Genomic DNA, 230686 nt, shown 5'->3' with positions numbered 1-230686 from the left:
TAAATTTGTAGCCGCTTCTTTCACCGGTTCGTCGGCGATGTTGTCAGAAGGTGTGCATTCGATTGTCGACACCGGCAATGAATTATTATTACTGCATGGTTTGAGACGTGCATCCATTCCCCCCGATCGGGTCCATCCATTCGGCCATGGACGGGAGCTTTATTTCTGGAGTTTTATTGTTGCCTTGCTGGTCTTTGCGTTGGGTGCCGGCGTATCGTTTTTTGAAGGAGTTTTACACGTTCTAAACCCTGCGGAAATTCGCAATGTAACCGTCAACTACATTGTACTGGGTCTATCGGTATTCTTTGAAGGAACGTCATGGCTTTTGGCTTTGAGACATTTTCGCCGCACTAAAGGTAAACTCGGCTATCTGGCGGCTGTTCACCGTTCCAAAGATCCAACCGTGTTTTCCATTCTTTTCGAGGATAGTGCTGCACTTTTGGGAATTGCAATTGCTTTAAGCGGCATTACTGCCTCGATTCTTACCGGCAATTTTATTTTTGATGGTATCGCATCACTTGGAATTTCTGTTATTCTTGCCGTTACTGCGATTTTTCTTGCAAGGGAATGTAAAGGACTACTTCTCGGCGAGGCTGCCCTTCCCGAAGTGCAAAAGGCAATTTTCAACATTGTATCTGCAGATCCAGATGTGCAGAAAGTCAACGGAATTATCACCCAACAGATGGGCCCCAATCAAGTGGTTGTCAATGTCAGCCTCGAATTCGAGGACAAACTGACTGCTCCGAAGATAGAAGAATGTGTGCTGCGCATCGAAAGAAATCTCGCTGCGGCAAGACCGGAAATTGTCGGATTTTTCGTAAAACCGCAGACGGCCGGAATCTGGGCAAGACGACGGGAAAAAATTGAAGCAAATCACGAAGACAATAATGATAGTGATGAAGAGTAAAAAATAGTCGGGCAGTATCTACAAACTGCTGATTTTACCGTTTTTAATTCAACAAAATAAAATTTTAAAAATATACTGTTATTTTGGTAACATAATAACCTTCATGTCTCCGACATACTCAACTATGAAGCCGAACAAGATACAGGTAATCTGTAAAATAGTGAAAAACGCTGTTGTCCATTTTTAACAAAACCGGCTATGCTTTATGCTGCAAGTGCTGCATAAATTCGCTTACAGCGCAACAAAAGTTCCGGTTCATGCCACCGGAATCCCGTTCATAAATATGGTTTGAAAAGATAGTCCGTATTTTACTGTCGTACTTAATCTTTCGGGCGCAATCTTACAATGAGATCGACGTGCGAAATTTCCATGCCTTCCGGCGGTTCGGGCAAATTGCCGACAATCGGCTTTCCTTCAGGACCGGAAGGGATATCGACAATTTCATTTTCGCCTTCAAGAAAAAAATGATGGTGGTCGGATATATTGGTGTCAAACCAGGTTTTCGAACCTTCGACGGCAATAATCCTCAAAAGTCCGGCATCGGTGAATTGGTGCAAAGTATTATAGACGGTTGCAAGTGAGACTGGTACCGACGCTTTGACCGCTTCGTCATGCAATTCTTCGGCGGCAATATGGCGGTTACCTTTGGAAAACAACAAATCCGCCAAGGCCAAGCGTTGTCGTGTCGGCCGCAAACCCTTTTCACGTAAGCGTTTTTCCAATTCCACAAGCGAATGATAAATCACTATTTTCCCCGTGTTATCTGGTAATGCCCACCATCTTTACCACAGCTTGTATATATTGAAAAGCATTTGCAATCAAGTATACTTGATTGTTATCATCATCTTTTAACAAATGGTTTTTCAACTTATACGCGCGTTTTGTCGCAAATTTCAAAAATAAAATGGATGAAGAAGGTATTTTGTCATCAAAAACTGTCGAAAAACGGTTCCAACATTGTTGAATATGCTCTAAGAGTATGTCGTAAAAAGCGCTAAGAGTTATAAAGTGCTGACGGATGGAGTAACAATGGCTGAACAAAAGTCTAGCTACACGTATGAAGAGCTTTTAAGCTGCGCACGCGGCGAAATGTTCGGAAAAGGCAACGCACAATTGCCGGCTCCACCAATGTTGATGTTCAACCGTATTACAAAAATCAGCGAAAATGGTGGTGAACACGACAAAGGTTTGATTCGTGCCGAATTCGATATCAATCCGGATCTATGGTTTTTTGCCTGTCATTTTATTGGCGATCCGGTCATGCCTGGCTGTTTGGGGCTTGATGCCTTGTGGCAACTTACAGGTTTTTTCCTCGGTTGGTTGGGGGAGCCCGGTAAGGGACGCGCTATCTCGACGGGGGAAGTAAAATTTTCCGGAATGGTTACCCCGAAAACAAAACTTGTCGAATATGGAATTGATTTCAAGCGTGTCATGCGTGGCCGGCTTGTGCTCGGTATTGCCGATGGTTTTGTCAAAGCCGATGGTGAAATAATTTATAAGGCTGCCGATTTGCGCGTAGCCTTATTCAAGGAATAGCAAGCATTCTTTCAGATAAACAAAGGTTGCAAGCCTTTGTTTACGGAAACCCAAGGAGACACTGATGCGTCGAGTAGTTGTAACCGGTATGGGAATTGTCTCATCAATCGGGAATAACCCTGAAGCAGTCCTTAACAGTTTGCGCGAAGCGAAATCCGGTATCAGTTTTTCGCAGGAATACGCAGATCTGGGGTTCCGCAGTCAGGTTTACGGCATGCCGCATATCGACATTGAAGCATTGGTTGATCGTCGTGCTATGCGTTTTCACGGGCGGGGAACTGCCTGGAACCATATTGCAATGGATCAGGCAATTGCCGATGCAGGCTTGTCATCCGAGGAAGTTTCAAATCCGAAAACCGGTATCATTATGGGCTCTGGCGGGCCTTCAACACGGACAATCGTCGACTCGGCCGATATTGCACGTCAAAAGGGGCCCAAACGCGTTGGTCCCTTCGCAGTGCCGAAAGCTATGAGCTCGACTGCTTCGGCAACATTGGCCACCTTTTTCAAGATAAAAGGCGTTAATTATTCGATTTCCTCCGCCTGTGCGACATCCAATCATTGTATCGGCAATGCTTACGAACTGATCCAGTTCGGCAAGCAGGATCGCGTTTTTGCCGGTGGTTGCGAGGATCTTGATTGGACGCTGTCGGTCCTCTTTGACGCTATGGGCGCCATGTCGAGTAAACGCAATGCAACGCCTGAAAGTGCTTCACGTGCTTATGATGTCGGTCGTGACGGCTTTGTCATCGCCGGAGGTGCCGGCGTTCTGGTGCTTGAAGAGCTGGAAGTTGCCAAAGCACGTGGTGCAAAAATATATGCCGAGATCGTCGGATATGGCGCTACATCCGATGGTTACGATATGGTGGCCCCCTCAGGTGAAGGGGCCGAGCGCTGCATGCGCATGGCTTTATCAACAGTCAAAAATAAAATTGATTATATCAATCCACATGCCACATCGACTCCCGTCGGTGATCCGCCCGAAATAGAAGCCATCCGCAAGGTCTTTGGTTCGGGTGATTCATGTCCGCCAATTTCGGCAACGAAATCGCTGACCGGCCATTCACTCGGAGCTGCCGGCGTGCAGGAAGCAATTTATTCCCTTCTTATGATGAAAAATAATTTCATCTGTGAAAGTGCTCATATTGATGAGCTTGATCCGGCGTTTGCGGATATGCCGATTGTACGCAAACGTCTTGATAACCAAAAACTGAACACAGTCCTGTCAAATACTTTCGGCTTTGGCGGAACCAATGCAACGCTGGTTTTCCAGCGTTACGAATAAACCGGACACTTTCGTTGAGAAAGTGCCACAGGCTTACGGAGAATATGATGGAAGGTTTGATGAAGGGCAAGCGCGGCCTCATAATGGGCGTCGCGAACGACCATTCAATCGCCTGGGGAATAGCATGTCAGCTCGCACAAGCGGGGGCTGAACTGGCTTTTACCTATCAAGGAGATGCATTTGGAAAGCGTGTCCGCCCCTTGGCAGAAAAACTCGGATCCAAGCTTCTGCTTGAATGCGATGTCGAAAATATCGATTCAGTCGATGCCGTTTTCGATCGACTGGAAAAAGAATGGGGTACACTCGACTTTGTCGTCCATGCGATCGGTTTTTCGGACAAATCGCAGCTCAAAGGACGCTATGTCGATGTAACAACACGTGAAAACTTCAGCCGGACAATGGTTATTTCGGCTTTTTCCTTCACTGAAATTGCCCAACGTGCAGGAAGACTGATGCCTAACGGCGGTGCATTGTTGACCTTGACCTATGGTGCGTCACAGCATGTCGTGCCAAATTACAATGTCATGGGCGTTGCAAAAGCTGCACTTGAATCGATGGTGCGTTATCTGGCAGCCGATTTCGGGCCACAGAATATTCGCGTCAATGCAATTTCTGCGGGTCCTGTTCGCACGCTCGCCGGTAATGGTATCGGTGCGGCACGAGCTATCTTCTCCTATCAGAAACGCAATGCACCTTTGCGGCGCACAGTCGATATCGAGGAAATCGGAAAATCGGCTCTTTATCTTCTCTCTGATCTTGCTTCCGGCGTTACCGGTGACATTCATTATGTCGATTGCGGCTATAATATTATGTCTACGCCGATATTGGAGGAACTCAAAGAGAGCGAAGAATCACGCGGCGAGTAATTTTCGCCGCGTTCTATTTTCGGGATTGGTGGCATATGCTTTGAACACGTTCATTGCTCTACTGGTGCTCTTCCTTTCAATTTGCCATTCTTAACAGGCTTTCTGTCCCGGCAACTCCGCTTCTAAAAATTATTCCCATATCGTGAATAAACCGGCCTTCACACCAACACGACGGGCGGACATTGTCATTGTTATGCCGGCATTGATTGCTGCATTTACCCTCGTGCTCTGACATCCGTTTATAAATAAAAGTACAGCCTCGGGCGCTAAAGTCGGTCGGAACGCTATTGGCAATTGTATTTGTTGCCAGAGCAATTAGTGAATTTCGTTTGGTCGGATTTTTGAAATCTCTCACTGTTAGCGAATTGGCGTTTTAAAATTCGTGTTTTATTCACTATTTTGTCTTTTGATCGATTGGATTTTCTTTTTCTTGACTTGGCGCTAAATAGCCAGTCACGACAACTCCGACGAGCGTTCGGGCAATTAGGGATGTATTTTTTTACTCTTCCCTGCGCCTTCCTTTAAAACGTTATTTACGCGCTTCAATCACTTTAAATCCGTTCTGCTCTTCCAGAACCAAAACTTTTCGGAAACATTTTTGCAAAGTCGCTTCATAGGGTAATTGCCGATTGGCCACCATGAGAAAACACCCTCCCGATTTTAACCGTCGAGCAGCAGTTTTGATGAATTTTTGTCCGAGCGAGACATCTGCCGCGCGTCCGTCATGAAATGGCGGATTTGACAAAACTGTATCATAAATTCTGTCAATCGGCTCGCGTGTAATATCCTGCCACAGATAATCAATCGTGATTCGAGTAGAGAGCCTGCCCAGATGCATTTTTGCAGCAGCAAGGGAATTGTAGTCGGCCTCATAAAGATCAAGCTCGCCGAGCTTTTTAGCCTCCTTTATCGCTTTATAGGAAAGATAGCCCCAGCCGGCACCAAAATCGGCCGTCTTGCCGAAGACAACTCTATCCATATATTTGACCAACATTTGCGAACCTTGGTCAATGCGTCCATTCGAAAACATGCCTGCTTGTGTTGTAAAACCGTCATCAAATGACTGCGGACGTTCAATGAGCGTTTCCAGCAATTTTTCATCAAGCTCTTCAGGCACAGTCAACCAGAAAACAATTCCATGCGCTTTTGAAAGCTTTTGTTCTACCGGAACAATGACATTAACCCATTTCATAAAAGATGAAGCGCCGGAAGATTTATCCCCGCTCACCACAATTGTGCCACCGGCTTTCACCACGTGCAAAAGCGTAAGAAAACGGTTCTGGTTAAATTTTTTATGCTTGTTAAGTTCTAGCAAACCACCAGAAAATATCTTCTTTTCATCAGACATTTCGGGCAAGCATTTGAAACCGGCTTCCTGAAAAATCAAAAAATCTGCCCGCCAAGGCTGTATTATTTGAAGTGATTTGACCCACTCTTTTTCCGGTTTTTCTGTCAAACCGAAGGAACACCAGAAACTTTCCGGTTGCGGTAGTCCGATAACACCCTGACGAAAAGGCAAAAAAACCGACATTTAAAGCTCGCTTTTTAAGAAAGTCATACATTTCTCCTTTATCGTCATGCTGAAAAAGGTGCAATTTTAAAATCGCAAACAAGGTGACTACACACGATCCATCCGAGAAAATGTGCAGGAATTTTCGCTTATCCTTGATAGGCGAATTCTGTCACTCGCATTACCAGTCTTTTCGTAGTTTTGCGCTTTTTAAAAATGCTTTACCGGCAAAATTTACGAAACAGCCTAAAGATTAATCTGTCTCGTGCATTGCGGAAGAGGCTCAATTCAAGAGAGATATGGGGTTAGAATTGTCAAACAAAAAGCCGCTTATAAAAGCGGCTTTCCGATTTTTCAGAATTCTGAATTCCAAAGACTACTCTTTGTCTTTATCAGCATTCTTCTTGCGACGATGTTTCTTTTCGGGCTTATCGGATTTTTCATCCTTTTCGCCTTTATCGTGTTTTTCACTCTTTTCACCATTGTCGTCATGGTGTTTTTCAGTCTTTTCATGCTTTCCATGTTTTTCGGTATGGTCGGCATCTTCAGACTTTGGGGTTTCTTCGCGCGGGATTTCCTGCCCTGTTTCCTGATCGACAACTTTCATCGACAGGCGAACTTTGCCACGATCGTCAAATCCCATGAGTTTGACCCAAACCTTCTGCCCTTCCTTGACAACATCGGTTGTCTTGTTAACGCGTTCGGGAGCCAATTGTGAAATATGAACCAATCCATCACGCGGACCAAAGAAGTTGACGAAAGCACCGAAATCGGCTGTTTTCACAACAGTACCCTGATAGATCTGGCCAACTTCCGGCTCATCGACGATGGAATGGATCCAGCGTTTGGCAGCTTCAATTGTTTTGGCATCGGAAGATGCAATTTTGATTGTGCCGTCATCTTCGATATTGATCTTGGCACCGGTTTGCTCGGTAATCTCGCGGATAACCTTACCGCCGGAACCGATAACATCGCGGATCTTGTCGACCGGAATATTCATCATCTCGATACGCGGAGCATATTCACCCAGTTCGGAACGTGCGCCGGTCAAAGCTTTGGCCATTTCACCAAGAATATGGATACGACCTTCTTTTGCCTGTCCGAGAGCAACTTTCATGATGTCTTCGGTAATGCCGTTGATCTTGATATCCATCTGCAAGGCTGTGACACCATTTTCCGTACCGGCAACCTTGAAATCCATATCGCCAAGGTGGTCTTCATCACCAAGAATATCGGAAAGGATCGCATAACGGTCGCCTTCCTTGATAAGCCCCATAGCAATACCGGCGACAGGATGCTGCAGTGGAACACCGGCATCCATCAACGCCAAGGATGTACCGCAAACGGTTGCCATGGACGACGAGCCGTTAGATTCGGTAATTTCCGAAACGGCGCGGATTGTGTAGGGGAAACTTTCCTGCGAGGGAAGCATCGGATGGATTGCACGCCATGCAAGCTTTCCATGACCGATTTCACGACGCCCCGGAGAACCGATACGGCCGGTTTCACCAACTGAAAATGGCGGGAAGTTATAATGGAGAAGGAAGGTTTCCTTATACATTCCGGTGAGCGAGTCGATATATTGTTCGTCTTCACCGGTTCCCAATGTTGCAACAACGACTGCCTGTGTTTCACCACGGGTAAACAATGCAGAACCGTGGGTGCGCGGCAAAATGCCGACTTCCGTATAAATCGGACGGACTGTTTTCAAATCACGACCATCAATACGGCTGCCGTTATCAAGAATATTCCAGCGGACAATTTTTGCCTGCAAATGCTTGAAAACTGTTGCGATTTCTTCCGAATTATATTCCGGTTCTTCTTCGCCTTCCGGCATGAATTTCGCGTCAACCTTGGCTTTAACCGCATCAACAGCAGCATAACGTTCCTGCTTGTCGGTAAGTTGATAGGCCTTACGCAGATCCTTTTCGGCGAATTTGAGCATCTTCTTTTCCAGATCACTCAGATCTTCCGGAGCAAATTCGCGCGGTTCCTTGGCAGCAACTTCAGCAAGCTTGATAATTGCATCGATAACCGGTTTGAAACCGTTATGACCGAAAATAACAGCACCGAGCATAACATCTTCGCTGAGTTCCTGTGCTTCCGATTCAACCATCAAAACAGCATCGGATGTGCCTGCAACGACGAGATCAAGCTTCGATTCCGGCATTTCGTCGATATTCGGGTTCAGCACATATTTGCCGTTGATATAACCGACGCGTGCGCCACCAATCGGCCCCATGAACGGAACACCCGAAAGGGTCAGGGCAGCCGAAGCTGCTATCATCGACAAAATATCGGGGTTGTTTTCAAGGTCATGTTGCAAAACAGTGATGATGACCTGTGTTTCGTTTTTGTAGCCTTCGGCAAAAAGCGGGCGGATCGGGCGGTCGATCAAACGTGAAATCAATGTTTCGCCTTCGCTCGGACGACCTTCGCGTTTGAAATAACCACCCGGTATTTTACCGGCTGCATAAGTCTTTTCCTGATAATTGACTGTGAGCGGGAAAAAATCCTGCCCGGGTTTGGGTTCCTTTTCAGAAACCACCGTGGCGAGAACGATTGTTTCGCCGTAAGTTGCCATAACTGCACCATCAGCCTGACGCGCAATTTTGCCTGTTTCAAGAGTCAGCGGGCGGCCTGCCCAGTCAATCTCTACTTTATGAGTGTTAAAAAACATTTCTTGTCCTTGATTAACCGTAAAAGGTACCTTCACCTTGTTAACGGTTCAGTTCTTTGGTCATGCCATGGGCAAGACAACGAGGCGCATCCGACTTCTTTCCCGATGCGACCGGCAATCCTGCCCCATGACGGTTCCTCTTTTTCGCCAGCTTTTTCAAGTTGTCGAAATTGAAAGGCGGGAAACCACATAATTTCCCGCCTTGATTGTTTAGCGACGCAAGCCGAGCTTGGAAATCAACGACTGGTAACGCTTTTCATCGACACCGTTAAGGTAATCGAGAAGGCGACGGCGTTGGGAAACAAGTTTCAAAAGACCCCGGCGGGAATGGTTATCCTTTTTGTGGGATTTGAAATGCTCGGTCAAATTGGCAATACGTTCAGACAAAATAGCAACCTGTACTTCCGGCGAACCTGTATCGCCTTCCTTGGTTGCATATTCTTTGATCAAAGCCTGTTTACGTTCAGCAGTAATCGACATCGGTTCATCCTTTCAAAAAAAGTGGGACATTGAAGACGCCCCGGCCGGGATGTCGTCCAGCTAGGGTCTATGAATCGGCAAATGCAAAAAGCACATGCACGGTGGCTTCATATATAGGAATTATACTTGAATTACTAGTCCTACCTTTTGTTCACTAAAGTTTTCGACTATTTTCGCTTTGCTATTCTCTTTCTCTCGCAAACAATGAGAATTCAGGCAATTAGAAAAAACGTAGACAATGAGCAGAAAAAGCTATTATCTGCCACTCTTCACGAATTCTCTTTGAAATAAAAGCATTTACTTACCGAATTCGGTTTCCAGTTCTTTTTGAATAAAATAATTTCTCTCGCAATATCTCAAAAATATACAAGCATTCTCTTATAGTCGAATAGCGTAATCAGGCATTATTGATAATAATAAGTGTGCAGATTTTCACAAGCCGATTGGAATGACGTTACTTGACACTTGCGGCTTCAACGGCGCTCACTTAGATTGGGTGCAATAAAAGTCCAATTTCCGGGAACCGATGCAGCAAAAAAGCTCGACACTTGCGCCATTTAAAAGCCAGGCTTTCAGAAGTCTGTGGGCGGCAACGCTTGTTTCAAATCTGGGTGGGCTTATCCAGACAGTTGGTGCCGGCTGGATTATGACATTAATCAGCACGTCCCATTCAATGGTGGGGCTTGTTCAGGGCGCCAACACTTTACCGGTTGTGATTTTTTCGCTTCTCGCCGGTGCTCTTGCCGATAATTTCAACCGTCGGCAGATCATGATTACCGCGCAATTGATGATGATGGCTGTTTCAGTTCTCCTTGCCGTTCTCACCTGTTTCGGTCTCTTGACGCCGTGGCTCCTTCTCGCCTTTACATTTCTGATCGGCTGTGGCTCGGCTCTTTATAACCCCCCTTGGCAAGCAACGGTGGGAGATATTGTGCCGCGTGAAGATATTTCTGCGGCGGTCACATTAAATAGTGTCGGCTTCAATTTGATGCGCAGTGTCGGGCCTGCAACCGGCGGTGCAATTGTTGCGGCCTTTGGTGGCGCGGCAGCGTTCGTCGTCAATGCTTTCAGTTATATTCCCCTTCTTGGTGCGCTGTTTTTCTGGAAACCCGATTACGCAAATAACGGTTTGCCGCGCGAAAGACTCGTCGCAGCTATGTCTGACGGCTTACGTTATGTTTTCATGTCACCGCATCTTTTAAACATCATGACGAGGGCCTTCATGTTCGGCCTTGGTGCGATATCGGTTCTTGCACTTCTTCCCATTATTGCCCACGAAAAGCTTGATGGCGGGGCACTCATTTACGGAACATTGCTTGGTTCTTTCGGCGTGGGAGCTATTGCTGCCGGCATTATCAATTCCTGGGTAAGGCGGCGCTTTCCCTCGGAAGCAATTGTTGCCGGTTCATTCATCGGCTATGCGCTATCTTGTCTGTTGCTCGCTTTGAGTGACTCGTCAATCATCGCACATATCGTCCTTTTCCCAGCCGGCATGTGTTGGGTTCTGGCACTTTCGCTCTTTAATGTTTCGGTGCAATTATCAACACCGCGCTGGGTTGTCTCACGAGCCTTGGCTCTTTATCAGACATCATCTTTTGGTGGCATGGCCGTCGGAAGCTGGTTATGGGGAAGTCTTGCTGACAATTATTCGCCCGTCATTGCGCTTTATATATGTGCTGCATTCCTCATTATTGGTGCATTGATGGGATTTAAATTCACCATCTTTGAAATACCGAGCATCAACCTTGACCCGCTTGATCAATTCCGCGAACCGGAATTGCATCTTGATCTTCAGGCCAGAAGCGGCCCGATCATGATTCTGATCGACTACGAAATCAAGGACGAGAACATTCCGGATTTTCTTGAAACAATGTCGTTGAGGCGTCGCATCAGACTGCGTGACGGTGCAAGGCAATGGACACTATTGCGTGATCTCGAACACCCGAACCGCTGGGTTGAAACCTACCATATGACGACGTGGGTGGATTATTTGAGGCATAATCGCCGCCGCACCAAAGCCGATGCCGACGTAACGGAAAAACTTCGCAAGCTGAGCGAAATTCCGGAAGGCATGCGCGTTCACCGCATGATCGAACGTCACACTGTGCCGGAAGCCAACCAGATACAAGTCAAGCACTCGGCCCATCATCTGCACTGAACCGGTATCTAACGAGAAAATAAATAAGCGTGCTTTTTAAAAACTGGTCGAGCGCCACGTTACCCGTTGTCCGCCCCTTCTCCGATTTTGATGATAAACCGGAATCGGTACGTCAAGGAAAACAGCATATTTGCCAATTCCATCCCTGTTTCCAATTCTACCCCTGTCTAAAGCTACATCTACAATATATCTGCAGCAAGCAAACACTGAATTCGGTTTTTTAAATTAATGTTTTGAATATGGGGAGGTATGGTCGGCTTAATTGATAATTCTGTTTCTTCTTAATTTACTGCCCCACTCTCTCAACTGATTATTATATCCTTCAAAAGGACCGTTTTTGGTAAGCCGACATATGTGCAAAATACCGATTGTGAAACACAAATTGGGTGTCGAACTATCTGATGTTTTGACAAAATTATTGGCGAGAGTTGTAACAAGCCGGATAGCCGATGTTTGCCGGAGCCCGCTCCGACAAAATCAACTATTTCCGCCCCAAAAAACCACCCATTGACTAAAATTCGTTAAATGGGCCGATGGTGAAACACCTATCTTTTTTAGTTTTTTATGAAATCATCCGATTGTGAAAACACGCTTGGGCTTAAACTGGCCTTTTTCGATCATACCGATTGCCAGCAATTTTCCCTTATGCGTTGCACAAACCTCATCTTCATCAACAGGTGCGTCACGCCCGCGCAATAAAACGGGGTTTCCCATTCGCACACGATAAGCCTGTTCATCGCTTAAGGGATATTGGGGCAGAAATTCGAGTGCCGCACCAGTTTCGATCAAAAGTTCATCCAGAGCCGAGAAATCGCGTGGCGGATAGATGCCATTCTCGTCGGCCTCACCTCTTTCCGGCGCTGCAGCCTCCAAATCTTCAAGGCTAACAAAATCATCTTCGACGAAAGGCGAAACTTCGATGCGCCGCAAATTGGCAATATAGCCATAGCACCCGAGTTCTCTTCCCATATCGCGAGCAAGAGCACGCACATAAGTCCCTTTGCCGCATTCCACCTCGAAAATCGCATTGCCTTCCGGTGTCATATCAATGAGTTCGAGGCTGTCGATTTCAACTTCACGTGCCGGAATTTCGATTTTTTCACCTTCACGTGCCAGATCATACGCACGATTGCCATCAATCTTGATGGCAGAAAATTGCGGCGGAGTTTGCAAGATCGTGCCAATATAATGAGGCAAAATCGATATTATGTCCTCTTTAACCGGGCGCTTGGTGGAAGTTTTTGTGATTACACCTTCCATGTCATCGGTATTGTGTTCTTCACCCCAGGAAACTGTAAAGCGGTAAACCTTTGTACCATCAACAACATAGGGAACCGTTTTTGTGGCTTCTCCCAAAGCAATTGGCAACATGCCCGAAGCAAGCGGGTCAAGTGTTCCGGCGTGACCGGCTTTTTCGGCCTGAAACAGCCATTTGATTTTGGAAACGGCCTCGGTCGACCCCATGCCCTCCGGCTTATCGAGAATCACCCAGCCTGAAACCGGACGGCCTTTTTTCTTTCGCTGACGCGCCATAAAATTCTATTCCTTTTCCTCGTCATCGTGATGAAGATCACGGGCCACTTCCGGCGAATGCAACAAGGCATCGATTTTTGCAAAATTGTCAAAACTCGTATCCACCTTGAAACGGAATTCCGGCATATATCTCAATTGCCGCAACTCGGGCCCCAACTCGCCGCGAATAAATCTCGCGTGATGATTAAGCGCTTTTACAACCTCTTCTGCATCAGCATCGGCAAGTGGGGCGACAAAACAGGTTGCAACGCGTAAATCCGGAGACATACTGACTTCGGTTGCACTAAGCACAACACCGTCAAGTACCGGATCCAGAATAACTCCGCGCTGGAAGATGGAAGCAAGAGCATGGCGAACCTGTTCACCGACACGCAATTGCCTTTGGGACGGACCAGCATGTTTCATAGCTACTACCTTTGATTTTTCGGGCGCATATTTTTAAGATCAATCCCCCGAAATCTTGCCGAACGATCAATTCGCATCGAATTAAAGCGGCCAACCACCACTCGAAAACCGGCGCAACTTTCGTTCATCAGACGGGATCTTCCGTTTAGCCATATCTTTCAATAATATGGCCAAACATATGTTGAATTAGAGCGAGCGTTTAACGGTTTCAACGCGGAACGCTTCGATAATATCTCCAACGCGAATATCATCGTAATTCTCGAAGGCCATACCGCATTCCTGACCGGCAGGAACTTCGGCAACCTCGTCTTTGAAGCGTTTCAAGGTCTTGAGCTTGCCTTCATGGACAACAACATGATCACGGATAAGGCGTACACCCTCGCCACGCTCCATCTTGCCTTCCGTAACACGGCAACCTGCGACCTTTCCAACTTTGGAAATGTTGAAGACTTCGATAATCTCTGCATTGCCAAGGAAAGTTTCGCGCCGTTCCGGCGTCAACATGCCCGACATTGCTGCCTTCACATCGTCAACAAGATCATAAATGATATTGTAATAACGAATTTCGATGCCTTGGGCTTCGGCTGCATCACGTGCCTGACTATTGGCACGAACGTTGAAGCCGATAATGGCAGCATTGGATGCTGCAGCCAATGATACATCGCTTTCCGTAATACCACCGGGAGCGGCATGGACAATATGCGCGCGCACTTCGTCATTACCGAGTTTTTCAAGCGCTGAGGTAATGGCTTCGACAGAGCCCTGAACATCCCCTTTAATAACCAGCGGAAATTCTTTCATACCGCTCGTCTGCATCCGGTTCATCATCTGTTCGAGCGAACCGCGCGATCCTGCCTGCCGCGCAACTGCCTTCTCACGGGCAAGACGCTGACGATATTCGGCAATCTCGCGTGCCTGGGCTTCATTGGCGACAACTGCAAAACGGTCACCAGCCTGCGGTGTGCCTTGCATACCGAGAACTTCGACCGGCATTGACGGAGTTGCCGCTTTGATATGGGCGCCACGGTCATTGATAAGGGCACGAACACGTCCCCATTCATTGCCGGCAACGATAATGTCGGAAGGATGCAATGTGCCCTTCTGGATGAGAACCGTTGCAACGGCACCGCGACCGCGATCAAGCTGTGCTTCGATAACAACACCTTCGGCCGTACGATCAGGATCGGCTTTCAAGTCGAGAATTTCCGCCTGTAACAAAATTGCTTCAAGAAGCTTGTCGATATTCTTGCCGGTTTTTGCCGAAACTTCCACTTCCAGTGTGTCACCGCCCATGCTTTCGACGAAAACTTCATGCTGCAACAATTCGGTTCTGACCTTTTGCGGGTCGGCAGCCGGTTTATCAATCTTGTTGATGGCAACAATAATCGGCACACCGGCAGCTTTTGCATGGTGAATGGATTCAATCGTTTGCGGCATGACACTGTCGTCGGCTGCAACAACCAGAACCGCAATATCGGTTACCTGCGCACCACGGGCACGCATCGCCGTAAAGGCCGCATGTCCCGGTGTATCGATAAAGGTGATCTTCTGTCCCTTCTGTTCAACCTGATAGGCGCCGATATGCTGGGTGATACCACCCGCTTCACCAGCCACAACATTGGCATGACGGATGGCATCAAGAAGCGATGTCTTGCCGTGGTCAACGTGCCCCATAATGGTAACGACAGGTGGGCGCGGTTTGAGCTTTGCCGGATCATCGGGAACATTGAAGAGACCTTCTTCAACATCCGATTCAGCAACGCGTTTTACCGTGTGGCCGAATTCTTCAGCAATCAATTGCGCCATATCGGCATCAATCACATCACCGGGCTTCAACATCTGCCCCTGTTTCATCAGATATTTGATGACGTCGACAGAGCGTTCGGTCATACGTTGGGCGAGTTCCTGAATAGTAATGGTTTCAGGAATTGTCACTTCGCGGGAAATCTTTTCGCGCGGTTCCTGCATCTGCGAGCGTTTGAATTTTTCTTGGCGCCGACGCATAGCAGCCATTGAACGGCCACGTGAATTGCCTTCCTCGTCAAGTGCACTGCTCAATGTCAGTTTGCTGCGGCGGCGCTGTTCGCCACCCTTCACTGCTTTTGGAGCACGTACCTCGGATTTATTGCCACCGCCACGACGCGAGCGACGATCATCCTCGTCATCATCAACAATATTACGTTTTGCGACAGGAGCCGCTGCACGTTGTTTAGTAACGGGTGCAATATCAAGTTCAATCGGTCGGTTGGCCGCCTGCTTGTCGGTTTTAGGACGATAGCCATCCTTGACCTTATGGACTTCATGCTTTTTAACTTCCGGCTTGTGAGCTTCAGTTTTTTCAGCGTCATGAGCCGCACGAGCTTTTGCATCCTCTTCCGCCTGCTTGCGTAAAAGTTCTTCGCGCTCTTTAGCGCGTTTTGCTTCTTCCGCCTGACGACGCTTGGCTTCTTCCTGAGCACGTTTATGCTCTTCTTCCTCAAGCTTATGTTGTTCTTCGGCGTGAAGACGAGCTTCTTCCAGTGCACGCATGCGTGCTTCCATTTCAGCCGAGGAAAGATTGCTGTGCGGGTGCTGCAAGGAAACTTTGGGAGCCGTTTCTGTACGTGGCTTTGCTGTCTGAGCGACACGCGGCTTGGTCACAACGTGCTTGACTTCGACCTTTTCATCCGGACGGGTAATCTTGCGCCGTTTCGTTTCGACAACGACCGCCTTTGTACGTCCATGACTGAAATTCTGCTTGACTGTACTGGTTTCAACCCCGGGGCGTTTTAAGGTCAGCGTTTTCTTGGCTGTTTTCTTGTCGTTATTGTTTTCCGTCATTCCGTTTCCTTCACGGCTTCTACCGTCTTCTTTTCCGGCCTAGTGCTTCCCGTCGCGGTAGGCAACAAGTCTTTGCACTGTTTTGATGAATCCTTGTGCAAGCTTCAAATTCAATAATGCAGCATGTACCACAGGATTGTCACCAAAAGCCACACCCATTTCATCACTGTTGAATAAAGTTACAACCGGAATGTCTTGCTTATCCGGTCGTCTAACCGAGTAAATTGCTTGTTCAATCTTGCGTTTACCATCAAAAGCTGCTTCTTTCGAATGTAAAACAAGACATGCTTTACCTGAACGTATTGTCTGTTCAACTTTGGTTGCACCGGTGACAATAGCACCCGCCTTTCGAGCCAGAGCAAGACGACCGAGTGCCGCTTTGACCAAAAGTTTGTCCACAAGTTCGACAAGCCCCTGATCCACAATAATATCAGTCTTCAGGCTATGTGTAAAAGCCTTGCGTTTTATTGCTTCTTCAAGAACAGATTTCGAGGCGGAAATCCAGGCTCCCCGCCCCGGCAAATCGGCTTTGATATCAGGCACAAGATGACCGTCAGGTCCGGCAACAAAGCGGATAAGCTCGTGAGCATCACCACTCTTTCTTGTCAGGATACATGTACGGTCATTCATCAATCAGCCCATCTTTCCTATTCAGCCGGTGTTTCTGTTTCGGCAGTTTTGGTAGCATCTTCAGGCGTTGCCGTTTGTGTGTTTTCCTCCGCCCCATCGTTCTCTTCCGGCTTATGAAGATCTTCTTCTGTCATCCAGCCGGCTTTCAAACGGGCTGCGACAACCATTGCTTCGGCATCGGCACGACTTATATCGAACGGTGTAAGAACACCGGCAAAATTCTGTGTTTCGCCATCTTTACGTTCGCGCCAACCGGCCAGATCATCAACGGCATAACCGGCAAAGTCCTCAATCGTTTTGACGCCATCCTCACCGACAGCAACCATCATCGCCGTTGTCATTCCCGGCAATTCACGCAATTCGTCGGAAACACCAAGTTTCTTACGTTTCTTGTCGAGTTCGGCTTCCTGTTTATCGATATAGTCTTTCGCACGTTGCTGGATTTCAGAAGCGGTTTCTTCGTCAAACCCTTCAATCGAGCTGATTTCATCCGGATCGACATAGGCGATCTCTTCAATAGAAGCGAAGCCTTCGGAAGCAAGGACCTGTGCAACCATCTCGTCAACATCCAGAGCTTCCATGAACAATTTGCTACGTTTTGCAAACTCTTTCTGCCGATTCTCGGATTCTTCCTGTTCTGTAAGGATATCAATATCCCAACCTGTCAATTGCGAAGCAAGACGGACGTTTTGACCACGCCGTCCAATTGCAAGGCTAAGCTGGTCATCAGGCACAACAACTTCGATACGTTCTGCATCTTCATCAAGAACAACTTTAGCCACTTCCGCCGGTTGCAAAGCGTTAACAATAAATGTTGCCGCATCTGGAGACCACGGGATAATATCAATCTTCTCGCCCTGAAGTTCGTTGACGACAGCCTGAACGCGGCTACCACGCATACCAACGCATGCACCAACCGGATCAATCGAGCCATCGCGCGAAACGACAGCAATCTTTGCACGTGAACCGGGATCACGGGCAACCGACTTGATTTCGATAATGCCGTCATAAATTTCCGGAACTTCCATAGTGAAAAGTTTGGCCATAAATTGCGGATGGGTACGCGAAAGGAAAATTTGCGGCCCGCGTTGTTCGCGCCGGACATCATAGACATAAGCACGAATACGATCGCCATAACGGAACGACTCACGCGGAATGAGTTCGTCACGACGAACAATTGCCTCACCGCGTCCCAGATCGACAATGACATTGCCATATTCTACGCGTTTGACAGTGCCGGAAACAATTTCGCCAACCTTATCCTTATATTCTTCATATTGGTGATCGCGCTCGGCCTCACGCACTTTCTGGACGATGACCTGCTTGGCCGACTGGGCAGCAATGCGCCCGAATTCCATTGGCGGCAACGGATCCGACAAGAAATCGCCGATTTCAGCATCAGGTTTGCGTTTTCTTGCGTCTTCCAGAGAAATCTGTGTCGCATAATCGTCAACCGTGTCGACAACTTCCAGCAAACGCTGCAACTTGATTTCGCCGGTTTTGGAATTGATATCGGCACGGATATTGGTTTCCTGACCATAGCGTGACCGCGCAGCTTTCTGGATAGCATCAGCCATTGCAGAAATGACAATTTCACGGTCAATCGACTTTTCGCGGGCAACGGCATCTGCGATTTGCAGAAGTTCAAGCCTATTAGCGCTTACAGCCATTGATTCTCTCCTTCTTTGTGCCGCTTCACGGCATCGACTAAGTTATTTCTTTTCCGGCTTGGACTTTTTTCGACTGTCCCCGCCTTTCAAACTCTTTTGTGTCTTGCCCGAATTCTCCGGTTTCTTAGAACCGCTATCGGGTCCAAGATCATCATCCGGAATAAGCTGCTGACGCAACGCTTTGTCTTTTGCCAGTGCATCACGGATAAGATCATCGGTCAAAACAAGATGCGCATCAGCTATCTCGCTGAATGGAACTCGCACAGCCAAAGCTTCACCATAGGCTGCCTTGTCTGTATTGAGAACAAAACCATCCTCATCGACATCGCTGATTGTCCCGCGAAATTTCTTTCGCCCATCTATCATTCCGGTTGTTTCTATTTTTGCAATATGGCCTTGCCAACGCGAAAAATCGGATTTTCTGACGAGTGGACGATCAATCCCGGGCGAAGAAATTTCCAGATGGTATTTTCGCTCAATGATATCTTCAACATCAAGAATAGGAGAAACGACACCACTGACTTCCTCGCAATCCTTGATTGTCATTGTACCATCGCCACGTTCGGCCATAATTTGCAAAGTAAGCCCATTAAGACCGGATAAGCGGACACGAACAATCCGGTAGCCAAGAGGTTTCAACACCGGAGCAACAATTGCAACGACACGTGCTTCAACGCCTTTTTCTTCAAAAAGACGCGGTTCATCCAAATCACTTGCTTGTCCGCTCTCGCTCATACCCAACTTTTCCAAATATAAATCAAACCATTCCGGTAACAAAAAAGAGCGGGCTCGGAAAACCCACTCTTCATCAAATGATCAAGAATTTTCTATAATATACACCTGATGAATTTTGTTTTCAAGTAGAACATTTCGAATGTTTAAGACTGTTCTTCAGGCGATATTTCCGCCCGATAATTTTGAAGAGTTACCGCTATTTTCTGACAAATGTGAGATAAGCGGGTACGCGCCCTTCCCGCAATGCCTTTTCTTCATAGCGCGTTCCCGGCCAGGCTTCAAAAGGCAATTTCCAATCTGCCGCCCCATTGGCTGACCAGATAAAATCCGGATGATGTGCACAGTGAAAAAGTGTCCAGTTCACATAAGTATCAATATCGGAAGCAAACCGGAACTTGGCTCCGGATTTCAAAACACGCGCAAAACGATCGAGATTCTTCATATTCACGAAGCGGCGTTTCCAGTGTTTCTTCTTCGGCCAAGGGTCAGGATAGAAAAGATCTATTCCGGCAATTGATGATGGCGGCAACCAGTCGAGCAACCGTGTGGCATCATCATCATAAAGCCGTATATGTTTCAATCTTTCTTGATTATCTTCCAAAGCACCGAGCATTTTGGCCATTCCGTTAATGAATGGCTCGACACCGATAAAACCGGTTTGAGGGAATCTATCCATTTCATGGGCGAGATGTTCGCCACCACCAAAACCGATTTCAATGCGTATATCGTCGTAATTGTTTTTTGTGTCTCCGGAATTATTGAATAGGTCGGCGAGCCTTTCAGGTGCAGGCTTTGACAAATCCAATGCAAGAACGGGAAGCAATGTCTCTTCGCGTTTTATCTGGGCGGCACGCAATGCCTTTCCCCGACGTCGTCCGAAGAAAGCTTCGCTTGCCCGTTCTTTATGTCCGTCCATTACGCCGCCTTGATTGCCTCTTTCAGCGCCTTGACGAGATTTGTCCGTTCCCACGAGAACGAGCCGTCCCGCCCCGGCTTGCGGCCGAAATGACCATAAGCAGATGTTTTTGCGTAAATTGCTTTATTAAGTTCGAGATGCTTGCGGATTCCCGATGGAGACAAATCCATAACTTTGCGGATTGCAGCTTCGACAACACCTTCATCAACTTTGCCGGTTCCATGCAGATTGACATAGATCGAAAGAGGTTGCGCGACGCCGATTGCGTAAGAAAGTTGGATTGTGCAACGATCGGCAAGTCCGGCCGCAACGACATTCTTGGCAAGGTAGCGTGCTGCGTAAGCCGCCGAACGGTCAACTTTGGTGGTATCTTTACCGGAGAATGCACCACCGCCATGAGGAGCTGCACCACCATAAGTATCAACAATAATTTTACGCCCGGTAAGACCGGCATCTCCATCCGGACCACCAATAACAAATTTTCCTGTCGGATTGATATACCAATTACAATTGTCGGCAATTTTTATATCGCTCAATGCTTGACGGATATATGGTTCGACGACAGAGCGCACCTTCTTTGAATCCCATGTCGGATCAATATGTTGGGTAGAAAGAACAATGGAAACCACTTCTACCGGTTTGTCGTTTTCATAACGAACAGTCACCTGACTTTTTGCATCCGGTCCAAGCTTGCTTGCTTCGCCTTCGTCAAGATGGCGGGCAATCGACAATGTTTCGAGAATTTTATGGGCATAGTAGATTGGTGCCGGCATCAAATCCGGTGTTTCCCTACATGCATAGCCAAACATGATGCCTTGATCACCTGCACCTTCTTCTCCCTGTCGGTCGGATGCGTTATCGACGCCTTGGGCAATATCTGCAGATTGGGAATGCAACAAAACATCAATCTTCACTGTTTTCCAGTGAAAACCTTCCTGTTCGTAACCGATTGCGCGAATTGCACGACGAGCAGCCGAACGGAAGCGTGACGGGTTGATAACCGGATCTCCCTTCTTGTCATGGACAAGCTTGCCATTTTTATCTTTTTTCAAAAGTGTATCAGGCACGCGGACTTCGCCGGCGATAATAACACGATTTGTGGTTGCCAGAGTTTCACAAGCAACGCGGACAGACCATGGATCAACACCCGATTTGGATGCTTCCTTATAGATCATATCGACAATTTCATCCGAAATACGGTCACAAACTTTATCGGGATGACCTTCCGATACCGATTCACTGGTAAAAAGATAATTCTGATGAGACACGGGAAACCCCTCTAGAAAGACGACGTTTGCATTCTTTCCGGATACTCCAAAAAGAAAAACGACAATTGCTTTATTTGCCAAGCTTGTCGAATTGCGTCAATGCCGTTTTAGCGTGAACCGTGAAATAAATGTGATATTTGTCATTCAAATGGCAATTTTGATATACGAGCTATCAATCAAGTCTGCTTGAGGAATAGTGCGGCGACAAAAAGCACAGAAATTTCTTTTAAAAAATCAACAAATTTGAAATTAATTTTAAATAATCAATCGGAAAATACCGTTTAAATTTTTCCCGCCTTTTCAATAAAAAACGCATTTACAAGGAATTCGATTTTCCGTCTTCAGAAAGTGCTTTTGCCAAATCGATGATTTTGCGTCGGACTTTCGGATCCTTGATATTGGTAAAAGCACGCAGAAGCTGAATTCCCTCATTACTCGAACAAAAATCCATGAAGTTATTATCTCCCTCATGAAAACCTTCCGACGTACGGGTGCCCGGTGCTTCCTCGAAAAAATAGGATACCGGCACATCAAGAATTTCGGAGATAGCCTGAAGGCGGCTGGCACCGACACGATTGGTGCCTTTTTCATATTTTTGTATCTGCTGGAAGGTAATGCCGAGCTGCTCCCCCAATTTTTCCTGACTGAGCCCAAGCATATTTCGCCGTAGTCTGATGCGGCTTCCCACATAAACATCAGTCGGGGCGGGTATTTTTTTGGGTGCGGACATGATCTAACTTTCTCGCGTCAATACTGATCCATCTTCATAAGCCTGAACCAATGCAGATGTTTAATGTTATTTAGGGGTTGCAGTATCGGTCCCCCGCTGGAACCACTTTTCATGCGCATAACATCCCATTGATTAGAACTTGTCAATCGAGTGTTCCTTTTTTACGAAACCAAACATTAAACTTAACATCAGTATAATAAAAAATACCGAAAAAGCTTGGATAAATTTTGTTTTCATGTTCCATATCGGAACAATGGAAGAGGGGATTGGCGCATCAATTAAACCGATTTTATCGAGGTCCAAACACCGCACGATTCGCCCGTAGGGGTCAACGACTGCCGAAATTCCATTATTGGCTGCACGTATAAGTGGAATTCCCATTTCAACAGCACGTAAACGCGCCTGATCGAAATGCTGGTATGGTCCCGGTGTGACACCAAACCATCCGTCATTGGTAACGTTTAAAATCGCTTGAGGTTTTTCACCTTCATAGTTCATACCATCAGGAAAAATCACCTCATAGCAAATCATCGGTAGAAAGACAAAACCATCTGGCATCTTCACAGTTTTTCGTATCGGCGTGCTGCTATACCCGCCTGCCATTACAGCCAATGCATGAAGGCCTATTTTGTCAAAAAAATTCTGGAAGGGTAAATATTCGCCAAACGGGACAAGATGCACCTTGTCCGAAGACGACAGAATATTGCCATTACCATCAATTGTTTCAATTGTATTGAAATATTTATTGTTTTCGTCATTCGGTGCGCCACTGCTTCGGACTGCCCCGACAATTGCCCATTGATCCGGTTGGAGAATGGAAGCGATGCGCATTTTTGCTTCCGGCACATAGTCCAGTATATAGGGCACTGCGGTTTCCGGCCAAACAATATAGGAAGGTTCATGCGCACTATTTGTGAGCGGTTTTTCGCTTAGTTGCATATGTGCGTCGAACATTGCATAGCGAACCTGATTGTCAAGTTTCTCGTCCTGTTTAATGGACGGTTGTATGAGTCTTACCCACGTGTTGGCATTGTCATAGTCATTGATCGGAGGTGCTTCATAAAGCCTGATAGCACCGAACCCCGTATGCGCACCAAAAAGAATAACGCCGATTGTTAAGGCAAGCCACTGGTGGTTTTTGTCAAAAAAAGTGGCTGGTAGTGAATAAAGAAGCACAGCGAGCGCATTCATTCCGTAAAGACCAACCACTGCGTCGGACTGCATAAAAAGCGGCGTCGGCATAATTGTGTAGCCGATTGCATTCCAGGGAAAGCCGGTAAACAAAGTGGAACGCAAATATTCGGCAATACCGAGAGCAAACGCCAAAGCGAACAGATGGGATAGCCCCTTTTTCCAAAACAGAATAACAAGCCCGCCTGCAAGCCCCCAGTAAAGCGCAAGATAAAACGGAAGCCCAAAAATTGCTAAAGGAATGGCCCAACCGAAACTTATGGGGTCGACCATCATGGCACTGGAAAGCCACCAAAGACTGAAAACGAAATAGCCGAAGCCAAAACTGAAGCAAGTCAAAAAGCCGAGCTTGAAGCGCTGCTTTAGACTGGAGGCGACAGCAACCTTATCGAGCAACAAAACCAGAACGGGGAAAGTAACAAAAGCCAGCGGGAAGAAATACAAAGGCGCCGTTGCGAGAGCTGTTATTCCACCACAGACAAAGCTTACGAAATGCGGTTTCGAGCCTTTAAGCTTTCCGATATACGTGGTTACTCCTGCCAAAATCTGCATGTCCAGTTTCCCCCACTTGCCTTTTACCTCTGGAATTTCAACATCCGACAAGAAGATTGATTGTGACAGGAACAAAAATACAAAACACCCGTTTTATAAATCGGACGGCGTGTTCCCCTTTTCCTGCTTTGGATGGTTCTGTAAAGGTTGGATTCTGATCCGTTTGATGCGACGTTTATCGGCTTCGAGAATACGGAACTGGTAGCCGGGAACTGCTTCGACAACTTCGCCTTTTGCCGGTATCCGATCCAATGTTGAAACAATAAGTCCGCCAATTGTATCGACGTCCTCTCCATGTTCGCCCACCTTGAAATCCGGTCCCAACGCTTTTTCCACCTCATCAAGATCGGCACTGGCATCGACAAGCCATCTGTTATCAGGCTCTTTGATAATGGACATGTCGACATCATCGTGCTCGTCTTCGATATCACCGACAACAAGTTCGACAATATCTTCCATTGAAGCAAGGCCATCCGTTCCACCATATTCGTCAATAATCAGCGCCATCTGAGTTCGGGTTGCCTGCATACGTGTCAAAAGCTGCCCTGCCAACATCGACCCGGGAACGAAAAGAACACTGCGTATCAAATCGAGACTGCCGACAGGTTGCGACAGATCCACTTTGGAAAAATCAAGGCATCCCTCTTTTTCTCCACTTTGGGCTTTATGCGTAATGTAATTCAAAACATCACGAATATGCAGCATGCCACGCGGATCATCGAGACTTTCCGAATAGACCGGCATACGCGAATGACCGGATTTTTCGAACTCTATCAATGTCTCAGCCAGTGTCGTTGCAATATCAAGCGCTTCGATTTCCGAACGCGGTATCATCACATCCTCTACACGGGTTTCCCGAAGGCGCAAAATATTGTTCAACATGAGACGCTCTTCCGGCGAAAACAACGAATTTGCATCTCCCTGCCCATCGGAAAGGGCATCTGTCAGATCTTCTCGCAAAGTAGAATTATTGCGGGAACGCATAAAAGAAAAAAGATTGGCAAATAAAGACTTCTTTTCACTGCTTCGCGATCGTGAAGAACTTTGACCGGCCGATGAACGGTTAGACTCGTCTTCAATTGATTTATCTGTTTTTTCTGTCATGACTTTTTAAAGTTAGAATATTCAAAAGTAAAATACTTCACATTTTTGCTACCGCATTAAAACATATATAATTCAATATATGTATAAAACGCCAATAGCAAGATTCATCTTGTTACTCAATCATTATAAGGATCGGAAATACCAAGAGAATCGAGAATTTTTCTCTCGAGAGATTCCATTTGTTCTGCTTCATCATCGTTTTGATGATCATATCCCGTCAAATGAAGAAGCCCGTGGACAATAAGATGGCTCAAATGGTCATCGAAGCTTTTATTTTCCTCCTGCGCTTCGCGTTGAACAGTTTCACGAGCAATAACAATATCACCCAGAATTGGGCCCGGTCGCTGCCCCGGTTGCATAGGAAAAGCGGGAAATGACAAGACATTTGTTGCCTTGTCTATGTGGCGCCACTTTGCATTTATCGTACGGATATTTGCATCGTCCGTAAAAACCAGACTGAGCTCGCTGTCGACATCATCGAATTCGAGGCCATGCAATGTGGCTTCAAGCACACGATCAACGAGCATTCTCAAACTGTGTTCGCTTTGCCAGCCATCAGCATTTATTGCAACGTCATAACGCACTGTCATTTTGATAAATTCTTTTTTCCGTTATTGTCTAGAGCGCGGTTTTTTGCATTTGCACGGGCATCCCGATCATAAGCTGTAACGATAGCCGTCACCAACGGATGGCGCACGACATCCTTTTGGCTAAAGTGCACTGTTACAATATTATCAATGGAATCGAGAATGCGCATTGCTTCGGTTAATCCCGACTTTTGTCCAAACGGCAAATCGATCTGGCTCGGATCCCCGGTTACAATCATTCGCGAACCTTCTCCAAGGCGGGTTAAAAACATTTTCATCTGCATTGACGTTGTATTTTGCGCTTCATCGAGGATAACAGCCGAATGCGCAAGCGTGCGCCCGCGCATAAAGGCGAGTGGTGCTATCTCGATAATATCGGCAGCCATTGCGCGTTCAATCTTTTCTGCCGGCATCATATCATAAAGTGCATCGTAAAGAGGTCGCAGATAGGGATCGACTTTTTCTTTCATGTCGCCGGGTAAAAAGCCCAATCTTTCACCGGCTTCGACTGCCGGACGAGACAAAATAATCCGTTCAACCAGCCCTCGCTCGAGAAGCATCGCTGCATGGGCAACGGCAAGATATGTTTTACCTGTTCCCGCAGGCCCCACACCGAAAACCAGTTCGGCTCGTTGCAGCGCACGCATATAGGTATCCTGTGTAGGCGTGCGGGCATAGATTGTTTTTTTGCGTGTGGAGATATGGGTCGGCGTTACTTTTGACGGATCCTTTTCAGGGCTTTCCCGATCAGTTCCGGCGTCCGATGTTGTAGCAAGGGCTATTGCTCCGTCAACATCGGGCAGTCCCGGCTGCAAGCCGGTTTTAGCAAGTTCATAAAGCTGATCAAGGGCTTGGCGAGCTACCTCTATATCCTGCTTGTTTCCACTGATTGACACTTCATTTCCCTGTGCACGGATATCAAGTCCCAATTTTTGCTCTATGCGAGCCAGATTTTCGTCAAACTGCCCGAAGACGACATTTGCTTGCCGATTATCCTCGAAAACAAGTACAACATGATCCATATCGGATGTAGCTGTTTTAACAGTGGAAGCAACAGTCTTCGCTTTGCCGGATTTTTTTACCTTTCCGGTTCCTTCGATCTTCAATGCTTTCTTTGTTCCGGTTGAATCGTTCAACCCTATCTCCTCAAAAAACCGTTTCTGTCAGCAATATATGGACTAAAAAACAAAAGAAAACCCGCTTTGATGACGAGCGCTCCAATTGAAAAACGTTATTGTCAGTTTACCGCATTGCCAAAAAGACTGTTCGGAAGAGCTTCGGTTATATCGACCGGAATAATTTCGCCAATTTTCGCATTTGTTGAAACAACAACAGGTAACAACCATGGCGAACGGCCAACCATTTGCCCGTCATGCCTGCCTGCCTTTTCAACAAGCACTTCAACACGTTCACCGATTTTCGACTTTAAAAACCGGTGCTGCTGATCAAGAATGAGAGTTTGCAAACGTTGCAGGCGCTCGTCTTTGACACTTTCGTCAACATGATTTTTCATCGTTGCTCCCGGTGTTCCCGGACGTGGAGAATATTTGAACGAATAGGCGGAGCTATAGCCGACTTCTTCAACAAGCTTCATTGTGGCTTCGAAATCTTCATCTGTTTCTCCCGGAAAGCCGACGATAAAATCACCCGAAAAAGCTATATCCGGACGTGCCTGACGGATACGGTCAATCAGTTTCAAATAATCGGCAGCTTTATGCTGGCGGTTCATAGCTTTGAGGATGCGGTCGGAACCTGATTGTACCGGAAGATGTAGATAAGGCATCAACATTTCAAGATTGCCATGAGCTGCAATAAGGCTGTCATCCATATCGCGCGGATGACTTGTCGTATAACGTAACCGCTTCAAACCATCAATCTTTGCAAGCTCATAAAGCAGATTGCCCAACCGCCACTGACTACCATCTTGCGAAACACCATGCCACCCATTGACGTTCTGCCCAAGCAAAGTGATCTCTTTTACACCTGCATCAACAAGTTCGCGTGCTTCATTGATTATCTGTCCGATAGGCCGCGATACTTCGGAACCACGGGTATAGGGCACAACGCAAAATGTGCAGAATTTATCGCACCCTTCCTGAACAGTCAGAAAAGCCGTAACGCCACGTTTTTTCACAGCCTGACGATTATGATGTGGAAGATGGGCAAATTTATCTTCAACAGCATATTCGGTTTCAACAATCTTCTTGCCCTCGTGCACCTTGCGCAACAGTTCGGGCAGGCGATGATAGGTTTGTGGTCCCACCACCAGATCAACTGTCGGAGCGCGCCTTAGAATTTCTTCCCCCTCGGCTTGGGCAACACATCCCGTCACGCCTATCGTCAAGGGCTTCGAAGGATCGCGTTCCTCGCGCATAACGCGCAAACGCCCCAGATCGGAATAAAGTTTTTCGGCAGCTTTTTCACGAATATGGCAGGTATTAAGCAATATAAGGTCCGCATCGTCAGGAGATTGCGTAGCAACATAGCCTTCTGCGTCAAGGCTATCACCCATGCGTTCGCTATCATAGACATTCATCTGACAGCCATAGGTTTTGATATAAACCTTGCGGGCATTGCTGTTTTTTTCTTTTGCTTCACTCATAACGCATATCTATCCGGTTTTCTTTGAAATCTCAATCATTTTGCTGAATGGTTCTACGCATGATCAGGGCATCACTATGGCCTTTACCGGTTTGATAATATCCGGGCCTGCGACCGACCTCATTAAAACCGGAACTTTTATAGAGAGCAAGAGCTGCTTTATTCGTCTCGTCAACTTCAAGGAAAAGTTGTTTTGCCCGTTCCTGATAAAGATATCTGAAAACGGCGTCCATAAGTGTCCGTCCTATTCCTTTTGAACGATAACGGGGATGCACAGCAATTGTGATGATTTCTGCTTCATCAATAACCAATCTACAAAGAATAAATCCCAATATTTTTTCAGGTTTACCCATTACACTCACAGTAAAACCGAACATTTGTGGATCAGTCAAAAAAGAAGTGAAGGTTTCTTCATCCCATGCATGATAGAATGATTTTCTGTGTATTTCATGTAGAGCCTCACTATCATCGGACGTGATAGGAGCAATAGTAAATCGCGATTTCGAAAAAGGAAAACTTATCATTCCTTTTTCCTGGGAAGAGAAAAACCCATTTGTGGTTTAGCATCCGCTTCGCGCAAATAAAGCGGCTTCGGCGCACCGTCCGACTTTTTCGACTGCGAGAGAATTGCAAAACTTATAACATCCGGTGCAGCAATAGAAAAAATCCGATTCTCCACTATGCCTGCAGAATGAGCGATCGTTTCGGCAAAAGGGCCTGCAACGATTGCCTTATTATCAAGGGACGCAATAACGTTTTCGCAAGCCTTCACCTCGGGTGGTATAAGCGGTCCGAGCTTTTCGTCAAAATCCTGCCGGTAGACCATGTCACGACCGGCATCAATGACAGTTATTACATGGTGTTCCGGAAAGCACTTAAGAGCTTCAAAACCGATTGCCTCAAGCGAGCTCACGCCAACCGCCGGTTTTTTCAAGGCCAAAGCCAGACCTCGTGCTGTTGCCACACCAATGCGAACACCGGTAAACGACCCCGGACCGATATTTACAGCGATGCGATCAACCTTGTCGAGATCAAGCCCCGACGTATTTTTCACCGCAATGATCTGATCAATAAGCTTTTCGGCGTGTCCTTTTCCGATGTTTTCACTCACACGCGCCAGAACACGACCGTCGTTGATTAACGCTACGGCACAATTTGAAGAAGCTGTATCTAATGCTAATGTAATCATTCAATGTCTATTAAATCATTGTTCATTGAAACAAAAGAACAGAAGGATCGAATTTGGCGAATTTTTAAGCCTTTTGCGAACACTTTATTGATGGCTTTCCTTCACAAATATTTAGGCACCCTCAAAAACCTCTGCCTATTTCGAAACCGAAGCCATGAGCTTCCTCTATGAAAAATAGCTCATGCCCTACCGCCGATTATTTCAATCTATTAATCTTTCCGTTTTTCGTCGCGGCTTTTTCGTCTTAAAAAAATCGGATTGTCTCATTTCGGAGGCTACCCCGTCATCATTCTTCAGATATATTGAACGAAATTAGACGGAGAAACATAAACATTATGTTTGGGATAAGAAAATGTTATAAAAATCTTGTGCCTGCAACGGGTTTTATCTTAAGGCTAGAGAAACGATTTCCGCTCCTATCTTTCTTAGAAAGCAGCACTCGATCGCGATCACTTATAAATCTCATTCATAAAGTGCGTTTGATCCAAAAATACGGATTTTCGCCAATAAAAATATCGCACATATTAATATTTTTATTTTTAATTTTTTAAAAATACATAAATTAGAATAAATATAAATTCTAACCATATTATATAATAAAATATATTTATTAAATATAAAAGATTTCTGTCTAACAAACTAAAAATATTTTAGATTAATTCTAAAATATTTTTAGGCAAAGCACCCGTTATAAAATTGGTTTATATGTTTGATAAATGAAATATATCAAGCATATGAATATCAATTAGTTTACTTTTTTGATTGGAATATTGTCGGAAAGGTGTATTCTATATTTGCATCACCGCACTGCCTTTGAGAATGCTTGACAAGGGTAGAAATTCCAAGCGGAACTTTTTAGCGTTTGGTGCGTTTAATATTACGCAATTCAAATCAAGCGGAGATTAAGACAATATGTTAAAAACTCATAAAACCCGTAATGACATGCCGTCAAACACAAAGACAACTGCAATTGCCTTGTTGAACAAAAACCTGGCAACATTGATTGATCTGGCACTTATCACAAAGCAGGCACACTGGAACTTGAAGGGTTCCAATTTTATCGGTGTTCACGAAATGCTGGACGGCTTCAGGGATGCGATTGATGAACATGTCGACATCATTGCCGAACGTGTTGCGCAACTCGGGGGTACTGCGCTGGGAACCGTTCAAGCTGTTGCCGGTACCTCGAAATTGAAGGCTTATCCGACAGATATTTACAAAGTACACGATCATCTTAATGCATTGATCGAACGTTATGGCGACGCTGCCAATGACATGCGTAAAGCCATTGACGAGGCTGACGAAGCCGGAGATGCTGATACGGCAGATATTTTCACTGCTGCATCGCGTGAGCTCGACAAGAGCCTGTGGTTCCTTGAATCGCATGTTCAGGAAGCCTGATCGAACCGCTTTAACGCGGTATAGTAAATCTCTTAAATATAGGAAGCAGCTCCGTTGCTTCCTTTTTATTTGCCAAGTTTTTGCTATAAACGCGGCAATTTGCCGGATCTACGCGGCAATTATCAGAATTCTACGGAGGAACATTTCTGAACAAACTCTGCATAATAAACGCAAAAATTTATTGGCTAATTCCAAAAGCAATTTTCATTTAAAATTTAATGCGGCAGGCTTGCGGTGAAACCGGATGATTTTTCGCCAATGGTCTACCCGTTCCATTGCGCAACTACGCATTGTCTTTTTAACGATGCTTATTGGTGATTTATCAACGCCTTGCCGCAGAATATGGCATCACTACAAAAATTTGATCGGCTGCATTTTCTCGATTTTCGGAAATGGTGCCTTACAATCAGAAGTGGGCGGATATTGGAGTGTTCATCGGTAAACTGACGTATTCCGGATCGACAAGCAAGGATTAAATACCCTTTTTCCCCCTGAAAAAACTTATGACGCACGGTCTATCAGCTATTACACACCAACTATACTCTTCTCGGTCGACACCCTTCAAATTTGAACATGGGCTATTGAGCCAATCTTCTAAACTCACACTTTGATTTCACCGGTGAAGCGCGCGTCATTGAATTGTGCTCCATCAACTAACGCCTTGCCGAATTAATGCACCTAGGAATTGCCGGGGACGTACCGAATATTTCTACTAAAACAGTCTGCCAGCCACGCCGACCTTTAACGGAGGGGTAAGCATGCGCCTTACTCCTTCGATTATCTTCCGCTTCATACGGTCCGCACTGGTTGGATACCGCTTCAAAAATTCCGGCTCCCACAGGCTCCCGAGATACAAGCATAATTGAATACTTGTTACCCATCCATTGCTGTTTATGACAGCCATCAAAATTGAAAAAGACCATTAGGACCTTACACCGCGCATATACATTCTACGAACGCCAGAAATTTGGGCATCGTTATGCGCGATCCTCGGCGCAACCGGAAACCGTCGGAATCGTGGCCGTTGGAATTGTTGAGGTTCGTCATATGGCTTTCCGGGCTAATGGAGGCGCGTAACATGTGTGCCTTTATGGCCGATTTAGTGCTTTCGAGCTTGTTACACAAAGTTTGGGATCAAATTGGCTGGCAGATAGGTTGTTTATAAATGCTATCATTCCACGAGCACCATTTTCCAACATATGACTCCATGTGTTGCTGCAACAATCTTGGTGGGAATTGTGCCGGTAAATTACCGTTAAAAGGCGTTGTTACTGGTAAAAGCTTCTATTTCTTTTGCAAGCGACGTGGTCGCTTTAAATAGCGTTTATGCCTTCAAGAAGCCATCGTCTATTTTAGGTTTTGATTACTTGTGGTGAGTTTCTTAGAGAAAAACGACGCTTGAAATGATCAATTTCTCTAAGACCTGCATTTACGACGACTTTATAACGCTGAACAATCGTCAAAAAATTTTCAAACCGGATAGCAATTGACGAGAATATATCAATCGGAAATCAACTAAATTTTTTATTATTCTCACCCCCGCATTTTCCTTCCGGCGTTAGATCATTTGCGAGGAATATTATGAATTCTTGATAAAAAAAAGCCCCGCTTAAAAGCGGGGCTTCATATCTCTATTGTTTCAGTGACAATATTGATTATTGAGCAGGTGTAGCTGGTGTTTCAGGTGCAGCTTCTGTTGAAGGTGCAACCGGACTACCACCCGGAACCTGATCGATAATAGCATCAGGCTGAACGATACGACCCGAACCGCCCATCATATTGTAGTTCAAGTGAGAAATTGCCCACCATGTACCACCAATAATGATGAATACGCAGAGAGCACCAAACCACATTGTACCGACCATCCACTTCGCATCCGGACCTTCGTTGAGGTGGAGGAAGAAAACGATCTGGACGACTATCTGAATGAGAGCCATGCCAATGAGGTAAATAACCTTGGTGCTGACCGCCCAATTATCAAGCATTCCTTGCATAACAGGAATGAATGAAGCGAGGGTCAATATAACAGCCAGAATGAATCCGACCATGTATTTGCCGGTTGTTACACCGCGTGCTTCTTCATGTTCGCTCATTATAGTGCTCCCAAAAGATAGACGGTGGTGAAGACACCAACCCAGACGATGTCGAGGAAGTGCCAGAAGATAGACAGACAGGTTAAACGTGTCTTGTTATCTTTATCCAAACCGTGACGGCCAAGATGCGCAAACATCAGTGCCATCCAGATCAAACCGGTTGTAACGTGGGCACCATGTGTACCGACCAGTACGAAGAATGACGACCAATAAGCCGACAGAACTTCTTTACCGAATACGCGAACTCCGGTTTCAGGATCAATTCCAGCATAAGCATTCGGATCAAAGAAGAAAACATTTTCCTTACCGAAGAGAAGCTCATGGAATTCGTTCAATTCCATTCCAATGAATGCAAGACCAAGAATAAAAGTAATAGCGAGCCAGGTTTTTACCCCGCCGAGATTACCCTTGTGAACCTGTACCATTGCCATGCCGTAGGTGATTGACGAGAACAGCAACAAAGCGGTTTCGCAAAGCACGTAATTGAGGTTGATGAAATCCTTACCGGCAGGTCCGCCACCGTAAGCGGAGGCGAACACTGCAAATGTAGCGAAGAAAGTCGAAAACAGTACAAGATCAGAGAGGATATAAACCCAGAATCCGAAGACAGTTGTCGAACTTCCGTCGTGATGGCTTTCCGCAGGAGCGGTTGTTACTGCTGTAGCGCTCATGCTTTTACTCCTTGTGCTTTGAGAACAGCGCTGAATTCGTCTTCAGTCTTCTGTACGTCCTCAGCTGAAATGTAGTGACCTGCATGATCGGCATTCAACGAATGGAGCAGTATAGTTACGATGAAAGCTAAGAAGCAAACCGCAGCTAACCACCAAATGTGCCAAACCATCGCAAACCCGATAACCAGCTCAAGAATTCCACCAATAAACCCGGCAATCGTGTTGTTAGGCATATGGATTTTCTCGAAGCCCGAAGTTTTACGATGCTCACCACGTTGCTTCATATCCCAATAGGCATCGTCAGCTTGAACGACAGGGACAGTAGCAAAGTTGTAAGCAGGAGGCGGGCAGGATACAGACCATTCCAAAGTACGTGCATCGCCCCACGGATCGTTCTGTGTGATCGGCAATTTGCCTTTATGCTTGATGCCATACCAGATGGCGATCAAAACTTGCAGAACAAAGCACACGATACCAACAAGGATGATAAATGCACCTACGGCTGCTGTAATAAACAAAGGCTGCCAGCTTGGTTCGACATAGTGCTGCAAACGACGTGTTGCACCCATCAAGCCAACTGCATAGATCGGCATGAATGCTACATAGAAGCCGATAAACCAGCACCAGAACGAAGCAATACCCAATGCGCGGTTCGGCTTGACACCGAAAGCTTTCGGGAACCAGAACGCCAATGCGCCGAGGTAAGCGAACACAACACCACCAAGAATTGTGTGGTGGAAGTGGGCAACCAGGAACAAGGAGTTGTGGAACTGCCAGTCCGCAGGAACGATCGAAAGCAGAACACCGGTAAGACCGCCACCAACAAAGGTGAACATCATACCCATGCACCACAACATCGGGGGTTCGAAGCGGATGCGCCCTTTATACATTGTGAAGAGCCAGTTAAAGACCTTAACACCGGTCGGAACAGCGATAATCATGGTTGCCGCACCGAAGAAAGTGTTAACAGCCTGACCGCCACCCATTGTGAAGAAGTGGTGTCCCCAGACGATGATCGAAAGGATCAAAATAACCAATAGTGCCCAAACCATTGAGGTGTAACCGAAAAGCCGTTTTGACGAGAATGTCGGAACAATTTCGGAAATGATACCAAAGGCAGGAACAACAAGAAAATAAACTTCCGGGTGACCGAAAATCCAAACGTAGTTGATCCAGACCATCGGGTTACCACCGGCAGTATTGGTGAAGAAGTTCATGTCAAAGTAACGATCGCCAATCAACAAAGCATCTGCGACGGCAAGCGGCGGATAGATGATTAGTCCAAGTACGTTGGAGACGAGCACGCTCCAGCAGAATACCGGCATTTTCCACATTGTCATTCCGGGCGCTCGACACTTGATAATAGTGGCAACAAAGTTGACACCACTCATCGTCGTCGCGATACCTGATAACTCTAGTGACCACAAATAGTAGTCGACACCTGTATCCGGGCTATTCAACAATTCCGAGAACGGAGGATACATCAACCAACCACCGCGGCCGAAGTTACCGATACCGAGCGAAATGTTGATGAGAACTGCGCCAGCAAATGTTGTCCAAAAACCAATGTTGTTCAAGAACGGAAAGGCTACGTCACGAGCACCAAGTTGTAGCGGTACCACATAGTTCATAATACCGAACATCAGCGGCGTTGCCATAAAGAACAACATAATCGTGCCGTGTGCCGAGAAAATCTGGTCAAAGTGATCAGGCGGTAGATAACCCGCATTCTCTGTTCCAAGCGCGAACGCTTGGTGTGTACGCATCATGATAGCATCTGCAAAGCCACGAACAAGCATGACAATTGCAAGGACGATATACATAATGCCGACGCGCTTGTGATCAACAGATGTGATCCAATTGCGCCACAATATTCCCCACCAGCCAAGCAGCGTAATAGCGGCAAGAATAACGACGGCCAATGCAACTACAACAAGGCAGGTGTAAAGGACGATCGGCTCATTCGTTAGCGCGTGAAACGCTCCGGCTACAGGGTCTGTAAGTCTTCCAAACATTTTTCAACCCATATTAAATGAATTTCGGTTTGGAGGGGACATTGCCTTTAAAAGGCTGAAAGCCCCTTCCTTGATGATTTTATTTCTTCTGAACCACACCGGGATCAAAGACGGAGCAAAGCTCACCCCACAAAGATTTCGCTGCAGCCAATTTCATCTGATCTTCGTTGCAAGTGGTGCCTTCATCAACGCAACGGTTTACGATGCGATAATATAGACCTTTTTCAACTTGCGAGAAATAGCGAATCTCTGCGTCTTTTTGCTTGCCCGCAACATCACCCATTTTCGGGGAATATGAAAGCTGACGGTAACCGGCGCGATCGAGCGTTTCCTTGCTTTCACGAGCTTTGGCAATCCAGTTGTCAAAATCAGCCTGGGCTACAGAATTCCACTTGAAGTGCATTTCAGAGAAGCCGTCGCCACTATAATTGGCGGACGATCCTTTGAATACGCCCTTGCGATCAGCAATAAGATGCAACTTCGCATTCATTTGCGGCATTGCATACAAAACTGTCCCAAGACGCGGAACCCAAAAAGCGTTAACCGAATTTTCCGAAGTCAACTGCAACAGAACCTGACGGTTTTCCGGTGCATAGATTTCGTTGATCGAAGCAACGCCATATTGCGGATAGATAAACAACCATTTCCAGTCGAGTGCTACAGCATCGATCTGGAGCGGTTCCTGTGCTCCAGCAACAGCTTTATCAAGCGGCTTTGAAGGCTCGAGCTTGAATGTAAAATAGGACATCAAGCTACCCAAAATGATAATGACAAGAATCGGAATACCCCACATCAGGGTTTCCACTTTATTGGAGTGCCCCCAATCCGGCAGATATTCTGCTTGGGTGTTGGTAGCACGGTATCTAATTGCGAACGTAACGATTGCGATCATCACAGGAACGACAATACACGCCATTACGATAACGCACGTAATAATCAAAATTAGCTCATGGCGCGCCACATAGCCCGCCGGGTTCAGAACATCGAATTCACAACCCGACAAGAGCAAAGCGGATGTTAAAACGCCCAGCAGCCCTGTTAGTTTACCAAAGTTCTTCATTCCTACCTGCCTCTTTATATGCATTGCATATTATTGCACGAGGGTATTTCTATTAATTCGTCACGGAAAAGCAGGGTTTTCCACTTTTCCGACATTCCCCGTCAGGCAGAATAATTGTCCCAAAAAGACATAGAAGCCCGACTTGGACTGACGTTGTCACAAGTACAATTGTGGCATCATCTAGGCACGTCTTACTCTTTGGGTGAAAATTCGCAAGAGTTTTGTCCCCCCCTGCGTCAATATTGCGCGGTTTTTGAGACAATTTTCGATTCACAAATCGTGTTTTACGATATATTCCACTGCAAATTGGTAACCGGCACTTCCACAGCCTGCAATAACAGCGTCGGCCCGTTCCGACACAAACGAGTGGTGACGATAGGCCTCTCTTTTGTGGATGTTCGATAAATGAACCTCGACAACCGGCCCCTCAAACATTTTCAATGCATCAAGAATCGCAATCGAAGTATGGCTATAGGCAGCCGGATTAATGATAATGGCAGCACTTTTCCCTATGGCATCCTGAATGAAACTTACTAATTCCCCTTCAAGGTTGCTTTGCAGAAAATCGATATCGAATCCGTGCGCATGGGCGCATTTCCGGGTAAGTGCCTCAATATCTTTCAAAGTTTCATGACCGTAGATCTCCGGCTCGCGTTTGCCTAAAAAATTGAGATTTGGTCCGTTCAAAACAGTAATCTTTTTTGCCATATCCATATTTTCCTCTCCAGCTCAACAAGCTCACTTCAGATCATAGAACATCGTCGTCCAATGTTCATTAATTGTTCACAACACTTCCGTTTGATAATTCAAAAAATTGGGCCCGATCTTTCAGATCGGCAAAAAGTTGTTGGTCGGTTCCCGTCATGAAAGTTTGTCCACCGAGCCTTTCAAGACTATCAAACAAAACTTTGCGCCGGTCCGGATCGAGATGGGCTGCCATTTCGTCCAACAAAAGAATCGGTGTCATGCCCGATATAGCCGAAGTCAATTGCGCATGGGAAAGGACAAGGCCTGTCAAAAGTGCTTTTTGTTCGCCGGTTGAACAAAGGCCGGCCGGCATATTTTTCCTGGCGTAATAGACCAGCATATCGCTTCTATGGGGCCCTTCGAGAGTGCGTCCGGCAACACGATCCGACTCACGTTTATCATGGAGGCTCTGTCTATACTCCTCTTCGACATCAACTGCAGATTTGCGCGCTAATGCCTTTTCGATTGTTCCTTCTATGTCGAGAACGGGACTGGGAAAAGTCTCTTCATTGTCAAAATTTTCAATATCGGAAATAAGCCGCACAACGTCCATACGGGCAGCGGCAATAGCAATGGCGAGCTCCGCCATCTGGACTTCCAATGCATTAAACCACCCTTCGTCACGACTGCCATCAGTCAAAAGACGATTTCGCGCACGCATTGCTTTTTCAAAATCCGACACACGACGGGCATGTGCGGGATCAATTGCCAGAACCATACGATCGAGAAACCGTCTGCGATCGGCTGCCGGCCCTGTAAACAGCCCATCCATAGATGGAACAAGCCAACTGATGCGGCAATAATCGGTGAGCCGGTCAGACGCTACACTTTCTCCGTTTATCCGTATTCTTCGTCCAGTCGAGGCAATATCACTAGCCGTCCCGATGCTGGCATCTCCATAAAGAGCAGAGTGTAATTGGGCAAAAACGACAAACCCGCTGTCTTCTGCCTCATTGATTGGTGAATTCAGACCGGCTATTGTAGTTTCGGAGTCGACGGTTTCTTGTTTGCCGGATTTTTCGAAGGTTTCGAGAGACTCATCTTCCCTTTGATTGACAGCATTTCCGTAGGCAGAACCCAAGACGGGATTTGAACGAATAACATTATCATAGGCCGCACGACGCAACCCCCGCCCGGGAGAAAGAAAAGACAACGCTTCAAGCAGATTGGTTTTGCCTGCTCCGTTATGACCGGTAAAAACAACAAGCCCGTCGGAAAAGTCGGCAGAAAAGCTTCGATAGTTACGATAATTGGTCAGTCTCAGTTGCCGGACAAAAACTTTTGCAGCCCGCCCGCCAGTTTTTTCCACCATTCGTTTTCTATACACGCATTGGCATCAACACATAAAGTGCGTCTGCATCATCACTATCACGAATAAGAGTCGGCGCACCCGCATCGGCAAGCATGAAGATCGCATTTTCACCATTAAGTTGAGCCATAATATCAAGAAGATACTTGGAATTAAAACCGATTTCCAACGGCTCTCCCTCATAATCGGCAACGATTTGATCCTCGGCGCTACCTGAATCCGGATTGTTGACCGTAAGCGTCAATTGACCATTTTCGATTGTCAATTTGACGGCTCTCCCACGATCACTGGAAATAGTCGAAACACGATCCACTGCGGCGGCAAAACTTTGCCGGTTGATGGTCAATTTCTTGTCATTGGCTAATGGTATAACACGCTGATAATCGGGAAATGTACCGTCGATCAATTTCGAGGTCAGCACGACAGAAGCAATGCTGAAACGTATTTTCGTTTCCGAAACTTCGATTTTGATTTCACTTTCCGTCTCTTCGCCCAGCAATTTTTGCAACTCGCCGACGGCCTTGCGCGGAATAATAATACCCGGCATACCTTCCGACCCTGAAGGCGCATCGGTTTCAGCTTCTGCCAAACGGTGCCCGTCTGTGGCTACAGTGCGTATTTTCAAGCCTTTATTATCAATAACATGAAAATAGATGCCATTGAGGTAATAGCGCGTTTCTTCTGTCGAAATAGCAAATTGTGTGCAATCAATGAGTCGTTTCAGGGCTGACGCCGACAATGTGAAACTATGACTGAAATCACCGGCATTAAGCTCGGGAAAATCTTCCTTGGGCAAGCATTGCAAACGGAAATTCGAGCGACCCGAAACAACCTGCATAGCGTTGCCGTCATCGGAAACCGAGAGCATAATCTCGCCACCTTCGGGAAGTTTTCGAACAATCTCGTAAAGAAGATGGGCAGGGACAGTCGTCGATCCACTCTGTTCGATATTTGCAGTAGTTGTTTCTGTAACTTCCAGATCGAGGTCGGTAGCCTGCAATTCGACACCGGCATTAACCGTATTGATCAAGACGTTGGAGAGAATAGGAATCGTATTGCGTCGTTCGACGACGCGATGGACACGACCGAGAGACTTTAACAGATTGCTACGATCGACTGTGATGCGCATATTGGACACTCTCTTAACTTATTCTGCCAACCAGAGAATTTCTTGTTGCCTAACTTTGTACGGAACGATTCCTTCAAAACAAAGAATCACCTGCCAAGAAAAACAAATAAGAACCAGAATGGCAATATTCTTGCCTAAAATGCAAGTTTATTGCCCTTATATCACTTTTGTGGCCCGCGAGACTCAAGAAAAACACAATCAGGCTGACTGCTCATCAATCAGACGCTTGAGCAATTCCAGTTCTTTTGCCAATTGCTGATCGGCACCAACCATATCTTCAATCTTGCGCACGGCGTGAAGAACAGTGGTGTGATCGCGTCCGCCAAAGCGGCGCCCGATTTCCGGCAACGACCGCGGTGTCATCATCTTTGCAAGATACATGGCAACCTGGCGTGGTTTGACAATTGTACGGGTTCTCCGATTCGACAACAGATCCTGCTTGGAAACATTGTAATGGCGTGCAACGACCCGCTGGATTTCCTCAATGCGGATTCGCTTCGGCTCGCCCGAGCGAGTGAGATGATCAAGCAATTCATCAATACGGTTCAACGACAAGTCGGGCTCGAATGACTGGCGGAACAGGAGCTGGTTGAATGCACCTTCGAGATCGCGTCCGGAACCGGAAACGATTCTTGCAATATGAGCCAGAACTTCATCAGGAATGGAAATCGAGGGATCATCATGCTGGGCGGTTTTCAAGCGCTTACGCAACATTTCAAGACGCATATCGAAATCGGGAGACTCAATTTCCAACGAAACCCCGCCTTGTAAACGTGAACGAACACGTACATCAAGCGACTCGAGCTCGGCAGGGGCGCGATCGGCAGCAACAACAACCTGTTTTGCACTATCAAGCAGCATGTTGAGCAGATGGCAAAATTCATGCTGGATCGACTTGCCCTGCAAAAACTGCATATCGTCAATAATAAGCAAATCAATGTCACGCAATTGCTCTTTGAATGATAATGCATTGTTGTCGCGAATGGCCGTTGCAAACCGCCACATAAAATATTCAGCCGTCAGATAAATCACCCGAACCGGTGTGGGGCGTTGCAAAGCAGCAGCCGCAATAGCCTGTAAAAGATGGGTTTTTCCCAAACCGACAGCGGCATGAATAAACAAAGGATTAAAACGCAAAGCGCTTTTATGGCTTTCCGCAATGGAACGGGCGGCGGCAAGAGCAACGCGATTGGATGGACCTTCTACAAATGTGTCGAACGTATAACGCGAGTCGAGCGGTGAACCGAAAACACTTTGCTGCGCCTCGCCCGAAAAACGTTCGGGCCGGTTATGCATAGAAGAAGCTGTTGTATTTTCTTGCTGAACATGAACATGGGCATCTTCGTCTTTATGCGTAACGGTGTGTTTTACCACCCGATTCATACCGCGCACGACAATATCGACTCGCAATAGTGTTGGACATTCCTGACGCCAGAGTTCGGTAAGAATAGTGGCATAATGATTGGTAATCCATGAGCGCAAAAACGCCGTAGGCACCGATAAACGAACTTGACTGCGACTGAATTCGTCAAGCTGCAAACGCCCGAACCAGCTAGAATATGCCTCGTTACCGACGTGAACTTTGAGCTGCGCCATAACACGTGCAAAAAGTTCATCCCCTTCGTCTTGTGCTACCAGATGATGAAGACTTTCTTTCATCCCTGTTTCACCTGACTCTATCCCGTTCAAATTTGACATTTTACGCAACATTCTCTCTGACGATAACCGAAGCAAGACTGGTCATAACCATTACCCTCACATCCGCCAACGGTTCTCGCCTTTAACACCAAAATTAAAGCAATTCGCACAAAACAGATTTCCGCGTAAACTCAGTTTCGTTAAACCGGTACACATCCGTTTTATCCTACAAATTCGAATAAACCCCTACAAAACTGCCATTCTCAAGATCAGACATCACCGGCATGTGTTCCAAACGTATTATCCACTACGCGTTCGATATACCGGTAACCCTGTCCCGACGATAGCTCATCAGACATTTCACAGGCCAAGCACAAATGACATTTTGTCTTTCAAGCAATTGCAAGGTTGCTTTTATTGCGCCCCCCTTGCCCGGACAAAAATCAAAATGGCTTTACCCTTTCAACTGCACCAACGAACCTTTGACCCTACTTGGCCGAAGACTCATGAAACATGTGGAAAAGCTATCATTTCCGAAGATGACCATACAAAAACGCTTCCCATAAATGCAAGGGGTGAATGGAAGCCGAAAATGGCTTTAACAGCCGACTCTTCCAATCCGTAAGCCGGATAGAAAAGCGTAATTACTTTGATTCAATAAGCTTTTTTCAATTATCTACACCGACTTTTGTCCGCCGAATTTTTTTAAAAAAATTTTTAAAAAAAATACTTGACAAAAACCGAACGTAACAGGCTTTCCTGAGGCTTGTGGATAATAAGTCTAATTATTTGTTTTTAAACGATTTTTATACCATTTTTTGAAACAGTATTTCATTCTAAAAATATTAATTTTTACGGTTAATTTTTCTCTTCTTGACATAGATCAAAACATAAAAAAACCGGCACCAAAAGATACCGGTTGGAATCACTATTTATGAATAAAAACACACACTCGAGCGAGCGGTTTTTTAAAATGTCAGGCCGAGATAGCTTTCAATTTCTTAGCCAAACGAGAAACTTTGCGCGACGCTGCATTTTTATGCAGAACACCTTTTGTGACAGCACGCATCAATTCGGGCTCGACAGCTTTGAAAGCAACTTCAGCTGCGGCTTTATTGCCGCCGGCAACAGCATCATCAAACTTGCGTACGAATGTACGAATACGTGTACGACGTGATTTGTTAACTTCTGTGCGCGTTGCAATCTTACGCACTGCTTTTCTGGACGAAGGTGTATTCGCCATAAGTCTATCTCTCTCTTCTTATTGAACGGCCATAAAAGCCTAGAAACACAAACTGCGGCCAAGAGCCGCTTAATCTTGGCGGGCTTATAGCTTAATTCAGCCGCTCGCGTCAATGAGATTCTCTCAAATTGTCATTTAAAAATAAACGGGGTGCGATTTCCCACCCCGTTTATCAATTTTTTTAAAGCTGCCAATCAGCCTTCTTTTGCCAAATTACGCAGAACATACTGCAAAATGCCACCATTATGGAGGTAATCAAGTTCATCGACAGTATCGACCCGGCAAAGAAGCGGAACTTCCTTGACAGTGCCGTCACTGAATTTGACCTTGGCAACAGTTTTTTGCCGTGGCTTCAGATCGTTGATACCATCAATAGTGATGACTTCATCGCCTTTCAAGCCCAATGAACGCCAGCTCTGTCCATCCTCGAAGACAAACGGCACAATACCCATACCAACAAGATTGGAACGGTGAATACGCTCGAAAGATTGAGCAATCACCGCACGTACGCCCAAAAGATTGGTTCCTTTGGCCGCCCAGTCGCGGGATGAGCCGTTGCCATATTCGATACCGGCGAAGACAACGAGTGGTACATGCTCGCTCTTATACTGCATAGCAGCATCATAGATCGATTCTTCTTCCTTGGATGGATAGTGAATGGTGTAGCCACCTTCGCGTCCATTCTCGCCAAGCATAAAGTTACGGATACGGATATTGGCAAAAGTGCCACGCATCATCACTTCATGGTTGCCGCGACGGGTACCATACTGGTTGAAATCGGCAGGTTTTACACCATGTTCGATCAAATATTTACCAGCCGGAGAATCAACCTTGATAGAACCGGCAGGCGAAATATGGTCTGTCGTGATCTTGTCCCCGAAAAGTCCGAGGATACGAGCTCCGTCAATATTTTTGAGCGGTGCAGGTACTTTCGGCATATTTTCAAAATAGGGAGGATTGCGAACATAGGTCGAGTCTTTGTCCCAAGCATAGGTTTCTCCCGCTGGAACCTTGACTTTCTGCCAGTTTTCATCGCCCTTGAAGACATCCGCATATTTTGATTCAAAAATCTTGCGGGTAACATTCTTTTCGATGAATTCCTGAACTTCCTGTGAAGTTGGCCAGATATCCTTCAGATAAACCGGCTTGCCATCCTTGCCGGTTCCAAGAGGTTCTTTTGTGAGATCCTTGGTGATGGTTCCGGCCAAAGCATGGGCAACAACGAGCGGCGGTGAAGCAAGGTAGTTTGCTTGGACATCAGGTGAAACACGTCCCTCGAAGTTACGGTTTCCGGAAAGAACCGCTGCAACGATCAATCCCTTGTCATTGATGGTTTTCGAAATTGCCGGCGGCAGAGGACCCGAGTTACCAATGCAGGTTGTGCAACCGAAACCGACCAGATTGAAGCCCAAAGCATCAAGATCTTTTTGCAGTCCCGAATTGACCAGATAGGCTTCAACCACCTGCGAGCCCGGAGCCAGTGAAGTTTTAACCCACGGCTTGGATTTCAAGCCTTTGGCAACCGCGTTTCGAGCAAGTAGACCGGCCGCAATCAGAACGCTCGGATTGGATGTATTGGTGCAAGAGGTGATCGCTGCAATAGCGACATCTCCGTGGCCAATGTCAAAATCCTCGCCTTCAACCTGATAGCGTGTTTTTTCACCGGTTGTTTTCTTATATTCATTGTGAAGAGCTGTGGCAAAACTTTTACCGACCTCTTCAAGCGGCAAACGCCCTTCCGGACGTTTCGGACCGGCCATGGACGGCACAACCGTTCCCATATCAAGTTCGATTGTATCGGTAAATACCGGATCAGGCGTATGGGAATCATGCCACATGCCCTGAGCTTTTGTATAAGCTTCGACAAGTGCAATCCGCTCTTCTTTACGGCCTGTCATATTGAGGTAACGGATAGTTTCCTGATCAATCGGGAAAAAGCCGCATGTCGCGCCATATTCGGGGCTCATATTGCCAATTGTCGCACGATCGGCCAACGTCATATGTTCAAGACCCGGGCCGAAGAATTCGACGAATTTGCCGACCACGCCTTTTTTACGCAACATCTGTGTTACGGTCAAAACAAGATCGGTAGCTGTTATGCCTTCCTTGAGTTTGCCGGTCAGACGGAAGCCGATAACCTCAGGCAACAGCATGGAAACCGGTTGTCCAAGCATTGCCGCTTCAGCTTCAATACCGCCAACGCCCCAGCCAAGAACACCCAGACCATTGACCATAGTGGTGTGGGAATCGGTACCTACGCAGGTATCCGGATAGGCTATCGTGTGGCCGTTTTCTTCTCTCGTCCAAACACATTGGGCAAGGTATTCAAGATTGACCTGATGGCAAATGCCGGTCCCCGGGGGAACAACGCGGAAATTCCGGAAGGCCTGTTGCCCCCATTTCAAAAACCGGTAGCGTTCGCCATTACGTTTATATTCGAGTTCTTTATTGTGCTGGAAAGCCAGCGGATTGCCAAAATCGTCAACGATCACCGAGTGATCAATAACAAGGTCGACCGGAACCAACGGATTGATTTTTTCCGGATTTTCACCAAGTTTCACCATTGCGTCACGCATGGCTGCAAGATCGACAACAGCGGGAACGCCGGTAAAATCCTGCATTAAAACGCGTGAGGGGCGATAGGCAATTTCAGCGCCTGCTTTTCCCTTGTCGTCCAGCCATTTGGCGATATTTAAAATGTCGTCTTTCTTGACCGTGCGACCGTCTTCAAACCGCAACAGGTTCTCGAGCAGAACCTTCATTGAAAATGGCAAGCGGGAAATGTCGGGCAAACCGTTCTTTTCGGCTTCCGTCAGACTGTAATAAATATAGTCTTTGCCATTGACATGGAGTGTTTTGCGGCACTTAAAACTATCTATTTGAGACACGACTGTTCGTCCTTATATCTGTGCGAGCCTTAAGCTCCAGGAACGAACGCCACAAACTGCGGGTCAAGATCGCAGCTACGGTGCGGGTGCAGTCATTTCCGCTGTCCGTTCCTCAACCGCCAGAACAAGCAGATTTGGAGACCGGCCCAAAAATTGTCCACACCGACCGCTGGTATGGTAACCTTGGTATAGTTCCTTTTCTGGAACTGTTCCAGACGTAATCCATTAAAAAAAATGTGTTTACTTGTTAAAAGGCTCCGGCCATCTTAAGAAAGGTTAAATAAAATCCGGTGGTTACATGGAAATAACAGCAGTTGATCTGAGTGCAAAACGTGGTGAAGAGGTGTTGTTCCAACACTTGAACTTTACAATCCACGATAGAGAATTGCTCACAATTACCGGTCCGAATGGCATCGGCAAGTCGACTTTGCTGCGAATCATTGCCGGTTTTCTGCAAGCAAATGAAGGAACTATAGAAGCAACGGAAGGCGGGCAGATTTTTCCTGTTGCTCTTGTCAGCCATTATCTTGGCAGTCAAAATGCCATGAAAACGCATTTGACCGTTTTGCAAAATCTCGAATTCTGGTCGGATTTCGATTCTTCACGACTTTTGTCGCCAATGGAAGCACTTGATCAGGTTGAACTTTCCGGAATTGAACATCTTCCCTTCGGTGTTCTTTCAACCGGACAAAAAAGACGCGTCGCCATTGCACGGCTCTTATTATCCCACCAACCTTTATGGCTCTTGGACGAGCCGACATCAGGGCTTGATAAACATGCAAGTGCGATTTTTGCAAAAATTATGGAAGAGCACAGAAATCGTTCGGGCATGATTATTGCAGCAACCCATTTACCACTTGGCATAGAAGAAAATCGTCATATTCTACTTGACGATTACCTTCCCGATTTCGAGGACAGCTGATGAAAGCCCTTTTCTTGCGCGATTTGCGTATTGCTTTTGGTCCGGGAAGTTCTTTATTAACGGGACTTCTGTTTTTTGCAGCAATTATCGTTATAACCCCGTTTGCTGTCGGCCCTGATCAGGAAATTTTGTCCCGCATCGGACCAGGAATGCTCTGGATTGGAGCGCTTCTTTCAATCCTTCTAGGACTGGACCGTATGTTCCAGACTGACCGTGATGACGGCAGCCTTGACCAACTCATATTGTCCCGACACAGAAAAAGCTTGAGTCTCGTTGTTTTTACCAAATGTTCTGCTCATTGGTGTGGAACTATTCTGCCACTTATTCTTTTTACTCCGGTGCTAGGTTTGATGCTCGGTCTTGGTGGAACAGCAATTGGCGGTCTCATGCTCACACTTTTATGCGGTACACCTGCGATTACCCTGATTGGTGCAGTCGGTGCGGCGCTTGCAACCTCGCTACCGCGTGGCGGCGTATTGATATCGGTTATTGTTTTGCCGCTTGCCGTACCGGTTATGATCTTTGGCGTGTCGGCAGCCTATGCAACCACCGCTCCGGGTATTTCGTTCATAAACCCGTTACTGTTTTTGATCGCTCTGTCACTGTTCTTCTCGATTCTCGGCCCATTGGCTGCGGCTTTGACACTTGCTTCATTATCGGACTAGACATCACATCTTCGTCAGATTGGTGTCATATGTTGGTCTCTATAAAGAAAGATAATTGCGACAAAAACAAAACCCGACCATAAGGGATATCATGGAATTGATACAAAAGAAGACAAACCGGTTGCAATCGTTGGCTAACCCGACGCGTTTCATGGGGGTAAGCGGTAAAGTTCTGCCGTGGCTTAGCCTTGTTGCTGTTATTGTTCTCGCCTGTGGCCTTTTCATGGTCATGCGCTCGCCCGACGATTATCAGCAAGGCATGACAGTACGCATCATGTATCTTCATGTGCCTTTTGCATGGCTTTCCATGTGCTGCTACACGCTGATGAGCGTTTCAGCACTGGGAACTTTGGTCTGGCGTCATCCGCTTGCCGATGTATCGCTTAAAAGTGCTGCTCCGATTGGTGCCACTTTTACCGCTCTTGCCCTTGTAACCGGCTCTCTCTGGGGGCGGCCAACATGGGGCACATGGTGGGAATGGGATGCCCGACTTACTTCCGTGCTCGTGTTGTTTTTGATTTATCTTGCTATCATTGCGCTTTCACGGGCCTTTGACGACGCAACAAAAGGCGCAAAAGCTGCGGCTATCCTGACGCTTGTCGGTTTCATCAATATACCGATTATCAAATTCTCCGTTGAATGGTGGAATACACTTCATCAACCCGCCTCAATTCTTCGCAAAGGCGGCTCGGCTATTGATAGTGCCATGTTATGGCCGCTCTTTACCATGGCTATCGGTTTCACATTGGCCTTTTTTGCCCTTTACCTTGCAACTATGCGCACCGAAATTACCCGTCGTCGAGTTGAAACAATGCAAAGAATGGCTGCGCGGCGCCTGCGTCAGAAGGAAAACGTAAAATGACCACTGAAAATGCAATTGGCATTTCCGACCGTATCGACATATTTCTGGGCCATTTCGACCATAGTCAGATTGTCACCTTGAGCTATGTTGTCTCGGCCGTTGTCCTGTTATTGCTGGTTTTATACATTGTCCTTAATGGCCGTCATCAAAAAGCCCGGCTTCAAAAACTTGAACAGTCAAATGCCATCCGTGCCAACAAAGTAAAACAGTGAAGATCATGGACGCGCCCAAGAAAAAAATGAGTGTTCCAGTGATGATCGCCCTTTTTGGGCCGTTCATCCTGTTTGTTGTTCTGGTTGTTATCATGTTCAGCCATATGGAAACGACCAATCCCGACACGGCCAATCTTGTTCCCAATGCACTTGCCGGCAAGCCTGCACCTGCAACAGTTCTGCCCCTTCTGGGTCAAGCCGGCTCCTTCAACCCTGACGATTTCAAGGGGCGCGTTACGCTTGTCAATTTCTGGGGGTCATGGTGTCCGCCATGTCGTGACGAACATCCCGTTCTTATCGAAATTTCAAAAGACAAACGCTTTGACCTTGTCGGCATCAATTATAAAGACAGAGAAGAAAACGCGATACGTTTCCTTGATAATTTCGGAAGCCCTTTCAAGCTTGTCGGCTTTGACCCGAGCGGCCGCGCAGCCATTGATTGGGGGGTTTACGGTCCACCGGAAACTTTTCTTTTAAACCGCGAAGGCATTATTGTTTATAAACATATCGGGCCGTTAACGCCACAAATCTATAAAGATGAAACATTGCCACAAATCGAAAAGGCCTTGAGCAGCAACAGTTCGTCGAGCAAGAATACTTCGTCGTCCGATAATTCTGCATACTGATGTTACCCTTACGGTGACCTTACGGTGACAAAAGCTTCATCAACAGCAAAACATCAATGCGATCATATTGACCCTTGCGTTTACAAATTGGTCTTTTTTTTAAGCCAATAAATATTCCCGAAAACAGCGCAAATTATTTTCGAAAAAACGCGTATCCTTTTTCACGAAATTGATTGACGCGCATTTACGCTCGCTAACAAAATAAAAACAATCCCGTTGAAATACAAAAAACCGGCAACACATTGCCGGTTTTACCTCGTCAAGTTTTTCAAATCAACGTTCGAGACGCTCGATAAACCAGCGTGTCAGATTGATCCAGACATCATCTTTTTCGGCCAGATCCTCGACCCCGTGTTCAATATTGGGGTTGTCGTTGACTTCAATAACCACAATACCTTCATCGGTTTCTTTAATATCAACACCGTAGAGGCCATCGCCAATGCAACGCGCCGCTTTCAAACCGATCTCGACAACTGCCGGCGGTGCATCGGGAATAGCATAGGTTTTAAAACCACCTTCCAGCGGTTCACCACCATTCGGATCATGTTTGATGATTTGCCAATGATGGGGCGCCATTTCATACTGGCAGACAAAAAGCGGTTTGCCACCCAAGACACCGACACGCCAATCGAACTTGGTCGGCAAATATTTTTGCGCCAGCAAAAGATCACTGTCTTTGAGCCACTCATGGGCAAGACGGCGCAATTCTTCCATTGAGCCAACGCGTTTCACCCCGCGTGAAAATGATGAATCCGGAATTTTCAATACCATCGGGAAACCGAGAGTATCTGCCGCTCTTACCAGATCATCATTGCCGCCTATCATCACCGTAGGGGGAACCGGTACACCATTCGCGCGCATCAACTCGTCAAGATAGACTTTGTTCGTACACCGGATCATCGACATCGGGTCGTCGATAACCGGCATATTTTCCTGTTCCGCGCGACGTGCAAAACGATAGGTGTGGTTGGATATATTGGTTGTTTCACGAATAAACAGCGCATCGAAATTGGCAAGACGCGCAAGATCTCTTGCCCCGATTGGTTCGACTTCCACACCAAGGCGAGCCGCAATTTTTGCCCAATGCTTCAAATCTTCGACATTGGTTGGTGGCAATTCTTCTTCCGGATTGCATAAAACTGCAAATGTCCAGCGTGGCGGCACTTTGTGACGGGCTTCTTTCCAGGCTCGTGTCGTATAAGTTTCCATAGCCTCATAGAAAGCGTCGCGACTTTCACCTTCAAGCTTTTGCCAATTGGCGAAACCTATTTTGTGAATACGCGCCCATTCGCCCGGAATAACATGGACTTCCAATGCCGGAGCCCGATACCAGTCAAACAAAAGGTGACCGAATTTTTCAAAGCGGTCACCTTTTATATCATTTGAGTTATCGGTAATTCCAAAAAATACCCTGATAATTTCCGGTGCGCGTGTACCGTCTCCTTTCAGGGCTTTGTTGAGACAATCTTCAAGCTCGGGAATAGATTTTTTATAAAGTCGGCGTTCCGACAGATCAATCATGGTTTCCACCGAAGGTAACACACGATGCCCGCGGGCTTCCGCAAGAAGCGAACAGTAATAGGCGCGGCTTTGATAACGGTAGGAACGTGACAGGTTGATAATACGAGGACGCTGACCGGCAAATAATGCAGGATTAGCCAAATAGTCGCGATGTGTCATGACCTTGTGCGTGGTCGCACCATTATCTACGTCAGACACTCGCCCAGCAAGGATTACACAAATAGTCATAGGTAACTAGCTTTTCTCCAATATGACGGCCGCGCGCAGACCGTCTTTTCCAAAGCGCGCAATATGATCGAACACTTTATAATTCAAAGGCAAGTTTGCAGAATCGGCAATTGTCTCGCCTTCATCTTCCTCCACCCATGGATCATGGATAAGGATATGGCTTCCGTCATCACCGTGAACCAGTACCCAATGGGGAATTTTTTCACCAAACATATGGTAAAAACTGATAAGCACAAGCACCAGAGCACCGCGCGCGAGGGCTGCGCGAATGTCATCCAGCGTAAAAGCGGCAATTCGCACCGGAATATGGGCAGCATCAGCCTGCTCGCGAAAATCGGTCTGGGCAATTTCCATAATTTCGCGTTTCTTGGGATCACGCACCGAATTGATAAATAGAAATTCATAGCTTGTGACGATGATTTCGGCTTTCAAACCATAATTATGGGCAAGAACCGCAAGGCCGAACGGTTCGCATCCGCCGGGTCCCGAAAGCATGAAGATAGTGGTGGCGCCGCGCCACAGTCTAAGTTCGAACACAGGATCAAGGCGGGATTGAGGATTGAAATATTTGAGTGCCATCATCAGGCAGGCGGCACCACAGGTAAATTCCGAAGTCTGCTGGTAATAGGGCACAGACGTTTCAACAGGCGTGTCTCCACGCAAAGTTTTTTCATAACGCAATGCCGGTGTATGATCGGCATAATAATCAAGGTAACGACCGATCGGGCGGTAACGGAACCGTTCGTAAAGTTTGATTGCCCGTTCATTGTCTTCGCGAACTTCAAGGCGCATATAAACGCGCCCTTCATCAAAAGCCGCCTGCTCTGCTGCTTCCAATAGTCGAGAACCGACACCTTTTATTTTGCCACCGGGTTTGACAGCAAGTGAATAGAGCCGTGCAAGAGCAGTGCCTTTACGAAACAAAATCATTGCATAGCCGATAATTGTGCCATCAAGCTCGGCAACAATTGTTCGGGCTGTCGGCCGGTCTATCAATGTGCGAAAGGAACGACGGGAAATCCTGTCACTGTCAAAGCAAGCCTCTTCAATCGCAACCAATGAATCTATGTCATCAATTGTCGCTTGCCGTTTTATCAAATTACCCATTCACCTGCTCTCAATTTTTGACGCCTTTCAACATTTCAGACGTAACACAGTCCATATAAGGGTTTTTTTACGCATGAATAGGCCATATTTCAGCTTTTTCAAGAAAACAGTCAAAGCTATCCCATGCTTTTTATAAATGGATAGCAAAACATCTTTATCTTCTCTTGAAATCACACCGTTAACCATATAAAAACCTTAAATATATGAAAACATTATGTTTTCAATTTTAACCATAATTCAAATCTTAACGCGGTGTTGCATTCCTGTCATTGACTAGGAACCAAAGTTGGACTTTAACCTTTTATTAACGATCTTTATCGTGACAGGTTAAATCGAGTACAAAAATGGTGTTTGCGTTCAGAATATTGGGAGTGGCGATTTTAGCTGTTGTCGGCATGACAACGGTAGCTAAAGCAGCAAGCGAATTTATGACCGTCAACGGCCAAACATCCCAGCCTATCGGACATTATGAATTTTGTGAACGCCTGCCCCATGAATGCAAAATCCGCAACAGTGTACTTCAGCCTGTCAAATTGACACAAAGCGTCTGGGATATGATGCTTGATGTCAACCACAGTGTTAATGCCCGCATTACTCCCGCGACAGACATGGAACTTTACGGTAAGGAAGAGTATTGGACCTATCCGGTAAATGCCGGCGACTGCGAAGACTATGTTCTGGAAAAACAGAAAGAATTGCGCGACAAAGGCATTCCGCTTGCAAGTTTGCTGATTACAGTTGTCCGCAAACCCGATGGCGAAGGTCATGCGGTTTTAACCGTCCGCACTGATCGTGGCGACTTTATACTTGATAATTTGCGCGACGAAGTGTTCAACTGGAAAGATACGGAATATACATATCTTAAACGTCAATCGACGCAATCTCCCGGAAAATGGGTAAGTATCGAACAACGTGACGATATTGTCGTGAGCTCGGTTAATAATTCCGGAAACTGAAAAACGTGTCACGTCCGCTTCAAATATTGATAGTTGAACTTACTTTTGTTTGAGAAGCTGTCTTCATCAGCTTTTGTAGCTGAAATACGGCTATAATTGATTAGCTCGCTTCTGCTGTATTTCTTCGCACCCGCCACTATATCACAATCATGTCCGGTTCTATGTCACATAGTTTGCCGGATAAGAAAGAACGCCCGGCACGTTAAAACTTTTACCTCATAGAAAAATCAATATCCGTTTTTGACTGAAATAATATTTCATTGCCATCAATTGACCGCAAACATTGATCCGTTGGTGTAAAGTTTACGGCAACACTGATTTTCTCGGCAAATTTTATAAGCAGCGGATCAAGGCTCGTTAAGCCCCGCTCGGCCGGTTCAAAGCGCGTCTGGCAGACTTTAGCCGGTTTGTCCTCTTAAAACCGGCTGAAGACAAAAAGCAACAATCAGAAAGGTTTCCCTTCTATAAAGAGTTGTTCCAGACGTTTCATATCACCGGAAATATCAAAACCTTTTTTAGCAAGCCATTGGTCGTCAAGATAGGTCGAACGGTAACGTTCACCACTATCGCAAATCAACGTTACAAGTGATCCATGTTGATGATTTTTAATCATATCGGAAATGAGCTCTGCAGCTGCAAAGACATTGGTACCGGTTGATCCGCCACAGCTGCGTCCGATAAGGCGGCTTATAACACGCATAGCTGCAAGACTTGCCTGATCGGGGACCGAAATCATGCGGTCTATCACATCCGGCATAAAAGACGGTTCGACACGTGCACGCCCAATCCCCTCAATAACCGAGCGACAACAATCTATTTCCTTTATTGAACGATCAGCATAATGGAGATGAAAGACCGAAGCCTCCGGATCGGCCACACAAAGTCTGGTAGAATATTTACGATATCTGATATATCGCCCCAATGTTGCCGATGTTCCACCAGTTCCGGCACTTGCAATAATCCAGTTTGGCACAGGATACGGTTCTTTAGCCATCTGGCAGAAAATTGAATCAGCAATATTGTTGTTGCCCCGCCAATCGGTTGCCCGTTCGGCAAAAGTAAATTGGTCTATATAATAGCCCCCCAATTCATCCGCGAGGTTTTGCGCTGTTACATAAACCGATTTCGGATTGTCGATAAAATGGACGCTGCCTCCATAGGCTTCAATAGCTGCGACTTTTTGTGGTGAGGTTGTCCGTGGAATAACTGTCACAAAAGGAACACCGATCAATTTGGCAAAATAGGCTTCCGAAACTGCAGTCGAACCGCTCGACGCCTCAACAATCGTTGTCTTGGGGCCAATTTTCCCATTGCAAAGAGAATAGAGGAAAAGTGAACGTGCCAGCCGGTGTTTCAGGCTTCCGGTCGGATGACACGATTCATCTTTCAAATACAGCGTTATTCCACATGGTTCCGGCAAATCGTAACGGATGAGATGCGTGTCTGCCGAGCGGTTTATTTCCGCTTCTATGATTTCGATTGCTTTTTTTAACCATTCGTGGCTGCAAGAATGCGGCGCGTCATAGCTTACGGATAAATCAACTTTATTCACTTCAAATCTTCCTCCTGGAAAGACCTGAAATTATAAAATAGTTTATTAAATTTGAAGAAAATACAGTTTATATTTTCTAATAAATAAAAAAACCTTGGAATAAACATTCCAAGGTTTTGACGTTTACTAGAATATTATACTCTTCTACATCAACGATCAGGCTCTTACGCGACGTCGTTCCGAAACCGGTTGAAAAGCAAGTTTTGCGTGAAAAGCACAATAGGGACCAGAGTCACCGGCATCGGCACCACAAAAGTAGAAGTCATCCGACAACGGGTCGCCAATTGGCCATTTGCAAGTGTTCTCGCTTAACTGCAACAGGCTCAAATGCCGTGACATCGGAACAACAACATCGGTTGATGGCTGTTCTTCCGCTTCTGAAACAGCATCGGCAACAAAATCCAGTTTCAAAGCTGTAGCACCAATGCTTGAAGGCTGCGGTTTTGCTGCAGCTGCAGCTGCGACAGCGGCGGCAACCGGCTGAACCGGCGTTGTACGCGTTGCGCGCGGTGCTTGCGGAGTAGGATTAACAACGGTTTCTGCAGTTTTTTTCGTGCGCGGCGTCGTCTTTGTTGTTTTACCGCGCCCTGACAGTTTCAATCGATGAACCTTGCCGATGACGGCATTACGGCTAACTCCGCCAAGCTGGGCAGCAATCTGGCTGGCACTCAACCCGTCACTCCAAAGCTTTTTCAAAAGTTCAACACGTTCATCTGTCCAGTTCATACCGGCACTCCGTTCCTTAATTTCCATCATTGCCTCATATCAGATAAGTGGCATGACAATTAACTTTATCATCTCTTTTATTGCCGGAATCCATCCCTGCGCTAAGAAGCGCAAAGCAGTCATACTTGTTATGATAATTATCCGGCAGAACCAAAAATGTTCCAGTTTTACGCTAAGTACTACTATACGCTTTGACTCTATGACAAGGGTCTACATGACCTTATATAGGTGTTTTGAGACGTTTTCCCCAACTTGCGAATCACTTTTTTCGGAAAATTTGAAAATTGCTCGTGAAAAATGTGATTTTTGCAAGATATTTTTTAAATATGGTCTTTCAAAGGCATCAATTGACTTTTTCCCTGACAGGCAGGATATTGAAAATGGATAGATTTTAGCAGCGTCGTGGCAAAATACGGCGCTGTTGATATTTTATCTCTGATAAAAACTGTTTTTCAAAAAACCTAACGTTTCATTCAGAAAAACAGCGATATTATTGTACCTGCTATGACAGAGAGCCGGACTATCCGGCTTTTGTCACAGAGGAAAATTGACGATGGAGTAGGAGACCAGGCAATGACCCAAAACAATGCGCAACCACTTTATGATACTTTTGCACGTATCGGTTTGCGCTTCACGCGAGGAAATGGGGCCTGGCTGATCTCCGATAATGGTGAACGCTACCTTGATTTTACCTCCGGTATTGCGGTCAATGCACTTGGCCATAATCACCCGAAGCTTGTCAAAGCCGTTGAAGAACAGGCCAACAAGCTCTGGCACGTATCAAACCTTTTTCAGTCTCCCGAACAGGAAAAAGTAGCAGAGAGACTTTGTGCAAACAGTTTTGCCGACAAAGTGTTTTTCTGTAATTCTGGCGCCGAAGCAATCGAGTGCGCGATCAAGACAGCCAGACGTTACCAATATGTCAGTGGACACCCCGAACGTTATGAAATCATAACTTTTGAAGGCGCTTTCCATGGCCGCACACTGGCCACTCTTGCAGCCGGTGGCCAACAAAAATATCTTGAAGGCTTCGGCCCGAAAGCTCAAGGTTTCATACAGGTTCCTTTCGACGATGAAAAGGCATTGCGTGCTGCAATTGGCGAAAAGACTGCCGCTCTTCTTATCGAACCTATTCAAGGTGAAAGCGGGTTACGTCCGGTTCCGACCGAATTCATGCAATTATTACGTCGCGTCTGTGATGAAAACGGCCTGCTCTTTATCGTTGACGAGGTGCAAACCGGTATGGGGCGCACAGGCAAACTTTTTGCCTATCAATGGTCGAATATCGAACCGGATATCATGGCGCTTGCCAAAGGCCTTGGTGGCGGTTTTCCGATTGGCGCCTGTCTTGCAACCAAAGAGGCAGCAAAAGGCATGACACCCGGCACCCATGGTTCGACATTCGGCGGGAATCTTCTTGCAATGGCTGCTGCCAATGCAGTGCTTGACGTCATGTTGTCCGATGGCTTCCTTGATCATGTCAATGCCATGGCCAATCTTTTCAAACAGGGATTGGCTTCTATCATCGACAGGTTTCCCGATGTTGTCCAATCCATTCGCGGTATCGGGCTTTTAACAGGGCTTAAATGCGTTGTCCCGAACGTCGAACTTATCGCCGCTATGCGGGATGAAAAACTTTTAACCGTTGGCGCAGGAAATAATGTTATCCGCCTCTTGCCACCTCTCATCGTGACCGAGGATGAAATCCGCGACGGCCTTCACCGCATTGAAAAAGCTGTCCAATACGTTTCTAATGCCCACAAACAAAAATAGGCTTGTTATTATGACGAAGAATATTCGCCACTTCACTGATCTTTCAATTCTTTCACCCGAAACTGCGCGCAAAATCATCGAGCATGCCAAAAAGGTCAAAGCTCTTCTTAAAAAAGGGCAGTCGGAAAAACCGTTTATTGGCAAAACACTTGCCATGATTTTCGAAAAACCGTCAACACGCACACGCGTTTCGTTCGATGTCGGGATGCATCAATTGGGCGGCGAGGCCATTATGCTTACCGGCTCGGAAATGCAGCTTGGCCACAGCGAAACGATTGCCGATACAGCGCGTGTATTGTCGCGCTTTGTCGACATCATTATGATCCGTACAACGGCTCATACCAGAATGCTGGAACTCGCCGAATATGCGGATGTTCCCGTAATCAATGCTTTGACAGACGACACCCACCCCTGTCAGATTCTCGCCGATATCATGACCTATGAAGAACATCGCGGACCGGTTGCCGGTAAAACTTTCGCGTGGATGGGTGACGGGAACAATGTTCTGCATTCCCTGATCGAAGCTTCGGCATTGTTCAAATTCAAGTTGAGAATTGCAACACCTAAAGGTAGCGAACCACAACAAAAATACATTGATTGGGCGCGTCAGCATGGTGCCGATATCGTTCTTACCAACGATGCTGAAGAAGCCGCCAAAAATGCCGATTGCATTGTTACCGATACATGGGTTTCTATGGGGCAGGAATTCCGTGCCCGTGGCCGCAATGTTTTTCAGCCCTACCAAGTCAATGAAGCATTGATGAGTTTAGCCAAACCGGATGCCTTGTTTATGCATTGTCTTCCCGCCCACCGCGGTGAAGAAGTTGTTGATGGCGTCATCGACGGCCCGCATTCCGTTGTCTTTGACGAAGCCGAAAACCGCTTGCACGCCCAAAAGGCTGTTCTTGAGTGGTGCTTGCAGGCGTTAAAATAATACCTATCTATAAGGCTAATTGCAAAAGGTTCTACTGTATTTACCGGCTTCAGGCATTATGAAGTATTCATCTGGACAATATGTCCAGAGACTTCATTGTGCCGGAGCATCTTTGTTTTTTATAAAGTAAAATCGGTTGCAACCATTTTTGCAATAATACTCTGGCAGTCTTTAAGGAAATGCGGTTTTGACAAAAGAAATGAATGTAAACGACCAATCGGCTCAATACAAAAAGAGCCCTTCCCTTGGTGATTTCAATTTTGCTGGCGATGATGCAGTTGTGCCTTTCGAGGTGGAAGAGCTCGACGCACGTGGCCGCGCTGTACAATTGGGAACCGCGGTCAACAGCATTTTGTCGCGCCACCACTATCCAGAACCGGTAGCGCGGTTGCTGGCTGAAGCGATGGTTTTGACTGTTTTACTCGGCACATCATTGAAATTTGATGGTAAATTCATTTTGCAGACCAGCTCCGACGGGCCGGTCAATCTCTTGGTGTGCGATTTTAAAACCCCGTCCAGTTTGCGTGCTTATGCAAGATTTAATGAAAAGAAACTCGAAGAAGCTGTTGCTTCCGGTCATGATGCCCCTGAAGAACTTCTTGGCAAAGGAACTTTGGCACTCACAATCGATCAGGGCGAACATATGCAACGCTATCAGGGGATTGTTGCACTTGACGGTTCGAGTCTTGAAGAAATAGCGCGTAACTATTTCAAACAATCGGAACAGATTCCGACCGAAGTCAAGCTTGGCGTTGCGACACTTTTCGACCGTGATGAAAATGGCCATTCAAGAGAAAGCTGGCGGGCTGGCGGTGTGCTTGTCCAACATCTTCCAAAGTCTTCCATCGAAAGCAAAACGACCAAGAAAATTGATAAGAAGACCGATCTCGACCATTGGACCGAAGTCAAGGCACTTGTCGACACGATCGAAAGTTCCGAGATGACGGATCCACAGGTAGGAGCGGAAAGACTATTGTTCAGATTATTCCACGAACATGGTGTCAGAGTTTTCAATGCAAGAACTATTCTTGATCAATGTTCATGCTCGCGTGAAAAAATAGAAAATGTCTTGAATACCTTCACCGCGGACGAGATAAACTCCAGCATTGAAAATGGCAGAATTACTGTAAAATGTGAATTCTGTTCGACGGTATATAATTTCAATCCGGAAGAATTCCGGAAAACTCAAGACAATGTAGCCAACCTGAAGGCCAAGCAAAATTGATAAGTGCAATGCAGCCGATTGGCTGCGTTGCAACATCTTGTATTTGTGTAATTCCTATAACGTAAACTGATGATGTAAACTGTTGGGCGCTTTTCTATCTAATCGTGTCGGTTTACGGGGTTTTTGTTTTCTTGAAAATTTAAACAGGTCAAAGAATATCATCAGAAAGCAATCGTGTTTAACCTTGTCACTTGCAAGTTCTCCTGTCCGGCTCCATTTCTCGCTGTCTTGTTGATTGGTGCCTCACCTTGTCGCCAACCCAAATAATTATCGAAGCAGCTTTAACAAACTGATTATAGTTTCAGTTGATGCCTTTCGACATTCATCGGTTCTAAACAAGGGCAAATAAAGTTGTTTGAGGAATTTCATCAATCTTTTCTCAAAACGGTTTTCAAATCTGGAAAAGTACAGATGATGAAAAGCAAAAAACGAGACTAGTGCTTCCTCTATCTTTTGCTCGTTAATTTTTTGGCTTCACCATTAAAGACAAGTGTCCTTTCGCTCCTCAAATCAAGTTATTTCATAAATAGTAGTGAGGAAGTGCTTGCAGGGCTTAAAATGATTGGATAGTGCAATCGAACCCTCTTAAAATTGCCGGAATCATTCTGCTATTCTAATGATAGAGCGGAGTGAACAATCCGGTTTCCGATTTAACGCGTGAGTTTTTAACATTTTTCAAAGTCTTCCCATGTTGGCCACATTCCATAAAAACATTTGTTCAGAAAAATCGGAGCTTTGAGCCAATGCGCTTGACTGATGATGACCGCGCATTGCCGCCGCAAAGAGGTTCCCGTTCCAAAGGGGGCAAAACACGGGGAACCGGAAGCAGGCACGGGTTCATTTTCCGGCTGGTCAAATGGTGTTTTGTATTAGCAATATGGGGCGCTATCGCAATTGCCGGCTATGTCGGTTATGTTGCGCTCAGAATGCCGCAAGCCTCGACCTGGGATATTCCCCAACGCCCGCCGAATGTGCGTATTATCGATCGTAACGGATTTCTGATTGCCAATCGCGGAACCACCGGTGGTGAAGCCCTTTCATTAAAAGAAATGAGCCCGTGGATACCAAAGGCCGTGGTGGCAATTGAAGACCGCCGTTTTTACGACCATTATGGTGTTGATCCGATTGGAATTGCGCGCGCAATGGTAACTAATATTATCCATAGTCGCAGCAAACAGGGCGGTTCAACACTGACCCAACAATTGGCCAAAAATCTGTTTCTTTCTCCCGATAGGACATTGGAAAGAAAGGTGCAGGAAGCGCTACTTGCGCTCTGGCTCGAGCATAAATACACCAAGGATCAGATCCTGGAAATGTATTTGAACCGCGTTTATCTTGGTTCGGGTGCTTATGGTGTCGAGGCAGCCTCAAGACGATATTTCGGAAAATCGGCAAAAGATGTTGATCTGATGGAAGCCGCAACTCTGGCGGGATTGCTAAAAGCGCCCTCGCGCCTTTCTCCTGCACGTGATCCGAAAGCTGCCAATGACCGCGCCAAACTCGTTCTTGCTGCCATGAAAGAAGAAGGCATGGTGAATGACGCCGAGGTCGCGATGGCAGAAGCCGAACCGATGGCGAAGGCTGAATCTTATTGGACAGGTTCGGAAAACTATGTCGCCGATCAGGTTGTTCAACAATTACCATTTCTGATTGGCGAGACCGATAAGGATATTGTTGTCGAGACCACACTTGATATGACACTTGAAAGGGCTGCCGAAGAGGCAATCCGCACACAAATTTCCGAAAACGGGGAAAAACGTGACGTTAGTCAGGGTGCACTTGTATCCATTGATAAAAGCGGGGCAATCCGCGCCATGGTGGGCGGAGTAGACTATGCGCAAAGCCAGTTCAACCGCGCAACCGATGCAAAAAGACAACCCGGTTCGACGTTCAAACCTTTTGTCTATCTTGCTGCGCTTGAAGCCGGCCGTACCCCCAATACAATTCGCAATGATGCACCGGTCAGAATTGGCAATTGGACGCCGAGAAATTATGGCGGCAAATATATGGGTGAAGTTACATTGACCACTGCCCTATCCCATTCGCTAAACTCTGTTGCCGCCCAATTGATTATGGAGGTCGGTACCGACAAGGTCATCGAAGTGGCTCACCGTCTCGGCATCCATTCGGCTCTTTCGGACAATGCCTCGATTGCACTCGGCACGTCGGAAGTGAGCCTGCTTGAATTGACCGGTGCATTTGTGCCTTTTGCCAATGGCGGTTATAAGCCGCAACTGCGTCTGATCTCGAAAGTGGAAGATACGAACGGTAAAACCATATATGATTTTGGTGAAATTACTGCCAATCGCGTTGTCGAACCGGATATTGTCGGCATGATGAATGCAATGCTTGAACAAACTGTCGAGAATGGCACAGCACGAAAAGCTGCAATCGACCGGCCGTCAGCCGGAAAAACCGGCACGAGTCAGGATTTTCGTGACGCATGGTTTATCGGCTATACAACTGATTATGTAACGGGCATATGGTTTGGCAATGACGATGGCCACCCGATGAAAACAATCTCTGGCGGTTCGCTTCCCGTACGCGCGTGGAAATCCTATATGACGGTTGCTGAAAAATCGTTACCGGTTTCGCCGCTTCCGGGTAATTATAATCTGCAAAATGCAGTTCCCGGAGGCAATGATATTTTACCTGAAAGTGAACAACCGTCGACAACGCCTTATCCGGCTCCGCCGCCTGAACCTGGAAACAGTGACGATTATTGGGCTCCCCGTCCACAAGTCGACGTGAATGGTGGGGCTCAGCCGGTACAAACCAAAAAACGGTCATTCTTCGACTTTTTACGTGGCCGATGACAAGGAATGCGCTAAAAATAGCTAATGTCGCTGGCAATTTGCCGTGAACACGATAAAAGTATTTTTACGGGCTAAATATTTTCAATTTACAGATAGGGTAAGCACATGCCAACAATCGTCAAGAAGCTGTGTTTTATCATACCGTTAATTCTATCGTTCATCGGTGAGGCCGAAGCTTTAACCGTTGTTCCTGCGGGTAACCGTAACGCGGTGCAACCGCCTGTTCCCGGTGCATCGGCAAAGCGCACGCGCGAACTTTCGACAAGCTATGCTGCAAAATATGCCAAAATTTACAATCTATTGAAGAATGATAGCAAACTCAGAGCACGGATTATTGCAACTGCCAAGGATTACGGCATCAATCCTATCCACATCGCGGGTGCAATAATTGGCGAACACACCTATAATGTTGATGTCTATGACCGTTTACAGACCTATTATGTGAAGGGCATGTCCTATCTTAATCAAGGTGTACAATTTGCCTATAACGGGGAAGATGTAACCGATTTTGTCAAACGCAAGCAGTTTTCCCCGTGTAACGGACTTTCCGACAGCTATAGATTATGGACATGTCGCGAAAATATCTGGGACAAGGATTTTCGAGGCAAAACAGTCGACGGGAAAAAATATCCCGATAACCGTTTCAGTGCGGTATTTTTCCAACCATTTTTTGCCGGTCAAACTTTCGGATTAGGACAGGTTAATCCGCTCACAGCTTTGATGATGTCGGATCGGGTTAACCGTATTTCCGGTTTGCCCAAGCTTTCTGCGGAAAATGGCGGACAAGTCTATAAAACTATTATGGATCCCGATCAGACCATTCCCTATATTGCAGCAACAATCCGCCAATCCATTGATGCTTATCGCCAGATTGCCGACTTTGATATTTCGGAAAACCCCGGTTTGACTGCCACACTCTATAATACCGGAGGTGCCGAAGCACGTGCGCGGGCATTGGCCGAAGAAAACAAACGGGCAGTTGCACGTGGTGAAAAACCGAAATTGCCGCAAGAAAATTATTACGGCTGGTTCGTAAACAGCAAAATCAACGATCTTAAAAAACTGTTTTAAAAACCTGGTATTTCCGCTTTTGTAGTTTCAACGTAATTCTATCGATTTTACGAAAGGATTTTCGTGGTCAGCTCATAGGATTGCTTGATGCGCTTTTTAAGCCATATCCATTATTTGATTAAGATGTCACTGGGCCAGTAATAAAATCCTGCTCACCCCTTTCCGATATTTTAACAGAACATGTGCTGGACTCTTTGCCAATATGCAGATCAACTTGCACCCAAACAACGGGAAGAATGGAAAATCAACAGCTCGCTATGAATGAGCAACACAAACTATCTAAAACGGGTAGCTTATATGAAAAAGGTAACCGGCGCAGATTGAACTTGGCTAAGGATTTTGTTTTCCGTGCTTTATTTTTAAAAGCACGTAAAATGATCGACTAATGCTCCATCAGGAATTTTTTAAAACAAGCCTGTTGAAATTAATACGTTGCCTATTCCGCTTGTCGCATAATCAGATTTTCGCACAGTCAGATTTTCGCTTGCCGCCGCAGCCTGACGTAAAGTGCACCTTTTCCACCATGATTTCTCGGTGCATCGTCAAATGAAGATACAATCTGGCGGAATGGCGCGGTCTCCAGCCAATGGGGAACGGCCTGCCGCAAAACACCTTCACTGCCGACCGACAAACCTTTTCCGGTAATGACAAGAACGTGACGCAAGCCGCGATGGCGTGCAGACTGTAAAAAGTTAAGGAGTAAAGAGTAAGCTTCATCGCGATAAAGGCCGTGAAGGTCGACGCGTCCCTCGATCTCGACACGTCCGCGCGATATCTTCCGATAAGTCGGCTTATCGAATGGAAAAAGCTGCGGCGGAGCCTTTATTCCAATACTATTGTCATCAATTATATTTTCAAGCCTCGCTTTTTTAGCGATTTCCATCGAAAAAAGAGCAGGCATATCCTTTATCTCGACACTAGGCTGCTCGGATTTTGCCAAGGGAATTGCGGTACTTCTTACCTTATCCCATAAAATACGGTCTTCAAGTTTCAGCCGATAGAACTGTTCCCGATTATCGTCACGAGCCATCGTCATCCAACCTTCAAGTTATACGCCCGACGTAATCGGCTGAAGCTCTCCTAGCACTTTTGCAGAAAACTATTCACCGTCTTCGGTGCCGATAATTTTCCAGTTCGGATCGCGCGATTTGACATTCCGTGCAAACGTCCAGATATCTTTGATTTCAGCTATTGTTTGTGGGTCACCATCAATAAGTTTCTGACTATCATCGTAAGTAGCCGAGATGATCTCGCTCTCGACCCTGACCGTCAGTTGTGCAATATCAGCTTCGCACGAAGCGTCGACAATTTCTATTTTATCAATGCCGACAAACGTGAATTTGACATTTTCACCTTTTTTATCACGCTCATCAATTGCAGCAGAAAATCCCACATAAACTTCGTCGGATAAAAGCGTTTTCAGTGTTTTCTTATCCCCTTTGGCAAAAGCAGTTACGACCATTTCATAAGCCACTCTCGCACCATCAAGAAATGAATTGGGTGAAAATGTCGGATCTTCTTTGCGGATAGCGCGCAATCCTTTGTTAAGGTCGCTGTCCTCAGGGGCAATTTTATCAATATCGGAAAAATCATCGGCTGCTTTGACTTCCGGCTTTGGTAATGCAACGACGGTATCGGTTTCCTTGTCTTCCGCTTTTTCCGCTTGACGTGAATAGGGGTCGAAGGGCGGCCTTTCAAAACCTGTGCGTTTTCCCAACACACTGCGTAGCTGCAGAAAAACCACCACAGCAATAACCAGAGCAATAACCAGTACAATGTCGAAATCCATCTGCGCGGCCGATCTCCAAAACTCGAAAAATGGGTATCACTACAACAATGCGGTGATAAACTTTGATTTAAATATATAGAACAGCAAAAGCCATCATTCAAATATGGCTTTTTAATCCCTATTTAAAGAAGGAATTATATTTCTGCGATCATTATGCCTTAAAAAATCTGGAAAGGACAACATTGGTGAGAAATATCTACCGTAATACCCCCAATATTGCCGGCGTATTTTTGCTTGCCGCAATTTTTATCGAGATTGCCGGTTTCATCATTGTTGGAAAAGAGATAGGCGTCCTTGCAACATTAGGGCTTATCATTCTGTCTATGATCGTCGGATTTATCCTTCTGCGTATTCAGGGAATTACACTTCTTGCCAAAATGCAGCACGAACTTGCTGCCGGACATATACCTGACCGCGAACTTGCCCACGGTGCATTGCTTATCATGGCTGCTATCCTGCTGATCATTCCGGGTTTTGTTACCGATATTATCGGCCTTTTGTTTTTTATCCCGCAAATACGTGATCTCTTATGGAAATGGGTATCGAAAAGAATGACCGTCCGCACCAGTTTTTCATCCGGTTTTAGAGAAAACCGTTACGAAAGTAGCCATTCGCAAACGATTGATCTTGATGCGGAAGATTATCACTCATCCGATCCCGAACATTCACCATGGCGTAAAGATGACGATAACAAGCGTCTGAATTGATAATAAAGCGAAAAATAGTGAAAGGCGGGGTCCCTTTTATTGCAACAATGCCTGCGACATGCTAGCCCGTAGTATCTCTAACCCCTCATGGCGCATTTTGGCGCTAATCATGGAAGGTTTTCATTATGGCCGAAGGCGAAGCAAATAAAAATGGCGAAGCTCCCGTATTCACGGTTCTAACGCAGTATCTCAAGGATTTTTCATTTGAAAGCCCGAATGCTCCACAGGCATTGAGACCACGCGAGAAAGCACCCGAAATCAATATCGGTATCAACGTTAATGCCAATCCCATGGAAGATGACAATTATGACGTTGTCCTTTCGCTCACTGCCAAAGCTGGCGAAGGCAAGGATATGCTGTTTAACGTCGAATTGGTCTATGGCGGTGTTTTTCGTGTAAAAAACATTCCTCAGGAACATGTTATGCCGCTGGTTTTCATTGAATGCCCGCGCTTGCTCTTTCCTTTCGCACGCCAGATTGTTGCCGATGCAACAAGAAATGGCGGCTTCCCGCCTTTGATGATCGACCCGATCGATTTTGCCGGTTTGTTCCAGAAGCGCGTTGCCGAAGAACAGGCAAAAGCACAAAAGTCCAATCCTTCGTAAGAATTTAAAAACTCTTCGATCAATCCAACATTCCCGCGAAATTCGCGGGAATTTTGTTGTCTCGTTCCAATTTCCTTGCCCAACATTGACAAAATAATAACGTGGTTCGCCCAAGATAGACAAAATAACGATTGTAGCCATCCGTCTTTTGTCGTTTCATTTTCAAAACAAAATATTTTAAAAAGCGGACCGAAGCGCATTTCAGTCAATCACTTGCAAAACCGAACTTTATTGATTGTTCAAAGCAAGAAAGATCCATTCACTCTGGCTAATAAACAGAACAATCGCTACCGCACTTATCAAACCGGATTATATCTAGCCCCCTCCTCCTGCGATATGAGGTGATTATTAGCAAAGAAGCTCCCGCTTGATGTTTTAAAAACATCCCATTCTAATCGCTACAAAATAAGCCGATAGCCGCTTTAACCAACACGGTTTTTCAAATCCTGCTATTTTGAAAGTGCTTATTGAATGTGCGTTGCCCGTCGCGCGGATGAAGCTTTAGTAACACCACTTTCCCGCTTAATAATGAAAAATCGCAATTCAATTATAAAACATCAAAAACGTCATCTTTTATAAAAAACCCGCCTTTCAAGGCGGGTTTTTCTGATTTGTCTATTTTCTGATTTGTCTAAAAGCCATCGCAGTCAACTGCGACGCCAGAACCAAAAGGATTATTCCTGTTCCTGCTTCTTCAACGCGGCTCCCAGAATGTCGCCAAGTGAAGCACCGGCATCCGACGAACCATATTGTGCAACAGCTTCTTTTTCTTCGGCAATTTCCAAAGCCTTGATTGAAACTGTGATCTTGCGGGTCTTTTTGTCGAATGCGGTAACGCGTGCATCGACCTTCTGGCCGACAGTGAAGCGTTCCGGACGTTGTTCATCACGATCAAGCGACAGATCCGAACGACGGATTGTTGTTTCGAGATCATGATCGACCAGTTTTACATCAATACCATTGTCGTGGATTGCTGTAACTTCACAGGTAACAACAGCACCTTTGCGCAATTCACCGGAAGCGACAGCTTCACCGACCTTGTCACCGGAAAGCTGCTTGATGCCGAGTGAAATACGTTCTTTGTCGACATCAACATCAAGAACAACAGCCTTGACGACGTCACCCTTGTTGTATTCCTCGATAACCTGCTCGCCAGGACGGTTCCAGTCAAGATCGGAGAGGTGAACCATGCCGTCAACATCGCCTTCAAGGCCGATAAAGAGGCCGAATTCGGTTTTGTTCTTGACTTCACCTTCAACAACAGAGCCAACAGGGAATTTGTTGGCAAAAGCTGTCCACGGATTTTCGAATGTCTGCTTGAGACCCAGAGAAATACGGCGTTTTGCCGGATCCACTTCCAGAACAACAACTTCGACTTCCTGAGAGGTCGAAAGAATCTTTCCGGGGTGAACGTTCTTCTTGGTCCAGCTCATTTCTGAAACGTGGATAAGACCTTCAATACCCGGTTCGATTTCAACAAATGCACCATAATCGGTAATGTTGGTAACAGTGCCCTTGATCTTCTTGCCAACAGGATATTTGTCGGTAATGCCTTCCCACGGGTCGCTCTCAAGCTGTTTCATGCCCAGAGAAATACGATGTGTTTCCTGATTGATACGGATGATCTGTACTTTTACAGTCTGGCCGATCGAGAGGATTTCAGACGGGTGGTTGACACGGCGCCATGCCATATCGGTAACGTGCAAGAGGCCATCAATACCGCCGAGATCAACGAATGCACCGTAATCGGTGATGTTCTTGACAACACCCTCGACAACCTGACCTTCTTCAAGGTTTTGTACGATTTCAGAACGCTGTTCGGCACGGCTTTCTTCAAGAACTGTACGGCGTGAAACAACAATATTGCCACGACGACGGTCCATTTTCAAAATCTCAAAAGGCTGCGGGGTATGCATCAACGGCGTTACGTCGCGAATCGGACGAATGTCGACCTGGCTGCGCGGCAAGAAAGCAACGGCACCATCAAGATCGACTGTGAAACCGCCTTTGACCTGACTGAAAATAACACCTTCAACCCGTTCACCGGCATTGAATTTTTCTTCCAGACGAACCCAGCTCTCTTCACGGCGAGCTTTTTCGCGTGAAAGAACAGCTTCACCCATCGCGTTTTCGATGCGTTCGACATAAACCTCGACTTCATCGCCAGGTTTAAGCGAGCCGTCTTTACCCTTGGCACCGAATTCCTTTAACGGAACGCGGCCTTCGACTTTAAGACCGGCATCAATGATTGCCATATCTTTTTCAATTGCAATGATGCGGCCTTTGACAACCGACCCCTCGACAAGATCATGGGTCTGGAGGGATTCAGCCAAAAGGGCTTCGAAATCCGCTTTTGTGGGATTGTATTGTGACATAGAAACTCCTGAAGAAGTGCCTTTTGATAGGAATATGAAATAAGGCACGAGCGCCGGGTTAGTGTTAAAACGATGCTATTTTCCTGCCGCCCGCTCTTTGGCGGGGTAGTTTGGCGCATGGCCGGAAATAACATTTCTCTTAAGTCTTTTACCGTTTTTCTATAATTGGATCAATAATAGCACAAGCGGCAGCAAACGCGCCTTCTATACTCAATTTTGTTGTATCAAGCAAGTGCGCATCTTTTGCTGGTTTCAAAGGGCTTTCGGCGCGCTTCATATCGCGTTCGTCACGCCGCTTAAGATCGGCAAGAATAGCATTATAATCGGCTTTCTCGCCTTTCTCCATCATTTCTTTATAGCGCCGTTCTGCCCGAACTTCGGGGGCTGCAACAATATAGAGCTTGACGTTTGCATCGGGACAGACAACTGTTCCGATATCGCGCCCGTCAAGAACCGCCCCTTTACTTTGTTCGGCAAAAGCTTTTTGCATGTCGACCAATGTTTTACGTAAACGCCCCATCACCGCCACTTTCGACGCTGCTTCACCGATTTCATGTTCGGATAAATGCGCCCGCTCAAGTGAACCAAAATCGATTAAAGAGGCGGTTTTTACCGCAATATCCTCGTCATTGAGTGGCAAATGACGTTTTAGAAGCTCATCGGCAACTGCGCGATAGGTCAAACCTGTATCAAGATAGGAAAACCCGTAATGGGAGGCAAGTTTGCGCGCCAATGTGCCTTTTCCTGAAGCGGCAGGACCATCAATTGCAATAATAAACGGCTTGTTCGGGGTCATTCGATATGCGCTCCCAATTTCGCCATCAGACCCATAAATTCCGGAAAACTTGTTGCAATCATACGCTTGTCGTCAATTGTTACAGGTTTTCCGGCTCCAAGGCCAAGCACCAGAAAGCTCATGGCGATACGGTGATCAAGATGTGTTGTGACAATTCCGCCACCAATATTTTTCGCCGAAGGGTTGCCGGTCACGATCAGGAAATCTTTTCCCTCTTCACAATCAACGCCATTTTTTTTCAAACCGTTGGCGACGGCTGAAAGCCGGTCTGATTCCTTGACTCTCAGTTCTGCAAGCCCTTCCATAATTGTTTTTCCCTCGGCAAAAGCGGCTGCAACTGCAAGAACCGGATATTCATCAATCATTGAAGGCGCGCGCTCTTTTGGCACTTTTACCCCCTTTAATTGCGAGGAACGCACGCGAATATCGGCCACCTCTTCCCCGCCGGTCTGGCGTTTGTTTTCAAAACTGATGTCGGCTCCCATTTCCAAAAGTGTGATGATTAATCCGGTACGGGTGGGATTTAACAACACATTTTCTATGGTTATATCCGAACCTTCGGTAATCAAGGCTGCCACAATCGGAAATGCTGCTGATGACGGATCGCCGGGAATGGTAATATCCTGCCCGTGCAATTCCCCCTGCCCCTCTAGATGGATATAGCGCACACCGTCATTATCTGTCTCGACCTCAAGATCGGCACCAAAGCCCACAAGCATCTTTTCGGTGTGGTCACGTGTCATGACCGGCTCGATGACGGTGGTAATGCCGGGGGTATTGAGACCGGCAAGCAAAACGGCCGATTTTACCTGTGCCGATGCCATTGGAACGCGATAGGTGATCGGATTGGGTGTGACTGCCCCCCACAATGTCAACGGTAATCTGTCACCTTCCGAAGCTTCAACTTGCACTCCCATCAACCGCAGGGGATCAAGAATGCGCCCCATCGGCCGTTTTGACAGGGATGCATCGCCGATAAAACGTGTCTTCATTGCATAGGTACCGACAAGTCCCATAGTCAATCTTGCTCCGGTTCCGGCATTGCCGAAATCAAGCGGTTGTTCGGGTTCCAAAAGGCAACCGTTTCCTGTTCCATGGATAACATAAACATCATTATCCTTCGTGATTGTTGCGCCCATGGCCCGCATGGCATTGGCTGTGTGAATAACATCCTCACCTTCCAAAAGACCGGAAATGCGGGTTTCTCCACTTGCCAGAGCGCCGAACATCAATGAACGGTGGGAAATGGACTTATCGCCCGGTATCCGGATATGTCCGGAAAGATCGGCAGATTTTTTCGAGGTAGCAGGAAGCGGTTCAGACATGGCAAACGTATTTCTTCTTTATATATAGGAAAAGCATGCTTCTAACATAACGAGTTTCATACGTCATGAAAAAATACATCGCTTCAAGGAAATTGAACATGGTTCTTATTGTTTATCTTTGACAAAAGCATATTTTTGCGCTTAAGCACCGTGATCGGATTTTTTGATTAATCTCAACGGCATTTTGATGGACGCGTAAATGCTCGTGTCCGGTTAAATTGCTTTCCAACAAAGGAACGTGCTTATTTCTATAAGCTTCATGCAGATAGAAATGTCACGCCCAACCAAAAGAGGCTCGGTCCATGGCAAAACCTGAACTTGGAACCAAACGAATAGACCCGGAAACGGGGAAAAAATTCTATGATCTCAATCGTGACCCGATTATTTCACCTTATACTGGGATCTCCTACCCAAGATCCTATTTCGACGCCACAGCCGACGCTAAGGGCGAGGATGAGGAAGAGGAGACAGAGACGGAGGACCTTGACACGGCATTAGAGAAGCCTGAATTCATCTCGCTTGAAGATGCCGATGATGAAACAAAGGGTGGTGAAGAAATTCCTGACATCGGTGACGATGAGGATGTCGACCTTGGTGACGATGATGATGACGCATTCTTGCCGGATGATGAAGACGACGAGGATGACGACGTTAGCGGCATTATCACCGGCGGCAATAAAGTTCATAAAGACGACGACATTTAACGAGATCAAGAGGGGGAAGTCGCTTTCTTTATAAAGATTGCAATTTCCCTCTTGATCTTTGGCGCCACTCAATTTAAGAAGCCGCCAGACAGTTTGTCTTGATCCCGGAAGGTCACGTTGTGACCTTCTCATCTTGAATGGGGCTATAGCTCAGCTGGGAGAGCGCTTGCATGGCATGCAAGAGGTCAGCGGTTCGATCCCGCTTAGCTCCACCAATCTTGAAGAACCTTCCAGATTCAAAAACTTCCTTATCGCAATTTTATAATTTTTGCTGTTGGACTTCTTTGGCTTAAGGTCCATTTTTTTCAACGCTGTTTTTATCTTTTCGTTTTCAATCGGCTGTCGTTATTGTTTTTTCTATTCCGCCTGCTTTCCGTTTTTTCTCCAACCTCACGATTTTTAGCCTCCCTTGAGAAGCCGCCTGAAACATCAGCAAGAAATCCGGATTTCTCGGAATCTTGACCGCTTCAATCATAACCGAAACATGGTCGATTATTTTTGTGCTGTCGAATTGATTGACGAGAGCAGTGATAAACTTGATCGCTTAACTTTATCAATTATAAGATATTTGTTGGACGACCAAGGAATTTTGAAAAGCATTCTTATGTAGCCAATACGACAATTTTCATTTAGCTATCTACAAAATCGGTAAGGAGTTCGGCACAGAATTTATGTTGGAAGATATCTACAAAGTCATCCATGAAAGGCGCGATGTGCGCGATGAATTTTTACCCCGACCGCTTGATGATGTTGTTATAAAGAAACTCCTTGAAGCCGCCCATTCAGCGCCTTCCGTGGGCTTCCAGCAGCCGTGGAATTTCATTCTTATCCGCGATAAAAAACGAAAAAACCAAGTCAAAGAAATTTTTGCCAGAGCACAGGCCGAAGAAGCAAAAATTTTTACCGACGAAAGGCGAGAACTTTATAACCGACTGAAATTACAAGGCATCGTCAAAGCCCCTCTTAATCTTGTTGTCACATGTGACCGCTCGCGCGATGGCCGCACCGGCCTTGGCCGTTTTCATAATCCGCAAATGTCGGCTTATAGTTGTGTTTGTGCTGTAGAAAATTTATGGCTTGCGGCACGGGCTGAAAACATCGGTGTCGGTTGGGTTTCTATTTATCATGATGATGAATTGAAGGCGTTGTTAAAAATTCCGGCTGAAATAGAAATCATTGCCTATTTGTGCATCGGTTATGTCAGCCACTTTTATGACAGTCCGGAACTTGAGCAAAAAGGCTGGCGCAAACGCGTACCGCTCGAAAGCGTTATTTATCATGAAGAATGGCCAAAGAGTGCGCAATAATATTGCATTTAAATTTAAAATTGTTTTTGATTCTAATCTAAATGTGATTGAGCATTGATCAAAAAAGCGCTTAAAATCCTTGCGTTTATATGATCTGTGCGGCAAAACCGTTACTACATTGGAATTATTCAAGGAAATTCAAAATGCCTCCCTATCGCTCAAGAACTTCTACTCATGGCCGGAATATGGCCGGTGCCCGTGGCTTATGGCGTGCCACAGGAATGAAAGACGGAGATTTTGGTAAGCCGATTATTGCGATTGCCAATTCCTTTACGCAATTTGTTCCAGGCCATGTCCATCTTAAAGATATGGGACAACTCGTTGCCCGCGAAGTGGAAAAAGCTGGCGGCGTTGCCAAAGAGTTTAATACAATTGCTGTCGATGACGGTATCGCAATGGGGCATGATGGTATGCTCTATTCTCTTCCATCCCGTGAGATCATTGCCGACTCGGTTGAATATATGGTCAATGCCCATTGTGCAGATGCTTTGGTATGCATTTCCAACTGCGATAAAATTACTCCGGGAATGTTGATGGCAGCCTTGCGGCTTAATATTCCGACGATTTTTGTTTCCGGCGGACCGATGGAAGCGGGAAAAATCAAATGGAAGGGCAAAGAGCTCGCCGTTGACCTGATTGATGCGATGGTTGCGGCAGCCGATGACCATAACAGCGATTCGGAAGTTGCCAATATGGAACGGGCAGCTTGCCCGACATGCGGTTCATGTTCGGGCATGTTTACAGCAAACTCGATGAATTGCCTGACCGAAGCTCTGGGGCTTTCGCTTCCCGGCAATGGTTCAATGCTTGCAACACATGCCGACCGCAAACATCTTTTCGAGAAAGCCGGCCACCGGATTGTCGAACTGGCCAAGCGTTATTATGAACAGGATGATGACAGTGTTCTTCCCCGTTCGATTGCAACATTCAAATCTTTTGAAAATGCAATGACACTTGATATTTCAATGGGTGGTTCAACCAATACGGTTCTTCATCTTTTAGCTGCCGCGCAAGAAGGCGAAGTTGATTTTACCATGTCCGACATTGACCGGCTTTCACGCCACGTTCCGGTTATTTGTAAAGTCGCACCTGCAGTTGCGAATGTACATATGGAAGATGTCCACCGCGCCGGTGGCGTGATGGCAATTCTGGGCGAGCTTGACCGCGCAGGCCTTATCCATAGCGAGGTTGCAACGGTTTATGAACCGACATTGAAGGATGCTTTGCGCAAATGGGATGTCAAACAGACAAATAATCCCGAAATCCATGAATTTTATCGTGCCGCTCCGGGTGGTATTCCGACACAAACTCCATTCAGCCAGTCACGGCGCTACGAAACAGTCGACCTTGACCGCGAAAAAGGCGTCATTCGTGATGTCGACCATGCCTATTCGAAGGATGGCGGTCTTGCCGTTCTTTACGGCAACCTCGCCAAGGATGGGTGCATCGTTAAAACCGCCGGTGTCGACGACTCGATTTTGAAATTCAAAGGTCCGGCACGGATTTTTGAAAGTCAGGATTCGGCCGTGGTTGCAATTTTGAACGGCAAAATCAAACCGGGAGATGTTGTGCTCATCCGTTATGAAGGCCCGCGCGGTGGCCCCGGAATGCAGGAAATGCTTTATCCGACAAGCTATCTGAAATCGAAAGGTCTGGGAAAGGTTTGTGCTCTCGTCACGGATGGCCGTTTTTCCGGTGGTTCATCGGGTCTTTCAATCGGCCATGTTTCACCGGAAGCTGCCGAAGGCGGCACGATTGGTCTTGTCGAAGAAGGCGATATAATCGAAATTGACATACCAAATCGCAAAATCCATCTTGATGTTGACGATGCAGCACTGGCAAACCGCCGCAAGAAAATGGAACAGAAAGGCGACAAAGCCTGGAAGCCGGAAGAGATTCGTAAACGCAAAGTTTCCAAGGCATTACGCGCTTATGCAGCCATGACAACATCGGCAGCCAAAGGCGCTGTTCGCCAAATCTGATTTTAAAATTTTCTCTCCCGTTATGATTGGTAAATTATAGCGGGAGAGTTTTAGAGTTTTATTGTAATTTTTTAGAATATATTGTTATCTTTAACTATGCCGTGACATTCAAACACGAAGTCGGCCTCGAATTATTCCCGAACCGTTAAGGGGGGCGAATGCCAGTTATTGATGCGTTGGCTAAACATGCCACTTTGACACCCGACAGAATTGCGATTTCAATCGCCGGAAATGAAATCACCTATAAAACGCTCTACCAACGTGCCGAAGCTTTCAGACGCAATCTTTTCAATCTGGAAAAAAGCCACCCTGATCGTTTCGGTTTACCGGATGATGGCCGGCTGGTGTTGCTCGCACTTCCAAACCATTTCCGCTTTGGCGAAATTTTTGCCGGCGGTTCGGCAAGCCCGCATTGTGTTGCTGTTCTTTCTGTTGCCACACCACCAAACCAGATTGAAGAAATTATGTGTCGGCTTAGTCCCGACATTGTCATTTGCGAAAACAAAAACTGTATTATTGCTGAAATTGCCCGAGCGTTTGATCTACCAGCGCTTTATGTTGAAAAAGATGCCGACACCCAGTCAACTTATGACCGTTTTCTGGCAACTTATGACCGTTTTCTGGAAGGAACTATCCCCGATAAAACGATAGCCGATCTACCGCTTGGACCGTTTTTCATAGGCTTTACATCAGGCACAACAGGGCTTCCCAAAGCTTTTATCAGAAATCGCCAAAGTTGGAGAAACTCGCTTGTCCCCGGACGTGAGTTCTTCGGCCTCGACAAATTACATAAATCGGTTGCCCCGGGGCCCATGGCGCACGGCGTAAGCCTTTACGCTCTTATCGAAACGTTGGATAGCGGACAGACTTTTGAAAGTGTCAAAAAATTCAATGTCGATGAAGTATTGGAGCTTCTTAAAACTGCCGACCGTTTTGTCGGCGTGCCAACCATGCTTAACGAATTAAAACGACGGGCAGATGAGCGTAAATTGGTTTTTCATCAAGTGAAGCAACTTGTTACCGGAGCTTCGAAATTTGATCGGCAACATTATGCCGATGCACGTGCACTTTTTCCGAATGCAGAAATTTTACAATATTATGGTGCCTCCGAATTAAGTTTTGTTGCTGTCAACAAAATGACCCCCCGAACGCTTTCACATGAAAATTCCATGTCGCCGGTAGGAAAACCGTTTCCCGGTGTTAAAGTTACAATTCGTGATGAAAATTTGTTACCGCTCACGCCCGATAAAATCGGCACTATTTTTGTCGAAAGTGATTTGATCTCGGATGGATATTTATGGGGTGACAATGGCAAGGCATTTGTCCGTAACCAGTATGGGGCAACTGTTGGCGACCTTGGCATGATCGACAAAAATGGCGAACTTTATGTAATGGGTCGTGCCGGCGGCATGATTATTTCGGGCGGCAACAATATTTATCTTGCCGAAATAGAAACGGCATTGAAAGCTATCCCAAATATCAGTGAAGCAATTGCTTTCGGAATTGCCGATGACATTTATGGAGAACGTCTTGTCAGCGTCATTTCATTCAAAGATGCCCCGTTAACGGCAGATGAACTGCGCGAGTTTTGCCGCCCGTTAATGGAAAAATTCAAAATCCCGAAAGATTTTTATATGATCAACCATTGGCCAATGACGTGGAGCGGAAAAATTGCCCGCGTCATGGTAAAAAGAATGGTTGAAGAGGGTGCCCCTGAAATTACAAGGCTTTAAAAATGGATGAAAGCAGAACACCTGTTATTATTGCGGCGTTGAGAACGCCGATAGCGCGCGCATATGGTGCGCTTTCATCTGTTGACGCGGAATATCTTCTAAGCCCGCTCGTTCAGGCAATTGTCGAACGCACAAACATCAAAAAAACGGATATTGACGATGTTATGATCGGTAATGCTGCGGGCGGAGGAGGTAATCTCGCACGCCTTGCTGCTTTAACTGCCGGACTACCGGTTGAAATTCCGGGTGTAACAATAGATCGGCAATGCGGGTCAGGTCTCGAGGCGGTTGTTATGGCGTGCCGACTTGTTGAGGCGGGAGCGGGTGAAATTTATCTTGCCGGTGGTGCAGAAAGTGTATCGACTGCGCCTTGGCGCATAAAACGCCCCAAAACACCGCGCGAATTGCCGCAATTTTTTTCCCGTGCACGATTTTCACCCAAGACAATCGGCGACCCTGATATGGGAAACATGGCTGAAAATATTGCCAGACATTTTGGTATATCGAGACAAAGACAGGATCGTTTTGCGCTTCAAAGCCATCAACGTGCCTTGAACGCTCAAGCAGACCGTCGTTTTGATGATGAAATCATAGCACTTCAAACAGCAAAAGGCCTATTTTCCTCTGACGATTGCCCGAGAGCAGGTTTAAAACTCGAAACTTTAGCCCATTTGCGACCGGCTTTTGAAAAAAACGGAACGGTAACGGCCGGTAATTCCTGCCCTTTGAATGACGGAGCGGCACTCGTTCTGGTGACATCGCTTGAAAAAGCCAAACAGTTGGGCATTCAATACGGAATCATTTTTATTGATAGTGCTGTAAGCGGTATTGATCCCAATCTTGCCGGCGTGGGGCCGGTCCCCTCGACAAAAAAACTGCTACAAAGAATGAAGCTCGACAATTGTTCACATTTTGACGTCATTGAATTCAATGAAGCCTTTGCAGCGCAAGTACTTGCCACCATTGACGCGTTGGATATATCGGAAGAACAAATCAACCGTGATGGTGGCGCAATTGCGCTTGGACATCCTTTTGGTGCATCGGGCGCTATTTTGACAACACGGCTTTTTTCCCAGATGAAAAACCTGTCAGATGATGCACTTGGCCTTGCGACAATGGGAATTGGCGGCGGGATGGGAATAAGTGCAGCTTTCCGACCATTTCACAAAGCTTAAAATCAATTCGCATGGGTGAAAGCCGAGGTGTCATATTTTTTCGTCCTGAAGTCAGCGTTTTCGGCAATAATCGGTTTTCTGCCTCACTCATCAACGTGAGATAAAAGACCGCGATCAGTGATTACATTATATAGTGTGCTTAAAAAATATCCGTTTTGTTTTCGAATATCATTCCGCCTTGCATCATACCGCTATCGTTAAAGGTTTTAAAAAACCGGGGTGCACGCGATCTTGAAATATTCGAAAAACCATCACGCGCGGCAATTGTTTATTGCTTGCAACGGCATTCGTTAAACTCTGCCGTTATTTTCCAGCCATAGCCAGCTGTTTCAAACGATAGAGTTCTTCCAAGGCTTGCTTAGGCGAAAGTTCATCAGGATTGATTTCCTTCAACGCTTCTTCAACTTGAGAAGCTTTTTTAGTGTTCTCTGTTTCCCGCGACAGTGCTACAGAAAAAAGCGGGAGGTCATCAATCAGCTTGGCAGCTTTACCCGCAACTTCACCTTTTTCCAACTGATGGAGAACATCTTTTGCCCGCGACAAAACAGCGGCCGGAAGGCCTGCAAGTTTTGCCACCTGCACACCATAAGAACGGTCTGCCGCACCATTTCCCACCTCGTGAAGAAAAACGACATCGCCATTCCATTCTTTGACTTTCATCGTCACATTATGAAGGCGATCAAGTTTTTCGGTGAGTGCCGTCATTTCATGAAAATGGGTGGCAAAAATTGCCCGACAATGATTGACTTCATGAAGATATTCGATGGCTGCCCAGGCAATAGAAAGTCCGTCAAATGTCGACGTTCCGCGGCCGATTTCATCAAGAATAACCAATGAACGCTCGGCGGCCTGATTGAGGATTGTTGCCGTTTCCACCATTTCAACCATAAAGGTTGACCGGCCATGGGCAAGATCATCGGCAGCTCCAACGCGGCTGAAAAGCCTGTCGACGACACCGATATGGGCTGAACCGGCGGGAACGAACGACCCCATCTGCGCCATAATGGCAATCAAGGCATTCTGACGCAAAAACGTTGATTTTCCCCCCATATTAGGGCCGGTGAGCAACCAAATCGCACCATATTTCGCGCCATTCTTGGGAGAAAGATTACAATTATTGGCAACAAACGGTTCTTTGGCCTGTTTTCTCAATGCTTGTTCAACCACCGGATGGCGTCCAGCGACAATCTCGAAATCGAGCGATTGGTCTACAATCGGGCGACAATAGCCTTGTTCCTCGGCGAGAGAAGCATTGGAGGCGGAAACATCAAAAACAGAAAGTGCCATGGCCGCTTGCCGGATAAAATCGGCTTGATCAGCAATTTCTTCAACAAGCTTGTCAAACAATTCAAGTTCGATTGTCAAAGCGCGATCGGCTGCATTGGCAATGCGGCTTTCAAGATCGGCAAGTTCGGTTGTCGTAAAACGCATGGCATTTGCCATTGTCTGACGATGGATAAAACGGCTTTTTGCTTCCGTCGTTTCTGTCAATGCCGGCGCCTGAAGGGCAGTGACTTCGATATAATAACCGAGAATATTGTTATGGCGGATTTTAAGCGCTTTAACGCCCGTTTCTTCAGCATAACGGCCTTGCAATTCGGCAATGAACCGACGCGATTCGTCACGCAGGGTTCTCAGTTCATCAAGTTCCTGATTATAATTTTTGCGAACAAATCCCCCATCCCGCTTCAACAACGGCAAATCATCGGCAAGAATACGATCAAGATGGCTGTGCAGATCAACCGGCAATTTTTCAAGGGTTGTTAAAGCATCGCTTAATTCTTGCGGCAGAAGTTTGCCCGCAAACAGGTTTCTCACATCACAAATAACAGCAAATCCGCGCTGGATTGCTGCCATATCACGCGGGCCGCCGCGGCCAAGGACAAGCCTTGAAAGTGCCCGTGGCATATCCGGCGCGCTCTTCAAAATAGCCTGCAAATTTTCGGCAAACCGCATATCATTAAGAAAATATGCAACCGAATCGAGCCTCTCATTGATTGCAACCGGTGCAATCAATGGCGCCATCAAACGTTCGCTCAAAAGCCTCGCACCGCCTCCTGTAACTGTCCGGTCGATTGCTTTCATCAAGCTGCCATCACGCTGTCCTGAAAGTGTGCGTGTCAATTCCAGATTGTTGCGGGTTGCCGGATCAATAAACAGGGAGGCATTTTCATCTTCCCTTAAGGGGCGCATGAGAGGTGGACGCTCGTTGATCTGTGTTTTTTCAACATAACCGATAGCAGCCGAAATTGCCGAAAGTTCTGCACGATTGTAGTGCCCGACCCCTTCCAGTGTCGCCAGTTTGAAATAATCGCAAATGTTGCGTTCAGCCATATTGCTATCAAAAAGGCTTGCTGCTTGTGGTGTGACGATGCGGCCGAGCTGGTTGAATAGCGGCTTTAATGTCTCGTCATGGAAAACATTATCGGCCACAATCAGTTCTTGCGGGTCGATGCGCATGATATCGGCAAGCAAACGATCGGCATGAGCACGGCTTACTTTAAAAATTCCCGTTGAAATATCGATCCATGCAATTGCAAATTCCTGATCTTTACCCGATCCGGTGCGCGAAAGCGCCATAAGATAATTGGCACGCGCCGGATCAAGCAACTTGTCTTCTGTCAAAGTTCCCGGTGTGACGAGACGGATAACATTGCGCCGCACAACCGATTTGCCCCCCCGTTTTCTCGCTTCGGCGGGGTCTTCCATCTGCTCGCAAACGGCCACGCGATAACCGCAGGCAATAAGTTTTTGTAAATAATCATCTGCAGCATGAACAGGAACGCCACACATTGGCACATCTTCGCCCAAATGCTTGCCACGTTTGGTAAGCGCAATTCCCAATGCTTTGGAAGCTTCAACGGCGTCATCAAAAAAAAGCTCGTAAAAATCACCCATACGATAAAACAACAAATAATCGCTATTTGCCGCTTTTATCTCGATATATTGCTCCATCATCGGGGTGATACGCTCGTCGGAGCGGTTATGCTTTTTTCCCGGCTTTTCTGCCGCCATTTCGTCGTTAACTTCTTCTGCCATGCCTTTTTAACCTTTGCTTTCGGCTTGTAACCAAAGAGCTTTCTTTAAACCGCAATGCTTTATCGGAATATTTCAAGCTATAGCATCCAAACTATGTGTCATGCCATTCAATATGTGTTTTAATACCCAACTCTTGTCGATTGAAATGTCGTCAGAATTTGTTTCCCGAAACGTCCGGACACTATATGCAGGAGCGAGAAAAAATTGGACTTCTTTTTATAGATAATCCATAATTTCAGGTTATTGTCGTATTTTGACCGGCTCAAATGGAGCGAACACATTCGCTACACCAGAAAATGATAGAAAAATGAACAAAAAAGATCAAAAAAACTCCGATAAAACAAAATCTTACAGCACGATAGAACAGGAAGCGCTGGATTTTCACAGCCGCGGGCGTCCGGGAAAGCTCGAAATTGTCCCGACAAAGCCGATGGCAACGCAACATGATTTGGCTTTGGCCTATTCGCCGGGTGTTGCAGTGCCCGTAAAAGCGATAGCCAAAGAACCGGCACTTGCCTATGATTATACAGCCAAAGGCAATCTTGTCGCAGTTATTTCCAATGGCACAGCCATTTTGGGGCTCGGTCATCTCGGTGCTCTTGCCTCCAAACCGGTCATGGAAGGCAAAGCCGTTTTGTTCAAACGCTTTGCCGATGTCGATTCCATCGACCTTGAAGTCGATACAACCGATGTTGAAGCTTTTATCAATTCGGTACGTTATCTCGGCCCCTCTTTCGGCGGAATAAATCTGGAAGATATAAAGGCTCCGGACTGTTTCATTATTGAAAGCCGTTTGCGCGAATTGATGAACATTCCGGTTTTCCATGACGATCAGCATGGGACAGCTATTATTGCAACAGCAGGCCTTATCAATGCGCTTTACCTCACCGGACGGGATATGAAACATACCCGCCTCGTCTGCAACGGCGCCGGTTCTGCCGGTATTGCCTGCATTGAACTCATCAAAGCCATGGGATTCAAGTCGGAAAATGTCATATTGTGCGACACCAAGGGCGTCGTCTATGAAGGCCGTCAGGAAAATATGAACCAGTGGAAAGCCGCCCACGCAGTCAAGACCTACAAGCGTACACTTGCCGAGGCACTTGAGGGGGCAGATGTTTTCTTCGGCGTTTCGGCCAAAGGTGCTCTGACACCCGAAATGGTAAAATCCATGGCACCTAAGCCAATCATTTTTGCCATGGCCAATCCTGACCCTGAAATCACTCCGGAAGAAGTTGCCAAAGTGCGTGATGATGCCATTATGGCAACAGGGCGCTCGGATTATCCGAACCAGATCAATAATGTTCTGTGCTTCCCTTATATTTTCCGCGGAGCGCTTGATGTACGTGCGAGCACGATCAATGAAGCAATGAAAATCGCTGCTGCCAAAGCAATAGCCCAACTTGCCCGCGAAGAAGTGCCTGACGATGTGGCGGAAGCTTATCGTGGCAGCAGGCTTAAATTCGGGCCGCATTATATTATACCGGTTCCGTTTGATTCACGCTTGTTGTCGGCCATTCCAACAGCAGTTGCCAAAGCGGCAATGGAAAGTGGCGTCGCCGGCAAGCCGATTGCCGATCTTGAAGCTTATGCGCGGGATTTGCGCGCTCGCCGTGACCCGATTGCTGCAACTATGCGCGGCGTTTACAATCGCGTACGCCAGAATCCGAAACGGGTTGTCTTTGCCGAAGGCGAGGAAGAACAGGTGATGCGTGCAGCTGTTTCTTACGTTAACCAGAATCTTGGCAGTGCCATTCTAGTCGGACATGAAGATGTTATTCAACAAAGAGCGCAATCAGCCGGCATCGACCTTAACAGATCCGGCATAAAAATTGTTAATGCACGCCTTTCGGAACGCAACAATGCTTATGCCGATTATCTTTATAGCAAAATGCAGCGCAAAGGCTGGCTGTTGAGAGACTGTCACCGCTATATCAATAATGACCGCAACCATTTTGCTGCTTGCATGTTGGCATTGGGCGACGCTGATGCGATGATTACCGGTGTTACGCGAAATTATGAAACCGGACTTGCAGATGTCCGCCGCGTTATCGACGTGAAAGCCGGCGAACAGGTCGTCGGAATTTCGATGGCTATTTGCCGTGGCCGTACGGTCTTTATAGCCGATACAGCTATTTCCGAACATCCTTGTTCGGAAGAAATGGCCAACATTGCCGAACAAGCAGCAAAATTTGCTCAGGATATGGGGTATAAGCCCCGCGTTGCACTTCTCGCATTCTCGACTTTCGGTCATATGAAGGGCGAAGGGGCCCAACGTATTCAGGAAGCAGTCAAATTGTTGAGAGCGCGCAATGTCAATTTTGAAGTTGATGGCGAAATGAGTGCCGATGTCGCACTTAACCCGAAAATGATGGAGCAATATCCTTTTATGGGATTGAGTGAACCGGCAAACGTTCTGGTTATGCCGGGCTACCATTCCGCTTCGATCGCCAGCAAAATGTTGCAGGAACTCGGTGGTGCAACCCTGATTGGCCCCATTCTCGTCGGTCTTGAAAAATCGGCACAGATTGTACCTTTAGGTGCGCGTGATTCCGATATTGTTACAATGGCAGCTTTGGCTGCCTATAACACGACAAAATAATATCTTAACTTTTAAAGAGCCTCGCTTTTGGAAAAAAGCGGGGCTTTTGTTAACGGGTTAAATGTTAACCATTTATTTTTTAAAAGCCCATTCAAATGCTGGCAGGCTTTCATCGCCAAACTATGCTAATATATCAAGGCCGGGGCTGAATTTCCTTTTATAATGTGCTCGGCTTAATGCAATTTTTCCGACTGCGTCATATCTTTACCAACATGTAATATAAAGTGTTTTACGTGTACCAAAAAAACTGAAAACCGGCTTTAATAAAAAAGATATAGTTTACCGTTAAAAGAACAGGCTAAATTCTGTCGAACAGGCTTTCTAGGGCAAGGATTAAATAAAATGGCGGAAACGGCATCATCAATCAAATGGCTTCTTTCTCAGCAAACGGAAGTACGCTATCTTCCTGATACAGCTTTTCCAATCCGTTCGACTTTCAAATCGGAAGAGGAATTGCAGCAGCTTGCCCACGAGATGGCCGAAGGTAAAAAAATTGTTTTGCCGGAATATATTCCGTTCGATTTCAGGGAGCGGCTCACCGAAAATTCCAAGCTCATCCTTCATACTTTCCGTTCAACCGACGCTGCTGCCCGCAACAATGAAACCATTACGCCGGCAGCACAATGGCTGCTCGACAATCATTACACAATCGACAAGACCATCCAGCAAGCACGTCGTGATTTTCCGCGTGCTTTTGTCAAACAGCTTCCCCCTTATAAAGGCGAAAATGAACTGCCGAGAATTTTTGCACTGGCATGGCTCTATGTAGCTCATACTGATAGCAGCTTTTCGTTAAAAACATTGACAGCCATGGTCAACGGCTACCAACAGGTTGCAGATTTCCAGATCGGTGAATTATGGGCTTTGCCTTCGGCTGTCCGTATGGTGCTCATCGAAAATGCGCGGCGGCTTTCCATGCGGATTGAAAAAGCCCGCCTGATGCGGCAATTTGCAAATCAGGCAGCCGACAAAATGGCCTTGGCCGAAAGTGACAATGCGCTTCAAGGCATTTTTTCAACGTACGAGGCTCTCGTTGCCGACCCGACATTTGCCGCCCACCTTCTTTATCGCTTGCGTGGTGCTTCGGTCGATTCAACGACTGCCTTGAACTGGCTTGAAGAGCAGTTGCATCGTCACGGAAGCGATCCGGAAACGGCAACAGCCGAAGAACATTCACGCCAATCAACCGGTGGCGTAACCATGGGGAACGTCATTCGTGCCTTGAAAGCTATTGATGACGTTGACTGGACATACTGGTTTGAAACGGTCAGCCATGTTGATTTTCTGTTGCGTGAAAACAGTGATTTCGGCGAAATCGATTTTCCGTCGCGCAATACCTATCGCGTCATTATTGAAAAAATCGCACGCCGCTCACCTTTAAGCGAACTCGAGGTGACGAAAAAAGCACTCGAAATGGTCGAGAATGCAAAGAAAGACGGTATAAAAACCGGCGCTTCTGTTGCATGGTACCTCGTCGGACCGGGAAGAGAAGCTTTTGAACAGGCTTGCAATTATGATCGCCCGTTCTCGACGCGCTTCATGCGTTCGTTCCGCGCAATGAAAATTTTCAGCATTGCCATTCCGGTTTCTGTCATAACAATTCTGATCCTGCTTGCAGTATACGCATTGCTGAGGGAAGCCGGCTTGAGCCATGCATTGACGTTAACTTTTACAGCGCTTGCCCTTTTCCCGACAATGGATACCGCTTTTGCGCTATTCAATACTCTCGTTGCTTGGACTGTCGAACCGCGGCGATTGATCGGTTATGAATATAAAGATGGCATTCCGGAAGAGGCCAAAACGCTGGTTGTCGTTCCGACAATGATAACCTCGCGCGATTCTATCGACGAACAGATAAGAAATCTCGAGGTTCACTATCTCTCGAACCCGCAAGGTGCCATCTATTTTGCATTGGTAACCGACTGGGCCGACTCTAACAAAGAAGAAACGGCAGACGATCGCGATTTGCTCGAATATGCACAAAAAGGCATTGCCGATCTCAACCGGCATTATCGCGGCGACGGGCAGCCATTATTCTTTATTTTGCATCGCCACCGTCTCTTCAATGCAAGTGAAGGTTGCTATATGGGCTGGGAGCGTAAACGCGGCAAGCTTCATGAATTGAATCTGCTTTTGCGTGGTGATCGCGATACCAGTTTCTTCCCGACCGATCCACGTCTGCCAATGGATTGCCGGTTTGTCATGACACTTGATTCCGACACACGGCTCACCCCCGAGGCGGTTACCCGTCTTGTCGGAAAACTCAATCATCCATTAAACCGTCCGGTCATTGACCCGAAAACACATACGGTTAAAAGTGGTTATGGCATTCTTCAACCCCGCGTGACACCATCGCTCACCACCGGTGATGATGCGTCGTTCCTGCAACGTGTCTTTTCCGTCAATCGTGGCATAGACCCTTATGTTTTTGCCGTTTCCGATACCTATCAGGATCTTTTGGGTGAAGGCACCTATACCGGCAAAGGCCTTTATGACATTGACGCATTCGAAATAGCACTTGCCGATAAGGTACGTGAAAACAGCGTCTTGAGCCATGATCTTCTTGAAGGCGGTTATGCGCGTGTCGGCTTTGTCAGTGATGTCGAGGTAGTTGAAGATTATCCGACAGCCTATAATGTCGATGTTGCGCGCCATCATCGCTGGATCCGTGGTGATTGGCAATTATTGCCTTATCTCTTCACCCGTCACAATATCAACCTCATCACACGCTGGAAAATGCAGGATAATCTGCGGCGTTCGCTCACACCGCTCATGTGGATTGTCGCTTCATTGGCGGGCTGGTGTGTTTTGCCGCTTCATACAGCGGTTTTCTGGCAATTATTTCTGCTCCTAGGTATGTTTACTGCACCTACACTTGGTGTTTTGCGAAACATTATGCCGACAAGCATGGACAATTCCTTGCGCGGCCACTTCCAATCTGTGTTGACAAATATTGCCACAAGCACGGCAGATGTTGCACTGCGCACAACATTCCTAGCCTATTCGGCATTCTATATGGTTGATGCGATTATCCGTACACTCTATCGCATGTTTGTATCGCATCAGCATCTACTTGAATGGAAAACCTCGGCAGCAACACGCTCTTCGCCAAACACGCTTTCTTATTACGTCACAACTATGTGGCCGGCTGCATTGATCGGAGTGGTTTCGATTGCACTGCCGGCAGCACTTCATAATTCGGCAGTTTTTGTGGCTCTACCCTTCGGGCTTGCGTGGTTTTTTTCACCGCTTATCGCGTGGATTGTAAGCCGCTCGGCTGTTTTTCAGGATTCTCTTGAAATCCGGCCATCCGACAAAAATGAATTGCGCCGCATTGCCCGCCGTACCTGGCATTATTACGAAACTTTTGCCAACGCCGATAACCATTTTCTTCCTCCCGACAATTTTCAGGAAGATCCGGTACCGGTTCTGGCTCGCAGAACTTCGCCAACCAATATCGGCGTCTATTTGCTCTCGACAGTCGCTGCACGTGATTTCGGCTGGGTCAGTTTTGATGATGCCATCCAGCGTATCGAACGCACACTCGATACAATGGATAAGATGGAAAGGTTTCGCGGGCATTTCTTCAACTGGTATGAAACTGACACTTTGCGGCCTCTGGTACCGAGTTATGTCTCGACTGTCGACTCGGGCAATCTTGCCGGTCACCTTGTAACATTGGCCGCGGCTTTAAAAGAATGGTCGGAAGCACCATCAGTATTCTTACAAGGAGATCTTGCCGGCCTTCTCGACGTTAACGACATTTTGCAGGAAACGCTGAACCTCATCCCTGATGACCGTCGCATCCTGCGCCCGCTTCGCAGAAGAATTGAAGAACGCATTGCCAATTTCCGCAGGGCTGTCCGCTCGATTATGGATGAACCGGAAACGGCAACATTCCGCACTGCAAATCTTACAACTGCTGCAAATGACATAGGGCGTCTCACAAGCGAGCTTGATGGTGAAATCGGCAGCGATGAATCGCGTCATGCCGTTTCATGGGCCGAATGCCTGATCGAGACATGCGAAGCCCACACACATGACGCAACAGCCGATCATGATACAGAAGCTTTACGCAAGAGTTTGAGTGATCTTTCAGCAAGAGCACGTCAGTTTGCTTTTGATATGAAGTTCGATTTCCTTGAACGTCCGGAACGCCGTCTGATGTCTATTGGTTACCGTGTTCAGGAAAACGAGCTTGATGAAAGCTGTTATGACCTGCTTGCTTCGGAAGCTCGCCTTTCGAGCCTGTTTGCCATTGCCAAAGGTGATGTCAAGGTCGAGCATTGGTTCCGTCTTGGTCGTATGCTGGTACCGGTCGGCTGGAAGGGGGCTTTGCTTTCCTGGTCCGGTTCGATGTTCGAATATCTGATGCCACCACTTGTTATGCGCGAGCCTTTGGGGTCACTTCTTGACCAGACAAACCGGCTTGTTGTTCGTAGACAAATTCAATATGCCAATGAACGTGGATTGCCATGGGGCATATCGGAAGCAGCGTTTAATGCGCGCGACCAACAGATGAATTACCAATATTCCAATTTTGGTGTTCCCAGTCTCGGACTACAACGTGGGCTTTCGCGCAATGCGGTTATCGCCCCTTATGCAAGCATTCTTGCCGCCCAATATATGCCGACAGAAGCGGTTGCCAATCTCGCACGCTTGCGCAAACTTGGCGCGCTTGGCGAATATGGGTACCACGATTCGGTTGATTTCACCCCGGCACGCCTGCGTGAAGGCGAAAAATGTGCAGTGGTTAAAAATTACTATGCCCACCACCATGGCATGTCCATTCTGGCAATTGATAATGTCATTTTCGATGGCCGCATGAGAGACCGTTTCCATAGCGATCCGGTGATTGAAGCGGCACAATTGCTGTTGCAGGAAAAAGCGCCCCGCGAAATTCCCATGGTGCATGCAAAAACAGCCAATCCGATGCGTAGTGATGCTGGAGGTTTTGAAGATGCGCCCGTGCGTGTCATCAAAGCCCCGCTTACCAAATCACGCTCGACCCTGCTTTTATCCAACGGGAATTATTCGGTCATGTTGACCGGCAAAGGTTCCGGCTATAGTCGCTGGAACAATATTGCTGTCACCCGTTTCATGCCTGATGCAGCTGAAGACCAGCAAGGCACTTTCATCTTTTTGCGTGATCCTGCCTCCGGCCGCTGGTGGTCGGCAACCGGCGAGCCGACACGCGTTGCCGATGAAGAAGCCTCAACCGTTTTCACCGATGAAAAGGCCGAATACACAAAAACAGTCGATGGTATAAAATCGACCGTCGAATGTATCGTTGCATCGGAAGGTGACGGAGAAGGACGGCGTATCGAACTTGTCAATACCACCTCGAAAGATCGTATTCTTGAAATCACGTCTTATGGTGAACTGGTACTGACGACTCCCGAAACGGATTCGGCACATACCGTTTTTTCACGTATGTTCGTAGAGACAGAAATTGCCGATCATGGTGGCACAATTTATGCGCGCCGCCGTAAACGCGATCCGAATGATCCGGAAATCCATGTTGCCCATTTTGTCACCGATACTTCGGGTGCTGTCCGTGATGCAGAAGCCGAAACCGATCGTCGCGTCTTTATTGGTCGAGGACGCTCTATCCGCCGTCCTGCAGCCTTTGACCGTGGTGCAACATTGACAGGAAGTCAGGGATGTGTGCTTGATCCTATCGCAGCAATAAGATGTCGTGTGCGTGTTCCGGCACATAAAAAAGCCGCGCTTATCTTCTGGACATTTGCAGCAAATTCAAAAGAAAAACTTGCCTCGCAAGTCGAATATTACCGTCAGCCGAATGTATTCCAGCGCGAGTTTTCGCTTGCTTGGACACGTTCACAGGTCTCCCTTTACCAGCTCGGCATCAAACCGAAAGAATCGGTCGTTTACCAGAAATATGCGACATCGCTTATTTATCCGGATCGCACCTGGCGCTTGCCGTCGGAAGCATTGGCTGAAAATCTCGGGAAACAATCGGATTTGTGGCCAATGTCGATATCAGGTGATTTTCCGATCTTCCTTCTCAGACTTGATAATGAAGCGGATATCGAAGTCTTGCGTGGACTATTGAAAGCGCATGAATATTGGCGGATGCGGGGGCTGACTGTCGATATCGTCATTCTGAACGAACGGGCATTTTCTTACGCTCAGGATACCCAGCGAGCGATCGAATGGATCTGCGAAGGCTATCGTAACCGTACGGCCGAAGCCGACGGGCGCCAGCATATTTTCACTGTCCGTCGTGACCAGATGAACGAACAGAGTTTCAAAACCCTGCTTGCCAGTGCCCGCATCGTATTGCAGGCACAGAACGGTTCGCTTGCCGAACAGATGCAGCGGATGGAAAATATCGATTCCGACCTCTCCAACCGTAACAAAGCCGACACGGCCCAATTGACAAGCAAATCACACACAAATGGCAAAGTCACCCAGCGTAAAAGCGGCAAACAGGAAGAAGTTGTTATGCCGCTCGAACAAGGGCAATTTACTTCTATCGGCATTATCGGCGACCAGCATAAATCCTGCCCGCTCCCCGATGGGAAAGACCTTGCCTACTGGAATGGTTATGGTGGTTTTGACAAAGATAACAGCTATGTTATCCGCCTTTCAGGGCGAAACGCGACACCAAATCCATGGATCAACGTCATTGCCAACGAACATTTCGGTTTTCATGTTTCTGCAGAAGGTTCAAGCTTTACCTGGGCGGGAAACAGTCGCGATTATCAATTGACGCCTTGGGCCAATGACCCTGTTGTCAACCGTCCGGGCGAAGCTCTCTACATTGTAGACCGCCGTTCGTTAAAGCGTTTCTCTCCGGTTTCGGTCGTTGAATGCGATGACAGCGCGCTCTATGAAGCACGCCACGGCCTCGGCTATTCTACATTCACATCTAAACATGGTGCAATAAGCCTTGAATTGACCCACACGGTCGATAATAAACGTCCGATAAGACTATCACGGCTTGTCATCAAAAACGAAGACAAGACCTCGAGAAGCCTGAGACTCTATGATTATGTCGAATGGGTATTGGGCACAGTCAGAGCTAAAAATGCTCCCTTTATCATACCCGACTACGACAAAAAACGCGGTGCGCTTTTTGTTCGCAACCCATATCACACAGAAAAATCCGATGATGTAAGCTTCATTGCAGCGTCGAATGCTCCTTCAAGCTTTACGTCCGACCGAACAGAATTTATCGGTGCAATCGGAACGGTTAAACATCCGCAAGCAATCCGGCAAGGAGAGCCCCTTTCCAATACGGTCGAGGCCGGACGTGATCCATGTTCTGCTCTTGCTTTCGATATCGAGCTTAAAGCCGGTGAAAAGAAAGAAATTATCTTCTATCTCGGCAATGCTAAAAACCGGGTTGAAGCCGAAAAGCTTCTTGATAGCGTCCGTAAAGAAACATTTAGCTCTATTCTTGAAAAAGAGAAAAAAGAATGGACCGATTTTGTTTCCGGCCTACAGGTCAAGACGAAAGACCGTTCATTCGATCTGATGGTCAACAACTGGCTCCCCTATCAAACCTATGCCTGCCGTATCATGGCAAGGGCTGCATTCTATCAGGCAAGTGGAGCCTTCGGTTTCCGTGACCAGTTGCAGGATACATTGTCACTCTTGCTGCTCAAGCCGGAACTTGCCCGTGAACAGGTCATCAATGCCGCATCACGCCAATTTCCTGAAGGCGATGTACAACATTGGTGGCTCCCCGACAGCGGTGCAGGCGTCAGAACGATGATTTCCGATGACGTGGCCTGGCTCGGCTATGGTGCTGCTCTTTATGTCAATACCACAGGCGATCATGAATTCCTCGATACAGATATTGCCTTTATTGAAGGCGACAAACTCAAGGAAGGCCAACACGACAGCTACTTCCAGCCGGCCATTTCGCCAAAAACTGCCACACTCTACGAGCATTGCGCACTCGCCCTTGATCTTGCGGTTAAACGGACAGGCAAACACGGTTTACCGTTAATGCTCGGAGGCGACTGGAACGACGGGATGAACCTCGTCGGTATCGGCGGCAAAGGTGAAAGTATCTGGCTCGGCTGGTTCCTCGGAACAGCTCTCAAGGCTTTCATTCCCATTGCCGAAGAACGCAAGGATGAAAAACGCGTCAAAAAATGGACACATCATCTGGAGAAACTCACCAAAGCGCTGGAAACCAGTGGATGGGACGGCGAATGGTACCGTCGGGGCTATTTTGATAATGGAGATCCTTTTGGTTCACACACCAATGACGAATGCCAGATTGATACGATTGCCCAGTCGTGGAGCGTTATTTCGGGCATGGGAACGAAAGAACATCAAATCACGGCCATGCAATCTATGCTTGAGCACTTGCTTGACGAAAAGGGTGAACTCATCCGTCTGTTCTGGCCACCCTTTGACAAAACCGAACTTGAACCGGGTTATATCAAGGGTTATCCGGCTGGCATTCGCGAAAATGGCGGCCAATATACCCATGGTGCAATCTGGAGCATTCTGGCACTTGCCAAACTCGACGATAACGACAAGGCTTATCAGGTCTTTTCAATGATCAACCCGATTTCACACGGGAAAAATCCGCATGTCTATCGCGTCGAACCTTACGTGATTTCTGCCGATATATATTCGGTCGAGCCGCGGCGTGGCCAGGGTGGCTGGACATGGTATACGGGTTCGGCCGGTTGGTTCTATCGTGCTGCTACAGAATCTATTCTGGGCATCAATCGTAAGGGCTCCAAGCTTTATATCACGCCTTGTCTTCCAAAAGACTGGCCGGGTTACGAAGCCACCGTCAAATTCGATAATTCAACTTATGTGATCAAGGTTACCCGCGGTAAAAATCTTGGCTTGACAGTTGATGACAAGAAAGTTGAAAAGCCTGAAAACGGCATCGGATTGAAAAAAACAGGACATCATGAAATCCATCTGACGATAACGAAATGACTTCAAGGAGTTTAAAAACTCCTTGAAGTTCCTCGCGAAGGCTTTACTTTCTTTTGTTATTTTATCAATGTAACGTTCTTCCCATAGGGTAGAGACAATAAACAGATTGAAAGTGCTATGGCGCGAACTGATATTGCTGAACGTGTATATAATCACACATGGAAGCTTGATCCGATTATAAGATCGCTTCTTGATACCGATTTCTACAAGTTCCTGATGTTGCAGATGATTTGGGGACTTTATTCCGACGTCGATGTCACTTTTTCATTGATCAACCGTACCAAGACGGTCCGGCTTGCCGATGAAATCGATGAAGCGGAATTGCGGGCACAACTCGACCATGCCCGTACTTTGAAATTCACCAAAAAAGAAATGATCTGGCTTGCGGGTAACACATTTTATGGTCGCAAGCAGATTTTTACACCCGATTTTCTACATTGGCTTCAAGGCTTTCAATTGCCCGATTACGAGCTGACACGTAAAGACGGGCAATATATTTTGAATTTCGAGGGGCCGTGGACCCACACTACAATGTGGGAAATACCCGCGCTCTCGATCATCAATGAATTGCGTTCGCGTGCGGCTATGCGCAATCTTGGACGATTTGCACTCGACATTCTCTATGCACGGGCAAAAGCCAAAATGTGGAGCAAGGTCGAGCGGCTCAAAAAATATCCCGATATCCGTATCTCCGATTTTGGTACACGCAGGCGCCATTCATTTTTGTGGCAGCAATGGTGCGTAGAAGCTTTGAAAGAAGGTATTGGTAACTCGTTTACCGGCACTTCCAATGTGCTTCTCGCTATGAATAACGATCTCGAAGCTATCGGCACCAATGCCCATGAATTGCCAATGGTTGTTGCAGCCCTTGCCAATAATGACGAGGAATTGCTCACAGCCCCTTATCGTGTCATGCAGGACTGGAACCGTTATTATGGCGGTAATCTTTTGATTGCACTGCCTGATGCTTTCGGTACGGCTGCGTTTTTACGCAATGCGCCCCAGTGGGTTGCCGACTGGACCGGCTTTCGTCCGGATAGTGCCCCGCCGATTGAAGGCGGCGAACGGATCATCAAATGGTGGAAAGACCACGGCAAAGATCCGCGCGAAAAACTCATTGTTTTTTCTGACGCATTGGATGTCGATACGATTGAAGAAACTTACAAGCATTTTCAGGGTCGCGTTCGCATGAGCTTTGGCTGGGGAACCAATCTGACCAATGATTTTGTCGGTTGTGCTCCGAATGACATCAAAGAACTGGATGCGATTTCGCTTGTTTGCAAAGTTACCCATGCCAATGGCAGGCCGGCAGTCAAACTTTCGGATAATCCTGAAAAAGCAATCGGCGAGCCGAATGAAATTCGCCGTTACCTGCAGTTCTTCGGCAACGAAGAACGTGTATCGAAGCCGGTAAGGGTTTAAAAAACTTTATCCGGACAATTTTTCATAATGCGAATTTTTTCACTCCCGTCACTTTCAAGCGGCGGGAGTTTTTGCGCACGCATGTGAGCGACGACAAGGGGAAAGGCGACGAGACGATGTACTGACATGACACCCGATTTTTGTTTTTTGTCAGTTGTAACTTTTGTTTTCCGTTTCACATAGAGCTTCCAAGGAGCCCGGAAGCAAAAAGCCTGAACCAACTTTAAGTGAAAAACCGTTTTCCCCCGCTAAGATTTCATTAATAACCAATTGATTTTCTCGAGCCTTTTTCTTTTCACTTTCAGGCTTTCACCATTTTCAAACATCACTTGCCAAGAATGATTTAGCGGTGGCATTTATCATTAATGTAGAAGAGCTTTGAGCACTCTCCCCTTCCTTTAGCCTCCTGCCCACCGTCCCCCGCCTGCTGGCATGTTCCGTCATATTGCGACTATCACGCATTTTGTCTTTTGTCGTGCTATGGCCTATTGTCCAAAAAATCACATTTGGGAAAACGATGGCGAACACGCGTTAATTTGCGAACCTAGTTCTTTCTACTTCGCACTTTGAATAGATTGAAAATTCCGGCAAAGCTGAAACCGCACAGGACATTTCCATCAAAATGATTGAAATGTTTGTTCCCCTCATCCAGTCAACGACATCGGTTATTTCATTTATCCGGAACGATAGTCTTTAGAAAGCTCGTTCGTATGAACGAACAACTTTTCGTATCTATGAAATCAATTGTTAAAAACGCGATTGCTTCATTGTCAGTGGTGCAAGCACCATAAAAAATGACTTCCAATTTTTTAAATCCAAGCCATTCGTCACAATTTTATAAACTACCCCCCTACAAACTGTTGAAAAATCTCATTCAAAAATTGTCGACTGACTGCCACGTCATTTTTAAGCCCGATGAGGTAGAATAATTTTTCTTTTTAAAAAGCCCATTCTCCAACGCATGACTTGTCACATTTTAAGGCAATAAAAAACCGGCCATGAAAAGGCCGGCTTTTGAAAATAGTTCCTCGGAAAAGAACGCGATTTATCCCGAATTTTTAATATTGTCATTCTCGTGCCGGAAACTTCGGCCAAATGCCGTTTATTACCGGCGTGCCAAAACATTTGCGGCCTGTTTTATGCCGATCAAACATCAAGGTTCGAGACATTAAGAGCGTTTTCCTGTATGAATTCGCGGCGGGGCTCCACTTCATCACCCATCAATTTTGCAAAAACTCCATCAGCATCCTGTGCGTCGCCGATTTTAACTTGCAAAAGCGAACGTGCATTGGGATCAAGTGTGGTTTCCCAAAGCTGTTCGGCGTTCATTTCGCCCAAGCCTTTATAGCGTTGCATTGTAAGTCCCTTCTTACCATTTGCAAAAATGGTATTGAGAAGAGATATCGGACCGGAAATTGTTTCTGTCGTATCTTTACGCCGCAAAACCGGAAGTTTTCCGTAAATTTCATCAAGATGATGGGACATATTGTCGATCCGTTTTGCATCTGTCGAAGCAATCAATCCCATATCAAGGACGACAACATCTTTTACGCCGCGTAAAACCCGCTCGAAACGCAAGCCGCCATCGTCATTCACATGCCCTGTCCAGCCACGTTCCATATCTTCGGCAATCATATCAAGGCGAGCTGCCACGCGATCGGCTGTTTCCTGAGCTTTTTCCTTCGTCGAAAGAGCTTCAGGATTGAGTGCACCGGCAATTGCTGCCTGTTCGACAACAGTCCGGTTATATCTCGTATGCAAGCCATGAAGCATGGATCTTATCATACGCGCATCTTCTACCAATTGGTGTAAATCGGCACCGGCGCGCATTTCGCCATTGGCAAGTTCCAGTACGCTGCCTTCAAGGCCCGCATCAATCAGCGATTCTTCGAAAGCTGTTTCGTTCTTGATATATTGGGAAGATTTGCCACGCGTTACTTTGTAAAGCGGTGGCTGGGCAATATAGACATAACCCCGTTCGATCAATTCCGGCATTTGACGGAAAAAGAACGTTAACAACAATGTGCGAATATGGGCTCCATCAACATCGGCATCGGTCATGATAATGATTTTATGGTAACGCAATTTATCAGGATTGAATTCGTCCTTGCCGATTGATGTACCAAGTGCGGTAATCAGAGTACCAATCATATCTGACGACAGCATACGGTCGAAACGGGCGCGTTCAACATTCAAAATCTTGCCACGCAAAGGCAAAATAGCCTGATTTTGACGGGCACGGCCACTTTTTGCGGAGCCACCGGCGGAATCACCCTCGACGATGAAAATTTCCGATTTTTCCGGATCGCGTTCCTGACAATCGGCAAGTTTACCTGGAAGTGACGATATATCCAGAGCACCTTTACGACGGGTCAATTCACGAGCCTTACGCGCGGCTTCACGGGCTGCTGCTGCTTCGACAACCTTGCCGATCAGAATTTTTGCCTCGGCCGGATGTTCTTCAAGCCAGTTGGAAAGCCCTTCATTGACAAGGTTTTCAACCACCGGCCGCACTTCGGACGAAACGAGTTTATCTTTGGTTTGAGATGAAAATTTGGGATCCGGTACTTTTACCGACAAAATTGCCGTCAACCCTTCACGACAATCATCTCCTGTCAGAGTGACTTTTTCTTTTTTGGCAATACCCGATGTTTCTGCGTAACCATTGACCTGACGTGTCAATGCACCACGGAAACCGGCCAAATGTGTACCGCCATCGCGTTGGGGAATGTTATTGGTAAAGCACAAAACCTTTTCATGATAGGAATCATTCCACCACATGGCCACTTCGACAGTCATACCGTCTTTCTGGCCGTTAATGTAGATAGGTTCGGGAATAAGCGGCTTTTTGGACTGGTCGATATATTTGACAAATTCAACAAGCCCGCCTTCATAATGCAATGTTTCTTCATGAACATCGGCGTGTCTGCGATCCGTCAAACGAATACGGACACCCGAATTCAAAAAAGCGAGCTCGCGAAGGCGCCGTTCCAACGTATCGAAATCGAACTCGACCATCGTGAATGTCTCGGTACTGGGAAGAAATGTAACTTCGGTACCGGTTTCATCGCCACATTCGCCAACAACTTTCAGCGGAGCATCCGGCTCGCCATGAGTGAAACTCATTTCATGAATTTTGCCCTTGCGTTTGATACGCAATTTCAGCCAAACGGACAATGCGTTGACAACCGAGACACCAACACCGTGAAGGCCGCCAGAAACTTTATAGGAATTCTGGTCAAATTTACCGCCCGCGTGAAGCTGTGTCATAATGACTTCAGCAGCCGAGACACCCTCAGTCGGGTGAATTTCTGTCGGAATTCCACGCCCGTTATCAGTAACCGTGCAAGAGCCATCGGCATTAAGCGTCACTGTAATGAGAGTTGCATAGCCGGCCAACGCCTCGTCAATAGCGTTATCGACAACTTCATAGACCATATGGTGCAAACCCGAGCCATCATCGGTATCGCCAATATACATCCCCGGACGCTTGCGCACGGCATCAAGGCCTTTAAGTACCTTAATGGATCCGGCATCATATTCGCCTTCTTGATGCTGTGTTGTTTGATCACTCATAAGTCAGTCCATTTCTGCTTTGAAAACATTGTGTTAAACCGCCTTACGAATCAAGGCGGGCAAGCCTTTTATTTATACGCCATGGCCCCCGATTTACCAAGTTTTTTAAGCGTTTTTCCCGTGGATAGACGGTGTGTCCGGCTTGTTTGAAGGACTTTATATTGAAATCGACCGTATTTTTAGAAAAAGCCCGAAAGGCGATTAAAAATTGTCTTTTTATGATTTATCCAGAGTATGAATTAACCGGACAAATATAAATTCTTAAACATCCCCCTCTTCACATTGCATTCATCTCAATGCAAAACCTCTTCTCCCGACAAAACGATCGCCATAATTGTTTTTCAATAAAATATTTAAGCGCAGTTTAATCACATATGCCGTTATTTTTTATTGTTTTGTCAAAGCTTGAAAAGCTTGTTTCCAACGGCATTCTTTCAAGCTTTGCAAAAACGCCGTCATCATGGGCGTTCCAAAAGAAGCATATCGTTGCGTCAAACCAGCAAAACAGGCCATTGCGGATAAAAAGCAAAGCGAAAATACTATGATTCTTTCATCAACCGGCGTCGGAAACAAGCGTTGACTTTTGTGCTCCGCGCATCCGCTTTCGTGCAACAAAAACAATTCAAGCTTTGACAAGAAGCCAAAGAATAAAAGTTTTACAATGCGGCCGTTACGATTATTTCTATCCGATAGAGAGGAGAAGCAAGTTGCGCTTCACATGTTGCACGAGCAGGAGCCGCGCTTTCTTCCAACCATGCTTCCCAAACCTCGTTCATAATGTCGAAATCCACCATATCGGCAAGCCAGATTGTTGCCGATAACAATCGGGATTTGTTGGTTCCGGCCTTTGCTAACAAGTGATCAATTGCCGAGAGCGCCTCGACTGTTTGTTCTTTGGTAGTTTTGCCGGGACTTCCGACCTGTCCAGAAAGAAAAACCATACCATTATAGATCACGGCTTCGCTCATCCGCTTATTCGCATCAATCCGTTTTATCGTCATCCATTTTCCCTCAATGAATATTATTTCGCGTCAAATGCTTTATTTATTGGCATATCAAGAGCAAAAGTCTATTTCTTTCGTTTATCTTCACGACCACGCTGCCAATATTATCAAAGTTTATATGAAACAAAGTCAACCACCCCTTCCAGTTACCGAAGCATTTCCCGAACTCGACAAAGCTCTCGGTTCGAACGGCAAAGCTATTCTCGTTGCCCCACCGGGTGCTGGCAAAACCACACTCGTGCCTCTTCATCTGTTAAAACAGGATTGGTGCAAAAATAAAAAAATCATTCTGCTTGAACCAAGGCGCCTGGCAGCACGCGCTGCTGCACGACAAATGGCATCCCGCCTTGGTGAAAAAGTCGGCGAAACTGTCGGCTATCTCATGCGCTTTGATAAAAAAATCTCCAAAAACACGCGCATTGTTGTGGTAACCGAGGGCGTATATTCACGCATGGTTCTGGACGATCCCGAACTATCGTCAGTAGCAGCCGTTTTATTTGACGAATTCCATGAACGCAGTCTTGATGCCGACTTCGGTTTGGCATTGACGCTTGATATTATGGAGGGATTGCGCCCTGATTTAAAAATTCTTGTCATGTCGGCAACACTTGATGGAGCAAGAATTGCAAAAGTCCTTCAGGGAGCACCTCTGATTGAATCAAAAGGGCGAAGCTTTCCCGTTGATATTGTCTATCAGCCACGAAAGGCTACAGATACTATCGAAGAAGCAATGGCAAAAGCCATCCGTCACTGGTTGTCGTCACAGCCTGCAAGTATTCTCGCCTTTCTTCCCGGACAAAGGGAAATAAAAAAAACGACGCGATTACTTGCCGACAAGCTTGATAAAAATACCATTATTGCGCCTCTTTACGGGGCAATGGACATTAAAGAACAGGATATAGCAATCAAACCCGCTGACGAGGGGCACCGTAAAGTGGTTCTTGCAACCTCTATTGCCGAAACCTCACTCACCATTGACGGTATCGGCGTTGTTATTGATAGCGGACTTTCGCGGGTGCCGGTTTTTGAACCTTCAACGGCGGTCACAAGACTTGAAACAGTGAGAGCTTCGCGCGCTTCGGTTGACCAGCGCTCCGGTCGTGCCGGAAGAACAGCGCGTGGCATTGCTGTGCGCCTTTGGCACGAAGGGCAAACCTCATCCCTTCAGGATTTCCAGACACCTGAAATATTTTCAGCCGACCTTTCCAATCTTGTGCTTGATAGTGCTGCCTTTGGAATTACCGATTTATCAAAGCTAATCTTTCTCGACCCGCCGCCAAAACCTCAAATCGTTGAAGCACGCGAGCTTTTAAAAAAACTTGATGCAATTGATGAAACCGGCCGTATCACACCTATTGGCGAGAAGATGCGTAAAACTGCTTTGCCGGTGCGTCTATCTGCCATGCTTATCAAAACAAGGACCATAGAAGAGACCCGCTTGGCGAGCGAGATTGCCGTGATATTGACCGAACGGGGACTTGGTGGAAACGACGACGATATCGGGCACAGAATTGAAAAATTCCGCACTGATCAATCCGACCGGGCAAAAAAAGCGTGCTTGCTCGTTCAACGTCTTGTCAAAGGACAATGGCTCGATAGTCGGCCTGACAGCAAAGTCGGGTTTGAAAATTCGGCCGCACTTTCTGTCGATCAAGCAGGGCGGCTCCTACTTTTTGCCTGGCCTGACCGCGTTGCAAAAGCAAGGGGCAACAAGGGGCGTTTTCTGCTTGCCAATGGAAGAGGCGTTGCAGTTGATGAATTTTCATACCTTTTCAAAGCGGATTATCTCGTGGTTGCCGATATGATAGGAAAAGCCGAAGAAGCGCGTGTCCTTGCCGCTGCAAAAATCGACGAAGAAACAATCCGCAACGTACTAGCCGATAAAATAGAAGGCCACACAGACCTTTCTTTCGATGTGCAATCGCGTTCTTTCCGTGCACGAGAAATTCAAAAACTTGGAGCAATCAATTTAAGCGAAAAACCGCTACCTCTCCCCTCTGGTGAGGAAGCCGATCATGCCGTTATCGAGGCTATAAGGCGTTACGGCCTCGATATGCTCCCATGGACCAAAGAAACCATCGCGTTAAGACGCCGTCTTCAATGGTTACACCGTGGTTTGGGCGAACCATGGCCTGATATGTCGGACGAAGAACTTTTAAAAAAACTCGACGACTGGCTATTGCCCTTTCTTCACGGAGAAGCGCGGATTGATACAATAAGCGGGAAAATGATTTATAATGGTCTTCTATCGCTTGTACCTTATCAGCTTCAAAACGAAATAGACAAAAAAGCCCCCACACATTTTATCGTACCGACGGGGTCTCGCATTTCGATCAATTATGAAGGGGAAGCACCACTCATTTCTGTCCGCGTTCAGGAATTATTCGGGCTCAGTCAACATCCTTCCATTGCCGATGGACATATACCACTTGTTCTCGAACTTCTTTCCCCTTCCCACCGGCCAATCCAGATCACGCGTGATCTGCCGGGCTTCTGGCGCGGTTCATGGGCCGATGTAAGAGCTGAAATGCGCGGGCGCTACCCGAAACACTCGTGGCCGGAAGACCCGCTCTCCGCACTCCCGACGCGGCGCACAAAGCCGCGCGGCAGTTGAAATGAAGCCGAATATCAGCTTTAAACATTATGAAACGACATTGTTTCGTTTAACCGATTTTCCGAATAAATAGACGAGCTCACTTCGCAAAGGCAAAATTGGCAAAGGCAAAATTGATGGAAAAGGAATTTTTTCAACGCACATCCACCTATTCGCGCCGCTTGCGTTCGACAACGCTCATCCGCATACGCTGGCTTGCTATTTTCAGCCAGACGATAACAATTGCTTTTGTTTCGGTCTATCTGGGCTTCAAGTTCCCGATTGTCCCGTGCGCAATATTGATTGCTGCATCCATCTGGCTCAATATTTTTCTGACATTCTTTTATTCGATCAATGACCGCTTATCTTCGAATGTCGCCACTGCCATTCTGGGTATCGATATTTTACAGTATGCCGCTTTGCTTTATCTGACAGGCGGCCTGCAAAATCCTTTCTCGGTTTTACTGATTGCTCCGGCGGTCATATCTGCAACTTCATTGCCAAGAAAACACATCATCTTTCTCAATTTGCTGGTCATCATTCTGGCAAGTTTCCTCTCCACCTATTCCGAACCTTTGCCCTGGTATTCCGGTCATACTATTGAAATGCCAAGGCTTCTTGTTGACGGCATCTGGACGGCAATTGTTTCCTCGCTCATATTTACGACGACCTATGGCTATAGGGTTGCGGAGGAAACCCGAAGCCTTGCCGACGCATTAAGTGCTACCGAACTTATTATGCAACACGAAAAACATTTATCCGAACTGGATGGCCTTGCAGCAGCTGCGGCCCACGAACTTGGCACCCCGCTTGCAACAATCCAGCTTGTCGTCAAGGAAATGTATAACGGATTAAAGGATGATCCTGACATTGGCGACGATTTGCGCCTTCTGTTAAGCCAGACCGAGCGATGCCGGAACATACTCAAACGTTTGACAACACTTTCCAGTGAAGGTGAAGAACATCTTTCCCATTTGAGCCTTCTGGAACTTCTAGAAGAGGTTTCGGAACCGCTTCGCGAATTCGGTATCGATATTGTTTTCGAAAAAGGTGAAACAACCGGCAAAGAACCGGTTTTCCCACGAAACCCCGGCATACTTTATGGCCTCGGCAATCTGTTGGAAAATGCCGTCGATTTTGCGCGCAGCAAGGTTATCATCAAATATAAATGGAATGAAAAATATGTAGCACTCACGATTATCGACGACGGTCATGGCTACGATCCTTCCATTCTCGATCGTATTGGCGAACCTTATACAACAAGCCGCCATACCGATAGTCAGGGAGGCGGATTGGGGCTTGGACTATTCATTGCAAAAACACTGCTCGAACGATCGGGAGCGCTTTTACGTTTCCGGAATAGTCCCAAAAAAGAGTTCGGTGCAGAAGTCTATCTGGCATGGAGTAGAAAGGGGTTGACCAAGTCCAACACGATTTGACAATTTGTCGCAGTCAAGGCTAATGTTGACAATCAAGCGGTAGATTTTACCCCTAGCCGATAAAGGACGATGAATGACTGACACTGCACATGATCAGAATGCAATTGGGGCCGATACTTCTTTGCTTCTGGTTGACGACGACAAGCCGTTTCTTCACCGTTTGGCGCGTGCCATGGAAACACGTGGTTTCAATGTGACTATGGCCGAATCAGTGCAAGATGGCATCGCCAATGTGCGCCATAGCCCACCAGCATATGCAGTGGTTGATCTGAAATTGGGGGATGGTAACGGGCTTGATGTCATTGAAGAAATTCGTAAAATCCGCCCTGACACCCATATGATTGTATTGACCGGCTATGGCAATATCGCTTCGGCTGTCAACGCTGTTAAACTTGGCGCAATCGACTATCTCTCGAAACCTGCCGATGCCGACGACATATTCGGAGCTTTAACCCGCCACGCCGGTGAAAAAGCTCCCGTTCCCGAAAATCCTATGTCGGCGGATCGGGTACGTTGGGAACACATCCAACGCGTTTACGAAATGTGCGACCGTAATGTTTCTGAAACCGCCCGCAAGCTCAACATGCACCGGCGTACTTTACAACGTATTCTGGCAAAACGCGCACCGCGATGAAATGAAAATGACGGCTGAAAACCGATATGCTGCTTGGCAACCTCTGTCGCGGTTCCTGTATGATGAATATCGATTATTGTCGCATACGCCCCATTTTTTAAAAACTTGTCACCAGAAATATATGGAATTGCCCAAGATTGTCTGGATTCTCTGTGAGGCCTAGAAGGCTGGCATTACCGGTTACCAAATAAATCAGTCGGCTTTCTCTCCATTGTCGTCGGCAAGGTCGAATCCTTCGAGTTCAGCGCGCGTAAGTCTCCGCGCTGCAACCCTCGAAAAGCGCAACATAACGGCTTTGCGTGTTGCTGCCGACATACGGTGTTCTGGAGCCTCCCGCATAATATAGCCGTCAAAACCATCTGCCAGAATAAACCCGCAATCTTCAGGAAAAAGTTCCATCGGAACTTCGTTATGACTGGCAAAATAGAGGCGGTCGCAATGTATCCGGTAATCCGGCCATTTGTGGTCGGCTCTCAAATCTCCTACAGAAGATTTGATCTCGACAATAATCACTTCACCCTTGCGTGTAATTCCCACAAGGTCAGCCCGCCTTCCGTCGGCAAGCGGCAACTCGCTTAAAACAGGAATACCAAGTCGCAAAAAAAGTCTTTGAACGCCGTGGCGAACCATCAGAGCTTTTTCCGATTGACGCCCGTCGTCCAATGGATGTTCTTTATGAAGATTGATAATCGGCATAACGAGAAAGTTTACTTGTTCCTTTTGAATTCATATCCGGCAGTTTTTCCATTCCTCATGACTGTTGATCGACACGAGCCTTGAAACAACACTTCGCAAACACGTTTATCGGTAATTCTTTAATCTCAATCGGTTTTAGCGATCGAATTTACGAATGTTGGTTCACTCATGCCTGTTCATTGGCGCAAAATGACCAGTGCTACATTATTGGTGATGAACGCCCAATTCATTCAATGTTTTTTCGATCATTGGCAGCATTTTTTCAACAATGACAGCAACGCCTTTTTCATTGGGATGTTTGCCATCGTCCAACTGCAGATCCTGATGACCTGCTACACCCTCCAGAAAGAAAGGATAGAAGGTTACATGATATTTGTCGGCAAGACGTTGATAGATCGACTCGAATTGCTGCGCTTTTTCCTTACCATAGTTGGGTGCGCTTTTCATACCGACAAGTATGACCGGTATTTTGCGCTCTTTCAAGCGTGACAACATGAAATCAAGATTATCTTCCGTAACTTTCGGGTCTATGCCGCGCAACATGTCGTTGGCACCGAGTTCCAGAATGACAAGCCCTGTTTGTTCGGGTACCGACCAGTCAAGACGTTCGCGGCCGCCAGTCGTTGTATCACCCGAAACTCCCGCATTGATAACTGATATATTATAATTTTTTGCCTGCAAGGCGGCTTCAAGGGCGGCGGTAAAGGATTTATCGACGGGGAGCCTGTAACCGGCCATAAGGCTATCGCCAAATCCGACAATCTGGAATGGACGTGGCGGCGTCAAATCATCATCAAGAACTGTTGTTTCACTATCTTCCCGTGCCGGTTCCTGTGTTTGCCCGGTTTCTTCAGCAAATAGAGGTAAACTCGCAATGCAGCCAAAAGAAAGGCCGATAAATGCGCAAATGAATGATCGCAACATTATTTCTCAATCCCTTTACGAGAAGTATAATTATATTTTAAATCAGCTTATGGCATAAGAACAGGAGTTATTTGTGGCAAGTTCACTGGTTAAACTGAAAAATATTGATCTTACTCTTGGTGAAGGAAGCTCTCGCGTTCACGTTTTAAAGGAATTGTCACTTACGGTAAATCAAGGTGAAACCGTAGGCATAGTGGGCCCCTCCGGCTCCGGCAAATCGACATTGCTTATGGTGCTTGCCGGACTTGAAAAAATCGATAGTGGTGAAATAACCATTGCGGGTACGCGCATCGACAAGATGAACGAAGATGAAGCAGCGATTTTTCGCGGGCAGAATATAGGCATTGTTTTCCAATCCTTCCAACTTATTCCCAATATGACGGCTTGGGAAAATGCGGCAGTTCCTCTTGAACTTGCGGGGAACAAGGATGCTTTCGATATTGCCAAAAAAGAACTAGAAGGCGTCGGGCTTGGCGGGCGGCTTCATCATTATCCTGCAACATTATCAGGTGGTGAGCAACAGCGCGTTGCAATTGCTCGCGCACTCGCCCCCAATCCCCGTATATTGGTTGCCGACGAACCGACAGGCAATCTTGATGCCGACACGGGTAAAACAATTGCCGACCTCATATTCAAACGAGCCAGAGAACATGGATTGACGACTGTGCTTGTTACCCATGACCTTGGCCTTGCTGCACGTTGTGAACGCCAAATCCACGTGAAAAACGGTCGCATCGAAAATGAAAGCGTGATGCCTGCATGAAAAGATTTCAGGAACTTTGTCTGGCATGGCGTTTCTGTTTGAGAGAAATGCGTAGCGGCCTCAAAGGATTTTATATTTTCCTTTGCCTTATTGCATTGGGGGTTGCAGCAATTGGCGGGGTGGATGGTGTTTCAAAAAATATTAGCAATGAAATCAAAAATCAGGGGCAGGTAATTCTTGCCGCAGACATACGTTTTAGCCATACACAGCGCGAGGCAAATGAAAAAGAATTGGCATTTTTCAAAGCCAATGGAAAAGTTTCCGAAAGTATTCTTATGCGCTCTATGGCACGACGAGTCGACACAAATGACGGCACATTGGTCGAAATAAAGGCTGTCGACAGCTCATACCCGCTTTATGGCGAGTTAAAAACCGTTCCCCAAGCCACAAACACCGAATTGTTCGGAAAAGATGGGAAAGGTTCTGGTGGTTTTGGTGTCGCAATCCAGAAACTTTTGCTTGACCGGCTTCAGCTTCACATTGGTGACAAAATTAGAATTGGAGATCGCGACTTTACAATTCGCGCAGTTGTCGAGGAAGAACCTGACCTCTTGTCGGAAGGCTTTCAGCTTGGGCCGCGGGTTTTTATGTCGATTGATGCTTTACGCGAAACGGGTCTTATCGTTCCCGGAAGTTTGCACAATTTTGTTTATCGGATCAAACTTGATAATCCGTCGGATAGCACGTTGCAAAACCTTAGGAATAACCATGAAAAAGAGTTTTCGGAAAATGGTTGGGCGATCCGCGCCCACGTCGATGCTGCTCCTGTTTTGCAAAAAAACATCGAACGTTTTACCAGTTTTCTTACTCTTATCGGGCTTACAGCGCTCATTGTCGGTGGCGTTGGCATAGCCAATTCTGTTAACGCCTATATGGATAAAAAGCGCAAAGTGATAGCCATATTCAAAGCACTTGGTGCGCGTTCGCGTTTCATTGAAGAAATTTATTTTTCACAAATCATGCTCATTGCACTCATTGGAACTGTGATAGGGCTTGTTTTCGCTGCAATCATTCCCTTTGTGGCAAGTTTTGTCATCAGCCATTATTTACCATTTTTCGAGCACACACATTTTTCACCAGCCAGTCTCATCCTTGCAGTCATTTTTGCATTATTGACAGTTGCTGCCTTTGCAATACTGCCTTTATCCAGGGCCCGCTTTATTTCGGTAACGACGCTTCTTCGTCCTTTCGACGTTTCGACAATCAAAAAGTCGGATAAATCTGCGCAGCTCTCTTCAGCAATATTACTTCTCATAACTGCAATTCTTGCGATTTCGACCACATCAGACAAAAGACTTGCTTTCATATTTATCATCGCAGTCATTATTGTCTTCCTGGTTTTAAGAGCGGTTTCCTCGACAATTATTTTTCTCGCGCGCAAATGCGCCCATGTCCATTCAACCATTTTGCGCGTTGCAATAGCCAATATTTATCGGCCACAATCCATTACTCCTTCGGTTGTTCTGGCACTCGGGCTAGGTCTGACACTGCTTGTTACGCTTTCCACAATCGACAGCAATTTGAGATCCGAGCTATCTGGTTCGGTTCCCGAAAAGGCTCCTGATTTCTTCTTTATGGATATTCTGAAAAGTGATGCAGACGATTTTTCCAGCTTTCTGCATAAGCAAGATCCGTCGGGAAGCTTCAAGATCATGCCGACATTGCGCGCCCGTATCACAAAAATAAACGGTGAACCGGTAAAGAACAGACATGTAAAAGAAGACAGTGAATGGGTGTTGCGCGGTGACCGCAATATAACCTATTCGGCAGCTGTGCCGGAAAACACTGTGCTTTCCGAAGGCAACTGGTGGAAAAATGACAGAAGTGATGCAATCGAGGTTTCTGTTTCCAAAAGGGAAGCAATCGGACTGTTTTTGAAACTTGACGATACTATTACTGTCAATGTGTCGGGGCGGGAAATAACCGCGCGCATCACCAGTCTTCGAGATGTCGATTGGGATTCATTCAATATGAATTTCGTAATGATTTTTTCGCCACAAGCCTTGCAAGCTGCACCACATGTTTATCTTGCAACTTTCAAAGCGGGCAATAACCATGCCCTCAATGAAGCGGCATTGATGCGTGACATTGCAAATCGTTTCCCTTCGATTACTGTCGTACCTGTTCGTCAGGTTCTTTTTGACGCGAGAAAAATCGTTGATGAAATCGGTACTGCAATCCGTGCTTCATCTGCGATCGCAATTCTTGCTGCAATTCTTGTCCTCGTCGGCACACTTTCTTCGACCAACCGGTCGCGTATTCATGATGCAGTAATCTTGAAAACCTTGGGTGCAACCCGCAAAATGCTCCTCAAGGCCTATCTTGCCGAATATACAATTCTCGGACTTGCAACGGCGATTTTTGCATTTATTGCCGGAACGATAGCCGGTTCAATGATCGGCCATTATAAAATGGAGATAACCAATACCCATTTTTTCTTCGGCTCGGGTGTCATGGTTGTCCTTGTCGCTCTTATCCTGACAATCGGTTTCGGTCTTATCGGAACCTGGCACATTTTGAGTGAAAAACCATCGCGTTTTCTTAAAGAATTGTAATGTATTGAAAACAATGAAAGACTTGTAATTTATCAAATTAATGCCCATAATATCGGTTAGGCATGCTGGGGTTCCGCCAGCGGCGCCCGGATTTCAAGTGGGGGAAAACAGCTTTTCCAGCCATTTACCGACACCGTCCGGAACACAAGCTAAAGGATTATTTATATGGCTGATTTCAGAAACTTTCGCCCGACGACAGTCACTCAGGCCGATGCTTCCATTGACCAGGGACTGCGCAGTTATATGCTAGGCGTCTACAACGCGATGGCAATCGGGCTTGTTATAACAGGTATCGCAGCGTTTGCTATTGCTTCACTTGCAACAACGAGCGATCCGACACCTTATATGTTACCAAATGGCGTCCATCTGACATCATTCGGTGTTACCTTCTATACGTCACCGTTTGCGTATGTTGTGATGTTTGCCCCGCTCATTGCAGTTTTCTTTCTAAGCTTCAAAATCGAGTCGTTGAGCACAAGTTCGGCGCGCGCATTGTTTTTTGTCTATGCAGCACTTGTCGGTTTGTCGCTTTCGTCAATCATTTTGCGCTACACACCTGCAAGCATTACGCAGACATTCTTTATCACTGCGGCTTCTTTCGGTGCCCTTTCACTCTATGGTTACACAACAAGACGCGATCTGACAGGCATGGGGTCTTTCCTCTTCATGGGGTTGATTGGTCTTCTGCTTGCCATGGTTGTCAATTTGTTCCTTGGCTCGAATGCGCTGCAATTTGCAATCTCGATTATTGGTGTTCTTATTTTTGCCGGTCTTACCGCTTATGACACACAGACAATCAAGGTTATGTATTATGAAGGCGATGCCGAAGAAACACGTGGCCGCAAGGTTGTGATGGGTGCTTTGACGCTCTATCTCGACTTCATCAATATGTTCGTTTTCTTGTTGCAATTCCTCGGTCAGAATCGCAACTCCTAAAAATTCGAATATATAACGATTTTTAAACCCCGCCTTTTTTGAAGACGGGGTTTTTTCAGGCCATTTTTAAAGGCGTTGGAATTTGCTTACCCGATTATGTGCACGGTTTTCCGATGGAATTTAAACGATAAATGCAATAGCTTTCCGCTGCTTTTCAAAAGAAGCAAATCCAATGGATAGGCTCAAACAATCTTGAATAGTTTTTTATCAAACACTTTCAGAACATTGCGAAGTTCTTTACCACGTTTCAAGATCAACCCGCTTGCAGCAATGACGCTGTAAGCACCCTGGCGGCTCGCCAATTTCGGGTTTTTTTCGACACGGTAAAGCGGTATTTCGGCAGTGCGGCGAAATATGGAAAACACGGCTCTGTCATCAAGATGGTCAATCGCATAATCACGCCATTCGCCGGCAGCGACCATTTGTCCATAAACCCGCAAAATCGCGTTCAGTTCAATCCGGTTAAAGGCAACAGGCCCTATATGTTTCCTGGAACCGTTTTGTGAAAAAGCTTCGATTATTATTGCTTCATCGTCGCTCATATCAGCCATGGTGCTAATCTTCCAACATTTACGGATATTATTGTCCCATTTTAAATGGTGTAGACAATTTTTCTTGCAATAATTAAATCTTTTATCATATTCCAGTGAAAAAATAGATGGTAATAGTTTTCAATTTAGAGCGACAAATCTTGTAGTTTTAAAGCTGGTACTTCATATTATGGTTAAAGCTTTCGAGCGGGGCAATTCTGCTTTCAGAAAAAATCATGGACATCCTCAAAAATAAAAAATTCCATTGGCCAAGCCAATTAAGTCAAAAAGCCCTTCAGACAAGATTGTTGCAAGCTGTCCGGAACCGTCATGGACACCGTCCGAAAGATGCCGATTGCGACACTTATGATATGGTTGTCGGCTCTTACAATATTCATAAATGTGTTGGTGTCGACAATGTTTTCGATCCCGCACGAATTGTCCATGTCGTTGCGGAACTTGATCCCGATATCATGGCATTTCAGGAAGCCGACAAGCGTTTTGGCGAAAGAGTAGGCTTGCTTGATCCGGAACTTTTGAAATCGGAAACCGGATTGGAACGCGTTCCGATCAATACCATGTCTCCACGAGGACTTGGCTGGCATGGCAATGCACTTTTCATCCGTAATGGCAAAGTCAAAGATATCGTCCAGCTCAATCTGCCCGGTGTTGAACCGCGCGGTGCACTCATTGTCGAACTTGATATGCCGCTCGGGCTTATCCGCATTGTTGCAGCCCATTTCGGACTGTTGCATCATTCGAGGATTCAGCAGGCAAAACTTATTTTGTCTATTCTGGAAAAACGTGAAATCATGCCGACAATTATGATCGGTGATCTAAATGAATGGCGACTTGGCAGGACATCCTCCCTAAAAAGTCTTTCTCCATTCTTTGATTTAAGACTGGGCACTTTACCAAGTTTTCCCTCCCGTTTTCCGATTTTGGCACTAGACCGTGTTTTTGCCTATCCGCACGAGCTTGTTTCCAACATAGAAATTCATAACTCACCACTTGCACGGCTTGCTTCCGATCATCTACCTATCAAGGCGGAGATCGACCTTGAAGGCGCTACCAAATTGCTGAAAGAACGCACAAAAACCGGAGCGATCAATCGCTTGAAATAAGCTGATTGATAAGATTCGATAAGACGTGTCGCGCGTGAAATAAAGGGTGATCGACCAACGCTGAAGGATTTGAAAACACGGAAGAAATCCGGTTTTCGAATTTATACTTCGGATTGCTGTTTAGATGGAAGAAGCCGGTAACTCCAGCTGGTTATACATCGTATTTGCACGCAAAAAATCTTACCAATTTTTTCGAAGACGATGAAACGCTTCAAAGATAGGGCGAACCCAACCAGATCATTTTGTCGATCAAACGCGAAAGAAACGCTCGTTTTAAAAGATCTTCCATTCTGACCTCATGCGCATTTTCCCGTTCGTGACTGATTTTTTGTGAAAGATAACAGGCAAGCGACTCGTCGAATATTTCCATATCAATTTCGAAATTCAGTCTTAACGAGCGCGAGTCGAGATTTGACGAGCCGATATAACTCCAGCGATCATCAATCTCCATGAGTTTGGAATGGTTGAATGGTCCTTCTGCACGCCATATGCGGCATCCGTCACGCAACAATTGGTCAAATTGCGCGCGCATGGCACAATCGACAAGTTTCAGATTGTTATTTCCCGGTACAACAATATCAACTTCGACACCCCGACGGGCCGCTGTAACCAGCGCACTTATCAACTCCCGATCAGGCAAGAGATAAGGTGTCATGATGCGGATATGTCGTTCGGCAAGCGAGAATGCCCCGATCAACATATGCTGGTTTGTTTCAATCAACCGATCCGGACCGGTTGGTACCACACGTATACACACCCCTTCATCGGAATTGTCCCTGATTGCAGGAATAGACCAGTTTTTTGTATCGAGATTTTCGCCCTTCGCAAAAGCCCAGTCATTGGCTGCTACCGAAAAAATATCGGCCACAGCAGGCCCCTCGACTCGAAAATGTGTGTCATCCGCGGTTTTTTCACCGCTGAATGTTTGGGAAAAACCGGCACGTATATTCATCCCTCCGGTAAAAGCAACACTCCCGTCAACAACAAGAATTTTTCTGTGGGTGCGCAAATTGGCATAAGGCAGTCTTAGACCGATAATGATATTTCCGTTGAAGACGGCCACAGGGACTTTTTCACGCCGTAAATCACGAACTATCGATGGAATTGAATAACGGGCGCCAACGGCATCAATTAGAACGCGCACCTCGACACCGCGACGCACCGCGTCCGCTAAAGCAGCAACAAAAAGTTCTCCCATACTATCGCGGTCAAAAATATAGCATTCAAGAATTAACGAACGCTTCGCCGCACCGATTGCCTTTAACATCGCACTGTAAGCTTCGTCGCCATTATCAAGCACCGTCAGGTGATTGCCATGTGTCATGCGGCCGAGACTCACATTATCGCCGAGTTTTTTCATCGGCAGGGCAAGACGGCCAAATCTTTCCAGAATATAGCTATCCGAACAATCATAATTTTCGGCGCGCGCACGCCCTTTTCCACCGGCATGACGATGACGTTTATAGACAACGTTGTCATGCATCCGGTTGATACCGAAAATACCATAGATTAAGGCTCCTATAATGGGCGAGAGCATAATAACACCAACCCATCCTATAGCGGTACGAACCTCCTGTTTTGTCATGGTGGCGTGGATTGCTGCCCCAAGTCCCAGAAAAAACGATAATACGGCTAGGATATGCGGCCAATAATTTTCAATAAACACATCCATTGGTTACTTTGCTTTCATTGGTCTTCACAGACGTTGATAACCGCTACAATGATTAACCTTCTTTATTTCTATGTTACTTATTTCTTATATTCTATGATAAAGGTGGCGCGAAAATGGTATTGCCGGCATGAAAAAGCAATGCCATAAAACGTAATGTTCTGGAACAGTCATTTTGAAAAGGAAAACCGTCGTGAGTTCAAATAATTGGAATCCGTTGGAAGGTGCACACGAGCTATCGGCGAAATGGGGCTGGTTTTTGGTTCTTGGAATCATCCTTCTTGTTGTCGGTATTATTGCCGCTTTCACATTACCTTTTGCAACGGAAGCCGTTGCTATTTATATCGGCATTATGATGCTTGTAGGTGGTATCGTGCAGATCATCCACGCTTTCGGCGTTAAAAGTTGGGGCCGTTTTTTCTACTGGTTGTTAGCCGGTATTCTTTATACATTCGGTGGCATTGTCTGCCTTGTTCAACCGGTTCTGGCAGCGGCTGTCTTCACTTTCCTGCTCGGATTTTTGCTAGTCGTTGCCGGCGTTATCCGTGTGGTTATCGGTTTTCAGAGCCGCGAACTCAAAGGTCATGGATGGATTATTGCTGCAGGTATCATTACCGCTATTGCCGGCCTTATTATTACGACCGGCTGGCCTGCCAATACACTATGGGTTTTGGGATTGTTCCTGTCGATTGATCTGATCTTTCAGGGATGGGGCTGGATCGGTTTTGCAATCGGGTTACATTCGCTTAAAAATTCGGGCCTATAAAGTTTGAATAAAAAAGGGGAAGAATATTCTTCCCCTTTTTTAACTTTTATCTCAGCTTAACCGTTCATAACAAATATTTGTTAGTCCGTGTTGCACGAAGCCAAGCTCGGCGGCTGCACCTTTGGACAAATCGAGTATACGACCGGCAATAAACGGCCCGCGATCATTAATACGTACGATAATCGATTTTCCATTGAATTTATTGGTCACGCGAATTTTGCTTCCAAGCGGTAATGTCTTATGCGCTGCTGTCATACCGAAAGGATTCATCTTTTCACCAGAGGCCGTTTTCGAGTGCAATGCATACCATGATGCACCGCCGCACTGGTTACCATGACTGACATTGCCATGGTGTACACTGGCTTGACCAAGATTGATAAAACTGACAACAAAGATTGCTGCCAAGAACGGTAGAAGTCTTATTTTATCGGCTAAAAAACACATATCCTGCTAACTGGTTGGAGTTTCGGGGATTAAGCGAAATGAGGATATAACCTATGGTTGTGTCGTTCACATGGCCGTGAAAAGGCATTTTTGCCATTATTATCAATTAGTTGACCTATTTTGGGTCAATTTTCTATGCAACCCTGCATTTTTAATAAGCATGGACGAAAGATGAAAGAATCCAACACACCGACGCCGTTACGCATTATCTATCTGGTGATCGGTTGTCTTATGATTGTTTTGGGGATTGTTGGCGCCGTTCTACCTATTATGCCGACAGTGCCATTTTTGCTTGTTGCGTCGTGGTGTTTCGCAAGGTCATCTCCGCGTTTTCATAATTGGCTTCATAACCACAAGGTTTTCGGCCCCCCGATCAAACAATGGGAAGAACAAGGGGTCATATCACCTTTTATCAAATTCCTTGCTGTTGGCGGAATGGCTGTCGGTTTTTGTTCGTTCTTGCTCATTGCCCAACCGGTTTTATGGTTGGCATTGATAACAATTGCCGTATTAATTTTAATTTCTATCTATATTTTGACGCGACCGTCCCGCTAACGTTTCGGCCGCTTACGGTTTCAGGACATGAATCTTGTCACCGGTCTTGAGAACCGGAATGACGGCTCTACAATGAAAATAATTTTCATTCGTTCCGCTTTTGTCAAAGAAAATTCGAGCTTCTTTCGTGAACTTCCCAATGAGCCTTATTTTCCGATTTTTCATAAAAACAACTATCAAATCAACAAATAAAAAAGCGCGGAAGAATCCGCGCTTTAAACAGAGATAACATTCGACGCCAATTATTTTACAACCGGCTTCGGGCTATTTTACAATCACCTTTGCACCAATTTCCGTGCGGTTATAGAGGTCTATAATATCCTGATTGATAAGACGGATGCAGCCGGATGAAACATTGGTGCCAATTGACCACCATTCAGGTGTGCCATGCAGCCTGAACATACTGTCTTTACCATCTTTATAGAGATAGAGTGCCCGAGCACCAAGCGGATTTTGCAAGCCCGGTTTCATTCCACCGGCAAACTCTTTCAATTCAGGTTGACGTACCAACATACGCTGTGGCGGTACCCAGTTAGGCCATTCTGCCTTGCGCCCGATTGTAGCGTTACCCGTCCAGCGGAAACCATCACGCCCTACGCCGATGCCATAACGCATAGCCTTGCCATCCGGCATGATATAATAAAGATATTTGGCTCCGGTATCGATGATAATTGTGCCGGGTTTCTCATCACTGGGATAGCCGACAATCTGGCGGCGAAACTCCGGCTTGATCTCGTTTGCTTTGATTGCGGGTATAACAAAACCACCATCATTGACCTGAGAATAGGCCGCAAGCGTTGATGACGAGCCTCCTGTTGTTGTACAACCGGCAAGCGTTGCGCTGGCGAGCAGTCCGGCAGCTAACAAAACAAATTTTACGCGCATATTCCCCTCTTTAATCAATAGGTCAAATCAGCAGACACGAATCGTATTCGTGTCACTCAATTAAATCCGCGATTGTTAATAGGCTATTAACCTTATACAGTTTGCGTAATTTTGATAGAAAAAACTGTTTGGTTGAAAAATTTTACCCCGTTTTTTGCTTCAAACGAGACCAAAACAGACTGGTCTTTCGAGTTGTCTAGAAAAGATGAACGAGAAACTTCGAAGTTGCAAAAGCAACGAAGGTCATTCATGAAATATTTTTCGGATGAATATTTTTTTCGAAAAATAAAGGAATTTACTTGGGATAGATTTAAAAATTCAATTACACGTTGATATTTTCATTAATAATTTTCATAAATACAATAATATTGCGATAGAGAGAAAACGCATAAAATATAATATTGTTATAATGATCTCGATTTTGTGATTTTCAAACCGTATTTTTTACTTTGTCGCAACACCGAAGTAAATTAACATTCTTAACAGATAGAGGAAGAATGAGCCTTTTTAATGCCGGAAAACGAAAGGTTCTTTGCTTGAACATCTTCAAGCCACCTGATTTTGAAATGCTCGACGGAGCAAAATAATTTCAGGTTGATCAGGTAATTTGGCGATTATTTTATCGGATATGATTTGATGAATGGATAAGGTTGATCGGGATAGACAATCAAAACTACTAAAATCAAGGGCAAAACAAATAAAAATACCGGAAAAGAAAAAGGCCGCGCGGGAGGAGATGCGCAGCCTTTGATTCCGAATGCAGCTATGGGAGGAGGAGGTGCTGCATTCAACTTGCTGGATTTGGGAGGAGGAGTAATCCAGCAAGACGTAAAATATTGCATCAGCCGCTGAACAACAACCCACAATTATGCATAGCTGTTATGCATATAGAAAGCCGTTTGTTTTCAAACGGTTACGGTTAGCGAAAGGGCACAACGCCCCAATAATAGTGGAAAAATGTCTTAAAAAACCAAGGTTTCAGATAACGTTTTTTAAAACGATTTAGTTCGCGACATACTTTTTGTAGAAATTGACGATCCGGTTTGATAGTTTTGGCTTTTTTTCGTTCCAAAAGAATGGTGCTGGTAAGTCCGATCTGGACAACAATCGCCGGAAAAATTTGTTCGATATTAAGTGACCCGAAAACTCCGCATTCCGGATTGTACATAATTTCATCAATCGGTGCAGTAACAAGTTTGACTTCATCATATAGTCGTCTGGCACAAGCTTTGGATATAATGTAGCCGCCAGAACAATAATGTTTGGTCACCAGCCGTCCAAGTTTATAATTGTCGGCAAGTTCAGTATCGAATTTTTTTAAAACACAAACGATTTGGGCAGTATCCAGCTTAACGATATCACACCCTTCAGGCACCCAATCCGCATTTTTCAAAAACTGATGAGCATGGGTGGAAAGTTTTATATCGTCTTCGAACACCGCCCCATAGGGGTCATCGCCTTCAGCAATCAACCGCCAGCATTCAAGATGACTGAGAAAACAGCCGACTTCGGCTCTTGTGAGTTTTTTAGGCCACTTGCGAATACGCGTCAGCTTGTCGAATTGCTCGTCAGACAAAAAATGTCCGTCAACGGCTTTAACTCGGGTGAAATCGAGACCTTGTTTGGTAAATATGCTTTTTATATGAATTAACCTCTCTTCGGAGCGATCAAGATTAATCACATAACGTTTCATGGAGCTTAAGCCTCAGTGACAAGTTAGGCTTAAGCTTCTAACATTAAACGGGGACAATACTCAAGCTGCTGATGAGCGAATGCGCGCTGTAATTGATATAAAAAGAAACGTAATGACAAAGAGAAGAGTCATGATCAGCACAATTGTCGACGCAGCATCGGAACCAAGAAACGCACTTGCATAAACACCGAAAAAGCTGCTAAAAACCGCAATTGCAACAGCTATCGAAATCATGAACGAAAAACGCTTCGTTACGAGATAGGCAATGGCACCGGGCGCGATAAGTAAAGAAATAGCCAAAATTATCCCCACAGCTTTCAATGCTGCAACGATTGTCAGGGAAATCATTGTAAGCAAGGCATAATGCAAAAAACGGACATTGAGACCTACAGCTTTAGCCTGAATGGGATCAAACGTGAAAAGCAGGAAATCGCGCCATTTTGCACCAAGGGTAACAGCCACCAAAAACGAGATGATAAAAGTCTCGGAAATATCAAGCCAATTTACACCTAACAAATGGCCGAACAGAATGTGATTGAGATGAAGCTCGCTTTCAATGCTGGTTGCCATAACCAATCCTAAACCGAACATTGAAGAAAACACCACTCCCATCACTGTGTCTTGCTTGATACGGCTGTTTGCCCCCAAAAAGCCGGTGAGAACCGCACAAACCATGCCAGCAAGAAACGCACCGAAGGCCATCATTGCCATGGTAACATCGGACCGGTTGATGGCTTCGGCACTGATAAAAGGTATAAGTCCCAGAACAAACATCGTGAACGGTGTCATCATATAGCCCGCAACGACACCCGGAAAAACAGCGTGGGAAATAGCATCCCCTAAAAGGGACCATCCTTTCAAAACCAGAAAGCAGGACAGCATTGCCATCGGCACTGCAACGATCATCGTAATCAACATTCCCCTGATCATGAAAGGAAATTGGAAGGGAAATAGAAGGGTATCCATCATGATTGAACTTTCTTCGCGCGCAGGCGTGCCGCGATAAAACCGTGTTTGGGGGCAAAGAAAAAACTCGAAGCAAATAACAGTGCTTGCAACAATACAATGACGCCGCCAGTTTGAGCATGAATAAGGTAACTTAAATAAACGCCGACAATACTCGTGAGAATGCCGATCACAACCGAAAGAACAATCAAACGTTGAAAACGGTCGGTTATCAAATAAGCGGTCGCTCCCGGAGTGACGACAAGACTGATGACCAGAAAGGCTCCTACCGTTTGCATGGCTGCAACTGTTGAAGCCGCAAGCAGGGCAAAAAACAGGATTTTCAATCCTTTGGTGTTTATACCGATTGAACGGGCATGATTTTCGTCAAAGAAAGTCACCATCATATCTTTCCATTTGATGAAGAGTATAACGAGTGAAATGATGCCGATCATTGCGAGCTGGAAAATATCTGTCGGACTTACCGCCAGAATATTGCCGAGCACTATTGTATCAATGCTCACGGCCATCGGTTTTAAAGATTTCATAAATAACCCGAGTGCGAAAAAGGACGAAAAAATGAGACCTATGATGGTGTCTTCTTTCAATTTCGTTCGCTCGTTGAAAAACAGCATGGCAGTGGCCGCAAGCCCACCCGAGAAAAAAGCGCCCAACGAAAACGGTAAGCCCAACATATAGGCACCGGCAACACCGGGTACAATCGAATGGGAAAGTGCATCGCCAATCAACGACCAGCCTTTAAGCATCAAAAATGCCGAAAGAAATGCACAAACACATCCAACCAATGCGGAAACCCACATCGCGTTTATCATAAAATCATAAGAAAAAGGTTCCAGAAGCTGGTCTATCATTGTGGCAAAGTCTCTTGCTGATAAGGAGAAAGCACAAGCGGGTCTTCATCATCGCTGACGACATCAACTCCGGTTAATGTTTGTTGAGGGCTAACCACCTGATGTCTTAATGCACCACCAAAGGTTTTTGTGAGGTTTTCTTCGGTGAAAATTTCGGACGTCGGACCATAACCCAAAACCGTGCCCTTTATTAAAACCGTGCGATCGCAAAATTCGGGCACCGAGCCAAGATTATGCGTAGAAACCAGCATAACGGCACCGCTTTTGCGCATTTCTTTAAGCAACGCAATGATTTGGTCTTCGGTTTTGACATCAACGCCGGTAAAAGGTTCATCAAGTAAAATGACCTTTGCTTCCTGCGCTATAGCGCGGGCCAGAAAAACGCGTTTTTTTTGCCCGCCGGACAACTCACCAATCTGACGCTTGCGAAAGGGAAGCATATTGACCCGCTGCAAAGCATCTGTCACGGCTGCATAATCGACATCTTTTGGCTGGCGCAGAAAATTCATGTGGCCATAACGGCCCATCATAACAACATCTTCAACCAGCACCGGAAAATTCCAATCGACATCTTCCGATTGCGGAACATAAGCGACAAGATTTTTCTTCAATGCATTGCGCACCGGCATACCGAAAACAGTGATGGAACCGCGCGATAGACGCACAAATCCCATGATAGCTTTGAATAAGGTCGACTTGCCGGAACCGTTAATTCCAACCAATGCAGTAATAGAACCTGTCGGTGTTTCAAAACTTGAGTCGCGCAGTGCCGTATGTCCATTACGGTAGGTCACTGTGATATGTGATGCTGAAATTCCTTCAGTCTTCATTGGGCTAGTCCCTTGGCAATAGTGGAACTTGTTACTTTCAGAAGATCAATATATGTAGGAACAATGCCGTCAGCCTCGGACAGCGAGTCGACATAGAGCACACCGCCATATTTGGCGCCGGTTTCACGAGCAACCTGTTTGGCTGGTGCATCCGAAATTGTACTTTCCGAAAAAACCACAGGAATGTTGTATTTTCTCACGGCATCGATGACATGTTTAACTTGTTGGGGCGTGCCTTGCTGGTCTGCATTGATCGGCCAAAGATAAAGTTCTTTCAAATTAAAATCGCGGGCAAGATAGCTGAACGCACCTTCACTCGTAACCAACCAGCGGCGATCTTCCGGCAAGCCTGAAAGTTCTGCCTTGATCGGATCAATCGTTGCTCTGATCTTGGCTTTGTAAATTTCTGCGTTTTGCTTGTAAGTTTCAGCGTTTTCCGGATCATATTTCACAAACGCATCGCGGATATTGTCGACATAGATCAAAGCAGATGTGGGCGACATCCATGCATGGGGATTGGGTTTGCCATTATATGGCCCCTCGTTGATGCTCATAGGATCAACACCGGTTGAAACGACAACCCCCGGCACATCATGAATATTGTCAAAAAATTTCTCGAACCATAATTCCAGATTCAACCCGTTCCACAAAATAAGATTGGCACCTTGGGCCCGCATCAAGTCCTGCGGTGTCGGTTGATATTCATGAATTTCTGCACCCGGTTTGGTTATTGACTGGACTTCGGCTGCATCTCCCGCAACATTTTGTGCCATATCGGCGATAACAGTAAATGTTGTTACAGCCTTGAATTTCTGAGCAGCAAAACTGTTTGCAGCTGAAAAAAGACTCATCAAAACAACTATAACTGCGGATACAAATGTTTTGAGACCGACCTGTTGTAAAAAAGCAGGTTTCATATTCAAAAATCCTCACACTTAATTTTCTTATTGCAAATGATTTGCAAATTCTATATTGCGTAACAAATCATATCGTTAATTGCAACTGCAAACTATTTGCAATAATTAAACAGCGATTTTTAGGTATTTGCTTATAACCAGTGACTGACAAGGAGCGTTTATGTTGGATTTTACGGGACACATCCGTCCGGTCGTCAAGAGCACAAAAAACGCAACCCCGATCCATGATATATTGGAAAATTGCGGGCTTCGCGTCACACGTCAAAGATTGATTGTTGCAAAATATATCTTTGGTAGAAAAAAATGCCTGATAGATGCAAACCGCCTTTATGAAGATATCGCTTCTTCCGGTGAGTTTATTTCCCTTGCGACAATCTATAACACCCTGCATCATTTTACCAAAGCAGGATTGGTCAGGCCGGTTGCATCTTCCGGACAAAAATCATTCTTTATTACCAATTGCCGTAATAGCAGTTTTTTCCACTACGAGAGCGGAAAAGTCATTGCCCTTTATGGTCATGAACCGGATGTACAAAAGCTCCCTCTTCCCCCTGAAGGCTTCGAAATAAGCCATATTGATGTTGCTATTCATCTTGTCAAAAAAACCGGCATCCCGAATGTTTCGGGAAAACCGGTTATGAAATCGGACGCCGTTCACGCCCGATAATCAATCATCGACTTTTTGGCGAGTTATATTGCCCTGACGATCGATGTAGAGCTTGAGGCGATGATTGTTTTTGTCAATTACTTCGGCTTTCCAGCCTTCGTGCTTTTCATCAAGCTCGCGAATTTTAAAACCGCTTTGTTCCAGTTTTGTGGTCAAAGCCGACCAGCTGATACGTGCATTTTCTGCCGCAAAAGACGAGCTTGAAAAACTGGCTAAACCAATAGTTGCAGTGGCAGCAGCAAGTGCAAGCATGCGAATTTTGTTCATTATCATATCTTAATCCTCCATTCGTATTGTTGACCCGTTGTACCACCAGAAATTGCAGATAACTTTTGGTACCCGTTTATCGCATATGGTTTTTATTCCTCCCGATACAAGAGCAAAATCTCGTCATAATCTGTTTGTCAATCTTCCGATTACCGGTCAAAAAACGCAAAAAACGTTTAATCAGTAAGAGCTTTTGCATTCAACTGATGCTGCCGGAAACAATTTTCCCGATTAATAATCCTTGAATAATCATCCCAGCATTTAAACACAAAAGAAAATTCTACTCTGATCCGGCATATCACCACTCGAATCGTGACAACCGGATCTAACAATCAAGGCTTGTTGTTTTTATCTATGTGCGTCAAAAACCGTTTTCATACACGTTAAAGGTTTTTCTGTGTGATCAAACTTGCCGGAAATTCAAACAAAATGTAAGCTTTAACCCGAATTTTTACAGCAAAAACGGTTTCATCGTTTTGATATAAAATGAATACACTGCCTCACAGATTGTCAGAAAAGAGGTTCGCTCCTGAAAACCGCATATTACAGAACATAAACCAAGCATTTATTGTGCTCTTTTTATGTTCTGCACGTGAGATACCCCACACGGCCGGGCTTTTGTGGTACTTGGTCTTTCATTAAGCGGCGCTATTTTGTGCCGAACATACGGTCGCCTGCATCGCCCAAACCGGGAAGAATGTAGGACGCGGGATTAAGTGCCCGATCAACCGATGCAGTGAAAATATCGACATCGGGATGAGCCTTTTGCAACTGTTTGATTCCCTGCTCAACACTTAATATGCACACAAACCGTATTTCTTTAGCGCCATGTTTTTTCAATTGTTCAATGGCTTTGACAGCCGAATTTCCGGTTGCAAGCATAGGATCAACCACAATAACCAATCGCTCTGAAATATCTTCAGGTGCTTTGAAATAATATTCGACCGCTTCAAGTGTATTATGGTCACGGTAAAGGCCTATATGACAAACGCGTGCAGACGGCAAAAGATCAAGCATGCCGAAAAGCAGCCCCTCACCTGCTCTCAAAATCGAGGCAAGAACGAGCTTTTTGCCCTTGAGCATGGGAGCTTCCATTTCTTCCATCGGTGTTTCGATGTGAACGGTTTCAAGCTCCAGATCGCGGGTGACTTCATAACCAAGCAAGAATGCTGTTTCCCGCACAAGCTGGCGAAATTCGGCAGTCGATGTTTCTTTGCGGCGCATCATTGTCAATTTGTGTTGGACAAGAGGGTGGGAAACAATTGTTAAACCCATGGGCTTTTCTCCTCATTACAGCATTCTATATGTCGTATAAAACCATTGAAGTGGAATGAAAAGGGCGAAGCTCGACTGTTCCTACTTTTTCATCAGAACCCATTCCCTAAACGGATAAGTTAGGCTAGAAAAAGACGGGATAAATTTGAAAGGTCACAAATATGACTGCTGAGACAGAGCGCGTCGGCGCAAAAGGCGGGATGGAAGAAACATTCGGTTTTAAGAAAGTCGACGAATCGGAAAAACAGTCGATGGTCAACGGAGTTTTCCATTCTGTGGCCAAAAAATACGATATCATGAATGATGTCATGTCGGTAGGCATGCACCGCCTGTGGAAAGATGCATTTGTTGCATGGCTTCACCCTTCGCATCTTAATGGTTATAAAGTACTTGATGTGGCTGGTGGTACGGGCGACATTGCTTTCCGTATTGTTGAAGCTTCCGGTCGCCATGCCCATGCAACGGTTCTTGACATCAACAGTTCCATGCTGGAAGTCGGGCGCGAACGGGCAAAGAAAAACGGCCTCATGCCCTATCTTGATTTTGTCGAGGCCAACGCCGAAAAACTTCCCTTTGAAGACAATACATTCGATGCTTATACGATTGCATTCGGCATTCGCAATGTTCCCCACATTGCCAAAGCCTTGTCGGAAGCCTTTCGCGTTTTAAAGCCGGGTGGGCGGTTTATGTGTCTGGAATTTTCGGAAGTTCAAATGCCGATTCTTGATAAACTCTATGACATCTGGTCATTTCAGGGCATACCGCGCGTTGGCCAGATGATTGCCGGTGACAAAGAGTCTTACCGCTATCTGATCGAATCTATCCGCAAATTTCCCAAGCAGGAAGATTTTGCTGCAATGATACGGACAGCCGGTTTTTCACATGTCAGCTACCGTAATCTGACCGGTGGCATTGCTGCCATACATTCCGGCTGGAAAATCTGAATGTCAAAACTTACCGCATCCTTCCGTCTTATGCGTGTCGGCTTCATTCTGGCACGAGAAGGTGTGTTAAGCGCACTCCCAAGCGATGGATTACCCGCTTCGCTCGCATTTTTCCATCGTTTCGCCGGCTGGTTTGCCAGAAAAAGAAGTAAAAAAACCAACCGGTCGGAAAATATGTCACGGGCAATAAACAAGCTTGGTCCATCCTACATCAAGCTTGGACAATTTCTTGCAACCCGTCCCGATATTGTCGGATCGGAAGTAGCAAAAGACTTGTCGAGCCTCCAGGACCACGTCGATACCTTTCCTCATGAACAGGCTATTGCGCAAATCGAAGGTTCGCTCGGCCGCAAAATAGATGATCTTTTTGTCGAATTCGGTCCGGCAATTGCCGCCGCCTCGATGGCACAAGTTCACCCCGCAACCGTGCGGAACCCTGACGGGAGTCTTCGTAAAGTCGCCGTCAAGGTTATCCGCCCCGGAGTAAGGCGGCGTTTTGCCAAAGATCTTGAGGGATTTTACCTTGCTGCAGAAATGCAGGAACGCTATGTGCCGGCAGCACGGCGATTGAAGCCGGTCAGCGTTGTTGACACATTGGCACAAACCACAAAAATTGAAATGGATTTGCGCCTTGAAGCGGCGGCACTCTCTGAAATTGCCGAGAACACAGCAAATGATAAAGGTTTTCGTGTTCCCGCAGTCGATTGGGAGCGCACAGGACGTGATGTTCTGACCATGGAATGGATTGACGGCATCAAAATGTCGGATATCGAAGGGCTTAAAGCCGCCGGTTTCGATCTTGATGCACTTGCTGTCACCCTTATGCAATCCTTCCTGAAACATACATTGCGCGATGGTTTTTTCCACGCGGATATGCATCCGGGCAATCTTTTTGTTGATAAAGATGGATGTATCGTTGCAGTCGATTTGGGCATTACCGGAAGGCTCGGCAAACAGGAAAAACGTTTTCTTGCTGAAATTTTATATGGCTTTATTACCCGCGATTATCGGCGTGTAGCAAACGTCCACTTTGAAGCCGGTTATGTGCCGCCCCATCAAAATATGGAAAGCTTTGCACAGGCCAACCGTGCCATAGGCGAACCGATCCACGGTCAATCGGCTGAAACAATTTCGATGGCCAAATTGTTGACTCTGCTTTTTGAAGTGACCGAACTTTTCGACATGCAAACACGGCCGGAACTATTGCTGTTACAAAAAACCATGGTGGTTGTGGAGGGCGTTTCCCGTTCGCTTAATCCCCATTTCAATATGTGGAAAGCAGCTGAACCGGTTGTAAAAGAGTGGATCACAAAAAATTTAGGGCCCATCGGCATGGCAAAAGATTTGACCGAAGGTGCGCAATCGCTCCTTACTTTTGCCCGCAGAACGCCGGAACTTGTCCGAAGCGTCGAACGCATCCAGAAGGGTGCCGATAAAATGGCGCAGGAAGGCCTTCATCTTGATGATGATACGCTGAAAAGATTTGCCCTGATGCAGGGAAAACAAAACCGGTTTGGCCGATATGCTGTCATTCTAATCGCTGTTTGCATGGTGATTATCACTTATAAACTTGTTGTTTAACGCAAAGTCGGAACGACAACGAACGCTTCATTTTTTGCAAAAACTTTGGCGGCGTGTTGTTTCACGCCGCTCAAAACATCATCAAAACGCTATAACCGACGTTCTGCATTACTTAATCAATAAACGCTCGTCTTCAGGTTTGATTGCGTTTCAAACCGGTAAAATATTTTTATAACGCCTTATGACAAGCGTCCCGGCCGATATTCCAGTATCAAGTTGAAATACAGAACCATTTGGAAACTGTTATTTAACGCCGAGTTCAACACCTTTTTTGGCTCTTGGCGTTCCCATATGATCTTTAAGCCAACATTGCTTTTTCCTAGGGATAAATGAAAAAGCTATACACCGCTGATCTCCAATACATCCTATAAAACAGGAAAAATAATCCGTATTTTCGATATAAGTGTAATCACCACCCGTGATATCCTTATTACTCAAAGCCATAAAATCGGTTATTTTTACGCTATTCCTTTTGCTTGAGATAAAGGCTGCAGCGGCGTCTTTATTACGAATAAGGGCAACAACATCATATTTCAGCATACAAGCATGAAGGCGCTTGTGGTAGGTCAGTGCCTGACAACGCCCGTCATTTTCGCACATTTCTAAGCAATTATCGAAACTCACATGTTTTGCAGACCGGTAATCAAACCCGATGGCATCGTAATTATTTTGATTAATGAACGTTACGGTAGGCTGATTAACAGGTGGTACGTTGACGTTGCCCTGCACGCCGGCAGACGAATTTGATTGAGGCAATGGCTGGTTTACGGTCTGATTGGCCTCGTTGGTTGGCGTCGGGGCGTAACACAATATCTTATAAACCGAAGGCGTTGCTTTTTCGGTAATATCCGCAGTTGAAGGAACAGGTGCACCCTTATCATCATTGGCGTAAGAGACTGTTAAACCTTGCGCTTCTATAAATAGTGCCGCAACGCCTGCTCTCAGCGCGAAGTTGACATTTTGTGCAATAAATCCGGTTTGATCGGCAAAATTTTTCGATAGTCCGGCAGTGGTTATACCGATAACGTGACCATGCCTGTCAATGACTGGTCCGCCCGAATTACCGGGCTGAATAGGTGTTGATATCTGTAAATAACGCGCATCATTTTCGACACCTGAAAGGGCATTGACATTGCCGGTCGTCATTTTGATCGAATCCGATAAAAGACCGTCCAGTGGAAAACCGAGTGCAATAATATCTTCGCCCAGGCGGATGACATCACGCCTTAAAACCAATGCCTGCGTTTTTACTCCTGCCGCTGCCTTTATCAAGGCAAGATCATCATGGGAATCCATGCGAAGATCTACAGCATCCCCCGTATTGCCGATTTCCACACGTTGGCACCCTCTAACAACGTGTGCATTGGTCAATATCCAGCCATCATCAGTAACAGCAAAACCACTACCCGTAGAAGATGGCGTTTCAGCCCATGTTGCTTCATTCAATGTGGTCAATATCAATAAAAATGAAAGCAACTCTGGAATAAAATAACGCATATATTCTCTCCACATGATGAATTCTTCAATTACATCATTATATGAGACAAAATAGTCTGAAAATTTAAATATCAAATAAACGGTTTCATCCCAAAATTTAAAAATCATTTTTACATTATAATGAACGATACATAATGAATTCAAAAATAGTTGCGCATGAAGAACGGTTAAAGAATAAGATAAATCCGGTTGATGCACTTGCCGTGATTGTTTGAAAAGGCTAAACCGGATGATATTTTGATTTCATTGATTGCTTGAGAGGTTTTCCATGGCCAGTATTACAATTCGCAATTTACCTGATGAAGCAAAGGAAACACTTCGCCTTAACGCTGCAAAAAACAAGCGCTCTATGGAAGAAGAAGCACGACTGTTATTGATGTCAGGCTACAATGGAGAAATATTTCCGCAAAAAGCCAGTGTCAAAGAAATGCAATCATTGAAATCAAAGTCGATACTTTTGATTATAAGTGGCGGAGTTGCCGCTTATAAAGCGCTTGATCTCATCCGCCGCCTCAAGGAAAGAGGCGCCAAGGTTACTGTTGTAATGACCAAAGCGGCAACAGAATTTGTAACGCCGCTTGCAGCAGGCAGCCTTTCAGGCGGCCATGTTTTTACCGATCTCTTTCAACGCCATGAGGAACACGATATTGGCCATATCAGGCTCGCCCGTTCTGCCGATTTGATTGTTCTAGCACCTGCAACAGCCGACCGGATTGCAAAAATGGCAAATGGCATTGCCGATGATCTTGCGGGAGCTATTCTCCTTGCAGCCAATTGCCCGCTTCTTATTGCACCGGCAATGAATCCGGCAATGTGGAAGCATCCGGCTACACAACGCAATATCCGCACTCTTATAGCCGATGATATCAGAATGATTGGCCCGGAAAGCGGCGAAATGGCCGAAAGTGGAGAAGCCGGTCGAGGTCGTATGAGCGAACCGCTCGCAATTGTTGCTGCGGCCGAATCCATGCTTGATTGTGGGGGGACCCCCCTCTCCGGCAAGCATATTGTTGTTACGTCGGGACCGACCCATGAACCGATAGATCCAGTGCGCTATCTTGCCAACCGCTCTTCAGGCAAACAAGGGCATGCAATTGCCGCCGCACTGCATCATCTTGGTGCACAAGTCACACTCGTTTCCGGTCCTGTCAGCATTCCCGATCCGGATGGCGTTGAAACAATTCACGTTGAAACGGCAATAGAGATGCTCGATGCGGTAAAACACGCCTTGCCTGCCGACGCCGCTATATTTGTTGCAGCTGTCGCTGATTGGCGCAGTGCTGAAAGTGCCGCACAAAAAATCAAGAAACAAGCAGGCCAATCTGCCCCGACATTGGAAATGGTCGAAAATCCCGATATTCTTGCCACTATCGGGCACGCCCGGAACCGGCCGAAGCTCGTTATCGGTTTTGCTGCAGAGACCAATGATCTTATCGAAAATGCGAAAAAGAAGCTTGACAAAAAAGGTGCCGATTTCATTCTGGCCAATGATGTTTCTGTCGATAAAGAGGGAAAAAGCGTTATGGGAGGAGATTATAACAGGATTTCATGTGTGAGCCGTAACGCTGTCGAAACGTGGCCGGAAATGAACAAAGAAGACGTTGCTAAAAAACTTGGCAAAAAAATAGCAACATTTTTTTCGTGAACGGATAACCTTTTTGGTAATAAGTCCATCCCGATAAATTTACATTTTGTAATATCTATCAAAATTATCTTTTTACAATGCGTTGATAATTGGAAGCGTACTAGTAATACGCAATTGAAAACTTACATATTTTTAAAGCTGTTAAAAAGGACACTGGCAGGAATGAAAACGAAATTATTTGGATTAAGCATTCTATTGATGGGGCTTGGTGCATTTCCAAATGCTTATGCGAACTCGCAGTGCGGAGTGCCGGAACTTACAGAATGCCCCACACCGGTCGATGAAAAATTGCCCGATGTCAAAAATATGTTGAAATGGAACATGGAAGACAGGATGATCGGCTTTCGCAACGATTATCGCGCTTATCCCGGTGACGTCTTCAAGCACGCAACACCTCGTCCATTGATGCGACAAATTCATGATATGTCGAGTGTTTCCTATACCGTCGACGGCCATTCTTATAACCTTCAGGAATATGTAGCACGCAACAAGATCGCCGGATTAATGGTGATAAAAAATGGTGTTGTAGTGTTGGAATTTTATGGCCGCGGTAATACACCCCGAACTTTGTGGACATCCCGATCTGTCGGTAAATCCGTCGTTTCAACCCTTGTCGGTGTGGCTCTCAAGGAAGGGAAAATCAAATCTCTTGATGATAAAGTCGTTCGCTATAATCCTGACGTCAAAGGTACCGTGTGGGCAAATATCACGATAAGGGAATTGTTACAGCACACATCAGGGGTCAAATGGGATGAAAATTACGAAGACGATAATTCCGATTTTGCCAAACTTACCCAGTGTGAAGCTTTGGACAATGCCTATACTTGTGTCCATGACCTTGTAATCAACAAAAAACGCGTAAAACAGACAGAGCCGGGGAAAGTTTGGGCATATTCATCAGGTGGTGCATGGCTTTTGGGCGACACTTTGGAAAAAGCTGTGAAGATGCCACTTGCCCAATATTTACAGGAGAAAATCTGGAAACCTTACGGTATGGTCAGTGACGGTGTATGGCATAGCTATCAAAAAGGTAAGCATGATACCGGTGCTCACGGCTTTAATGCAACATTGGAAGACTGGGGAAAATTCGGACAATTTGTTCTTTATAACGGTTTCCTTCCCGACGGCAAAACGATTCTGCCTGATCATTGGGTCGTTGATGCGCGCACATGGAACAAAGCAACAAATTCGGTTAATAAAAATCACCCGGAAGGAAGTTACGGGTTTGAATGGTGGAACAATGCTGTACCTCAATCTGCGGAAAACGTTTCACCCAAGCTTGGTCTGAGCAGTTCGGAAACAATGTGGGGCTTGGGAATTTACGGGCAGATGCTGGTTGTCAACCAGCAGGAGAATATGGTGATTGTCCAGTGGTCGACATGGGAAAAAGCCGAACCATCTTTTTCTGCCGAACCACTTGAAGCTTCATTGATGTTCAATGCAATTTCCAACAGCCTTAATCAATAAACGGTCATAAAAACCGGCAAAAGCGGATAACTTTGATTTATCTTTTTGCCGGAATCGCAACTTTACATTTGTGATCTAAAATTCGAAAGGGCTCCTATCAATGGATAGGAGCCCGTTTTCTTTCAGGCAAGTTTTTCACGTACCCCATTATTGCCGGCGATTTTTCGACGGCTAAAACTTAAGTCCTAAAGCTATTGTTCGCTGCAGCAGATAGGGTGAAACCTCATCGTTTAAATAAGTGTAATTCAACTTATCCGGCTTGGATCAGGCCTGCTTGCGTTGCAAAATCTCTCAATGAAAACTGCGCACGAGGGCCGGTTTGCTGGATGATGGCGCTGGCACAAAGTGCACCAAGACGCGCACTATCAATAAACGACATCCCGTTTGTATAACCATAAAGAAAGCCGGCAGCATAAACATCACCGGCACCGGTCTGGTCGACCACATGTTCAACCGGATAAATGCCGGCTGTGAATGTTTTTTCTCTCGACGTGACAATAGACCCATTGGCATTGCGCGTTACGCAGGCAAAGCCGCGAACATCGTTTCTTATGGCTGTAATGGCCATATCGAATGAAGATGTTTCATAAAGTGAAAGAAGTTCCGATTCGTTTGAAAAGACGATATCGACCGTACCGGTGCGGATAAGTTCCAGAAATTCATCCCGATAACGGTCAACACAGAAGGAATCAGAAAGAGTAATGGCCATCTGGTTTCCATTTTCATGAGCGATTTTTGCAGCAAGCCGCATAGCCTGTTTTGCCCGCGGCGGATCCCACAAATAACCTTCAAAATAGATAACTTTCGAATCAGCAACTTTTGTTGCCTCGACGTCTTCCGGTCCGAATTCGACACACGCTCCGAGATAGGTATTCATCGAGCGTTCGCCATCGGGCGTGTTGAAAATCATACAACGGGCGGTCGGAGCACCGCCCTGCAAAGGACGTGTGTCATAAACAACACCTTGTCCACGAAGATCATGGGCAAAAACCTGCCCCAAATGATCGGCTGCAACTTTTCCCATAAAAGCGGCTTTGCCGCCAAGATTGGCAAGTGCGGCGGCTGTATTGCTCGCACTGCCGCCCGATGTTTCGACTGCCTGTCCCATGCGCGAATAGAGAAGTTCGGCACGTTTAGCATCAATCAGATTCATCGCCCCTTTAATGATGCCATTATTGACCAGAAAATCTTCATCGGTACGGGCAATTACATCGACAATAGCATTGCCGATTGCCAAAACATCATAATGTGCCATCTCGCTCTCTCCGTATTTTATTCTCCCTCGCTCATTACTCGTTCAGAACACAAAAGACCAGAGAGCTAAAGCCCCTCTTGTTTCTTTTTGCCTGCTTTCTATCTATATCCCCATGATTTTTGACGCAGCCTATCGCGCTTTTTCGCGCCTTTTCACCCCACCATACCGTTCAATGCTATGGAAAGCATTGGGCGTAACACTGCTTTTGTTGGCGATTTTGTGGTTCGGCTTGCGCGAATTATTCCTGTATTATATTTGGCCATATTTACAACAATATATGCCTGATTTTCCCGATTGGGCGGGTTGGCTCGGATTTGTTGCCGTCATTGTCTTTTCGGTAGGGCTTGCATTGCTTATGGCACTTTTGATCGCACCGATCACATCACTCATAGGCGGTTATTTTATGGATGATGCAGCCGAAATTATCGAAAAAACAGATTATCCCGACGATCCGGTAGGCGTGGCAATGCCGCTCGGCCGTTCGCTTGTCATCTCGCTGAAATTTCTGGCTTTAAGCCTCGTCGGTAACATTATTGCCCTGATCCTCTATTTCTTCCCCGGCGTCAATCTCGTCGCTTTTTATGCAATCAATGGCTATCTTTTCGGGCGCGAATATTTCGAATTTGCCGCCTGTCGCCATCGCACCGAGCTTGAAGCCCACCAATTCTATAAACAGAATGCTCTTTATGTATTTTTTGGCGGTCTCATCATTGCCCTTTTCGTTTCTGTACCGGTACTCAACTTGTTGACGCCGCTTTTTGCCGCCGCAATGATGACTTATCTTCACAAAAGCCTGTCCCGGAAAAAACAAGCATTGTCGAGATAGATTACGGACAATTTCAACATCTTCTCGACTTTATCCTACTTTTGTGACAACAAGAGATTATGAAGCCACTTATAAAAATATGCGGGTTGAAAACACCTGAAGCGATAAACGCTGCCATTGACAATGGTGCGCATTATATCGGCTTTATCTTTTTTTCCAAAAGCCCCCGCAATCTTTCGATTGAAGAAGCAAAACAATTGCGCCCGCTCATCAAAAAGCCGGTGAAACTCGTTGCTGTCACGGTCGATGCCGATGATGAAATGCTTTCGAAAATCGTCGCAAATGTCCATCCCGATATTCTCCAGCTTCATGGCCATGAATCACCCGAACGCGTGAAACAGCTTGCAACCACTTATGGTTTGCCGATTATCAAAGCCTTCTCTATTCGTGAACAATCGGATTTTAATGAGGTCGCTGCCTATCGTGGTTTGGTGGATATATTTTTATTTGACGCCAAAGCTCCCGAAGGCTCACAATTACCTGGCGGGAACGGAATTTCTTTCGACTGGTCGCTTTTAAAGACGCTTGACGAAGACTGTCAAACCGTGCTTTCGGGTGGGTTGAACGCGCAAAATGTTAGAGAAGCCATCAGAATAGCTTCCCCTGACATTCTTGATATTTCAAGTGGCGTTGAACGTGCTCCCGGTGTTAAGGACATAAAATTGATTGAAGGTTTTTTTGATTCTGTCAAAAAAGCCGTTGAAAATTAAGGAGACTGACGTGGAAAAGTCGGCTGAAATCAATTCCTTTAAAACAGGCCCCGATGAAGCGGGCATGTTCGGCATTTATGGTGGGCGTTTTGTTGCCGAAACCCTGATGCCGCTTATTCTGGAATTGGAGAAAGCGTATAACGAGGCCAAAGATGACCCCGCCTTCAATATCGAACTGAAAAATCTTTCCACCAATTATGCAGGCCGTCCGTCGAAACTTTATTACGCCGAACGTTTGACCAAGCATCTCGGTGGAGCAAAAATCTATTTGAAGCGGGAAGATCTGAACCACACCGGTAGCCATAAAATCAATAATTGTCTGGGGCAAATTCTGCTTGCGCGGCGCATGGGCAAAACCCGTATCATTGCCGAAACCGGCGCCGGACAACATGGTGTCGCTGCGGCTACAGTTTGCGCGCGTTTTGGTTTGCCTTGCGTTGTCTATATGGGCTCGACCGATGTCGAGCGGCAAAAGCCAAATGTGTTCCGCATGGAACTTTTAGGTGCCAAGGTCAACGCTGTTAAAGCGGGTAACGGCACATTGAAAGACGCAATGAATGAAGCTTTGCGCGATTGGGTAAGCAATGTACGCGATACCTATTATCTTATCGGCACTGCTGCAGGCCCGCACCCCTATCCGGAAATGGTTCGCGATTTTCAATCTGTCATTGGTAAAGAAGCAAGGGAACAAATCCTCGAGCGCGAAGGGCGCCTTCCCGATCTGCTAATTGCTGCTGTTGGTGGCGGGTCGAATTCAATTGGCCTCTTCTACCCCTTTCTTGACGATAAAACAGTACGGATTATCGGCGTTGAAGCAGGTGGCCGTGGTCTGAAAGGCAACGAGCACTGCGCTTCTATGACGGCCGGAAGCCCGGGGGTTTTACACGGCAATCGTACCTATCTTATCCAGAATGACGATGGCCAGATTCTTGAAGGCCATTCGATTTCGGCAGGCCTTGATTATCCCGGTGTCGGGCCGGAACATTCGTGGCTCAAAGACAAAGGGCGCGTTGAATATGTACCAATTCTTGACACAGAAGCATTGGAAGCCTTCCAGCTTTTGACACGCCTTGAAGGCATCATACCGGCACTCGAATCCTCGCATGCGGTTGCACAAGCCATCAAGGAAGCACCTAAGATGGATAAAGAGCAAATTATCATTGTCAATCTTTCCGGTCGTGGCGACAAGGATGTCCACACGGTTGGAACACTTCTTGGCATGAATATGTGAGTTTGAGAGAGCGGCTATGACAACACGTATCAAAGAAACATTTGAAAAAGCCAAGAATAACAATCGTCCGGCTCTTGTAACCTATATGATGGCCGGGGATCCGGATTTTGACACCGCGCTAAAAATTATGAAAGCACTCCCGAAAGCTGGTAGCGATGTTATAGAACTCGGAATGCCATTTTCCGACCCGATGGCGGATGGCCCGACCATTCAGGCTGCGGGTCTGCGCGCGCTTAAAGCCGGACAGACGCTCAACAAGACGCTGAAACTCGTTAGTGAATTCCGCAAAACCGACCAGACCACGCCGATTGTGTTGATGGGATATTATAATCCGATCTATGTCCATGGCGTCGACCAATTTTTGATTGATGCCAAAAAGGCTGATATCGACGGTCTGATTGTCGTTGATTTGCCGCCGGAAATGGATAACGAACTTTGCTTGCCCGCGGTCAAAGCGGATATCAATTTCATTCGTCTGGCGACACCGACAACCGACGACCAACGCTTGCCGAAAGTACTGGAAAATACTTCCGGCTTTGTTTATTATGTTTCGATGACGGGCATTACCGGTCAAGCCTTGCCTGATACCGATATTGTTGCCAAAGCCGTGAAAAATATTAAAAAACACACGTCTTTGCCGATTGCTGTCGGTTTTGGCATCAAGACCAGAGAACAAGCTGCAAAAATCGGTCGTGCTGCCGATGGTGTTGTGGTTGGAAGCGCAATTGTTAATGCAATTGCTTCAACTCTTGATAAGAATGGACACCCGAAAGGTGATGCTGCAAAAGCGGCTAGCGACCTTGTAAAACAATTGAGCGCAGGTGTATCGGAAGCCAGACAAGGCTGAATTGAAGCTTAGCCAACAAACAGGATAAGGTGACATAGATGAACTGGATTACCAATTATGTTCGTCCGAAGATCAACTCGATGTTTGGTCGTCGTGAGATGCCAGAAAATTTGTGGGTCAAAGACCCCGCCAGTGGTGAAATGGTTTTTCATAAAGATCTGGAAAATAACCAGTATGTTGTTCCGACATCGGGTTACCACATGCGCATACCGGCAAAAGCCCGTCTTGCAAATTTTTTTGACGATGGTGCTTATGAACTTCTGGAAAATCCGAAAGTTGTTATCGACCCGCTAAAATTCCGTGATGAAAAGCGCTATATCGATCGTCTGAAAGACTACCGCTCTAAACTCGGCGTCGATGACGATATTATGAATGCACGCGGTACAATCGAAGGAATTCCTATCATTGCAACTGTGCAGGATTTTGCCTTTATGGGTGGCTCTCTCGGCATGGCCGCAGGTGAGGCCATTATCAAGGCTTTCGAAACTGCCATTCAGGAAAAACGTCCTTTGGTACTCTTCGTAGCCTCGGGTGGCGCCCGTATGCAGGAAGGCACACTTTCTCTCATGCAAATGCCGCGCACGACTGTTGCGGTTGAAATGATGAAGGACGCAAAACTTCCCTATATCGTGGTTTTGACCAATCCGACGACAGGCGGTGTTACAGCTTCCTATGCTATGCTTGGTGATGTTCATATAGCAGAACCCGGTGCAATGATCGGTTTTGCCGGCCCTCGCGTGATTGAACAAACCATACGCGAAAAGCTGCCGGAAGGTTTTCAGAGCGCGGAATATCTTCTCAAACATGGTATGGTTGATATGGTGGTCTCGCGACTTGAATTGAAATCGACCATTGCAAAACTTCTGCGTCTGATGATGAAATTGCCTGCACCTGAACATCATTCGGGCAAACATCATAGTAGTAAAGCCGCCTGAATAGAGATGACCGAAAATCGGGTAGACACGCTTATCAATAGCCTTCTCAAGCGCTATCCGAAAGGCTTCGACCTTTCGCTCGACCGTATCTCGCGGCTTTTGGAAAATCTTGGCAATCCGCATTTGAAATTGCCGCCGATTATCCATATTGCGGGCACCAACGGAAAAGGGTCAGCGGCGGCAACTTGTCGTGCGCTTCTTGAAAGCGCGGGATATAGTGTTCATGTCCATACGTCACCCCACCTTGTTCATTGGAACGAGCGCTATCGATTGGGTAAAAAAGGTGGTGGCAAATTTGTTGATGATGACACTCTCGCCGATGCAATAGAACGGGTAACGAAAGCCAATCAGAATGAGCCGATTACCGTTTTCGAACTGTTGACGGCTGTTGCCTTTCTGCTTTTTTCCGAACATCCGGCCGATGCTGTCATACTTGAAGTGGGATTAGGTGGACGTTTCGACGCGACCAACGTCATCAAGAAACCGGCGGTTTCGCTTATTATGCCGATATCGCTTGATCATGTTGCTCTACTCGGCAATACAGTTGAAAAAATCGCTTTCGAAAAGGGTGGTATTATCAAGGAAGGTGCTCCCCTTGTTATCGGCAAGCAGGAAAGCGATGGTGCTATCGATGTTCTGACAACCATCGCGCAAAAACGCCATGCGCCTTTCGTCCTTTATGATCAGGATTTTCAGGCCTATAACGATCATGGGCAAATGGTTTTTCAAAACGAAGCCGGACTTAAAGAACTTCCACTTCCTTCGCTCCGTGGCGACCATCAAATCAGTAATGCAGCGAGCGCAATTGAAGCTGTTCTCCATGCCGGTTTCAAATTGACCGATCAGAATATTGCCAAAGCCATGCAAAATATTGTCTGGCCTGCGCGAATGCAGCGCATCAAAGCCGGCAAGCTCATTGATTTTCTGCCAAAAACGATGACGGTTTTTCTCGATGGAGGGCATAATCCGGCAGGTGCAAAAGTCATTGCACAAGAAATCAGGCATTGGAAAGAAAAAGGAGTGGGACCGGTGACGATGGTCGCCGGTATGATCAACACAAAAGATTCCTTTCACTATTTCAAAGAGCTCGAAGGTCTTGTCGATAAGGTCTACACCGTACCGGTCTTGTCAAGTGATAGCGGTGTAGCGCCTCAAGAATTGGCAAAAGTTGTCGGTTCGGCCGGTTTGGAGGCGGAAACCACGACATCAATTGAAGACGCTTTCCAAAAAATTTCAGCACTTGCACCTCAAAGAATCATTCTTGTTGCAGGTTCGCTTTATATGGCCGGTGACTTTTTGAAGAAAAATGGGACACCACCGGAATAAACGATTGCTAATCTCTTCAACATTTAATGAGAATAGTTCAAAAGACTTGCGTTCGGGCCAAAACAAGCTAAACCTTATAACAATAAAGGTGACGATTTTTAAGGAGTGCATCCCATGACGCTCAGTACCGAACTTTATCAATACCCGAAGCTTATTACCGTTTTCGGCGGCTCGGGGTTCGTCGGCCGCCATGTCGTCGAAACATTGACCAAACGCGGCTATCGGGTTCGTATTGCTGTGCGCCGTCCGGAAATTGCCTATTATATGCTGCAAATTGGCGAAGTTGGCCAAACCCAAATGGTCAAAACCAATGTGCGCAATCGTGAATCGGTTGCACGCGCTTTAATTGATGCCGATGTAGCCGTGTTTTTGCCAGGTCTTCTTTATTCACAAGGCAAAAATAATTACAACAATGTGCAGGTTGAAGGCGCTAAAAATGTTGCCGAACTTGCACAAAGTGCAGGCATTCCTCTCATTCACATGTCAGCTTTGAATGCTGATATCAATTCCAACCTTCCCTATCCGAAAACCAAAGCATTGGGCGAACAAGCCGTTCAGAAAGCCCATAAAGATGCCATTATCATGCGCCCATCGGTTATTTTCGGTCAGGAAGATTCTTTCTTCAATAAACTTGCCGATATGTCGCGCTTTACCTGGATGCTGCCGATGTTTGGTGGCGGCGAGACAAAGCTTCAGCCGGTTTACGTTGGTGATATCGCCAAATTCGTCGTTGCCGCAATTGAAGGGCATATTCCAACAGGTAAGGTTTATGAGCTCGGCGGCAAAGAGGTGATAACCTATCGGCATACTGTCGAAGAAATGCTCAAAGTTATCATGCGAAAAAAAGCGCTGGTTTCCGTACCTTTTGCACTCGGCAGTTTCATTGGCGGTATTTTCGGTTTACTCGGAAAAATTCCGATGATCCCGACCGTTACAACGTCCGAGCAGATTAAAATGCTCAAAAAAGACTGCATTGTTTCTGAAGAAGCAAAGCTTGAAGGGCGTACATTGGATGGCGTTGGCATTACACCAAGAGCCATGGAAGCTGTTTTGCCTTCCTATCTATGGCGCTTCCGCCCTCATGGCCAATTTGCAAAAAACACGAAAAATTACAGAAAAGATGTAAAAATCTGAAGACAGGATTCTTCTGTTTGAAATTCGCAAATAAAACGGGCGCCGGTCAAAATAGCGCCCTTTATTTTTGCATTATCTATTCGCTTAGAATTTGAAATTTTTTTCAATGATAGGCTTTCTGTCGTTTCAATAATACTTGTTCCGTTATTTCAATAATACCGGTTCTGTCGTTTCAATAAGCTGCTCTTCTTAATAGATATTTTGACGCCATTCGTTGAACTGCCCTGCTTTATGACCTTGCACCAATTTAAAAAATTCCGAACAAGGGAAGTGTTTTTCTAAACTTCGGAAGTTTTTATTGTTCTAGTTGAAAAAATTGTTCGCCAATTTTTGTCTTTTTCTTTCTAACTCGCTCCTATTCTCCCATCTGTTGCATATCTGCAAAAGCTTTGACGATTTTTAACACACTATTAACTATTTTTAGAGCGGCGCGATTTAGACTGTGCTATATAGACACACATTGAGGGTTCTGGAGTTAAACCATGAAAAAATTGTGTTCATTATTTATCGTTTTGATGTTCGCATTCTCGACAGTTGCTTGTACGCAGAATGAAAAAACAGTTGCCAAGTGGGGTGCCGGTGGTGCTGCTCTTGGTGCCTTGGGTGGCGCTGCATTCGGTCACGGTGGCAAAGCTGTTGCCGCCGGTGCTGCTGTCGGTGCCGTTGCTGGTGGCCTGATCGGTTATTCACGCACCAAGAATCACGTCCGTTACTGCCATTATCGCGATCGTAACGGCAAAGTATTCGAAGCACGTTGCAAATAAGTTAGATTTTGTTTGATTTTGAAAGGCACGTAAAAATTTTACGTGCCTTTCTTTTTATAAAGTTTTCCGGTCTTTTAAGCAGCTTTGTCAGTGAACCGTTCTGTTTTATTCAAGGACTGAATCCCACGAACATGCACGCTCGACAGCTTTTCGCCAACCGGCATAGCGTTTTTCCTGTTTTGCCACATCTTTGGAAGGCTTGAAGACGCGTTCAACTGTTGCGACCTTTCGCAATTCATCCAAACTCGACCAATAGCCCACCGCAAGTCCGGCAAGATAAGCCGAACCATATGCTGTCACCTCCAATATTTGCGGGCGCTCAACCGGCTTTTGCAAAATATCGGATTGGAACTGCATAAGAAAATTATTGGCAACAGCGCCGCCATCAACACGCAATGTCTTAAGATCTGTCTGGGCATCTGCCAACATGGCGGTGAGGACATCCTTGGTTTGATAGGCAATCGATTCCAGCGTCGCACGGGTAATATGGTTGCGGTTGACGCCCCTTGTCAGCCCCAAAATGGCCCCACGGGCAAAGGGATCCCAATAAGGCGCGCCAAGGCCGGTAAACGCCGGCACGACATAAACGCCATTCGAAGTCCCTACTTTTTCGGCAAAATATTCCGAATCTTCGGAATCGGTAAAAAACTTCAGTTCGTCACGGAGCCACTGGATAGCAGCGCCTGCCACAAAGATCGATCCTTCCAAAGCATAAGCAGGTTTGCCTTTTGCATCACAGCAAAGCGTTGTCACCAGACCATGGGTCGATTTTACGGCTTTTTTGCCGGTATTCATCAACATGAAACAACCGGTTCCATAAGTGTTTTTAGCCTGCCCCTCTTCAACGCAGATATGACCGAACAAGGCTGCCTGCTGGTCACCGGCTGCCCCTGCAATGGGGATACGTGTACCACCGCGCCCGCCAATATTGGTTTGTCCATAAATCTCGGAAGATGCTTTAACCTCCGGCAACATGGAGCGTGGAATGTTCAATGCTTTGAGCATCGTTTCATCCCAGTCCAGTTTATGAATATTGAAGAGCATGGTACGCGACGCATTGGTATATTCGGTAACGTGAACGCGCCCCTGCGTCATATTCCAGATGAGCCATGTATCAATCGTGCCGAAGAGCAATTCGCCATTATCGGCTTTTTGCCGTGCACCTTCCACATTTTCGAGTATCCATGCTATTTTTGTTCCCGAGAAATAAGGGTCGATGACAAGGCCGGTATTTTCCCGGATATAATCCTCGAGCCCTTCTTTTTTCATTCTTGCACAAATGTCTGTGGTACGCCGACACTGCCAGACAATCGCATTATAAACCGGTTTTCCGGTTGCTTTTTCCCAAACAACGGTCGTTTCACGCTGATTGGTAATTCCGATTGCTGCAATTTCATCCGAGCTGATGCCTGCTTTGGCTAAAGCTTCTGTCAAAGTCGAGCTTTGTGTCGCCCATATCTCGCGCGCGTCATGTTCGACCCAACCGGGGCGAGGATATATCTGGGTAAATTCACGTTGGGCAACACTGACGATATTTGCGTCGTGATCAAGCACCAGAGTGCGCGAACTTGTTGTGCCCTGATCGAATGCGACAATGTATTTCTTTTCGGCCATAAAAGCCTCCTGTTTTCTGGGAATATGACCAATTATTTCAATTGTCTGCGGGCAAGAGGCTCGCCGATCAGTTTCGTATAGAAGGCAGCACCGACACATCCCCCGATGACCGGAGCAATGAGCGGAATGAGAAAATACGGAATATCCCTATTTCCCGTCATGACGCTATTCCCCCAACCGGCGAAATAAGCAAAAAGGCGAGGCCCGAAATCACGTGCCGCATTCATTGCAAATCCCGTCAGCGGGCCAAAAGCACCACCAAGCACAGCAACCAGTATACCGACGAGAAATGCGACCAAGGCACCACGCGGCAAACCATTGCCATCATCACTCAATCCTAAAATCACCGCCACCAGAACAGCTGTGATAAAAAATTCTGTCATAAATGCTTGTGAGAGAGTGATGTGGGGATTTGGAAAAGTTGTAAAAACACCGGCTGTATCAAGTGTTTTTGCCGAGAAAAGATTATAATAAAGTCCATAGACAACGGCGGCTGCGACAAACGCACCCAAAAATTGCGAAATGATGTAAGGTAATATTTTTTGTTTTGGAAAATTTCCAAAGAAAGCCAATGCAAAAGTGACCGAAGGATTGAGGTGAGCCCCCGAGACGCCTCCGGTCAAATAGGCTGCAAGTGCAACAGCCAACCCCCAGATAATGCTTATTTCCCATTGTCCGTAAGCGGCGCCGGCCAATTTCAATCCTGCAACGCACCCCATACCGAGGGCCAGAAATAAAAATGTGCCGGCGAATTCCGCAACGCATTCATCACGTAAAGTATTCACATCAGACATGTTTCCTCCAGTGGTTTGCTGCCTGACCCGCTTTACTTCAGTAGACGGCGAACCCTTTAGATGGTTTTATGTTTTTCAAGGTATTGTCTTAAAGCTTCTTTTTCTTCGTCATTAAAATAGAGGCCAAGTTTCGAGCGACGCCACAAGACATCGTCAACATCCTTTGCCCATTCTTCACGCATCATCCATTGAACCTCGGCCTCATAAAGGCCGTGGCCAAAATGTTGCCCCTTGTCCTTTTTGCCATTATCAAAAATTTCCAGGGCTTCTGTGCCATAATTTCTTGCCAGACGGCGATGGGTTTTTGCATCGAGATCCGGCAAAATGCTGGCAACTCTCGCTTCCATGACAGAAAGCGAATCGTGCGGGAAATCGCCACCTGGCAGGCTGACACTGGCAGTCCATGCAGGTTTGCGTTTACCCAAAGCTTTTTCGATGAAGACGAGGGCGTCTTCCGACAATTTACGGAAAGTGGTGATTTTTCCGCCAAATGCATTCAGCATGATCGGACCATCATTTTCCCGCATTTCTTTCAAAACATAATCGCGTGTTGCTTCCTGCGCTTTTGAAGCACCATCGTCATAAAGCGGGCGAACACCCGAATAAGCCCAAACGATAGATTCACGCAAAACCGGCTTGGTGAAATATTCACTTGCTGCCGAACAGATATAATCAATCTCTTCGTCGCTGATATGAACCTTCGCCGGATCGCCTTTGTAGTCGCAATCGGTTGTTCCAATCAGCGTGAAATCTTCCTGATAAGGAATAGCAAAAACAATCCGGCCATCCTTGTTCTGGAAAATAAAAGCGCGGTCATGTTGATAAAGTTTTGGTACAACAATGTGCGATCCTTTAACCAGACGAACCGGCGGATGACCTTTAAAGCCCAAAGCATCCTGCAAGACGTGATTAATCCATGGACCCGCCATATTTGCCAGATAATCGGCAGTGACTGTCCACTCTTCACCATTCAATTTGTTTTTAAGGCCGATTTTCCATTTTTTGCCGTCGGCTTTGAGCGAGACAACTTCGGTGCGCACCATAATATCCGCACCAAGTCTTGCCGCATGACGGGCATTGGCAACAACCAGACGCGCATCGTCAACGCGGGCATCGGAATATTCGAAACCTTTGACAAAACCCGGCTTCAGGGATTCGCTATAGTCTTTGGTAAGATCAAGAACCTTGGTGCGCCACAATTCCTGATGACGGCTTCCAAGATGATCGTAAATGAATAAACCCAAACGCAGCATCCATGCAGGACGCAATCCTTTATTATAAGGCAATATAAAGCGCAAAGGACGAACAAGATGAGGTGCCATGTGCCAGATCACCTCGCGTTCCATCAATGCTTCTCTCACAAGACGGAAGGCATATTGCTCGAGATAGCGCAAGCCACCATGAATGAGCTTGGTAGAAGCACTGGAGGTGCCCGACGCAAGGTCATTCATTTCTGCCAGACCAACGGAATAGCCACGGCCAACAGCATCTCGGGCGACACCACAACCGTTGACGCCACCACCTATAACAAAAAGATCATAGTGTTTTTCGTTTTTCATTTAACCGACTTTCGACAAGGATGGTTTTCGTTATTCTAAGGATAGAATATGGAAGAAAACAAATGTCAACCGTAAAGCAAAAAAAATCACCAAATCTCCGTGTCACGAAGAAATTGATTTCTGATTGAAATCAAAAAACGAAAATATAATGCCGTATATGCGTTATTTATCAACTATTGGTTTAACTCAAGATGATGTGTTTTAAAACAGAACAATTAAAAATTGTACAATAAATTACTTTCGCTTGTCGTTGAGACTCATGAGACTCAAAAGCCGACAAAGTTTATAAAAATATGCCCTGATGCCTCGAAATTTTTCGGCGTCGAACGTTTTGTCCCCCCCCTCAAATGGCACGCATGAAAAACTAATTTTGAAGTGAAATTTTTATTCCCTTTTCGGTTTTTAAAAAATCGCAAACATTTTCACGTTGTTCAAAAATAGCCCCGACCTCTGATGAGGCTTACCCGATATCAAAAGATAGAGACGACAATTATCGTGACACAGTATTATCTACCAATGTTGCTGACATTCCGGTATTCGATTAACGGAAGTGGACAACCACAAAAACCTTTCAATTTTTTCTCGGACGTTTACCCAACTAGATGCGGCGGTTCATATCTTCCGCAAGGCATTCAAAACTTTTTTGCTAAGACAGAAATATCCGTTATGTGCTTTTTTGAATAAAGCCGAATGGACGGCAATTTTTCATAGCCGGAAAATTGATTGCTCAAGGCCGAAAATATCAGATTTATACTGTCGCCGCGTTTTGACAATGGTTTTAAAAATAAAGGGGCAAATCCGCTTTGCCCCTTAATCATTTTCTAAACTCTTCTCTCGCCCCTTGAGATCAGGAAGGACTATTGGCGCAATGTCGCTCCGGTCGATTTTGCAACATTATCGATAATTTTTTTCGCCAGAGCTTCGATATCTTCGTCAGTCAAAGTGCGTTCATGGGGCTGGATTGCCACTTCGATTGCGATTGATTTCTTATCTTCTCCAAGGCTTGCCCCCTCGAAGACATCGAATATCTCGACAGACTGGATAAGTTTTTTATCGGCTCCGCTTGCTGCACGAATGACAGTGGCTGCATTGACAGATTTATCCATAACAAAAGCAAAATCGCGCCGTATCATCTGGTATGGCGACAGAACCAAAGGCGGGCGTGTTTTGGTTGCCTTTTTGCGTGGTTCGGGAATACGGTCGATATAGACCTCGAAACCGCACAATGGTCCTGTTACATCAAGTTCCTCAAGAACATCGGGGTGGAATTCACCAAAGGTACCAAGAATAATTTTCGGCCCCAATTTGATAACACCGGAACGTCCCGGATGATACCACTCTGGAGCGCCAGTTTCTATTTGCACCTTTGAAGCATCAAGCCCGCAAGCATCGAGCACACAAAGTGCATCGGCCTTGGCATCAAAAACATCAACCGGTTTGGAAGAACCGGCCCAAAAACGACCCGAACCATCAAGCTTGTAAGTACCACGGCGGATACCGCCAGCAACGCGTCTTTGTGTCTCGGGTGTATTGCCCTCGAATGTAGCCGAAATTTCAAATAGGCCGAGATCGGGAAAGCCACGATCGGCATTGCGTTGGGCAGCCGCAATCAATCCCGGAAGCAGTGAAGGACGCATATCCGACATATCGGCAGCAATCGGGTTCAAAAGTTTCAATTCAGGCTTGCCGCCGCCAAATGCCTTGGCCTGTTTTTCCGAAATGAAAGACCATGTGATTGCTTCCATCAAGCCCCGACAAGCCAGAGCACGACGTGCAGAGCGCTGTCTGATCTGGATTGTGGTCAGAATTTGCCCACTCACAGAAGACGGCCGTTCCAAAGGTTCCGGCTTGATATTGTTCAAACCATGGATACGCATAACCTCTTCGACGAGATCGGCCTTACCATCAATATCAGGACGCCATGTTGGTACTTTCACCATGACAACATCGCCTTTGCCTTCAACACCAAAGCCTAAATGTTGCAATATGATTGTTGCCGCTTCATGGCTTAATTCCAGACCGGTCAAACGCTTGATTTCGGCAAACGGGAAGCGGATCACCTTTTGTTCGACACTCTTTTCCCCGATTGTATGGGCTTTTGAAGGCTTGCCACCACAAAGTTTCATTGCCATTTCGGTGGCAAAGGCCAGTCCCGGTTCCATAAATTCCGGATCGACACCGCGTTCAAAACGATAACGTGCATCCGAAACAATGCCAAAAGAGCGCCCCGTTGCTGCGACATTGCGTGGATCCCACAAAGCCGATTCAATGATAACATTTTTCGTGCTTTCATCGCATCCTGTTGCTTCCCCCCCCATTATGCCACCGATGGATTGGACACCATTATCATCGGAAATGACGCAATTATCCGGTCCCAAATCATATTCCTTGCCATTAAGGGCAAGAAGTTTATCACCCTTGCGCCCACGACGGACGGTGAGCTTTCCTTTTACCTTATCGGCATCGAAAACATGGAGCGGACGCCCGAGATCGACCGTAATATAATTGGTCATGTCGACAAGTGCATTGATTGGACGCAAGCCGATTGCATTAAGGCGGCGTTGTATCCATTTCGGCGACTGGACATTGTTGACGTCACGAATTTCACGCCATGAAAATCCGAGACATAAAGGCGCCGTATCACCAAAATCAAGCGACACGGTTACCGACGGCTCTCCTTCGCCGGAAATAGAAGGAACTTCAAGCGGCTTCAACTTTCCAATGCCGCTTGCTGCAAGATCACGGGCAATGCCATAGACACCCGTACAATCCGGCCGGTTCGGCGTGAGGCCGACATCAATGAGCGGATCATTAAGACCACAATAGGCAGCAAACGCTTTGCCTACGGGTGCATCGGAGCCAAGTTCGATAATGCCGTTATGTTCATTTGAAAGTTCAAGCTCGCGTTCGGAGCACATCATGCCGAAACTTTCGACACCACGGATTTTACCGACTGACAAAGTAACATCGAGCCCCGGAATATAAGCGCCCGGAGGGGCAAAAACCCCGATCAATCCGGCCTTCGCATTAGGAGCACCACAAACCACCTGAATGGGTTTATCCCCGCCGGTATCAACAGTCAAAATCTGTAAATGATCCGAATCGGGATGTTTTTTGGCTGTCAAAACTTTGGCAATTACAAAAACATCAAAGCTTTTGCGGTCATCGACGCTATCAACCTCGAGGCCTATATCGGTAAGCCGATCACAAATCTCGCCGAGCGATGCGTCTGTCTCCAGATGATCCTTCAACCAGGACAAAGTAAATTTCATTGTTCAAAACCTCTTTTCAAAACGCAAGACGCGGGTGTGAGTTTATGAATTGCTGAGACCGCCAAAAAGCGTTGGCACATCAAGCGGACGGAAACCATAATGTTCGATCCAGCGTATGTCGGCATCAAAAAATGCACGCAAATCGGGCATGCCGTATTTCAACATCGCGATACGATCGATCCCCATGCCCCAAGCAAAACCCTGATATTCATCCGGATCAAAACCGACGTTTTTCAACACATTCGGGTGCACCATGCCGCAGCCCAATATTTCGAGCCAGTCATTGCCCTCGCCGAATTTTACTTCTGTACCGGAGCGATCACACTGGATATCCACTTCCATCGACGGTTCGGTAAACGGAAAGAACGAAGGGCGAAAACGCATCTTCAATGAAGGAACTTCAAAAAATGCCTTACAGAATTCTTCATGTACCCACATAATATTGGCAATGGTCGATTTTTTATCGACAACCAGTCCTTCTACCTGATGGAACATCGGTGAATGGGTGGCATCCGAATCCATACGATAGGTTTTTCCCGGAATGATAATGCGGATTGGCGGTTTTTGCTTTTCCATCGTACGAACCTGAACGGGCGATGTATGCGTGCGCAAAAGTCGCCTTTCGCCTTTCTCGTCCGGATTGAAAAAGAACGTATCATGCATCTCGCGGGCGGGGTGGCCTTCAGGAAAGTTGAGGGCGGTAAAGTTATAATAATCGGTTTCGATATCCGGCCCTTCGGCAATGGAAAAGCCCATATCAGCATAAATTGCGGTGATCTCGTCAATCACTTGTGCAATCGGATGGATGCGCCCGCGGGCTTCCGGAGATGGACGCACAGGCAATGTAACGTCAACTGTTTCATTTTTAAGACGCGCTTCAGTTGCCGCACGCTTCAGTGCCTTGCGTTTTTCGCCCAAAAGCTCCAGAACCCGATTTTTCAAACCGTTTATCACCGGTCCGGCTTTTTGGCGCTCTTCAGCGCTCATGCCACCAAGGCTTTTGAGTTTTTCCGAAACACTGCCCTTTTTTCCAAGGGCGCTGACACGCACTGCTTCCAGTGCCTGCTCGTCTTGTGCAGCTTCAATTGCCGCACAGATTTCTTTTTCCAGACTGTCAATATCGTTCATGTCTTTGCCTGTTCTTTAAATTGGATGCCTGTTTTTCAAATTGGAAGAAAGAAACTCCATAGCGCTTAACATACGTTTGCCATCACCACCAAGGTAAATAAACCGTGCCAATTTTAACGGAGTGATAAAAATAGAAAAAAACCGGACAATTTTTTCAAGCTGTTTCAAGGTCTCCGGTGAAACTTGCTTTTTCCATGCATCAAAAGCGGCATTATCGGTTTTGTTTTTTTCAAGTGATTGTGCCGACACTTGAAAAAATAATAACCACGCATCACGCGCCTGGGCTGTGGGAATTGGCATCACTGCTTCCGGCTCTTCCTCAAAATCGAAAAAACCGAGCTCGTTTCCTGCCATAAACATATCACGGGGATGAGGCCTTCCGTGCACAAGTCCTGCGTGATGCACTTTTCCTAAAGCTTCACCGCATTGAACGAGTAACTTTTCATGTGCGTGAACATCTATCTCTTTTAAAAAATCAAGGCGTTTTTGTACAGTTTGACCGACATCGGAAATCATCAAAGCCGGTCCATCGACAGCAAGAATTTCGGGAACTGCCATACCTGCTTTGCTGAATTTTTCGATTTTACGTATTTCCTGCTCGTTCATGGCAACGGGATCACGCAATGGCGAAGATTTCATAAATGCAGCCGGTAATAAAAAAGATAAACGGTCATGAAGCCGCTTGCCCCATGGGCGCTTTTCAATTCCCTGCCGCTTGATCCAGACCTTTTTGCCCTCGCGCATGACACCGGCAATGCGTTTTCCCTCACAAGAATGAAAAAGCTTCTTGTCAGATTCGCTCAATGGCTCGGATATGAAAGAATTTATCTCGCTCATAACGCCTCAAAACAAAAACCCGCAACCGGCTTCAACCAGTGCGGGTTCCGAAAGAATGTTCTGTTTTTTAAAGGAACGCGACCGGCTTACTTGACGGCGCCTTCAAAAGCATTCGGTGTGGTTTTCTTCAAATATTCCAACGCCTTTTTTGCTGAAGCAACAAGCTTGGAGAATGTTGCAGGCTCATGAATAGCAATATCTGAAAGAACCTTGCGGTCGATCTCGATTCCTGCCTTGGCAAGACCGTCGATGAAACGGCCATAGGTCAAGCCCTCAAGACGGACAGCAGCATTGATACGCTGGATCCACAATGCGCGGAAACTGCGCTTGCGATTTTTGCGATCGCGATAGGCATATTGCCGTGAACGGTCGACAGCAGCTTTGGCTGTACGGATCGTATTTTTACGACGTCCGTAAAAACCTTCAGCAAGTTTGATAACTTTTTTGTGTTTGGCGTGTGCAGTTACGCCGCGTTTTACGCGTGCCATGTCATAATCTCCTTAAGAGCTAACTTTTAAAGGCCGTTCGGCAAATAGTTTTTGATGATTTTCTTGGCGTCGGGTGCACCAAGAACCATGGTGCCACGTGCATCACGCAAAAACTGGTTGGAACGTTTGATCATGCCATGCTGCTTGCCTGCGGCAGCTGCCTTGATTTTACCTGTAGCGGTAATTTTGAACCGCTTTTTGGCAGCCGATTTGGTCTTCATTTTGGGCATTTTGCTTCTCCATTGTTGTGATTGATGTTCGTACTGACCAAAGTACGAACAAGCATAAAAGTCGTCACGGCATGCCCTGCCGGACGGCTTGAACTGGGTTTTCATAAAACAGAGCCTCACAAATAGCAAGCAGACTTTTATGCAAAATACTTTTTTTCATGGCGCAAAAGCCAATCTTTACGCCACAAACCGCCAGCATAACCGGTAAGCGAACCATCCGCACCAATCACCCGATGACAGGGGATGATGATTGCAATCTGATTTTGCCCGTTGGCACGAGCCACCGCCCGCATAGCTGTAGGTCTATCCAATCTACGCGCCAATTCACTGTAAGAGCGTGTCTCCCCCGCCGGTATTTGGCGCAAAGCCTCCCAGACAAGGGGGGCAAAGCCACCAGCAACTTTGGCAAGCGGTGTTTCAAAATGGCAGCTTTTTCCTTGATAATAATCGGCCAACTCGGCTTCTACCTTGTCAATTACCGCTGTTCTTTCAAAACTGATGGAAGAGCGGGTCGCGGACTGCAATTTCTTGAGTTCTGTCAACAGCCCCTTGCGGTCGAAAAACTCCAAAAGATGCAAGACATGTTGGTCACTGACGGCAAGCATTTCACCTATCGGTGTTTCAATCCACGCCGCTTTTAGAAGATTGCGATTTTTTATTGCTTTCGGTGGGTGACCGATGAGCTTAAGAATTGCTTCACGAAAGCCGCTGCCCGAATCGTAGCCGGCGGAAAGTTGTGCTTCGATTACCGGTTGTCCGTGAGAAAGCAGCACAGCCCCCCGGCTTGCTCTTTTCAAGCGCGCCAATTCGAGAAACGTCATGCCTATCTGGCGTTTAAAAACGCGCCGCACTGTGGAAGGGTCAAACCCCATCCGTACAATATCGTCTTCCGACCATATGTGATCGGGATTTTCATCCAGTCTCGCCATTAAATTACGAAAAAGCGGATCAACGTGGCCACCTGCTTCCAGCGGATGGCATTTCTGGCAAGGCCGATAGCCCTGTTCGAGACATGCCGCAGCACTGTCACAGAAAAATACGTTTTCCCGCTTGGGTTTTCGCGCCGGACACGATAGCCGACAAAAAATACCTGTCGTTGTCACGCAAACAAAGACATGTCCGTCATAGGAGCGATCCCGATTGATCAGAGCTTCATAAAGCTGGTCTGTATTATTGGTTAGAAGTGTCATGAAAGTTTATATAAGCCAAAAAAAAGCAATTGTGCGCCGGAAATCGGGCACACATTTTTATAAAATTTAGCCACCAAAACCGGCCAAGCCTGTCTGTTATTTCACCGGGCAGTTCCAACGATTCCGCTCCGACTAATCGGATAATGTATAATTTTTGTCTTTAATGTCATTGGCTATCCGGATTGCCGCAAACAGGATTAATCTTTTGACTGTTAAACCGGAACCGGCGCACCATTGCCTTTCACTTCAACAAGCGGTGCCGGAATAGAACTTGTTTTAATGGCCGCCTTGCAAATATCGGCAATAATACAATGTACACAATCCGGTTTACGGGCTTTACAGATGTAACGACCATGTAAAATCAACCAATGATGGGCGTGAGCCATATATTTTTCGGGTATTATTTTGACAAGTTTCTTTTCAACTTCTTCAGGCGTTTTTCCCGGTGCCAGTTCTATCCGGTTACAAAACCGGAAAATATGGGTGTCGACGGCCATTGTCGGCTGGTTGAAAGCAACATTAAGCACAACATTCGCAGTTTTACGCCCAACACCTGGAAGTGCCATCAGAGCTTCTCTGGTATCAGGCACTTTACCGGCATATTTTTCGTTCAATATTTTGGAAAGCGCATAGACATTTTTGGCTTTTGCCCGCCACAGGCCAATCGTACGGATATAACCTGCAATGCCTTCTTCTCCGAGAGCTGCCATCTTTTCGGGCGTATCGGCGACAGCAAAAAGCGGCTTTGTTGCCTTGTTCACGCTTGCATCTGTCGCTTGTGCCGACAACACCACGGCCACAAGCAAAGTGAACGGACTTTCGTAAACAAGATCGCTTCTCGGATTTGGTCGCTGAACCGAAAAACGGCGAAAAATTTCTTCGATTTCGTCACCTGTATAGGCAGTTCCCGCTATTTTCCCGACTTTCGCCCTTTTGGCCTTCACACCCGTCATTACCTTTTAAAAACCTGTCTTGAACTTCAATGTAGAAATTTCCATATAACAGCTAAAGACAGAAAATGCCAAAACGGGTTTTCTGTTCAATAGTCGCTTCGAAGAGGACTACCTTATGACACGCATGACACCTTTTTCCAACCCGTTGCTGTTAGGCTTCGAAACAATGGAAAAAACGCTCGACCGTTTGAATAAATCGGGCGATGGCTATCCTCCTTATAACATTGTGCGTTTGTCTGGTGAGGAACCAAATGAACGACTGCGAATTACATTGGCAGTCGCCGGTTTCACGCCGGAAGACCTTGATGTTACGGTTGAGGATAATCAGCTTATTATTCGCGGTCGGCAAGCTGACGATGAGGAATTCGAATATCTGCATAGGGGTATTGCCTCACGCCAATTCCAGCGGGCTTTTGTGCTGGCAGATGGAATAAAGGTAGGGGCTGCAGAGCTTAAGAACGGCTTGCTTTCGATAGATCTTGAAAGACCGGCTCCAGAGAAGCGCGTCAAACGCATTACGATCAGTGCCATAGACGACGAGTAATGCGACAGGAGAAGAAAATGAAAAACGAAAAATCTTTGTCCATGCAGGAATTTGCTTTGCTCGGTGAGGGCGAACTCGCCTATCTGCGCAAAATTCGTACCGATGAATTAAGTAAAAAATTTCCGAATATGCCACCAATGACACCCGGCATCTCTTTATGGGCTTTGTTCGGGGCTGGCGGTGAGCCGATTATCCTTTCCGATGTTCGCGCCAAGGCTCTGGAAGGAGCAAACGATCAGGAATTGAAAACGGTTACCTTGCAATAAAACGTTCGTTGAAAAACGTTTATTTTTTTCAAGCTAAATGATCGGAATCGGGACTATTCTGAAGTTTTGTCAACATTTGTATGTTGCCATAAATTTTGAAAGAATTGTGCCCGATTTTTTCGTTGTTTGTTCAGGAGCAGATAGAAAATCGTCTCCCAGTTCAATGAGATTTGCCTATCGTATTTATGAGGTTCATGACTTCTATTGCAATCGTTGCAGGTCTTAATCTGGTTGTTTAACGCTACCCCCCTCAATTACACGTTTAAAATGAAGCAAAAGACATCTTGATAAAGCCTTTAAACGGGGAAATCGTATCTCCAATAGGTAATATATATTTATCTATAAACTTTTTTTAATTTCAGAGTTACATTTTTAATGTAACAATAATTATAATTAATATAATTTATTTATTTTTTAATATTATTATAATTGTTATATATATTTTTAAATTTATGATATAATATAAACAATATTATATTGTTTTATAATAATTAACCTCGATATATCCTCATATATTATAAAAAATATTCTCTTTTCTACCGTTTTTAAAACCCGCTCATCAAAATGTTTTTCTACTTGGCAAGGAGGATTTTTCTCTTTCAATATTTGCGTCAAGCGGTTAATATTGAGGAAGTTTCTAGCGCTTTTCACTTAATGTAGTAAAAAATTTTCTACCTTATAGAAGAACAGCTATCATGAAAAACGTTAAAAATACGATTTATCTCTTTATAGCAAGGTGTAAAATTCTTCCTATAAGCAGGATCGTGACGAGGGGGTCGTTTTGCGAAAACAGGCAGTTATAGCTTTTCTTATTTTTACTGTGGTCGGGGGTTTCGGATTATGCGTTTGTCGTTGCATGACAAACTATTTTTTATATTCACGTTTTTTCAATGACCGTTTCATTCTCGATATGATGGAAAATTTCAGTAGTATCGCAGCTATATTATTCTATCTTGCGGAAAATCTGCTGGAAGCTGCTATTTTTTCGATTTTTCCTACAGTCTACCTTTATCAGTTAAAAAGATTACCGATAGTATTTGTGATGTCCTATTCGGGGGCTATTTATCTGATGGGGGCAATCGGAGTTGCTTTCTATCTTAATCTTGCGCGTGTTACATTACCGCTCAATTCAATTCTCGTTTACGTGCTACTGACACCATTTCTTTATATCATTGTACCAATCTGGCTTGCCTATATGGTCTATTATATTTATTGGCTTGCACACGCGGAAATGAAAACTTAAAAGTCATCTAACAACTCGATGACTTGTGAGCATTATGACAGACCATAATAAATCAACTCTTTATAGCTACCCGATGCGTGGCTTTGGCGTTATTACAATTTTTCTGTTGCTTGGGCCAGCCGTCCAAACGATTGTCGGAGTATACCTCCTTCATCATTGGGTAGGTGGCACAAATCTGCTCGTAGAGATTTTTGATGTTTTCGGTAACGAAGTGCGTCCAAGATTTTTATCCGGTTATTCCTATTACATGCCTTCGGTGTTTTTAAGCGGTGTATTTTGTTCTCTTCCCCCCTCACGTGGACTGGGGCTTTCACTTTCAACATCTATCTGGCGCACAATTCTTGTCAGTCTATGTGTAGAAATATTCTATCTCATCATGTCACGCCCCTATATGGAACATATGACAAGTGAAAATATTCTTCGCGGCCTTTCCTACGGCTTCATCCAATGGATCTTTGTAGGATGGGTTTGCTGGATTCTTGCAACCGGTTTCAGACTTGATAAACCGGTCAATGATTGATGTCCGGCGGTCGGAGCAAAATACTTCTCGAAACAGATCGATACCTATCTTTTAAAACCTGAAAAACCTGTATGTTTTAAAAAACTGTAAAGCAAGCGCGAGCGAAACATTATTAAAATAATATTCTAAAGGTCTGAAGGTCCGGAAAAACCGCGCTTTCGTTTATTACGCAAAAAACGTGATTGGCTCCACGTTAAAACTATGCTGTGACAGCTATCTATATTCGAGAATAAAGGATATTTTTTCTCATGAGTAAAAATGCCGACATAACAGTACGCCCCGTCGGTTTTTTGCTAGCGCGCTTTCTCCAAGCTGTGCTTGTCTTTGTTGCCGGGATTATCATCCTGCCTACAGCATGGTCTTTCTTTTTTCTCCTGTTCGGCGGATGGTTTAAAACATTCGGCTTTTCATTGACCATTGCTTTCTTCCGACCTTTTCAGATCTATCTGCCAAGTTTTATAACCGCCTGTCTTATCGCTTTTATATTAGCGGCGAGAAGCGCGAGCTGGGGAAGTATTTCCCTGCGATTTACGTTGATAACCTCGGTCTTGATGGCACTTTTGTTCGACGGTTCCATTCGTGCTTTCAAATTTCTGTTTCCTACACTTTTTGCCAGTGTGGGCATCCAGAATGAAGCATTCCTTTATTGGACGATTGCATGGATTTTTGCCGGTTTCTTATTCTTTATCATTCTGAACCTGAGCGGCCTTACATTGCGTTACAAGGAAATGGAAAGGCCTCGGCTTGTTGATGCTATGAAATTTGCAATCGTCTACGCAATTTACGGTCCGGTACTTTATATCATCATCACATTATGGATCATGGTAGGTGATAGTTTGAGCTATCTTGGAGCGCGCGGTACAATCTCCGGAGAAATAAACACCGCCGGCCTCATGCTTGTGAGCCTTACCGTTTTCTGTGGCGTGCGCAGGCTGCGCCTTCAAGGTTCCCTCTCCTGGCGCTGGCTTTTTAGCATAACAATCGCCATCTCTCTGGTTTTCTGGATTGTTGATAGTATTTTTGTATCGAAATCGGATTGGCAGCTCACCGGACTTTATGTTTTGGCTGTTTATCTTTTGACCGCTATCAGCCTTTCTTTAATTGGCGGAGTGCTACTATATTTGCTGGGTGTGCCATTTAACGGGAAACGTTTTCAAAAAATCATTCGGCCATCGCCCCGTTTCCACCATGGAAGCCGGTTCTTTTTTGCACTTTTTCTGTTCATTATCTTTTTTATTTCTGCACCACCCCTATGGCAATCGGGAACGATCCTATGGCGGGCATTGCTCTTTTCCTTTCCGCCAGCTTCGTTTTTTACCGCCAGTCTTTCACTTGCCTATCTTAATGCAGGCCTTATTTTCAGCAGTTTTATTGCAATTATTGCGTTCCTGAAACGCCAGATAGACTTCGTTTCTATCTTTCTTGCGGCATTTATTTGTGCCCTTTGTAGCCTATTTCTGCCAATAAGCTATCTGGGCGTCAACTTCGGCCTCGTTTTCAATTTAATCGGTTGGTCAATGCTGCTTCTTGCCCCTTGCGCAGCATTCGGATTTTACATTTCTCACCTTTGCAAACAAGTTATTGTGAATTCAGGGAAAACTTGAAAATTTACGTAATTGTATCGAAGGCACCGGAGACTTGAAGAGGCCTGATATCGTATTCCCTCTATCTATATTTCCATTCTGTTCGGCTGTCAGCCTAATTTTTGTAAGTTAAAAGCTCACAATATTTTGTATCGGTCTTCAGGCTCGTCACATAGTTGACCGGTTAAGACACAAAAACGGAAGACAAATCCATATTTGAAATCATATTTTTCATTAGATTCAATAATCCGATTGAAAGCACTTCGCTCATCTTTGGCGAACATTGCAGAAGATTGGGACCAGTGATACAAATTAACAGATTATTAATATTCTCAGGCGGAGTGGTGTTTATGAAACCTGTTGTGGCTGCGTTCATTATGTGTCTTACCCTGTGCTCTTTCGCCTTCGCTCAGGAAGGCCAGAAGAATGACAAGACATCAACAGCCCCTGCGCAAGCAACAACGACAGCACCCGCAGTAGCAACAAAAACGACAGCGCCTGTTGATGCAACCAAGGTCGAAGGCAACCAACAGCCCGAAAATCCTTCTCCGGCACAGAATACACCGACAGAACCATCGGGAAAGCCTATGACTTTTGCTCTCCACACAAGCAATGAAGGTCAATGTCCCACATGTCGCTGGATCAGTGCGGAAGGCAACATCGTTCCTGATACGCCCGCATCGTTCAATCGCTTTCTTGAAGAAAACAAGCTTGCCGATCCGCTTTCTGCCCCCGATGGCTTGTTGATATCTTTTCACTCCAACGGAGGGGATATCCTTGCGGCAATTGCATTGGGCAGAGAGATCAGGAAACATAATTTCGATACAACTGTCGGCAACACAATCGTTAAACCTCTGGAAAGTGAGAAACTGGCAAATCAGATTGATGACAAATCTGCCGATAAAGCAGATAACAAAGCCGACGACAAAGACAAAACCGAAAATAACTCTGCTTCAGAAACACAAGAAGTCAAAACCGTTTCGGAACGGATCGACGGAATATGCCGGGAAGCTTGTATATGGGCATTTCTGGGCGGTAGAGCTCGTAATGTCAATAACGGTAAACTGGAATTACGCACCTACCGTCCACCACTTGACGGAGCTGGTACCACCTCTGGTCAGGAAGTCAGCGTGCGCCAACAACAACTTGCCGACATTGCTTATATAACAGATTACTCGGAAGAAATGGGGTTTAATCCCGTCATAGCTTTCATAAATTGGGATAATGCGGATTCACATATATTTTCAAGTGATGAAATACGAAACTATTCGATCGATTTTTCACCTGATGTGATTGGAAAATGGCAATTGGCGCCAATTAACGAGACACTTGTCGCAATAGCTTCAAGCAATGACAAAAAGACTTCGGCACGTCTTTATTGTGATAGTCATAAAACAATGTTTCTCGAGATAAGTGGGCCAACACGCTATAGCGCAGAGAACTATCAGAATTATCAGCAAACCGTTCAAACGTTACAAATCTGGGGAATGAGTGTGGGGATAAGCCAGGTGCAGACCAACTTGTCTGAAGGGCGGGTCGTCTACACAATCGAGCTTCCGAAAAGTCCGTTACAGGATTGGCATGTCGACGCGCCTTTTCTCAAAGGAGATAACGTAGCTGAACCGTTAAAGGGAATTTTCAATATTGAATTTTCCGATATGCCGGGTCTGAAGCAAGCAGCACGCTTCGTTATGAACAACTGTCCTTCAACATCACGCTAATAGGCATCGTCCACCTTCATTTTTCCAACTTGAAAAAGATTTCCAGAATGGCGAAAGGCATAAAAACGCCCAATAGAAAAAACACAATCGAGACGGGCAATTGATCCAATATTTCGCTCACCCAACCTGTCTCGTTCACAGGTGCCTGAGTTAGCATAAACATTTCAGCCATTGTCGTCAGGTGAAAAACACCGGCTTTCAGATAGACAATCAGATCCGACAAACCATAGAGCCCTGAAATAATAAAAAGCGGAACGCAAAAGACGAGCGCCGTCAAACACACGACGTTTTCCTTTTTTTCTCGCTTTTGATCGGAAACATCCCCGTCATCATAGATAACGGGGTTGCCGAAATTATCATTCTCGTAGAGATCCAGTTTGACCATTTTCAATAATTACCTCGCAACGTTGATGACGTTTCTTTTAAACGTCCAAACTTGCGCGAGGATGGCGCAAATAAAAAGCGGCCGGTTAAATCGACCGACCGCTTTTAAAACTTGAAATTAATTTTCGAATATTAACTGATAAACTTATTTCAAAGAATTACGATCAAGCTTTTATGGTTCTGAGCCTAAACTATCGCAACCCCGTTATAAATCAAACTATATCAGTGCTTCTTGTGATGAGAGGCAACGCGTTTATGATGCACATTGGCTTTCTTGTGGTGAACAACGGCTTTCTTATGGTGATAAACCGCATGTTGTTCAGCATAAGCAGGAGCCAACGACATTTTCGATACACCAAGAGCAAGGTTCAAGCCTTCATGGGCATCAACACTCAAAGGCTGCAATGTAAGACCATTGGCTGGACCGAAGCCAAGGAGTTGACTACCGGCACCGGCTGCAAGGCTGATGCTTGATCCAACACCACCATAATTACCTGCAAGCGATCCATTGGAATGGGCATTAGGCGAAGTTGCAAGAACCCACCATGTCATTTTGGTGCGGCCTGTTACACCGAGGTCAAGACCGTAATTTTCGATACGGCCGACATAATGGTCGTTGATCGAATGACCGTTAATCGGGATAAATTCGCAATCAAGCGCTTTTGAAGAGCTTACAAATTGTCCAATACCGCCCTTGCTGTCGCAGGTAAGGGTACCCGATACCAAGCCCGTTGCACCAGCTTGTGTTTGCAGGGATAAAAGCGCAGTAGCAGCAAATGCCAACGATGCAAAAAATGTTTTCTGATGTTTCATCATTTACGTTCCTTCCTAAACGCTAAACTCGTTCAACAACGAAAGTTCCAAAACGTAGTTTCGACTGGAATATAAGCTCTCGAACGCCGAAACACTAATGAATTAATAAATTATTACAAATGTGTGATTTTAAATAGGCCTTTTTTAAAAAAGACAAGACAAGAAAACCGAAAACCCCGGCCTTGCGACCGGGGTTCGGAACTCTTCATTTAATATGATTGAAAGTATTAAGCTTATAAAAGCTGTCCATTATGGATGGGGGTCTGCAGGAGGTTCCGGCGCATCAGGCCCTTTAGGACCTTCAGGGCCATCTTTCGGACCCGGATGCGGCAAAGCATAGCGTTCCAGTTTTGCTAACTGGTCAGCGTCCAGAACTTTACGCAGTTCACTTGCAGCTTCTTTGAATTTTTTAGCTTTTTCAGCACGATCAAGAGCCCGATCGGCAATTGGTTCACCAAAAATAGGTTTTACCGCATCGGGGGCTGGCTTAGCATCCGGAGCTGGTGGTGGCGGCGGGGTAAGGTCAACCAGATCAACAAGGCTTGAAGTATATTTACGCCATGCATCAAGCTGGTTTGAACGAATACCGACAGCCGTTTCCATCGCTGAAAGCTTTTCAGCTATATGCATTCCGGCATGAGGCCCTCTGAAATGTTCATGTCCTTTTTCCGGCCCCTTCGGACCTTTATCCTCAGGCCCGTTATGATGATGAGGCGGCTTTGGATGATGTTCACCATGTGCAGGCGGCGGTGTTGGCTCTGCCAAAGCAGAAGAAACGAAAGCCGGAGCAAGCAATGATGAAGCAAACACTGACGCAAGCAGTAATTTTTTCATTTTTATACTTCCTTTTATAGAACAGATAATAAAATTACTGTTATTAATTTTATTTCTTAACTAATAATCTGGACGCCCAAAAAGGCGAAATTGCGGTAAAAATCGAGCAATTATGAGGCCTTAAATTAATTCTTGGCAATGTTTGGCTAATCCCGTTTCATCACCTACCGACGAAAATCGCTCACTGTTTGATACGGGCAATATCCTCTTCCGGAATTTTATGATCAACCACCCGTTTGCGGTGGAAAATGAAAAGTCCTGCAAAGATGATAATTGCCGCTCCGATAATGATGTAACGATCCGGATAATTGTTGAAAAATATTATTCCGAAAATAATGCCCCATAGCAGCAGCGTATATTGCAAAGGAGCAAGCACCGAAGCCGGTGCAAGCTTTAATGAACGGGCAATCAAAAGATGGCCACAGCACGATACGACACCAAGAAGTGCCATTGCACCCCATTGTAACATTGTTGGCTCTGTCCAATGATTAATTGTCAAAACCAATCCAACAAGAAGTGCGCCGATTGTTTGCCAGGTAACGAGGACAGTATCCGTAACATCTTTTAAAACACGGCTCAAAACGATAACCATCGAAAAGCCGAAACTGCCAAGAAGGGCAAAAATCGATGGCCACGAAAGCATGGCCGATGATGGACGAAGTGCAATAATAACGCCGATAAAGCCCACAAAGATTGCAAGCCAACGCCGCCAACCGATACGCTCATTCAGGAAAAAGTGCGAAACGGCTGCCACATAGATCGGCCCTGCCATATAAAATGTGACGACATCTGCGAGAGGCAAATAAGCGACAGCTGCATAAAACAGCCCCGTATCCATTGTGGCGAAAACCACCCGCAGCAAAATAAGAAACGGTTTTTTGGGCTTAAACAAATTTTGTGGCGTGACGGTAGTAAGCATCGGCCCCAAAATCAGAAACGCACCAATCGAACGCAGCATTAAAACCTGTCCGACAGAAAATGTTGCTACCAGCCACTTGCCCATGGCATCATTGGCTGCAAACATGAAGTCGCCGAGAAGCATCAACAACATGCCCATGAGCACGATGTGATCGGACATTTTTACCGCTTTAAACCAATTCATAAAACCAGTCTCACGAAACCAAATTATTTAAAGAATCGCAGTTCAGAAACGAGAATTGACAGATAAGTCAAATTTTGTCCATTGTATTTTCTTTCACTATAAAAAGCAGTCAAACCGTTAATCGGATAAAACAACCACGGCTTTAAAAAACGTTGCAAAGCGGAATAGGCACCTTGGCTTGCACTGATTACGTTATGTTTCGTTAATACGTTTTGGAACGGGAAAAACGTAAAAACACTTTCAAGCTTTATATAGTGATACCGTCTTCAATTGTTACTATTTGTCTCCGGTTTCAATAAAATGACGACACATCTTACAATTGCACCCGTACGCATAACAAAATCATAGTAAATAAAGAGAGACCGCTTTATAACGACGTTATGACTTTCCGAAAATATGGCTAACGCGTCATTTTAAAATCGAAAATTAGGCGCAAGTTTTGGCTTTTAAAATTGGGAGAAAAAATTGGCCGATAAAAAACTCGAAGAAACCCACCTTATCAGCGATGTCAAACTTCCGAATGATGATAAAAGCCTCAAAGCTATAATCAACGAGGCGAATGGCCAAATTACAGTTTGGGAAGGTGGGGTATTTATTCCGCTTGCCTTTCTGGTATTGGGAATTGCACTCATTGGCACTGCCTATCAGAATTTTCAAATAGGAAAGATGATGACAATGGTCATTCTTGGTGCCTTGGCGTTGTTATTATTTGTTATTCTGATCCGTACGATGATACGTCGCCGTATCCCCTATATGGTACTTTCCCCGGAAGGATTGGAAACCACAGTGTTCAAAACGCCTGTGCCATGGCGCGGAATAACAGATTTCCAGATCAATTCGTCAAAAAGCAATTCGATGAACATCGCTGTCGGAATGGAATTTGTTATTGACGACAAATTTTTACCTGAAGAAAACGCAAAATGCCGTGGCGGCTCCTATTATGACAAGGCAAAAAAGAAATTGATGATTTCCGGTTTCAATTTCCGTCTTGAAACCAATCGGGATAAATTAATCAACGAGCTTGATACATATCGCAATGCAGCTCTCGCCCGCCATAAACTTGAAATGAAAAAATATAAATAATTCCGGCAGGCTTTTTCCCTTTTATCAAGCTTCACTAAAAAGGCGCATGATCCTATCTGCTCATGCGCCTGATCTTTATCTTCAAATTGGGCTAAAACCGGCCTTTTCCGATAATAGAATTTTATCTAACGACGTCCGCAACGGCGCAATTGCTGGTCATAACGGCGTGCCATCTGATCGGTTCTTTCGGCTGCTGACAGGATTGCGCTGCTTGCCCGCCCGCCGGAACGCGCATAAGCACTATGTCCCATATAATAATTGAGATAGAGCGCATAAGCATTATTAGGATTGATACCGTTAAGTTTTACACTTTGGCTGTGATACCAGCCGATAAAATCGGCCGCATCTGCAAAATTGGTGCGTTTTGCGCCGCGATTACCGGTAGCACGGATATAATGTTCCCATGTTCCGTCGAGAGCCTGAGAATAACCATAGGCTGAAGACCGACGCTTCCACGGAATAAAGCCGAACAGTTTTTTGCGCGGCGGACGGGCATTATGTTTATAGCCGGATTCGGTATTCATTGTTGCCATGATAATCGGCATCGGTATACCGTAACGGCTTTCTGCCTTTTTGGCTGATTTCTCCCAATTATTGAAAAAACCATCCTTTTGGTCAAAGACGGCGCAAACATTGTTTGTATGTGTAGGGGCTCTTGATGCACAACCACCCAGCACCGCTACAAGCGCCACGAGAAACACTATGCGCTTCATGATCAATACCTCTGTTTTAACTAACGAAGATATAGTGGTCGTCTTAACAGATTGTTAAGATGTTTGTTAACCATGTTTCCAGCTTTTACCCTGTTAGCGTGTTAGCCGGTTCAGATTTCAACTATTTGTTTAGAGTTGAAAAAGAGAATTGTCCGCAATGATATTCATTCTAAGGACATTTCTCATGAAGTGCTTACGTCTAAAACTTCACTCGAACTGGTTGGGAGCCACGGCACTCGCAGGAACCTTGGGAATTGGCATTTTTTCCCTGACAGCTATTCAACCGGTTACGGCACAATCGATTTTTCTTTCCGGCGGTGGTGGCGGCGGCGGGTCGCTAACCGGAAATGGTGGTTATGGTGCAGGTGGTTTCATCACTTCTACCAAACCTGAAGTTCCAAATTATGGTGGTTCCGGAACAGACGGGGGTAAAGGCGGTTTAGGCGGTTCTGGCAGTATTTCGGGAAAAAACAATCTGACTTCGGAAGAGGCGGACGCGCTTGGCGTTACAGTGACCCCCCCTACTGATGGCGAAGGTGATAGCCATAATACTGGCAAAGGCGGACTAGGCGGAAATATCACAGCAAAGCTAGCAAAAGATATAACAGTTGAAAGTATTATTCTTGAAGCCGGTAACGGTGGCGAACCGGGGAAAACTATTGACGGCGAATCCCGCACTTTGGGCATCGGCGGGAATGGCGGCGATGCGACGCTAACCGGTGCCGATAGGAAAATTACTATCAATGATACTATAAGCCTGACGAGTGGCCATGCCGGTGGTTCTGGTGACCAAAAAAGCAATGGCGGTAAAGTTGGTTTTACGACGGGTAAAATTATCGTAGGTGCAGATAAAGTAGCGAAGATAAATCTTGAACGCAATGACGGACAACTCTTATTCAGAACTGATGAATTTGACGCAACAAAGGGCGATGCAACTATAAATCTGACTAACACCGAAGCATGGGGAAACAATAATAATTATGGCGTCACATTAGGTGATCTTAAAATTGGCATGGGACGTCAAGTCACAATAAATGGAAACGGTGATTATAACATTTCATCTTTGATAATCGGAACTCCGGTAAACGAAGCGAGTATAGGAGATGAAAGCAATAACACCATTATTGCACCTGCCAAATTTTCAACTGAAAAAGATTTGAAATTAGATTCGTCATCAAAGTTAATTTTCTATCTGCCTGAAAACGTGAACAATGGCAGTTCATTATTGAGGATAACAGGAAAAGGTAACATTGCCATCAATGATGCTTCGGTGGAGCTAAGGCTTGCCGGCACTGATTTACGTAATTTACAGCCTGGCGATCAGGTCCGATTGATTGAAGGTCAAGTCATTGGAAATTCTCACAATTCAGATGCGAGCGTCTCTAATGGCGCTAAAACTTGGAATTTCGGAATTGCAACTTCGCAAGATCGGAATTTGATTGCAGCGCTTAAAGGGCCGACACCTCCTTCAAATACCGGTGATGAAACGGGTAAGGGTAGTAATTCGGGAATAAATGATCAATCCGGAAGTAATAGTGATTCGGGTAAAAACAATAATTCCGGCGACAATAACACTAGCGGGAATAATTCCGGAAAAGGAAATGATACCGATAAGCACACCGATAGCGGTTCTCACGACAACAGTTCGAATAACCAAAATACCAATTCCGATAACAACAATCAGAATAATGCCAAAGGAAATAATGGAACCCAACCGAATCTTATCGGAAAAGATGATGGCAAGGGCAATATATATACCGATAACTATGGTGCGGTAACAATTAATCGCGCCAAAGCCAATGCCTATTTCCAGAGCAACGCGGCAGCACTCAATGCTCTTAACTACGGTGCTGACCAGATTGCCTCGATTGACGATTATGTTCTACCGATGGAAGTCAAAAAATTCGGTCAAACTGTTGAAGGCGTTGTTTTCCTACAAGGCAGTGGTTTCCGGCAAAAAGTCGAAACGGGAAGCCATATCAAGAATGACGGCTACCATTTGATGGGCGGCGGCGGCATCCGTTATCATGAAGACCAGGGCAATCTTCTTGCCACCGTCTTTATTGAACATGGCGACGGTGATTTTGATACCTACCATCAGAGTATTCATGGAAAAGGCGACTTCAGTTACACCGGCGGTGGCCTTTACGCAAAACAGACGTGGGACAACGGCTGGTTTATTGACGGGTCGGGACGCGCCGGACGGGTTAAACGCGACTTCAAGAGTGGCGACATCGAAAATGGTGGCTTTGATGATAAAAGCTCCAACTATTACGGCTTCCATATCGGCGGCGGTAAGGAACTCGAAGTTTCGCCCGACAACAAACTTACTTTGAATGGTCGTTTGTTATGGACAGAAATCGAGGATTTCTCGACATTGTCAAAGGCTCAAGAACATTTGGGCTTTGATAGTGCCCGCTCTATTCGCACGCATTTGGGTGCCCGCCTTGACCATAAGGTTACGCAAGAGGCAAAACTTTATGCAGGTGCCGCCTGGGAACAGGAACTTGATGGTGAGATCGAGGGAAAACTCGACAGTTATCGCGTCGATAAGCCTGATTTTAGCGGTGCAAGTGCCGTCTTTGAAGTGGGCGGTAAATACGAGCAAAATCAGGGAATGCAAGGCTGGGTTGCCAATGCAGGCGTCAAAGGCGTTGCCGGCAAACGTGATGAAATTGCAGGTAAAGTCGGCGTCGGCTACCGCTGGTAATCGTGACACCACTTATTCCTGAATTGATAATGAAGGTTGCGGCGCAAATTTGTTTTATGATGCGTCGCAACTTTTTTATTTTCTTGATAGATGAATTCGCCGTCGATTTTCGGCGTAAAGACCAGACTAAGAGTCGAATCCTTTTTACTTACAGGTTGCTTCGCCAAATTGCATTTGTAACTATACGTTTTAACTTCAAACTATTTTTGAATATCCAACCCCAGTTGCTGGGCGGACTTGGTTGGTGGCGTATCGGTTTTTGCAGGCTCCTTCAAATCGAGTTGTTCGATTCTGTCTCCACGATTTTTGATTTTTCCGGTCGTCGTAAGGATATCCTCGACATCTTTGGACGTGCTTTGAAAATGACTATGCAGTTTCTTCACCCGATCATCAAGGCGCACAACTTCTTCCATCAGGCGCCCGACTTCGGTTTGTATCAAATGCGCTTGTTCGCGCATACGGGCATCTTTCATAATGGCTTGCACCACCTGAATCGATAACATCAGAAGAGATGGTGAAACAATGATGACACGCGCGCGATTGGCTTTTTGAACGATTCCTTCAAAATCTTCATGAATTGTAGCGAAGATTGACTCCGAAGGCACAAACATGAAGGCCGTATCCTGCGTTTCTCCGGGGATCATATATTTTCCCGAAATGGCCTTGATATGTGTATCCATATCGGTCTGGAACTGGCGTTCGGCAGCCTGTTTTTCCTGAGGTGTCGGCGCTTCACGCATATTATTCCACGCTTCCAGCGGGAATTTTGCGTCGATAACCAATGACGGGGCATGATTTGGCATAAAGACCAAACAATCAGGCCGCGTTCCATTGGAAAGTGTTGCTTGAAAAGCATAGGCATTGGGTGGCAAGCCATCGGAAATAATGGCTTCCATTCTGCCCTGCCCGAATGCCCCGCGGGTTTGTTTGTTGCTCAAAATCGCCTGCAACTGCACAACTTGGCCGGCAAGCGACTGGATGTTGTTTTGCGCTGTGTCAATAACGGCCAACCTTTCCTGTAATTTGGCAAGATTTTCATGCGTCGATTTTGTCTGCGCATTAATTGTCTGGCCAAGATTGTTGCTCATACCGGTCAATTGTTCGCGGATCGATTGATTGAGTTCGGCTTGCCTGCGGCCGAATATTTCAGCCATTGTTTGCATGCGGCCTTGCATTTCGGCTTGCGTTTTCAGAAGTTCGTTCATATGGATTTCGGCATCTCTCGCCCGTTCTGCAACCTGTGTATCAAGGACAGAGCGGCGCCGGTTGCCAATGATGACAACAATGATCATCATAACAAGCATGGCCACAAGGACCATGAGCAGCCAGTCCATCATAGTGAAAGAAAAGCCGGCAACGGGAATGAGAGGATGGGACGACGAATCAAACATTTTTCAAGATTAGCGGTTTTCCCGTCACAAAGCGATCAAAAGGCTGAGAAAATCAACAATATCGCATTGACGTACGAAATGTGATTGATTACCTCTTCTTTATGTCGATAAAACCTTTAGTTATTCTCCCTGATCCTATTTTGCGCAAAGTTTCGAAACCGATCGAGCGCGTTGACAAGCCATTGCAAAAATTGGCTGATGATATGTTGGAAACAATGTATGAAGCTCCCGGGATCGGACTGGCAGCAATACAGATCGGCGAGCCTTTACGTCTTTTGGTGATTGATGTTGCCGGTAAAGACGAACCCAAAGCCCCGCAAGTTTTCATCAATCCGGAAATTTTATGGCAATCGGATGAACCCAACGTCTACGAAGAAGGCTGCCTTTCCATTCCCGACTATTATGCGGAAGTGGAGCGCCCGAAACGTGTACGTGTGAGCTATCTTGATCGCGAGGGTAAAGAGAATGAAATCGAGGCCGATGGTTTGTTGGCAACCTGTTTGCAGCATGAAATCGACCATCTCAACGGCGTTCTGTTTATCGATCATATATCCAGATTGAAACGTGATATGGTCATCCGCAAATTTAAAAAATTGGCCAAAGAAAAAGCGCAAAGCGGAGCACGGTTATAATGTCTTTGCGGCTTGCCTTTATGGGAACGCCGGAATTTTCGGTTCCCGTTCTTGAAGCACTTCATCAGGCAGGCCACGAGATTGTGGCTGTCTATAGCCAGCCGCCGCGTCCGGCTGGCCGGCGCGGATTGGAACTTACCCCCACACCTGTTGCCTCTGCTGCCGAAAAACTCGGCATTGAAGTTCTTACTCCCAAAAGCTTGAAAGACCGGCAAGAACAGGAACGTTTTTCGTCATTCAAGCTTGATGCGGCGATTGTTGTGGCTTACGGGCTTTTATTGCCAAAAGCCATTCTTGATGCACCGCGTTTTGGCTGTTTTAATGGTCATGCTTCGCTTTTGCCGCGTTGGCGTGGCGCTGCCCCCATCCAGCGGGCAATTATGGCTGGCGATAAAAAAACCGGTATGATGATTATGAAAATGGATGAAGGACTTGATACCGGCCCTATCGCACTTTCAAAATCAATCGACATTGCCCCTGATATGACCGCAGGCGAACTTTACGACGAGTTGGAAAAAATTGCCGCCCCTCTCATGGTAAAAGCCATGGAAAAGCTGGAACAAGGTGATCTGACACTGACCCCTCAGAAATCGGAAGGGGAAACTTATGCCAAAAAAATCACCAAGGATGAAACCCGTATTGACTGGTCGAAACCGGCAAAAGAGTTGCAAAAACGTATATGTGGGCTTTCGCCTTTTCCCGGGAGCTGGTGCGAGATGGAAATTTCCGGTAAACGGGAACGGGTCAAGTTACTAAAAGCAACGCTTGTTGCAAGTTCTTCCCTTGGCGCAGGCCATATCGACCCTGAAACCTTGACAATCCATTGTGGCGAAGGGTGTTTACAAATTACGCGGCTGCAAAAAGCCGGTGGCAAGGCTATGGATGCGGAAACTTTTTTGCATGGTTTTCATGTAACCAAAGTCTATTGATATGGCACGCTTCAAATTAACAATTGAATATGACGGGACGAATTATTGCGGTTGGCAACGACAGGATGGCTTAAGAACCGTTCAGGCGGCGATTGAAGAAGCCATCTTTGCTTTTACAGGCGAAAAAGTGACAATTTTTGGTGCCGGTCGTACCGACGCCGGTGTGCATGCGACAGGACAAGTTGCACATGTCGATCTTCAAAGGGATATGCGTGCCGACAAAGTACGAGATGCTATCAATGCACATCTGACCCTTAACAAAGAAAATGTTGCAATTTTGAAATCGGAAGAGGCCACCGCTGATTTCGACGCACGTTTCTCCGCCCGAAAACGCCATTATCATTTTGTCATCTTGAACAGACGCGCACCGGCGGTTCTTGAAGCAAACCGTGTTTGGTGGGTACCTAAAAAACTTGATGCGGAAAAAATGGATGAAGCGGCGAAGCGGCTTCTGGGGCTTCATGACTTTACCACTTTTCGCTCGAGTGAATGTCAGGCAAAGAGCCCGGTAAAAACCCTTGACCAGCTTGATGTCAAACGTGTCGGCGAAGAGATACATATTTATGCAAGCGCCCGTTCATTTCTTCATAACCAGATCCGGTCTTTTGCCGGCAGCTTGATGGAAGTCGGCATCGGTCGATGGAGTGCGGATGATCTTGAAGCTGCGCTTGATGCCAAAGACCGTCGCCGTTGCGGTATGGTTGCTCCCCCGTCGGGACTTTATCTCACACAAGTGGATTATTAATTTTAACGGGTGGCGAAGCGGAATTCGAAATTCCGGTAAAATATTATTATTCCCGATTTCCGAAAGAGTTCGGTTATTTTAAACAAAGTGCTGATATTTTTAGGCAAAAGAACCGAAAAGCCATTTTCTTTTTTGAAGATGAAGTTTTATAGTCATTTTATCGGGTGGTATTTTTGTGCCCTGCACAACGCGCTCAGAGGGTTTTTATTTTGGACAAAGCTTCCAGCCGCTTTCAATATCCGGTTTTTTAAAATCCGGTGTTTGAGAATGGTTGTTTATTGATAAGGGATTTATTGTGGCTCAAAAGTCAAAAAAAACAGATCAAACAAAACATGAAAAAGAAGATGTCGGCATCAAATTGACAGTCGCGGGGAAAAAGCGCGTTTTTGATATTAACGAACCGAAACTTCCCGAATGGATCCAGAAAAATGCTTTGACATCGGGAAACTATCCTTACGACAAAAAAATGCCCCGTAAGGAATATGAAGAGACATTGCAGAATCTGCAAATCGAGCTGGTCAAATTGCAATCCTGGCTTCTTGAAACGGGCGAACGGGTTGTTGCTTTGTTCGAAGGGCGAGATGCTGCCGGTAAAGGCGGGACGATTTTTACACTTCGCCAATATATGAATCCGCGTACTGCGCGCAACGTTGCTTTGCCGAAGCCCGACGAAACAGAAAGTGGCCAATGGTACTTCCAGCGCTATGTGCGCCATTTTCCTACCCATGGAGAATTCGTCACATTCGACCGCTCATGGTACAACCGCGCAGGCGTTGAAGCGGTTATGAAATTTGCAACCCCTGCACAAGTCGAGACATTTCTTGCCGAAGCGCCAACATTTGAAAAATTGATTGTTTCCGATGGCATCAGATTTTTCAAAATCTGGCTTGATATCGGGCAGGAAATGCAATTGAAGCGTTTTCATGAACGCCGTCATAGTCCGTTGAAACACTGGAAATTTTCCAAAATGGATGAAGCGGGAATTACCCTTTGGGATGATTACGGCAAAGCTGCCGATCGCATGATCGAGCGCACCCACTCGGCTATGGCTCCCTGGACAATTGTCAAATCCAATGACAAAAGGCGTGCACGGCTTGCGGTAATCCGTCGTGTGCTTCTTTCTATTCCCTATGCCGACCGCAATATTTCGGCAATCGGTCCCGAAGACGAAAAAATTATCGGCGCAGGACCGGACTTCTTACGTAACGCCAGCGAGAACCTGATCTGAATAAAGCGGGATAGGTATTTACAAAACGATACCTATCCTTTTTACTGATATCGATACACAAATATTTATGCTATGCGGATAACCGTCATGCTGCATCACAAATTGTCTTTATCCGCGTTGGTTGCTTTTTCCTTTATCTCTCTTTATCCGACAACAAGTGAGGCTGTTGATCCATCAACATCGGGATTGCCGCATTTTTTTGATTCTCAGGAACGATTGAACCATCCCAATCTCGGAACCCTTCAGAGATTGAGATTTTTAACCACTGTCGATTTCCCGCCTTTCAATTTTATTGATAAAACAGGACGACTTTCCGGATATAATATTGACCTGTTACGTGCCATTTGCATGGAATTGAAACTGGAACAAGTTTGTGAAGTGGAGGCTGTTCCCTGGAATGAACTGATCTCCCACATGAATGAACATGGCGGAGAGGCCATCATTGCCGGTATGAATGAAACACCGGAGACTGCCAAAAGCCTGATTTTCACGCAAAGCTACCTGAGGTTTCCGGCTCGCTTTGTAAGTTCGGGAAATATTGCGCTTACCGAACCTGTCGAAAAAGACTTGAAGAAATACAAAATAGGCATTGTAAGCAAAAGTGCTCATGAAGCACTTTTTTCCGCCTATTTTCCGGAAGTAAAATGGCAACCATTTAAAAATGATGAAAGTTTGCGGGCGGCGCTGAAAGCCAAAAATATTGATCTCGCATTCGGCGACGGAATGGCATTTTCCCAATGGTTGAATGATCCTCAATCGGAAAATTGTTGCCAATTTGTGGGTGGAGCATATATCGCCCCGCAATTTTTACAAAGCGGCCTTAGAATTGCCGTCTCAAAAGATAATCCGCAACTGGTCGAAGCCTTGAACTATGCATTGAAATCACTGGAACGCAAAGGAAAGCTCACCGAGCTTTATCTGCGTTATTTTCCCATCAGCTTTTACTGAGAGCTCGCCAGAACAATTTTCCGACGAGCTCCCTATAGTTACGATCACTATAAACGGATAATGACTTTACCGAAATTTTTGCCCTGAAGAAGGCCGATAAAAGCTTCTGGCGCGTTTTCCAGACCTTCGATAATATCCTCGCGATATTTGAGATGTCCCTGACGCAACCACTCTTGTGCCTGGACAATGAACTCGGGTCTTTGCTGTTCGAATTCCCGTTCGATAAAACCGCGAACAAGCATACTTTTTATCAAAATCGCATTCATCAATTCCGGCAAACGGTCAACATCGTGTTTTACATTGTTAGAGCCGTTATATTGGGCAATCAAACCGCAAACCGGTATACGGGCAAAAGGATTTAAAAGGGGAAATACTGCATCCCACACCTTGCCGCCGACATTTTCATAATAAACGTCAATACCTTCAGGACAGGCCTTGGCAAGACGTTCGGCAAAATCGGTGCTTCTGTGGTCGAGCATGACATCAAATCCCAGAACATCGCGACCAAAAGCACATTTTTCCGGACCACCGGCAATGCCGACCGCCTTGGCACCTGCGATTTTTGCAAGTTGCCCAACCATCGCACCGACAGTTCCCGTTGCTGCTGCAACAACCACTGTCTCGCCCTTTTTCGGTTTACCGATGTTGCGCATTCCGGCATAGGCAGTAAAACCCGGCATACCAAGAATACCTAAAGCAGTTGATAATGGTGCGTCAAAATTATCCAGTTTTTTTAGGTTTTCACCTTTTTCAATGCTGTAACTTTGCCAGCCACTTGCCGAGAGAACCTTGTCGCCTTTCTTGAAATCTTTGTGGTTCGAGCTGACAACTTCCCCTACAGTTCCACCGACCATGACATCACCGATTGCTACCGGCTTGTCATAGGATGGCGCGTCCGACATACGTTGACGCATATAGGGATCCAATGAAAGATAAATGATCTTTATCAACACTTCGCCATTCTTCGGTTCCGGCAATTTGACTGTTTCGAATGCAAAATTTTCTTTAACAGGCACTCCATGCGGGCGGGACGCGAGCACAACTTGTGTTGAACGGATTTCTTCCATTACTGTTTTTCCTTTCATATTTTCCAATCAAAAGATGGACTGAAGAAAGGCAGCTGTCAACAAACGTAAAGTTGGAATTTCCCTAAGCCTTCACAAGACTTATTTCGGGCGGTTTGGCGTTTTCAATGTGATGGGAGGAAGATTGATCTGATAATGGATAGAGATAATGCGGATAAAAGTGCAAACCGCAATTGCGCTCCATATTGCGATTGTCGGAGATATGAGCCGGGCAGACCCCAAAAGAACGATAGCGGAGCCGACGATAGATGCACTCGCATAAATTTCTTTGCTGAAGATTATCGGCGTGCGACCGGTCAGAATATCTCTTACGCATCCACCGCCAACAGCACTCGCACATCCCAGGATGATTGAAATCTGGATATTGCCTGTCATTTGATAAGCTTTATCCGAACCGAAAGCCGCAAAAAAGCCGAGCCCCAAAGCATCAAGCCAGAGAGTCGGTTTTTCCATCCGCATAATCAATTCCTGACAAAAAATGCCGAGCAACACCGCTCCGATAATCGCTATCATATATTCGATATCGGTAAGTCCGACAGGCGGCGTTGCTCCCAAACACAAATCGCGCATAATACCGCCACCACAGGCAGTTGCCATCGCAACAACAAACACACCGAAGAAATCGAAACCGCGCCGGATACCTGCACTGGCACCGCTTAAAGCAAAAACAAAAGTTCCAATCACATCAATCGAATGAAGAAGCATTCGCGTTCCTTTAAAATTTCCAACTACGTCTGCGATAATTTTCTAACTATTTCTATTTAATGCAAGGCCGCTTGATGTCAGAGAAGAGAATCTTCGAAACCGGATAGTATCGCAAAAAGAATACTCTAAATCTTACCTTCGCCATCCTTCTATTGGTCGATTGGCTATTGTCTCGGCCAGATAGCTTCGCTGTCATGATGATTATTTTTGTTCAGCAAATTCGCTCACTTGCATTTTCTAATTTTTGTTTGATTTTGTTTGCTCGAAGATTGAAAGATAATGAAGAAAAACGGAATTTTCTATAAGATATAATAGGGATAAAGTCAGATAGAAAACCGGCACGCCCGTAAACCCCTATGCCGATTGTTATACGGGAAAAACTTTTTTTGAACTGCCCGTGATATGAAAAATATTGTATATCTTCCGTTTCTATATAGCGGTTGATTATTGTGTGTCGATTGGCTGGATACCGCACAGATAGCTGAATTGTCAGCGCCCTCAATCCCTCATAGAAAACCGGATTTTTAACATCCTAGCTTTCTTCGTCGAATTTATTGTTCACGAGTTTTTCGAGGGCATCAAGTACTTCGCTTGCTTCTTTACCTTGCGCAGTAACATCAATATGGCTTCCTTGGGAAGCTGCCAACATCATCAATCCCATGATCGAGTTGCCGCCAACTGTCTGTCCATCTTTTTCCACTTCGACGACAGCATCGAAACTTTCGACAGTTTGCACAAATTTTGCCGATGCCCGTGCATGAAGGCCTCTTTTATTTGAAATAATCAGTTGCCGCTTTAAAAGACTATCCATTTTTCTTAAATAGAAGTTTTCTATTCATCCGATAACAGCATGCTTGGAACATTGATGTATTTACGCCCCGCATCCTGCGCGGCTTTCAAGGCATCGACCAGTTTGATATCATTTGATTGTCGCACGGATGTAAGCTTGATAAGCATCGGCAAATTGACGCCGGCGATCACTTCTGTTTTGCCTTCCTGCATGATTGAAATAGCAAGATTGGAAGGTGTGCCGCCAAACATGTCGGTAAGAATGATGACACCCTGTCCATCTTCGACCGAATTGACAGCTGCAACAATATCCTTACGACGTTGATCCATATCATCTTCAGGGCCAATACACACTGTGGCAAATTTTTCCTGAGGACCCACAACATGCTCCACCGCATGTAAAAACTCTTCAGCCAATCTGCCGTGCGTTACAAGCACGAGTCCGATCATTCAACAATGCTCCTGTCACCAGCGCCCCGGCCGTCTTGTTTCATGAAAATCAACAGTGAGTTTTGTATTTTGGCAGGTGAATTCATCTGTGCCAAGAAAAATCTTTGCCGGATATATAAAAATATTGTTTTTCAACATGATTTGAATTGGAAATTGCTTTCTTTCCAAGGTGTTTTTAGTGCCAATGCTTCAATTGCCTGACAAATTGTCAGGCTGTCAGCAGTATTCAAATCAGGAAGAATATAAAGCGGCAGTTCAATGCCACAATAAGTTATTTTATCATCCTCGGGATAACGTTTCGGCTCTTTCGATAGGCTAACAACAAAGTTGATTGCAACTTCGGGCTCGAACGCCATCCGGTATAGACCCGCCCCCCTGATCTCGATGCCGCCGGAGAGTGTCTTCGGCACCCGCCCATAGAGCTTTCCCTGCTTTGCAAACAATTCTGTATAGTCATCACTGACAAGACAACCACGCTTGCCGCACCACAATGCACGTTCAACAAGTGCCAGAGTAAGCGCCGATTTACCGGAAGCCGATGCACCGGTAAGCAAAACACCCTTATTCCCGAGGATAAAACAATTTGCGTGAAGTGTGAGAGGGTATTCAGCGCTTTCAGACACAGCTTCGTCCTTGTTTTAAAATCAAATTGCTATTTCTCGAGTGGCAGAACAATGATGAAACGGGCACCCAGTTTTTTATCCGGTTCCTTGTCGGAGTAGATATTTTCTGCTGTCAAAGTACCATTATGGGCTTCAATAATCTGCCGGCTGATCGAAAGTCCGAGACCGGAATTTTTCCCGAACGATTCAGCACCTGGCCGATCAGTATAAAAACGTTCGAAAATCCGGTCTATCTTTTCGGCACGAATTCCCGGGCCGTTATCTTCCACTGTGAGAATAAGCTTGGAACCCTCCGCATGCATGGCTAATTTTATCTTCCCGTTTTCATGCGGAATGAACGAACGGGCATTTTCAATCAGATTGGAGACGACTTGTCCGAGCCTCAAATCATGACCGGCAACAATATATTTTCTACCACCGCTGCGCGGTTTTATTTCGAGTTCGATTGTTGCCGAAACCTTGTTGCGACGAACCTCTCGCGAGGCTCTTACAATACTTTCAAGCATGGCAACCATGTCAACCTTGTCGGATGTCTCGCGCGCAAGTTCCGCGTCAAGGCGTGATGCATCGGAAATATCGGTAATGAGACGATCAAGACGGCGCACATCCTGCTGAATAATATCAAAGAGCCGTTCGCGCGCTTCATGCGTTTTGGCAAGCGGCAATGTTTCAACGGCACTTCTGAGCGAAGTTAGCGGATTTTTCAATTCATGGCTGACGTCGGCTGCAAATTGTTCAATCGCCTCGATACGTGTGTAGAGCGCATCGGTCATATCACGGATTGATGTCGACAAATGCCCCACTTCATCTTGCCTATCCGAAAAATCAGGAATTTCGACACGCTTGTTGGTGCCATGACGGACACGGTCAGCCGCTGCCGACAATTTTCGCAAGGGATTGGCAATCGTATAAGCAAGAAACAGCGAGAGAACCAGAAGAACAGCCGCGACAACCGCAAAAACTTTGAAAATTGCGAGCCGTTCAGCTGTTACAATATTGTCGATATCGGATCCGGCTGTCGACAATAACAAAACACCGACCACGGAATGATAACGCTGCACCGGAACAGCAACAGAAACAACCAGTTCGCCTTGCGAATTACGCCTTTGTGCTGTTGCCAGAATTCCGTTCATGGCTTTGACAACTTCCGGATAGACAGCACCGTTTCCGCCCAGTTGGTCTTTGTCAACAGCAATATCATTGCCGTAAATCGTGTTGGTGAGCCAGTTTCTGAACCGTTCGATAAGACCGGGCTTATCTTCGGCAATAGGCGGAAGATTGTAACTTAAAACCTGACCACTCGAATAGAGCACCATTGAATCAAGAAGCAGGTTGGCATCCCGGTCATAAATGCGGGCACGCGTTGTCTCCGGTGAAATGACATTGCGCAATAGCGGCGCAACACGTTCCGGATTAATCGGAAAATCCCAATTATCTGTCGATTCCGCTTTCGGCGTGATGCTTTCACCCGCCTGCAACTCCATAAGTTTTTCCGGATCAATCAGAATGGAATTGGTATCAACCGTTGCCGAAGCGGCAATTGCACCGGCAATAATTTTCCCTTGAGTGCGTAACGATTCAATCTTGGCGTCAATCAAACCATCCCGAAACTGGTTGAGATACATAATGCCGACGACGAGCACACAAAGTGCTGCAAGATTGAGAATAACAATGCGACGCGTCAAGCTTGAGAAAAGAAGCTGCTCGAACAGATAATGGCCGCGCCTGCGCAAACGCCCGAAACGGGTTGTCTTGCGGGAATGCTGCCCTTTTTCTGTTTTTCCCTCTGTGCCCGCTGTTGCTTCCTCGGAAACCATCCGGTCGCCCGCACCTTTCAGAGCAAAAGCATATGCCAGGACATACGCTTCTGCTAACTGTTAAAACCTGAACTATCCCGCTACCGATAAAATAAACCGGCTTTGACGAGCGGGATAATCGTTATTACACTTTACACTGGCTTTATACTTCGCGAAACCGATAGCCAACTCCGTAAAGAGTTTCAATCATTTCAAAATCGTTATCAACCTGCTTGAACTTTTTACGCAGCCTTTTGATATGGCTGTCAATGGTACGATCATCAACATAAACCTGATCGTCATAAGCAGCATCCATCAGTGAATCACGACTTTTGACAACGCCGGGGCGTTGGGCAAGCGCTTGCAAAATAAGAAACTCGGTAACCGTCAAAATGACCGGTTCGCCTTTCCACGTGCAAGTATGACGTTCCTGATCCATAACAAGATCGCCGCGTTCAATCGAAGTTGCAGCCTGCGCATTGGCTTTTACAGGCTCCCCGCGGGCTGCGGCACGCCTTAGAACCGCCTTGACACGTTCGACGAGAAGACGTTGGGAGAACGGCTTGGTAATAAAATCGTCCGCCCCCATTTTCAAACCGAAAAGCTCGTCGATCTCATCATCCTTCGAGGTCAGAAAGATTACCGGCAAATCCGATTTCTGGCGCAAGCGCCGCAACAACTCCATGCCATCCATGCGGGGCATCTTGATATCGAAGATAGCAAGATTGGGTGGGCGCGCCATCAAGCCTTCAAGGGCCGAAGCACCATCCGTATAGGTCTCGACACGGTAGCCTTCCGATTCCAGGGCTATCGACACTGATGTCAGAATGTTGCGATCGTCATCGACAAGTGCAATTGTCTGTGTCGTGGTTGCAATATCTTTCATAGTTTTCCGACTCTTTCTCGCGGTTTTTATTGTTGGAACGTTTCTTCACAAGCCGAAGAAACATCCATATTGGTTATAGCATACATTTTCTTTATATGGGTGTTGCAAACGCTTTTGCAAAACAAATGTGGTACAAATTGTGGCAAAGGCCTCGAAAGTCTTTGATTTACTAACGAAAAACACCTCTTCCGGCTTTAAAATTATAAACGTCAATAGGCCTTTGAAGTTTCATTAACTGATTTTTAAAAAAAATTAAATTTTTTAAATCGATTAAATATTTGATATTTAATATTTTTTCTGATTTTAGGAGGGGACACTCACAATCACGTGGGGCATTTTTGCTTTGAAAGGCAATAGCGGAGGTACTATGAAAGAGACTGGCATATTCAATCCAAAGGCTTCACTCAAAAGCTTCGGTTTCAAAGATCTGGGCAATGTTTACTATAATTTCAAACCGCCCTTTCTTTATGAAGAAGCTATCCGTCGCAATGAAGCGAAATTGACAGCCGAGGGAGCGCTTGTTGCCTATACAGGCCAATTTACAGGCCGTTCAGCAAAAGACAAGTTCATCGTTCGCACAAAAGAAACCGAACCCAATATCTGGTGGGACAACAACAAGCCGATGAGTCAGGAACATTTCGACCAGTTGTTTGCCGATTTTGTCGAACATGCAAAAGGCCGCGACCTGTTTGTCGAAGATCTTATTGGTGGCGCGGATCATGAAAACTCTATCAGGGCACGTGTTGCATCCGAATATGCATGGCATGCCGTTTTCATCCGCAACCTTCTCATCCGTCCGGAAGAGAAAGCACTGGAATCATACGTTCCGCAGATGACCATTATCAACCTGCCGTCTTTCCGCGCCGACCCGAAGCGTCATGGGACACGCTCCGAGACAGTCATTGCTTGCGATCTTACCCGTCTTATCGTTCTGATCGGCGGCACATCTTATGCCGGTGAAATGAAAAAATCGGTCTTCACCGCGTTGAACTATATTTTGCCTGAAAAAGGCGTCATGCCGATGCACTCTTCAGCCAATGAAGGGCCAAAAGGTGATACTGCTGTTTTCTTCGGGCTTTCGGGAACCGGCAAGACAACACTTTCGGCCGATGCAAGCCGCACATTGATCGGCGATGACGAACATGGCTGGGGCAATGACGGCGTCTTCAACTTTGAAGGCGGTTGCTATGCCAAGGTCATCCGGCTCTCTGCCGAAGCGGAACCGGTTATCTATTCCACAACCCAGCGTTTCGGTACTATTCTTGAAAACGTCGTCCTCGACAAAGACCGCGAGCCCGATTTCAATGACGGTTCTCTGACTGAAAATACACGTGCCGCCTATCCGATCTATTTTGTTGATAACGCAAGTAAAACGGGTAAGGGTGGACAGCCTAAAAACATCATCATGCTGACCGCCGATGCTTTTGGCGTTATCCCGCCGATTGCCAAACTCACACCGGCACAAGCCATGTACCACTTCCTTTCCGGCTATACTGCCAAGGTTGCAGGGACCGAAAAAGGTGTAACCGAACCGGAAGCAACGTTCTCGACATGCTTCGGTGCGCCATTCATGCCGCGTCATCCTTCCGTTTACGGCAATCTTTTACGCAAGAAAATTGCCGAACACCATGTCGATTGCTGGCTCATCAATACCGGTTGGACCGGTGGTCCTTACGGAGTTGGCAGCCGTATGCCGATCAAGGCAACCCGTGCATTGCTGAACGCTGCATTGGACGGTTCGCTCAAAAATGTCGAATTCCGCAAAGACGAGAATTTCGGCTTTATGGTACCGAAGGCAGTTGCCGGAGTGGATTCGAAAATTCTTGATCCGCGTTCGACATGGAAAGACAAAGCTGCCTATGACGAACAGGTCAAGAAGCTTGCAGGCATGTTCATCAAAAACTTCGAGAAATTCATTCCGCATGTTGATGATGAAGTGAAAAATGCAGCCCCCAAGGCGTGAATTTAAAAATAAACAAATGAAAGCCCGGTTCTTGTAACCGGGCTTTTTTATTGGCGTATCGACGTTATAATTGCACAAATGAAAAGCGATACAGGCGAACTTTTTATCAGTGCGAAAATCCGCATACGCGAAAGCGATATAGCGGAAAGTTTCATTCGTGCTTCGGGACCTGGAGGGCAGAATGTCAACAAGGTTGCCACGGCTGTACAATTACGTTTTTTTGCTTATCGGGCAGGCCTTCCCCACGATATATTCACCCGCCTCATAAAATTGTCCGGACAAAAAGCAACAAAAGAGGGCGAAATTCTCATTGAAGCATCGCGTTTTCGTTTGCAGGAAAAAAACCGGCAAGATGCGCGTGAAAGACTTGTTTCACTTATTAAAAAAGCGGCTGAACCACCGCCGCCAAAACGGCGTAAAACCAAACCGACCAAAGGTTCGATTGAACGAAGATTGAAAGCCAAAAACATTCGTTCGGAAGTGAAAAAGGCTCGTTCAAAAGTAACTCCTGATTGAAATTTAAATTCCTGCTCTATGTCTTTCATTGAAAGACGGAACACGGGTTTCCGCTCTAACGATGTGCCGCTCCCCCTTCAAAAGGGCAAGACGCGCATTTTCTTGAAAGGAGAATGCAATGGGACTTTTTAATTTCGTAAAATCGGTTGGTGAAAAACTTGGCCTCGGGGAACAAGCCCCTGACGCGCAAAGCATTAAAACAGCTTTGGATGGCCTTAATCTTGGAACAGAAAACGTCAAAGTTGCGGTCGAGAATGGCAAAGCGATTCTGACCGGCGCTGTCAAAGATCAGGCAACACTTGAAAAAGCTATTCTTGCGGTTGGCAACCTTCACAGCATTGAATCGGTCAATACCGATAATCTCAAGGTAGAGAACGGCCAAAAATCGGCAAGCAACCAAACGGCACAATCGGGCACTTCGCAAACCTCTTCGGCCTCTCAACCGTCAGGTTCACAACCGGCAGAACCACATTTTTACGAAGTGAAAAAGGGTGACACTTTGTGGAAGATTGCTGAAGAAGTTTATGGAAAAGGTCATGGCGACAAAAACAAGATTATTTTTGAGGCAAATAAGCCTATGTTGAAATCGCCTGAAAAAATCTTCCCCGGCCAACAGCTTCGCATCCCCGACCTTAATCAGGCCTGATTATTTTTTCTTATTTTTACACCATGCACCCCACGCATCCCGAAAAGTGTGAAACGGTTTTCGGACAAGATGCGTGGATACTCAAAAACGCATCCCGAAAAGTGTAAAACGGTTTTCGGGATTAGATGCGCGGGCACTAAAAAACCAATCCCGAAATGTGTGAAACGGTTTTCGGGAGAAAAAAATGGATAATCTTCCCCTGCCCGACACGTATGTAAATCTTGTCGCACAGGATAGCGGGAGGTTGCAGCGGAAGACCTGAAGCGATTTCCGAGAAAGCTATATGGAAACCGCACATCTTTAAAAGATTATCCAATCCAGTTTTTCAAAGATCAAGGCAAGCATTTTCGTAAAATTTCTTAAGGCCAACAAAAATTAGCCTTAAGGACCAGTGCTGACAATCTGTTTTTTCCCACACAATAGCCGGATTTGTTCTGTCATTTGCCATATGAAATTTGCCCGACATTGCGAGAAAATAGCAGGCTTTCATCATGCGTATTTATTCAGCCTTTATATCAATTTTATTATCCTTTATTTGCTTATAAAAAAACGTTACAGGCAATTTTTTTGTTCGCTGCTCACAGCTTCATGCGGTATTTTTAAAAGGGATTATACCGTCTTGAAGATCGGGCGAGGCGAATGATGCTCGACATCTTGAAGAGCCGTCACAGTCTGTTTATTTTCAAAGGATGGATTTTTATGGCTTTGATTATTTTCCGAACTATTTCAATCGCATCAGTCAGGAAAAACTGGTTGATGAGGTGAGAGAAATTGTCCGGCAAGCGCCATTATTTGTTCCCAGAATGCCGAAAACCGGAAAGCCGATGAGTGTCCGGCAAACCAATTGCGGAAAACTGGGTTGGGTCACCGATAAAGATCGCGGCTATCGTTATCAGGAAACACATCCTCAAACGCAAAAACCTTGGCCGGAAATTCCCCGAGAACTCCAGGAATTATGGCAAAAATTATCCGGATTTGGCGCTCCGCCGGAGGCCTGTCTTATCAACTTTTATGCGCCGGACGCACGCATGGGAATGCATCAGGACAAGGATGAAGGTGAACTTGCCGCACCTGTCATCTCGATTTCTTTGGGAGATGCGTGCCTCTTTCGTGTCGGAACGACAGTCAAAGGAGGGAAAACCCATTCATTACGGTTAAATAGTGGTGATGTCATCATGTTCGGCGGTAATATGCGGCTTGCATTTCATGGTGTTGACCGGATTTATCCTGAAACTTCTACACTTTTGAAAGTTCCCGGCCGTATCAATCTGACTTTGCGACGGATTACGCCTGTCGGATGAATTGGAAATATTGCCGGCAAAGCTTGCTTCCTGAAAGCGGTCATTTGCTTATCATGGAATAGCGTTTCACGTGAAAACTGCTTTTTAAAACGTGTTTAAATTGGCGATTATTTTTAAAAACTTGAATAAAAATCTCGATCAACAAAAATGCGTGACAGAAATCCGCCACGCATTTTATTTTTTCGTAAAAACTTTAATTCTAAAAGCAAACGTTCAATGCTGATGTTCTTCATGATTGGCAGGCATTGAATCGGGTGCTTGTGCACCGATGCCCGAAACAGTAAAGACCACATCGACAGTGCCGGCTTTTTCAAAAACCATTTTTGCCTTGAACTCGTCACCTTTGTTCAAGGTTTTGTCGAGATCCATAAACATGACATGGAAGCTGCCCGGTTTGAATTCGACTGTTCCACCAGCCGGAATCACCATACCATCCGCCTGATGACGCATTTTCATAACACCATCAGCCATTTCCATTGAGTGGATTTGTGCTTTATCGGATAATTCCGAAGATAGAGACACCAGCCTGTCAGCTTCTTTACCATGATTGACAATGGTAAAGAAACCACCCGCAACTTTTGCCCCATTCGGGGTTGCGCGTGCCCAAACATTGGTAATTTCGATATCACCAATTTTATAATCATTCGCAAAAGCACTACCGAGCGAAAAGGTTAGAAACAAACAGGCAAAAGCTGCCAGAACAGCAAAGCTTGTCCTGATCAAAGTCGAACATTTTTGAAAAGCGTAAGACATATATAACTCCTGATATTTAAAATATAAATTCGTGTTGAAGATGTTTGTGACCATTTGCCAAAGATCTTCGCTTAATTAGACGAACCGAATTGGAAATTGGCAAATGATGATAAATTGGCTCAGGAAATTATATGGGGCGGAGAACGCGCATCGTAAACAAATGATGGTCGCTCGCAGGGTAGCAACAAACCCCGAATGACAGCCATCGCCTCGCTTGAACATTCGGATGTTTCAAGAACGACATTAACCGGTCCTGATATTTGAAGTGCCGCAGAAAGAATGCAGCCACCAATGCAACAAGCGGAGATAGGGAAATGACCTTGAGTTGAACGATCTTTTCCGGTTGATGCTGTGCAAATAATGCCACCATAAGCATCGCGAACAGCGTATTCGTCAAACACACCGGCTTTTGCCATGACAAGTGATTGAATTGTCATCATAGCAACAAGCACAAATATAAAAAATTGATGCTTTACCGACTGCATCCGCTGATCCGGTGTTTCCTCGCCATTTTCATGGTTAAGAGGTCTAGAATGCAGTAAAAGTGAGCGTTGTCAAAGACCGCGTGATGCCGGGTATATCAAGAATATTGTCATTGATGAATTTACCGATATCCTTGCCTTCTTCGATGTAGATTTTTGCCAGAAGCTCGAATTCACCGCTTGTGGAATAGAGTTCCGAAACAATCTCGCGCTCATAAAGTATGTCGGCAACATCGTAAGCTGTACCCGGTGCACACTGCAACTGGATAAATATTGGCTTCATATTCATTCTCCTTTAGCCAAACAAACACATGAAATCGAGAAGAAATCAACATAGTTTCTTCATTCAGGTGGTGAAAACATGTTCATCAAGCGTCTCCTGCTCTAAAATTCGTTTGTGTTGGCTTCAATTTGCGAAAGGATAATTTATTAAACGATTTCGTCCGGCTTTTATTGGGTTAGACGGAAGAGAAAATAAATATTTTATCTTTAAAGGTTAACACAAAATCCGATATTCAATTTAAAGTTTAAAATTTTATTTTAATAGTGAGATCAAGAACAATGAATTAAAAAATTACAATGAAACATATTTTATATAAATATTATAATGTTAAGCGATTTTGAGTTCCCTATTCATAATTTCTATTGAATATCTATCTTTAAAATCAATTGCACCTATTCCCACAATCGTTTATTCTTCAGCTTTCAATGCCGGATAGGGAATTGCCATGATACCACCCATTCCTGTGCAACTTTATGTCACGGTAGCGGCTGCTACGGAGCTGACCAACCGCCGTGCAAAAAATCTTGATGGTGATTCAAGTTCCGACAATCTTGCAGAAACATTCAATGCCGTAACACCGAGCACCTCTTCACAGGCAGAAAATGGTGCACGTCAGGTTGCCAGTCGCTTCAAACCTCTGGATAACCGGAAAAGTGCCGAAGAAATCGAGGATGAAGAAGAAAAACTTCTCTATGTGCTTTCCGAAAAATTCGGTCTCGAAAAACCGCATGGTTTGCCAATTCAGGAAGCCGCAGCCTATTTGAAAGAAATTCTCTATTCTCCCCGAAATAGTTATGATCTTCGGGCCGTTGAAAAAGACCTTGGATTTGACCTTATTGGTATTTCACTCAAAGATTTTCTTGATGCTATGATTGATAGCGACAGCGATGCAGCCGCACGTGTAAGCACTGCTCTTAAAGCCTTTCTTGACTCGCAAGAAAAAGAATTCAAGCAAACGCGCCTGAGTGATGACCTCACCGCCAATCTGGAAGACGATCAGGATCCGGGGATATATTCGCCATTCAGGAAATAACGTTCGGTAATTGACTGAAATAAATAAATCGAAAAGCCTATTTCGAGATTTCGGATTAAAATTAGGCCACTCTTAGCCGGAATGAATTTTATTGAATTCTTGGAGTTCAATTCTCTTTTTCCTCGTCTATGTTTCCTCAGGCTTTTCTAAACCGGATACGTGCCGAACGTTCGATCGCCGCAACAGTCAAATCCTCAAGCTCGAACTGCTCGCGTAAAATTTGTAAAAACATCAATTCTTCTTGCCTGACGTCAAGATCGCTTGCTGCAACTTCAACGGCGAGAGCATAAGCAGTATCGCGAAGCTTTGGAGAAAGTGCCTTGCCGGTCACTTCAAGTATTTGTTCAATTCCATCTTCATGGGCGAGATAAGAACAACATTTTGCAGCCAATTGATCAAGCCGCGTCCGGTCGAACCCTCTAAAAACCGGAAAACGCGCAACAATTTCGCTAATCAATTCCAGTTCATCGTCACTCACCGCCGCGTCAGCGGCAGAAGTTGTGACCATAACATATATCAATGCTTCTTGTGCTGTCAGTTTTTCCATCAGCTCCTCCCTTTGTTACTCTCTTCGTTTACGGTTTTTTCCGGTTTTTTTCTTACAATGATTGACGAAAAGCTGTTTGAGCCATAGAGCTTTCTTAAACGATTCAAATTCAGGATAAAACCCCATGGCAACAGACAATTTCGTGGCAGAAAATCTTAATCAGGATGTCATTGATGCGGCAGCCCAATCCAGAGCATGGCCTTTCGAAGAAGCGCGCAAGATTGTCAAACGTTACGAAAAAAAGGGTTACCCTGATACGGTGATGTTCGAGACGGGTTACGGGCCGTCCGGTTTGCCGCATATCGGCACTTTTGGTGAAGTTGCGCGCACGACAATGGTGCGTCATGCTTTTCATGTGTTGACGGAAAACAAAGTCAAAACCAAATTGTTATGTTTTTCCGACGATATGGACGGATTGCGCAAAGTGCCAGAAAATGTCCCTAATCGTGCATTGATGGAAACCTATCTTGGAAAACCCTTAACGCGGGTACCCGACCCGTTTACGAAAGATTATCCCTCTTTCGGCGCTGCCAATAATGCGCGGCTTCGTGCTTTTCTTGACCGTTTCGGCTTCAACTATGAATTTGCCAGCGCGACCGATTATTATACTTCGGGACGTTTCGATGAAACGCTCCTTAAAATGCTTGCCAATTACGATAAGATCATGGCTGTCATTGTTCCCACATTGGGTGAAGAACGGCGCGCGACCTATTCGCCATTCTTGCCGATTTCTCCTGTCTCGGGAAAAGTTTTGCAAGTTGCAATGATTGCGCATGATGCCAAAAAGGGCACTGTTACCTATATCGAACCGGAAACCGGTGAAAAAATTGAAACCGAAGTCACCGGTGGCAAGGTCAAATGCCAATGGAAAGCCGATTGGGCTATGCGCTGGACAGCGCTGGGCATTGACTATGAAATGGCAGGCAAAGATTTGATTGATTCTGTGGCTCTGTCTTCAAAAATTTGTCGTATCCTTGGTGGAACACCGCCGGAAGGATTCAATTACGAGCTGTTTCTGGATGACAAAGGACAAAAGATTTCAAAATCGAAAGGCAATGGCCTGACAATTGACGAGTGGCTCACCTATGCGCCCACGTCAAGCCTTGGCCTTTACATGTATCAGAAACCGAAAACTGCCAAGCGGCTTTATTTCGATGTGATACCGAAGGCTGTTGACGAATATTACAGTTTTCTTTCAGCCTATCCGAAGCAAAGCTGGAAAGACCGGCTCAACAATCCGGTCTGGCATATGCATAATGGCAATCCGCCGAAAGTGGATTTGCCGGTGCCTTTTGCCATGTTGCTCAACCTCGTAAGTGCATCCAATGCCGAGAATGCCGACGTGTTGTGGGGCTTTATTTCGCGCTATGCGAAGGGTGCTACACCGGAAAACCAGCCCGAACTTGACAGCCTCGTCGGTTTTGCAATCCGCTATTTCAATGATTTCGTCAAACCGACCAAAAAATTCCGTGCACCGGATGCTGTCGAGCGTAAAACTTTGGAAAAAATCGACCAAACGCTTGCAAACTTGCCGGCAGATGCCGATGCCCACACAATTCAAAATGCACTTCTCGACATTGGCCGTGTGACAGAGCGCTATCAGGACCACAACAAAAAAAGCCCTGATGGGGGCCCCGGTGTTTCTGTTTCATTTTTCCAAATGCTTTATGAAATCCTGATCGGTCAGGAACGGGGACCGCGTTTTGGCTCCTTCATTGCCCTTTATGGCATTAATGAAACGCGGGGCTTGATTGCCGACGCGCTCGCCGGGAAACTTGTCAACGAATAGAAGAGGTCGAAACCCATCTTTAAGAAGGGGCTTTGCCCCCCTTTCACGATGATTTTGAAACAATCCGGTACAATTCTGCAAGACAGGTTTTGAGCTTGTCGCCAATTTATTGAAAATTTTTAGATAAAGGACACAAATTCCTCACTCTTTTTTAAAAAAAGAGGTAAAAGAAGCGCAATTTTATTCTCGACCGGCCGGTTAAAAACAAACAGGTCGCGCGGGTAACGAAGCAACAGGAGTGAGTTATGAACGAGGCACAAGAGGTCGCGCGGCGCCGCACATTTGCTATTATCGCGCACCCTGATGCCGGTAAGACAACCTTGACCGAAAAATTGTTGCTGTTCGGCGGTGCTATCCAGCTTGCAGGTGAAGTCAAGGCCAAGAAAGACCGTATCCAGACCCGTTCCGACTGGATGAAAATCGAACGTGAGCGCGGTATTTCGGTTGTCACCTCGGTTATGACGTTCGAATATGAAGATCATATATTCAATCTGCTCGATACGCCCGGACACGAAGACTTTGCCGATGATACCTACCGTACACTGACCGCTGTCGATAGCGCTGTCATGGTTCTTGACGGAGCGCGCGGCATCGAGCCCAGAACCTTAAAACTATTCGAAGTCTGCCGCATGCGCGACATTCCGATTGTGACATTTGTCAACAAGATGGATAGGGAAGCACTCGACCCATTAGAGATATTGGATGAGATAGAAGACAAGCTTGCGCTTGATACGGCCCCTGTTACATGGCCAATCGGATCGGGTAAAAATTTTGCCGGCAGTTTTGACCTTCATCACAATCTTGTACGCCAGAAAGACGAAGAAAAAACTCCGCGCCCTGTCAAAGGGCCTGAAGAAGCAGCTCTATTATTGCCGGAACATGACCGTGCCGCTTTTGTCGAAGGCGTTGTTCTTGCACGTGACGCATGTAAAAAATTTGATCTGAAATCGTTCCGCGAAGGCCAAATGACTCCGGTCTATTTCGGTTCGGCGTTGAAGAATTATGGCGTGCGCGATCTTATCGACGCTCTTGTTGCCTATGGGCCAAGTCCGCGTGCGCAGGTTGCAGATACGCGCATTGTCGAGGCGACAGAACCGAAAATGACCGGTTTTGTTTTCAAAATACAAGCCAATATGGATCCCAACCATCGCGATCGCATCGCGTTTTTACGTGTTTGTTCGGGAATTCTATCCCGCGGCATGAAAGCAAAACTCGTGCGCACCGGAAAACCCATGACATTGTCGACGCCGCAATTTTTCTTTGCCCGCTCCCGCCAGATTGCCGACGAAGCTTATGCCGGTGACGTTGTGGGAATTCCAAACCATGGAACATTACGTATTGGCGATACGCTGACAGAAGGCGAAGACATTCTTTTCAAAGGTGTTCCGAATTTTGCTCCGGAAATTTTGCGTCGTGTTCGTCTTGGCGACCCAATGAAGGCAAAGAAGCTTAAAGAAGCTTTGCAACAAATGGCCGAAGAAGGTGTTGTGCAACTCTTTATGCCTGACGATGGTTCGCCGTCAATTGTCGGTGTTATTGGTGCTTTGCAAATTGATGTGCTGACGGAACGGCTGAAAGTGGAATATTCTCTTCCTGTCGGTTTTGAACCGGCGCGCTTTACTGTATGCCGCTGGATTTCGGCCGATAACAAAGAAGATCTCGAGAATTTTGTTGCTACACACCGTGATGCTATCGCATCCGATCTCGACGGCGATCCGGTATTTCTCGCAGAAAACAATTTTTCGCTCAATTACGAAGCGGAGCGGTCACCGAAAATCAAATTCGCAACAATTAAAGACTACCAGATACGCAGCAAATAAATCTTTATAAATGCATAAATGCGAAGTTCTTTATAGCGTAAATGATTGCAGGTGATTTTATTTGATATCCGGTAAATTTTATTATTGAAATATAAATGGGGCAGCGTGATTTCTGTTCTCACACCATTCGGGGATTTCGCTTAACGCTTTATTGGACGGCGATCCCGCAAAACCCGAACAATGTCAATCGATTACAGTGATTGGCATTGTCTGCCTTATATTGATAAATCAGCGCCGATTGCAGTTTTTCATTGCTCTTATAAATTCTTCAAAATTGATATCCAGAAAGTCCAGAAGTGTCATTAGCCTCGAAACGGCAATGCGATCTGCTCCTTTTTCATATTTTTGAATCTGCTGCGGTGTGATACCCGCGACGGCTGCCAATTCTGTTTGAGTTACGCCGTTTTTTTTACGAAATTGGCGTAACAACCCGCCTATTTTCTGGTCACTTTGGGTTTCATTAAATTTCAATGTTCGAATATTTTCTGAGGAAATGTTACCGCCATTTTCCATATGATTCACCATCAACTCATCCCAATAAAAATTTTCTTTCAATTTCCTGTTTCGGGCAATCACGCGCAAGTTCTATAAAAAGCATTGCCGAAACGATATCTTTTTGGAAAAGCTCCCCCGAACGATCAACTCCTGATATTGATCACCATTTTCTATGTCCCATTGGGCCAAGCCCGCTTTTTACCCGCGCAACGCTGTTGGTCGTGGCAGACTGAACCGGACTTAGCCAATACCACATATTCTAAAATTGAGAAATAATATATTCATTTTAAAATTATATAAATCAAATATGTTTGATCCGATCATTTAATCTGCACTATTCGAAATAAAGAAAAACCGGACAAATTATCCCGATATTGATGAGCTAAGAAAGAAGGGAATGTTAAAACATCTTTCATCCCATCCGGTGCTGTGAGAATGAACAACATCAAAACGGATCCGGCCAAAACCGTTTTCTACCGGTCCCGATATCAAGCGTTTCCGGTTCCGGCACTAATCGTTTTTGACTTGTTTTATTGTCAATCCCGATAATTTTTGATGGAAAGCAAGCTCGACTTTGCTTGATAAAAATGAATAAACTACAGGCAATTGCGCGTCGAATAACGCGTCTTTTTGAAGATATAAAAAACGGCACCAACTGAATTGGATGCCGTTTTCAATAAAATAAATTTTACAGAGTTATTTTACGCCGTCCTTGATCCAGTCTGACAAGCGGCTTTTCGGAGCAGCGCCGACCATATTGGAGACAATTTCCCCATTATTGAACAACAGTAATGTGGGGATTGAACGGACACCGAACTGTGTTGCAAGCTCGGGATTTTCATCAATATTGATTTTGGCGACCTTGACCTTACCCTGTAATTCGGTAGCAATTTCTTCAAGCGAGGGCGCTATCATCTTACACGGACCGCACCATTCAGCCCAGAAGTCTACAACAACAGGTTCTGCCGACTTTAGCACGTCATTTTCAAAATTGCTTGTATCGACTTTTACAGTGCTCATTGATCTTTCCTTTGTGATTCCAATTTGCCTAAATTTGGCGTGCTTGGCGGGTTCCGTCAAGAGCAAGCTTTTTCACCCTTTATTGTTCCGGTGAATTAGTTTTTTCTTTATTGATCAGGAAATCGAGTTTTTTGCCGTCCAGTTCAAAAACTTTTGGCCCATCACTATAGATCAATAACGTTCTGACGGTCTTATCCGGATGAATGCTCATCAATAGCGTCCGGTAAAGTGCCATTTGCAACATGTAGCTGTCTGGAATTTGCTGTTCACGCTTGGGAGCACGGCCGGTTTTAAAATCTCCCAGAACAATTATGTTATCACCATCATTGAGACGGTCTATTTGTCCGGAAACGACATATTTTTTACCCCTTATTGTGACAGTTCCCATCAAAGTCACTTCGGCACGCGCTTCTTTGGCAAATAAGGGGCGCAGTGCTTCGTCATCCATGACCTTGAAGGTCTGTTGAAAAGCATCCTCTCTTTGTTCTTCGCTCCATTCAGGTGCGGCTTTTTCAAGATAGGCACGGGCAAGACTTTGCCTGTCCTCCTCCCGAATTTGCGGCAAATATTGCAAAAGCCGGTGAATGATCGTCCCCCGTTCGATAGCAAATGACGAATTTGCCGGTTTTTCTCCCAGAACCGGAGAAATGGTGACGATATTTTTTGTTGCCGGTGCGTTCTCGTCAATATCGAGTGAAGCACCTGAAGGGGTAAGGGGCTTAGGTAAATCTGTTTCCGGCTCCATACGTTTATGGAAATAGGAAGGAAGCGGAAAAGCCGGAACGTCTGCTTCATCTTCCGCAGTTTTTGTTTCAACACTTGCGCGGTTGTCATCCACGCAATAACGCCATGCCTTGATGTCGGGTGAAGGGCCGGAACTTTCTTCAGAAACCGGCTTCAATGCCTCGCCGACAAGTTCACTCCACGTGCCACCAACAACATTCTTTCCTCGATAACCACAAACAATGAGGCGATCTTCTGCCCGTGTCATTCCAACGTAAAGTAGCCGCCTATATTCTTCCTCTGCTTTTAATTTTAACGTATTAATATAATTGTCACCGAATGATGTTTTGAACTCCTTAGCGGGCTGCCACAAAAAGCTTTTCTTGCCATGATTATCAATTTCGATGAATTTCGGCTCATGTTGCGAATTCCAGATACGCGAACCGGAATCGACCAGAAAGACAACGGCACTTTCCAGCCCTTTTGCCGCATGAACAGTCATAATACGGACTTCTTCACGATTCTGGTCGAGTTCACGTTTGATTTCCGGATCGGAAAGCTTGATTGTTTCCAGAAACGCCTGCAAACCGGGTAAGCCGGTTTTCTGGATGGATAAAGTATAATCCATGAACGCATCAAGGACGTCGCTAGCTTCCGAACCCAATCGGGCGAGGATTTTTGCCCGTCCCTGATCCTCGCTCAATATATGACTATAAAATTCATAGACAGGGGTTTTATCGGCAAGGTTTCTATATTTTTTGAGTAAAGCCAGAACAGTTGCAAATTCCGGCTTCTCTTCACTATGGGCTTCAAGGCTATTAAACAGGCTTCCTTCGCGGTTTATAGCAATCTTATAAAGATCATCTTCATCAAGTCCGAAGAGAGGGCTTTTCAAAACAGATGCAAGAGAAAGGTCATCCTGCGGTTGCAGGACAAATCGCGCAAGCGCCGTTAAATCACGCACGGCAATATGGCTTGCAAGACGCAAGCGGTCGGCACCGGCAACCGGAACATTGCGGTTTTTCAATGCGCGCGCTAAAGCCGGAACAAACTGGTCACGTTTTCTCACCAGCACCATAATATCACTGGCTTTAACTTCTCTTCCCTGACCAGAAAGCATTTCATGATGATAAAGCCAATGGCTGATCGTCGTTGCTATTTCTTCGGCAAGGCGAACAGCCGGTGCATGAAGCTGGTCGACAGGTTTGCGCCAATCTTCCGGCTCTTCCACATCGGTCGGCGCAATATTGTCCCAGATTACAACTTCACCGGGGTCATTGCGGCGAACCGGCTCATGCACGGTTTTGATATTTTCGGCTGAAAGACCTTTATAATTTTCAGGTTTTTCAAATACCCGATCAACACTTTTTAAAACATCGGCTGTCGAACGGAAGGAATAATTCAAACGTATGTGGCCGAAAGATTTGCCGACGGCTTCGGCTTTTTTTTCGATAATGCGGCCATTCGTTGCAAAATCTTCCGGTACAGCGCCTTGGAAGGAATAGATCGACTGTTTTTCATCACCAACGGCAAAAACAGTGCGGTTGACCTCTCTTTGTCCTTCCCCGACAAAAAATTCCTGTGCAAGAAGCTGGATTATCTGCCACTGGGAAGGGCTAGTATCCTGTGCTTCGTCAACCAGAATATGGTCAATGCCCCTATCCAGTTTATATTGCACCCATTGGCCCGCACCATCGCGTTTTAACAGATTAAGCGCCCGCTCGATCAAATCATCAAAATCAAGCAAACCTTCTGCCTTCTTCAAACTTTCATAACGCGCCAAAAGCCGGTAACAGAGCTTGAAGGCAGCCAAATTGAGCGGTACCAGCCGTACACGTCGCAACTTGTCGAGATAGAGAACGAGCTTTTCCTGACGCTTTAACAAATCGTCTGCAAGCCAAGGCAAAGTTGCAAGAAGTTTTTTTGATGCCAGATTGCTTATTTTGCGCGGATTTCCACTGGTAAAATAGGCAAGTTCGATAAATTTTATGCTCTCGACATTATCCGCCTTTTCTACAAGCTCCAATTTTTCAACGAAATTTTGGCTGTAAGAGTGGCCGAGACTTTTGAATGCCTCAATAGTCTCTTCAGAATGAAGTGCTGTTTTACGGATTTCATCAGTGAGATTTTCTTCCGTATCATCCGGAGATATTTGTAATGCATTTTCCAGAATATGCTTGCCATCCGGGCCACTCACACGAGCAAGAAACGGCGTTAAAGCCTGACGTTTTGCAATGGCCTCGGATAACAGAGTGTCAAGTCCGCTTTCGCCCACGGTTTTTAAAACCAGCATCAAAGCGTTATGAAGAGAACTATTTTTTTGCAAATAAGCTTTCTCGAGCAGGTCACGACGCGCATTTTTTAAAAACTCGTCACGCTTGAGATCGTCCATCATCTCGAAATGGCCGGCAATATTGGCTTCCAAAGGAAATTGATGAAGAAGACCTTCACAAAAAGCATGGATCGTCTGGATTTTTAACCCGCCCGGTGTTTCAAGAGCACGGGCAAAAAGTCTACGCGCTTCGTCAAGCCTTTTTGTATCGGGCTTTTTGCCCTCAAGGCCAATTAACACCTCCGTCAATTTGTCATCGTCAAGCTCTGTCCAACCCGAAAGAGTCTGGAAAATGCGCGTTTGCATGACAGCAGCGGCTGCTTTGGTATAAGTGAGGCACAAAATCCGCGCCGGTTCGGTGCCATTCAATAAAAGTCTGATAACCCGAAACGTCAAAACATGGGTTTTACCGGAGCCGGCATTGGCAGACACCCACGCACTGCTTTGCGGATTTGAAGCGGCCGTCTGATTTTTAATGGCATCCTCAGGAATTTCGCGTTTGGTCATTCGTCACCTGTCGTATCAGAACCGGCTGACCATTCAAGAACCCGCGCCAAATGGTCATAATCGCCTTCATAAGTGGTCAAAGGCGGCATTGCTCGCGACAAATAGCCATGGGCAGGATTTTGATAATATTCAACAAGTTCACCCAATCTTGCCCATGCTTCTTCGGAAAGTTCGATTGCAGTTTTTTTGGCAGTGAGAGAAATACGCTCTTCTTTTACTTCTCCGTGGGCATTCAAACGGATATAGGCAAGTTCTGTCGGTTTGATATTTTTAAGCGGCACAAAAGCATTGCGCGACAAAAGCGCTGCTTCCAACGCCAATTGCGGTGCCATGAGTGTTGCAGCCTGCTTGACGGAAGGAGTCGAACCGGTTTTGAAATCAAGAATTTCGGCAAAATGTCCATTCATCACATCAATGCGGTCGGCACGTCCTGAAAGGGTTGCTCCTTCCGGCACAATATGAACCGGACGGGCCGAAATTTCGACATATCTTTCGCGTGGAGAAAGTCCTTTTTCCCACTCGATGATTGATGGCGCAAGAATTTCAAAACGCGGCCACCATATAGCTTCAACATCAAGGGGAAGCTGCATACGGTCAAATTCGGCACGCGCAATTTCAAGAAATTTTTGCAGTGCATCCGGTTTTTCCGGATCAATTTTCAGCAGTGAAAAGCCCGCAACAATTGCATGATAAAGCGTGCCACGTTCGGCAACCGACGGATCGTGGATAAGGTCATCAAGTGGCTTCAGACGCAAAACTTTTTTGGCATAAATTGCATAAGGGTCGCGGCGTAATGTCTCGATTTCGGTAACAGAAAAATGTTTCGGACGTTGTTTCAATGGCGGTGTGGGGCATGGGCGCGCAATAAAATCGACATTTTTGCGACGATCGAGTTCACGCGCCCAGTGGACAAAAACTCCACCATGAGCGCACATGTCGTCACTCGCTTTGGCGCCCACAACTGTTTCCAGCCTTTGTAACCAGCGCGACGGCACAGAAGGGGCATTATCCACTCTCAATGCCCTGCTCATAATGACTTTATCCATGCCCATAGCCATCTGGAAATCATGGGCAGCCAAACCGATCCGTCGTTCCGGAGGGTCAAGTGTCAATTTCATCTTCATCGGCCGCGACATGAACGGGTCATTGCGTGCTGTTGCCGGCCACGAGCCTTCATTCAAGCCACCAATGACCATTGTATCAACCGTTTGCAAACGTGATTCCAGTGCACCCCAGATAAAAAGACGGGGATGTCCACCGGCAGAGGGGCTCACCGAGCGCGCTGCCATCAAAGCTTCAAGAATGGCCGGCCATTCGGAAATATCGAACGTAAGGCCGGATTGATCGGCAACAAGATCACGCAGTAACGATATAATGGCTTTTCCCGCTTCTCCTGCATAAAGCTCGTGAAAGGAGCCCTGCTCGTTAGCCCCGAAATTTTCCAGAACTTCAGTCGTAGCACGGGCAACTTCGTTCGCCGACTGCGGTTCGCTTTTTGCCATCAATGCCACCAATGGCTGAACAGCGCTTACAAGTGAAGAAGCAAGTTTTCTTGCTTCCTCGATCATATCGGTATCAATATCGCTCGTTTCGTTTTCATCTGTTGTGAGCGCGAGAAGACGTTCTTCAACAAACTGCTCACACGTTGCAATATTGATTCTTCCGGTTCCCCCTCTTAATGCAAAGAGCTCGAAACGTTCGGCAATTTTTCGTAAAGCTCCGCGTTCATATCCAAGCGATGTCAAAGGGTGTTTCAAAAGCGACAGAAAAGCCACCGGATCACCAGGTTGAAACAAAGTTTGCAAAATAAGCCGCAATAAAGTTGCCGGTAACACTTCGCTTAAAGGAACACCGCCGGAATCATTGGCCTCGATGCCGAAACGTTTGAGTTCGGCAACAACACGTCGGGCAAGATTTCTGTCCCCCGTCACAAGTGCGGCCGTTTTCTTTTTGTCTTCAATTGCTTGCCTTAGCGCAACTGCGATAGCCAAAGCCTCTTCACGCTCATTGGCGGCCTCGATCAAAGAGACATCGGCAAAAATTTCATCAAAACCATCACGTTTCAATTGTGACCATGTGTCGGTGGTCACGGCCGGTCGCAATGCTTCGGACAAAATTGCAGCGCGTTTTTTCTTGTTTTCCGAAGGCGCTCCGATCTCGTCAACGACATTTCTTGTCAGTTTCATGCGGTCGAACAATTTTTTGAAGCTATATTGCGGATGGCCGAAAATGGAGGGGTCATCATGCGTTTCATCAAGTGCTGCCCATTGGGCGTCATCCATGGCAAGGTCAAGACCGGGCAGGACAACCGCACCATTTTCCAATCCGCTAACTACTTTCAGCAAATCGGCAATGGCCGGAATCGAGCCATTGGAACCGGCCACAATAACGGGATCACGCGGTTTGTTACGCAAAAGTCTTTCAGTTTCCGCCCGAATAGCCTGATTGCGCCATTCTGCCGGATTTATTTTTTGCCGTTCGGCAAGAATATCAGGCCAGGTTTTTGTTACAATTTCAAGAAAATCAAGTGTCACCTGCCACCATTCGGCGACCATATCGGGGGCAATATCTTTAAGCTTTGCCCAGTCGGCGGACTCTGTCTCGACCTCGTCCATCAAACGGGCGAGATCTTCGGCAAGCCAGATCGCATCGGCTGTATTGGCCGGTATGATAATATCTTCACTACCGAAGAGCGAGCGCACATGGGCAGGCAAATTTTCCCGCCACGGACGAATGAGACGCGCCAACAACAAAAGCCGCTCGACATCGCCAATCTTCGGATTGAGCGACAAAGCTGCCGCTCCATTATCAAGGAAAAAAGCGGTGTCTTCATCAACATCACCCAAAGGGCGAATTGTCGGCAAGAAACTTGAATGTGTCGTACTCATCTCCACAAAGCAGGAGCGTAGCGCACGCGCGGCACGACGAGTGGGAACATAGATAAGGGTATCTGCCAAAGCTTTCTGGATATTGCCATCTTTGCCGAAATCTTTAATCAGGCGTCCTGAAAGAAGTGCATCAACAAAAGTCGGCAAAAACGGCGCACCGCTCGAAATCGAAAACAGCTTGGGCTTGTCTTTCACACTATTTCCCCCCTTTGGCGCATCAGCTCCTCAACCTTGCTAATCATGGCAATTGTCCCGACAGTATACCAGTTGCCATCCAAAGGAAAACCGTAAAGACGACCACGGGCTATCGCCTCGTCAAAATAGAGATTGAGCGATTGCGGTTCGATTTTTGCAAATGCGAATATTTTCGGATTTACAATAAGTGCACCACCATAAATAACCGCTTCCGGTGCATTTGCAGGTGCACGAACAAGTTTTTGACCTTCACCAATCAGGAAATCACCTTTTTCCGGACCCGCTGCCTGCACGCGTTTAACCGTCATAAGCAACATATCCATTCTATCGGGGTCAAAACGATTTGCCATTGCTTCAAGCGTTGGCGTGCCATGGTCGACCCAAAATGTATCGGCGTTAAGAACAAAAAACGGATTTTCTCCCAAAAGCGGCAAAGCTTTCACCACGCCTCCGGCAGAATCGAGAAGTTCCGTACGCTCGTCCGAAATGGTTACATGCGGTTTTTTACGGCTTTCAACATGACTTTCGATGGAATCGGCAAGATAATGGACATTGACCACCGCTTCCTCGACACCGGCTTTTTCAAGGGCGTCAAGAGCGCGGTTCAAAAGACTTCGACCGGCAATTTTTACCAGTGGTTTCGGTGTTTTGAAAGTCAATGGCCGCATGCGGGTGCCAAGCCCCGCAGCAAGCACCATGGCATGTGTTATTTTCATTTTTTCACTCTTCAACCAGTTTCGAGACAATATAGAATTGACGCAATGATGAAAGAGCCGGATGTTCAAGGTTGCGCTTCAGATAATCGCGGCAATGCGGCAAATGTTTCAAATAAGCGGGCTTGCCATCACGCTTGTCAAGACGAACAAAAATACCGAGAATTTTGGAAACGCGTTGCGCACCAGCAATAGCATAGACCAGTTTGAACTCTTCTTCATCAAAGATACGCGCGCCCTTTTTGCGTTCATCGCAATAAGCCTTGATAATACGCTCCTCAAGCGGGCGGTTAATAGCAACACGCGCATCCTGGGCGAGTGACACAACATCATAGGCTGTTGGGCCAATTTGCCCGTCCTGAAAATCAATGAGACCTATTTTTTTCAAGCCCTGCTCATTCTCCCGCCAGATAATATTTGGCGAATGATAATCGCGCATAACAAAACTTCGTTCTGCCTGTTCAAAAATTTCAAAAAATGGCTCCCATTGCCGATAGAATTCTTCCTTTAGGGAATGACTTATCTCTGTTCCGGTAGAGTAAGGGAAATACCAGTCAAGAAGAAGGGAAACTTCAGCCTGCAAGACCCCCCGATCATAAGCCGGTATATCAAGTGTCAGATCATCGAATTTTTGATGTTCGGGCCACTCTTTCTGGTGAAATGAAGAAAGCAATTTTCCCGATTCGATATAGCGGTTTTCAATCGGCTTCCTCTCTTCATCAAGCACGCCGTCCCGCCCAAGATCGTCGGTAATGAGCAAACCGTTTTTTAAATCTTGCGCTAAAATTTTTGGCGCTACGAAACCATTTTTCAAAATTAGCCGGTCAATACCGACAAATTGGCTGACCGATGTCGCAAGATGGGCAATTTTCCCATAAGACTGGCCATTTTGTTCGGGCATTTCCATTGCCGGCGCATTCATCAAAATCTCATGACCATCCTTGCCATAAATAATCTCGTAGGAACGCGCCGAAGCATCACCGGTGAAATAACGGCGTTTGAAATTGCCACGGTGATTGGATTTTAAAAATTCTCTTATTTCAAGTGAACGCTTGAGACGGTCTGCAGCACGGCCTTCCGCTTCAATCGTTATTTTTCGACCATTTCCTTGATGCTCAAGAAAAATGGCAAAATCTGCCTTTCCCAATTCTCCTTCGGCTTTTTCCGGCCATTCGACAAGAACAACTCCATCCCCTCGCGCCTCTTCAAAGCCAAGCTCATCAATTTCTTCCGGTTCATTGATGCGATAAAGATCGGCATGGGTGAGGCTAAATTTTGGCAAATCATAGACTTGAACAAGTGTGAAGGTTGGACTTGGAACATCCATTCCGTCATCATCTGCTAATGTGCGAACAATAGAACGGGAAAGCGATGTTTTTCCTGTTCCAAGGTCCCCTTCAAGTGTAACGAGATCACCCTTTTCAAGGGCTAGCGCAAAATCCTCGCCGAAGCGTTCGGTTGCTTTTTCATCTTCAAGAAATAAACTGAAAATCATTCTGTTTCCTCTGATTGAAGCAACGTTACTGGTGAAGGGCGTTCAGCCGGAAATCGGCAAAAAACGGTTGTTCCTTTTGCATTCCCCGTTTCTATTGTGACGCTGCCGCCATGAAGCTCGACAAAGCTTTTGACAATCGAAAGACCAAGCCCTGCTCCGGCACGTGAACCATGATGGGCATGAGATGAAAACCGATTGAAAACAGTATCAAGAATTTCTTCCGGAATCCCCGCTCCGTCATCATGGACAGAAAAGACAATGTCGTTTCCGTCCTTTTTGGCAGAAAAGGTAATGACACTATTGTCGGGAGCAAAATTGGCGGCATTGCTCAATACATTGACAAAAATCTGCCGTAGCCTAGCCTGATCTGCCGGAATCGTCGTGAGGCCGTCTTCAATTTTTTCTTCAATTTTTACCGGACGGGTACCGAGACGCTCTTTCGTGCGTTCTGTTGCAAAAGCCATTGAAGCGGCAATATCGACATCTTTAATATCAAGTTCCATAATGCCCGCATCAAGTTTGGCAAGGTCAAGAATATCATTGACGATATCAAGAAGTGCACCCGATTCAGAGGCGATGTGCTTGAGATATTCCTGCTGGCGGGAATTGACAGTGCCGAAAAGTCCGCTCTGCAAAATATCGGAAAAGCCGATAATATTGGTAAGGGGAGTACGCAATTCATAAGACACATGGCGAACAAATTCGCTGCGCAATGCGTCGGCACTGCGCAATGCATCGTTCTTTTCTTGCAATGCACGGGTGATATTGACTGTATCCGTCACATTGACAAAGGTCATCATGGTCTGTGCATTTGGCAGAGGCACCAAGGCATAATCAAGAATAACACCATTTGTTAAATCCATACGCCCCGAAATGGCATCCCGATTTTCGCTAAACCCGGTTATAAATGCTCCGAATGTATCCCATGCGTTGCTCGTTGTTTTTTGCGCGCATTCAGCCTGAAGTTTTGAAATATGCGTTCCTTCAACTGTGAGCTCGGTGGGTAAAGACCATAATTTGGCTAGCGCCGGATTGGTAAGACGCACACGCCCGTCCGGACCAAACAAGGCAACACCTTCCGAGAGATGATCCAGCGTTTCACCTTGCATTTCAATGAGGCTGTTATAACGCCGTTCGAGATCAATTTTTTCAGTGAGATTTTCAAAAAGCCATGTCACGCCACCCTGCGGGTGCGGGCTTGCAAGTACCCTGAGCGTGCGACCATCCGGCAAATTCCAGATTTGCTGGCTCGGTTCACCCGAACGATAGGCAGAAAAAAGTTCTTCCTTCCACCCCCTCCAGTCCGGTTTTTCAGCAATGATGCCTTCTTCCCGCAAACGATCAAGAAGCAGGGTATGACTGGGTTCACTCTCAAGAAAAACCGTATCCAACGGCCAGAGCGTTGCAAAAGCCTGATTGGCAAATTTCAGTTTTTGATCGGGACCAAAAATGGCTACTGCTGTTGAAATCTGGTCAAGTGTTTCGGAGTGTCCGCGCGCCATGCGCTTCATCTCTTCCGACATTTCTTCCATGGCGCTGATATCATGAGCAAATGTTGCAACACCGTCTTCGGAAGTCACTTGTGTGACTTCAAGGAGCCTCCGATCGCCTTCAACAATGGCATAGGCCGGTCCTTTGAAAAGCGGTTTACTTTCCAGAAGTTTCTGTCGCGTCGTTTCATTGAACAATGAAACATCCTGTGCTTTCTCGGGGTCATAACCGCTGGCTTTCCGAAACGCACGATTTGCATAAATAATTCTATTATCTTTATTGATAAGCCATACAGGCTCATCAAGTGCCTCGAGAAGAACATTGCGCATTGCAAGCATCGTCTTTGTGAAAGCTGCTTCCTTCTCGATCTGTGCAAGCTGTTCCTGTCGGTCGGAAAGATCCTGAAAACGCAAAACTGCAGCAGTTCCGGCAATAAGACCGGATGCTTCAACCAATGTTTTTTGTTTCGTCTTAAGATAAAGGGTAAACGTTTGTGCATCCTGTCGCAAATGGGTCAACGCATCGTCAAGAACGCGCAATTCATTCTCATCAAGCCATTGTCCAAACCTTAATATGTCCTGAGAATTTATGCCCGCTTTATCAAGTGCAACCATGTGGCCGATTATTTCGGGGAGAGCAACCGGCGTTTTCCAGATAACCGCACATTGCCCGCTATGTGTCAGCAAAAGTTCGTAATTATCAATTTTTTGCAAATAGTCGATTTGATTGTTGTTCTCTTCAATCAGCTTCTTTGACGAAAAACGATTGAAAATGCCCAGACAAACAATAAATGCCGCAACAATAACGCCACCAAAAACAACTATTTGAAGGCTTGAGCTGTCAAAATCGGAAAGCGCGTGAAGACCGGCAGCGTGACTTGTAATAGACGTTACAGGAAAACAGAATAAAGCAACCAGGCCCGAGAAAATCCCCGACAATAATTTGCTTTTATATCCACCTTTTGCCTGCAAAGTTGATTTCTCGATTATATCTAGCCGAATCAGTTTTAACCATACATGTCTATGCTTTTCAGGTGAAGTATCTTCAAAAAAACAAAGGCCGGGCATTTTTACCCGACCTTTAATAATAAATATAGTTTGGTTTCTTTCAGCGATACCGGTTTTAGTAGCGATAACGATCAGGCTTGAACGGGCCATCAACCGACACACCGATATAGGCAGCCTGCTCTTCCGACAGTTTCGTGAGCTTGACGCCAAGACGATCAAGATGCAGACGAGCAACTTTTTCATCAAGATGTTTCGGCAGAACATAGACCTGATTTTTATAATTCTCGCCACGTGTGAACAATTCGATCTGGGCCAATGTCTGGTTGGTGAAAGAGGCCGACATAACGAAAGAAGGATGCCCTGTTGCATTGCCAAGATTAAGCAAACGCCCTTCTGAAAGAAGGATAATGCGTTTTCCGTCCGGAAATGTAATCATGTCGACTTGCGGCTTGATATTTGTCCATTTCAAGTTTTTCAGCGAAGCAACCTGAATCTCGTTATCAAAATGCCCGATATTGCCGATAATGCACATATCCTTGACGGCCCGCATATGTTCAAGACGAACAATGTCACGGTTTCCCGTTGCAGTGATGATAATGTCGGCGGTCGGAGCGGCATCCTCGAGTGTTACAACCTCATAGCCATCCATAGCTGCCTGCAAGGCGCAAATCGGGTCAACTTCGGTAACCTTGACACGAGCACCGGCACCAGAAAGCGACGCAGCACAACCTTTACCAACATCGCCATAGCCGCAAACAATAGCAACTTTACCAGCCATCATCACGTCGGTACCGCGGCGGATACCGTCAACCAGCGATTCTTTACAGCCATAACGGTTGTCGAATTTGGATTTTGTCACGCTGTCATTGACGTTGATTGCCGGGAACGGAAGCAACCCTTGTTCCTGTAAATGATAGAGACGATGAACACCTGTTGTTGTCTCTTCAGTCACACCTTTGATGGCATCACGTTGACGGGTGAAGAAGCCGGGTGTTTCTTTCATGCGTTTTTTGATTTGAGCAAAAAAGATTGCCTCTTCTTCGGATTCCGGCTTTGAAAGAACATCTTCTCCATCTTCGGCGCGGGCACCGGTCAGGATATAAGCTGTTGCATCACCGCCATCATCAAGAATCATATTGGAAGGCTTGCCATCCGGCCATTGGAAAATAGCATCAGTATAGCTCCAATATTGTTCAAGTGTTTCGCCCTTGACGGCAAAAACGGGTGTACCACCTGCGGCAATTGCTGCGGCAGCATGGTCCTGCGTTGAAAAAATATTACATGAAGCCCAGCGCAAATCTGCACCGATCATTTTTAACGTTTCGATAAGAACGGCTGTCTGGATTGTCATGTGCAGTGAACCGGAAATGCGGGCGCCACGCAACGGTTGAGAGGAGCCGAATTCCTCACGGCAGGCCATCAGACCCGGCATTTCAGTTTCGGCAATATCGAGTTCTCTGCGACCATAGTCGGCAAGGCCGATATCCTTGATAATATATTCTTTGGCAGCCATTATGCACTCCTTGAAGATTTTAGCTTTCGGTGATTTAACAGATGTCGAACAATGGCGCAACAGGGATATAAAGAGATCTTTATGCCAATTATGATTTTGACAGGTGACTAAAAAATAGACATAAGACGTAAAAATTGCTCTTATATCTTTGTTATATAGATGCGCATTCATGCGTTTTATGATAAACTTTGTTGCAATAGATATAGGAATTTGTGACTTGATTTTTTCTCGAACTCTTTGTGGATATATTTAGTGAAACACCTAAATAGCATTTTACTTGTTTTCAAAAAACTATTCAAATGAGGCTATTGGCATGAAGGGGATTATTCTTGCTGGAGGGAGCGGAACGAGACTCTATCCGGCAACTTTGGGAATTTCAAAGCAACTTTTGCCAATTTATGATAAGCCGATGATCTATTATCCGCTTGGTGTTCTTATGCTGGCAGGAATCCGTGATATCCTTATTATATCGACGCCGCGTGATCTCCCGTTGTTTCATCATTTATTGGGCGATGGCAGCGCTTACGGAATTAATTTTTCCTATGCCGAACAAGCCCATCCGAATGGCCTTGCCGAAGCCTTTAAAATTGGCAAAGAATTCATAGGTGATGACCATGTGTCACTTGTGCTTGGCGATAATATTTTTTTCGGTCACGGCCTTGTGAACCAGCTTGAAAAAGCGAAATCATTCAAAAACGGCGCAACGGTATTTGCCTATCGTGTCGATGATCCCGAGCGATATGGCGTTGTAAGTTTTGATAAGCAAACAGGTATGGCAGAATCACTTGTTGAAAAGCCGGAAAAACCACTCTCCAATTGGGCTGTTACCGGACTTTATTTTTATGACAATGATGTCGTTTCATTTGCGCGAGATTTAAAACCTTCTGCTCGTGGAGAACTCGAGATAACCGATATCAATAGCTTATATCTTACTGAAAAGCGTTTACAGGTTGTCCGACTTGGACGCGGATACGCATGGCTTGATACGGGTACTCATGATAGCCTTCATGATGCATCGTCTTACGTTAGAGCAATTGAAAAACGACAAGGCATCAAGGTAATGTGCCCCGAAGAAATCGCTTATAATGCCGGTTATCTAACAACTGATCAGCTTTTAAAACGGGCTGATCAACTAGGCAAAACCGGCTATGCAGAATATTTGAAACGTCTCGTTACGGAGATCGGTAATGATTGAAGTCAATAAAACGCCTATTCCCGATGTTTTTATAATTCAGCCTAAAAAATTCGGAGATAATCGCGGCTTTTTTTCTGAAACTTATAATGCCAAAGATTTTTCGGCTCATGGTATCAAGGATATTTTTGTTCAAGATAATCAGTCTTATTCTGCCAAAGCTGGTACTTTGAGGGGATTGCATTACCAACTTACCCCGCACGCACAAACAAAACTCGTTCGTGTAACACGAGGACGTGTATTTGACGTTGCCGTTGATATAAGACGCGGTTCACCAACTTTTCTCAAATGGACGAGTGTTGAACTTTCACCTGATAAATGGAACGAGTTCTATATTCCAGCGGGGTTTGCTCATGGTTTTCTAACTCTTGAGGACAATTGTGAATTTGTCTACAAAGTCACAGACTATTATGCTCCCGAATGCGATCGCTCTATACGTTTTGACGATCCTGACATAGCGATCAAATGGCCGATCGACCTTACCCATGTCGAGCTTTCAGAAAAAGACAAAAATGCACCATTTTTAAAAGATGCCGAGCTCTTCGATTTCGCGGAGATGACAAAGTGAAAGTTCTTGTGACTGGCGGTGCAGGCTTTATCGGGTCGGCATTGTGCCGACATCTTGTTAATAAAGGATATGATGTTTTTAATGTTGATAAGCTGACCTATGCAGGAAATCTTCAGTCTTTAAAAACATTGGTTGGTAAACAAAATTACCATTTCTATCAATTGGATATCTGTGACAGTGATGCTGTTTTTGAAATTTTGGAAAACGAACAAATCGATGCCATTATGCATCTTGCCGCCGAAAGTCATGTAGATCGATCGATTCTCGGGCCATCAGCGTTCATTGAGACAAATATTGTAGGCACTTTTCGCTTATTGGAAGCAGCGCGCCGTTATTTTGAAAAATTGGATCCTGCCCGACAAGCAACGTTTCGCTTTCACCATATTTCTACCGATGAAGTTTTCGGAGATCTGCCATTTGATAGTGGTATTTTTACCGAACAAACACCGTATAACCCGTCTTCTCCTTATTCTGCCTCGAAAGCCTCATCGGATCATCTGGTGCGTGCTTGGCATCATACCTATGGGTTGCCAACTGTTATTTCCAATTGTTCAAATAATTATGGTCCATACCATTTTCCCGAGAAACTTATTCCGCTTGTTATTCTCTCCGCGCTTGATGAAAAGCCACTGCCTATTTATGGTGAAGGAAAGAATATTCGCGATTGGCTTTATGTCGAAGACCACGCACGGGCTTTGGAAACAATTGTCTGCCATGGCAAAATAGGCGAGAGCTATAATGTTGGCGGACATAACGAACGAACCAATCTTCAGGTTGTCGAATCTATCTGTGACATTCTTGATGGACTAAAGCCCCGTGCAAATGGAAAATCCTATCGGGAACTCATTACATTTGTTAAAGACCGGGCCGGACACGACAGGCGTTATGCGATTGATCCAACAAAAATCATGACAGAACTTCATTGGAAACCGCAGGAAACTTTCGATACAGGTTTGAAGAAAACCGTCCAGTGGTATCTTGACAATAAATGGTGGTGGCAGCCGCTAAAAGAACGCGCAAAAATCGCTTGAAAAGGGAACAACTGTGAAAATTCTGGTTACCGGCAAAAATGGTCAAGTTGCGCAATCTATGCTGCACTCAACACAAGATGGCGTTGAAATTGTTGCGCTTGGTCGACCCGAACTTGATATCACCGATAAAACTTCAATCGCAAAGGCTGTTCAGGTTTATAAGCCTGATATTGTTGTCAACGCCGCTGCCTATACTGCTGTCGATAAGGCCGAAACCGAGATTCAGGAAGCATTTGCTGTCAACAGAGACGGTGCCAAAAATGTTGCTGAAGTCGCGCACGACAATAGTTTGCCGATTATTCATATTTCGACAGACTATGTCTTTAACGGACAAAATGAAAATGGCTATAAGGAAGATGATGCTCCAGGGCCACTGAACGTTTATGGCCTTTCCAAGCTGGAAGGCGAGTGGAGCGTAATGGAAGCCAATCCAAACCACATCATTTTGCGCACCGCCTGGGTTTATAGCCGTTTTGGAAATAATTTTGTTAAAACGATGATCCGGTTGGCGCAAACGCATGATGAAATAAACGTTGTGAGTGACCAGTGGGGAACTCCAACAAGTGCCGATTTTATTGCTGACAATATCATTGCTATCAGCAAGCAAGTAACAGGTAAAATTCCACCACAAAATTGGCGTGGTATTTTTCATCTTGTGCCTGACGGAAAAACCAATTGGGCTGATTTTGCACGACAAATTTTTTGCGATTATAAATATCCCGCTTGTCAGGTTCCAAATATAAAGAATATAAATTCCAATCAATATCCTGCAAAAGCACGACGTCCGACCTATTCTTTATTAGATAATTCTTTGGTAAAAAAATGTTTCTTGGTCAATCTGGAAACTTGGAAAGAAGAATTGTCAAAAGCACTGAATGCAGGAAGGTTCTAAACGCGACTATGTCAATTTTAAAAAATAACCAGTTACGTCGAATACCAGACTTTAAAGCACGTGCTCGTGCACCTCTTCGACTTGGGCTAGCCGGAGGTGGTACAGATGTATCTCCATTCTGTGATCTTTATGGGGGGACGGTTATGAATGCTACCATTAACCGTTTTATCTATGCCAGTGCCTGTTATTGTGTCGATAATAATATCGAGTTCCAGAGTCACGACCTAATAAAAAAAGAAACCTTTAGAAATATTGATGATATCCGTCTTGATGAGGGAATATTACCATTACATCGGGCTGTTTATAAAAGGATCATGAAAGATTATTTCGATGGAGCCTATTTACCGATCCGTTTAGCAACTTATTCCGAAGCACCGGCCGGTTCTGGATTGGGATCCTCATCTACTTTAGTCGTTTCCCTTGTCGCGGCTCTCGCAGATCTTTTGTCATTACCTTTAGGTGAATATGACATAGCTGCTTTGGCCTACAGTATTGAACGGGAAGACCTGCGTTTTGGTGGCGGACGACAAGACCAATATGCTGCTGCATTTGGTGGTTTCAATTTTATGGAGTTTTTTTCTGATAATGTTGTCGTTGTAAATCCTTTGAGAATTAAACAAAAGTTTATTAACGAATTACAACTTCAAACAATACTTTGCTTTACCGGTGTAAGTCGAGAAAGTGCGAAAATTATTGAAGAGCAAACCGATAACGTAAAGAAAGGCGACAGTAAATCTATAGAGGCTATGCTGAAACTCAAAGCTACTGCAGTCGAAATGAAAAACGCAATTCTGCACGGTGACATTGCAGCGGTCAGTGCTGCACTTTGTTCGGGCTGGACAAGTAAAAAAGCAATGTCAAACAGCATAACCAATACACTTATTGACAATGCAGTAAGCGATGCACTTAACGCCGGTGCTACTGCCGGAAAGGTCTCAGGTGCTGGCGGCGGTGGTTTTATCATGTTATTAGTGCCGCTTGAATATCGCAGAAATGTTCTATCAGTGTTATGCGAGAAACATTTCAGGACTGAAACAATACAGTTTACCTCTGAAGGAGTTGTGACATGGCATGTGTGAAAAATATTCAAAACGCTATTAAAGAATCTCAATCGGTTCTGCAGGCGATGCAAGAAGACGTTGACTTACATGATGCTACTGTCAAGGCAATCGATGTTTGTGTTCAAACACTCAAAAAAGGAAATAAAATTCTGTTTTGTGGCAACGGTGGTAGCGCGGCCGATGCCCAGCATTGGGCCGGTGAACTGGTATCACGCTTTTATTATGACCGTCCGGGCCTGGCGGCTATAGCTCTTACAACCGATACGTCAATTCTAACTGCGATTGGCAATGATTACGGTTATGAACGCTCTTTTTCCAGACAAATCGATGCCCTGGGGCGCGAAGGAGATGTTCTCGTCGCAATTTCTACCTCAGGTAACTCTCTTAACATTATAAAAGCCTTAGAGAAGGCGCATGAAAAAAAATTAAAAACAATCGGTTTTACCGGCCATAGCGGAGGGAAAATGTTGCAGTTATGCGACGTTTGTCTACGTATCCCCAGTAATTCGACTCCTCGAATTCAAGAAGGCCACGAAGTACTTGGTCATACAGTCTGTGCTTATATTGAAGCGGAGATATTCCCGAAAGCAGATCGTGAATGATCGAAGAAGCTGTCATACTAGCGGGCGGATTAGGAACACGATTGAGACCTGTCGTCAGCGATGTACCCAAGCCAATGGCGCCAGTGAGTGGTAGGCCGTTTTTGCATTGGTTGCTTGATAACCTTGGCAAACAGGGGATAAAGCGCATTGTTCTTGCAGTTGGGTATATGGCAGATAAAATTATTGATGACCTTGGCGAAAATTATCGTGGAATAGATTTACTTTATAGCGTTGAACAAAAACCACTCGGCACCGGCGGAGCAATATGGAAGGCTTTAGAGCTGTGCTCTAGCAACAAAACATTTGTACTTAACGGAGATACATGGCTCAACGCTCCCTTGGCGGAGGTTTCGTCCAGTTTTCCGAATGCAGACATTATCATGTCTGCAAAAGAAGTAAAATCTCAAGACCGATTTGGTGGAGTCAAGTTGGAGGGCGACAGAATAGTTGGTCTTAATCCACAAATCCAAAGACAGGGACCTGTTTTGATCAATGCCGGACTTTATGTCTTCCGCAAAGATCTTTTAAAACGTTTAGCTATGCCCGAAAGTTTTAGCCTGGAAAACGAGATTTTCTTACATCCTCGTTCACTTGATATACGCGCACATATTTGTAACGGAACATTTCTTGATATCGGCACACCCGAAGATTATCAGCGTGCACAAACAATGATACCTAATTGGGTAAAAAATTCATGAACAAAGCGTTGTTTCTTGATCGTGACGGTGTCATTAATGAGGATCATGGCTACACCCATCGCATAGAAGATTTTGTTTTTCGTAAGGGAATCATTGAGCTCTGTAAAGCTGCAGAAGATGCAGGCTATCTTATTATAGTTATCACTAATCAAGCAGGTATCGGGCGCGGTTATTACACGGAAGAGGACTTCCATTTATTGACGAAATGGATGATCAAACAATTCTATGAAAATGGCGTCATTATAACCGGTGTTGAATATTGCCCCTATCACCCTATACATGGAATTGGTAAATATAAACGTGAAAGTTTTCGTCGTAAACCACAACCGGGAATGATTTTAGATGCTTGCAAAAAATATGATATTCAGGCACAAGCATCCATAATGATCGGCGACAGCCCGAACGATATCATAGCAGCAAAACGCGCAGGAGTGAACAATTGTTGTTTACTTCTAAAGGATAAGCTTGATTGTGAAGATTATCCAAAAGGAACAAATGTGTTTGACTATAATAAATTGTTTCTTGTAAAAGATTACTTGGCTAAACTGTTCAATAGCAACTAAGAATATATGATTTGATCATAGAATGATTTCTCGGATAGAAACAGCATGAAGAATAAAAATACCCTTACCGATGATCTCTCTCGAAATGCATCACATAACGTTGATGAAAAAAATTCCGTATTGGATCAGAAAGACCTTTCTACCTATGTCTTATCCGAGCTTATGATATTCACAGACAAAACGATCAAGGATATTTCGTGGGCCTATGACCATCCGTCGACGCTTTTGTTGAAGCATATTTATAGTCGGTTTCTAAAATTTTTCTCGTCGCTACGTTTTGTTATTCCCGAAAAACAACGTATGCGATTCAGGCATTCAGCAGACAAACGTAGCGGAAAATATTATCTAGCAAAATGGAAACGCAAAAAACAAAAATTATTCGGATCTGCTTATACAGATATTCGTTTTCCATATACGCAAAAAAATGTTAACGGCGCTAACTGTAGCGTAAATGCTAAAGATAACAGTTCACTCATATCAGCTATATTCCCCGACCCGCAAACCCCAAATCCGAGAAAAATACTCGTTAGCGATTACCGCATCCCCCGTCCTGACGTTTCCGCCGGAGAAAAAGCTACTGTCGGTATTTTAAACGATCTAGTGCAGTTAGGATATGATGTTACATTTGTTCCTTCAAATATGGCTGATGCTAAACCTTACAGAGACTTGGTTCGTAACTTGGGTGTCAAGGTAATAACCAATGACGACGGATACAATTCTTTATCAGAATATATCGAAAAGGAATGTCGAGACGTAGGAATATTTTATTTTATTCGCGTCGACGTTGCAGAAAAAGGATTAATCAGCGCTTCAAGAATTGCTCCTTTTGCAAAAATAATTTTTCATGCACCTGATCTATATTTTTTACGGGAAACGCGGGAGGCTAAACTGGCCGGAGACCCGAAAAAGATAGCAAAAGCCAATGAAACGAGAAAACGAGAATTGGCAATGATGCAGTTAAGCCATCATATCGTAGTCGTAAGCCCTGCCGAAGTACCTGTGTTGAGACAATATCTGCCGAACAGTTCTATAGGAGTTTTGCCCGCACTTTATATTCCAGTGATAAAACATGTAGAGCCCTATGACAAAAGGAAAGACATTTTTTTCCTTGGTGGCTTCGCTCATACCCCGAATGTCGATTCTGTTTTATGGTTTGCCGAAGAAGTATGGCCTCTGATCTATAAAAAACTCCCTGATGTTCAGTTCCATATTTTAGGCGCTGAAGCACCTGATAAAGTTAGGGCCCTCGGTAAGAAACCAGGAATTCAATACGTTGGTTTTGTTGAAAATTTAAATCCCGTATTGAAAAAATATCGCCTTGGCGTCGCGCCGTTACGCTATGGAGCGGGAATAAAAGGCAAGGTGGCTATGACAATGGGGGCCGGAATTCCCTGCATTTGTACAACGATTGCGGCTGAAGGAATGGATTTGGAGGACAATGAGGATACTTTCATTGCTGATAACCCGTATGATTTTTCTGAAGCGGTTGTCAAATTATATCAGAATCCCGAATTATGGCAGAGATTCTCCAACAACGGGCAAAAACTGGTTCAAAGAAAATTCAGTGAACTCGCAAACCGGGCCGATCTATTGAATAATCTTGAACAAGCCAAAGCTTTACCCGTGGATCTTTATTCTGATTACATCAAAAGTTGCGCGCCCGCTGCTTTTCCTGCATACGGAAAAGATACCGGTATTGATGTTTCAATAATTATACCTGTGTATAATAAATGGGAACTGACCGAGGATTGCCTGAAATCTATTCTTCAGTCATGTTACACCTCATCAATCAAATATGAAGTCATACTAGCTGATGACCATTCCTCGGACAAAACAACTCAGGCGGAAGATATATTTCCCAATATTCACGTCGCAAGAACAACTGGTAATCTAGGCTTTTTGTTAAACTGCAATAATGCCGCAAAAACTGCACGTGGACGCTACCTTCTTTTCTTGAACAATGATACGATTGTTTTCCCAAATTGGCTGCAAAGTTTATTCAACGCAATGGAAGAAGACCATACAATTGGTCTCGCTGGCTCGAAATTACTATATCCTGACGGCACCATCCAGGAAGCTGGTGGTAGGATATTTTCTGATGGAAGTGCAGCGAATATGGCACACGGCGAACCTCGATATTGCCCCGAAGCACTCATAAAAAAAGATGTCAGTTATATATCGGGGGCATCAATCCTGGTACGCAAGGAATTGTGGGATTTCCTCGGAGGGTTTGATGAACAATATCAACCTGCTTATTGCGAAGATTCTGACATGGCCTTAGCCATATGGAATTTAGGATTTTGTGTAAAATACATTCCAGATTCGGAAGTTATTCACTTTGAACATGCCTCTTATAGTGAGGAAAAATCGATTAGTCCGCAGGGACGCCAAAAAGTAAATAATGAAAAACTCTTTAAAAAATGGAAAGATACGCTAAAAAATGTCGATTATTTCGCAGCGGATCCTGAACGTATCAAGCAGTTTAAAGAAAAATATAAGGATTTTTTAAAAAAATCTGAAAAAACCCGTTCTATAAAAATTAATTAACGATCTCTTCTAATTGTTAATCAAATATCGAGGTGTCGATTATAATATTTTCTAATAAATATTTTTTTGAAAGGATATTTTAAATATTACTACTTTTAAATCATCCTCTCACGACCAATGGTTAGCTCTGATATTTCTTGGTTAAATTAAGAGACATTCAAAATTTCTTTACTTGTCCGTTTTTGCACAACTAACTAATGTAAAGAAATCATAAAATATAATTTTTACGTCAACTGCACGGAATTCTATATTAAGTAAAGCTCAAGAAGAGAACAATGCAGGCCACAAAAGCTGATTATAAAAAATTCGACACTTTTCAAGATTCGGAAAAAGTAAACGGAATATCAACTTCCCTATCAGATTATTTAAAACAGTTTTGCGATAAACATAACCTGAAATCCATAATCAATCTCGAATTTTGTAGTAGTACAACTTCGGATTTATTTGTAAATCACGACATAAGTTTCGTTTCGTGTGGAATGAAACCTCACTCAAAAACCCCGGGTGCTATCGACCTCACAAAACTTAATGAAACACAAATTGATTCATTCAGACAACATTTAAGCTGTGAAAATTTTCTTGTAACATGTTTTAACGTCCTTGAATTTATTGATATCGAGGATTTAAGTGTTGCATTGTATAATCTCTACAATATTTCTAACAATTATCTTATCGTATCCATTAACAATAATTATATTTTAAGAAATGATGTTCTAATTTCTACAATTTTACCTATTTCTACATGGAAACTATTATTTGAAACGGCTGGCTTTGATTCCGTAAAAAATAATTTTGCCGATGACTTGCAACAATCCAACGATCCAGAAGATTTAAATAACAATGAAAACAACAACGTTCTGAGTCATTGGCGTAAAGACAATATTTTCCATGATCTTGGCAATCGACTGCCCCATTTTTTTCTCCTGAAAAAACGCGAAAATCATGTTGTTGACTGGGTTGCAGTCCAAAGAAAATTTAAAGAGATACTTGATATTGGTTATAAAGAAAAAAAACGATTCCTATTCAATAACAAAAATGATCGCGTTATTGGATTTAATATACATTTCTTTCAGGACTATAATAATATAAGGCCACTACTCGACGTTATTGATAAAAAAAATGTAGTGATTTTGATTAGAAAACATTTCAATCCCGATATTTTAGTCAACCTTTACACCGCCATTTTCTCACGTTGGGGCGTACGGTATATTATTTACGAACGTGTCGACGAGATAGACTGGACGTCGCTACAAATTGATATACTCGTTTCCGCAGCTGAATCGAATGTATATTTTGGTCATGCCTTATCGGCTCAATTAGTGACTGCCGCCAAATTGAACGGCATTGAAACACTCCTTCTTCAGCACGGCATTTGGACGTTAATAAATAAATATCCAATTAGATTTGAATCGGACAAAGTTCTATATTGGTCGGATGAACAAAAAAATTTCATGGATCAACCTCTTCCCTGTTTTTCTGTTTTAAAACAAAAAATTGGAAGCCTACGTAAAGGACAGGTAGAAACAATCGGTGCTCCACGTTTTTTTGATGCAAAGCTACCTTGTTCTAAAAATATATTATCAAATCGACTTGGTATACCTAAAAAACAGTATGACAAAATTGTTATGTTAGCGACCAATCTCCATTGGGATATGCACGCTATATCAAGAGACGAAATATGTGAGAAATTTCGTAGTATCATTGAGCAGAATAAAAATATATTTTTCATTGTAAAACCGCATCCAAGTGAAAGTTCTGCCGATTATTCCGGTTTGACCTTTAGTAATTGTCTGGTCATAGATGATATTGATTTGGCTATAATCGACCTGACAATCAGCCGTATCATAGCAGGTGTCGATGCGATTATCTCTTCATTGTCTACAATATTGTTAGACGGCGCTGTGGCCGGGAAAAAAGTTATTCAATATGACACACACAATAAGCTTCATTACAGCCATCTCGAGCCTGTTTCTCTTGATGCTTTACGTGACAATTTAAGTCAAACAATTGATAAAACACCGTTGAGTATTGAATTCTGTCAACATTATGCAGGTCATTCAACTGATAGCGTATATCAAGATTTATCAAATCTTATTAACGAAGCAGGTAATTATCAGCCGAATGAAGAAGACGTGTCCATTGCATCATACGAATATATTATTGAATCTTTGTGGATAGACCACGTACATGGTAAATGAAATAGTGAGTGCATTACAGTCAGGTAGCATTAAGTTTGAAGAAGATCTGTATGCCTATTCACGGAACAAAAATAGAAAGATTCCATTTGTCTTCAATAACATAAGGCCCACCGCCAATTGACTCGTGCGATGACATCATCACAAAGCGGTTGACCGGAAAATACCCCGTTTCAAAATGGCCATGTGAAGAAAGATAGGGCAATAAATCGTCAAGCTTCACCTGTTTCAGGCGAGCAACTGTCACATGAGGAATATATTTTCCTTTATCCGATTTGAGGCCAAGTCTCTTGGCAATACGATCAATGTCGCTTTGTAAAAGCAGCAGCTCCTCACATGGTTCTACGCTTGCATAAATCGAATGCGGCGTTTTCGAACCGAAGACATCAATTCCTTTCAGACAAAGGTTAAATGGCTTTCTTTCAATATGATCAAGTGCGTGAACGAGTTCATCAGCAATTTCATTGCTCATGTCACCGAAAAAACGCAGAGTGATATGATAATCCTCCACTTCGATGAAACGCGCACCAGGTAAACCGCCTCGCAACAGTGACAAGGACAATGCGGCATCATGCGGCACTTCCAATGCGGCAAAAAGTCGGGGCATCATTATTCCTTACGCGTTGTGAGTAACGATGGAATGAACGCCGGAAGGTGATTTCCGGCAAAAGCAATATTCATCGTTTTAATAATCTTTTTCATAGAAAACACCAACACTTGAATCACCTTGTGCGCCAAGTGCGCCTTTGGCTTTCAAGTTTTTGGAAATATCCAGATTGACTGTTCCCTTTGTATTGCCACCGGAGCCAGCTTCGACACCGAGATAGATATTATCGCGAATATAGCGACCCGCTTTAACACCGGTATTTCCCTGTTTATCTGTCACAACATCAAGATCATCAAGACCGGTGGTCGAGCGTAAGGAACCGAGAAGCGACGTATTGGTAACACCGGCAAGTTCCGCAGCAGCAGACGCAAGTTGGGCAATCTGGAAGGGTGAAAGTTCACTGATCGAACGATTGAAAATCAAACGGGCGAGAACTTCGTCCTGAGGCAATACCGGAACCGAAGTGAATGAAACACTCAATGCATTGATCGTACCGCTAACAGTTACCGTAACCGTAATATCGCTTCCTTGCGTGGTCGCAACAAAATTGACTTCAGGATTGAGATTACCGACAAGTGTTACCGTTCCTTCGGTGAAGGTAAGGCGTTGAGAAAGAATTTCAAACCGGCCACGCAACATCTGGAAACCGCCGACAGGATGAATTTCATTCACCGGCCCGAACAAACCGATTTCGCCACCCAATTCGACATCAAGCCCCATGCCGCGAACAAAAATCTGGTTCGGTGCACGAATATGCAGTTTTAGCTGAACAACGGAAGGTTTTGCCGGAGCCGTTGCAACTCTGTTTTTGCCGGTATCGATTTTTGCGCGTTCAAGCGTTGTTTCGATATCTTTTGTAAGATTCTTATGTTTGACATCAATAAGAGCAACCCCTCCGAAACGATCCGGAACGGTAATTTCGGCTTTCTCGATTGTTAAATCACCGCCAATCACCGGATTATTCAACAGCCCACCTGTGACTGTTAAAGTGCCATCAACGGTCGCAACAACCATCTCTCCATCGCTATAACGTGTATGATTGAGGCGAACAGTCATATCGGCGGGCATGCCGGCAGCAAAATCTGTCGAGATAGAACCACTGGCAGAAATTATTCCTCCAGCAGATGATGAAGCGTTGACACGGTTGAGCACAATGCGCTCGCCACTCAAACCGGCATCAACCACAATATTGTTCAGCCGCAAATTGCTTTGCGGGTCAATGAATGTGCCATTTGAAAGAGCTAAATGACCATTAAGCTCCGGCTTTACGAAGGAACCTCTAACGGTTGCATCAATATTTGCCGAGCCGGAAACTTGCGCTCCACGTTCGGCAAGGAACTGGTTGGCAATCCCCATAGGTGCCGAACCTTTGACATGAAGATCAATACCGTCGCCTTTGACCGGAATGCGGCCATTTGCCGACATATTAAGTCCTTGCGGCCCGTTGGCGTTGAATTGCTCAAGACTAAGAACATTATTTTCATAATGCGCCTCAGCATTCAAACTGATTGGCGTAAGGCCATTTTTTGCCAACAAATCGGCTCTCAAGCTCTGGCCTGAAAGATTGAGTGTTGCCGTCGGTGCTTTCAATTGTCCGCCAATATGAGCGTGACCGGAAACCGTTCCTCCAAGATTCTGATTGGATACAAAACCATTTGCGAGAGCAACGGGCAAATTTTTCAAATCGATGTCAAGATCAAGATTTCCTGCATCCAGCGGTACTTTGCCACTGGCTTCAACATCAAGACCGGAGCCGGAAATTCTGGTATCAACATTGACCGATTTGCCATTGGTTCTGCCCTTTGCATCAAGTGCAAAAGGTGCGATCTTCTTGTCTTTAATAAGGCCGATCGACAGACCTTCGCCTTTAACATCAAAGGCGACATCAGGTTTATCCGGCGTTCCTTTTATATCGGCTTGACCGGTTAAATTACCGGTTGCACGAAGATCCGGTTTTATCAGATTGGCAAGTGAAACGGGCAAATGATCCATTTGCAATTCTAAATCGAGTTTTGACCCGCCATCGCCTTTTAGAGAAAATTTCCCGCCATTCACATCCAATATCAAAGGTGAAATGTGATAGCTGTTATCAAACAAAATCACAGAAGCCGGATTTAATAGTTTCGCATGAACCGTATCCTGCGTGACGTTCAAAGAATCAAATTCGGCCGTCAGCCGCCGGTTATCCCCTTGTCCGTTTTGCCCGTCATCCCCGTTTGCTGCAGGATAGATCAAGAGACCAGAAAGATCGGCCTTGATATTATTCTGGACATCGGCAGAAACCTGGAAAGCGGTTTTCCCATCCATATCTTTTGCTGTCGCTTTTATGGTATTGGCGACAAAATTGGCAACACGAATATCCGAAGCATTGACAAAGCCATTGACACGGAAAGCACCTTTCGGGTCATCGAGCGTCAAATTCATATCAAGGCTTTCAACATGATTTTCGCCAAAAACCAGTTTGTCGACGTGGGCTTTCAGACGACCGCTTTGTTTTCCTTCACTTTCGCTTAAATTAAAGTCACCCGTCATAGCGCCATGTCCGTCGGTGAGCAAAAGCGCACTCAATGTTGAAATATCGCGTGCATCAATATGGATATTTCCGTCAATCAGCCCTTTCAGATTTTGCTTCAGATTGCCGTTCACATGCGTTTCGCCAACGAGAATGTCCAGATTGTTCAGACTTTTAAACCGGTCATTATCGGAAAAACTTCCGCTTAGTTTCAGTTTTTCACCGCCAAAAAGGCCGGTACCGTTTACCGAACCGCTCAAATAGGTGGCGACAGGAGAGGTGTTATCAAGAACGGCATTGGCAAAAATTGCCGTATCCTGCATTTTCTCGCCCGACAAAGTTGCTTCTTTTATCTTCGCGCCAAGACTTAAGGCAACAAGACGGTTATGGCCGCGAGCGGCGCCCCGCAACTGAACGGCTCCATGCATACGGGAGTTGACGAGATTAAGGTCGGAAAGCGCAAGCTGATAGTCCATATCGGCTTCATCACTCGAGAAACTGCCATTGGCTTCAAGCTTGATATGATCGTTACCGATCAACAGGTCACGCGTTGTGATCCCGTTTTCGTCGCGTTTTATTCCGCCTGATAATTTTACATCGCCCGCCAGCAAACGATCCAAAGTCTCATTGCCGGTTTTCAAAGCGACAGTTTTTCCGGAAAGATCAAGATCGAAAGAACCACCGACAAGGCCGATGACGCCATTTGCCTCAATATCGGCTGCACCTGAAAGCGGTTTTCCGCTCAACATTGCCAAAGGTTCCAATGTATCGGCTTGAATGCCGAGATTTCCCTTGAATTCAAGCTTTTCGACTTGCCCCTTCAGCCACAAAGCAAGGCCGTTAGCGGAAAGATTGACAGTGCGTATAGTAACCGGTTGACGGGCAAGAATATCGGCATCGACTTTCAAATTGACCGATTTTCCCAAGGCCTCCGAAATCTTGCTCTTCGGCGTTGCCATACCGTTGATTGCGCCGGTAATCTGCAACCCGACATGACGATTATTGACGTCATCAAGGTTTTCCTCGTCCCCGCCCATATCGACGGTTATATCGTGGGCAATGAAATTTTCGTTTGCGAAGTTGTTGACGATAAATTGGCCACTCCACATCGAGCTATTATTGCGTCCATAATCGATATTAAGCGCGATATCGTCAGCACGCGTATTACCGCCTGCAACCGGCAAAATAAGCGAACCGCCTGTTTGCGCTTTGACCGATGCTTTTACCGCCAAACGGCGTAAAAAACCGTCTGACAATGTTTCTGCATTTGCAGCTATATGAACGCCTTCACCATTGATCGAAAATTTGTCAAGACGAAAGCCGCCGCCATGTTTGAGTAACGCATCAAGCTCAAGCTCCGTTCTTGCCCCGAAAAACGCCCGATATTCGTCCGGCATTAAAAGAACAATCGGCCCTGACAGATTAACATTTATCGATTTTCCGCTTTCTGTGCCCTGAAGCTTGAATTTACCATTCAGTACCGGATCGGCACCAGCTTTCATCGCAAGACCGAGCTCGAAATTATCAAGTGGTCCTTCGCCTTTTGCAATCAAAGCGAGCGAAGGACGATTTTTTATTTTTAACAGATTGGCAACAATGCCGTTTTCCGGCTCCGAGACTTCGATATCAATTTTTGCCTTATTGGTACTGTTCGAAATATCGGCCAATACATCAAAATCACCGGCTTTATCCAACCGTTTCATGACAAGTCGCGCTGCAAGATCGCCATCGGCAAGAGTTATGCCGCCATTCAACGACACTTCGGAAGGAAGGCCGAAAAGCGCCTCTCCAAACGCAACTTTCTTTGCATCAAGTGATTTGATGCTTATTGCAACTGGCAAGTCCGGTATAGAAAAGCCTTTCGACTGTGGGCTTGGCGCGGAAGAATCAGGCAAAGGTTTCCTGAAAATATCAATCTTCTCGGCTGACAATTCATTAATGGACACTTGTCCGCGTAATAGTGCCAAACGATTCCAGTCAAGCTTGGCATTGGTGATTTTGAGCCAGATGCCTTGTCGATCGGCAACCGTAATCGAGTCGATCGTGGCGTTCGACGATAAAGCTCCTTCAATACCGGTAAAACGGATTTGCCGGTTAGGTGAGGAAATCTTGCTTTCGATGAATGACAAAACCCATGATTTTTCAGCCGCAGCCGTATCATGACCGGAGGGCAAAGAAGTCTCGGCGAAACCCGCCGTCAAGCCTGCAAAGATCAGGAACAACGCAGTCATCAAAGCTGAAAGTGAAAAATTTTTCATCATCAGAACGCCTGCCCTATGCCGATATAAAAACCTAAATCAGGGTCGCCCACTGCACCATCAAGAGGTGCTGCCACATCAAACCGCAATGGTCCAAGCCCTGTCATGTAACGAAGACCGATACCGGCACCCACTTTGGTGTTTTCCGAAAAATCGGGTGTGGAATCAGCGCCGACAACACCGGCATCGACAAAACCGACGAGACCGATTGTATCGGTAACCATTGTGCGCAATTCTGCCGAACCCTCGACGAGCGAACGACCACCAATTGTATCACCGGTATCGGTTCTGATACCGATATTGCGATAGCCATAGCCACGCACCGAACCACCGCCACCAGCAAAGAATAGCATATCGGAGGGGATTTCGCGCGCTTCCGGACCGGTAATCGAACCGATCTTTGCCCGCGTTGCAATGACATAGCGATCTTTTGCATCAAGCGAAAAATAGGAACGACCTTCCAATGTCATCTTGCCGATAAAGTTTCCATAATGAATTTCGTAAATTGGCTCCAGAACAGCTTCACCATAAAGTCCGTGTTTCGGATCGGATTTATTGTCGCGGCTATCATATAATAATCCACCCAAAAACCCGACCGGCGTAAAATCGCGGTTGCCAAAATAATCATCTTCCGACTTTGTCTGGGCAGCATTGAAATAAATCCGCCCTGAGAGCTCATCGGTAAACATATGTGTTAAACCCAGCTGTCCGGTAATGCCTGTCGTGGTATAATTATCCAGAACCTCACGTTGCCCTTTGAGACTTGCAACAAAATCGGTGTCGGGCGTAATGACACCCGGGCGAGTGAAAGTGGTTCCCAAAAGATAGCCAAAGTTTTTCGGGTTATACGAGTCATCCTGACTGCCGCCAATACCGGTAATCTTTGCGTCAAATCGCAAGCGTTCCGCATGACCGAAAAGGTCGCGGTGCATCAAGTAAGCTTCAAGCCCCGCGCCATCAAGTGTCGAATAGCTACCGCCAACACCAAAACGATGGAGCGGCCGTTCCTGAACTGTGAGATTAAGCGGTAAACTGCCGTCCGCCTTGATCTTGTCGGCTTCCCTCACATTGGCAGCACGAAATACATCAAGTCGTGCCAACCTTTTATTGGCTTTGGCAATATCGTCGGGGTCATATTCCTGCCCTTCTTTCAATCCAGTCATCCATGCGACATAGGCTGAATCCATGCGCGGCTTGTCGCTGACATTTTTAACTGTTAACGGACCATAACTGGCTTTCTTACCCGGTTGAACCTCGATATTGGAATCGATTGTATTTGTTTGGTGATCGGCTACAACTTCACGGTTTTTTACGCTTGCCTTGGCATAGCCTTGTTGACGCCACCCCTCGATGGCAAGCTGTTCTGCCTTGAAGACAGAACCTGATTTGGCAACATCGCCGGCGGCATATCCAGAATCGGCCGGAAGAGGAACCTTATCCTTCTTGTCATCGGTTTTTGGCGCCAGGTCATGAACACTGGCAACGCCGAAATGGTATTGCGGACCGGTATCGATTGTAATGACAATATCGGATTGATCGGGCAATTCCGCATCGGGTCGAATATTGGCTGCCTCCGCACCATTGACTTGAATACTGATTGTACCGCCGTAATAGCCTTCGGCATAAAGAGCGGCCAAAATTTTCCTGTAATCACCACGCGCTTTGGCGAGAAGACCCGCAGAGCCGGAGGCGGGCTTATCATCGTCTTCAACAAGCGAAGAAGCTGCTTTGACAATTTTTACGCCTGCTTGCGGAGCACCCTCGGCGGCGACAACTTTGACCTTATAATGTTTGGGGACACCGATAACATCGGCATTTTTATCAGTCTGGTCTTTTTTACCCCATAAATGGATACCAAAGAGATCAAAAGCACTTGCTTCCTGTGGATAAGAAAAAGTGAACGCAAAACAGGCTATGATAGCGACAAGAGCGCTTCCTGCTTTCAACGTCGATTTTTTACCCGATATCACCAAAACACTTAACTCTTGACCGTCAGACTCGTGAATTTACCCGTTTAATCAATTCGAATATAGCGCCCTTGAAAGCCGAACCCACAGTTTATCTCATCAGATTAAACAAAAGGCACTGTTCTAAAAACTTCGCTCCCCCATGCGTTAGCATAGGCTACTTCTTATTCATACACCGACAACCATGATTTTGCTTCATTTTCGTCAAGGAAGTGTTAAGCGATAATTTTTGTCATATCATAACAACATACATATTTTTAGCGGATGTTCTTGAAATGTTCTTGATTTCCACCCGAAAAAATGATTGTTTCATTTTGACACAACGCAGGTGAGAACAAGACAAATGGTTGCACGTATTACGACTGTTGCCTTTTCCGGCATCGAGGCTTTACCCGTCGATGTACAGGTTATGATTGCCAATGGTAAAATGGGGATGTCCATTGTCGGCCTTGCCGACAAGGCAGTCGCCGAAAGCCGCGAACGTGTGCAGGCAGCACTTCATGCCTGTGGATTATCCATGCCGGTCAAACGGATTACCGTCAATCTTGCTCCCGCTGATTTACCCAAGGAAGGTTCCCATTATGATTTGCCGATTGCTGTCGGGCTCATGGTCGCAATGGGGCTTCTTCCGACAGAAGTCGAACAGGAATATGTTGTTCTCGGCGAATTGGCACTTGATGGTTCAATCGCACCTGTAAGTGGCGTCTTGCCCGCAGCTATGACTGCTGTTGCTTCCGGCAAAGGACTGATTTGTCCGGAAAAATGCGGACCGGAAGCTGCTTGGGCAGGTTCAGACATAAAGATTTTGGCTCCTTCAAGTTTGCTTGCACTGGTCAATCATTTCAAAGGTTCCCAATTTTTATCGTCTCCGCAACCCCGCCAATATATTATTCAGGATAATCTGCCCGACCTTGCCGACATCAAGGGACAAAGTGCAGCCAAACGTGCGCTAGAGGTTGCCGCAGCCGGACGCCATAATCTTCTATTTGTAGGTCCGCCCGGAGCCGGAAAATCCATGCTGGCCGAACGTTTGCCATCCATATTGCCACCTCTTGATGCACGCGAACTTCTCGACGTTTCGCTCATTGCTTCGATTGCCGGTGAAACAACGAATGGTTCTGTTTCCATTCATCGACCTTTCCGCGCGCCCCACCATTCAGCATCTATGGCTGCCATGGTCGGTGGCGGTATCAAGGCACATCCGGGAGAAGTTTCGCTTGCTCATAATGGCATTTTGTTTCTTGATGAATTTCCGGAATTTTCGCCGCAAGTTCTCGATTCCTTGCGTCAACCGCTTGAAAGCGGGGAATGTGTTGTTGCGCGCGCCAACCGGCATGTCAGCTATCCGGCACGCATCCAGCTTGTTGCTGCCATGAACCCTTGTCGTTGTGGTATGGCGGGCGAACCGGGGCATGTTTGCGCCAAAGGCCCGAAATGTCAGCTTGATTATCAGGCACGTATTTCCGGCCCATTGCTTGACCGCATAGATTTACGAATTGATGTGCCAGCCTTATCGGCACTTGATCTTATCAAACCGGCAGAAGCCGAACCGAGCCGCGTTGTCGCCGAACGTGTCAGAAAAGCACGGGATATACAAAGCAAAAGATATGCAGAACTGGGAATGCCCCAAATCCGCACCAATGGCGATTGTCCTGCAAATCTGATCGAAAAGGTTGCTCTTCTTGATGATGCGGCAACAACGTTGTTGCAAATAATAAGTGAAAAAATGCGCCTTTCAGCACGCGCTTACCATCGTGTCCTGAAAGTTGCACGCACAATTGCCGATCTTGATGGTGCGCCACAGTTGACGAAACATCATCTTGCCGAAGCAATTTCCTATCGTTTAGGCAATGAGCGGCTAAAAGCTGTTACTTGAATGCTGTTGCTCGAAGCATGAAAATGACGTTCTATGCGCATTTTTTGCGCTGTTCGAAATTTCCACAACCAGGCTCGCATAATTCATAGTTACATAATCCAGAATTACACTGTGAAAATGAAATATGGAGCTTTTTGTCGAAACGAAATGAACTTCCGAATGGTCTTCAAGCTTTTTTCAAAAACCGGTTGATCGAACATGATGCGGTTTTAACGGCATCGAAGCCTTTGCCTGCGGGTGAATGATATGAAAATCAGGGTTCCGGATTTTGTTGCCGCTGTTTATTTTTAAGCAGCAACCGGCGATCAATGCATTCAAATACTTTTTAAAAACGCGAATATTTTGCAAATTTCCGATTTGACTAAAATGACAAGAGCAAATGGATTCATGGACGTTCAGATCACCTGAACACAGGTGCGCTCCCGGGCTTTCCGGCGCATTTTTTGCTTGATCAGTCGTTTATTGTCTTATTCATTTTTGACGGGTTTTTATTTTCCCTAAAAGATTGAAACAAAAGTTTTAAAAGTGCTGAACAGTCGCCGGTCAAATGATGAAGCCTTCATGGGCTCCTACATTTTTCAGCTTGTCATCAAACGGCTTGAGACATGCAAAATAAAAAGCTGAAAAGCTTAGAAGTCTCCATGCATAAAAAATATTTCAATGGAAATCGCGAGATTTCGGCAGAGCACGGAATTGACGAGGATGGTGGGCCACAGGTTCACTTTCAATTGCCGCAAAATGTTCGGGAATTTCGCTCAAATTGATAATGTCCATACTTCTATCTTCTATATGGGAGGCAACAAGATGGGTAACACCGGAAGAATCCCGTTGTATTTTACCTGTTATCAATAGGAGCTTTCCTCCCATGACCTCGCGGCGAAAGCGTAACATTATTTTTGGCCAGACAACAATATTGGCAATGCCGCTTTCATCTTCCATTGTCAAAAAGACCACGCCCTTGGCACTGCCGGGCTTTTGCCGGACTGTAACAATACCGGCAATTGTTGCCGTAGAGCCTCCTGCAATTTCCATTGCTTCATGACAGGTAAGCACACCCTTTTTCATAAGATCGTTTCGCAAAAAACTCAACGGATGGGCTTTTAGCGACAAGCGCGTTGTTTCATAATCGGTAATAACATGTTCGCTCAATTTCATTGGCGTAAAAATAAGCGGGTCTTCCTCACCAAGATCGGATTGTTGTGCTGCCGCGAACAATGGCAAGTTTCCATGATCGGGCAAACGGCGCACCGCCCACAAAGCCGAACGCCGCTCTTTATTGATACTTAAGAAACAATCGGCATCGGCAAGAAGCTCGAAGGCGCGTTTTGGTAACACCACCCGACGATGCAATTCTTCAATCGAAAAAAACGGCCCTTCAGCCTGTTGAAGTTCGATTCTTTTTCCCCATTCAATGGAAAAACCGTTGATTTGACGAAACCCCAATCGCAAGGAAAAACCGTTGCCGTTTTTTTCCAGACGATGGTCATAATGACTATAATTGACATCGACTGGCAAAACCTCCACACCATGATTGCGGGCATCCCGAATAATCTGGGCGGGAGCATAAAACCCCATAGGTTGGGAATTAAGAAGAGCAGTCGCGAAAATTTCCGGATGATGACATTTGAGCCAAGCCGAAACATAAACAAGATGGGCAAAGCTTGCAGCATGGCTTTCAGGAAAACCATATTCACCGAAACCTTCAATCTGCTTGAAACAATTTTCAGCAAAATCGCGCTTGTAGCCTCGTCTCACCATTCCCTCGACCATTTTTGCCCGCATGGTATGAATGGTTCCAACCCGCCGGAACGTTGCCATGGCACGGCGTAAAAGATTGGCTTCATCGGGAGTAAATTTGGCGGCTTCTATGGCAATGCGCATTGCTTGTTCCTGAAAAAGCGGAACACCCAATGTTTTTCCCAGAACACGTTGCAATTCGTCAGGTGGACCGAATTGTGGTGAAGGTGAAGGATAAACCACTTTTTCCATATGGTTGCGACGGCGCAAATACGGGTGCACCATATCGCCTTGTATCGGGCCTGGGCGGACAATAGCCACTTCAATGACCAGATCATAGAATTGTTTCGGTTTCAATCGCGGCAACATGTTCATTTGTGCCCGGCTTTCAACCTGAAAAACTCCGATCGAATCGCCTTTTGACAACATTTTATAGACGCGCTCGTCTTCCCGCGGCACATCATGCAAGCCATGGTTGATATTTTTATGACGTTTCAAAAGATCAAAAGCTTTGCGGATCAAGGTCAACATGCCCAAAGACAAAATATCGACTTTCATCAATTTGACAGTGTCGATATCATCTTTATCCCACTCGATAAAGCTGCGGTCTTTCATGGCAGCAGGGCCGATCGGCACGGTTTCATCAAGCCTTTGCTCAGTCAAAACAAAACCGCCGACATGCTGTGACAAATGCCTTGGAAAGCCAACCAATTCATGAGCAAGACGTAATGTCAAACCAATCATCCGGTTTGTCGGGTCGAGTCCTCTTTGAGCAATCTCCTCATCGCTCACTTTCTTGCCGGATGTGCCCCAGACAGTCGAGGCAATTGCACCTATAATATCTTCGCTCAAGCCCAAAGCTTTGCCGACATCGCGAATGGCACTGCGACTGCGATAACAGATAACCGTTGCAACAATTGCAGCTCTATGACGACCATAACGACGATAGATATATTGCATCACTTCTTCGCGCCGCTCATGCTCGAAATCGACATCGATATCGGGTGGCTCGTTACGCTCTTCGGAAATAAAACGCTCGAACAACAGATCAATCTGTTGCGGATTGACATTGGTGATGCCCAAACAGAAACATACCGCCGAATTGGCAGCCGAACCGCGCCCCTGACAAAGAATGCCTTGTGATTTTGCAAAACTGACAATGTCATAAACAGTCAGAAAATAGGGAGCATAGCGAAGCTTCTTGATAAGCTTCAATTCTTTTTCCAGAAGCGGTTTTACACTCTCATAAGCTGTTTTTGGAAACCTTTCAGCCATGCCTTTCCAGGTCAATTCTTCCAGATAGGATTGGGGCGTTTTACCGGCAGGCACCGGTTCGTCCGGATAGGAATAGGAAAGGTCATCAAGTGAAAAGGAAATGGGGACTACAAAATCCTGTTGCGCTTTGATGACACCGGAAAAATTTCGATAAAGCCGTTCTATTTCTTTCACCGGCTTCAGATATTTCTCGCTATTGGCTTCAAGCGCAAATCCGGCTTCGTCAATTGTTTTATGAAGGCGGATTGCTGTTAAAATATCTTGTAAAATGCGCCTTTCTTCACTGTGATAGAGAATATCGGCAGCAGCAATGAGACCGACGTTAAAGTTTTTGGCCATTCTTGCCAGATATTCGCCATAACGGGCATCTTTGCCGGTAAAATTCATCGGCAAACCAAGAAAGACTTGCCCCTTTGCCACTTGTTGCAAGTTTTTCAACGTGTCTTCCAGTTTTTCGCCATCTGTGACAATGATCTGGAAACCGCGCGCACGAAACAAAAAATCTTCAAACTTTAATTGGCAGGCTCCTTTTTCGCCGGATCTTGCTTTTCCTTCGCTTAACATCCGGCACAACATGCCATAAGCTTTTCTGTCACGTGGATAAACAACAAGATCCGGCGTTTTATCCGAAAACACCAGCCGGCACCCGACAAGATAGCGGAAAGAATGGTCTAGTTTCAAAACTTCCCGTGCCATGGCAAAACCGCGAACCACACCGGCCAATGTGTTTTCATCGGCAATACCGATGCCGGCATAGTGAAGGCGCGCCGCCTCGCCAACCAACTCTTCGGGATGGGAAGCTCCTTTTAAAAACGAAAAATTGCTTCTTACAGACAATGCAAACATGCTGACGCCTTATTTTGTCTGGTCGTTTCTTGGCCAAAAGATTTTTTTGCCCGACGAAAAGACATCTTCTTCACAAAACCGAACTTTCTGGTAGAGAACAAAAACCAACGCATAATGCGTAAACTTGCCTTAAAAATTTCTGGAAGCTGAAAGATTTCAGGCGAATAAACCATGTAAAAACCATTTTGTTTGCGGATATTCTCCATAACGGAATAGCCAGAAACGTTCGCCATTTTCATCTTCCACGCGATAATAATCACGATCGGGGCTCGAATGTTTCCACCATTCGGCGCTGATGCGTTCAGGCCCTTCGGCAAGGCGAATTTTATGGATAACCCGTCGCCAGCGAAAAGAAGCTGGCGGATCATCCGGCAAAGCGGCAATGACATCAATAGGCTGTGGCGGGCAAAAAAGCCTGATAGGGCGTTCTGGAGGATTGGGGCGAAGAGGAGAAAATCCTTGTGCCTTCAGTTGCGCATCCAAAACTTTCAAAGCTTCGGTATGCGGTTTATGACGCTGTGCTATCCCCCAAAACGCTGCATATTCGGGAATATGACTTTCTCTTGTACCAGCCACCAGAACATGATCTGCCCCCAAACGGGTTGAAAGCCGATCAACCAGTTGCCCGATTTCTGCCGGTTCCAGATCGTCATTGACAAGTCCGGTCTGAACGGTGCGAAGGGGAGCGGAACGACTTACCGAAAGAGCCAATGTGTCATAACCGTATCCCGCATCAAGCGGCGTTTTCAAGCTTTTCAACCGTTCCTCAAGAAGCGACAGAAATTGTTTAGGGTCGCTCAAAGGGCGACCGGTCTCGATGCCTATCCGGTCAATATGCCCATCAACCCGATAAAGAATGATGTTTACCATCAGACATCCAAGACCGAGTTTCGTCAGACGCTTGAAAAATTCTTTTGCCAGAACAAAAAACTGTTTTTCAACCATTGTTACATCAATCAATGGCTCTTCCAATCGTAATGACAAATAAAGGGACGGGGGTGGATTTATGAATGAAAGCGGTTCCTGTCTTTTTCCATAAAGCGCATCAAGGCGGGCAGGCAAAACCTCGCCAAAGCGCGCAGCCAGTGCTTTTGGTGAAACCGCCTGAATATCTTTCAGACAATGAAAGCCGGCACGGCGAAGTGCCAGTTGGACATCCGGCTTTGCTTCAAGTGCCGGTAATTTCAGCCGATCCAGTGTTAAAACAAAATCTTCTTTTGTGACAAAACGGTTGACGCCAAAACGGGCAAAAGCCCGTGCGGCTGCGGGTGTTATTGTCAGTGCCGAGAGTGTCTCAAGCCCAAGCCCCTTATAATAAGCGGTCACTTTTTCGAGCATTTTTTGTGGCCCCCCGAAAAGATGATCGCAGCCTGTTACATCAAGTATCAGACCAAAGGGAAGGCTATAGGCAACAAGCGGGGTAAACCGTCCGGCATTACGGGCGAGATATTGAAGATAGTCCTTGTCGGCTTCTTCTGCTTCATTAATCGTTTCTATTCGTTCACAAAGGCTGCGTGCATGAACCAGAGAAAGCCCCGGATAAAGGCCGGCATGTGTAGCCGCCTCATTAATATGAACGAGCCTAAGTCCGTGTACAGAACGGCCGACCACAGCAAAAGGTTTTGTGAAATCCGGCGTTTTTTCAGGCGGCAAAACCGTCTTCAGACGGTCTATCGGCAGGCGAAGAAAAGCGAGTGCCAGATAGAGCCGGTCGTGTATGCCGTATTTCTTGGGGTTTTGTAAAAATCTGGTCATGGATGTTCCATTGCATCAGCCAATGTCCGGTATATCCGGTTCTATTTCGCAAAAGTGTGACATCATAATTTGTTAATCCCGGTGCTTTTGCACCCGAACTTTCAGAAGGTGCTGCTTTGATTTGCCAACGTGTGGCAGCGTTGCTGTTTTTCAAAGCTTCTTTGCCAAGCACCAGAACAACCGGCGAATGTGCTTTTTCTGCTGCCAGATGCAAACGTCGGGTGGCTGTAAAATCAAGTGCCCGACAGGCCCCCGAAAGGCTCAACAACAAACCGCCGACACGAGACGTTGCCAATGCATCATCAGCCGCTTTCAAAACATCTTCAGCCTTTGGACAACGCACCAGAATAAATCGCGCCGGATCAAGCCCGAAAGCAGAAATACCGACAGGATAAGGAATGCCATATTCTATTTCTGTGCTTTCTTCTTCCAGCCAGATAAAAGGGCAGTTTGCCTTTTCATTGCGTTTGAGAAGGCCGAGAGAAAAACCGGTTGCACTATTCATGGCAGCAGGCCCGGAAATAACTTCATGCAAAGCATAAGAAGGAAATGGACCAGCCTCGAAATCGGCAATTTCATGCCCGAGATAAAAATAGCCTTCAGGAAGAGCGTGTTTTCCCTTGCCCTTTCTATTGTCATCCATAGAAAAAGCGACAGGTTTTCCTTCCATGCGGGCAACAAGGCGACGTAACTGGGTTATATCCGGCATAAAAGACTCGCAACAATGTTCTTGTTTTGTTCTATTATGGAATCGAACATAAATCAGAGTCAAGTGGGAGATTTTGCAAAAGAAACTGCCCGCTTCAATTTTGGAATATCCTTTGAAAAGTCTATTTCGAGATGCCTCATGCAAAGGATTCCTGAAACCGGAAACTTGTAAAATTATACGCACTTCCTACTTCTATCATTGTTAATGAAGCGTGCTTTAAGAACATTTTTCCTGATGGGATTTTAAGATGGATAAAACGACAATCGACAAAATTTTGAAGCCCGAATCAGAAAAGACACAAAAGAGTCGTGCGGCAAAAGTACGTGCGGCTTTCTGGAAAACAGTTCGCAAAGCAGCTGGCCACATTCCTTTTATGGAAGATATCGTTGCCAGTTATTATTGCGCATTCGACCCTAAAACACCAACACGTGTACGCGGCATTCTTCTTGCAGCACTCGCTTATTTCGTGATGCCTTTCGATCTCATTCCCGATATGTTGGCCGTTATCGGCTTCTCGGATGATATCGCTGTTTTAACAATCGCGATTTCGGCAGTGCGTTCCCACATCACCGACGCGCATTATCAGGCAGCCCGCAAAGCATTGGAAAAAACCCCGATTGAAACACCCGAAAAATAGTTTTTTTGGGCGAAATTGTAATTTTTGAACAAAACTTCACCTTTTGGTAACCATAAACTAGTCAAAATTGCATGTAACAACTTTCGGTATATTGTGAGAATGATATGCCGGTTTTTAAAAAATCGCCGGTTTGAAGCCACATGGCTTTGCCAATCGAAAATAAAAAGTGAGCTGAGTATACGATGTTTGGAAAAACTTTTGTTGCTGCGTCTGTCATGATTATGGCTGTTGCCGGAACTGCTTCGGCACAAACTCCGACACGCATCAACCAATTTGATGCATGGGGCGCCTATTCCTATAAATCCGGAAACAACACAGTATGTTACGTGCTTTCCGCGCCAATCACTGCGGAACCCAAATCGGTCAACCATGGCGACAACTATTTCCTCGTCAGCAAACGCGCAGGCAATCCTGTTACTTATGAGCCGCAATTCATGGCAGGCTATGCCCTGAAGGACAAAGTCACGGTTTCCGTCGACGGCAAGAATTTTGAATTTTTCACCAAGGATTCATCTGCCTGGGCGGCTTCACCGGCCACAGAAAGCCAGCTCGTTGCAGCCATGAAAAACGGTTCCAACCTTTCTGTCAAAGCTGTTTCCCAGCGTGGAACAAATACAAGTTACACCTATTCCCTGAAGGGAATTACCGCAGCTCTCAACGCTGCACAGAAATGCAAATAACATAAATTTTATAGTTTTCACCAGTTTCAGGCACTGCATCATGATATTGTCATGGCGCAGTGCTTGTTTTATGGCGCATAAGTGTGGTGACGTTGGCTTGCTTTTATGCTAAATCCGCCAAGACAGAACTTTATTCAGAGCTTTGGAAACTATGAGCGTATCCTACGATCTTAGACCTATTGGCGCGACTTCGCTTTTGCGCCCTGCCAGAATGGATGAAACAAAAGCATCCCTTATTGGCTTGTCGCGCGCTGAAATGGCAAGCGCGTTACAGGAGATAGGCGTACCGGAACGTCAGACACGCATGCGCGTGAGCCAGCTTTGGCATTGGCTATATGTACGCGGTGTTTCCAATTTTGATGACATGTTCAATATTTCCAAAGACATGCGTGAAAAAATGAAAAAGCATTTTTCCATTGCCCGTCCGGAAATTGTCGAAGAACAGATTTCCCGCGACGGCACGCGTAAATGGCTGTTGCGCTTTCCCGCCCGTGGTGCCGGAAAACCTGTTGAAGTCGAAATGGTTTACATTCCCGAAGAGGGCCGCGGTACTTTGTGCATGTCCTCGCAAGTGGGATGCACTCTCACATGTTCATTCTGTCATACGGGCACTCAAAAACTGGTTCGTAACCTCACAGCCGAAGAAATTCTTGGCCAATTGCTGATAGCCCGCGACCGGCTCGGAGATTTTCCGGATAAGGACACACCGGACGGTGCCATTGTACCGGCAGAGGGGCGCAAAATTACCAACATCGTCATGATGGGAATGGGAGAACCGCTTTATAATTTCGAGGCCGTGAAAAAGGCACTGCTTATTGCTTCGGATGGTGAAGGGCTATCGCTTTCAAAACGTCGCATCACATTGTCGACATCCGGTGTCGTACCGGGAATTTTCAAAACCGGTGAAGAAATCGGCGTGATGCTTGCTATATCGCTTCATGCAGTTCGCGACGAATTGCGCGATATACTGGTTCCTATCAATAAAAAATATCCGTTGGCCGAATTGCTTGATGCCTGTCGTGCTTATCCGGGACTATCAAATGCAAAACGGATAACCTTCGAATATGTCATGCTCAAGGATGTCAATGACAGCCTTGATGATGCCAGAGGTCTGATCAAACTTCTGAAAGGCATACCGGCAAAAATCAACCTTATCCCTTTCAATCCCTGGCCGGGAAGCAATTACCAGTGCTCCGATTGGGAACAAATCGAACGG

178 protein-coding genes, 1 tRNA gene and 4 pseudogenes (2 of these 183 running past the window's edge) are annotated in these 230686 nt (G+C 45.8%); 84 read left to right on the top strand and 99 right to left on the bottom strand.

All coding sequences use genetic code 11. The features are described 5' to 3' along the window. Positions 1-907 carry the 3' portion of a cation diffusion facilitator family transporter gene (locus H3V14_RS02800; RefSeq protein ID WP_198226375.1) on the top strand. Its footprint begins 71 nt before the window's first position, so only the last 907 of its 978 coding nucleotides appear in the window; the start codon falls outside the window, past its left edge; the stop codon is at positions 905-907. Positions 908-1227: 320 nt separating this feature from the next. On the opposite strand, the gene irrA is transcribed toward H3V14_RS02800, so the two are convergent. Further along, positions 1228-1653 carry an iron response transcriptional regulator IrrA gene (irrA, locus tag H3V14_RS02795; RefSeq protein WP_075913574.1) on the bottom strand — a complete coding sequence of 142 codons (426 nt, stop codon included), beginning with the start codon at positions 1651-1653 and terminating at the stop codon, positions 1228-1230. Between the two features lie 283 nt (positions 1654-1936). Between irrA and fabA the strand changes: the two genes are divergently transcribed. From fabA to fabI, 3 genes are all read left to right on the top strand, one after another. Then, a complete protein-coding gene (gene fabA, locus H3V14_RS02790) occupies positions 1937-2443 on the top strand; it encodes a 3-hydroxyacyl-[acyl-carrier-protein] dehydratase FabA (protein ID WP_075869745.1) in 507 nt (168 codons plus the stop codon). A gap of 64 nt (positions 2444-2507) precedes the next feature. Further along, complete coding sequence (gene fabB / locus H3V14_RS02785; RefSeq protein WP_198214117.1) at positions 2508-3728, top strand: beta-ketoacyl-ACP synthase I; 1221 nt, start codon at positions 2508-2510, stop codon at positions 3726-3728. A gap of 47 nt (positions 3729-3775) precedes the next feature. Beyond that, a complete protein-coding gene (gene fabI, locus H3V14_RS02780; protein WP_075869743.1) occupies positions 3776-4594 on the top strand; it encodes an enoyl-ACP reductase FabI in 819 nt (272 codons plus the stop codon). A gap of 529 nt (positions 4595-5123) precedes the next feature. Here the strand turns inward: fabI and H3V14_RS02775 are convergent. The 3 genes and pseudogenes from H3V14_RS02775 to rpsO form a co-directional block, all read right to left on the bottom strand. After that, on the bottom strand, positions 5124-6125 hold the full coding sequence (locus tag H3V14_RS02775; protein WP_198226373.1) for a class I SAM-dependent methyltransferase: 1002 nt from the start codon (positions 6123-6125) through the stop codon (positions 5124-5126). Positions 6126-6648: 523 nt separating this feature from the next. Continuing rightward, positions 6649-8784: pseudogene (gene pnp, locus H3V14_RS02770) on the bottom strand (polyribonucleotide nucleotidyltransferase); the annotation flags it as partial. A gap of 210 nt (positions 8785-8994) precedes the next feature. Further along, positions 8995-9264: a 30S ribosomal protein S15 gene (rpsO, locus tag H3V14_RS02765; RefSeq protein ID WP_075869739.1), complete on the bottom strand. Its 270-nt coding sequence runs from the start codon at positions 9262-9264 to the stop codon at positions 8995-8997. Positions 9265-9790: 526 nt separating this feature from the next. Here rpsO and H3V14_RS02760 point away from each other — a divergent pair. Next, positions 9791-11422, top strand: a complete 1632-nt coding sequence (locus tag H3V14_RS02760; protein WP_198226369.1) for an MFS transporter — start codon at positions 9791-9793, stop codon at positions 11420-11422. 570 nt (positions 11423-11992) lie between these two features. Here H3V14_RS02760 and truB read toward each other — a convergent pair. The 16 genes and pseudogenes from truB to tsaB form a co-directional block, all read right to left on the bottom strand. Continuing rightward, the gene (gene truB, locus H3V14_RS02755) at positions 11993-12955 is read right to left on the bottom strand and encodes a tRNA pseudouridine(55) synthase TruB (RefSeq protein WP_198226367.1); all 963 of its coding nucleotides are present in this window, start codon (positions 12953-12955) and stop codon (positions 11993-11995) included. A 6-nt stretch (positions 12956-12961) separates the two neighbouring features. Then, positions 12962-13360: a 30S ribosome-binding factor RbfA gene (gene rbfA, locus H3V14_RS02750; RefSeq protein WP_198226365.1), complete on the bottom strand. Its 399-nt coding sequence runs from the start codon at positions 13358-13360 to the stop codon at positions 12962-12964. Positions 13361-13546: 186 nt separating this feature from the next. Next, positions 13547-16180: a translation initiation factor IF-2 gene (infB, locus tag H3V14_RS02745; RefSeq protein ID WP_198214122.1), complete on the bottom strand. Its 2634-nt coding sequence runs from the start codon at positions 16178-16180 to the stop codon at positions 13547-13549. After that, a pseudogene (locus H3V14_RS02740) lies at positions 16177-16810 on the bottom strand (RNA-binding protein). The gene infB and the pseudogene H3V14_RS02740 overlap by 4 nt, the downstream one beginning before the upstream one ends. Before the next feature lie 17 nt (positions 16811-16827). Beyond that, a complete protein-coding gene (nusA, locus tag H3V14_RS02735) occupies positions 16828-18480 on the bottom strand; it encodes a transcription termination factor NusA (RefSeq protein WP_246784932.1) in 1653 nt (550 codons plus the stop codon). 42 nt (positions 18481-18522) lie between these two features. Continuing rightward, complete coding sequence (gene rimP, locus H3V14_RS02730; RefSeq protein WP_198214123.1) at positions 18523-19215, bottom strand: ribosome maturation factor RimP; 693 nt, start codon at positions 19213-19215, stop codon at positions 18523-18525. A gap of 196 nt (positions 19216-19411) precedes the next feature. Next, positions 19412-20131 (bottom strand): tRNA (guanine(46)-N(7))-methyltransferase TrmB, encoded by a 720-nt coding sequence (locus H3V14_RS02725; RefSeq protein ID WP_198226363.1) that lies wholly within the window; start codon positions 20129-20131, stop codon positions 19412-19414. Then, positions 20131-21399 (bottom strand): methionine adenosyltransferase, encoded by a 1269-nt coding sequence (gene metK, locus H3V14_RS02720; RefSeq protein WP_075915635.1) that lies wholly within the window; start codon positions 21397-21399, stop codon positions 20131-20133. The genes H3V14_RS02725 and metK overlap by 1 nt, the downstream gene beginning before the upstream one ends. A 316-nt stretch (positions 21400-21715) precedes the next feature. Beyond that, positions 21716-22129, bottom strand: coding sequence for a helix-turn-helix domain-containing protein (locus H3V14_RS02715; protein WP_198226361.1), 414 nt, complete (start codon positions 22127-22129; stop codon positions 21716-21718). Between the two features lie 132 nt (positions 22130-22261). After that, positions 22262-23872, bottom strand: a complete 1611-nt coding sequence (gene lnt / locus H3V14_RS02710; protein ID WP_198226359.1) for an apolipoprotein N-acyltransferase — start codon at positions 23870-23872, stop codon at positions 22262-22264. Between the two features lie 93 nt (positions 23873-23965). After that, positions 23966-24976 carry a hemolysin family protein gene (locus H3V14_RS02705; protein ID WP_198226357.1) on the bottom strand — a complete coding sequence of 337 codons (1011 nt, stop codon included), beginning with the start codon at positions 24974-24976 and terminating at the stop codon, positions 23966-23968. Between the two features lie 116 nt (positions 24977-25092). Beyond that, positions 25093-25566, bottom strand: coding sequence for an rRNA maturation RNase YbeY (gene ybeY, locus H3V14_RS02700; protein ID WP_198226355.1), 474 nt, complete (start codon positions 25564-25566; stop codon positions 25093-25095). Continuing rightward, positions 25563-26267: pseudogene (locus H3V14_RS10970) on the bottom strand (PhoH family protein); the annotation flags it as partial. The gene ybeY and the pseudogene H3V14_RS10970, both read right to left, overlap by 4 nt. Before the next feature lie 533 nt (positions 26268-26800). Further along, entirely contained in the window at positions 26801-28165 is a 1365-nt protein-coding gene (gene miaB, locus H3V14_RS02690) for a tRNA (N6-isopentenyl adenosine(37)-C2)-methylthiotransferase MiaB (RefSeq protein WP_198226353.1), read from the bottom strand. A gap of 31 nt (positions 28166-28196) precedes the next feature. Beyond that, positions 28197-28688 (bottom strand): ribosomal protein S18-alanine N-acetyltransferase, encoded by a 492-nt coding sequence (gene rimI, locus H3V14_RS02685; RefSeq protein ID WP_075869728.1) that lies wholly within the window; start codon positions 28686-28688, stop codon positions 28197-28199. Further along, positions 28685-29353, bottom strand: coding sequence for a tRNA (adenosine(37)-N6)-threonylcarbamoyltransferase complex dimerization subunit type 1 TsaB (gene tsaB, locus H3V14_RS02680; RefSeq protein WP_198226351.1), 669 nt, complete (start codon positions 29351-29353; stop codon positions 28685-28687). Before tsaB ends, rimI begins: the two co-directional genes overlap by 4 nt. 912 nt (positions 29354-30265) lie before the next feature. Here tsaB and dps point away from each other — a divergent pair. Continuing rightward, positions 30266-30754: a DNA starvation/stationary phase protection protein Dps gene (gene dps / locus H3V14_RS02675; RefSeq protein ID WP_075913591.1), complete on the top strand. Its 489-nt coding sequence runs from the start codon at positions 30266-30268 to the stop codon at positions 30752-30754. A gap of 1655 nt (positions 30755-32409) precedes the next feature. Here dps and cyoD read toward each other — a convergent pair. The 10 genes from cyoD to acnA form a co-directional block, all read right to left on the bottom strand. After that, positions 32410-32847: a cytochrome o ubiquinol oxidase subunit IV gene (gene cyoD, locus H3V14_RS02670; protein ID WP_198226350.1), complete on the bottom strand. Its 438-nt coding sequence runs from the start codon at positions 32845-32847 to the stop codon at positions 32410-32412. Then, on the bottom strand, positions 32847-33518 hold the full coding sequence (locus H3V14_RS02665; RefSeq protein WP_198221339.1) for a cytochrome (ubi)quinol oxidase subunit III: 672 nt from the start codon (positions 33516-33518) through the stop codon (positions 32847-32849). Before H3V14_RS02665 ends, cyoD begins: the two co-directional genes overlap by 1 nt. Further along, complete coding sequence (locus tag H3V14_RS02660; RefSeq protein ID WP_198226348.1) at positions 33515-35533, bottom strand: cbb3-type cytochrome c oxidase subunit I; 2019 nt, start codon at positions 35531-35533, stop codon at positions 33515-33517. Before H3V14_RS02660 ends, H3V14_RS02665 begins: the two co-directional genes overlap by 4 nt. Positions 35534-35612: 79 nt before the next feature. Further along, on the bottom strand, positions 35613-36593 hold the full coding sequence (gene cyoA / locus H3V14_RS02655; protein ID WP_198226346.1) for a ubiquinol oxidase subunit II: 981 nt from the start codon (positions 36591-36593) through the stop codon (positions 35613-35615). Positions 36594-36863: 270 nt separating this feature from the next. After that, a complete protein-coding gene (gene aroQ / locus H3V14_RS02650) occupies positions 36864-37301 on the bottom strand; it encodes a type II 3-dehydroquinate dehydratase (protein ID WP_198226344.1) in 438 nt (145 codons plus the stop codon). A 67-nt stretch (positions 37302-37368) separates the two neighbouring features. After that, positions 37369-38652, bottom strand: coding sequence for a DNA replication/repair protein RecF (gene recF, locus H3V14_RS02645; protein ID WP_198226342.1), 1284 nt, complete (start codon positions 38650-38652; stop codon positions 37369-37371). A gap of 7 nt (positions 38653-38659) precedes the next feature. Next, positions 38660-39778, bottom strand: coding sequence for a DNA polymerase III subunit beta (gene dnaN, locus H3V14_RS02640; protein ID WP_198226340.1), 1119 nt, complete (start codon positions 39776-39778; stop codon positions 38660-38662). A 198-nt stretch (positions 39779-39976) separates the two neighbouring features. Then, positions 39977-41437: a chromosomal replication initiator protein DnaA gene (dnaA, locus tag H3V14_RS02635; protein WP_371809434.1), complete on the bottom strand. Its 1461-nt coding sequence runs from the start codon at positions 41435-41437 to the stop codon at positions 39977-39979. 955 nt (positions 41438-42392) lie between these two features. Then, entirely contained in the window at positions 42393-42659 is a 267-nt protein-coding gene (gene rpsT / locus H3V14_RS02630; RefSeq protein WP_075869719.1) for a 30S ribosomal protein S20, read from the bottom strand. A gap of 194 nt (positions 42660-42853) precedes the next feature. Continuing rightward, positions 42854-45547, bottom strand: a complete 2694-nt coding sequence (acnA, locus tag H3V14_RS02625; protein WP_075869718.1) for an aconitate hydratase AcnA — start codon at positions 45545-45547, stop codon at positions 42854-42856. A gap of 298 nt (positions 45548-45845) precedes the next feature. Between acnA and ccmA the strand changes: the two genes are divergently transcribed. The 5 genes from ccmA to H3V14_RS02600 all read left to right on the top strand — a co-directional run bounded on the left by ccmA (position 45846) and on the right by H3V14_RS02600 (position 48834). Next, positions 45846-46469, top strand: coding sequence for a heme ABC exporter ATP-binding protein CcmA (ccmA, locus tag H3V14_RS02620; protein ID WP_075913599.1), 624 nt, complete (start codon positions 45846-45848; stop codon positions 46467-46469). Then, positions 46469-47134 (top strand): heme exporter protein CcmB, encoded by a 666-nt coding sequence (gene ccmB / locus H3V14_RS02615; protein WP_075869716.1) that lies wholly within the window; start codon positions 46469-46471, stop codon positions 47132-47134. The genes ccmA and ccmB overlap by 1 nt, the downstream gene beginning before the upstream one ends. 91 nt (positions 47135-47225) lie before the next feature. Next, entirely contained in the window at positions 47226-47996 is a 771-nt protein-coding gene (locus H3V14_RS02610) for a heme ABC transporter permease (RefSeq protein ID WP_198226336.1), read from the top strand. Continuing rightward, positions 47993-48208 carry a heme exporter protein CcmD gene (gene ccmD, locus H3V14_RS02605; protein WP_075869714.1) on the top strand — a complete coding sequence of 72 codons (216 nt, stop codon included), beginning with the start codon at positions 47993-47995 and terminating at the stop codon, positions 48206-48208. Before H3V14_RS02610 ends, ccmD begins: the two co-directional genes overlap by 4 nt. Before the next feature lie 26 nt (positions 48209-48234). Beyond that, positions 48235-48834 carry a DsbE family thiol:disulfide interchange protein gene (locus H3V14_RS02600; RefSeq protein WP_246784930.1) on the top strand — a complete coding sequence of 200 codons (600 nt, stop codon included), beginning with the start codon at positions 48235-48237 and terminating at the stop codon, positions 48832-48834. A gap of 273 nt (positions 48835-49107) precedes the next feature. On the opposite strand, the gene H3V14_RS02595 is transcribed toward H3V14_RS02600, so the two are convergent. Together H3V14_RS02595 and H3V14_RS02590 are read right to left on the bottom strand one after the other, a co-directional pair. Next, positions 49108-50583, bottom strand: a complete 1476-nt coding sequence (locus H3V14_RS02595; protein ID WP_198214160.1) for a RimK family protein — start codon at positions 50581-50583, stop codon at positions 49108-49110. A gap of 6 nt (positions 50584-50589) precedes the next feature. Beyond that, the gene (locus H3V14_RS02590; protein WP_198226334.1) at positions 50590-51690 is read right to left on the bottom strand and encodes a GNAT family N-acetyltransferase/peptidase C39 family protein; all 1101 of its coding nucleotides are present in this window, start codon (positions 51688-51690) and stop codon (positions 50590-50592) included. Between the two features lie 344 nt (positions 51691-52034). On the opposite strand from H3V14_RS02590, the gene H3V14_RS02585 reads away from it, so the two are divergent. Beyond that, a complete protein-coding gene (locus tag H3V14_RS02585) occupies positions 52035-52646 on the top strand; it encodes a transglutaminase-like cysteine peptidase (protein ID WP_075869710.1) in 612 nt (203 codons plus the stop codon). Positions 52647-53091: 445 nt separating this feature from the next. Here the strand turns inward: H3V14_RS02585 and H3V14_RS02580 are convergent, their stop codons facing one another. Further along, positions 53092-54198 (bottom strand): PLP-dependent cysteine synthase family protein, encoded by a 1107-nt coding sequence (locus H3V14_RS02580; protein WP_369522659.1) that lies wholly within the window; start codon positions 54196-54198, stop codon positions 53092-53094. Between the two features lie 156 nt (positions 54199-54354). Further along, complete coding sequence (locus tag H3V14_RS02575; RefSeq protein ID WP_198226542.1) at positions 54355-54924, bottom strand: GcrA family cell cycle regulator; 570 nt, start codon at positions 54922-54924, stop codon at positions 54355-54357. 573 nt (positions 54925-55497) lie between these two features. Here H3V14_RS02575 and H3V14_RS02570 point away from each other — a divergent pair. The 5 genes from H3V14_RS02570 (at position 55498) to H3V14_RS02550 (ending at position 62743) form a co-directional block, all read left to right on the top strand. Continuing rightward, the gene (locus H3V14_RS02570; RefSeq protein ID WP_075869707.1) at positions 55498-56697 is read left to right on the top strand and encodes an aspartate aminotransferase family protein; all 1200 of its coding nucleotides are present in this window, start codon (positions 55498-55500) and stop codon (positions 56695-56697) included. 10 nt (positions 56698-56707) lie between these two features. Then, positions 56708-57631: an ornithine carbamoyltransferase gene (gene argF, locus H3V14_RS02565; RefSeq protein WP_198226332.1), complete on the top strand. Its 924-nt coding sequence runs from the start codon at positions 56708-56710 to the stop codon at positions 57629-57631. A gap of 199 nt (positions 57632-57830) precedes the next feature. Continuing rightward, on the top strand, positions 57831-58856 hold the full coding sequence (locus tag H3V14_RS02560; RefSeq protein ID WP_198226541.1) for an Hsp33 family molecular chaperone: 1026 nt from the start codon (positions 57831-57833) through the stop codon (positions 58854-58856). Positions 58857-59599: 743 nt separating this feature from the next. Next, positions 59600-61672 (top strand): transglycosylase domain-containing protein, encoded by a 2073-nt coding sequence (locus H3V14_RS02555; RefSeq protein WP_198226330.1) that lies wholly within the window; start codon positions 59600-59602, stop codon positions 61670-61672. A 105-nt stretch (positions 61673-61777) separates the two neighbouring features. Continuing rightward, positions 61778-62743, top strand: a complete 966-nt coding sequence (locus H3V14_RS02550; protein WP_198226328.1) for a DUF1402 family protein — start codon at positions 61778-61780, stop codon at positions 62741-62743. 472 nt (positions 62744-63215) lie between these two features. Here the strand turns inward: H3V14_RS02550 and H3V14_RS02545 are convergent, their stop codons facing one another. Together H3V14_RS02545 and H3V14_RS02540 are read right to left on the bottom strand one after the other, a co-directional pair. Beyond that, positions 63216-63773 (bottom strand): Smr/MutS family protein, encoded by a 558-nt coding sequence (locus H3V14_RS02545; RefSeq protein WP_198226326.1) that lies wholly within the window; start codon positions 63771-63773, stop codon positions 63216-63218. 69 nt (positions 63774-63842) lie between these two features. Then, positions 63843-64532, bottom strand: a complete 690-nt coding sequence (locus H3V14_RS02540) for a Tim44/TimA family putative adaptor protein (protein ID WP_198226324.1) — start codon at positions 64530-64532, stop codon at positions 63843-63845. Between the two features lie 185 nt (positions 64533-64717). On the opposite strand from H3V14_RS02540, the gene H3V14_RS02535 reads away from it, so the two are divergent. Both H3V14_RS02535 and secB read left to right on the top strand, forming a co-directional pair. Beyond that, positions 64718-65239, top strand: a complete 522-nt coding sequence (locus H3V14_RS02535; RefSeq protein WP_198226322.1) for an FxsA family protein — start codon at positions 64718-64720, stop codon at positions 65237-65239. A 125-nt stretch (positions 65240-65364) separates the two neighbouring features. After that, complete coding sequence (gene secB, locus H3V14_RS02530; RefSeq protein WP_075869701.1) at positions 65365-65844, top strand: protein-export chaperone SecB; 480 nt, start codon at positions 65365-65367, stop codon at positions 65842-65844. Positions 65845-66518: 674 nt separating this feature from the next. Here secB and rpsA read toward each other — a convergent pair. The 3 genes from rpsA to aroA form a co-directional block, all read right to left on the bottom strand. Beyond that, positions 66519-68219 carry a 30S ribosomal protein S1 gene (gene rpsA, locus H3V14_RS02525; protein WP_075913611.1) on the bottom strand — a complete coding sequence of 567 codons (1701 nt, stop codon included), beginning with the start codon at positions 68217-68219 and terminating at the stop codon, positions 66519-66521. A gap of 148 nt (positions 68220-68367) precedes the next feature. Continuing rightward, positions 68368-69015: a (d)CMP kinase gene (gene cmk, locus H3V14_RS02520; RefSeq protein WP_198226320.1), complete on the bottom strand. Its 648-nt coding sequence runs from the start codon at positions 69013-69015 to the stop codon at positions 68368-68370. Then, positions 69012-70340, bottom strand: coding sequence for a 3-phosphoshikimate 1-carboxyvinyltransferase (aroA, locus tag H3V14_RS02515; protein WP_198226318.1), 1329 nt, complete (start codon positions 70338-70340; stop codon positions 69012-69014). The genes cmk and aroA overlap by 4 nt, the downstream gene beginning before the upstream one ends. 302 nt (positions 70341-70642) lie before the next feature. Between aroA and H3V14_RS02510 the strand changes: the two genes are divergently transcribed. The 6 genes from H3V14_RS02510 (at position 70643) to H3V14_RS02485 (ending at position 77241) form a co-directional block, all read left to right on the top strand. After that, the gene (locus tag H3V14_RS02510; protein ID WP_075869697.1) at positions 70643-71044 is read left to right on the top strand and encodes a TIGR02300 family protein; all 402 of its coding nucleotides are present in this window, start codon (positions 70643-70645) and stop codon (positions 71042-71044) included. 139 nt (positions 71045-71183) lie between these two features. Then, positions 71184-71259, top strand: a tRNA-Ala gene (locus H3V14_RS02505). 456 nt (positions 71260-71715) lie between these two features. After that, complete coding sequence (bluB, locus tag H3V14_RS02500; RefSeq protein WP_198226316.1) at positions 71716-72351, top strand: 5,6-dimethylbenzimidazole synthase; 636 nt, start codon at positions 71716-71718, stop codon at positions 72349-72351. A 143-nt stretch (positions 72352-72494) separates the two neighbouring features. Next, positions 72495-74333 (top strand): dihydroxy-acid dehydratase, encoded by a 1839-nt coding sequence (ilvD, locus tag H3V14_RS02495; protein ID WP_198226314.1) that lies wholly within the window; start codon positions 72495-72497, stop codon positions 74331-74333. A gap of 158 nt (positions 74334-74491) precedes the next feature. Then, positions 74492-76066, top strand: a complete 1575-nt coding sequence (locus H3V14_RS02490; RefSeq protein ID WP_198226312.1) for an AMP-binding protein — start codon at positions 74492-74494, stop codon at positions 76064-76066. Positions 76067-76068: 2 nt separating this feature from the next. After that, the gene (locus H3V14_RS02485; RefSeq protein ID WP_198226310.1) at positions 76069-77241 is read left to right on the top strand and encodes a thiolase family protein; all 1173 of its coding nucleotides are present in this window, start codon (positions 76069-76071) and stop codon (positions 77239-77241) included. Between the two features lie 303 nt (positions 77242-77544). On the opposite strand, the gene mutS is transcribed toward H3V14_RS02485, so the two are convergent. Next, positions 77545-80256, bottom strand: coding sequence for a DNA mismatch repair protein MutS (gene mutS, locus H3V14_RS02480; protein ID WP_246784964.1), 2712 nt, complete (start codon positions 80254-80256; stop codon positions 77545-77547). A 331-nt stretch (positions 80257-80587) separates the two neighbouring features. On the opposite strand from mutS, the gene H3V14_RS02475 reads away from it, so the two are divergent. The 3 genes from H3V14_RS02475 (at position 80588) to pncB (ending at position 93241) form a co-directional block, all read left to right on the top strand. Beyond that, positions 80588-82882 (top strand): NADP-dependent malic enzyme, encoded by a 2295-nt coding sequence (locus H3V14_RS02475; RefSeq protein ID WP_198226306.1) that lies wholly within the window; start codon positions 80588-80590, stop codon positions 82880-82882. Between the two features lie 342 nt (positions 82883-83224). Further along, on the top strand, positions 83225-91819 hold the full coding sequence (locus H3V14_RS02470) for a GH36-type glycosyl hydrolase domain-containing protein (protein ID WP_198226305.1): 8595 nt from the start codon (positions 83225-83227) through the stop codon (positions 91817-91819). Between the two features lie 117 nt (positions 91820-91936). Further along, entirely contained in the window at positions 91937-93241 is a 1305-nt protein-coding gene (pncB, locus tag H3V14_RS02465; RefSeq protein ID WP_075869693.1) for a nicotinate phosphoribosyltransferase, read from the top strand. Here pncB and H3V14_RS10910 read toward each other — a convergent pair. The 3 genes from H3V14_RS10910 to H3V14_RS02450 form a co-directional block, all read right to left on the bottom strand. Then, positions 93238-93369 (bottom strand): hypothetical protein, encoded by a 132-nt coding sequence (locus tag H3V14_RS10910; RefSeq protein WP_255520356.1) that lies wholly within the window; start codon positions 93367-93369, stop codon positions 93238-93240. The genes pncB and H3V14_RS10910 overlap by 4 nt on opposite strands. A gap of 1018 nt (positions 93370-94387) precedes the next feature. After that, a complete protein-coding gene (gyrB, locus tag H3V14_RS02455; RefSeq protein WP_198226301.1) occupies positions 94388-96817 on the bottom strand; it encodes a DNA topoisomerase (ATP-hydrolyzing) subunit B in 2430 nt (809 codons plus the stop codon). Between the two features lie 656 nt (positions 96818-97473). Then, positions 97474-97818: a RidA family protein gene (locus tag H3V14_RS02450; protein WP_198226299.1), complete on the bottom strand. Its 345-nt coding sequence runs from the start codon at positions 97816-97818 to the stop codon at positions 97474-97476. Between the two features lie 121 nt (positions 97819-97939). Between H3V14_RS02450 and hrpB the strand changes: the two genes are divergently transcribed. The 3 genes from hrpB (at position 97940) to H3V14_RS02435 (ending at position 102487) form a co-directional block, all read left to right on the top strand. Further along, positions 97940-100435: an ATP-dependent helicase HrpB gene (hrpB, locus tag H3V14_RS02445; protein ID WP_198226297.1), complete on the top strand. Its 2496-nt coding sequence runs from the start codon at positions 97940-97942 to the stop codon at positions 100433-100435. A 116-nt stretch (positions 100436-100551) separates the two neighbouring features. Further along, positions 100552-101853 (top strand): ActS/PrrB/RegB family redox-sensitive histidine kinase, encoded by a 1302-nt coding sequence (locus H3V14_RS02440; RefSeq protein ID WP_198226295.1) that lies wholly within the window; start codon positions 100552-100554, stop codon positions 101851-101853. Between the two features lie 73 nt (positions 101854-101926). Next, on the top strand, positions 101927-102487 hold the full coding sequence (locus tag H3V14_RS02435; RefSeq protein WP_075869687.1) for an ActR/PrrA/RegA family redox response regulator transcription factor: 561 nt from the start codon (positions 101927-101929) through the stop codon (positions 102485-102487). A 192-nt stretch (positions 102488-102679) separates the two neighbouring features. Here the strand turns inward: H3V14_RS02435 and H3V14_RS02430 are convergent, their stop codons facing one another. Both H3V14_RS02430 and H3V14_RS02425 read right to left on the bottom strand, forming a co-directional pair. Further along, the gene (locus tag H3V14_RS02430) at positions 102680-103183 is read right to left on the bottom strand and encodes an MmcB family DNA repair protein (protein WP_198226293.1); all 504 of its coding nucleotides are present in this window, start codon (positions 103181-103183) and stop codon (positions 102680-102682) included. Positions 103184-103387: 204 nt separating this feature from the next. Beyond that, complete coding sequence (locus H3V14_RS02425; RefSeq protein ID WP_083639761.1) at positions 103388-104107, bottom strand: arylesterase; 720 nt, start codon at positions 104105-104107, stop codon at positions 103388-103390. 73 nt (positions 104108-104180) lie between these two features. Here H3V14_RS02425 and H3V14_RS02420 point away from each other — a divergent pair, with 73 nt between their 5' ends. The 3 genes from H3V14_RS02420 to H3V14_RS02410 all read left to right on the top strand — a co-directional run bounded on the left by H3V14_RS02420 (position 104181) and on the right by H3V14_RS02410 (position 108361). Beyond that, on the top strand, positions 104181-104870 hold the full coding sequence (locus H3V14_RS02420) for an ABC transporter ATP-binding protein (RefSeq protein ID WP_198226291.1): 690 nt from the start codon (positions 104181-104183) through the stop codon (positions 104868-104870). Further along, entirely contained in the window at positions 104867-107425 is a 2559-nt protein-coding gene (locus H3V14_RS02415) for an ABC transporter permease (protein ID WP_198226289.1), read from the top strand. Before H3V14_RS02420 ends, H3V14_RS02415 begins: the two co-directional genes overlap by 4 nt. A 165-nt stretch (positions 107426-107590) precedes the next feature. Next, a complete protein-coding gene (locus tag H3V14_RS02410; RefSeq protein ID WP_075869683.1) occupies positions 107591-108361 on the top strand; it encodes a Bax inhibitor-1/YccA family protein in 771 nt (256 codons plus the stop codon). Positions 108362-108543: 182 nt separating this feature from the next. On the opposite strand, the pseudogene H3V14_RS02405 reads toward H3V14_RS02410, so the two are convergent. Continuing rightward, positions 108544-108834, bottom strand: a pseudogene (locus H3V14_RS02405) (DUF2794 domain-containing protein); the annotation flags it as partial. A gap of 293 nt (positions 108835-109127) precedes the next feature. On the opposite strand from H3V14_RS02405, the gene H3V14_RS02400 reads away from it, so the two are divergent. Beyond that, positions 109128-110015, top strand: a complete 888-nt coding sequence (locus H3V14_RS02400; protein WP_198226286.1) for an endonuclease/exonuclease/phosphatase family protein — start codon at positions 109128-109130, stop codon at positions 110013-110015. A 211-nt stretch (positions 110016-110226) separates the two neighbouring features. Here H3V14_RS02400 and H3V14_RS02395 read toward each other — a convergent pair whose 3' ends face one another. Then, positions 110227-111687, bottom strand: a complete 1461-nt coding sequence (locus H3V14_RS02395; protein ID WP_198226284.1) for a phospholipase D-like domain-containing protein — start codon at positions 111685-111687, stop codon at positions 110227-110229. Positions 111688-111877: 190 nt separating this feature from the next. Between H3V14_RS02395 and H3V14_RS02390 the strand changes: the two genes are divergently transcribed. Next, on the top strand, positions 111878-112450 hold the full coding sequence (locus tag H3V14_RS02390) for an HdeD family acid-resistance protein (RefSeq protein WP_178391766.1): 573 nt from the start codon (positions 111878-111880) through the stop codon (positions 112448-112450). A 51-nt stretch (positions 112451-112501) separates the two neighbouring features. Here H3V14_RS02390 and H3V14_RS02385 read toward each other — a convergent pair whose 3' ends face one another. Next, on the bottom strand, positions 112502-112894 hold the full coding sequence (locus tag H3V14_RS02385) for a septal ring lytic transglycosylase RlpA family protein (RefSeq protein WP_198226282.1): 393 nt from the start codon (positions 112892-112894) through the stop codon (positions 112502-112504). A 171-nt stretch (positions 112895-113065) separates the two neighbouring features. On the opposite strand from H3V14_RS02385, the gene H3V14_RS02380 reads away from it, so the two are divergent. Beyond that, the gene (locus H3V14_RS02380) at positions 113066-113449 is read left to right on the top strand and encodes a YbaN family protein (RefSeq protein WP_075869679.1); all 384 of its coding nucleotides are present in this window, start codon (positions 113066-113068) and stop codon (positions 113447-113449) included. Positions 113450-113713: 264 nt separating this feature from the next. On the opposite strand, the gene H3V14_RS02375 is transcribed toward H3V14_RS02380, so the two are convergent. The 6 genes from H3V14_RS02375 to H3V14_RS02350 all read right to left on the bottom strand — a co-directional run bounded on the left by H3V14_RS02375 (position 113714) and on the right by H3V14_RS02350 (position 119525). After that, positions 113714-114334 (bottom strand): L,D-transpeptidase, encoded by a 621-nt coding sequence (locus tag H3V14_RS02375; RefSeq protein WP_075869677.1) that lies wholly within the window; start codon positions 114332-114334, stop codon positions 113714-113716. A 919-nt stretch (positions 114335-115253) separates the two neighbouring features. Further along, positions 115254-116027 carry a glycosyltransferase family 25 protein gene (locus H3V14_RS02370; RefSeq protein WP_198226280.1) on the bottom strand — a complete coding sequence of 258 codons (774 nt, stop codon included), beginning with the start codon at positions 116025-116027 and terminating at the stop codon, positions 115254-115256. Positions 116028-116087: 60 nt separating this feature from the next. Further along, complete coding sequence (locus H3V14_RS02365) at positions 116088-116996, bottom strand: metal ABC transporter permease (protein WP_198226278.1); 909 nt, start codon at positions 116994-116996, stop codon at positions 116088-116090. Continuing rightward, positions 116993-117844, bottom strand: coding sequence for a metal ABC transporter permease (locus H3V14_RS02360; protein ID WP_198221432.1), 852 nt, complete (start codon positions 117842-117844; stop codon positions 116993-116995). Before H3V14_RS02360 ends, H3V14_RS02365 begins: the two co-directional genes overlap by 4 nt. Further along, complete coding sequence (locus H3V14_RS02355) at positions 117841-118674, bottom strand: manganese/iron ABC transporter ATP-binding protein (protein WP_198226277.1); 834 nt, start codon at positions 118672-118674, stop codon at positions 117841-117843. Before H3V14_RS02355 ends, H3V14_RS02360 begins: the two co-directional genes overlap by 4 nt. Beyond that, positions 118671-119525 carry a metal ABC transporter substrate-binding protein gene (locus H3V14_RS02350; RefSeq protein WP_225867786.1) on the bottom strand — a complete coding sequence of 285 codons (855 nt, stop codon included), beginning with the start codon at positions 119523-119525 and terminating at the stop codon, positions 118671-118673. The genes H3V14_RS02355 and H3V14_RS02350 overlap by 4 nt, the downstream gene beginning before the upstream one ends. Positions 119526-119751: 226 nt before the next feature. Here H3V14_RS02350 and H3V14_RS02345 point away from each other — a divergent pair, with 226 nt between their 5' ends. Continuing rightward, a complete protein-coding gene (locus H3V14_RS02345) occupies positions 119752-120258 on the top strand; it encodes a Fur family transcriptional regulator (protein ID WP_198226275.1) in 507 nt (168 codons plus the stop codon). On the opposite strand, the gene H3V14_RS02340 is transcribed toward H3V14_RS02345, so the two are convergent. Both H3V14_RS02340 and upp read right to left on the bottom strand, forming a co-directional pair. Beyond that, the gene (locus H3V14_RS02340) at positions 120259-120525 is read right to left on the bottom strand and encodes a PepSY domain-containing protein (RefSeq protein WP_246784929.1); all 267 of its coding nucleotides are present in this window, start codon (positions 120523-120525) and stop codon (positions 120259-120261) included. A gap of 648 nt (positions 120526-121173) precedes the next feature. Next, the gene (gene upp, locus H3V14_RS02335; RefSeq protein ID WP_075869670.1) at positions 121174-121800 is read right to left on the bottom strand and encodes a uracil phosphoribosyltransferase; all 627 of its coding nucleotides are present in this window, start codon (positions 121798-121800) and stop codon (positions 121174-121176) included. Between the two features lie 161 nt (positions 121801-121961). Here upp and ubiE point away from each other — a divergent pair, with 161 nt between their 5' ends. After that, positions 121962-122744 (top strand): bifunctional demethylmenaquinone methyltransferase/2-methoxy-6-polyprenyl-1,4-benzoquinol methylase UbiE, encoded by a 783-nt coding sequence (gene ubiE, locus H3V14_RS02330; protein ID WP_198226271.1) that lies wholly within the window; start codon positions 121962-121964, stop codon positions 122742-122744. Continuing rightward, entirely contained in the window at positions 122745-124325 is a 1581-nt protein-coding gene (ubiB, locus tag H3V14_RS02325) for a 2-polyprenylphenol 6-hydroxylase (protein WP_198226269.1), read from the top strand. A 243-nt stretch (positions 124326-124568) separates the two neighbouring features. Here ubiB and H3V14_RS02320 read toward each other — a convergent pair whose 3' ends face one another. Beyond that, positions 124569-125822 carry a trypsin-like peptidase domain-containing protein gene (locus H3V14_RS02320; protein ID WP_198214209.1) on the bottom strand — a complete coding sequence of 418 codons (1254 nt, stop codon included), beginning with the start codon at positions 125820-125822 and terminating at the stop codon, positions 124569-124571. A gap of 268 nt (positions 125823-126090) precedes the next feature. On the opposite strand from H3V14_RS02320, the gene coaBC reads away from it, so the two are divergent. Together coaBC and H3V14_RS02310 are read left to right on the top strand one after the other, a co-directional pair. Continuing rightward, positions 126091-127467, top strand: a complete 1377-nt coding sequence (gene coaBC / locus H3V14_RS02315) for a bifunctional phosphopantothenoylcysteine decarboxylase/phosphopantothenate--cysteine ligase CoaBC (RefSeq protein WP_198226267.1) — start codon at positions 126091-126093, stop codon at positions 127465-127467. Between the two features lie 162 nt (positions 127468-127629). Further along, on the top strand, positions 127630-128934 hold the full coding sequence (locus H3V14_RS02310; protein WP_198226265.1) for a serine hydrolase: 1305 nt from the start codon (positions 127630-127632) through the stop codon (positions 128932-128934). A gap of 250 nt (positions 128935-129184) precedes the next feature. Here the strand turns inward: H3V14_RS02310 and H3V14_RS02305 are convergent, their stop codons facing one another. Beyond that, positions 129185-130189 carry an adenosine kinase gene (locus H3V14_RS02305; protein ID WP_198226263.1) on the bottom strand — a complete coding sequence of 335 codons (1005 nt, stop codon included), beginning with the start codon at positions 130187-130189 and terminating at the stop codon, positions 129185-129187. Positions 130190-130301: 112 nt separating this feature from the next. On the opposite strand from H3V14_RS02305, the gene H3V14_RS02300 reads away from it, so the two are divergent. The 8 genes from H3V14_RS02300 to H3V14_RS02265 all read left to right on the top strand — a co-directional run bounded on the left by H3V14_RS02300 (position 130302) and on the right by H3V14_RS02265 (position 137962). Next, on the top strand, positions 130302-131015 hold the full coding sequence (locus tag H3V14_RS02300; RefSeq protein ID WP_198226261.1) for a sulfate transporter family protein: 714 nt from the start codon (positions 130302-130304) through the stop codon (positions 131013-131015). Positions 131016-131074: 59 nt separating this feature from the next. Continuing rightward, positions 131075-131725 carry a phosphoribosylanthranilate isomerase gene (locus H3V14_RS02295; protein ID WP_198226259.1) on the top strand — a complete coding sequence of 217 codons (651 nt, stop codon included), beginning with the start codon at positions 131075-131077 and terminating at the stop codon, positions 131723-131725. 64 nt (positions 131726-131789) lie between these two features. After that, positions 131790-132956 carry a tryptophan synthase subunit beta gene (gene trpB / locus H3V14_RS02290; protein WP_083639792.1) on the top strand — a complete coding sequence of 389 codons (1167 nt, stop codon included), beginning with the start codon at positions 131790-131792 and terminating at the stop codon, positions 132954-132956. 16 nt (positions 132957-132972) lie between these two features. Then, positions 132973-133803, top strand: coding sequence for a tryptophan synthase subunit alpha (gene trpA, locus H3V14_RS02285; protein WP_198226257.1), 831 nt, complete (start codon positions 132973-132975; stop codon positions 133801-133803). A gap of 38 nt (positions 133804-133841) precedes the next feature. Further along, a complete protein-coding gene (accD, locus tag H3V14_RS02280; RefSeq protein ID WP_075915261.1) occupies positions 133842-134738 on the top strand; it encodes an acetyl-CoA carboxylase, carboxyltransferase subunit beta in 897 nt (298 codons plus the stop codon). A 6-nt stretch (positions 134739-134744) separates the two neighbouring features. Then, positions 134745-136064: a folylpolyglutamate synthase/dihydrofolate synthase family protein gene (locus H3V14_RS02275; RefSeq protein ID WP_198226255.1), complete on the top strand. Its 1320-nt coding sequence runs from the start codon at positions 134745-134747 to the stop codon at positions 136062-136064. 114 nt (positions 136065-136178) lie between these two features. Continuing rightward, the gene (locus H3V14_RS02270; protein WP_198226253.1) at positions 136179-137198 is read left to right on the top strand and encodes a complex I NDUFA9 subunit family protein; all 1020 of its coding nucleotides are present in this window, start codon (positions 136179-136181) and stop codon (positions 137196-137198) included. 482 nt (positions 137199-137680) lie between these two features. Beyond that, positions 137681-137962, top strand: coding sequence for a hypothetical protein (locus tag H3V14_RS02265; RefSeq protein ID WP_075869658.1), 282 nt, complete (start codon positions 137681-137683; stop codon positions 137960-137962). Positions 137963-138067: 105 nt separating this feature from the next. On the opposite strand, the gene glpK is transcribed toward H3V14_RS02265, so the two are convergent. From glpK to nth, 10 genes are all read right to left on the bottom strand, one after another. Next, the gene (glpK, locus tag H3V14_RS02260) at positions 138068-139576 is read right to left on the bottom strand and encodes a glycerol kinase GlpK (RefSeq protein WP_198226251.1); all 1509 of its coding nucleotides are present in this window, start codon (positions 139574-139576) and stop codon (positions 138068-138070) included. 32 nt (positions 139577-139608) lie between these two features. Then, entirely contained in the window at positions 139609-140370 is a 762-nt protein-coding gene (locus H3V14_RS02255) for an MIP/aquaporin family protein (protein ID WP_075869656.1), read from the bottom strand. 56 nt (positions 140371-140426) lie between these two features. Continuing rightward, positions 140427-141929, bottom strand: a complete 1503-nt coding sequence (glpD, locus tag H3V14_RS02250) for a glycerol-3-phosphate dehydrogenase (protein ID WP_198226248.1) — start codon at positions 141927-141929, stop codon at positions 140427-140429. 857 nt (positions 141930-142786) lie between these two features. Further along, a complete protein-coding gene (gene pheT / locus H3V14_RS02245) occupies positions 142787-145201 on the bottom strand; it encodes a phenylalanine--tRNA ligase subunit beta (protein ID WP_198226246.1) in 2415 nt (804 codons plus the stop codon). Between the two features lie 42 nt (positions 145202-145243). Beyond that, a complete protein-coding gene (gene pheS, locus H3V14_RS02240; RefSeq protein ID WP_075913650.1) occupies positions 145244-146329 on the bottom strand; it encodes a phenylalanine--tRNA ligase subunit alpha in 1086 nt (361 codons plus the stop codon). A gap of 15 nt (positions 146330-146344) precedes the next feature. Beyond that, a complete protein-coding gene (locus H3V14_RS02235; RefSeq protein WP_198226244.1) occupies positions 146345-147166 on the bottom strand; it encodes a serine/threonine protein phosphatase in 822 nt (273 codons plus the stop codon). 86 nt (positions 147167-147252) lie between these two features. Beyond that, complete coding sequence (gene rplT, locus H3V14_RS02230) at positions 147253-147654, bottom strand: 50S ribosomal protein L20 (protein WP_075869652.1); 402 nt, start codon at positions 147652-147654, stop codon at positions 147253-147255. A 26-nt stretch (positions 147655-147680) separates the two neighbouring features. Next, positions 147681-147884 (bottom strand): 50S ribosomal protein L35, encoded by a 204-nt coding sequence (gene rpmI / locus H3V14_RS02225; RefSeq protein ID WP_075869939.1) that lies wholly within the window; start codon positions 147882-147884, stop codon positions 147681-147683. A gap of 137 nt (positions 147885-148021) precedes the next feature. Next, positions 148022-149074 carry a bifunctional transcriptional activator/DNA repair enzyme AdaA gene (locus H3V14_RS02220; RefSeq protein WP_198226242.1) on the bottom strand — a complete coding sequence of 351 codons (1053 nt, stop codon included), beginning with the start codon at positions 149072-149074 and terminating at the stop codon, positions 148022-148024. Positions 149075-149286: 212 nt separating this feature from the next. Beyond that, positions 149287-150027, bottom strand: a complete 741-nt coding sequence (gene nth / locus H3V14_RS02215; RefSeq protein WP_198226240.1) for an endonuclease III — start codon at positions 150025-150027, stop codon at positions 149287-149289. Between the two features lie 115 nt (positions 150028-150142). Between nth and H3V14_RS02210 the strand changes: the two genes are divergently transcribed. The 6 genes from H3V14_RS02210 to H3V14_RS02185 all read left to right on the top strand — a co-directional run bounded on the left by H3V14_RS02210 (position 150143) and on the right by H3V14_RS02185 (position 155904). After that, entirely contained in the window at positions 150143-150571 is a 429-nt protein-coding gene (locus H3V14_RS02210) for an Hsp20 family protein (RefSeq protein WP_075869649.1), read from the top strand. 17 nt (positions 150572-150588) lie between these two features. Continuing rightward, complete coding sequence (locus tag H3V14_RS02205; protein ID WP_075869938.1) at positions 150589-150837, top strand: DUF1150 family protein; 249 nt, start codon at positions 150589-150591, stop codon at positions 150835-150837. An 856-nt stretch (positions 150838-151693) separates the two neighbouring features. After that, positions 151694-152080: a hypothetical protein gene (locus H3V14_RS02200; protein WP_075869647.1), complete on the top strand. Its 387-nt coding sequence runs from the start codon at positions 151694-151696 to the stop codon at positions 152078-152080. A gap of 34 nt (positions 152081-152114) precedes the next feature. Next, positions 152115-152600, top strand: a complete 486-nt coding sequence (locus tag H3V14_RS02195) for a hypothetical protein (protein WP_075869646.1) — start codon at positions 152115-152117, stop codon at positions 152598-152600. 248 nt (positions 152601-152848) lie between these two features. Further along, on the top strand, positions 152849-154204 hold the full coding sequence (locus H3V14_RS02190) for a hypothetical protein (RefSeq protein ID WP_198226238.1): 1356 nt from the start codon (positions 152849-152851) through the stop codon (positions 154202-154204). Positions 154205-154533: 329 nt separating this feature from the next. After that, positions 154534-155904, top strand: coding sequence for a hypothetical protein (locus tag H3V14_RS02185; RefSeq protein WP_198226236.1), 1371 nt, complete (start codon positions 154534-154536; stop codon positions 155902-155904). A gap of 16 nt (positions 155905-155920) precedes the next feature. On the opposite strand, the gene H3V14_RS02180 is transcribed toward H3V14_RS02185, so the two are convergent. The 4 genes from H3V14_RS02180 to H3V14_RS02165 form a co-directional block, all read right to left on the bottom strand. Beyond that, complete coding sequence (locus H3V14_RS02180) at positions 155921-156289, bottom strand: hypothetical protein (RefSeq protein ID WP_198221472.1); 369 nt, start codon at positions 156287-156289, stop codon at positions 155921-155923. A 221-nt stretch (positions 156290-156510) separates the two neighbouring features. After that, entirely contained in the window at positions 156511-157104 is a 594-nt protein-coding gene (locus tag H3V14_RS02175) for a DUF992 domain-containing protein (RefSeq protein WP_246713072.1), read from the bottom strand. Positions 157105-157350: 246 nt separating this feature from the next. Beyond that, positions 157351-157935 (bottom strand): hypothetical protein, encoded by a 585-nt coding sequence (locus H3V14_RS02170; RefSeq protein WP_198226234.1) that lies wholly within the window; start codon positions 157933-157935, stop codon positions 157351-157353. A 181-nt stretch (positions 157936-158116) separates the two neighbouring features. Then, the gene (locus tag H3V14_RS02165) at positions 158117-159037 is read right to left on the bottom strand and encodes a DMT family transporter (protein ID WP_075915275.1); all 921 of its coding nucleotides are present in this window, start codon (positions 159035-159037) and stop codon (positions 158117-158119) included. 465 nt (positions 159038-159502) lie between these two features. Between H3V14_RS02165 and H3V14_RS02160 the strand changes: the two genes are divergently transcribed. Then, the gene (locus H3V14_RS02160; protein ID WP_198226233.1) at positions 159503-160120 is read left to right on the top strand and encodes a hypothetical protein; all 618 of its coding nucleotides are present in this window, start codon (positions 159503-159505) and stop codon (positions 160118-160120) included. Between the two features lie 125 nt (positions 160121-160245). Here H3V14_RS02160 and H3V14_RS02155 read toward each other — a convergent pair whose 3' ends face one another. After that, positions 160246-160833, bottom strand: a complete 588-nt coding sequence (locus H3V14_RS02155; protein WP_075915277.1) for a hypothetical protein — start codon at positions 160831-160833, stop codon at positions 160246-160248. Between the two features lie 184 nt (positions 160834-161017). Between H3V14_RS02155 and H3V14_RS10940 the strand changes: the two genes are divergently transcribed. Next, a complete protein-coding gene (locus H3V14_RS10940) occupies positions 161018-163543 on the top strand; it encodes an autotransporter outer membrane beta-barrel domain-containing protein (RefSeq protein WP_198226232.1) in 2526 nt (841 codons plus the stop codon). A gap of 200 nt (positions 163544-163743) precedes the next feature. Here the strand turns inward: H3V14_RS10940 and H3V14_RS02145 are convergent, their stop codons facing one another. Further along, positions 163744-164934, bottom strand: a complete 1191-nt coding sequence (locus H3V14_RS02145) for a DNA recombination protein RmuC (RefSeq protein WP_198226231.1) — start codon at positions 164932-164934, stop codon at positions 163744-163746. Positions 164935-165035: 101 nt separating this feature from the next. Between H3V14_RS02145 and def the strand changes: the two genes are divergently transcribed. The 5 genes from def to H3V14_RS02120 all read left to right on the top strand — a co-directional run bounded on the left by def (position 165036) and on the right by H3V14_RS02120 (position 169416). Then, positions 165036-165566: a peptide deformylase gene (def, locus tag H3V14_RS02140; protein ID WP_075869635.1), complete on the top strand. Its 531-nt coding sequence runs from the start codon at positions 165036-165038 to the stop codon at positions 165564-165566. Then, positions 165566-166495, top strand: a complete 930-nt coding sequence (gene fmt / locus H3V14_RS02135) for a methionyl-tRNA formyltransferase (protein ID WP_198214235.1) — start codon at positions 165566-165568, stop codon at positions 166493-166495. Before def ends, fmt begins: the two co-directional genes overlap by 1 nt. Position 166496: 1 nt before the next feature. After that, the gene (truA, locus tag H3V14_RS02130) at positions 166497-167240 is read left to right on the top strand and encodes a tRNA pseudouridine(38-40) synthase TruA (protein ID WP_198226230.1); all 744 of its coding nucleotides are present in this window, start codon (positions 166497-166499) and stop codon (positions 167238-167240) included. A gap of 295 nt (positions 167241-167535) precedes the next feature. Beyond that, complete coding sequence (ppk2, locus tag H3V14_RS02125) at positions 167536-168468, top strand: polyphosphate kinase 2 (protein ID WP_369522660.1); 933 nt, start codon at positions 167536-167538, stop codon at positions 168466-168468. Positions 168469-168555: 87 nt separating this feature from the next. Then, the gene (locus H3V14_RS02120; protein WP_198226229.1) at positions 168556-169416 is read left to right on the top strand and encodes a transporter substrate-binding domain-containing protein; all 861 of its coding nucleotides are present in this window, start codon (positions 168556-168558) and stop codon (positions 169414-169416) included. 47 nt (positions 169417-169463) lie between these two features. On the opposite strand, the gene H3V14_RS02115 is transcribed toward H3V14_RS02120, so the two are convergent. The 7 genes from H3V14_RS02115 to H3V14_RS02085 all read right to left on the bottom strand — a co-directional run bounded on the left by H3V14_RS02115 (position 169464) and on the right by H3V14_RS02085 (position 175750). Further along, positions 169464-170483, bottom strand: a complete 1020-nt coding sequence (locus H3V14_RS02115; protein ID WP_198214238.1) for an NADP-dependent oxidoreductase — start codon at positions 170481-170483, stop codon at positions 169464-169466. Between the two features lie 99 nt (positions 170484-170582). Further along, positions 170583-171206, bottom strand: coding sequence for a trimeric intracellular cation channel family protein (locus tag H3V14_RS02110; RefSeq protein WP_198214239.1), 624 nt, complete (start codon positions 171204-171206; stop codon positions 170583-170585). A 532-nt stretch (positions 171207-171738) separates the two neighbouring features. Continuing rightward, a complete protein-coding gene (locus H3V14_RS02105; protein WP_198214240.1) occupies positions 171739-172017 on the bottom strand; it encodes an HPr family phosphocarrier protein in 279 nt (92 codons plus the stop codon). Positions 172018-172037: 20 nt separating this feature from the next. After that, positions 172038-172445, bottom strand: a complete 408-nt coding sequence (locus H3V14_RS02100; protein WP_198214241.1) for a PTS sugar transporter subunit IIA — start codon at positions 172443-172445, stop codon at positions 172038-172040. Between the two features lie 131 nt (positions 172446-172576). Then, a complete protein-coding gene (locus H3V14_RS02095) occupies positions 172577-173068 on the bottom strand; it encodes an HPr kinase/phosphorylase (RefSeq protein WP_198226228.1) in 492 nt (163 codons plus the stop codon). 29 nt (positions 173069-173097) lie between these two features. Further along, the gene (locus H3V14_RS02090) at positions 173098-174885 is read right to left on the bottom strand and encodes a sensor histidine kinase (RefSeq protein ID WP_198221490.1); all 1788 of its coding nucleotides are present in this window, start codon (positions 174883-174885) and stop codon (positions 173098-173100) included. A gap of 142 nt (positions 174886-175027) precedes the next feature. Next, a complete protein-coding gene (locus H3V14_RS02085) occupies positions 175028-175750 on the bottom strand; it encodes a response regulator transcription factor (RefSeq protein ID WP_075869626.1) in 723 nt (240 codons plus the stop codon). A gap of 367 nt (positions 175751-176117) precedes the next feature. Between H3V14_RS02085 and H3V14_RS02080 the strand changes: the two genes are divergently transcribed. The 4 genes from H3V14_RS02080 to H3V14_RS02065 all read left to right on the top strand — a co-directional run bounded on the left by H3V14_RS02080 (position 176118) and on the right by H3V14_RS02065 (position 180176). Further along, positions 176118-177713, top strand: coding sequence for a phosphoenolpyruvate carboxykinase (locus tag H3V14_RS02080; protein WP_075913670.1), 1596 nt, complete (start codon positions 176118-176120; stop codon positions 177711-177713). Positions 177714-177791: 78 nt separating this feature from the next. Further along, positions 177792-178229: an alternative ribosome rescue aminoacyl-tRNA hydrolase ArfB gene (arfB, locus tag H3V14_RS02075; RefSeq protein WP_198226227.1), complete on the top strand. Its 438-nt coding sequence runs from the start codon at positions 177792-177794 to the stop codon at positions 178227-178229. Positions 178230-178347: 118 nt separating this feature from the next. Further along, the gene (locus H3V14_RS02070; protein ID WP_198226226.1) at positions 178348-178875 is read left to right on the top strand and encodes a LysM and BON domain-containing protein; all 528 of its coding nucleotides are present in this window, start codon (positions 178348-178350) and stop codon (positions 178873-178875) included. Between the two features lie 689 nt (positions 178876-179564). Beyond that, positions 179565-180176, top strand: coding sequence for an alpha-ketoglutarate-dependent dioxygenase AlkB (locus tag H3V14_RS02065; RefSeq protein ID WP_198226225.1), 612 nt, complete (start codon positions 179565-179567; stop codon positions 180174-180176). 213 nt (positions 180177-180389) lie between these two features. Here the strand turns inward: H3V14_RS02065 and H3V14_RS02060 are convergent, their stop codons facing one another. The 3 genes from H3V14_RS02060 to H3V14_RS02050 all read right to left on the bottom strand — a co-directional run bounded on the left by H3V14_RS02060 (position 180390) and on the right by H3V14_RS02050 (position 181694). Further along, positions 180390-180929 carry a copper chaperone PCu(A)C gene (locus H3V14_RS02060; RefSeq protein WP_198226224.1) on the bottom strand — a complete coding sequence of 180 codons (540 nt, stop codon included), beginning with the start codon at positions 180927-180929 and terminating at the stop codon, positions 180390-180392. A 119-nt stretch (positions 180930-181048) separates the two neighbouring features. Further along, positions 181049-181414, bottom strand: a complete 366-nt coding sequence (locus H3V14_RS02055) for a hypothetical protein (protein ID WP_198226223.1) — start codon at positions 181412-181414, stop codon at positions 181049-181051. 43 nt (positions 181415-181457) lie between these two features. Continuing rightward, entirely contained in the window at positions 181458-181694 is a 237-nt protein-coding gene (locus tag H3V14_RS02050) for an Lrp/AsnC ligand binding domain-containing protein (RefSeq protein ID WP_075869935.1), read from the bottom strand. Positions 181695-182139: 445 nt separating this feature from the next. On the opposite strand from H3V14_RS02050, the gene H3V14_RS02045 reads away from it, so the two are divergent. Next, the gene (locus H3V14_RS02045; RefSeq protein ID WP_198226222.1) at positions 182140-182727 is read left to right on the top strand and encodes a hypothetical protein; all 588 of its coding nucleotides are present in this window, start codon (positions 182140-182142) and stop codon (positions 182725-182727) included. Between the two features lie 136 nt (positions 182728-182863). On the opposite strand, the gene H3V14_RS02040 is transcribed toward H3V14_RS02045, so the two are convergent. Then, positions 182864-183274, bottom strand: coding sequence for a tellurite resistance TerB family protein (locus H3V14_RS02040; protein WP_198226221.1), 411 nt, complete (start codon positions 183272-183274; stop codon positions 182864-182866). Between the two features lie 124 nt (positions 183275-183398). Here H3V14_RS02040 and H3V14_RS02035 point away from each other — a divergent pair, with 124 nt between their 5' ends. Continuing rightward, a complete protein-coding gene (locus H3V14_RS02035) occupies positions 183399-185063 on the top strand; it encodes a lysine--tRNA ligase (protein ID WP_198226220.1) in 1665 nt (554 codons plus the stop codon). A gap of 245 nt (positions 185064-185308) precedes the next feature. Next, a complete protein-coding gene (locus H3V14_RS02030) occupies positions 185309-186883 on the top strand; it encodes a peptide chain release factor 3 (protein WP_198226219.1) in 1575 nt (524 codons plus the stop codon). 228 nt (positions 186884-187111) lie between these two features. Here H3V14_RS02030 and H3V14_RS02025 read toward each other — a convergent pair whose 3' ends face one another. The 8 genes from H3V14_RS02025 to ahcY form a co-directional block, all read right to left on the bottom strand. Next, on the bottom strand, positions 187112-187438 hold the full coding sequence (locus tag H3V14_RS02025; protein WP_198226218.1) for a helix-turn-helix domain-containing protein: 327 nt from the start codon (positions 187436-187438) through the stop codon (positions 187112-187114). 636 nt (positions 187439-188074) lie between these two features. After that, a complete protein-coding gene (gene trxA / locus H3V14_RS02020; RefSeq protein ID WP_075869615.1) occupies positions 188075-188398 on the bottom strand; it encodes a thioredoxin in 324 nt (107 codons plus the stop codon). Between the two features lie 79 nt (positions 188399-188477). Next, positions 188478-191960, bottom strand: a complete 3483-nt coding sequence (gene addA, locus H3V14_RS02015; RefSeq protein WP_198226217.1) for a double-strand break repair helicase AddA — start codon at positions 191958-191960, stop codon at positions 188478-188480. After that, on the bottom strand, positions 191957-195043 hold the full coding sequence (gene addB / locus H3V14_RS02010; protein WP_198226216.1) for a double-strand break repair protein AddB: 3087 nt from the start codon (positions 195041-195043) through the stop codon (positions 191957-191959). Before addB ends, addA begins: the two co-directional genes overlap by 4 nt. Further along, entirely contained in the window at positions 195040-195759 is a 720-nt protein-coding gene (locus H3V14_RS02005) for a nucleotidyltransferase family protein (protein WP_198226215.1), read from the bottom strand. The genes addB and H3V14_RS02005 overlap by 4 nt, the downstream gene beginning before the upstream one ends. 4 nt (positions 195760-195763) lie before the next feature. Further along, a complete protein-coding gene (tsaE, locus tag H3V14_RS02000) occupies positions 195764-197251 on the bottom strand; it encodes a tRNA (adenosine(37)-N6)-threonylcarbamoyltransferase complex ATPase subunit type 1 TsaE (protein ID WP_198226214.1) in 1488 nt (495 codons plus the stop codon). Then, a complete protein-coding gene (locus H3V14_RS01995) occupies positions 197248-199899 on the bottom strand; it encodes an ATP-binding protein (protein WP_246784928.1) in 2652 nt (883 codons plus the stop codon). Before H3V14_RS01995 ends, tsaE begins: the two co-directional genes overlap by 4 nt. Beyond that, a complete protein-coding gene (ahcY, locus tag H3V14_RS01990; protein WP_210326520.1) occupies positions 199865-201262 on the bottom strand; it encodes an adenosylhomocysteinase in 1398 nt (465 codons plus the stop codon). The genes H3V14_RS01995 and ahcY overlap by 35 nt, the downstream gene beginning before the upstream one ends. 313 nt (positions 201263-201575) lie before the next feature. Here ahcY and rfbA point away from each other — a divergent pair, with 313 nt between their 5' ends. The 10 genes from rfbA (at position 201576) to H3V14_RS01940 (ending at position 212614) form a co-directional block, all read left to right on the top strand. Then, positions 201576-202457, top strand: a complete 882-nt coding sequence (gene rfbA, locus H3V14_RS01985; protein WP_198226213.1) for a glucose-1-phosphate thymidylyltransferase RfbA — start codon at positions 201576-201578, stop codon at positions 202455-202457. Then, the gene (gene rfbC / locus H3V14_RS01980; RefSeq protein ID WP_198226212.1) at positions 202450-203022 is read left to right on the top strand and encodes a dTDP-4-dehydrorhamnose 3,5-epimerase; all 573 of its coding nucleotides are present in this window, start codon (positions 202450-202452) and stop codon (positions 203020-203022) included. The genes rfbA and rfbC overlap by 8 nt, the downstream gene beginning before the upstream one ends. Continuing rightward, on the top strand, positions 203019-204053 hold the full coding sequence (rfbB, locus tag H3V14_RS01975) for a dTDP-glucose 4,6-dehydratase (protein ID WP_198226211.1): 1035 nt from the start codon (positions 203019-203021) through the stop codon (positions 204051-204053). Before rfbC ends, rfbB begins: the two co-directional genes overlap by 4 nt. Before the next feature lie 13 nt (positions 204054-204066). Then, positions 204067-204945: a dTDP-4-dehydrorhamnose reductase gene (gene rfbD / locus H3V14_RS01970; protein ID WP_198226210.1), complete on the top strand. Its 879-nt coding sequence runs from the start codon at positions 204067-204069 to the stop codon at positions 204943-204945. An 8-nt stretch (positions 204946-204953) separates the two neighbouring features. Next, positions 204954-206024, top strand: coding sequence for a GHMP kinase (locus H3V14_RS01965; protein ID WP_198237165.1), 1071 nt, complete (start codon positions 204954-204956; stop codon positions 206022-206024). Next, positions 206012-206608, top strand: coding sequence for an SIS domain-containing protein (locus H3V14_RS01960; RefSeq protein WP_198226208.1), 597 nt, complete (start codon positions 206012-206014; stop codon positions 206606-206608). The genes H3V14_RS01965 and H3V14_RS01960 overlap by 13 nt, the downstream gene beginning before the upstream one ends. After that, positions 206605-207306, top strand: a complete 702-nt coding sequence (locus tag H3V14_RS01955) for a nucleotidyltransferase family protein (protein WP_198226207.1) — start codon at positions 206605-206607, stop codon at positions 207304-207306. Before H3V14_RS01960 ends, H3V14_RS01955 begins: the two co-directional genes overlap by 4 nt. Next, positions 207303-207869: a D-glycero-beta-D-manno-heptose 1,7-bisphosphate 7-phosphatase gene (locus H3V14_RS01950; RefSeq protein WP_198226206.1), complete on the top strand. Its 567-nt coding sequence runs from the start codon at positions 207303-207305 to the stop codon at positions 207867-207869. Before H3V14_RS01955 ends, H3V14_RS01950 begins: the two co-directional genes overlap by 4 nt. A gap of 45 nt (positions 207870-207914) precedes the next feature. Then, on the top strand, positions 207915-210416 hold the full coding sequence (locus H3V14_RS01945) for a glycosyltransferase (RefSeq protein ID WP_198226205.1): 2502 nt from the start codon (positions 207915-207917) through the stop codon (positions 210414-210416). Between the two features lie 275 nt (positions 210417-210691). Then, entirely contained in the window at positions 210692-212614 is a 1923-nt protein-coding gene (locus H3V14_RS01940) for a hypothetical protein (protein WP_198226204.1), read from the top strand. 58 nt (positions 212615-212672) lie between these two features. Here the strand turns inward: H3V14_RS01940 and thpR are convergent, their stop codons facing one another. The 3 genes from thpR to H3V14_RS01925 form a co-directional block, all read right to left on the bottom strand. Then, positions 212673-213221 (bottom strand): RNA 2',3'-cyclic phosphodiesterase, encoded by a 549-nt coding sequence (gene thpR / locus H3V14_RS01935; RefSeq protein ID WP_246784927.1) that lies wholly within the window; start codon positions 213219-213221, stop codon positions 212673-212675. Positions 213222-213296: 75 nt separating this feature from the next. Continuing rightward, positions 213297-217991, bottom strand: coding sequence for a translocation/assembly module TamB domain-containing protein (locus tag H3V14_RS01930; RefSeq protein WP_198226203.1), 4695 nt, complete (start codon positions 217989-217991; stop codon positions 213297-213299). Continuing rightward, positions 217991-219958, bottom strand: a complete 1968-nt coding sequence (locus tag H3V14_RS01925; protein ID WP_369522661.1) for an autotransporter assembly complex family protein — start codon at positions 219956-219958, stop codon at positions 217991-217993. Before H3V14_RS01925 ends, H3V14_RS01930 begins: the two co-directional genes overlap by 1 nt. A gap of 340 nt (positions 219959-220298) precedes the next feature. On the opposite strand from H3V14_RS01925, the gene H3V14_RS01920 reads away from it, so the two are divergent. Next, positions 220299-221831: a YifB family Mg chelatase-like AAA ATPase gene (locus H3V14_RS01920; RefSeq protein WP_198226202.1), complete on the top strand. Its 1533-nt coding sequence runs from the start codon at positions 220299-220301 to the stop codon at positions 221829-221831. Between the two features lie 657 nt (positions 221832-222488). On the opposite strand, the gene H3V14_RS01915 is transcribed toward H3V14_RS01920, so the two are convergent. The 3 genes from H3V14_RS01915 to H3V14_RS01905 all read right to left on the bottom strand — a co-directional run bounded on the left by H3V14_RS01915 (position 222489) and on the right by H3V14_RS01905 (position 228153). After that, positions 222489-225689 carry an error-prone DNA polymerase gene (locus H3V14_RS01915; RefSeq protein WP_198226201.1) on the bottom strand — a complete coding sequence of 1067 codons (3201 nt, stop codon included), beginning with the start codon at positions 225687-225689 and terminating at the stop codon, positions 222489-222491. Between the two features lie 156 nt (positions 225690-225845). Further along, positions 225846-227444 carry a DNA polymerase Y family protein gene (locus tag H3V14_RS01910; RefSeq protein ID WP_198214269.1) on the bottom strand — a complete coding sequence of 533 codons (1599 nt, stop codon included), beginning with the start codon at positions 227442-227444 and terminating at the stop codon, positions 225846-225848. Continuing rightward, positions 227332-228153, bottom strand: a complete 822-nt coding sequence (locus H3V14_RS01905) for an ImuA family protein (RefSeq protein ID WP_075869596.1) — start codon at positions 228151-228153, stop codon at positions 227332-227334. The genes H3V14_RS01910 and H3V14_RS01905 overlap by 113 nt, the downstream gene beginning before the upstream one ends. Before the next feature lie 247 nt (positions 228154-228400). Here H3V14_RS01905 and H3V14_RS01900 point away from each other — a divergent pair, with 247 nt between their 5' ends. The 3 genes from H3V14_RS01900 to rlmN all read left to right on the top strand — a co-directional run. Further along, positions 228401-228790 carry a YkvA family protein gene (locus H3V14_RS01900; protein ID WP_198214270.1) on the top strand — a complete coding sequence of 130 codons (390 nt, stop codon included), beginning with the start codon at positions 228401-228403 and terminating at the stop codon, positions 228788-228790. 182 nt (positions 228791-228972) lie between these two features. Next, positions 228973-229470: an invasion associated locus B family protein gene (locus H3V14_RS01895; RefSeq protein ID WP_198214271.1), complete on the top strand. Its 498-nt coding sequence runs from the start codon at positions 228973-228975 to the stop codon at positions 229468-229470. Positions 229471-229621: 151 nt separating this feature from the next. Continuing rightward, positions 229622-230686: the 5' portion of a 23S rRNA (adenine(2503)-C(2))-methyltransferase RlmN gene (gene rlmN, locus H3V14_RS01890; RefSeq protein ID WP_198214272.1), read on the top strand. It continues 165 nt past the right edge of the window; 1065 of the gene's 1230 nt are visible here — the first part of the coding sequence; it begins with the start codon at positions 229622-229624; its stop codon lies off the right edge, out of view.

This window comes from Bartonella sp. W8151 (assembly GCF_016100385.1).
GTDB classification, from domain to species: Bacteria; Pseudomonadota; Alphaproteobacteria; order Rhizobiales; family Rhizobiaceae; genus Bartonella; species Bartonella apis.
This window is presented reverse-complemented; position numbering and strand designations above follow the sequence as displayed.

What these genes read in the sequence shown, in the direction of transcription:
- H3V14_RS02270 (WP_198226253.1), top strand. Translation starts at nt 136,179, where the DNA reads ATGACGCTCAGTACCGAACTTTATCAATACCCGAAGCTTATTACCGTT.
- lnt (WP_198226359.1), bottom strand. Translation starts at nt 23,872, where the DNA reads ATGCAGATTTTGGCAGGAGTAACCACGTATATCGGAAAGCTTAAAGGC.
- rpsO (WP_075869739.1), bottom strand. Translation starts at nt 9,264, where the DNA reads ATGTCGATTACTGCTGAACGTAAACAGGCTTTGATCAAAGAATATGCA.
- H3V14_RS02425 (WP_083639761.1), bottom strand. Translation starts at nt 104,107, where the DNA reads ATGTTGCGATCATTCATTTGCGCATTTATCGGCCTTTCTTTTGGCTGC.
- H3V14_RS02375 (WP_075869677.1), bottom strand. Translation starts at nt 114,334, where the DNA reads ATGCGCGTAAAATTTGTTTTGTTAGCTGCCGGACTGCTCGCCAGCGCA.
- secB (WP_075869701.1), top strand. Translation starts at nt 65,365, where the DNA reads ATGGCCGAAGGCGAAGCAAATAAAAATGGCGAAGCTCCCGTATTCACG.
- dnaN (WP_198226340.1), bottom strand. Translation starts at nt 39,778, where the DNA reads ATGCGCATCACAGTCGATCGTAGCAATCTGTTAAAGTCTCTCGGTCGT.
- H3V14_RS02050 (WP_075869935.1), bottom strand. Translation starts at nt 181,694, where the DNA reads ATGAAGCCAATATTTATCCAGTTGCAGTGTGCACCGGGTACAGCTTAC.
- H3V14_RS02085 (WP_075869626.1), bottom strand. Translation starts at nt 175,750, where the DNA reads ATGAAAGATATTGCAACCACGACACAGACAATTGCACTTGTCGATGAC.
- H3V14_RS02370 (WP_198226280.1), bottom strand. Translation starts at nt 116,027, where the DNA reads ATGAAACGTTATGTGATTAATCTTGATCGCTCCGAAGAGAGGTTAATT.
- H3V14_RS02600 (WP_246784930.1), top strand. Translation starts at nt 48,235, where the DNA reads ATGAGTGTTCCAGTGATGATCGCCCTTTTTGGGCCGTTCATCCTGTTT.
- pncB (WP_075869693.1), top strand. Translation starts at nt 91,937, where the DNA reads ATGGCGCGAACTGATATTGCTGAACGTGTATATAATCACACATGGAAG.
- H3V14_RS02440 (WP_198226295.1), top strand. Translation starts at nt 100,552, where the DNA reads ATGGAAAAGGAATTTTTTCAACGCACATCCACCTATTCGCGCCGCTTG.
- H3V14_RS01915 (WP_198226201.1), bottom strand. Translation starts at nt 225,689, where the DNA reads ATGTTTGCATTGTCTGTAAGAAGCAATTTTTCGTTTTTAAAAGGAGCT.
- H3V14_RS02450 (WP_198226299.1), bottom strand. Translation starts at nt 97,818, where the DNA reads ATGACGATAAAACGGATTGATGCGAATAAGCGGATGAGCGAAGCCGTG.
- H3V14_RS02470 (WP_198226305.1), top strand. Translation starts at nt 83,225, where the DNA reads ATGGCGGAAACGGCATCATCAATCAAATGGCTTCTTTCTCAGCAAACG.
- H3V14_RS02545 (WP_198226326.1), bottom strand. Translation starts at nt 63,773, where the DNA reads ATGGCTCGTGACGATAATCGGGAACAGTTCTATCGGCTGAAACTTGAA.
- nusA (WP_246784932.1), bottom strand. Translation starts at nt 18,480, where the DNA reads ATGGCTGTAAGCGCTAATAGGCTTGAACTTCTGCAAATCGCAGATGCC.
- H3V14_RS02005 (WP_198226215.1), bottom strand. Translation starts at nt 195,759, where the DNA reads ATGAAAATAACACATGCCATGGTGCTTGCTGCGGGGCTTGGCACCCGC.
- H3V14_RS02200 (WP_075869647.1), top strand. Translation starts at nt 151,694, where the DNA reads ATGACAAACTATTTTTTATATTCACGTTTTTTCAATGACCGTTTCATT.
- H3V14_RS02300 (WP_198226261.1), top strand. Translation starts at nt 130,302, where the DNA reads ATGATTTTTGACGCAGCCTATCGCGCTTTTTCGCGCCTTTTCACCCCA.
- H3V14_RS02570 (WP_075869707.1), top strand. Translation starts at nt 55,498, where the DNA reads ATGACCCAAAACAATGCGCAACCACTTTATGATACTTTTGCACGTATC.
- H3V14_RS02295 (WP_198226259.1), top strand. Translation starts at nt 131,075, where the DNA reads ATGAAGCCACTTATAAAAATATGCGGGTTGAAAACACCTGAAGCGATA.
- trpA (WP_198226257.1), top strand. Translation starts at nt 132,973, where the DNA reads ATGACAACACGTATCAAAGAAACATTTGAAAAAGCCAAGAATAACAAT.
- glpK (WP_198226251.1), bottom strand. Translation starts at nt 139,576, where the DNA reads ATGGCCGAAAAGAAATACATTGTCGCATTCGATCAGGGCACAACAAGT.
- ccmD (WP_075869714.1), top strand. Translation starts at nt 47,993, where the DNA reads ATGACCACTGAAAATGCAATTGGCATTTCCGACCGTATCGACATATTT.
- H3V14_RS02320 (WP_198214209.1), bottom strand. Translation starts at nt 125,822, where the DNA reads ATGCGTTATTTTATTCCAGAGTTGCTTTCATTTTTATTGATATTGACC.
- H3V14_RS02195 (WP_075869646.1), top strand. Translation starts at nt 152,115, where the DNA reads ATGACAGACCATAATAAATCAACTCTTTATAGCTACCCGATGCGTGGC.
- H3V14_RS02165 (WP_075915275.1), bottom strand. Translation starts at nt 159,037, where the DNA reads ATGAATTGGTTTAAAGCGGTAAAAATGTCCGATCACATCGTGCTCATG.
- aroQ (WP_198226344.1), bottom strand. Translation starts at nt 37,301, where the DNA reads ATGGCAAAAAAGATTACTGTTTTGAACGGACCAAATCTCAATTTTTTA.
- H3V14_RS02400 (WP_198226286.1), top strand. Translation starts at nt 109,128, where the DNA reads ATGGACATCCTCAAAAATAAAAAATTCCATTGGCCAAGCCAATTAAGT.
- rplT (WP_075869652.1), bottom strand. Translation starts at nt 147,654, where the DNA reads ATGGCACGCGTAAAACGCGGCGTAACTGCACACGCCAAACACAAAAAA.
- trxA (WP_075869615.1), bottom strand. Translation starts at nt 188,398, where the DNA reads ATGAGCACTGTAAAAGTCGATACAAGCAATTTTGAAAATGACGTGCTA.
- H3V14_RS02380 (WP_075869679.1), top strand. Translation starts at nt 113,066, where the DNA reads ATGAAAGAATCCAACACACCGACGCCGTTACGCATTATCTATCTGGTG.
- H3V14_RS02235 (WP_198226244.1), bottom strand. Translation starts at nt 147,166, where the DNA reads ATGAGCGAGATAAATTCTTTCATATCCGAGCCATTGAGCGAATCTGAC.
- rpsT (WP_075869719.1), bottom strand. Translation starts at nt 42,659, where the DNA reads ATGGCGAATACACCTTCGTCCAGAAAAGCAGTGCGTAAGATTGCAACG.
- bluB (WP_198226316.1), top strand. Translation starts at nt 71,716, where the DNA reads ATGTTGGAAGATATCTACAAAGTCATCCATGAAAGGCGCGATGTGCGC.
- arfB (WP_198226227.1), top strand. Translation starts at nt 177,792, where the DNA reads ATGAAAAGCGATACAGGCGAACTTTTTATCAGTGCGAAAATCCGCATA.
- ubiE (WP_198226271.1), top strand. Translation starts at nt 121,962, where the DNA reads ATGACTGCTGAGACAGAGCGCGTCGGCGCAAAAGGCGGGATGGAAGAA.
- H3V14_RS10940 (WP_198226232.1), top strand. Translation starts at nt 161,018, where the DNA reads ATGAAGTGCTTACGTCTAAAACTTCACTCGAACTGGTTGGGAGCCACG.
- H3V14_RS01950 (WP_198226206.1), top strand. Translation starts at nt 207,303, where the DNA reads ATGAACAAAGCGTTGTTTCTTGATCGTGACGGTGTCATTAATGAGGAT.
- H3V14_RS02275 (WP_198226255.1), top strand. Translation starts at nt 134,745, where the DNA reads ATGACCGAAAATCGGGTAGACACGCTTATCAATAGCCTTCTCAAGCGC.
- H3V14_RS02035 (WP_198226220.1), top strand. Translation starts at nt 183,399, where the DNA reads ATGGCAACAGACAATTTCGTGGCAGAAAATCTTAATCAGGATGTCATT.
- H3V14_RS01930 (WP_198226203.1), bottom strand. Translation starts at nt 217,991, where the DNA reads ATGATGAAAAATTTTTCACTTTCAGCTTTGATGACTGCGTTGTTCCTG.
- H3V14_RS02145 (WP_198226231.1), bottom strand. Translation starts at nt 164,934, where the DNA reads ATGTTTGATTCGTCGTCCCATCCTCTCATTCCCGTTGCCGGCTTTTCT.
- truB (WP_198226367.1), bottom strand. Translation starts at nt 12,955, where the DNA reads ATGGCGCGTCAGCGAAAGAAAAAAGGCCGTCCGGTTTCAGGCTGGGTG.
- H3V14_RS02030 (WP_198226219.1), top strand. Translation starts at nt 185,309, where the DNA reads ATGAACGAGGCACAAGAGGTCGCGCGGCGCCGCACATTTGCTATTATC.
- cyoA (WP_198226346.1), bottom strand. Translation starts at nt 36,593, where the DNA reads ATGAAGAACTTTGGTAAACTAACAGGGCTGCTGGGCGTTTTAACATCC.
- H3V14_RS02265 (WP_075869658.1), top strand. Translation starts at nt 137,681, where the DNA reads ATGAAAAAATTGTGTTCATTATTTATCGTTTTGATGTTCGCATTCTCG.
- miaB (WP_198226353.1), bottom strand. Translation starts at nt 28,165, where the DNA reads ATGAGTGAAGCAAAAGAAAAAAACAGCAATGCCCGCAAGGTTTATATC.
- rpsA (WP_075913611.1), bottom strand. Translation starts at nt 68,219, where the DNA reads ATGTCACAATACAATCCCACAAAAGCGGATTTCGAAGCCCTTTTGGCT.
- H3V14_RS02105 (WP_198214240.1), bottom strand. Translation starts at nt 172,017, where the DNA reads ATGGATAGTCTTTTAAAGCGGCAACTGATTATTTCAAATAAAAGAGGC.
- H3V14_RS02385 (WP_198226282.1), bottom strand. Translation starts at nt 112,894, where the DNA reads ATGTGTTTTTTAGCCGATAAAATAAGACTTCTACCGTTCTTGGCAGCA.
- H3V14_RS02155 (WP_075915277.1), bottom strand. Translation starts at nt 160,833, where the DNA reads ATGAAGCGCATAGTGTTTCTCGTGGCGCTTGTAGCGGTGCTGGGTGGT.
- cyoD (WP_198226350.1), bottom strand. Translation starts at nt 32,847, where the DNA reads ATGAGCGAACATGAAGAAGCACGCGGTGTAACAACCGGCAAATACATG.
- coaBC (WP_198226267.1), top strand. Translation starts at nt 126,091, where the DNA reads ATGGCCAGTATTACAATTCGCAATTTACCTGATGAAGCAAAGGAAACA.
- H3V14_RS02430 (WP_198226293.1), bottom strand. Translation starts at nt 103,183, where the DNA reads ATGCCGATTATCAATCTTCATAAAGAACATCCATTGGACGACGGGCGT.
- glpD (WP_198226248.1), bottom strand. Translation starts at nt 141,929, where the DNA reads ATGAAAAACGAAAAACACTATGATCTTTTTGTTATAGGTGGTGGCGTC.
- H3V14_RS02610 (WP_198226336.1), top strand. Translation starts at nt 47,226, where the DNA reads ATGGAATTGATACAAAAGAAGACAAACCGGTTGCAATCGTTGGCTAAC.
- H3V14_RS02410 (WP_075869683.1), top strand. Translation starts at nt 107,591, where the DNA reads ATGGCTGATTTCAGAAACTTTCGCCCGACGACAGTCACTCAGGCCGAT.
- H3V14_RS01955 (WP_198226207.1), top strand. Translation starts at nt 206,605, where the DNA reads ATGATCGAAGAAGCTGTCATACTAGCGGGCGGATTAGGAACACGATTG.
- pheT (WP_198226246.1), bottom strand. Translation starts at nt 145,201, where the DNA reads ATGAAATTTACTTTGTCCTGGTTGAAGGATCATCTGGAGACAGACGCA.
- H3V14_RS02100 (WP_198214241.1), bottom strand. Translation starts at nt 172,445, where the DNA reads ATGATCGGACTCGTGCTTGTAACGCACGGCAGATTGGCTGAAGAGTTT.
- H3V14_RS02180 (WP_198221472.1), bottom strand. Translation starts at nt 156,289, where the DNA reads ATGGTCAAACTGGATCTCTACGAGAATGATAATTTCGGCAACCCCGTT.
- H3V14_RS02190 (WP_198226238.1), top strand. Translation starts at nt 152,849, where the DNA reads ATGAGTAAAAATGCCGACATAACAGTACGCCCCGTCGGTTTTTTGCTA.
- H3V14_RS02555 (WP_198226330.1), top strand. Translation starts at nt 59,600, where the DNA reads ATGCGCTTGACTGATGATGACCGCGCATTGCCGCCGCAAAGAGGTTCC.
- H3V14_RS02065 (WP_198226225.1), top strand. Translation starts at nt 179,565, where the DNA reads ATGGATTTTTATGGCTTTGATTATTTTCCGAACTATTTCAATCGCATC.
- H3V14_RS02725 (WP_198226363.1), bottom strand. Translation starts at nt 20,131, where the DNA reads ATGGACGGACATAAAGAACGGGCAAGCGAAGCTTTCTTCGGACGACGT.
- fabA (WP_075869745.1), top strand. Translation starts at nt 1,937, where the DNA reads ATGGCTGAACAAAAGTCTAGCTACACGTATGAAGAGCTTTTAAGCTGC.
- ccmB (WP_075869716.1), top strand. Translation starts at nt 46,469, where the DNA reads ATGAAAGCCCTTTTCTTGCGCGATTTGCGTATTGCTTTTGGTCCGGGA.
- recF (WP_198226342.1), bottom strand. Translation starts at nt 38,652, where the DNA reads ATGGTGGAAAAAACTGGCGGGCGGGCTGCAAAAGTTTTTGTCCGGCAA.
- H3V14_RS02660 (WP_198226348.1), bottom strand. Translation starts at nt 35,533, where the DNA reads ATGTTTGGAAGACTTACAGACCCTGTAGCCGGAGCGTTTCACGCGCTA.
- H3V14_RS01960 (WP_198226208.1), top strand. Translation starts at nt 206,012, where the DNA reads ATGGCATGTGTGAAAAATATTCAAAACGCTATTAAAGAATCTCAATCG.
- H3V14_RS02120 (WP_198226229.1), top strand. Translation starts at nt 168,556, where the DNA reads ATGCTGCATCACAAATTGTCTTTATCCGCGTTGGTTGCTTTTTCCTTT.
- tsaE (WP_198226214.1), bottom strand. Translation starts at nt 197,251, where the DNA reads ATGATTTTCAGTTTATTTCTTGAAGATGAAAAAGCAACCGAACGCTTC.
- rfbA (WP_198226213.1), top strand. Translation starts at nt 201,576, where the DNA reads ATGAAGGGGATTATTCTTGCTGGAGGGAGCGGAACGAGACTCTATCCG.
- rimI (WP_075869728.1), bottom strand. Translation starts at nt 28,688, where the DNA reads ATGATAAGTTTTCCTTTTTCGAAATCGCGATTTACTATTGCTCCTATC.
- H3V14_RS02590 (WP_198226334.1), bottom strand. Translation starts at nt 51,690, where the DNA reads ATGGGTAATTTGATAAAACGGCAAGCGACAATTGATGACATAGATTCA.
- H3V14_RS02475 (WP_198226306.1), top strand. Translation starts at nt 80,588, where the DNA reads ATGAACAAAAAAGATCAAAAAAACTCCGATAAAACAAAATCTTACAGC.
- H3V14_RS02040 (WP_198226221.1), bottom strand. Translation starts at nt 183,274, where the DNA reads ATGGAAAAACTGACAGCACAAGAAGCATTGATATATGTTATGGTCACA.
- rimP (WP_198214123.1), bottom strand. Translation starts at nt 19,215, where the DNA reads ATGAGCGAGAGCGGACAAGCAAGTGATTTGGATGAACCGCGTCTTTTT.
- infB (WP_198214122.1), bottom strand. Translation starts at nt 16,180, where the DNA reads ATGACGGAAAACAATAACGACAAGAAAACAGCCAAGAAAACGCTGACC.
- H3V14_RS02435 (WP_075869687.1), top strand. Translation starts at nt 101,927, where the DNA reads ATGACTGACACTGCACATGATCAGAATGCAATTGGGGCCGATACTTCT.
- H3V14_RS02090 (WP_198221490.1), bottom strand. Translation starts at nt 174,885, where the DNA reads ATGGTTTCCGAGGAAGCAACAGCGGGCACAGAGGGAAAAACAGAAAAA.
- H3V14_RS02255 (WP_075869656.1), bottom strand. Translation starts at nt 140,370, where the DNA reads ATGTCTGATGTGAATACTTTACGTGATGAATGCGTTGCGGAATTCGCC.
- H3V14_RS02395 (WP_198226284.1), bottom strand. Translation starts at nt 111,687, where the DNA reads ATGGATGTGTTTATTGAAAATTATTGGCCGCATATCCTAGCCGTATTA.
- H3V14_RS01895 (WP_198214271.1), top strand. Translation starts at nt 228,973, where the DNA reads ATGTTTGGAAAAACTTTTGTTGCTGCGTCTGTCATGATTATGGCTGTT.
- H3V14_RS02080 (WP_075913670.1), top strand. Translation starts at nt 176,118, where the DNA reads ATGAAAGAGACTGGCATATTCAATCCAAAGGCTTCACTCAAAAGCTTC.
- H3V14_RS02490 (WP_198226312.1), top strand. Translation starts at nt 74,492, where the DNA reads ATGCCAGTTATTGATGCGTTGGCTAAACATGCCACTTTGACACCCGAC.
- H3V14_RS02310 (WP_198226265.1), top strand. Translation starts at nt 127,630, where the DNA reads ATGAAAACGAAATTATTTGGATTAAGCATTCTATTGATGGGGCTTGGT.
- H3V14_RS02355 (WP_198226277.1), bottom strand. Translation starts at nt 118,674, where the DNA reads ATGAAGACTGAAGGAATTTCAGCATCACATATCACAGTGACCTACCGT.
- rfbC (WP_198226212.1), top strand. Translation starts at nt 202,450, where the DNA reads ATGATTGAAGTCAATAAAACGCCTATTCCCGATGTTTTTATAATTCAG.
- H3V14_RS02665 (WP_198221339.1), bottom strand. Translation starts at nt 33,518, where the DNA reads ATGAGCGCTACAGCAGTAACAACCGCTCCTGCGGAAAGCCATCACGAC.
- H3V14_RS01920 (WP_198226202.1), top strand. Translation starts at nt 220,299, where the DNA reads ATGGTTGCACGTATTACGACTGTTGCCTTTTCCGGCATCGAGGCTTTA.
- fabB (WP_198214117.1), top strand. Translation starts at nt 2,508, where the DNA reads ATGCGTCGAGTAGTTGTAACCGGTATGGGAATTGTCTCATCAATCGGG.
- H3V14_RS02585 (WP_075869710.1), top strand. Translation starts at nt 52,035, where the DNA reads ATGGTGTTTGCGTTCAGAATATTGGGAGTGGCGATTTTAGCTGTTGTC.
- nth (WP_198226240.1), bottom strand. Translation starts at nt 150,027, where the DNA reads ATGACGGGTGTGAAGGCCAAAAGGGCGAAAGTCGGGAAAATAGCGGGA.
- H3V14_RS02045 (WP_198226222.1), top strand. Translation starts at nt 182,140, where the DNA reads ATGATACCACCCATTCCTGTGCAACTTTATGTCACGGTAGCGGCTGCT.
- H3V14_RS01940 (WP_198226204.1), top strand. Translation starts at nt 210,692, where the DNA reads ATGCAGGCCACAAAAGCTGATTATAAAAAATTCGACACTTTTCAAGAT.
- ahcY (WP_210326520.1), bottom strand. Translation starts at nt 201,262, where the DNA reads ATGGCTGCCAAAGAATATATTATCAAGGATATCGGCCTTGCCGACTAT.
- rbfA (WP_198226365.1), bottom strand. Translation starts at nt 13,360, where the DNA reads ATGAAACATGCTGGTCCGTCCCAAAGGCAATTGCGTGTCGGTGAACAG.
- argF (WP_198226332.1), top strand. Translation starts at nt 56,708, where the DNA reads ATGACGAAGAATATTCGCCACTTCACTGATCTTTCAATTCTTTCACCC.
- ybeY (WP_198226355.1), bottom strand. Translation starts at nt 25,566, where the DNA reads ATGACAGTGCGTTATGACGTTGCAATAAATGCTGATGGCTGGCAAAGC.
- H3V14_RS02205 (WP_075869938.1), top strand. Translation starts at nt 150,589, where the DNA reads ATGAAAAACGAAAAATCTTTGTCCATGCAGGAATTTGCTTTGCTCGGT.
- aroA (WP_198226318.1), bottom strand. Translation starts at nt 70,340, where the DNA reads ATGTCTGAACCGCTTCCTGCTACCTCGAAAAAATCTGCCGATCTTTCC.
- def (WP_075869635.1), top strand. Translation starts at nt 165,036, where the DNA reads ATGTCGATAAAACCTTTAGTTATTCTCCCTGATCCTATTTTGCGCAAA.
- H3V14_RS02070 (WP_198226226.1), top strand. Translation starts at nt 178,348, where the DNA reads ATGGGACTTTTTAATTTCGTAAAATCGGTTGGTGAAAAACTTGGCCTC.
- H3V14_RS02415 (WP_198226289.1), top strand. Translation starts at nt 104,867, where the DNA reads ATGAAAAGATTTCAGGAACTTTGTCTGGCATGGCGTTTCTGTTTGAGA.
- ilvD (WP_198226314.1), top strand. Translation starts at nt 72,495, where the DNA reads ATGCCTCCCTATCGCTCAAGAACTTCTACTCATGGCCGGAATATGGCC.
- truA (WP_198226230.1), top strand. Translation starts at nt 166,497, where the DNA reads ATGGCACGCTTCAAATTAACAATTGAATATGACGGGACGAATTATTGC.
- dps (WP_075913591.1), top strand. Translation starts at nt 30,266, where the DNA reads ATGTTAAAAACTCATAAAACCCGTAATGACATGCCGTCAAACACAAAG.
- upp (WP_075869670.1), bottom strand. Translation starts at nt 121,800, where the DNA reads ATGGGTTTAACAATTGTTTCCCACCCTCTTGTCCAACACAAATTGACA.
- H3V14_RS02340 (WP_246784929.1), bottom strand. Translation starts at nt 120,525, where the DNA reads ATGAACAAAATTCGCATGCTTGCACTTGCTGCTGCCACTGCAACTATT.
- trpB (WP_083639792.1), top strand. Translation starts at nt 131,790, where the DNA reads ATGTTCGGCATTTATGGTGGGCGTTTTGTTGCCGAAACCCTGATGCCG.
- H3V14_RS02175 (WP_246713072.1), bottom strand. Translation starts at nt 157,104, where the DNA reads ATGATGAAACATCAGAAAACATTTTTTGCATCGTTGGCATTTGCTGCT.
- H3V14_RS01905 (WP_075869596.1), bottom strand. Translation starts at nt 228,153, where the DNA reads ATGCCGGATATAACCCAGTTACGTCGCCTTGTTGCCCGCATGGAAGGA.
- H3V14_RS01910 (WP_198214269.1), bottom strand. Translation starts at nt 227,444, where the DNA reads ATGACCAGATTTTTACAAAACCCCAAGAAATACGGCATACACGACCGG.
- fmt (WP_198214235.1), top strand. Translation starts at nt 165,566, where the DNA reads ATGTCTTTGCGGCTTGCCTTTATGGGAACGCCGGAATTTTCGGTTCCC.
- hrpB (WP_198226297.1), top strand. Translation starts at nt 97,940, where the DNA reads ATGAAACAAAGTCAACCACCCCTTCCAGTTACCGAAGCATTTCCCGAA.
- pheS (WP_075913650.1), bottom strand. Translation starts at nt 146,329, where the DNA reads ATGAACGATATTGACAGTCTGGAAAAAGAAATCTGTGCGGCAATTGAA.
- H3V14_RS02485 (WP_198226310.1), top strand. Translation starts at nt 76,069, where the DNA reads ATGGATGAAAGCAGAACACCTGTTATTATTGCGGCGTTGAGAACGCCG.
- H3V14_RS02365 (WP_198226278.1), bottom strand. Translation starts at nt 116,996, where the DNA reads ATGATGGATACCCTTCTATTTCCCTTCCAATTTCCTTTCATGATCAGG.
- addA (WP_198226217.1), bottom strand. Translation starts at nt 191,960, where the DNA reads ATGACCAAACGCGAAATTCCTGAGGATGCCATTAAAAATCAGACGGCC.
- H3V14_RS02540 (WP_198226324.1), bottom strand. Translation starts at nt 64,532, where the DNA reads ATGGATTTCGACATTGTACTGGTTATTGCTCTGGTTATTGCTGTGGTG.
- H3V14_RS01900 (WP_198214270.1), top strand. Translation starts at nt 228,401, where the DNA reads ATGGATAAAACGACAATCGACAAAATTTTGAAGCCCGAATCAGAAAAG.
- H3V14_RS01945 (WP_198226205.1), top strand. Translation starts at nt 207,915, where the DNA reads ATGAAGAATAAAAATACCCTTACCGATGATCTCTCTCGAAATGCATCA.
- H3V14_RS02760 (WP_198226369.1), top strand. Translation starts at nt 9,791, where the DNA reads ATGCAGCAAAAAAGCTCGACACTTGCGCCATTTAAAAGCCAGGCTTTC.
- mutS (WP_246784964.1), bottom strand. Translation starts at nt 80,256, where the DNA reads ATGGCGGCAGAAAAGCCGGGAAAAAAGCATAACCGCTCCGACGAGCGT.
- H3V14_RS02560 (WP_198226541.1), top strand. Translation starts at nt 57,831, where the DNA reads ATGAATGTAAACGACCAATCGGCTCAATACAAAAAGAGCCCTTCCCTT.
- H3V14_RS02705 (WP_198226357.1), bottom strand. Translation starts at nt 24,976, where the DNA reads ATGACAGAAAAAACAGATAAATCAATTGAAGACGAGTCTAACCGTTCA.
- H3V14_RS02510 (WP_075869697.1), top strand. Translation starts at nt 70,643, where the DNA reads ATGGCAAAACCTGAACTTGGAACCAAACGAATAGACCCGGAAACGGGG.
- H3V14_RS01995 (WP_246784928.1), bottom strand. Translation starts at nt 199,899, where the DNA reads ATGGCCCGTTCAAGCCTGATCGTTATCGCTACTAAAACCGGTATCGCT.
- H3V14_RS01965 (WP_198237165.1), top strand. Translation starts at nt 204,954, where the DNA reads ATGTCAATTTTAAAAAATAACCAGTTACGTCGAATACCAGACTTTAAA.
- H3V14_RS02110 (WP_198214239.1), bottom strand. Translation starts at nt 171,206, where the DNA reads ATGCTTCTTCATTCGATTGATGTGATTGGAACTTTTGTTTTTGCTTTA.
- H3V14_RS02055 (WP_198226223.1), bottom strand. Translation starts at nt 181,414, where the DNA reads ATGCAGTCGGTAAAGCATCAATTTTTTATATTTGTGCTTGTTGCTATG.
- gyrB (WP_198226301.1), bottom strand. Translation starts at nt 96,817, where the DNA reads ATGAGTGATCAAACAACACAGCATCAAGAAGGCGAATATGATGCCGGA.
- H3V14_RS02060 (WP_198226224.1), bottom strand. Translation starts at nt 180,929, where the DNA reads ATGTCTTACGCTTTTCAAAAATGTTCGACTTTGATCAGGACAAGCTTT.
- fabI (WP_075869743.1), top strand. Translation starts at nt 3,776, where the DNA reads ATGGAAGGTTTGATGAAGGGCAAGCGCGGCCTCATAATGGGCGTCGCG.
- H3V14_RS02210 (WP_075869649.1), top strand. Translation starts at nt 150,143, where the DNA reads ATGACACGCATGACACCTTTTTCCAACCCGTTGCTGTTAGGCTTCGAA.
- ubiB (WP_198226269.1), top strand. Translation starts at nt 122,745, where the DNA reads ATGTCAAAACTTACCGCATCCTTCCGTCTTATGCGTGTCGGCTTCATT.
- H3V14_RS02715 (WP_198226361.1), bottom strand. Translation starts at nt 22,129, where the DNA reads ATGTCCGCACCCAAAAAAATACCCGCCCCGACTGATGTTTATGTGGGA.
- H3V14_RS02350 (WP_225867786.1), bottom strand. Translation starts at nt 119,525, where the DNA reads ATGAGTCTTTTTTCAGCTGCAAACAGTTTTGCTGCTCAGAAATTCAAG.
- ccmA (WP_075913599.1), top strand. Translation starts at nt 45,846, where the DNA reads ATGGAAATAACAGCAGTTGATCTGAGTGCAAAACGTGGTGAAGAGGTG.
- H3V14_RS10910 (WP_255520356.1), bottom strand. Translation starts at nt 93,369, where the DNA reads ATGTCAGTACATCGTCTCGTCGCCTTTCCCCTTGTCGTCGCTCACATG.
- H3V14_RS02575 (WP_198226542.1), bottom strand. Translation starts at nt 54,924, where the DNA reads ATGAACTGGACAGATGAACGTGTTGAACTTTTGAAAAAGCTTTGGAGT.
- H3V14_RS02115 (WP_198214238.1), bottom strand. Translation starts at nt 170,483, where the DNA reads ATGGAAGAAATCCGTTCAACACAAGTTGTGCTCGCGTCCCGCCCGCAT.
- dnaA (WP_371809434.1), bottom strand. Translation starts at nt 41,437, where the DNA reads ATGAAAGAAAGTCTTCATCATCTGGTAGCACAAGACGAAGGGGATGAA.
- H3V14_RS02775 (WP_198226373.1), bottom strand. Translation starts at nt 6,125, where the DNA reads ATGTCGGTTTTTTTGCCTTTTCGTCAGGGTGTTATCGGACTACCGCAA.
- rpmI (WP_075869939.1), bottom strand. Translation starts at nt 147,884, where the DNA reads ATGCCCAAAATGAAGACCAAATCGGCTGCCAAAAAGCGGTTCAAAATT.
- tsaB (WP_198226351.1), bottom strand. Translation starts at nt 29,353, where the DNA reads ATGATTACATTAGCATTAGATACAGCTTCTTCAAATTGTGCCGTAGCG.
- accD (WP_075915261.1), top strand. Translation starts at nt 133,842, where the DNA reads ATGAACTGGATTACCAATTATGTTCGTCCGAAGATCAACTCGATGTTT.
- H3V14_RS02345 (WP_198226275.1), top strand. Translation starts at nt 119,752, where the DNA reads ATGTTGGATTTTACGGGACACATCCGTCCGGTCGTCAAGAGCACAAAA.
- H3V14_RS02595 (WP_198214160.1), bottom strand. Translation starts at nt 50,583, where the DNA reads ATGACTATTTGTGTAATCCTTGCTGGGCGAGTGTCTGACGTAGATAAT.
- cmk (WP_198226320.1), bottom strand. Translation starts at nt 69,015, where the DNA reads ATGACCCCGAACAAGCCGTTTATTATTGCAATTGATGGTCCTGCCGCT.
- H3V14_RS02360 (WP_198221432.1), bottom strand. Translation starts at nt 117,844, where the DNA reads ATGATAGACCAGCTTCTGGAACCTTTTTCTTATGATTTTATGATAAAC.
- H3V14_RS02170 (WP_198226234.1), bottom strand. Translation starts at nt 157,935, where the DNA reads ATGAAAAAATTACTGCTTGCGTCAGTGTTTGCTTCATCATTGCTTGCT.
- H3V14_RS02550 (WP_198226328.1), top strand. Translation starts at nt 61,778, where the DNA reads ATGCCAACAATCGTCAAGAAGCTGTGTTTTATCATACCGTTAATTCTA.
- H3V14_RS02220 (WP_198226242.1), bottom strand. Translation starts at nt 149,074, where the DNA reads ATGACACTTCTAACCAATAATACAGACCAGCTTTATGAAGCTCTGATC.
- H3V14_RS02185 (WP_198226236.1), top strand. Translation starts at nt 154,534, where the DNA reads ATGAAACCTGTTGTGGCTGCGTTCATTATGTGTCTTACCCTGTGCTCT.
- H3V14_RS02305 (WP_198226263.1), bottom strand. Translation starts at nt 130,189, where the DNA reads ATGGCACATTATGATGTTTTGGCAATCGGCAATGCTATTGTCGATGTA.
- thpR (WP_246784927.1), bottom strand. Translation starts at nt 213,221, where the DNA reads ATGATGCCCCGACTTTTTGCCGCATTGGAAGTGCCGCATGATGCCGCA.